Here is a 224,692-nt window from a genome sequence, read left to right as displayed (position 1 = left end):
AGGTAGTGCTCGAGGTCGTCCTGCCCGTCGCGGGGTCCCACGGTCTCGTGGAGCTGGCCGAGGCAGAGCCGCTCGAAGGTGCGGGCCTGGATGCCGAGCGCTTCCCCGCCGAGTTCGGAAACGAGGATCGAGGCGCGCGCGAAGATGAGGTCGCCCGTGAGGATGGCCACGGAGTTGCCCCACACCTCGTGGGCCGTGGGTCCGCCGCGGCGGAACGGCGCCGAATCCATGACGTCGTCGTGGTACAGCGTCGCGAGGTGGGTCAGCTCGACGACGACGGCTGCCTGCACCACCTTGGTGCGCGTCGGGTTACCGAGGTGCGAGGCGAGGATGGTCAGGAGGGGGCGGATACGCTTGCCCCCGGCCTCGACGAGGTGCCGACTGGTGGCATCCGCGAGCGGATCCGAGTTGGCGATGGCCCCGCGGAGCTGCTTCTCCACCTCCATGAGGCACGAGGAGACAGACGGGCCGAGCTCCGGGTCCTCCGCGATGAGGTCGAAACCGGGAGGCAGACGGACCGCCTCGGCGTCGTCCGGAAGGTCCGTCATGTCCAGCGCGCTGCCCCGACCCACGCTGGTCCACCCGGAGTTGAAGGAATCTGTCACGGTCTAAGACTAACCACGTGCGGCGGCGCTGTGCGCATGCAGGCGGCCCGTCAGCGACGGCTGGTTGGAGGTCTTGGGCACCAGGGACTCGAGGAGGTGGATGACGCGGTCCTCGAAGCCCTTCCCGCCCGAATCGGTGAGGTTGCCGAGCATCCGCACCACGAAGCGCATGAGCAGCGGCACCGGCATGCCGGTGCGCAGGGCGAGTGTGAGGATGGCGGGCTTGCCGATGAGGTGCGCGAAGATGCGGCCCATGGTGAAGTGACTGCCCCACTGCTCGCGGACGTAGGGCGCGTACCCGGACATCACCTGGTCACGGCCGAGCACGGAACCGATACCCTCGGCCCGCACGATGAACTCGGCGGCGTAGCGCGCGGACTCCATGGCGTAGGAGATGCCCTCGCCGTTGAACGGGGACACCATGCCTCCGGCGTCGCCGAGCAGCAGCATGCCGGGGCTGTAGTGCGGGGTGCGGTTGAAGCCCATGGGGAGGGCGGCGCCGCGGATCTCGCCCACCTGGTTCTCCGATGAGAAGCCCCACTCCGAGGGCATCCCCGCGGTCCAGTCGCGGAGCACCTGCTTGTAGTCGAGCTTCCCGAACTCCGCGGAGGAGTTGAGGATGCCGAGACCCACGTTGGAGGTGCCGTCGCCCACCCCGAACACCCAGCCGTAGCCGGGAAGGGGCTTGCCGGTGGCGTCGGGCAGCTCGAGCCAGCCCTCCATCCACTCGTCGTCGGTGCGCGGGCTCGTGAAGTAGGTACGGACGGCGACGCCGAGCGGGCGGTCGTCGCGCTTCTGCATCCCGAGGCTCACGGCGGTGCGTGTGGAGTTGCCGTCGGCCGCCAGGACGACGTCGGCCGCGAAGTCGCGGGTCTCGCCCGTCCTCCGGCCGTCGGCGTCCAGCAGGTTCACGGTGACGCCGGTGACGCGGCCGGTCTCGTCGCGCACGGCCGTGGTGACGGAGTGCCCCTCGAGGATGGTGGCGCCGGCGGTCCGCGCGTGCGACGCCAGAGCCTCGTCGAAGCCGAGGCGCGTACGGACCAGCCCGTAGTCGGGGAAGTCGCTCAGCTCGGGCCAGGGCACCTCGATGCTCCGCTTGCCGGCGATGAGGCGGAGGCCGCGGTTGCGCCGGAAGCCCTCACCCTCGCCGTGCGGCAGGCCGAGCAGCTGCAGTTCGCGGCTCACGCGGGGCGTCAGCCCGTCCCCGCAGACCTTCTCGCGCGGGAAATAGGTCTTCTCGAGGACGGTCACCTCGACCCCGGCCTGCGCCAGGTAGTAGGCCGCCGTGGAGCCCGCGGGCCCGGCGCCGACGATCAGGACGCGCATCTAGCTCACGGCCGTCGTGCGGCGGCGCAGGCGGACCTGCCCCGGCAGCGGTGGTTCCTCGCCGAGGGCGGCAGGTGCCTTGACGGCCCGGTGGACCGCGACGATCCCGCCGTTGAGGTTCCGGTACCGGACGTCCTCCCAGCCGCTCTCGCCGATCCAGGCGGCGAGCTCGTCCTGGCCCGGCCAGGCGCGGATCGACTCGGCGAGGTACACGTAGGCGTCCGGGTTGGAACTGACCCTGCGGGCGATCGCCGGCAGGGCCCGCATCAGGTACTCGGTGTAGGTGGTGCGCCAGAGGGCCACGGTGGGCTGGGAGAACTCGGCGATCACGAGGCTACCGCCGGGGCGCGTGACCCTGAGCATCTCGGCGAGTGCCTTCTTCGGCTCGTTGACGTTGCGGAGGCCGAAGGAGATGGTCGAGGCGTCGAAGGAATTGTCCGCGAACGGGAGGTTCGTGGCGTCGCCGGCCACGAAATCGATGTCCGGGCGCCGGCGCTTGCCGACCTTCAGCATGCCGAGTGAGAAGTCGCAGGCGACGACGTCGATGCCGGCGTCCGCGTACGGCTCGCTCGACGTGCCCGTGCCGGCCGCGAGGTCCAGTACCCGTTGGCCGGGTTCGGCCGCGACGGCGTCGACCACGATCCGGCGCCACCGGCGGGTCTGGCCGAGGGACAGGACGTCGTTGACGACGTCGTACTTGGGCGCCACGTCGTCGAACATGGCTGCTACTTCGTCAGGCCGCTTCTCCAGCGATGCACGATTCACCCCGTCATTGTCTCAAACAAATGACGGCGCCCCTGACGCCCGGAGGGAGGCCCGGCAGGAGGCCGGGGGCGGCGTCGGCGCGGATTCCCGCGTGAAACCGCGGAGTAGGCTTGAAGCATCATGAGTACTTCGTCCCTCACCGCGCTGACGCCCGCGCCCGGACAGTCCCGCGGGCTCCGCAGCATCACGGTGGCCCGCGCGGACATGGACCCGCGGTCGGGCCTCCTCGAGTACGTGGTCCGCAACGACGTCCACACCTGGATCCGCCGCGGCGGCGGCCTCGTGGCCTACGGCGAAGCCGCGCGTTTCACGGTCACCGGCCCGGATCGCTTCACCCAGGCCCAGGCGTGGTGGCGCCGCGAACTGGCTGGTGCGCACGTGGTGGACGAGCTCGACGTCCCCGGCTCCGGCCTCATCGCCTTCGGCTCGTTCGCCTTCTCGAAAACCTCCCTCCACGAGTCCCGCCTCATAGTCCCCGAGGTGGTGGTGGGCTGCGACGCCGCGGGCAGGAGCTGGCTCACGTTCATCACGGACGACGCCGACGCCGAGCTGAGCGCGGAGGCCGCCGAGGCGGCCCTCGCCGCCTACCTGCTCGAGCCCGATACGGACCGCATGCCGAGCCCGGGCGACACCCTCGGACCCGGCGTCCTCAGCGAGGACCAGTACAAGACGGCGGTGGCGGAGGGCGTCACGCACGTCCAGGCCGGCGAGCTCAGCAAGCTCGTCCTGGCGCGCGACGTCGTCGCGCACCTCGACAGCCCCATCGCCACCGCGCAGGTGCTGCGGGAGCTCGCGGTGCGCTACGAGGACTGCTGGACCTACGCCGTGGACGGGCTGATCGGGTCCACCCCCGAGATGCTGATCAAGGTCGAGGAGAACACCGCCCGGGCCCGGGTGCTCGCCGGCACCCTGGACCGCGCGAACGCCCCCGCGGACGACCCCGACTACGCGACGCGCGTCCTCGCCGGCTCGGACAAGCAGCTGCACGAGCACCAGATCGCCATCGACTCGCTGACGGCAACACTGCAGCCCTTCACGAGCTCCATGACGTCGCACAGCGCACCGTTCGTGCTGCAGCTTCCCAACGTGTGGCACCTCGCCTCCGACGTCACGGCGCAGCTCGCGGCCGACGACGACGGCCAGGTACCGACGTCCCTGGCCCTGGTGCAGGCCCTGCACCCCACGGCGGCCGTGTGCGGCACCCCGACCACGGTGGCCGGCGCGCTGATCCGCGAACTCGAACACCTGCAGCGCGGACCGTATGCGGGGCCGGTGGGCTGGATCGACGCGAGCGGCAACGGCGAGTGGGGCATCGCCCTGCGGGGCGCCGTGGTGGAGACCCCCACCCGCGTGCGGCTCTACGCGGGCTGCGGCATCGTGGAGGGCTCGCAGCCCGAGGCCGAGCTCGCCGAGACCTGGAGCAAGTTCCGACCGATGATCGAGGCGCTGGGCCTCAAGCGCCGGGCGTAGCCACGTCGCACCACCCACGTCTGGCTACAATCAGCAGGGCTTTTTCACCGTTCAGCGTCATCCATCCGCTCAAGTGAGGTAACCATGCTTTCCAACAAGACCGGCCTGCTGGCCGTGGCCGCAGCCGCCGTCCTGGCGCTCAGCGCGTGCGGAGGGGGTTCGGACGACGCGGGCTCCGCCGAGGAAGGTGGGCTCGATCTCGTGTCCGACGGCTCCCTGACCGTCTGCTCGGACATCCCCTACCCGCCCTTCGAGTACGAGGAGAACGGCGAGTACACCGGCTTCGACATGGACCTCATGAAGGAGATTGCCGCCGGGATGGACCTCGAGCTCGCAGTCCAGGACGTCGGCTTCGACGGGCTCCAGAGCGGGGCCGTGCTTGGCGCCGGGACCTGCGACATCGGTGCGAGCGCCGTGACCATCACCGCGGATCGCCAGGAGAACCTCGCCTTCTCGGACCCGTACTACGACTCCCTGCAGTCCATCCTCGTACCCGAGGACTCCGACGTCGCATCGATCGAGGACCTCGCCGGCAAGAAGGTCGGCGTCCAGCAGGGCACCACCGGTGCCATCTACGCAGAGGAGAATGCGCCGGAGGCCGAGCTCGTCCAGTACCCCTCGGACGCCGAGATGTATGCGGCGATCCAGGCGGGCAACGTCGACGCCCTTCTCCAGGACCTGCCGGTCAACCTCGGCCACACGGAGGACGGCGCCTTCACCATCGCCCAGGAGCTGCCCACCGACGAGCAGTACGGCTTCATCATGTCCAAAGAGGGCAGCGAGGAGCTGGTGACCGCGGTCAACGAGCAGCTGGCCACGCTGCGCGACGACGGCAGGTACCAGGAGATCTACGACACCTACTTCTCGGAGTAGGAACACCACGGTCCGTGCGGCGTCGGTGTCGATGACTCCGGCGCCGCACGGGCGCCACCTCCCGAAGGAAGGTCGTTCCCCCGCGTGAAACGCTCGACACGCAGACGCCTCACGCAGGGCGTCCTCTACGCGGTATTCATCGCCGTGATCCTCGTCGTCCTCCTGTCTGCGGACTGGGGGCGAATCCAGCCCTACTTCTTCAACCTCGACGTGGCACGGGAGGCATTCCCCGAAGTCCTCACGATCGCGGCGAGGAACACCATCGTCTACACGGCGATCGCCTTCGTGGGCGGCATGCTCTTCGGGCTGCTCCTTGCGCTCATGAAGCTCTCCCCCGTCCTGCCCTACCGCTGGCTCGCGACCGCCTACATCGAACTCTTCCGCGGGCTGCCGGCGCTTCTCGTGATCTTCGGTTTCGCGTTCGCGGTGCCCATCGCCTTCCAGTGGCAGGCTCCGGGCGGCAGCGTGGGCGCCGGGCTGATCGGCCTGATCGTGGTCTCGGCGGCCTACATCGCGGAGACCATCCGAGCGGGTATCGAGGCTGTGCCCGAGGGCCAGGTCGAGGCTGCCCGGTCCCTCGGCATGGGGTCCACGTGGACCCTGATCACCGTCGTGCTCCCGCAGGCGTTCCGCATCATCACCCCTCCCCTGACGAACGAACTCGTGATCCTCATCAAGGACACCTCGCTGCTCTTCATCGCGGGCATGGCGATCGGTGACCGTGAACTCACGACCTTCGCCCGCGACTCCCTGACCAACTCGGCGAACGCGACCCCGCTGGTGCTCGCGGCCCTGCTCTACCTCGTCATCACGTTGCCGCTGACCCAGCTCGTCGCGAAGCTCGAACGACACAACAAGAGAGGCCGTTGATCCGCATGGCACGCACAGCATCGGGAACCGCGGCGGTCCCGGCGATCGAGGTCCGCGCACTCTGCAAGAACTTCGGCAGCAACGAGGTGCTCAAGGGCATCGACTTCCACGTGGACCAGGGCGAGGTGGTCTGCGTCATCGGCCCTTCGGGCTCCGGGAAGTCCACCCTCCTGCGCTGCGTGAACCGCCTGGAGGAGCCGACCTCCGGCACGGTCATGGTGGAGGGCATCGACATCACGGACAGCGAGACCGACCTCGACGACGTCCGCACGCGCATCGGCATGGTCTTCCAGCAGTTCAATCTCTTCCCGCACCTCAGCGTGCTGAAGAACCTCACCCTCGCCCAGCAGCGCGCCAAGAAGCGGGGCAAGGCCGAGGCCATCGAGGTGGCGCGGCGCAACCTCGCCAAGGTAGGGCTCTCGGAGAAGGCCGACGCGTTCCCCTCCCAGCTCTCGGGTGGGCAGCAGCAGCGCGTCGCCATCGCGCGGGCCCTGTCGATGGACCCGGACATGATGCTCTTCGACGAGCCGACCAGTGCCCTGGACCCCGAACTCGTCGGCGACGTCCTGGAGGTCATGAAGCAGCTCGCCCGCGAGGGCATGACCATGATGGTCGTGACGCACGAGATGGGCTTTGCCCGCGAGGTGGGCGACCGCGTGGTGTTCATGGACGGCGGCGTGGTGGTGGAGCAGGGCAAGCCCGAGGACGTGCTCGGCGATCCGCAACACGAGAGGACGCAGCTCTTCCTCTCGAAGGTGCTCTAGCTAGGAGACCGTCACGTCCGCGACGGTGCGGCGGATGCGCGCGTGGAGGTCGCGGAGCGAGCCCCGGTCGGCGCGCACCTCGACGACGGACCGTCCCACGACGGGCCCCGCGAGGGCGGCGTCGAGATCCTCCGGCGTCGTCGCCCGGGTGTACCGCACCCCGTACGCGGCGGCGAGGGCCGCGACGTCCACCGTGTGCGGCGTACCGAACAACCGCTCGACGGCGGCACCGTAGCGCGCCGTGGTGGTCGCTGACCCGTGCTCGAGCAGGCCGAAGATGCCGCCTCCGGCGTCGTTGAGCACCACGATCTGCAGGTCGGGCTGCGGCTCCCCGCTGCCCAGCAGGAGCCCGCCGACGTCGTGCAGGAACGTGAGGTCCCCCATCAGCGCCCGCGTGGGGATCCCCGCGGCGAGGGCCACGCCGGTGGCGGTGGAGATGGTGCCGTCGATCCCGGCGAGGCCGCGGTTGGCGTACACCTCGAGGGGGTGCCAGTCGGTGGCGGCCACGAGGTCCACGTCGCGGATGGGGTTGGAGGACCCGAGCACGAGGTTCCCGTCGGTCTGCTCCCAGACGGCGTCGGCGACGTGGAGTCCCGTCAGCCGGCCCTCCTTCTCCAGCAGCATGCGGATGGCGGCGTCGGCCGCGGCGCCTGCCTCGCGCCAGCACCGCAGCCACCCCGGCGCCCCGCGCCCCGCGAACGCGAGCAGCTCGGGCAGGGAGTCGATGATGCGCTCCGGGCGCTTGCCCTCCTCGAACCAGGCCACCGGCTCGGGCAGGTAGAGCGCGTGCTCGACGTCGGCGCGGGCGAGCAGCGCGGTCACCGGCCGGGAGAGGGTGGGCCGCCCGAACGTCACGACGCGCGTGATCGCCGACCCGATGTGCTCGAGCAGCAGGCGGTACGGCGCGATGGCGCTACTGCCGAAGCGTGCGTTCGACGACGGCTCGGCGAGGAGGGGAAGGTCGAGGTGCGCGGCGAACACGGCGGCGAGCTCCCCGGCCCCGTGGCCCGCGACGACGACGGTGGTGGCGTCGGCGCCCCCGTCTGATGCGGCGCGGGGCGTCGCGGAGGTCGCCGCATGGCTCGTGTCGGCGGGCTGAGCGGCGGTCGGATGTTCGCCGATGGCAGCGGTCGCAGCGGGTATGACCGCGGCGGCGGGTGACGCGGTCATACCAGCCATGGAGGTCGGCGCGTCGGCGTCGGGCGATGCGTCCGTAGCCGACGGCGTTGTCGCGGCCGACGAGGCCCGCACTGCGGCTGCGGTTCCGACGGCGGACATGTCGTCGGTTGTCCCCGCCGGGACGAGCGGGTCGCGGAAGGCGAGGTTGAGATGTGCGGGCCCCGGGGGCGCCGTCGTCCTGCCGCCGGCCGGTGATCCGACGGCGGCGTACAGCGCGGCGCCGATGCGGGCCGTGGGGTCATCCCCCGCCGGGACGTCGATGCCGGCGCGCACGTGCACGCCGAAGAGGTCCGGTTGCACGGTGGTCTGGTTCGCGCCGGTACCGCGCAGTTCCTCGGGCCGGTCCGCCGTGATGACCACGAGCGGCACAGCGGCGTGGTTCGCCTCCATCACCGCCGGCAGGAGCTCCCCCACCGCGGTACCCGACGTCGTGACGATCGCCGCGGGACGGTGCCCGCCGAGCGCGAGCCCCAACGCGGTGAAGGCACCGGAACGTTCGTCGATCCGGACGTGCAGCCGTACGGTACCCGCCGCTTCCGCCTCGGCGAGCGCGTACGCGAGGGGCGCGCTCCGCGACCCGGGAGCGATCACGACGTCCGTCACCCCTGCGGAGACCAGCGCGCGGATGGCGAGCGCGGCCGCGGTGGCGGAGTCGAGGGATTCGAGGGAGCCAGGAGGAGTTTCGGTCACGCCTCCATCCTCACACCACAACCGGCCCGCGGGGTTCTCCCTCGGGAGTGGACCGCGCCGAGGAACCTCCCGTCGGTCCGTCGGGAGGAATCCGGCCGGTACCCGCGGAAACGACGACGCACCCCCTCCGGCCGGAGGGGGTGCGTCGTCGTGCGCCAGGTGCTACTTGCCGTCGCCGCTCTCGCGGGCCTCGGCGACCGAGGACTTCGGGCGCGGCTTGCCCGGCTGACGCTTCCCGCGGCCCTTGTGGTCCTCCTTGGGACCCTGTGCGCCGTTGTAGATCTGCACCACGGACGGACGCGGCAGGGCGGCCTCACCCGCACGGGGGGTGCCGCCGAGGGGCACGTAGTCCGGGAAGAGCGAGGACTGTGCGGCCCACGAGCCGTCCTCACCCGGGTGCTGGACGGCGACGAAGACGCTTCCGTCCTGGTCGCGGATGACCGGCCCGCACGTCTCCGCCTCGCGGGGCACCGCGAGGAACTGCTGCACGCGGCCGCGCTCGGCGCCCACGAGACCCACCTTGAAGAGGCCGTCGTTGAAGCCGATGGTGCCCGGCTGACCGTCGGTCGAGATCCAGAGGTTGCCCTCGGAGTCGAACGCCACGTTGTCGGGGCAGGAGATCGGCGAGACCTGGTTGGTGGGGTAGCCGGAGAAGTACGTGGCCGGGTTCTTCGCCGGGTCACCGCAGACGAGCAGCAGGTTCCAGGTGAAGCGGGTGCCGGTCGCGTTGCCGCCGGCCTCCGTGAGCTCCACGACGTGTCCGTCGCGGTTCGCCGTGCGGGGGTTGGCCTCGTCCGCCACGGCGTTGGTACCCACGCCGCGGTTGGTGTTGTTCGTGCAGGCCACGTAGACCTTGCCCGAGACGGGGTTCGGCTCCACGTCCTCGCAGCGGTCCATCTTGGTGGCGCCCAGCTTGTCCGCGGCGATGCGCGTGTACACGGCCACCTCGGCGGCGGTCATGCCTGCGACCACGGACTGGTTGTCGATGAGCAGGGGCAGCCACTCGCCCACGCCGTCGAATGCGCCGTCGGTGGGAACCGCGCCGCTGCCGTTGATGTCGGCCACGGAGTTGCCCTGGAACCGAGCCACGTAGAGCGAGCCCTCGCTCAGGAGCGTCATGTTCGCGCTACGGGCGGCGGGGCTGTTGCCCGGCTGCACCTTCTTCGTGGACACGAACTTGTAGAGGTAGTCGAAGCGCTCGTCGTCGCCCATGTACGCGACCACGCGGCCGTCGGAGGCGACCGTCACGTTGGCGCCCTCGTGCTTGAAGCGGCCCAGTGCGGAGTGCTTCTTCGGCGTGGACGTCGGATCGAAGGGGTCCACCTCGACGATGTACCCGAAGCGGTTCGTCTCGTTCTCGTAGCCCGCGTTCCGCGTGTCCCAGCGCGGCTCGTCGATCTCCCAGCCGCGCGAGGTGGGGCGGTTGGTGATGCCGTAGCGGCGGTCGCCCGCACTGGTACCGGGTGCCACGAAGTAGCCGTTGAAGTTCTCCTCGCCGGAGAGGATGGTGCCCCACGGCGTGGTTCCGCCGGCGCAGTTGCCGAGCGTGCCGAGGATGGAGCGGCCCGTGGGGTCGTCCTTGGTCTTCAGCAGGTCGGAGCCCGCGGCGGGGCCCGTGACCTCGTAGGGCGTGGTGGTGAGGTAGCGGCGGTTGAGCGGTGCGCCCTGAACGTAGGACCACGGCTTGCCCGGGCCCTTGCGCTCGAGCTCGACGACGGAGAGTCCGTGGGCGGCCTTGCCGATGCCGCGGACCTCGGCGGCGGGCAGGGTGGGCGGCACCATGATGTTCTCGTTGGTGTACTCGTGGTTCGCGAACAGCACCGCGCGGCGGCCCTTGCTGCCCTCGATCTCGATGACGTCGGTGTAGTCGCAGTTGTAGCCGAACTGCAGGGTCTGCGCGGCGGCCGTCTGGTTGTTCGGGTCGAACGCGGGCGCGCCGGCGAACAGCGGGTCACCCCAGCGGATCACCGGCTTCCAGCCGTAGCCCTGCGGAACGGTCATGTCGTCCACGAGGGCGTCGACCGGCGGGATGGCGTTGAACGCGAGCGGACCGGAGGGCACGCCGGGCTTCTTGCCGGGGGCGGCCTGGGCCGGCGATGCGCCGGTCTGGGACGCGACGAGCAGCGTCAGTGCGCCCGCGGCCCCCACGCCGAGTGCGCTGCGACGCGAGTACTCGCTCGAGACGATGTCGCGGAAGTAGTTGTTGCTGCTGGTGTTGCAGACGGCCTCGGAGCACGCATTGTCACACTTGAGCGCGCAGGTGACAGCGCTGCGCTTGCCCTTCGTGTGGCCGAGCATGGGGAGCAGGCGGCGCGTGGTTTCAGTCATGGGGGTGTACCTCTCACGGAGATGAACGGCGTTCGCGGTCAACAGTGCCGAGATGACCTGAACAGCCGATGGGCGCGTCGGTGAACACGAGGTGAACGGCGCCCGAACAGGATCTGCTCCGTCACCCGGCCGGGAGCACCGCCTCCTGCAGCACGTCCTCGAGGGACACGGCCCGGGACCGGGCGAGCTGCCGCTCCCGGCGGCCTGCACGAAGGGGTCGAACAGCGCGGTCTCGGTGGGGCTCTGCTCCGGGTGCCACTGCACGCCGATGCAGAAGCGGTCGTGCGGCAACTCGACGGCCTCGACGACGCCCTCCGCGCTCCACGCCGAGGGCTGGAGGCCGAGCCCCAGGCGGTTCACCGCCTGGTGGTGGGACACCGGTGCGCCCTCGAGCCGTTGCCTGCCGAGGATGGGCGCCACCTGGGATCCGGGCCTCAGATCGACGGGGATCGGGGTGAAGCGGTGGTCGCCGAGCTGGTAGGTGCTGCCGCGGACGACCTCGGGGAGGTGTTGGTGCAGTGACCCGCCGAGTGCGACGTTGAGCATCTGCTCGCCGCGGCAGATACCGAGCAGGGGCAGGTCCATCCGGACGGCCTCCCGCGTGACGGCGTGGTCCCAGGCGTCCCTCAGCCGGTGGGGCTCGTCCGTCTCCGGGTGCCGCGCCTCGCCGTAGAGGGCCGGGTCGACGTCCCAGCCGCCCACGACGATCACGCCGTCGAGCCACGAGAGCAGCTGCCCGACCACCCCGCCGCCCGTTCCCTGCGGGGGCAGCAGCACGGGGATGGCGCCGGCGGCGAGCACGGGCCCGAGGTACTTCCGGGGCAGGAACGCGGCGTCGAGGGTCCCGCAGCCCTCAGTTACCGCGGGATCGAGGTAGAACGTCAGGCCGACGACCGGCAGAGGCTGCGCTTCTGAACCTGTCAAGGGTGTGTTCCTTCCACGAAGACCATGGACGATTCACCCTGGACCGCTCGCGTTGACCGCGTATTTCCTGCGTGTGATCATCCCGTGTCGCCCGCGGCGGCCCCCCGCTCCCGCGCTGCGAGGATCGCGTACGTCCGGGCCAGCCGCGCCAGCCACCAGCGCCTGGTCCCCTCCGGCGCCGCGAACGCGCCGAGCCTCTCCTCGGACACCTCGACCTCGCGGACGGGCAGGGTGCCGTCCACGGGCACGAGGGAGGCCTCGGTCACGTCACCCGCCATGAGCGAGACGGTCGCGAGCCCGCAGGCGTAGGGCAGGGTGGGCAGCGCGGCGGCCAGGGCCACACCGGCCCGGATGCCCACCGAGGAGTCGAGTGCGGAACTGACGACGGCGGGGAGCCCGGCCTGCCCGATGATCCGCAGGGCCCGCCGCACTCCCCCGAGCGGCGGCGCCTTGATGACCAGGAGGTCGGAGGCGTCCTCGCGGGCCACGAGCAGGGGGTCCTCCTGACGGCGCACGCTCTCGTCGGCGGCCACGAGGACGGGAAGGCCGCGGCGCTGCAGCTCGAGGCGGACGGCCCGCAGTCCGGGTATGTCCGCCGCCGGCTGCTCGGCGTACTGCAGGTCGAAGGGCGCGAGCGCCTCGAGGGCGCGCAGCGCCTCGTCGACGCCCCACCCGCCGTTGGCGTCGATCTTGATCCCGGCGTGCGGCAGGAGGCGGCGCACCTCGGCCACGCGTGCGACGTCGTCGTGGAGTGCCTGACCGCGCTCGGCGACCTTGACCTTGACCGCGTGGACCGCGCCGAAGCGCTCCAGCACGGCCTCGACGGCGCCGGGCCCGACGGCGGGAACGGTCGCGTTCACCGGCACCGCGTCGCGCCGCGGTGCGGGGAACCCGAGCCACGCGGCCTCCACGGCCCCGGCGAGCCAGGCGGCCGACTCGGCGTCGTCGTACTCGGTGAAGGGGCAGAACTCGCCCCACCCCGCGGGCCCGCGGACCAGGAGCAGCTCCCGCTGGAGCACGCCCCGGAAGCGCACGCGCATGGGCAGGGACACCACGCGAGCCGACGCGACGAGCTCCTCGAGCGGAGGCAGGACGGCTTCGGCGCCGGGGTCGGGGGTCCCCTCGGGGGCGGGCGGCGTCTGGGGTGTCACAGGCTCAGGCTAGCGGCGCGGGTGTGGAACCATGGAGGCGATGACGTCGCAGCGAACATCCCGGGGACCAGCACGTGCAGCGCGCTCGCCGCTGCTGTTCGTGCTCGCCGCGCTCGCATGCGCCGTGGTACTCGGCTGGACCTACTGGGCGTTCGTGCGGACCACCACGGGGCAGTTCGCCGACGAGTCCGCGTGGCGGGAGGCGGGCGTGGCGGCGCCGGACACCCAGCTGCCGTTCCTGAGCTTTCTTGACACGCTGCCCGCCGTCTCGATCGTCGCGGCGGCGGCGGCGATCCTCTTCGTCGCCGTCATCAGGAAGCGCTACCCGGCCGCCCTGATCGCGGTCGGCGTGATCGGCGCCTCGAACCTGACCACGCAGATCCTCAAGAACCTCGTCTTCGACCGCCCGGACCGAGGCGTGGCCACACTCGCGTTCAACTCGCTGCCGTCCGGCCACACCACGCTCGCGGCATCGGCGGCCGCGGCGGTGTTCATCATCGTGACGCCCCGCTGGCGCCCGTTCGCCGCAGCCGCGGGCGGGGCGTACTCGGTGCTCGCCGGCGCCGCGACGTTCCTCAACCTGTGGCACCGCCCCGCCGACGTCGTCGCCGCGCTCCTGGTGGTGGGTTTCTGGACGCTCATCGGGGGCCTGGCCGTGATGCGCACCGGGGACCACTGGAACTCCTGGCGCGGGTTCAACTCGTCCTGGCCGGCGGCACGCCTGTGGCTGGCACTGTGCTGGGTGCTCGGGCTCGGCGGACTGGCGGTCTGCGCAGCGCTGTATCTCGCCGTGCCGGCACTCGGGCCTGCCGCCGAGCCGGGCACCGCGAGCGTTCCCCTCTTCTTCTGGTCAGGGCTCGCGTGGATCATCGGTACGGGCTTCACGCTCGCCGCCGCGGCGGGCTGGCTGTTCGCCGCTCAGGCGCGGACGACGCCGCGCGTCACCTCCCCGTAGCACTCGCACGTCATCTCCCCGTAGCACCCGGGCGCCGCCGCCGCACGCGGTGATCGAACCCCGTCCGGCCATTGAGCCGGGGCCCGCACGCTGCCACGCTGACTGGACCGGTCGGTCGAGGGAAGAGGCGTTGGATGAGAGCCATGGTGTACCGCGGGCCCTACAAGATCAGGGTCGAGGAGAAGCCGATGCCCGTCATCGAGCACCCGAACGACGCGATCCTCCGCGTCACGACCGCCGCCATCTGCGGCTCCGACCTGCACCTGTACCACGGGCTCATGCCGGACACGCGGATCGGCCACACGTTCGGCCACGAGTTCATCGGCGTGGTCGAGGAGGTGGGCCCCTCGGTGCAGAACCTGAAGCGCGGCGACCGCGTCATGGTGCCCTTCAACGTCTACTGCGGCTCCTGCTACTACTGTGCGCGCGGCCTCTACTCGAACTGCCACAACGTCAACCCGAACGCGACGGCGGTGGGCGGCATCTACGGCTACTCGCACACCACGGGCGGGTACGACGGCGGTCAGGCCGAGTTCGTGCGCGTGCCCTTCGCGGACGTGGGCCCCCAGCTCATGCCCGAGTGGATGGACAGCGAGGATGCCGTGCTGCTCACCGACGCCCTGGCCACCGGCTACTTCGGCGCGCAGCTCGGGGATATCGTGCAGGGTGACACGGTGGTGGTCTTCGGGGCCGGCCCCGTGGGGCTCTACGCCGCGAAGTCCGCGTGGCTCATGGGCGCGGGCCGCGTGATCGTGGTCGACCACCTCGAATACCGGCTCGAGAAGGCCCGCGTGTTCGCGCAGGCAGAGACCTTCAACTTCGCGGAGTACGACGACATCGTGGTCGAGATGAAGAAGACCACCGACTGGCTCGGAGCGGACGTCGTCATCGACGCCGTGGGTGCGGAGGCGGACGGCAACTTCCTCCAGCAGGTCACCGGCACCAAGCTCAAGCTGCAGGGCGGCTCGCCCATCGCGCTGAACTGGGCCATCGACTCCGTCCGTAAGGGCGGCACGGTCTCCGTCGTCGGCGCCTACGGGCCCATCTTCAGCGCCGTGAAGTTCGGCGACGCACTCAACAAGGGGCTGACGCTGCGCATGAATCAGACGCCCGTGAAACGCCAGTGGCCGCGCCTGTTCGAGCACATCCAGAACGGGTACCTGAAGCCGAACGACATCGTCACGCACCGCATCCCTCTCGAGCACATCGCCGAGGGGTATCACATGTTCTCGGCGAAGCTCGACAACTGCATCAAGACCCTCGTCATCGCGAACCCGAGCTAGGAGGCTCCCCGTGTCAGTGCCCCAGCAGAGGTCGTCCAGCGATCCGACCGAGCCCACCGGACCGCCCACGCCCTCGCCGTCGTCGTCCTCCCGGTCCACCCCCTACGTGGCCAACAAACCCAAGGACGTGCCGTCCCCCGAGGCGCTGCGCGCGCGCATCCCGGGGTGGGGCGTGGACCTCGACCCCAAGGACAGGCCGTCCTACCCGCGGGAGGTCTACGACCCGGGGAGCACGGGGGCCCACTGGGATTACCCGGACGAGCAGCCGGGCCGGGAGGGGCGCGAGCGCTCGATCGAGCACGGACAGTTGACGCCGGTGTTCGGCACCAGCGCTCCCCTGCACGGCGTCTCCGGCGGGATCCGCCGGTACGCCTACCGGTACAGCGAGGGGCGTGCGGCGCACTGGCTGCTGCTGTTGCTCGGGGACCGGGTGGACGCCTGGGGTGCGCATGCGTCGTCGTTCGTGCGCCTGCGCCCCGACAACCCGATCACGGAGACGGGCGTGCTGTCCGAGGGGCGTCGCCACGGAATCGCCTCCCGGTTCGGGAAGAACCGCGCCGACGTCAACCACCAGTGGATCGACCCGATCGTGGTCGGCGGCCCGTGGGTCGCGGGAGCGGCGGGCGCTTTCGTCGTCGTGCGAGCCCTCGCCCGGCGCGTCCGCGCGTAGCCGGCCTCCTCTCGAGGGGGCTTCCTCCCACTCCACGGCGGCATCACGTGGGAATGAAGCAGCATTCCCACGTGTGCGTCCTCTGAAGTGGGAGGAGCCGCCCGACGTCGGCCGCGTCAGCGACTGCGCGACGGCGCTACTGCGTGACGTCCGACCGCGGAACCGCGCAGGACGGCGCCGCGTCAGTCCTGCGGGCGCGCGTCAGTGGTCCGGGCCCGCCGCTCCGGGCGAGCCCTTCGGGATGAAGTACCAGAGCACGCCCGCGCCGAGGAAGGCGAGCGTGGCGGTCGCCCAGATGCCCGCTGACAACGTGGCCAGCGCCGTGACGAGGGCCAGCAGCGCCGGGCCGCCCATGTTCCCGAGATCGGTCAGGAGGCGCCAGATCCCGAGGAACTGCGGGCGCCCGGGCGAGGGCGAGAGGTCCGCGCCGAGCGTCATCACGATCCCCGAGCCGATCCCGTTGCCGAACCCGATCAGGAGCGCCACGAGCAGCAGCCCCACGGACTCCGAGGTCAGCGGCAGGAGGATGAGGGCGGTGCCCATGATGAGCATGCACGGCACGGCGATCCACCGGCGCCCCTTGAGGTCCATGATCTTGCCCGAGGGGTAGAAGATCAGCATGTCGATCGCGCCCGAGAGCCCGTAGATCAGCGCGGTCGCCGAGGCGTCGAGTCCGATGTTCTCGGCCCACAGGGGCAGCACGGCCTGCCGTGTGGAGCGGACCGCGGCGATGAGGAGCACCCCGATGCCCAGGGTCAGGAAGACGCGCGTGTGGCTGCGCATGATCGAGCGCACCGTGGGCGGGGGCGGAAGGGCGGAGGAGGACGACGACGGCGCCCCACGACCGGCCGCAACGAGCTCGGGGACGCGCCAGCTGAGGCCCGCGGCGGCGAGGCTCGCGATGCCGCCCACCCAGTAGGCGCCGTCGAGCCCGAGGACGCTCATGGCGGCCGCGGCCGCGAACGGGCCGATGAACACGCCGATGCGGGTGACCCCGCCCAGAGTGGAGAGGGCCCGTGCCCGGTAATGGACCGGCACGGCCTCCGTGAGATAGCTCTGCCGGGCCAGACCGAAGACGGCACCGGACATCCCCACCATGAGGACGGCGGCCGCGAACACGGCCAGCGTGGGTGCGGACAAGGCGAGGAACATGGCCACCGCGCACCAGAGGGCGGCGCCGACGAGGGCCTTGCGCTCGCCGAAGCGGGTGGCGATGAGGGTCGCCGGGACGTTCGTGACCAGGGAGCCGATGCCCGAGAGCGTGATGACGAGCGCCGCCGTCGCGACGTCCGCCCCGAGGTCGCGGGCGGTGAGTGCGATGACCGGGAGGATCGCTCCGGTCGCCAGGCCGTAGAGCAGCGACGGACCGTAGGCTCCCACCGCGATGGAGCGGAGATCGAAGTCCTTGGGCACCGTCCAACCCTAGTCCGCGGCCGTGCGGGTGCCGGTGCGCTTCCGATGGGGCGTGGTCGGCGAGATCCCGGTCAGCGCCTCATCGAATCAGCACGCAGGGTCAGCACGCCGGGTTGCTACTGACTACGTGGCGCTACTCGCCGCCGTCGGCCCCGAGCCCGCCGGCGTCGAAGGTGGCTCCACCGACGCCGGACCAGTCGGTGAGGCCGCCGTCGTCACTCGCATTCGTGACGGTGGGCGTGGTGTCCCCCGCCCGCAGGTTCGCGATCCTCGTGTAGTCCGGTGCGTCGTCGTCGTCCGGCAGCTGCCACGCCGCCGGGTCCACCGCGTCGAGCGGGACACCCGGGGGCACCTCGCCGGGGATCTGCACCGCGGCATCGGGCCCGAGGGCGCTGACGACGCTCACCTGCAGGGGCACACCCTCGTCATCGTGGTTCGTCATCGATCCTCCGCTTCCTCGTCGGTTCCTCGCCGGTCAGTCGTCAGGGCGCTAGTGCTCCTGCTCCGATGATCCCGTGTTCCGCCCGTCCGTCAAGGGGCCCAGTTCCTCGAACAGGGTGAGCTGCAGCCCGGCCGGTGCGCGCAGCCTCGCGTTGAGGGACCGCCAGGGCGTCTCGACGGGCGGTGCGGTGACCTCGGCGCCGCCGTCGCGCGCCCGCACGGTCGCGGACACGGCGTCGTCCACCTCGAAGGCCACCCTGATGCGATCGCTCGGCGCACCACCGGCCTCGACGTCGTCGATCATCCGCTTCTGCGCAGGGTTCGCGAGCTCGAGCGTGGCGCGGCCGGCGTCGAGGATGATCACCCGGGCCTCACCCTCGCCCTGGAACGCCGCCTCCTCGCGCAGGCCGAGGACGTCCCGGTAGAAGGTGACGGCGGCCTCGTGGTCCTCGACCTCCAGGACGAGGCGCAGCTGCCGGACACCGCGGGTGGAATGGGTTGCATCAGCCATGACGGCAGCCTAGGTGAGCAGGATCGGCACCGACAGGCCCAGCCCGGCCGCGGCGAGGCCGAGCAGCGCAGTACCGGCGCCCGAGAGGACGGCGGCCCGGGTCTGCTCAGCCTGCACCAGGCGGACGGTCTCGAGGCTCGCGGTGCTGAAGGTCGTGTACCCGCCGAGGAATCCCGTGCCCGCGATCATCACCCACGACGACGGCAGCGCGCCCGTGAGTACGAGCCCCGTGAGCAGCCCGAGGAGCAGCGAACCGCTGATGTTGATGATCATGGTGCCGAGCGGGAGACGGGATCTCGTGCGGGCGCGGATCACGCCGTCGAGCACGAAGCGCGCAACCGCGCCCAGCCCGCCCGCCGCACCGATCGCGAGGACCTCGAGCGGGTTCACGCAATGCCCCCGGGGTCTCGGGGGGAAGAACGACGGCGGGACGGACGACGGCGGGACGGACGACGGCGGGACCGGCCCGCCGCCACGATGCCGAGGACCGCCGCGCCGAGCCCGGTCAGGACCGACACGGCGAGGTAGGCGGCGCCGGCGAGGCCGCGGCCCTCCCCGATGAGCAGCGCGGAGTCGACGGCGAGCGCGCTGTAGGTCGTGAACCCGCCGAGGAAACCCGTTCCGAGAAGGAGCCGCGCCGCCCGCCGCCCGCCGACGTCGGGCCCGCGTACCGCGAGGGCCTCGAGGAGCAGCCCCAGGGCGAAGGCCCCCGAGACGTTGATCAGGAGGATGCCGAGCGGGAGTCCGGCGGGTGTCGGAACCACCGCGGTCAGGCCGAACCGGGCGAGCGTCCCGGCGGTTCCGCCGAGGAACACCAGGGCCAGCGACGCCGGCCGGGCGTGAAGGGGCGTGCCGCCGTCGTGCGCCGCGGCGCTGCCCGCTGACGAGCCGCCGCCGGGCAGCGGGCCGTGCTCAGACAACGTGCCGGGCGAGGAAGTCCACGGTCCGTACCCAGGCATCCTCGGCGGGTCCGCGACGGTACGCGAAGCGGTTCGAGTCGTTGAAGAACGCGTGGCCGGCGTCGGGGTAGACCGTCGCCTCGAAGTCCACGCCCGCACCGGTCATGGCGGCGCGGAGCTCCGGCAGGGCGGCGACGAGGCCGTCGTCCTCCTGCCCGTAGAACGCGAGGACCGGGGCCTCGATGCGCCGGAGTTCCTCGTCCGTGAAGTCGGCGTGCCCGTAGAAGGGAACGGCGGCGAGCAGCCGTGGCTCGTGCACGGCGAGCGAGAAGCTGTACGAGCCGCCGAAACAGAACCCGATCACTCCGACCCGCCCGGCGACGTCCTCGTCGGCGTGCAGATGGTCGAAGCAGGCTTTCACGCGCTCGATCGTGACGGCGGCGAACGCCGGGTCGCGAAGCGGGGCGAGCAACGCACGGAGCGTGGGCTGCGCGGCGTTCCGGGCCTCCGGGTCGGGGTTGGCGATCGCCTCACCGAGCCCCGCGGTGTTCTCCTCGGTGACGCCCTGATCAGCCAGGAGGTCAGGGGCGACGACGACGTACCCCTCGCGTGCGAAGCGGTCGGCGACGTCGCGGGTGTGGCTCACGAGGCCCCAGATCTCGTGGATGAGCACGAGCCCTCCGCGCACCGTGCCCTCGGGCCGCGCGACATAGGTGGTCAGGGGTCCCGACGGGGTGTCGATCTGCTGCAGGGTGCTCATCCGCCCACACTTGCACGCTTGCCGGGGGGCACGCCAGCCGCTGGAAAGGTCATTGCGGCGCCCCAGGCGGTCGGGCGGTCAGGCGGTCAGGCGGTCAGGCGGTCAGGCGGTCAGGCGGGCCACCATGCGAAGTTCGTGCAACGGCGGGTCGAAGCGGTCGTCGTCCTTCGTGACGCCGTCCTTCGACCAGCCGTGCCGCTCATAGAAGGCGATCGCCCGATCGTTACCGTCCGCCACCCACAGGTAGCCCTCCGCATAGCCCATTCCCGCGAGCTCGGCGACCGATCGTGTGAACAGCACCGACCCGATGCCGCGGGACCACCACGGGGGGCTGAGATTGAGCGCCTGTAGTTCGCCCACACCGGCGTCGACGGCGTCCCGCGGCTTCCCGAAGCCCGACCAGCCCGCCACCCGACCATCAACGACGACAACCAGGTGCCGGACGTCCGAACCACCCACCGAGAGCCGGCGCTCCCATCCCGCCGTGAGTCGATCGAGATCCATGGCGGCGAGGTACGCGGCGGGCAGGATGTCGACGTAGGCCGCACGCCAGGCATCGATCTGTGAACGCGCGACACCCCGCGCGTCGGATGCGAGGGCTTCCCGGATCATGACGTTCGGCTGCATACTCCCCCTCGCTCAGGGTGACCGTGCCCGTGGCCACCTAGGGTAACGGTATGTCCCTCCCCAGCCTGCCGGGTGGAGCTCTCCTCCGGGCCCTGTCCCTCGGTGATGCTCGCGCCCTCGCTGCGGCCTACTCGGACAATCGCGAACACCTCGCCCCGTGGGAGCCGTCGCGGCAGGCATCCTTCTTCACCGAGCAGGGTCAGGCAGCGCTGATCGCCACCCACCTGGGAGCGGAGGCGTCCGGAGCTGCGAGGGGGTGGGTGATCGGGCTGGAGGACGCCGTCATCGGCACCATCACGCTGAGCGGGATCGTCCGCGGCCCCTTCCTGAACGCGCATCTCGGCTACTGGCTGGATTCCCGGTTCCAGGGCCTCGGCATATGCTCCGCTGCCGTCACGGAGGTTCTCCGGCGTGCTCGCGACGAGCTGGGACTGCATCGCGTCCAGGCGTCGGTCATGCCTCGGAACACGCCCTCGCGCCGCGTGCTCGAGCGCGCGCACTTCACCTTCATCGGCACTGCGCCGTCCTACCTGCTGATCGCAGGTAGGTGGGAGGAACACCTCCTCTACCAGCGGATCCTGGACTGACGCTCGGGCAGGAGCCGCGAGGGCGGCGGGACGCCGGTCCGTCAGAGCGCGCCGAACGAGGGCTATGAAGGAATGATGCCCTGACGGCCGTTGAGGCTCTCATCTGCGGCTGTTATTTTTGTGCCCCAACACACAGCGACGTGCGGAGGCGACATCATGAGTCATCAGTCCGAGGGAGCAACGACCAGCGCGGGGGCCGCCCGCCGCGAGGACGAGACGGAGGAACCGTCGCAGTCCGTGGGCCGCGTGTGGCTCCTCAGGGGCGTCGGGATCGTGGTCGCCATCGCGATCTACCTCCTGCTCGGCGGCGCGGACCTCTCGAACGACGCCCGGATCGTCGCGGCCATCGCCGGCCTCATGGCGGTCTGGTGGATGACCGAGGCCCTGCCGCTCTCCGTGACCTCGCTCCTGCCGATCGTCCTGATCCCGATGCTCACGGAGTCAACGGTCGCGGAATCCACGGCACCGTACGCCAATCCCATCGTGTTCCTCTTCCTCGGCGGGTTCCTGATCGCGATCGCCATGCAGAAGTGGAACCTCCACCGTCGCATCGCGCTGCTGACGCTCCGGCGCGTCGGCACGCATCCCAGGCGCATCATCCTCGGCATCATGATCTCCACGGCGTTCCTCTCCATGTGGGTCTCGAACACCGCCACCGCGCTCATGATGCTGCCGATCGCCCTCAGCGTCCTCACCCTCGTGGTCGAGAACAGCCGCGGCAGCACGGCCACCGAGGGCAGCACGAAGAAGGACCTCGCCGCCGGGAAATCGGTCAGCGACGTGGTGGAGGACAAGGAGGTCAGGGTCTTCGGCGTCGCGCTGATCCTCTCCGTCGCGTGGGCGGCGACCATCGGCGGCCTGGGGACCCTCCTCGGGAGCCCGCCGAACGCCATCGTCGCCGGGTACATCCAGACGGAGCTCGGCGAGGATGTCGGGTTCGTCCAGTGGATGATGCTCGGCGTGCCGATCGTCATCACCTTCATCGCCCTCGCCTGGCTCCTCATCACCCGCGTGATCTTCACGTTCACGCTCGAGGAGATCCCGGGCGGGAAGGAGCTCATCGAGAACGAGATCTCCAAGCTCGGCCGGATGAGCCAGGGCGAGAGGGTGGTTCTCGCGGTCTTCGCCGGCGCGGCCTTCCTGTGGATCGTCCCCGGGCTGGTCTCGAACATCGGCGCCGTGGCCACGGCCGCGCCCTGGCTCGGGAGCTTCGACGACACCGTGATCGCCATCGCCGCGGGCATCGCCCTCTTCCTGATCCCCGCGGACAAGAAGGGGAACATGACCCTCGTGTGGAAGGACGCCGAGAACGGCCTCCCCTGGGGCGTACTGCTGCTCTTCGGCGGGGGCCTGTCGCTGGCCGGGGCCGTTGCGAGCACCGGACTCGATGCATGGTTCGGCGAGCGAGTGAGCGGCCTCGGCGCGCTACCCGTGATCCTCGTGCTGGCCGCCGTGGTCACCATCGTGCTGCTCCTGACCGAGATCACGAGCAACACCGCGACGGCCGCGACGTTCATCCCGATCCTCGGCGGAGTGGCCGTGGGTATCGGTATCGACCCGCAGACGCTGCTCATCCCCGCCGCGCTGGCGGCGACCTGCGCCTTCATGCTGCCCGTCGGCACACCGCCGAACGCGATCGTGTACGCGACCGGGAACGTGAAGATCTCCGAGATGGTGCGCGGCGGCATCGTCCTGAACCTGGTCGGCGTCATCCTCATCACCATGTTCACCGTGATCATCGGGCCGTACGCCCTGGGACTGGTGCTCTGACAGGGCGTTCGAGCTGCAGGATCTCCTTTCCTCCGAGCGGACTATCAGGATACTTTGGGAGCCTAACCATCGGGTGCCAACCAGGGCGCCCCGCGACCAAGGATTCCCATGCCCCTCCCAGTACGTTCCCGCCGCTCGGCGTCCTTCACGAACCTCTCCCTCGGCGCCCTCGTCCTCGCCGCTGTGCTCTCCGGATGCTCGGCTCCGGAGGAGCCGGTGGCGGTCGAGGCTCCCTCCGCCACCGCGTCGTCCTCCGCTGCCCCGTCCGCATCCGCCGCGGAGTCGCCGTCCTCCGCCCCACCGCACTGGGCCTACGTCGGCGAGGCGGGCCCCGACCACTGGGGCGAACTCGCCTCGGAGTTCTCCACGTGCGCCACGGGGACGTCGCAATCGCCCATCGACCTGCCGTCGGACGCAGCCGCCGAGGCGGACGATCTGGTGCTGACCTACAGCCCCGTCGGCGAGGAGGCGACGGACACCGGCCACACCCTCCAACTCAACGCCCAGCCAGGGGCGGGCCTCATCTACAACGGCGTCGAGTACACCCTGCAACAGATGCACTACCACGACCCCTCGGAGCACACCGTCGACGGATCGGCTGCACCCGTGGAGTTCCACTTCGTGAACAAGGACGCCGAGGGCAACCTGCTGGTCATCGGCGTGCTCGGCGTCGCGGGTGCGGAGAACCCGGCCTTCGACCCGCTGATCGACGCCGCTCGCGAAGGAGGCAGCCCCGAACCGGCGACCATCGACGTGCAGAGCATGATGCCCTCCTCCCTCCAGCACTTCGCCTACACCGGCAGCCTGACCACGCCGCCCTGCTCTGAGGGCGTCCAGTGGCTGGTCATGCAGACCCCCGTGGAATTGAGCCAGGAGCAGATCGACACGCTCACCGGCCTGTACGAGGGGAACAACCGGCCGGCGCAGCCCCTCAATGAGCGGGCGGTGCACGTCGGCGGCCAGTGACGCGCGGCGTCCCTACCGAGCCGGGCCGCGGTGCTGTTGAGTGGGGTCATGAGACGCATCCTGATCCTCGGCGGCACCGCCTGGCTCGGCCGGGAGATCGCCCGGCACTTGATCGACGACGGCGACGACGTCACCTGCCTCGCCCGGGGGGCCTCCGGCCCGCCACCGGAGGGCGCCACCTTCGTGCACGCCGACCGTTCCTCACCGGGCGCCTACGACGCCGTCCGGGACACGGAGTGGGACGAGATCGTCGAGATCTCGTGGAACGTGCAGCACGCCCGGGAGGCGCTCGACGCTCTCGCGGGGCGCGCCGCGCACTGGACGCTGATCTCGTCCTGCTCCGTGTACGCGGCGCACGACGAGCCCGGAGCGGACGAATCGGCCGCCCTCGCCACCCCGGCGGACCCACCCGACCACGACGACTACGCGACGGCCAAGGTGCTGTGCGAGCAGGCATTGGTGGAGGCGCTCGGCGAGCGCCTCCTGATCGTGCGCGCAGGGCTGATCGTCGGGGCCGGGGACGGCAGCGACCGCTTCGGGTACTGGGTGGCCCGGTTCGCCCTGGCGGGCACGGAGGACGTCCTCGCACCGGATCTCGCCGGGCGCTCCGTCCAGGTCATCGACGTGCGGGATCTCGCGGCCTGGACCGTCGCGGCAGGCAGGGCCGGCGTGAGCGGCGCCTACAACGCCGTCGGCGATGCCCAGCCGTTCGCCGACGTCCTCGCCGAGGCCCGAGCCGTCGCGGGACACTCGGGCGGCGTGATCGAGGCACCCGCGGACTGGCTCGTTGACCAGGGCGTGACCTACTGGGCCGGCCCGCGGTCCCTGCCGCTCTGGCTCCCCGATTCCTTCTCCGGCTTCAACCGCCGCAGCAATGCGGCCTTCCATGCGGTGTCCCGCGCCCTCTCGCAGGGAGCGGCCGGCGCGCTGCGGAGTCTCCGGGAGACGCTCGAGTCCACGCTCGACGACGAACGCTCGCGCGGTCTCGACCGCGAGCGCAGGTCGGGGCTCACGCGGGAGGAGGAGCAGGAACTCCTCGACCGGCGCCGGCTCGTCGAGGCGCCCTAGCTCCTCGACCTCGGCAGGTACCCCTCGACCTGGCTGATGGGCCGGGCCGCTGCGGTGTCCGGGTCCGCCCCGAACTCCTTCTTGGCCCGCCGCTGCCGCAGGAGATCCCAGCACTGGTCGAGGTTCTCCTCGAGCCTGCGCAGGCGCTGGGCGTTCTCGAGTCCCTGCACGCTGTCCCCCTCGTGCTCACGTAACGCGTGTTCCTCGTCCACCAGGGATCGGATGGTGGTCAGGATGTTCTGGTCGTCCATGCAGGGCCTCCTCGCCGGGTCTGCACGTACCGTACCCGCGGACGGCCCACGTGACCAGACCCGGCGGGCACAACGGTCCGGCGCCGGTGCGCCGGTCCGGGGAACAGGCTCCGTCCGCATCCCGTTGAACTGCATGACCCCCCTCCCGGAAGGCATCACCCTGCGCATCCTCCTCATCGGTATCGACGGCTCCGGCAAGAGCACGGCCGCCGTCGACCTCGCGCGGGCACTCACGGCCCGGGGGGTCCACGCCGCCGTGTTCAGGACCCCCGCGGGCCGCAGGACCATGGCCCGCTGGTGGTCAGCCCTCTGCTGGACGCCGGGTCCCCGGATCCTCGACCTGCTCGAGACCCCGGCGCGCGTGACCAACGCACTCGTCAACGAGGTGCGGCTGCGCAGGTTCGACGGCGTCGCGGTGATCGACCGGGGGCTCCACTGCCAGCTCGCCCTCCGGGCGGCTCGCGGGCTGCCGCGGGGGCGGTTCGTGCCGTGGCTCCTGGCTGTGCTCCCCCGTCCCGACGTCGTCGCCCTCTTCGACGTCCCGGTCGAGGTGGCACTCGGGAGGGTCATCACCCGCGGCACGGACGTCGAGGACCCCGAGCACCTCGCCGCGCTGGCCGCCGCCTACCGGGAGCTGCCGGATGTCGGCTCGTTCGCCGTGGTCGACGCCTCACAGCCGCCGGCCGCCGTCCTGCACGACCTGCTCGCGCTCGTCGACGCGCACGGTCACGCGCTGCCGTCGGACCGCGTGCTGGCCGCCTGACGTCCCCGCGCACTGATCAGCGGCGTCGACCGATCGGTCGCGGTGGACCGGCTCGGGTCAGAGCGCCGTGATGGTCCAGCCGGTGCGGTGTGACTCCCCCGGTTCGAGGACCACGAGGTCCTCGCCGGTGGAGAAGGCCTCGGGAGGGCACGTCATGGGCTCCACGGCCAGGCCCAGTCGCGTGCTCTCCGGCTTCTGCGGTAGGTCGGCCGTGTGGATCTGCACCCAGGGGCAGGTGGCATCCCAGGTCATCGCCGTACCCGTGCCCGCCTCCGGATCCGTCACCCGGACCGTGGCCAGTCCGCTGCCGTCGCGGATGATCCCGGTGAAGGCGTGGTCGATCTGGACGTCACCGACGGGCCGGGCGGTGCGGAAGTCGAAGGCCGTGCCGGCCACCGGCTTCTTCGCGATGGGCAGCAGCCGGTCCGGGCTGACCGTGAGGACGGTCGTGGCGGGGAGCTCGAACACCCAGTGGTCCAGCGGAGACGGGCCCGCCAGGAGGTACGGGTGCGGGCAGACCCCGTACGGTGCCCTGCACGTACCGGTGTTGGTGGCCCGCACGTCGGTGCGGAGGCCCAGCGAGTCGACGGAGAACCGCGCCTCGAGGGCCAGTTCGAAGGGATAGCCGTCGGAGGGATGGATCACGCACGCGAGTGTCACCGACGAGGCCGAGTGGTCCAGGAGGGTCCACGATGCCGCGTACACGAGCCCGTGCAGCGCAGTGCCCCGCTCGGGTTCGTTGATCGGCAGCTCGTACTCGACGCCGTCGAACGTGTACCGCCCGTCGCCGATCCGGTTGGGCCAGGGCGCCACGAAGGCACCGCGGAAGTTCGGCATCTCCTCGTCGGCACCGAAGCCGACGGTCAGAGGCCGCCCCTGGTGGGTGAGCTCGCGGACGGTGGCCCCGAGGCCGAGGACGACGGCCGTGTAGCCGTCGCCCTCGATCGTGTACTCAGGACCATGTTCATCGAGCGGACTCATGCCAGGGAGAGCGCCGTCCAGGAGACGGGCGGCAGGGTGATGGTGACGGTCCCGCCGTCGATCACCGCGGAGGTGTTGGTCTTCATGCTCACGCGCTCCGGCTCCTCGAGGGTGTTCTTCGCATACACGTCGTCGTCGAACAGGGACTGCGCGTCGACGGTGCTGAACCCGTTCAGGGCAGCGATGTCGATCGTAACGGTGATCTCCTCCTCCTGCGATCGGTTGACGAGGAACACGGCCGTGTTGCCCGTCGCGTCGTCGTGCGTGGCGACGGCGTCGACGAGCGGCACCTCACCGTAGGTCCTCGTCCCGTAGGTGCCGGCGTCGAGCTTGAGTTCGAGCACCGAGCCCTGCGCCAGCTTCGAGGTGAGCGCAAAGGGGAAGAAGGTGGTCTGGCGCCAGGCCGGGCCGCCCGGCTCGGTCATGATGGGTGCGATCACGTTGACGAGCTGCGCGAGCGACGCCGACGTCACGCGGTCCGCGTGCTTCAGGAGCGAGATCATGAGGTTGCCGAACACCACGGCGTCTGCCACCGAGTAGCAGTCCTCGAGCAGGCGCGGGGCCACGGGCCAGTTGTCGAGGCCCTTGATCTTGTCCACGTTCTCGAAGCGGCTGATGTACCAGACGTTCCACTCGTCGAAGGAGATGTTGATCGTCTTGGAGCTCTGGCGCACGGCCTTCACGTGGTCCGCGGTGGCCACCACGGAGTCGATGAAGCGATCCATGTCCACGGCCGAGGCCAGGAACGAGCCGAGATCGCCGTCCTTCTCCTCGTAGTAGGCGTGGCAGGAGATGTAGTCGATGTCATCGTACGTGTGCGAGAGCACCACGCGCTCCCATTCGCCGAAGGTCGGCATGTGGGCGCTCGACGAGCCGCAGGCCACCAGTTCGATGGACGGGTCCAGTTGGCGCATGGCCTTCGCCGTGCGTGAGGCGATCTTGCCGTAGTCCTCGGCGGAGCGGTGCCCGAGCTGCCAGGGGCCGTCCATCTCGTTGCCGAGGCACCAGATCTTGACCTCGAACGGGTCGGGGCGGCCGTTGGCCATGCGCTGGTCGGCGAGCGAGGTGCCCTTGGGCAGGTTCGCGTACTCGAGCAGTTCCAGCGCCTCGAGCGTGCCCCGGGTTCCGAGGTTCACGGCCAGCATGAGGTCGCTGTCCACCTTCCGGAGCCAGGAGGCGAACTCGTGCATGCCCACCTGGTTGGTCTCGGTGGAGTGCCAGGCGAGGTCCAGGCGGGTGGGGCGCTCCTCGCGGGGGCCCACGCTGTCCTCCCAGCGGAAACCGGAGACGAAGTTGCCGCCCGGGTAGCGGATGGTGGAGACCCCCATCTCCTTCACGAGGTCGATCACGTCCTGGCGGAAGCCCTCGTCGTCGGCCGTGGTGTGGCCGGGCTCGTAGATGCCGTCGTACACGTGGCGCCCGAGGTGCTCGACGAAGCCGCCGAAGATGTTGCGGTTGATCCGCCCGACCGTGAAATGGGGGTCGAGCGTGAGACGTGCGTTCTGCATGGGACTACTTTCGTTGCGCGTGCGGCTGTGAGCGGCGGGAGGGATCTCGAGGGGACGGTGGGCAGCCCGGGGGCTACTTGAGCGATCCGAGTGAGAGCCCGCCCTGCCAGTACTTCTGGAGGGAGAGGAAGGCGATGATCAGCGGGATGATCGAGATGAACGCGCCCGTGGTGATGAGGTTCCACAGCGCCTCACCGCCGCTGCCCGCGTTGGAGAGGGCGGTCCACCCGTTGAGGCCCACCGTCACGGGGAGCAGCAGCGGGTCGCTGAGGACCGCCAGCGGCAGGAAGAAGTTGTTCCACGTCCCGACCACCGAGAGCAGCAGGACCGTCACGATCCCCGGGCGGAGCAGGGGCAGGGCGATGGTGAAGAACGTGCGGATCTCACCGGCGCCGTCGATCCGCGCGGCGTCGAGGAGGTCGTCGGAGATGGCCTCCTGGGCGAACACGCGCATGAGATACACCCCGAACGGGCTGAGCAGCGAGGGCAGGATGACGGCCCAGATGGTGTTCACGAGGCCCGCTTCGCTCAGGAGCACGAAGGTGGGGATCACGAGGGCGGTCAGCGGCACCATCACGGCACCGAGGAGGATCCCGAAGAAGGCGCCACGGCCGCGGAACTTGTACTTCGCGAAACCGTAGCCGGCGAGCACCGCGAGGACGGTGGCCCCCACACCGCCTGAGATCGCGTAGAGGAACGAGTTGCCGAGCCAGCGCCAGTAGATGCCGTTCTGGCGGTCGAAGAGGCCCTGGACGTTGTCCACGAAGTGGAACTCGTCGTCGAACCACAGCGGCCCCCCGGAGCCGCCGAACAGGCCCGCGGTGTCCTTGGTGCTCGCGACCGTCAGCCACCAGATGGGGGTGATGAAGTAGATGACGAGGATGAGCAGGAAGATGTGGGAGCCGATGCGGGGGCCGCCGTTGCGGGCCCGGCTGCGTGACGCCGCACTGCGGTTCCCGCGGCCTCCGTCCTGCTGCTTGATCGTGTCTGTGACGAGGGCCATGGCTTATTTCAGTCCGCTCTGCTTGCGGGTCAGGAAGAGGAAGAAGAACGAGAACACGAACACCACGATGCCGAGGGCGAAGGAGATGGCCGAGGCGTAGTTGAACTGGCTGTAGGAGAACGCCAGCGAGAAGGCGTACATGTTCGGCGTGTAGTCCGTCGGTATGGCTCCCTGAGCGACACCCCGCAGCACCTGCGGTTCGGTGAAGAACTGGAGCGTCCCGATCAGCGCGAAGATGACCACCATCACGAGTGAGGAGGAGATCATGGGGATCTTGATCCTCGTGGCGATCTGCCGGTCGGACGCGCCGTCGAGCACCGCGGCCTCGTAGATGCCGGGATCGATCCCGCGGAGTGCCGCGTAGATGATGATCATGTAGTAGCCGGCCCACTGCCAGGTCACGATGTTCACGAGACTGCCGAAGATGGCGTCCTGAGCCAGGAAGTTCGGTGCCTCGGCACCGAACAGGGCGAAGATGGTGCTCGCCGGGCCGAACCGCGGGCTGTAGAGGAAGCCCCACATGAGGGCTCCGATGACCACCGGTACCGCGTACGGGATGAAGATCATGAGGCGGGAGAACTTGGACGCCCAGGTGGCGAGGTTGTCGAGCACGAGCGCCGCGACCAGCGCCACCAGCATCTGCGCCGGGATCATGATGAACGCGAACTTCGCGACCGTCACGAGGCCCTCGAGGAACAGCGGGTCCCCGAACGCCTTCACGTAGTTGTCACCGCCCACGAAGCGGTTGCCCGTGGCCAGGGTGCTGCTGAACAGGCTCATCCGGAACGCGAACACCAGCGGCAGGATGAGGAAGACCACGAAGACGACCGCGAACGGCGCCACGAAGAGCCACCCCCAGCGCTGTCGGCGCCGGAAGCTGCGATCGGGCCGGTGCTTCACCTGCTGCGGGGTTCCGGGTGGTTCGGCGCGGTGGGACGACGTCGGCGCGGTGGTCGTTGCCATGGTGGTCTTTCCTCAGGCTGTGGGGCGGATGACGCGGTGGACGGGGTCCACGAATGCCGGAGGGAGGGTGCGCGCACGGAGCACGCACCCTCCCCCAGGTGCTACTTCAGGGTGAAGCCCTGCTCGGTCGCGTACTGCTCGAGGGACGCCTGGAGGTCGTCCAGCGCCTGGCTCGCGTCCTTCTCGTCCTGGACCATCGCGAAGATCTGCACGGTCAGCTGGTCGTAGGCGTAGCTCTGGAAGGGGCTGTACGTCGCACCCTCGTAGCCGGCCGCGGCCTCGAGGAACACGTCCTTGTTGATCTGCTGGCCACCGAAGAAGGGGTACTCCTTGTCGGCGAACTCCTGCGAGTCGAGAACCGGCGCGTAGGACGGGAAGAGCGCCCCGACCTCGATGCCCAGGTTCATCTGCTCCTCCGAGCCGAAGATCTCCTTGGCGACGCGAGCCGACAGTTCCTTGTCGCCGGCCTGCTCGGTGACCGCGAAGGTGGAGCCACCCCAGTTCACCTGGACGGGGTTGGCGGCGTCCCACTGGGGAAGCGGCGCTGCTCGCCACTGCGCATCAGGATCGGCGTCGGAGAGGCCCTGCAGGTAGCCGGGGCCCCACGCCGCTGCCAGGTACACCGCGTACGTGCCGTCGACGAGCTTGGTGTTGTAGTCGGGCGTGAAGGCGTCATCCGTGGCGACGAGGCCGTCCTTGATCAGCCCGTCCCAGTACTCGAGGACCATCTTGGCGCCGTCGTCGTTCACGTTGATGCCGATCTCCTGCGAATTCGCGGAGTCGTAGTCGAACGGCTCGGAACCCGCCTGGGCGAACAGCGCCTGGTTGAAGGCACGTCCGTTGGTCGGGAAATCGGTGAGGACGCCGGGGGCACCGGAGGCTTTCAGCTGCTCGGCCGCGGCGCGGAACTCCTCCCACGTGGTGGGCACGGCGATACCTGCGGCATCGAAGATGTCCTGTCGGTAGACCATGCCCATGGGTCCGCCGTCCACGGGGATCGCGTACACCGCGTCACCGCTCGAGGCATCCTCCCAGGCACCCTCCGCGTAGTTGGCCTCGACGTCCGCCGCGCCGTACTCGGTCAGGTCCACGAGGGCGTCCCGGATGGTGAAGGAGGGCAGCACCTCGGACTCGAGCTGGATGACGTCCGGCGCGCCGGAGCCCGATTCGATGGAGGTGGAGAAACGGGTGTACTCGTCGTTGCCCTGCCCGGCGTTGGTCCAGCAGATCTGGACGTCGTCGTTGGCGTTGTTGTAGGCGTCCACGACCTCGTTGAAGCCCGGGTACCAGGCCCATACGGTGACCTGGGGCGCATCGGCGTTGACGATCGTGTTGGTGCAGGAGGCCGCTTCCTCGCTGCCGCCGCCTTCGCCACTGCCACCGGAGCAGGCGGTCAGTGCAATAGCAGAGGCGGCGACGATGCCGGCCGTTGCCAGGAACTTGGCTTTCATATCTTGTGCTTCCTCTCGCGGTGGGGGTCCACCGTGGTCCGCCTCGGGGGCGGCCTGTCCAGGTGCTGCAGGGAGGAGGATCAGCCGGGACGCCAGGTGAGAGCGCCCACTCGAATCTTCCTTGATCCGGGTCCGTCCTCCTGCGTGGGCACCTCGCGGGGCGAGGGTGTCGGCAAGCGTCGGTTCCGATGTTTACATCGTTGTAGGTAAACGATGTAGAAGAAGCATGCAGAGTGAGGCCCGTCACTGTCAAGCGCCATGGACAGGGAAAGCGCATCGACGCCCGAACCGTGATCGCCGGAGGCGATCAGGCAAGGGTGGGCGCCTTCCGCCGCGCGGGCGCGCAGGGGTTCCCGGCTCACTGCGCCGGCAGTTCCGGCCGGAGTCACGCTAGAACGGACGGGTGAGCCGTCTACCCGGCAAGCGCTGAGGATTCCCGTTCGATGACCCGGTAGCGCGCCTCGAACTCGCGCGGCCTCATGTCCTTGTCGCGTCCGGCGATCCGCTCCTGCAGCACGCGGACCGCGGTGTCGGCGATCTCCACACGGCCGGGATCGATCGTGGAGAGCGTGGGCAGGGAGTACTGGCCCTCGTCGAGGTCGTCGAAGCCGATCACCGCGACGTCGTCCGGGATTCGGCGGCCGGCCTCCTGCAGCACGCGCATCGCGCCGAGCGCCAGGGTGTCGTTCATGCCGAACATGGCGTCGAACTCCACGCCCGATTCGAGGAGCTCGCGCATCGAGGTGGCGCCGTTGGCCCGGTGCCAGAAGGTGGTGTACCCCACCAGGGCCGGATCGAAGGGGATCCCTGCCTCCTCGAGCGCCTGCTGGTACCCGCGCAGCCGGAGGCCGGCCGAGCCGATGACCTCGCCACGGTGACCACCGACGACGGCGATGCGACGTCGGCCCTTGGAGATCAGGTGCGCCGTGGCGGCGCGTGCCGATTCGACGTTGCTCATGGTCACGTGGTCGGTGGGTCCGTTGAAGATGCGCTCACCGAGCAGCACCAGGGGGAAGTTCACGTTGAGGTGATGGGCGTCCTCGTTGGACATGCCGAGCGGGCTGAACAGCAGGCCGTCGGTCATCTGCAGGCGCGGGCTCCGGAGGATCTCCAGTTCGCGTGCGCGGTCCCCGCCGCCGGTCTGCTCGATCAGGACCTTCAGGCCGCGCCGCTCGGCGGCCGTGATGACGGCGTCGGCCAGTTCGGCGAAGTAACTGAGAGAGAGCTCGGGCACGGCGAGGCCGATCACGCCCGTCTTCCCCGACCGCAGGCTGCGGGCCGAGAGGTTCGGGCTGTACCCGAGCTCGTTGATGGCCTCCATGACGCGCTGCTTCGTGTCGGCGCGGATGTGCTGGTAGTCGTTGATGACATTGGAGACGGTCTTGATCGAGACCCCGGCCGCGAGCGCAACGTCTTTCAATGTCGCCGCCATGCCGCTCCTCGAATGCCGTGGTGGTGCGTGGTACGCCACGCGTTGTGCGAGTCTACAACGTTGTAGGATGGGCGGGCATTCTCCCGGGGCTGTCGCCGCGCCATCATTCGTGCATGGTCCCGGCGCACGCCCTTCCCGAGGACACCGACCGGACAAGGACCACCATGCTCCAGCAACAGGTACGCGACAGGTTGAACTGGGCCGGGAACTACGAGTACCGCGCCCGGTCGCTCGAGCATCCCACCTCCCTGTCCGAACTGCAGCGCGCCGTGGCCGGCGCCACGCGGGTCAGCGCCCTCGGCTCCCGGCACTCCTTCAACGACACCGCGGACACTCCAGGGACGCTCATCGCCCTGGACGTGATGGATCCCGACGTGGTCATCGACGAGACCGCGATGACCGTCACCATCGGCGCGGGCGCACGGTACGGAGTGCTCGCCGAGCTCCTCCAGCGCCGCGGCTTCGCCCTCCACAACCTCGCCTCGCTCCCCCACATCTCGGTGGGTGGCGCCATCGCCACGGCCACGCACGGATCGGGGGACGGCAACGGTAACCTCGCCACGGCGGTGGTGGGGCTCGAGCTCGTGACGGCCTCGGGCGACGTGCTGGTCGTCCGGCAGGGCGATCCCGACTTCGACGGCATGGTGGTGGGACTCGGCGCGCTCGGCGTGGTGCACCGCGTGACGCTCCGGATCGAGCCGACGTTCAACGTGCGCCAGGACGTCTTCACGGAGGTCCCGTGGGAGGCGGTCCTCGGGAACTACGACGCCGCCACCTCCGCGGCCTACAGCGTGAGCCTCTTCACCGACTGGACCAGCGACACCATCACGCAGGCGTGGCTGAAGAGCAGGATCGACGCCGGATCGGCGCCCACGGAGTTCTTCGGCGGCACGCCCGCCGACCGCGCCCAGCATCCGGTACCCGGCGTCCCCGCGGACCACTGCACGGAGCAGCTCGGCGAGCCGGGCCCGTGGTCGGACCGTCTGGCGCACTTCAAACTCGCCTTCACCCCGAGCAACGGCGAGGAGCTCCAGACGGAGTACCTGGTGGGCCGCGAACATGCCGTGGATGCCATCCGGGCCATGCGGGCGCTCGGTCCACGGATGGCACCCCTGCTCCAGGTGTCCGAACTCCGCTCCATGGCGGCGGATCCCCTCTGGCTCAGCAACAACCACGGCCGCGCCGGCATCGGGCTCCACTTCACGTGGAAGCGCCTGCAGCCCGAGGTCGAGGCGCTCCTGCCGGAGCTCGAGGCGGCGCTGGCGCCCTTCGGAGCCAGGCCCCACTGGGGCAAGCTGTTCACCGCCACCGCAGCCGACCTCGCTCCCCTCTACCCGCGGTTCGACGACTTCCGGGCACTCGCCCGTCGCCTGGACCCCGAGGGGACGTTCCGGAACGCCTTCCTCGACCGCACGGTGTTCGGCTCCTAGCCCCGTCCTCCTGACCCCGTTCGTAGTCAGTGCTTGCGGGTCAGCCAGGTCCAATGGGCCAGGGTGCGGAGGCGGATCAACAGTGCCCTCGATTGCTCCGGCCCGTAGGGCAGGATCGGGATGGCCTTGGTCATGTCGACGGACGCCTCGTCCATGGCCATGCGGGTCACCCTGATGGCACTGCGCATCTTGTTCATCTGCGTGGTCACCTCGGCCATCCCCACGGGCGCGCCGTGCCCGGGCACCACGACGTCGTACAGGTCCTCGAGCGCGATCATCTTGCCGAGCGTCCGCACCCAGTCCACGGGGAACGAGTCCTCGAAGGCCGGGTCCGCCCCCTCCTCCACGAGATCCCCGGCGAAGAGCACGTTGCCCGCCCCCACGAGGAGATCGTGGTCGGTGTGCCCGCGTCCGAGGTGGAAGAGCGTGGCGTGCACGTCGCCGAGATCGAGGTCCACGGGTGCGCCGTCCACGAGCCTGTTCGCCGGCAGGACGGCGGTGCCCGCGCCGTCGTTCCCGGCCATGCCCGGCTCCACGCCCGCGACGAGCGCGCGCTGCTCCTCGCCCGTCTCGCCCTGGGCCGCACTGCACCGCGAGATGGCCCAGATGTCCTCGACGCCCTGGGAGCGGAAGTGGTCGTTGCCGAAGAAGTGGTCCGCGTGCGCGTGGGTATTGACGACCACCAGCGGGAGGTCCGTGATGTCACGGACGTGCGCGTACACCTCGGCGGCCGATCGCGGCCCCTCGCCGGTGTCCACCACGAGGGCCTTCAGAGTCCCGACCACGAGCCCCACGTTCATCCGGAAGCCGGCGGTGGGCAGCACGTAGATGCCCGGCGCGAGTTCGTTCCAGGGGCTGGGGGTCTCGGCGCTGGGGGCGTCGGCGGTCATGGGTACCTCTCGGGGTCGGCGGCAACTCCCCCAGTCTAGGTGCCGGTCGCCACGGCATCAGGGGCGCTGCGGGGGCGTTCGGGAACGCGGAGGTACGGGAGGAAGACGTTGATCAACGGCCCGATCAACAGCGCGAAGGCCACGGTCCCGAGGCCCACCGAGCCCCCGAGCAGCCAGCCGAGTGCCAGGACCGTTCCCTCGATGGCCGTGCGGACCACCCAGATCGGGACGCCGAAACGGGCGTGCAGGCCCGTCATCAGCCCGTCGCGCGGACCCGGACCCAGCCGGGCACCCAGGTAGAGGCCGGTCGCGACGGCGAGCAGCACGAGGCCTCCGACGAACAGCAGCACACGCGCCCACAGGGCCTCGGGTGCGCCGAGGACCGCCAGCCCCACCTCCGCGCTCGGGCCCACGAGCAGCGCGTTGAGCACCGTGCCCACGCCGGGCCGCTGACGCAGGGGGATCCAGAGCAGGAGCACGATCAGCCCGATGATGTTGGTCATGAACCCGAACGGGATGCCGGTCTGCAGCGAGCCGCCCTGCGCCAGGACGTCCCACGGGGAGACACCGAGGGTGGCGCGGATCATCATGGCGAGCGCGAGGCCGTAGAGGAACAGGCCCACGAACAATTGCAGCCAGCGCCGTACGCCGAGGAAGGTCATTGATCCAGTAGAGCCGGGAATTGGACTTACATCAAGATGCCAATCGTGGCATGGTGGCCCCATGATGGTTCTGAGCGCCCCGCGCCTCGCGGCCGAACTCGGTGCGTGGCGGACGGCCGGGCCCGGCTACGCCGCCCTCGCGGACCGCATCCGGCTGCTCGCCCTCGACGGCCGGCTGGGCCTCGGCACCCGGTTGCCGGCCGAACGTGAGCTCGCCGGCCGGCTCGGGGTCAGCCGCACGCTCGTGGCGGCGGCCTACGCCCAGCTACGCGCCGCCGGGTACCTCGAGAGCACGCGCGGTTCGGGCAGCGTCGTCGCCATGCCCGGGCGGGGATCGGGTACCGAGGACGACGACGGCGCGGCCGGCGTCGTCCTCGACTTCAGCAAGGCCGCGCTCCCCGCGGCACCCCAGGTGGGTGAGGCCGCCGGCGCGGCGGCCCGTGCGCTCCCGGCCTACCTCAACGGCGACGGGTACGACCTCTCGGGTCTCCCGAGACTGCGGCAGGCCCTCGCCGACCGGTACACGGCGCGCGGCGTACCGACCACCCCCGCCCAGATCATGGTGACGCTCGGGGCGCAGCACGCCATCTCGCTGCTCGCGCGGACCCTGCTGACGCGCGCGGACACCGCGCTGATCGAGGCACCGAGCTACCCGCACGCCTACGCGGCCCTGCGGTCCGCGAGCAGGCGGCTCGTGCCCGTGACCGTCGATGCGCGGCGCGGGTGGGACGACGACGGCCTCGCACAGGTGTTCCGGCGCGCCCGGCCCACCCTGGCGTACGTCATGCCGGACTTCCACAACCCCACCGGAGCCGTGATGCCCCCCGCGCAGCGCGAGCGCCTCATGGCCGCTGCCGGAGCGGAGGGCACCCTGGTGGTCGCGGACGAGACCATGGCGGAATTGAGGATCGACGGCGCGCCCGAGCTGCCGCTGGCCGCCTACGGCCCCGCCGTGCTCATCGGTTCCATGGGCAAGACGGTGTGGGGCGGCCTGCGCATCGGGTGGATCAGGGCGGAGGAATCGCTCATCCAGAGGCTCGTCCACTCGCGGTACGCGCACGATCTCGGGACGCCCATCCTCGAGCAGCTGATCGCCCTCGAGCTGCTCGGCACCTACGACGAGCTGCTCCGGCTCCGTGCCGCACAGCTGGGATCGGGGCGGGCACTGCTCGAGACCCTCCTCGGCGCGGCGCTGCCGCAATGGGACGTCCCGCGGGTGGACGGCGGCCTGTGCACCTGGGTGCACCTCGGGAGTCCGGTCAGTTCGCAGCTCGCGCTCGCGGCACGGGACAGGGGCCTGCTGCTCGGCGCCGGCCCCCGCTTCGGCCCCGGCGGGGTGTTCGAGCGGTTCCTCCGCGTGCCGTTCAGCTACCCGGAGGAGGACACCCGGCGGGCGGTCGGCGTCCTCGCCGAGGCCTGGGCCTCGGTGGAACCGTCGGCCCGCGTGCAGGAGGAGTTCACGCCGGCGCTGGTCTGAGCGGGGTGGGGGCGCAGCGTGCTTCGCCGTTCGGGCTCCTCGAGGGCACACTGTCCGCATGGCCTTCGAGCGCTTCCCGATCCGACGGGTGACCGAGCACCCCGAGCATCCCCTCGCCCGTCGCAGCTGGCCGGCGACCCTCGCGCCGGTCGCCTCGATCCTCGACCACGGCCTCGACCTCGGACCCGCCACCGTCCTCGTGGGTGAGAACGGCTCGGGCAAGTCCACCATCATCGAGGCCATCGCCCTGGCGTACGGGCTGTCCCCCGAGGGCGGGTCGACGGGCGCGCAGCACACCACCCGTGCCTCCGAGTCCGTGCTCGCCGATCACCTCCAGCTGGTGCGGAACGCCGGCACCACCCGCCGCGGGTACTTCCTGCGGGCCGAGACCATGCACGGCTTCTTCAGCTACCTCGAATCGAACCCCAGCATGAGCCGACCGGACGCCGCCTTCCACGAGATGTCCCACGGCGAATCGTTCCTCGAACTCGTGGTCGACAGGTTCCGCGGGCCCGGGCTGTGGGTCCTCGACGAACCGGAGTCGGCGCTGTCCTTCTCCGGATGCCTCGCGTTGCTCGGGGTCCTCAAGGAACTCGTGGCGTCCGGGACGTCCCAGGTGATCCTGTCCACACACTCGCCCCTCCTCGCGGCGTTGCCACAGGCGAGGATCCTCGAGGTGGGCAGCTGGGGGCTGCGACCGCGACGGTGGGAGGACCTCGACCTCGTCACCGCCTGGCAGGCCTTCCTCACCTCACCCGAGCGGTACCTCAGGCACCTGTAGCGCATCGGGCGGATGGCGGACCGTCGCGCAGGGAGAGCTAGCGCACCATCCGGGCGTCGGTGATGGACGGAGCCGTGGTGCTCCGCCAGCACGTACAGGGTGAACAGCTGCCGCTCCCGGGGAGGCTGATGACCCTCCGCGGCGGGGCTCGGTGCCGACATCGCGAACCCGACGAGGCCGCCGTCGTGCTCCGCGACCCGCAGGGACCACTCCTCCCGCGGCGCCCCGAGCATGCGCGTCCACATGTCGACGCGCCCCTGCAGGTGCGCCTCGTCGAAGTAGTCCGTCGGCAGCAGGTGCCCGTAAGCCTCCCGCCACGTGGACACGTGCACCTCGGCGATCCGCGTGGCGTCCGCGGGGACGGGTGTCCGGAGCACGATGGGCGTGCCCTGACGCCGGCTCAGCTCATGGTGGGACTGCATGGGCCCGGCTAGCGCGCGGCTCCAGCGAGGGACCCCACCAGCGGTGCTTCGTCCTCCGTGTGCACCATGCAGAGGATCTGCCGGTCGCCCATCGACGACCACCCCTCCTCGGTGGGTGACAGAGCCGTGAAGTAGAGCTCTGATTCGTCGTAGGACAACCCGACGAAGGCCTCGAACTCGGTCGCGCAGAAGGCATCGGCCGCGTCGGCGACCGAGGCATCGCCGGGGAAGTCGCCGTCAGGCAGCGTCGACTCTGCGTAGGCTTCGAAGACGTGGTCCTCCTGACAGGGGACGGCGGTCACCTCGCTGACGCCGACCCGTTCCCCGGACGCGGCGGCCTCAGCCTGATCGGGAGGCGCCAGCGTCGACGTGCAGTCCCCTACCTCGAGGGACAGGACGTTCGTATCCGCTTCGGTGACGATCTCACCGGCCTGGTTGCGATCGGGCGCCGGGAGGTCGCGACTGAGCAACGAACACCCGGAGGTGCCGAGAAGGAGCACCCCCGTCACCACGCCGATACCGAGCCGGACACCTGCAGACTTCTTGACCACCCTTGCCCTCCCCCACCCTCACGGCGCTGCTGATGCGATGCCGACTGAGGAGATCATAGGGGTGGCGTGACCAGATCGGCGTGATGACGCTCGAAATCCGTACGGCTTCGTGCTCACGGTGCCGCATCGACGACGGAGGTCCGCGGGGTGGCCCCACCCTAACGAGCACGCCGATCGGGCGCCGCCGCCACGCGCCCTGACACAGTGACGCATGACCGCTCTGCGCCGCGCCCTGCCGGGCATCTTCTCCTTCGTGGTGTCCTTCCTCGCCGGAGTGGCTTTCGTCGCCGGCTCCGCAGTCCCCTCGACGTACATCGCCGCCCACGCGACCTCGGCGCTCCTCGGGCTCGCCGCTCCGGTCGGGTTCCTCCTCATCGGCAGGGCTGTGGGTCATCGGTTCGACGTCGTGAAGATCGGCGCGGTGATCCTCGCTCTGGGGAGCCTTCCGATCCTGATCGCCAACGGCCTGTACCTCTCATGGGGATCATCCGACGCGAGCGCCGGGGACATCGGCGGGTTCGCCCTCCTGCTCCTCGGGTGGATTGCGCTCCTCGTCACGTCCGTGGCCGGTGCCGTCGGACTCCCTGCCGCGCGCCCGGAGCTCGATACCTGAGGAAGTGACTCACCTGCAGACCGACCAGTCGGTCGGTTCTCCTGATACTCTTCCCTCATGTCCCATCGCGAACGCATCCTCGACACCGCGCGGACGCTCACCCTGAGCGCCGGCACCATCCCCTCCCTCGATGCCATCGCCGCTGCGGCCGGCGTCTCGAAGGGCGGTCTCATGCACCACTTCCGGAGCCGGGCCGCGCTCGTCGAGGGTCTCGCCGAGCAGATGATCACGATGATGGACGGCGCCCTGGCGGCAGCCGTCGAGGACCACCGCGTCGTCGAGACCTGGCTCCGCCTGTCGATGTCGCGGGAGGAGGCGGATCTGTACCGGGCCCTCCTGCTGGCGTTCACCGACCTGGGTTCCTCGACGGGCGATCTCCTCGGCGAGGCGGCCGCTGCATCCGCGCGGTGGGAGCGACTCCTCGAGGCCGAGCTCGGCGATCCGGTGGCGGCGTCGGCGGTGCGCCTGCTCGGGGACGGGCTCGTCATGAACGCGATGACCGGTGAGACGGTGCCGTCCGTCGAGGCCCTCCTCGTCTGGATCGGCACGAAGGGCGGTGCGGCATGACCGCCGGGCTGCTCGCCGTGATCGCGGGCCTGGCCCTGGCCGACTCGTTCAACCCGGCCACCATCGTGGCCATCACCCTGATCCTGCTGACGGTACCCACCCGCCCGGTACCCGCCGCGCTCGCCTTCGTCGTGGGCGCCATGAGCACCGTCTTCATCCTCGGCGCCGTCATCTTCCTCGCCGCAGGAGCAGCGGCCGACGCCGTGGGGGACGGTCTGGTGTGGCTGCGCCGGATCGTGTTCGTCATCGCGGCGGTGACACTCTTCATCGCCGGGTTCCGCCGCCTCAGGGAGCGCGAGCGCAAGGGCATCACCCTGCCCTCGTGGTTCGGCGTGGGCACCGCGCTGCCGCTCGGCGTCATCATGACGGGCGCGGACCTCCCCAACGCCTTCCCCTACTTCATCGCGATCGAGCGGATGGTCGACGCCGACACCTCGACGGGCACCGGACTCCTCGTCCTCGCCGGGTACGCCGTGGTGTACTGCGTGCCCTGCCTGATCCTGCTCGCACTCGGCATGGCGCACGGTGACACAGTGCGCGCCCGGCTCCAGAAGGTCTACGAGCGCTTCTCGACGGGCACGGTGACACGCTCCGTACCCGCCGCGCTGGGCCTGTTCCTGCTCGGACTGGGTGTCCTCAGCATCGCCCTCCTGCCCTGACCTACGGCCGCCCGTCGGTCCGGAACGAGATCGCTCCTGCGCGCTGGATCAGGCCTCGAGCACGACCCCCTGCCGGCGTCCGGTGAGATGTGCAGCGAGGTACGGCGCCGTGACGCTCGTCCCCTGATCGAGCCGGGCGATGTCCTCCGGCGTGCCCGTCGCGACGATGGACCCTCCCGCCGAACCACCGCCCGGTCCGAGGTCGATCACCCAGTCCGCTCCCGCCACCACGGACATGGTGTGCTCCACGACCACGACGGTGTTGCCCGCGTCCACGAGGGTGCGCAGCTGCGCCAGGAGCAGCACGACGTCAGCCGGGTGCAGCCCCGTGGTCGGCTCGTCGAGCAGATACAGCGTGTGGCCACGCCGCGCGCGCTGCAGTTCGGTGGCCAGCTTGATGCGCTGGGCCTCCCCGCCGGACAGCTCGGTAGCCGGCTGGCCGAGCCGGAGGTAGCCCAGCCCCACCTCGCGGAGCGTGTGGAGGGAGCGTGCCGCCGCGGGCACGTCGGCGAGGAACCCGGCGGCGTCGTCGACCGTCATGGCGAGCACGTCGGCGATGCTCCTCCCCTCCAGCGTGACCGCCAGCGTCTCCTCGTTGTAGCGCGCCCCGTGGCAGGTGGGGCACGGACCATAGCTGCCGGGGAGGAAGAGTAGTTCGACGGACACGAATCCCTCGCCCTGGCAGGTCTCGCATCGCCCGCCCTGCACGTTGAAGGAGAAGCGCCCGGCACCGAATCCCCTGGTCCTCGCCTCGTCCGTCGCAGCGAAGGCCTTCCGGACGGCGTCGAAGAGCCCGGTGTACGTCGCGAGGTTCGAGCGGGGCGTCCGCCCGATCGGCTTCTGGTTGACGCTGACCAGCCGGTCCACGGCCTCGAGCCCGCTGATCCCGGCGACCGGTGGCCCGACCACGCCGTCCCGCTCGCCGTCGTCGTCGATTTCCTCCGGGGTGTCGTTGCGCACATGGGCGCCCACGGCCTCGGCCAGGACGGTACTGACGAGGGTCGACTTCCCCGACCCGGACACCCCGGTGACCGCCGTCAACACGCCCACCGGGATCTCGGCGTCGAGCCCGGCGAGATTGTGGCGGTGGATGCCGGTCAGGCGCAGCCACCCGGCGGGCGGGCGGGGTGGGGGCGTCCTGCCACCACCGGGTCCGCTGCCGGCCGGTCCTGCCCCCTCGAGGAAGGGTGCGGTCTTCGAGGCGGGAACATCGGCGAGGCCCTCGACCGGCCCGCTGTAGAGGACCGTGCCGCCGCCCTCGCCCGCACCTGGTCCCACGTCCACGATCCAGTCGGCATGACGCACCACGTCCATGTTGTGCTCGACGACGAAGACCGAGTTCCCGGCATCCTTCAGTTCTTCGAGCACGGCCAGCAGCGGCTCGACGTCGGCCGGGTGCAACCCCGCGGACGGCTCGTCGAGCACGTAGACCACGCCGAACAGGCCCGAGCGCAGCTGGGTGGCGATCCGCAGCCGCTGCATCTCGCCGGGCGAGAGCGTGGGGGTGGCACGGCCGAGACTCAGGTACCCCAGGCCGAGGTCCACCAGCGTGCCGAGCCGCTGCACGAGGTCCCCGCTGATGGTCACCGAGACCTCGGTCCCCTCGCCCGAGGTCCAGGACCGGTGGGCGGTGGACGGGTGCTCCAGCGTCGCCGCCGGTTCGAGGTGCGTTGCGAGCTCCGCCAGCGGGAGCGCGTTGGCGGCGGCGATCGAGAGGCCGGCGAAGGTCACCGCGAGTGCTTCGGGCCGCAGGCCGCTCCCACCGCAGACACCACACGGCCCGGATTCCATGAAGGGCAGCACGCGATCGCGCATCTGAGGGCTCTTGGAATCGTGGAGGGTGTGCAGGACGTAGCTCTTCGCACTCCAGAAACGTCCCTTGTAGGGCTTGGCCACGCGGTCACGCTGCGGGGTCACCTCGACCACCGGCTGCTCCTCGGTGAACAGGAGCCAGGTCCGGGATTCCTCGGGCAACTCGCGCCACGGGACGTCGATGTCATGACCGAGTTCGCTGACGACGTCGCGCAGGTTCTTCCCCTGCCAGGCGCCCGGCCAGGCGGCGATGGCGCCCTCGCGGATACTGAGCGACGGGTCCGGCACGAGGGACTGCTCCGTGACGTCGCGCGCGATCCCGAGGCCGTGGCAGCGCGGGCAGGCGCCGGCCGCCGTGTTCGGCGAGAAGGCATCCGACTCCAGCCGGCCGGCGGCGTCGGCCGGGTAGGTGCCGGCCCGGGAGTAGAGCATGCGGAGGGAGTTGGAGAGGGTGGTCAACGTGCCGACGGTCGAGCGGGCGCTCGGAGTGCCGCGCCGCTGCTGGAGGGCGACGGCGGGCGGCAGTCCCGTGATCGAGGCGACGTGCGGCCCTGCTGGATCAGCCGCCGCGCGTACGGCGCCACGGACTCGAGATAGCGGCGCTGGGCCTCGGCATAGATGGTGCCGAAGGCGAGGGAGGACTTGCCCGAGCCGGAGACTCCCGTGAAGGCGACCACGGCGTCCCGCGGGCAGTCGACGTCCACCCCGCGCAGATTGTTCTCGGTGGCGCCGATGACCCGGACGAAGCCGGGTCGGGTGGTCGGGGTGCCGGAGGGGACTGTTTCGGAGGACTCGATCACCGATACAACCCTAGGGTCCGCGGGGCGCCGGTGTCGCCACGGCATCGAGCACCCCCTCCTCGGCGCCTCCCGATGGGCTGGCGGGTCACGGCGCCGCGGCGGTCGGTGGAGGGCACCTCACCCGAGTCCGATCCGTCGCCCCTCCCTGGACACCTGCCCCTGCTCCTGCCCCTGCATGATCGAGGCCGCGACGCGGCCCGTGGCTGCAGCGACGGAGGCGTCGAGGGCGCTCCTGTCGGCGGACTCGGACTCGTGGACGAAAGCCGTGGTCCCGTGGCGCATGCCGCAGAAGCCGATGATGCCCTGCTCCACCTGCGTGGTGAACGACGTCGCGTACCCGTGCCGTGTGAACGACTCCTCGGCCGTTCCCGTCAAGGGGATCAGGTGCATGGTCAGATGCTGGAGCCGCGGCTGCACCCTGCCGCCGTCGTCGTCGAACGCCCATCCGGCGATGAAGATCCGGTCGATCCATCCCTTGAGGAGCGCCGGCATGGACCACCAGTACATCGGGAAGACGAGCACCACGTCCGTGACGGCGTCGAGCCGTTCCTGCTCGCGCAGGACGGGAGGATGGCGCTGCCCCACCCCGCGGTACAGGTCCCGGTCCTCGGCTGTGAAGCGGGGGTCGAAGTGCTCCTGGGCCAGGTGCGCGAACCGAGGGTGCTGCCCTTCGAAGAACGCACCGAGACGGGCTGCGACATGGTGCGTCAGGGATTCCGGATCGGGGTGGGCCGTGACGATCAGGACGGTCACGGAGTCTCCCCATCCGCCGACCGGGCGGGCAGCAGGCGCGTCATGCGATGACCGCCGTGACTTCGGCCTCGATCAGGATCCCCGGCTCGAAGAGGATGTCGACCCCGATGAGTGCAGCGGGAACCGTCGGCATGCCGAACTCCTCCCGAGCCCTGTCCATGCCCTCGGTGAAGGCGTCGTACATCTCCGGCTTCCACCCCGCGGCGTACCACGTCACGCGGACCACGTCGTCGAAGGTTGCTCCCGCAGCGGCGAGGGACTTCGCCACGTTGCGGTGCACCTGGACGATCTGACCTGCAAGGTCACGCGGCGCAACCAGGTTGCCCTCCTCGTCCCACGCCACCTGCCCGGCGATGTGGACCTGTCGCGAGCCGGTCGCCACGGACACGTGATGGTACAGAGGGACCGAGATGTGATTCTCCGGATTGATCAGGGTGACGGGCATGATGTGTCCTTCGGTGGGATGGCGATCGAACAATAAGTTCAAGCGTGAAGTCATCGTAGCAGAATCACTTCACGCGTGAAGTGAAAGCCGTCGATACGATGACTCCATGGCTTCCTCCCCGAGCGTCCACCCCCGCGGCAGTGCGCCGGGACCCGTCGCCTGGCTGTCCCCCGACGAGAAGGAGGCCTGGACCGGGCTGGTGTCGCTGGTGCTCCTCATGCCGGGGCGCCTCGAGGCGCCGCTGCAGCAGGACGCCGGGCTGACCCTCTTCGACTACCTGACCCTCAGCCACATCTCCGAGACACCGCATCACGAGCTCCGCATGAGTGAGCTCGCGTACCTCGCGAACGGGTCCCTGTCCCGTTTGTCCAACGTGGTCAAGCGCTTCGAACAGCGGGGATGGGCAACCCGGTCGTCCGACCCGTCGGATGGGCGGTACACCCTCGTGGCCCTCACCGAGGCGGGGTTCGATGTCGTGGTGGCGGCAGCGCCGACACACGTCCGGGCCGTCAGGGAGACCGTCCTCGACCCCCTCGACGAGGACGACCAGCGTGCGCTCGCCGTGATCGCCCGGAAGCTACGTACCCGCCCGGAGGACCTGGCGTGATCGGCGGATCATAGGTCGCGCCGTCCTCGAGCGGAACCACCGGCCGGCACCAGCCACGTCGTCGCGACCGTCCCTCCGCGTTCCTACGCAGGAGTGATGGCCGACATCAACGGAGAGTTCCCGACACTGGACGATCCCACTCCCGACAACGACGCCCTGCCGCGGCCGTCGCCACGGACGCACGGCACGTTCGACGACCACGTGGACGACGACGCCCTGGCGCTCGCGACCGAGCGCGAGGAAGTGGCCCTGGGCCTGAAGGACTACGTCCCGGACGACGTCCCCGACGCCACGGATCCGCTGCCCCCGGAAGCGGCCCCGGAAGCCGACCTCGCCCAGCGCGGGCTCCTCGGCATTCCGGACGAGTCCTGAGAGACGCCTGACAGCGGCCGGCGACCTGCGGAGCGCCGGGCGCCGGGCGCACTGCCGACGGACCGTGCCGGCGGCCGACCGTATGGTTACAGGTCGGCGAGGAGGGCTGCCGGGTTCTCGATCGCGTCCGCGACGAAGCGCAGGAAGCCGCCCGCCGTGCCGCCGTCGCACACCCGGTGGTCGAAGGCGAGCGTGAGCTCGGTGACCTTGCGCACCGCGAGCTGTCCGTCCACCACCCACGGCCGATCGATGATGCGCCCCACGCCGAGGATCGCCGACTCCGGGTAGTTGATGATCGCCGCGCTGCCGTCCACGCCGAACACGCCGTAGTTGTTCAGCGTGAACGTCCCGGAGGAGAGCTCCGACGGCGTGGCGCGCCCCTCGCGCGCCAGCACCGCGAGGCGGCGGATCTCGGCGTCGAGCTGCCTCGCACTCATCGTGTCCGCCCGGCGGACGCTCGGGACCACGAGGCCGCGGTCGGTCTGCGCCGCGATGCCGAGGTTCACGCCGTCCACCCGCACCTGCTCCTGCGTGCCGTCCTCGCGCGTCACGATCCGGCTGTTCAGCTCGGGATATCGGGCAAGGCCGGCGACGACGAAGCGCGCCACGAAGGCCAGGAGGCTCGGCGTGGCGTCCGGCGCGGCACGCTTGAGGCTCGCGCGGAGGTCTACGAGGGCGGTGGCGTCGACGTCGACCCACACCGTCGCTTCCGGGATCTCCCGGCGGCTCCGCGTCATGGCGTCGGCGATGGTCCGGCGGACCCCGCGGAGCGGCGTCCGCTCCGTGATGGCGAGCCCGGAGCGTGCATCCGTCCCGGCGTCCGACGTCGTCGGCACAGGCGCGGCGTCCACCATGCTCACGGCTGCTGCCGGGGGCGCGGTCGCCGGTTCCTCAGCACCCGCCTGGACCTGCCGGGACGCGAGCGCCTGTTCGACGTCGCGCCGGAGGATGAGCCCTTTCTCCCCCGTGCCCGCGATGTCCGTGAGCCGTACGCCGTTGTCGCGCGCGAGCTTCCGGACGAGCGGGGACACGCAGATCGGCGCCACGGCGTCCTTCGACACCACGGCGACGGAGGCGACCGGCACTCCGCCGGAACGTGCCGATGCCTTGCGTGCGCGTGTCCGGCCACCCGTCAGCCCACCGGGCGTCCCGTACCCGATGAGCACGTTGCCGGAACCGGTGTCGGAAGCCGCAGCGGCCGCCGTGTCCCCGGACGTCGCCGCGGTCGGGACTCCGGCGTCCTCGCGCAGCTCGGCGGCGGCGACGGCCAGCGTGGCGACCTCCCCGGGTGCAGTCGGGGCGTCAGGCGCCTCCGAAGTCACACCGTCGGGCCGCACGGAGAGGAACGGCGCTCCGACATCGAGCACCTCGCCCGGCTTCCCGTGCAGCACGGCCACCACCCCGGCGAAGGGCGACGGCACTTCGACGATCGATTTGGCGGTCTCGACCTCCGCGATGGGCTGGTCGACCACCACGACGTCGCCCTCGGCCACGAGCCAGGAGACGAGCTCGGCCTCCGTGAGGCCCTCCCCGAGATCCGGGAGCGCGAACACCTGCAGCTGCGGCGAGACGGCGGGTGCGCTCACGGCTGGTCCTCCCACTGGAGGTCGTCCACGGCGTCGAGGATCCGGTCCACGCTCGGCAGGTAGAAGTGCTCGAGCTTCGGCGACGGGTACGGGATGTCGAACCCGGTGACGCGCAGCACCGGCGCGGCCAGCGAGTGGAAGCAGCGTTCCTGCACGCGCGCCACGATCTCCGAGGCCACGGAGGCGAAGCCCGGCGCCTCGGCGACGACAACGGCCCTGCCGGTCCGCCGCACGCTCTCGCACACGGTCTCGTCGTCGAACGGGACGATGGACCGGAGGTCGATGACCTCGAGGGACCGGCCCTCCTCGGCGGCGGCGACCGCGGCGGCGAGCGCCGTCGGGACGGACGGACCGTAGGTGATCAGCGTGGCGTCGATCCCGGCGCGGGCGACGACGGCGCGGCCGATCCGCTTGGGCGCCTGGTCGTCGTCGTACGTGCGCCGGAGTTCCTCGAGGTCCACCTCCTCCTTGGACCAGTACAGCTTCTTGGGCTCGAGGAAGACCACGGGATCCGGTGACGCGATGGCCTCGCGCAGCATGAAGTAGGCGTCGCGGACCGTGGCCGGAGCGAGGACCGTGAGGCCGGGGGTGTGCGCGTAGTAGGCCTCGGAGGAATCGCAGTGGTGCTCCACCCCACCGATCCCGCCGGCGTAGGGGATCCGGATGACCATCGGCAGGCGCACCTTGCCTTTCGTCCGGTTCGCCATCTTCGCGACATGGCTGACCACCTGCTCGAAGGCGGGGTAGGCGAAGGCGTCGAACTGCATCTCGACCACCGGCGTCATGCCGTTCATGGCCATCCCCACGGCCATGCCCATGATGCCGGCCTCGGCGAGCGGGGTGTCGAAGCAGCGTTCCTCGCCGAAGCGGGCGGTGAGACCGTCGGTGATGCGGAAGACCCCGCCGAGCGGCCCCACGTCCTCACCGAACATGAGAACGGTGGCGTCGGCCTCCATGGCGTCGGCGAGCGCGGCGTTGAGCGCCTTGGCGAAGGTGGCGGTGGCCCGCTTCACGGGCGCCGCCTGCTGGCCTTCGGGGGCCGCGACGGGTGCGTCGGTGATCTGGGTCATCGCTGGTCCTCCCCGGCGGCTTCGTTCCCGGTGGAGCCGTCGCCGGGATGCGACGCGAGGCCGTCCCGGCTCAGTTCCTCGCGCAGCTGCTCGGCCTGCTCACGCAACTGGGTGGTCTTCTCGTTGAAGACGTACTCGAAGAGTTCTGCCGGATTCACGTGGACCTCCGTGTTGAGACCCGCGCGGATGGTCGCCGCCACGGCGTCCGCTGCGTCGGCGAGCTGCTGCTCGCCGTCGTCGGTCAGTAGGTCGAGGCTACGCAGGTAGGTGCGCATGCGCGTGATCGGGTCCTTCGGCACCCACCGCTCCACGTCGTCGGCCGTGCGGTAGCGCGTGGCGTCGTCCGCGTTCGTGTGTGCCTGCATGCGGTACGTGTGCGCCTCGATGAGCGAGGGGCCGCCGCCGTCGCGCGCGCGGTCCACGGCGGCACCGAGCACCGCGAGCAGCGCGGCGAGATCGTTGCCGTCCACGCGCTCCCCCGGCATGCCGTAGCCGATCGCCTTGTGCGCGAGGCTGGGCGCCACGCTCTGGTGCTTGAGCGGCACGGAGATGGCGAACTCGTTGTTCTGGATGAAGAACACCACGGGCACGTGGAACACGGCGGCGAAGTTGAGCGCCTCGTGGAAGTCGCCCTCGCTGGTGGCGCCGTCGCCGCACATCGCGAGGACCACCGTGGGCTCGCCGCGCAGCTTCGCGGCATGCGCGACGCCGACGGCGTGGAGCAGCTGCGTGGCCAGCGGTGTCGCCTGCGTGGCGACGCGGTGCTCGTAGGGGTCGTACCCGCCGTGCCAGTCACCGCGCAGGAGGGTGAGGACCTCGAGCGGATCGACGCCGCGCGTGATCACCGCGACCGTGTCGCGGTACGTGGGGAACAGCCAGTCCTCGTCGTCGAGGACGACGGCGGCTGCCACCTGGCACGCCTCCTGACCATGGGACGAGGGGTACACGGCCATGCGGCCCTGGCGCACGAGCGCGTTGGCCTGGTCGTTCACGCGGCGGCCGGTGACGAGCCGGGCGTAGGCGCTGAGCAGGAGGTCGCCGTCGGGCAGGGAGTAGTGCTCGTCCGGGACGTGGGTACCCTCCGGGGACACCAGCTGGACGGGTTCCGCGGACGGCAGGAGTGCGCCGGCGGATGATGCATCCCGGCCTCTCGATCCGCCCATCAGGCTCCCGCGGCCTTCGTTGGTTGCCGTGCTCATCCTGCCTCCGTGGTCCACCGCCGAAGCGGCACTCTCAAGGCGCCGGGATCGAATCCGACGCTGGATGCTGTGTCGCTCCAGTATGAGCAAAGGAACCGTTCGTATCCACGGATAGGCCCTAGTGTGGATGTTCGTGCACGAAGCACCGTATTCTGTGGACAAAAGCGCGATGTGACGCGCATTACGTGAGGAAGTGTTCCGATGACCGAAGGGCCGCTCGACGACGTCGACCGACGCATCCTGGCCGAGCTCACCAGGGACGGCCGGCAGTCCGTGACGTCGGTCGCCGAGAACGTCCACATCAGCCGCGCGCACGCCTACTCGCGGATCGCCCGGCTCACCGAGACGGGCGTGCTCACGCGCTTCACCGCCATCATCGATCCGACCAAGGCGGGGCTGCGCTCCTCCGCCTACGTCACGCTCAAGGTCCGCCAGCACTCATGGCGGGAACTGCGCGAGGTGCTCCGGGCCATCCCCGAGGTGCATCACATCGCGCTCGTCGGCGGGGACTTCGACGTGATCCTCCTGGTGCGTGCCCGCGACAACGTGGACCTCCGGCGGGTCATCTTCGACCAGCTGCAGTCCATGCCGGGCGTCCTCGACACGCAGACCTTCCTCGTCTTCGAGGACCTCGACACCCGCTGAGCGGTCGTCGTGCAAGCGTTTCCCGTCGGCTACCGCGCGCGGCGCGTGAGAACCAGGTGCACCACACCGGACGGCGATGGCGTCGCCTCGATCTCGAAGCGCTCCTCAAGTCCCTCGAGTCCGTCCCAGAGACGCTCACCCCGCCCGAGCACGATCGGCACCAGCACCACGTGCAGGTGGTCGATGAGGTCGGCCTCGAGGAACGAGCGCACCGTGGTGACGCCTCCACCGATCCGCACGTCGAGATCGCCTGCGAGCTCGCGCGCCTGCGCGAGTGCCCGCGACGGCTCCGCCTCGACGAAGTGGAAGGTGGTCCCGCCACTCATCTCGAGCACGGGCCGCGGATGATGCGTGAGCACGACGACGGGCGTCTGGAAGGGGGGATCCTCGCCCCACCACCCCGTCCACTCGTGGTCCTGCCACGGTCCGCGGTGGGGGCCGAACTTGTTGCGACCCATGATCTCGGCGCCGATGCCCGGCTTCCACGCGCTCGCGAAGGCCTCGTCGACGCCGAAGGAACCCTCCGACGTCCCGTGCAGGCCCATTGCGCGGAAGGTCCGGGTCTCGAATGCCCACTCGACGAGGCGCGAACCCGCGTGACCGAATGGGGCGTCGAGCGTCTGACCCTCCCCGGCGCCGAATCCGTCGAGGGAGATGGAGAAGTTGTGCACGCGGACGAGGGACATCGCAGCTCCTGGTGACTGGTGGCGTGCACCTACTGTAGGGCCCGCCACCTCACACGGCACCGGGTCGCCGGGCCCGTGCTCATCATCGGATGGTCGATGAGCTTGCGGGTCCCCATCGCGCAGCGGAACAGCGAACTGCATAATGCAGGAGGCAGAGGCTCAGCTCCGCCGCAGCGCGAGCATTCTCGACGGGGGAACCATGACGAACGACGCATCACCGGACGGCACCGACAACACCGAGCACGACGACTCCCGCCGCGGAGTGCCGCCCATCCCGCCCGGCCCTCTCAGCGGTCAGCAGCACTCCGGTGGTTCCCCGGAGCGGCCAGGACCGGTCCCGACGTTTGCTGCGCCGGATCCGCATGCGCCGCCGCCCGGTCCGCGGTCGTCGCCGTCGATGCCGCCCGCCGGTCCCGCCTCCTTCGCGTCGGCGCCCGGGCAGCAGGGTCCCTACCCGACCGGAGCCGGGCAGCCTGGTTCGTATCCGTCCGGACCCGGGCAGCCCGGTTCGTATCCCATGAGCGGTGGGCAACCGGGGCCCTACCCTATGGGCCCTCCGCCGCGGAAGGGCGGCCTGCCGGTCTGGGGCTGGGTCCTGATCGGTGTGGGCGTGGTCGTCGTCGGCTTCATCGGGCTGATCGTCGCGCTGTTCTTCATCGGCCTGGCCGCGGGGGTCTCGGATACCACGACGTCCTCCGGCTCCGACCCCGTGCCCGCTCCCACTGAGATTGCGACTCCCGAATTCACCGACGACGCCGGTGCCGGGACGGCGATCGAAGTTCCTGAGCTTCAGCCGCTGGACGTCGCGACGACCTTCACCACCACGCCCTCGTGGGGGCTTCCGCCGGACCCGTGGACGCTCGACGACTCGCCTGTCGAGGGCATCTTCTACTTCAGCAACGCCAACGGATGCGACATGGAGCTCGAACAGTCCATCATCGAACCCGTGGAGGGCTTCGACGACCTCACGAGCGATGCCACGGCGACCCAGAGCTACCTGACGCTCCTGCGGGAGTACTTCGCCGAGCTCGAGGGCGGCACCGCCGAGGGATCGCCCGGCTCGGTGCCGGTGAGCATCAACTTCGCCGGGGGACCGACCATGGATCTCGCCACCAGCACGCTGCCGGGCCTGACCCTCGACGGCCAGACCGGCGTGCGTCTGATCGCCACCCGCGCCATGCCCGTCAACAGCGGCGCCGTGAGCACAATCATCACCTGCCCGCAGTCGGTGCTGGACGCCGATTCCGCCTACTTCGAGCAGGCCGTTTCCCAGCTCTACATCCTGCCGACGCCGTAGGTACGCCGGACGACATCGCTCAGCGAGCGTCGTCTCCCTCGGCGCGCTTCACCGAGGCTCTAGCGTCCTGAAGGGTTGAGCGCACGCATGTCGGGAAGCCCGAACATGTGGACGACCAGCGCTGTCGTGCAAGACGCCGAGCGGTTTCCGATGTCAAAAACTGTCTGCCTAGGAGTCCTTGCGGCCGAAACGCGGCGCCCGCTTCTCCCTGAATGCTTCGAGGCCTTCGCGGTAGTCCTCGGATGCCCCGAGCACGCCCTGGATGTCGTTCTCGCCCCTGATCGCCTCCCACAGGCCGAGGCGTTCGTCGCGGATCCGGCCCACGAGCTGCTTCGACGCGACGAGGGACAGCAGCGGTCCGCTCGCGGCCCGTGCGGCCTTCGTACGCGTGAACCCGAGCAGGTCGGCGGCGGGGACGGCCCGGCTGAACAGACCGCCTGCCACCGCCTCCGCACCGGTCATGAGGTCCCCGGTGTACATGAGGTCGAGCGCGCGGTGCGAGCCGAGCCGGTCGGTGAACAGCGAGTGTCCACCGGAATCCAGCACCAGCCCGAGGTTCGCGAACGGCGAGCCGATCTTCGCATCCTCGGCGACGTACACGACGTCCGTGGTGATCAGCAGCCCGAGGCCCACACCGAGGCAGGCCCCCTGCGCCGCCGCGAAGGTCGGCGCGGGGAATTCGGCCATCTTCCTCAGCAGCGGCGTCAGCGTCACGTCGAGGAACGCGTAGGCGTCGTCGTCCTCGAAGGTGATGGCACCGAGGTTGCGGCCCGCGCAGAACGCGCGCCCCTCTCCGCGCAGCACCAGGGCGCGGACCGTGCCTTCGCGCACGCCCGCAGCGGCGTCGTCGTACGCGGCGGCGAGATCATCGAGCGCCTGGACGTCCACGGCGTTGAGCCGGTACGGCGCGTCCAGCACCACCTCGGCGATGCCGTCGGCGATGGTCAGACGCACCATCGAGGGAGCCGGATCGGCGGGCGCGACCGACGGCGGGGTTTCTGCGGGCACGGGTACTCCTAGGCGTCGTAGTCGACGGCGACGGCGTCGCTCGTCGGGTGGGCCTGGCAGGTGAGCACGTAGCCGTTCGCCACCTCGTCGGGCTCGAGGGCGTAGTTCTCCACCATGTCCACCGTGCCCTCGACCACCTTGGCACGGCAGGTGCCGCACACTCCCCCTGCGCATGCGAAGGGCACGTCGGGCCGTACGCGGAGCGCGGCGTTCAGGATGGATTCGCGCGCATGGGTGGGGCTCTGGACGGAACCTCGGAGACCGTCGAGGTTGAAGGAGATGGTGTAGTTCTCACCGGCCTTGGCCTGCGCGACCGGACGCCCCACGCTCCCCTCGGGACGCGTGGGCTCACCGGTGGTGAACAGCTCGAAGCGGATCTTTTCGGCCGGGACGCCGCGTTCGGCGAGCGAGTCCCGGCACAGCTGCACCAGGTCGAAGGGCCCGCAGAGGAACCACTCGTCCACGTCCTCCGTGGAGATGACCGTGCCGAGCAGCATCTCCAGCTTCTCGGCGTCGATCCGCCCGGTGAGCAGGGGCGAGATGCGCTGCTCACGGGACAGCACGTGGTGCAGGGCGAAGCGGGCGGGGAAGCGGTCCTTGAGGTCGGCGAGTTCCTCGAGGAACATCACGTCCATGGCTGCTCGGTTCGCGTAGACGAGGTCGAAGCGCACGTTCGGCCCGCTCGCGAGCATCGACCGGGCGATCGAGATGACGGGGGTGATGCCGGACCCGGCGGCCACCGCGACGAGCGAGACGGCCTGTTGCCCCGCCGTCGTGCGCGGCGTGAACTGGCCGAGCGGGCTCATCACGTCGAGGGTGTCCCCGGCCTTCAGCGATTCGTTGGCCCAGGTGGAGAAGACGCCCCCGAGGTCACGCTTGACGGCCACCCGCAGCTCGCCGGGACGCGGGTCGGCGCAGATCGAGTAGCTGCGCCGCACCTCCTTCGGCTCGCCGTCGACATCGAGCGTGGTCCGGAGCGCCACGTACTGGCCGGGCAGGTAGTCGTACTTCTCCTGGAGCTCGGCGGGGACGTCGAGCGTGACCTCGACGGCGTCCTCGGTCAGGCGGCGCACCTCGCGCACCGTGAGGCGGTTGAACGCGCTCCTCCGCTGAGTGGAGGGGGCGAGGACGACGGCCATCAGTGCACCTTGAAGTAGTCGAAGGGTTCCCGGCAGTCGTTGCAGACGTACAGGGCCTTGCAGGAGGTGGAGCCGAAGCGCGTCATCTCGCGGGTGTTCAGGGACGCGCACTGCGGGCACTTGACGCTGAGCCCGATGCGCACGGGACCGGCCGTGGTGAGGCCCGAGGGCGGCGCGATGCCGTACTCGGCGAGCTTCGCCTTGCCGTCCTCGCTCATCCAGTCCGTGGTCCAAGCAGGTGAGAGGACGAGGCGGACGGCGACCTCGCAGTAGCCGGCGCCCGTGAGCGCCGCGGTGACGTCGTCGCGGATGGCGTCCATGGCGGGGCAGCCGGAATACGTCGGAGTGATGGTCACGAGGACCTGTCCGTCCTCGGACACGTGGGCGTCACGCAGGATGCCGAGGTCCTCGATGGTGAGCACGGGGATCTCCGGATCGCAGACCGTCGCGGCGATGTCCCAGGCCGCGGCGTCCACGGCGGAGGACGGCCGGAGGTCCATGACGGTCACCATGACGCCCCGGGATGCTCGCGGGCGAGGACCTGGAGCTCGGCCAGGATGTAGCCGAGATGCTCGCTGTGACGGCCGAACCGCCCGCCGCCCACGGCACCGGGCACCTGCGGGACGTCCAGCTCGGCCTCGGCCAGCACGGCCTGCACCGCGGCGTCGAAGGGCTCACGGAGGCTGCTCGGGCGCACCGCGGCGTCGCCGAGCTCATCGAGCAGCGGGTGGTCGGTGAAGAGCTCCTCGACGTACGGCCAGGTGAGCCTGAGCCCGGCGATCATCCTGCGGCGCGACTCCTCGGTGCCCTGGCCGAGGCGGAGGATCCACTGGATGCTGTGGTCCCGGTGGTAGTCCACCTCCTTGACCGCCTTGGCGGCGATCGCGGCGAGCGTCGGATCGCTCGAGCGCACCAGGCGCGAGTAGAGCTCCCACTGGTAGAGCGCGACGACGAACTGGCGCGCGATGGTGCGGGCGAAGTCCCCGTTGGGCTGCTCCACGAGATGCACCGAGCGGAACTCCGGCTCCCGGCGGAAGTAGGCGAGATCGTCCTCGGTCTTGTCCCAGGCCTGGCCGGCGTAGGTCAGGAAGGACCTCGCGTGCCCGATCTGGTCGAGCGCGATGTTCGCGAGCGCCACATCCTCCTCGAGCTCGGGGGCACGGGAGATCCACCAGCCGAGGCGCTGGGCGAGGATCAGGGCGTCGTCCCCGAGCCACAGTGCGTACTGCGCGACGGCGTCGGTCGGCTTCGCCTCGAGCAGTGCGATGTCCTCGGGACGGAGCGCGTTGCCCGGGGTGATGCGGGTGGCGCTGGCGTTGGCCTCGCTCACAGGTGCTTCACCCCCTCGCTCTTGGTGTAGTACGTGGCGTGACGGTAGTCCTTGCCCTGCGGGGACTCGAAGAACTGGTCCTTGGAGTCGGGGTCGCTCGTGATGATCGCGGTCGCCGGCACCACCCACAGGCTGATGCCCTCGTTGCGGCGGGTGTACAGGTCACGGGCGTTCCGCAGGGCCATCTGCGCATCCGGTGCGTGGAGCGACCCGGCGTGCACGTGCGAGAGTCCGCGCGAGGACCGCACGAAGACCTCCCACAGGGGCCAGGCCGCGCGCGGCGCGCGGGGGCCCGACGACGGTGCTGTGGCGCCGTCGTCGCCCGTGGTCGATCCGCCGGTCACCTACGCCGCCTGCGCGTGCTTGAGAGCCTGCTTCTCGGCGTAGGCCGCGGCGGCCTCACGCACCCAGGCACCGTCCTCGTGCGCTTCGCGACGCCGTTCGAGGCGCTGCGCGTTGCAGGGTCCGCGGCCGGCGAGGACCTCCTTGAACTCGTTCCAGTCCAGGGGTCCGTGCTCCCAGCGGCCGGTCTCGTCGTTGAAGCGGACGTCCTTGTCCGGCAGCTCGAGGCCGAGCACGGCGATCTGCTCCACCATCATGCCGACGAAGCGTGCGCGCAGCTCGTCGTTGGAGTGGCGCTTGATCTTCCACTCCATCGACTTCTGCGAGTTGGGTGAGTCCTCGTCCGGCGGGCCGAACATCATGAGCGACGGCGCGTACCAGCGGTTGACGGCGTCCTGTGCCATGGCCCGCTGCTCGGGGGTGCCGTTGGCGAGTTCGAGCAGGATCTCGAAGCCCTGCCGCTGGTGGAAGGACTCCTCCTTGCAGATGCGCACCATCGCCCGGCCGTAGGGTCCGTAGGAGGCACGGCACAGGGGCACCTGGTTGCAGATGGCGGCGCCGTCGACGAGCCAGCCGATGGCACCGATGTCCGCCCACGTCAGGACCGGGTAGTTGAAGATGCTGGAGTAGCGAGCCTTGCCGGCGATGAGGTCCTCGGTCATCTGGTCACGCGAGGTGCCGAGCGTCTCCGCCGCCGAGTAGAGGTAGAGACCGTGGCCTGCTTCGTCCTGCACCTTGGCCATGAGGACGGCCTTGCGCTTCAGTGACGGCGCTCGGGTGATCCAGTTGGCCTCGGGCTGCATGCCGATGATCTCGGAGTGCGCGTGCTGGGAGATCTGCCGCGTCAGGGATTTCCGGTAGTCCGCCGGCATCCAGTCGCGCGGCTCGATCCGGGAGTCCTGCGCGATCAGTCCCGTGAAGAGACGCTCGCCGTCGGCGTCGTGGTCCGCGCGGGTTCCCGCGTCGATCGCTGTCGTCGTCATGGTGCTACCTCGCTGATCTCGACGGCGCGGCTATTTACCGACCGTTCGTTCAGTATAGGGAGGGGCGGGAGGGGCAGTCAACGGTCCGGCGGCCCTGAAGGGGGCATACTGACCGAACGGTCGTGCAAAAATGACGGCATGACCGCCGCGGGAGGATCCCCGATCACGACCGCCCGCAGGGGCCGACCGGGCTACGACCAGCAGTCGGTCCTGACCGCCGCCGTGGCCGCCTTCAACCGGCACGGATACGAGGCCACCTCCATGGGGATGCTGGCCGAGGACCTCGGCATCAGCAAGTCCGCCATCTACCACCATGTCCCGTCCAAGGGCGACCTCCTGCGGCTCGCGCTCGACCAGGCGCTCGGCGGCCTCGAGGCCGTGGTGCAGGACGCCCGCGCGAGCACCGGCGCAGCCGACGCCCGCCTCGAGTTCGTACTGCGCGGCACCATCGCCGTGCTCATCGACCGTCTGCCCTTCGTGACCCTGCTCCTGCGGCTGCGGGGGAACACCGAGGTGGAGCGGGAGGCGCTGGAGCGGCGCCGCACCTTCGACCGCCGCGTGGCGGACCTCGTGGACGCCGCCCGCCGGGAAGGCTCCCTCCGCAGCGACATCGATCCGAGGACCACCACCCGGCTCATCTTCGGGACGATCAACTCGATCGTCGAGTGGTACCGCCCCGGTGGGCCGCTGACCCCGGACACCCTGGCCGACGACATCATCGTCATGGTGTTCGACGGCCTGCACCGGCGCTGACCCGCCGCGTCAGCGCTCTCGCGAGCCGCGCCGTCGTCCGCGGAGCCCCGCCTCCCGCCGTCGGGCGCGAGGTTGACCCGCCGTCGTTCACGGCGCTACTCCGCGCCGTCGTCGGGTACGGGCTGAGCCGTGCCGTACAGCCGCCGCACCAACTGCTCGATGTCCGGCTCCTGCAGCGAGAGGTCGGCCACCTCCGCGGTGGTCGAGATCGCGGCCAGCAGCGCGGCCGCGCTGACGCGGCGTGGATCGAAGGCGATGCTGTGGCGCACGCCCTGGGCCTCGACACCGACGTGGCGGGCGCCGTCGGGCAGAAGGAGCAGCCGCGCGTCGACCACGGGTTCGGCGAGGTCCACCATCATGGTGCGGGTGCCGCCGTCGAGCCCCGCGAGCTCCGTGAGGGCGCCGTCGAACACGAGTGCGCCGTCGTCGACCACCAGCACGCGGCGGCAGAGGCGCTGGATGTCGCTCATGTCGTGCGTGGTGAGCAGCAGCGTGGTGCCGTGCTCGCGGCGCTCCACGTCGAGGAAGTGGCGGAGGCTCTCCTTGCTGATCATGTCGAGTCCGATGGTGGGCTCGTCGAGGATCACGAGTCCCGGCCGGTGGAGCAGGGCCGCGACCACCTCGCCGCGCATGCGCTGCCCCAGCGAGAGCTGACGTACCGGGGTGGTGAGGAAGCCGCCGAGGTCCATGCGTTCCACGAGCTCGTCGAACCGCGGGGACCAGTCCGTCCTCGGTAGCCGGTGCATGGCGGCGAGGATCGGGTAGGAGTCCTGCAGCGGCAGGTCCCACCAGAGCTGGGAGCGCTGGCCGAACACCACGCCGATGCGCCGGGCGAGGGCGCGGCGATCGGGCACGGGGTCGAGCCCGCACACGCGGACCGTGCCCGAGCTGGGCACGAGGATGCCCGTGAGCATCTTGATCGTCGTCGACTTGCCCGCGCCGTTCGCCCCGATGTACCCGACGGCCTCGCCCGGCTCGACCGTCACGGTGATGTCGCGCACGGCGTGCATCACGCGCCGTCGGCGCCGGAACCGGCCCGCGGACTCCATCACGTCGAAACTGCGGCTCAGCTGCTCCGCCTCGATGATCGCCATGTCAGCCCCCTGCTCCGGTGTACTTGCGGATCGCTGCGCGCCACAGCAGCAGCATGGCGCCCGAGAGCAGGATCGCGGCAGGCACGTTCAGCCATCCCGTCCAGGCGGGGATGGCGGCCGAACCCTCGACGCCGAGGATCACGAGGCTCGGGGCGTAGGCCACGAGCGTCGCCGGGATGACGAACGTGAAGAGGATCTGCATGGGCAGGAACAGCGCCGCCCCGGGCATCGTGGAGACGTACCGGCCGCCGTAGGTGAACGCGTTGGCGAACTGCCGTCCGTCCAGCAACCAGAACTGCATGGCCCCGGCGCCCAGGAAGAGCGCGCAGAAGATCACGGCGCCGGCCACCGGCGTGACGACCATCAGCAGCACGGTGGCCGGGCTCCAGTCGATGTCCGTGAGCACCAGGGCGACGACGAGGGCGGCCACCGCGAACAGGGCCCGCCCCACGCGCCGCAACTGCAGGTCCATGGTCATGAGCTGCAGCAGCACGGGCACCGGGCGGACGAGCAGCACCTCGAGCTTGCCCGTCCTGATGGCCTCGGCCATCGAGTCCGTCTCCCCCATGACGAGGTCCGCGATGGCGAAGGAGAGCGAGGCGAGGCCGAACACGAGCAGCGTCTGCGCGAAGGTCATTCCCCCGAACGCCGGGACGTTGCTCACGATCACGTACAGCTCCACGAATTCGGTGAGCCCGAGCACCACCTGCCCCACGAGGTCCGTCACGAAGCTGCCGCGGTAGGCGAGCTGCGAGCGCAACCGCGAGCCGACCAGCATGCGCACGAGAGCCGCCGTGCTCACGGGCCGGCTGTCGGCGTCGAGCACCTCACCCACCCTGCACCACCAACTTGGACGCGCCACGGCGCACCATGACGTGCGCAAGGGCCACGAGCGCGCCGAGCCACAGGACCTGCACGACGACGAGGCCCACGCTCTCCGCGCCGACGGTCCGGCCCGCAAGGATGTCCGCCGGAGTCTGCAGCATCGAGGGGAACGGGGTGGCACGCGCCAGGTCGGCCAGCCAGGCGGGGAACCACGAGATCGGGACGAGGAACCCGCTGAGGAGGTTCATCAGCACCATGTACAGCATCCAGAACCCGCGGATCTCGACGAGCCAGAACGCGAGCAGGTTCACGATGAAGAAGCCCATGAACGTCAGCGAGAACGCCGCGAGGATCGAGACGGCGGCGAGGAGGTACGGGCCCGCCGTCGTCGGCAGTGACAGTCCGGTCACCAGCGCCCCGACGACCAGGGGCGGGATGCCGCGCGGCAGCAGGTCGAAGGCGGCGCGACCCAGGTCCTGCGACCAGTACGAGCCCACGAGGCTCACCGACCGCGTGAGGTCGATCGCGATGTCGCCGGTCCTGACCCGCCGCGAGAGCTCGGTGTTGCCGAAGAGCCCGAGGGGGCCGAGCAGCGCCTGCCCGATCCACACGTAGGTCGCGGCCTCGACCGCCGAGTAGCCCCCGATGCTCCCGCCCGCCGTCGCGATGGCGCTGAGGAGGAGGGAGGCCCGGATCAGGCCGAAGATGGAGTTGGTGAAGGCTCCTGCGAAGGCCGCGAGGCGGTAGGTGGAATAGCGCCGGAAGGACGATGCCGTCAACTCCCAGTACGCGCGCACCGGCCCGAGTCTAGTACCAGGCGCGGGGGCGTCGTCGTCGTGCGATTGGGCCCGCCGTCGTGCCGTCCGCCCCGGCCGACGTCGGTGCCGTAGTGCCGTAGCGCCGCCCGCCCATCCCACATCGCGCGCCGCTCGCTCGGCTGCGCCCTCCCGGATACCGCCACGCCGCCAGACAGCCCGCGCCGACGTCGGATCCTCCCAGTTCACGTGCCGCTGAAGTGGGAATGCTCACGCATTCCCTTTCGACGACGCCTTGCTGTGGGAGGAAGCCTTGTCCACATAGCTCGCACTCCCGCGAAGACCCTGGTTTCGGCACACGAAGCTCTTACCCATGGATGTGAAGCAGTACCTCGATCAACACGGCGGCATCGGTCGAGCCCGTGACATGGCAACCGCGGGTGTATCGGAAGCCGCACGTGCACGCGCGGTCAGGAAAGGCGTCGTCACTCGGCCGGCGCGCGGGATCTACGCGCTGCCGGGTCACGACGGGCTTGCTCTTCGCGCCCTGTCACTCGGCGCGGACCTCGCGTGCATCAGCGCGGCACAAGCCCGCGGTCTCCGGGTCATGCGGCAGCCGAGGAAACTGCACCTCGCCGTGGACCACGGACGAGGCATTCCCGACGACGATCTGCTCATACATCGCGCGGTCCGACCGGTCTCGGACCTCAGCGTCTGTCTGCAAGCCGCTCGTTGCCTCCCCGAACTCGACAGGCTCTGCATCCTCGAGAGTGCAGTTGTCGCACGACGCGTAGCGATCGCTGATCTACGAGAACGCGCCACGTTCATGAATTCCGGAGCCCTGCGGAGGCTGCTTGCTCTGATCGATCCCCACTCGGAGTCCATCCTCGAGACCGTTGCGCGATATCACCTCCTCCGCGCAAGACATTACGTTGCGTCCCAGGTGCACCTCCCCGGCGTGGGGCGGCTGGACCTCGTGGTCGACGGTGTGCTCGGGGTAGAGGCCGACGGGCGGCAACATCACACGGACCGCCGTGAGTTCGAGGAGGATCGGCGCCGCTGGAACCTCTTGACCACCCGCGGCTACCCGGTCCTTCGCGTGACCTACGCCCTGCTCGTCAACGAGCCTGACCGGTTCCTCGTGCTGGTGGAGTCCGCCCTCGCCACACTTTCTCGCTCCCGCTGAGCTGCAGTTCACCCGCGTTGTACCGGCGCGACGAGTATGCGTGGGCTCTTCCTCCCACTTCATCAGGTCATCAACCGGGAATGCTCGAGCATGCCCACTTCAAGGGCTGATGAAGTGGGATGAGCACGTGGCCTCGTGGGAGATCCAACTTGCGCAGCAAGGTGGACGGCGCCGCCCGAGGGCGCCCGCCGCACGTTCCGGCCCCGCGCCGCCCGAAGGCGCTACTTCTGCACGAGGGTCAGGACGTCGTAGGTCGCCACGATCTCGTCGTCCTGGTTGTGCAGGACGGCGTCCCAGGCCACCTCGCCGTACTCGTCCGTCTCGCGCGGCGTGATGCGCTTCGCCGTCAGTGTCACGCGAATCGAATCACCGGCCGCGACCGGCGTGATGAAGCGCAGATTCTCCAGGCCGTAGTTGGCGAGGACGGGCCCCGGCTCGGGGTCGACGAACAGGCCCGCACCCCAGGAGAGCAGTAGGTAGCCGTGCGCCACGATCCCTGGGAAGAACGGGTTCGCGGCGGCGGCTTCCTCGTCGGTGTGCGCGTAGAACGTGTCCCCCGTGGTCTCGGCGAACGCGCTGATGTCCTCGAGCGTCACCTGGCGCAGCTCGGAGCGGACGGCGTCCCCGATGCGGAGCGTCGCGAGGTCCTTGCGGAACGGGTGGACGTCGTCGAACCGGCGGTCCGCGCCCGTGTGCCACTCGCCGGTGATGCTGGTGAGCATGTTCGGGGAACCCTGCACGGCGGTGCGCTGCATGTGGTGCAGCACGGAGCGCATGCCGCCGAGCTCCTCGCCGCCGCCCGCGCGGCCCGGTCCGCCGTGGACGAGGTGTGGCACGGGCGAGCCATGGCCGGTCGACGAGCGGGCGTCCTCGCGGTTGAGGATCAGCACGCGGCCGTGGTGCGCGGCGATACCGAGGACCAGTTCCTGCGCGACGGCGGGATCGTTGGTGCAGACCGTCGCGACGAGGGATCCGGCCCCGAGGGCGGCGAGCCGGATGGCGTGCTGGACGTCGTCGTACCCGATGACGGATGCGACGGGACCGAAGGCCTCGACCGAGTGCAGCGCCCCGGCCTCGACGTCCTTCCAGGTCAGCAGGACCGGTTCCATGAACGCCCCGCCCGGCGCCTTGCCGGACGTGTTGTCGCCGAGGACGACGTCGGGCGCGTCCAGCGACCCGAACGCGACGGACGCGCCACCGGCGATCAGCTCGCGTACCGACTCCTGCACGCCCTCGAGCTGCGCGAGGGAGGCCAGCGCCCCCATCGTGACACCCTCGGCCCGAGGGTCACCGAGCGTCACGCGCGTGCGGATGCGCTCCCCCGCAGCCGCGACGACGTCGTCGACCAGTGCCTCGGGAACGATCGACCGGCGGATGCTCGTGCACTTCTGGCCCGCCTTGACCGTCATCTCGGTGACGAGGGACTTCACGAAGGCGTCGAACTCGGGGGTGCCGGGCACGGCGTCGGGCCCGAGGATCGCGGCGTTGAGGGAGTCGGTCTCGCAGGTGAAGCGGACGCCGCCGCGGGCGATGGACTCGTGTGCCTTCAGGTGGTTGGCGGTCGAGGCCGAGCCGGTGAAGGACACGAGGTCGCGGTAGTCGAGGTGGTCGAGGATGTCCCGGGCGGGGCCGGAGATGAGCTGCAGGGCACCCTCGGGGAGGATCGCCGAGCCGACGATGAGCTTCACGACGGCGGCGGTCAGGAAGCCGGTGGGCGTGGCGGGCTTCACGATGGTCGGGACGCCGGCGAGGAACGCGGGTGCGAGCTTCTCGAGCATGCCCCAGACGGGGAAGTTGAACGCGTTGATCTGCACGGCGACGCCGGGGATCCGGGTGTGGATGTGCGTGCCGAGGAACGAGCCGTCCTTCGACAGCACCTCCGGCGGCCCGTCGACGATCACGTGGGAGTTCGGCAGCTCGCGGCGCCCCTTCGACCCGAACGTGAAGAGCACGCCGATGCCGCCGTCGATGTCCACCATCGAGTCGATCCGCGTGGCGCCGGTCGTGGCCGACAGCTCGTACAGAGGGTCGCGGTGTGCGTTCAGGTACTGCGCGAGCTCCTTGAGCTTGAGCGCGCGCTCGTGGAAGGTGAAGCGTCCCAGCGCGGCCTGTCCTGTGGTGCGCGCGAACGCGACGGCCGCCGCGGTGTCCATGCCCGCGGTGCTCACGATCGCGAGTTCCTCCCCCGTGCTGGCGTCGCGGACAATGGTGCCGTCCGCGTCCGCGGCTGCGCGCTCGGGTGTCCACCAGGCGTCCTCGAGGAAGCTGGGGACGACGTCGATCTGTACTCGTTCCGGGGCGGTTGTCATGTCCGCTCGCCTTTCACTGGTGCTGCAGGATGCGTGGTGGGGCCGGGGCCGGTCGCGGGCGCGGAGGGTTCCGCCCAGTCGAAGAAGCCTCGCCCGGACTTCCGGCCGAGCTCTCCCCGGGCCACCTTCTCGCGGAGCACGGCCGGCGGCTCGAAGCGCTCCCCGAGCGTGGATGCGAGGTAGTCGGCGATGCCGAGGCGGACGTCGAGGCCCACGAGGTCCGTGGTGCGTAGGGGCCCCACCGGGTGCTTGTAACCGAGGACCATGGCGGCGTCGATGTCCTCGGCGCTCGCCACGCCCTCCTCGAGCATGCGCATCGCCTCGAGCGCGATCGCGACGCCGAGCCGGGAGCTTGCGAAGCCGGGCGAGTCACGCACGACGACGGGCGTCTTGCCGAGCGCGGCCACCCACGACCGCGCGGCCGCGTGGAGCTCGTCCGACGTCCGCGACCCGAAGACCACCTCGATGAGCGTGGACGTCGGCACCGGGTTGAAGAAGTGCAGGCCGCAGAACCGCTCGGGGCGCTGAAGCACGTCCGCGAGCGCGTCGACGGAGAGGGAGGAGGTGTTGGTGGCGAGCCAGGCGTCGGCGTCGAGCACGTCCTCCACCGCGCGCAGTGCCCGGCCCTTGAGGGCGGCGTCCTCGGGCACGGCCTCCACCACCAGGCCGCAGGGCGCGAAGGCCGCGTAGTCGGTGGACGCCCGCACGCGCGCCGCGAGGTCTGCGGCCGGAACCGCCGTCGTCCCCCGCTCGACGCTCCGGGTGAGCGCCTGACGGACGCGCGCGAGCCCGGCGTCTGCCGCGGCGTCGTCCCGCTCGACGACGACGACGTCGGCGCCCGCGAGCACGAAGGCGTGCGCGATCCCGGCGCCCATGCGGCCGCCGCCGAGGACGCCGACCGTCTGAGGAACGGCGAGGGACGTGGTCATGAGCCCTTCTTCCGGTCCAGGAAGCGCTGCATGCGCTCGAACTTGGCGTCGGACTCGAACAGGATGGCCTGCGCGAGCTGGTCGATCATGGGATGCGACTCGCGCGGGGCGTGGAACACGCTCTTCGTGATGCGCGTGGCCAGGGGATCCTGCCGCCCGATGCGGTCGGCGAGATCGTGCGCGGCCTGCAGGAGGTCTGCGGGCTCGTGGAGAGCGGTGACGAGCCTCGCCTCCAGCGCCTCCTCGGCGGTGAGGATGCGCCCGGCGAGCAGGATCTCCTTCGCGAGGGGCTCCCCCACGAGTTCCTTGAGCCGCCACGTGGCGCCGGCGGCCGGGAGGATACCGAGACCGGTCTCCGGGTTGCCGATCCTCAGGCGAGGCGTCCCGATCCGGAAGTCCGCCGCGAACGCGAGCTCCGCGCCGCCGCCGAGGGCGTAGCCGTCGAGCGCGGCGATCACCGGCAGCGGCAGGGCGGCGATGCGCGTGAAGAGGGTCGAGTTGATCCCGGCGAGCGCGTCGTCGCGGCGGCGCTCGCGCAGCTCGGCGATGTCGGCCCCCGACGCGAAGACGCCCGTGGACCCGATGAGGATCAGCGTGCGCGGCGACTGTTCGAGGTCGGCGCACACGGCGTGCAGCTCGTCCACCATCTGCCGGTCGATGGCGTTGCGCACCTCGGGGCGGTGGAGTTCGACGACGAGCCTGTCGGGCCCCTCGGTCAGCAGCAGGGCCGCGGGCATCAGAGGGCCTCGAGGAGCATCGCGGTGCCCTGCCCCACGCCCACGCACATGGTGGCCAGGCCCAGCCGACGCGCGGGTCCGCCGAGTTCGCGTTCCATGCGTCCGAGCAGCGTGACGGCGATGCGCGCGCCCGAGGAGCCGAGGGGATGACCGAGGGCGATCGCCCCGCCGTCGCGGTTCACGACGCCCTCGTCGAGGCCGAGCCTCCTGATACACGCGAGTGCCTGGGTGGCGAAGGCCTCGTTGAGTTCGACGGCGCCGAGGTCACCGATGCCGAGGCCCGTCCGGTCGAGGATCTTCTGCGTGGCGGGGACCGGGCCGATGCCCATGATCTCCGGCGGCACCCCGGCGGAGGCGCCGTCGACGATGCGTGCCCGCGGTGTCAGCCCGTACCGCTCCAGGGCCGCCTCGGAGGCGACGATCACCGCGGAGGCGCCGTCGTTGAGGGAACTGGAGTTGCCGGCGGTGACGACGCCGTCGGGCCGCACCACCGGCCGGAGCCTCCCGAGCACCTCGAGCGTGGTGTCGGCGCGCGGGCCCTCGTCGGTGTAGACCGAGAAGGAGGTCTTCCCGCGGCTCACCTGCACCGGCACGATCTCGTCGTCGAACCGTCCGTCCCGGATGGCGGCGAGCGCCCGCTCGTGGGACCGCAGCGCGAAGGCGTCGGCGTCGTCGCGCGTGATGCCGTCCTGCGAGGCGAGCTCCTCGGCCGTCTCGGGCATCGAGTACGTGGTCTTGTCCCGCGCCGCGAGGGCCGGGTTGGTGAAGCGCCAGCCGATCGAGGTGTCGAACACGGCGCCCGGCTTGGCGAACGCCTTGTCCGGCTTCTCCATGACCCAGGGTGCGCGGCTCATGGACTCCACACCGCCGGCGATCACGACGTCCGCCGCTCCGGCCTTGACCATGTGGGAGGCCATGATGATGGCCGAGAGCCCGGAGGCGCAGAGGCGGTTGACGGTGATGCCCGGCACGGTGTCCGGGAAGCCCGCGAGTAGGGACGCCAGGCGCGCGACGTTGCGGTTCTCCTCGCCCGCTCCGTTCGCGTTGCCGAGGATCACCTCGTCGACGACGGCGGGATCGAGGCCCGCGCGCCCGGTCACGGCGGTGAGGACGAGCGCCGCGAGGTCGTCCGGTCGCACGCTCGAGATCGCTCCGCCGTAGCGACCGACCGGTGTGCGGACGCCGCCCACCAGGAATGCCTCGGCCATGGTCGTCCCCTCGTCGAAAGTGGTGCGGCCTCGCCCAGTGGGCACGAATTACCGAACGCTCGTTCTGTAAAGACCGCCTCCAGAATTGCACGCCCCTCCTACGCGGTCAACCGAGCCCGATCCCTGATTCCCGCGTGCTGACGGCCGTCCGGTGGGTCGGGGATCCCGGTGGCAAGATGGGAACCATGACCGCTCACGACGCGCCCGACGCCGCTCGCCTACCCGTTCCCCCGCCCGCGAAGAAGGTGCCCTTCGAGCGGACCCACCACGGCGACACGTTCGTGGACGAGTACGAGTGGATGCGTGAGAAGGAGAGCCCCGAGCTCGCCGCCCACCTCGAGCGCGAGAACGCCTACACCGATGCCGTCACCCGCCACCAGGAACCGCTGCGCGAGGCGATCTTCACCGAGATCAAGGACCGCACGCAGGAGACCGACCTGTCCGTCCCCGCCCGCAAGAGGGGCTGGTGGTACTACTCGCGGACGGAGGAGGGCAAGCAGTACGGGATCCAGTGCCGCGTCGCCGCGACCGACACCGGGAACCTGGATCGCGACTGGACACCGCCCGAGGTGGTGCCCGGGCAGCCCGTGGAGGGTGAGCAGATCATGCTCGACGGCAACGTCCTCGCCGAGGGCAAGCCCTTCTTCTCTCTGGGCGGCCTGTCCGTCACGGAGGACGGCACGCTGCTCGCGTACTGCGAGGACAACGCCGGCGACGAGCGCTTCACGCTCCGCATCAAGGACCTCACCACCGGCGACCTGCTCCCCGACGAAGTGCCCGACGTCTTCTACGGGCTCGCCTTCTCCCCCGATGGCACGCGCGTTTACTACACGGTCGTCGACGACTCGTGGCGGCCCTACCAGGTCCGCGTCCACACGCTCGGCACCCCCGTGGCGGACGACGACGTCGTGTACCAGGAGGACGACGTCGCCATGTGGACGGGCTTCGAGATCTCCGCGGACCGCACGCAGCTCCTCGTCAGCATCGGCTGCTCGGAGTACAGCGAGACCCGCGTCCTCGACCTCGCCTCGCCCGCGGACGGTCTGACGACGCTCATCTCCCGCGACGAGCGCATCCTGTACGACGCCGAGCCGGTCACGATCGACGGCATGCGCCACTACCTCCTCACCCACGACCGCGACGCGAAGAACTCGATGGTGAGCCTCGTGGCGGCCGCCGAGTTCGCCCGGCCCCTCGCCGAGCAGCAGTGGATCACCGTGATCCCGCACGACGACGCCGTCCGCGTCAACGGCATCGCCATCACGCGCACGCACCTGATCCTCTCGGTCCGCAAGGACACCATCGAGCGCGTGCAGGTGCTCCCGCTCGCCGGTCTCGGGACGCCGGACCAGGCACTGCCCTCCGAGCCCGACTTCGACGAGGAGCTCTTCACGAGCAACCTCTCCAACGCGGAGTTCGACTCCCCGATCATCCGGCTCTCCTACGCCTCCTACCTGACGCCCCCGCGCGTGTACGACTACGTGCTCGGGGACGGCTCGCTCGAACTGCGCAAGGAGACGGAGGTTCGTGGCGGCTACGACCCGGCCGCGTACGTCGCCGAGCGGCAGTGGGCTCCGGCGGCCGACGGCACGCTGGTCCCGTTGTCCGTGGTCCGGCGCGCCGACCTCCGGCAGGACGGCGCCAACCCTGCCGTGGTCTACGCCTACGGCAGCTACGAGGTGAGCATGGACCCGGCGTTCTCGATCGCGCGGCTCTCCCTGCTGGACCGCGGCATCGTGTTCGTCACGGCCCACATCCGCGGCGGCGGCGAGATGGGCAGGAGCTGGTACGACCAGGGCAAGAAGCTGGCGAAGAAGAACACGTTCACGGACTTCGTCGACGCCACCGACCACCTCGTCGCGTCGGGCTGGGTGGACACGGGGCGGGTCGCCGCCATGGGCGGGTCCGCAGGGGGGCTCCTCATGGGGGCGGTGGCCAACCTCGCTCCGGAGAAGTACCGCGCGATCGTGGCGCAGGTGCCCTTCGTGGACGCCCTCACCACCATCCTCGACCCGGAGCTCCCGCTGTCCGCGCTCGAGTGGGAGGAGTGGGGCAACCCGATCACGGACCCCGAGGTGTACCGCTACATGAAGGAGTACACCCCCTACGAGAACGTCCGCGCCGTCGCGTACCCGCGGATCGCCGCCGTCACGAGCTACAACGACACCCGGGTGCTCTACGTGGAACCGGCGAAGTGGGTCGCGAAGCTGCGGGAGACGACCACGGGCACGGAGCCGATCGTCCTGAAGACCGAGATGGACGGCGGCCACGGCGGGGCCAGCGGCCGGTACTCCCGCTGGCGGGACGTCGCGTGGGACTACGCGTTCGCGGCCGACGCCGTGGGCGCGACAGAGGTGCTCGCCCGCTCCACCAGCTCGGTCGAGTAGATCACGGGCTCCGGGTGCGAGCCCGGGGCCTCGATCTCCTCGAGGAGCATGGAGCCGGCCTTCACGGCCATCTCGACCATGGGCTGCGTGATGGTGGTCAGCGGCGTCGCGGCGGTGGCGCCGACGGCGTGGTTGTCGTACCCGATCACCGCGACGTCCCCGGGAACGTTGCGCCCGGACGCCTTCACGGCCTCGATCACACCGAGCGCCATGAGGTCCGAGGCCGCGAAGATGCCGTCGATCCCCGGGTGGTCGGCGAGGAGGTTCCGCGCTGCTGCCGCGGCTCCCTCCGTGGTGAAGTCCGCGTGGACCACGGGACCGTCGGGGATCCCGGCCTCGGCCAGACCTGCCCGCCAGCCCGCCAGGCGGTCGACGGCCGCGGTCATGTCCGCCGGACCGGCGACCGTCGCGAGGCGCCGCCGGCCGATCTGGGCGAGGTGCCGTGCCGCGAGCCGGCCGCCGCCTTCGTTGTCGGTGTCCACATAGGTGACCTGCGACGTCGTGTCCCACGGGCGCCCGATGAAGATGGTGGGGAGCCCGGTCTGCGCGAGAGACCTTGTCCAGGAATCGGCCTCGTGGTGCGAGACCACGATCGCCCCGTCCACGTGCCCGCCGCGCAGGTAGCGCAGGGTCCGCGCGGAGTCGTCGTCGGCCCTCGACATCAGCAGCACCAGCTGCACGTCGGTGTCCCTGAGCGCCTCCGTGATGCCGGTGATCACCACCGCGAAGAAGGGATCCATCATGACGCGGACGTCCGGCTCGGGGATCACCAGGGCGATCGAGGACGTCCGCCGCGTCACGAGGCTGCGCGCCGCCCGGTTCGGGATGTACCCGAGTTCGAGGACGGCGCGGTCCACCGCCGCCTGCGCCTCCGGGCTGACGCGGTCCCCCCCGTTGATCGCGCGCGACGCCGTGGAGCGCGACACCCCGGCCGCGAGCGCGAGATGCTCGAGCGTCGGGCTCGGCCGGGCCGCGACGTGCCGCAGCGACCGGGGCGGAGAAGCGCTCATCACACCGACAATACGACACCCGCCCTTCCGGCATCCGTGGGCGCGGTGCCGTCGGAGGTGCCGGTCGCTGCGCCGTCGACGGGCGCACCGGTCACCGTGTTGGTGGCCGCGAGCTGTGCGTACCAGAGGGCGCTCGCCTTCGGCGTGCGCTGCTGTGTCGCGTAGTCCACCCGTACCAGGCCGAAGCGCTGGTGGTAGCCCCAGGCCCACTCGAAATTGTCCATGAGGGACCACGCCAGGTAGCCGCGCAGGTCCACGCCGTCGTCGAGCGCGTCCCTCATGGCCCGCACGTGGGCGTCGAAGAAGCCCAGGCGGTCCTGGTCGTCCACGAAGCCGTCGTCGTCGGCCCGGTCGTTGTAGGCGGCGCCGTTCTCGGTGACGTAGATCGGGATGCCCGCGGGCCCGGTGTACTCGTCCTGCAGCCGGTTGAGCAGGCGGCGGAGGCCGTCCGGCTGCACCTCCCAGTCCATGGCGGTGACGGGCAGGCCGCGCGGCACGGACCGGACGCCGTGCGCTGCGACGTACGGCGAGGACACCGGACGCTCGAGCGGCGCGTGCCCCTCCTGCGGTGCGGCCTCGTCCGAGGGCGTCGTGGTGACGGCCTCGCCGTGGTAGTAGTTCACGCCGAGCACGTCGAGCGGCGTGGCGATGATCTCGAGGTCGCCCTGCAGGATGTGGTCCTCGAGGCCTAGGTGGGCGACGTCCGCGAGGACGTCCGCCGGGTAGGCCCCGCGCAGCACCGGATCGAGGAAGATCCGGTTGAACTGCCCGTCGATGCGACGCGCGGCGTCGCGGTCCGCCTCACTCGTGGGATCCAGGGGATCCGGCACGGTCAGGTTGAGGGTGATGCCCAGCGTGGCGTCGGCGTCGCGGCGGCGCAGTTCCTGCGTCGCGAGACCGTGCCCGAGCAGCAGGTGGTGCGCCGCCGCGAGTGCCGCCGTCGGCTCCTGGCGCCCGGGAGCGTGCACGCCGGCTGCGTAGCCGAGGAAGGCCGCGCACCAGGGCTCGTTCAGCGTGGTCCAGATGCGCACGCGGTCCCCGAGGGCCTCGTGCATCACGGCCGCGTAGTCCGCGAACCGGTACGCGGTGTCGCGGTTGGTCCAGCCGCCCTTGTCCTCCAGGGCCTGCGGGAGGTCCCAGTGGTAGAGGGTCAGCCACGGCGTGATCCCGGCCTCGAGGAGCTTGTCCACGAGTCGCGAGTAGAACCGGATGCCCTCGACGTTCGGGGTCACCCCGTCCGGCATGCAGCGTGACCACGAGGTGGAGAAGCGGTACGCCTGGAGGTTGAGGCTCTTCATGAGCTCGACGTCCTCGCCGAACCGGTGGTAGTGGTCGCATGCCACGTCGCCGTTGTGGGCGTCCGCCACGGCGCCCGGCACGCGGGAGAAGGTGTCCCAGATGGACGGCCCCCTGCCGCCCTCGCGGGCCGCGCCCTCGATCTGGTAGGCGGCCGTGGCCGCTCCCCAGAGGAAGCCCTCGGGGAAGGTGATGTCGGTGGTACTCATCCTTTGACTGCTCCTTGCATGATGCCTGCCACGAGTTGGCGGCCCGCAACGGCGAAGAGGAGCAGCAGCGGGATGGTGGACAGCACGGCCCCGGCGAGCACGATCGAGTAATCGACGAAGTGCGCCGCCTGGAGCAGCTGAAGTGCCACCGGCAGGGTGGGGTTGGACGGATCCAGCACGATGAACGGCCAGAAGAAGTTGGTCCACGTCGCGACGAACGTGAACAGGGCGAGCATAGCGGCGGCCGGCCGCGCGGCGGGAAGCCCCACGTACCAGAAGGCCTGAATCATCGACGCGCCGTCGATCCGCACGGCCTCGATCAGTTCGTCGGGCAGGGCATCGCGCAGGTACTGGGTCATCCAGAAGACCCCGAAGGCCGTGACGACGCCGGGGATGATCACGGCCCATAGCGACCCGGTCCAGCCGAGCTTCGCCATCACGATGAACAGGGGGACCACGCCGAGCTGCGTGGGCACCGCCATCGTGGCGATGACGAAGACCAGCAGGGCCTTGCTGCCGCGGAAGCGGAGCTTGGCGAAGGCGAACCCGGCCAGGGTGGAGAAGAGGACCACCGAGGCGGCCGTGACCGTCGAGACGATGATGCTGTTGGAGAGTGCCTTCCAGAAAGGGATGCTGTCCAGCACCGTGGCGGCGTTGGCGAAGAAGTTGCCACCGGGCGTCAGCGGGACCCCCTGGCTGATCACCGAGCTGTCGTGGCTGCCGACGAGGAAGGACCACCAGAGCGGGAACGCGGAGCCGAGGATCACAGCACCGAGGAAACCGTAGGTGAGGAACCCGGGCCGGCGCATGGTGCCACCGGGGGCCCCGCGGCGCCGGGTACCCACCCCGCGCTGGGCTGCGCGGGCGGCCCCCTTACCCGCGGTCTGCTCGATCATGGGGATGGAGCTCACTTGCGACCTCCCTGGGTGGCGATGCGGCGGGTGATGAGGAAGTTGGCCATCGCGATGAGGACGATGATCAGGAACAGCAGCCAGGCCACGGCCGAAGCCCTACCGAAGTTGCGCTGGCCCCAGCCGAGCTCCCAGATGTACATGGTGAGTGTCTGCCACTGACGGTCGGCTCCACCGAGACCGGCCTGGTCGAACACGCGCGCCTCGTCGAAGACCTGGAGGCCACCGATCGTCGCGGTGATCACCACGAAGATGATGGTGGGGCGGAGCATCGGGACGGTTACCGAGAAGAACTGGCGGAGGCGTCCGGCGCCGTCGATGGTCGCAGCCTCGTAGACGTCCCTGGGGATGGCCTGCATGGCTGCGAGGAAGATCAGCGCGTTGTAGCCCGTCCAGCGGAAGTTCACCATGGTGGCGATCGCCGTGTGACTCGCGAACGAGTCGGCGTGCCAGCGGACCGGGTCCAGCCCTATTCCCGACAACAGCTCGTTGACCAGGCCTGCCTGATCAGCGAACAGGTTGTTGAAGATCAACCCGACGGCCACGGGGGCCACCACGAACGGTACGAGGACGCCCATCCGCCAGAAAGTCCTGGCCCGGAGGTTCGCATCCAGCACCGCCGCGATGGCGATGGCGAGGACGACCTGCGGGACGGACGAGAGGAGGAAGATGCTGAACGTATTGCCTACCGCGTTCCAGAAGAACGGCTGCGCGAGCACGAACTCGTAGTTCTCCAGTCCGGTGAACTTGCCCTGGCCACCGATGAGGTTCCAGGAGTGGAGCGAGACCCACGCCGTGTAGATCAGCGGGAAGAGCCCGGTGACGGCGAAGAGGACGAAGAACGGCGAGATGTAGAGATACGGAGACAGCTTGACGTCCCACTTGGACACCTTCTGGGAGAAGGCGACCCGCTTCACGCTCTTCTCGTGCGATGAGCGCTGCTTCGTGGGGGGTGGGGTATGGACCCGGTCCGTGACGGCCATCGGCTACAGAGCGCCTACTGCGGTGACGAACTTCTCCCAGGAGGAGTCGGGATCATCGGTCTGGTCGACGTCGACACGGGTCAGAGCCTGCTGCATCGCGTCATTGATCGCGAAGTACTTGGGGCCCTTGAACGGGGTGACCTCGATGGCGTTGGCCCGGTTGGCGAGGATCTCACCGGTCGGCGCGTCGTTGAAGAACGCGTTCGTCTGACCCTGCAGTACGTCGCTGTCCAGCGCCTCGACCTGGCTCGGGAAGGTGCCCTTGGACTCGAAGGCCTTGATCTGCTGCTCGGGAGCCGTGAGCCACTCGGCCAGCTTCTTGGCCTCGGCCTGGTTCTCACCCTGAGTAGGAACGGTCAGGTAGGACCCGCCCCAGTTGCCGCCGCCGCCGGGGAAGACATCAGCGATGTCCCAGCCCTCGACGCCTTCGGCGTTGCCCTCGATGACGCCGAGCATCCAGCCCGGGCAGAGCTTCGTCGCGAACGCGTCGGACTGGAAGCTCGCTACCCAGTCGTCCTCCCACTGCGTGAGGTGTGCGGAGAGTCCGTCCTCAACGGAGGCCTGCAGGACCTGCTCGTAGATGTCCTTGACCTCGGGGTTGTCCGTCGCCATGACGGTGCCGTCGTCCTCCTCATAGGCGTTCTGGACCTGGTTGATCATGCCCTGGTACGTGGCTCCCGCGGAGTCGAACCAGGCCACTCCGTCGCTGGCAGCGACGAATTCCTTGCCCTGGTCGAAGTAGTTCTGCCAATCGCCCTCGAGCATGTCCGCGACGGCTTCGCGGTCGCTGGGAAGCCCTGCCTTCTCGAAGAGGTCCGCCCGGTAGCAGACGCCCTGGGGCCCCGCGTCGGTGCCGTAACCGATGAGGGAGCCGTCCTCGGTGGTGGCGGCGGCGGTCTTGAAATCCAGCCACCGGCCCTCGACGGCGGGGTCGGTCAGGTCGGCGAACTGATCAGGGTACTCGAGCAGCTCGGGCAGCCAGTCGACCTCGATGCCCTCGATGTCCGAGAGGCCGGAGCCGGCAGCGAGCCTCGTGGTGAGGTTGTCGCGGGCCTCGTTGGAAGTCGCGGCCTTCTTGTGCTCGATGGTGACGTTGGGGTTGAGCTCCTCGTATTCGGTGAAGAGGTCCTCGTAGCCGAACTCGTTGAACGTTCCGACAGACAGGGTGACGTCCGCGGTGCCGGTCTCACCTTCGACGCCGGCATTGTCCGATCCGCCGGATCCGCAGGCGGAGAGGGTCAGCGCCAGGCAGGCGGCCGCGGCGGAAAGTGCTGTGATACGTGCTGATTTCTGCACGATGACTCCTTTGTCAGCTGGGTGCCCGCCACCGTGTGGGGCGGGTGAAGGTTCCGGAGCCACCGCTGAGGGTGACCATCGCCGGACGAACGGGTGTGGAACCGGGGGAATGAGGGCGGCACGGACGCCGGAGGGCGCGGCGGGCCACCGCTGAACGGGATACGGACGAAAGCAGACCCTTCGAATGATCTGTTCGGTGGGAGCGCTCTCACGCCGTCGAACCAGAGTTACTGTGACGCGCGCCACTGTCAAGTGGGAGCGCTTCCACGCCATTGCCAGGGAGACCTCATTCCTGCATCGCCCCATGTCAGGGGCTCGTACCTGTCGACCGCCGTGATCGGATCGTTATCTTCCACGCCGTCGTCGGAGGGGTGGACGCCGCCGCTAGAGTGACCTGGATACGCCCGAGATCCGCCTTCCGGCCCGAACCCAGGGACCAACGCACCCCCAGCGGTGCGACGATACGAGGAGCAAGCGCCATGACCGCCGACCAGCCGATCCCCTGGACCATCACCCTCGGCGAGCTCGACGAGAAGATGGGCGTGAAGATCCTCGAGCAGTCCGTCGAGCGGGTCGTCGCCACCATGCCGGTGGAGGGCAACCGGCAGTCGTTCGGGCTGCTCCACGGCGGCGCCTCCCTCGCCGTCGGGGAAGCCGTGGGGTCCTGGGCCGCGGTGATCCATGCGTCCACTCTCGGCAGGACCGCCGTGGGGGTCGACGTCTCGGCGACCCATCACAGGAGCGCGCGGGACGGGGTCATCACCATCACGGCGACACCGCTGCATCTCGGCCGGACGCTCACCACGCACGAGGTGCTCATCACCTCCGAGGACGGCCGTCGGCTGTGCACGCTCCGCATCACCAATCTCCTGCTGGACAAGCCGGCGCCCACGAGTACGGTTGGCCCATGAATCCGTCGAAGCGTTCCCCCGCCCTCCGCCTCGCCGTCGTCGCCGCGGCGGCAGCGGCGGCACTGCTCGGCGGAGCGGCAGCACCCGCCGTGGCTGCTCCCAAGGCCCCCCTCTCCTACGTGGCGCTCGGTGACTCCTACGCCTCCGGGTTCGGGGCGGGCCAGTACGTGAACGCCTGCGGCCAGTCACCCCTCGGCCTGCCCGGCATCCTCGACTCGAAGAAGCAGGTGGAGCTCGTCGCGGACGCCACCTGCGCGGGGGCGACGGTCGTGACGCGGCCGGGCGACGCCATCGACCTCCCCGAGCAGGTGGCGCAGGCCAGCGCCGTCGGCGCCCTGTCGGCACGGACCGACCTCGTGACCATCTCGGCGGGCGGGAACGACGCCGGTTTCGGCCTGATCGCCGGAGCATGCATCACGCGGTCCACCGCCGTGTGCGAGCAGGTCATCGCCGGGCAGAAGGCCACCGCGCTCCCCGTCCTCGGGCGGAATCTCGACGCCCTCTACGATTCCATCGCCGCGGCCGCCCCACGGGCGGAGGTCGTGGTCACGGGCTACCCGCACCTCTTCTCCCCAGAGTTCGGCACGCCGATCATCCCCGTGGCCTCGCAGACGGCCTTCAACGCCGGAATCGACGCGGTGAACGCCGTGATCCGACACCAGGCCGAGGCGAACGGTTTCACCTACGTGGACCTCGTGCGGAAGTTCGACGGTCACGGGCTCGGTTCCCCCGACCCGTGGATCACGTTCACCGCCGGGGCGGACGACAACCTGCACCCGACCGCCGAGGGCTACCGGTCCGGCTACTTCCCCGCGGTCCGCAGCGCGGTGAACCTGGCCCAGCTCCAGCGCTAGGGCGTCGTCCACCCCGGTTCGGTCNGGGCTACCGGTCCGGCTACTTCCCCGCGGTCCGCAGCGCGGTGAACCTGGCCCAGCTCCAGCGCTAGGGCGTCGCCCAGCTTCAGCGCTAGGGCGACGCCCAGCTCCAGCGCTAGGGCGTCGTCCACCCCGGTTCGGTCAGGCGCGCTGTCAGCGCGTCAAGCTCCGCCTGCGTCAGCCCGGCGTCCAGCAGGAACTGCCGGGCGTCGAGGGTGCGGAGCAACTCCTCGAGGTGACCCTGGGCGTCGAGGAGCGTCGCAGCGAGCTCCTCGTCCGTCTTCGGCGGTTCGTGCGGCGTCTCCTGCGAGCGGTAGCGCGCGTTGATCGCCGTCACGGCCTGGGCGTAGTCCGCGGAGATCGCGGCGTCCGGGATGCCGGCCGCGCTGAGCAGCAGGGCCATGACCATGCCCGTGCGGTCCCGGCCGGCCGCACAGTGCACCACCACGCCACCCGCGGGCGCGCCGGCCACCGCGCGGGCGATGCCCGCGAAGCGCTCGGGCCAGCGTTCGAGGTTCGTCCGGTAGTACTTCGGTGTGCTGAGGTAGGGGCCGCAGAGGGCCATGAACTCCTCGTCCGACTGGTCCTCGGTGGGCAGGTTGACGTGGCTGAAACGGTCCAGCACCGCCTGCGGCACCGGGGGGTCCTCGGGCCTGCGACCGAGCTCGAAGCCGTTCCGGAGGTCGATGACGGTTCGCACGCCGTCGTCCCACGCCTGCTGCCAGCCGGCGGCCGTGACCCACTCGTGCCGGCCCATGCGGTACAGCCGCCCCGGCTGGACGCGGCCTTCGTCGTCGCCCGTCCCGCCGAGGTCACGGGCGTTCACGGCCCCGTCCCAGTCGACGGGGGCTGCGGTCGCGGCGGCGGGGCCGGGGGAAGCACTCATGGCGGCAGCGTAGCAATCTTCGCCCGACCCGCCGGCCCTCTCCGCTCCGGCGTGCGCGGCTACACTCGACGGGTGACTTCCGAGCTCCCGGCCCAGGTATCCGACCTCTTCGATCCCACCCGCTGGCGCGTGGTGACGGGCTTCGAGGACTTCACGGACCTGACCTACCACCGCGAGGTGGAGCGCGACCCCGACGGCGCCGTCCTCCGCGATCTGCCGACCGTGCGGATCGCCTTCGACCGCCCGGAGGTGCGCAACGCCTTCCGGCCCCGCACCGTGGACGAGCTGTACCGGGCCATGGATCACGCCCGGATGACCCCCGACGTCGCCACCGTGCTGCTGACCGGCAACGGCCCCAGCCCGCGCGACGGCGGACACGCCTTCTGCTCGGGAGGGGACCAGCGCATCCGGGGCCGTGACGGCTACCGGTACGCCGAGGGCGAGACCCGGGAGTCGATCGACCCCGCCCGTGCCGGGCGCCTGCACATCCTCGAGGTGCAGCGGCTGATGCGCACCATGCCGAAGGTCGTCATCGCCGTCGTCAACGGGTGGGCGGCCGGGGGTGGCCACAGCCTCCACGTGGTGGCCGACCTGACCATCGCCTCGGCGCAGCACGGGCGCTTCAAGCAGACGGACGCGACCGTGGGCAGCTTCGACGCCGGCTACGGATCGGCGCTCCTCGCGCGCCAGATCGGCCAGAAGAAGGCGCGGGAGATCTTCTTCCTCGCGCGGGAGTACTCCGCCCGGGAGATGGTGGAGATGGGCGCCGTGAACGAGGCGGTGGACCACGCCGAGCTCGAGACCACGGCCCTCGCCTATGCCGCGGACATCGCACGTCAGAGCCCCCAGGCCCTCCGCATGCTGAAATTCGCCTTCAACCTGGCCGACGACGGCCTGGCGGGCCAGCAGGTGTTCGCCGGTGAGGCCACCCGCATGGCCTACATGACGGACGAGGCGGTGGAGGGCAAGGAGGCGTTCCTGGAGAAACGCGCTCCCGACTGGTCCTCGTTCCCCTACTACTTCTAGGAGCGGCGTGGAACTGCTGCCCGTCCACACCCCCGAAGGCTTCGACCCCCTCGGACTGCTGAAGCCCCTCGCCGCCGCGCTGGCCGGTGAGGGCCCAGCCGTCGCGCCCCACGCCGATGCCGCCGCGACCTTCGCCGAGACCCTCCCCAATGACGAGATCGCGGCGGTGATCAGCACGTCGGGTTCCACGGGCACGCCGAAGCGCACCATGCTGAGCGTGGACGCCCTCGCCGCCTCGGCCATGGGCACCGCGTTCGCGCTCAGGGCCGAGGGCCAGTGGCTCCTCACCCTGCCGGTCCACTACGTCGCCGGTTTCCAGGTGCTCGTGCGCTCCCTCTTCGCGGGCACGCAGCCCTGGGTGATGGACACCTCCGCAGGCTTCACGCCCGCTGCGTTCACCGACGCCGCGGCCGAACTGACCGATCAGGTCCGCTTCACGTCCCTCGTCCCCACGCAGCTGCACCGCCTGCTCGTGGACCCCCCGCCCGAGACGCTGCGCCTCCTTCGCCGCTTCGACGCGATCCTCCTCGGTGGCGCTCCCGCAGGGGCGCCGCTCCGCGCCCTGGCACGCAGCCACGACCTGAAGATCGTCGAGACGTACGGCATGAGCGAGACCTGCGGCGGGTGCGTGTACGACGGCGTTCCGCTCGACGGCGTGGATCTCCGCTCCGAGGACGGGCGGCTGTCCATCGGCGGTTCCGTCCTCGCGGACGGGTACCTGGGGGCGCCGGAGCTGACGCGTGAGAAGTTCGTGTTCACGTCGGGGCAGCGCTGGTTCACCACCGACGACGCCGGGGAGGTCGGCGACGACGGCACGGTCACCGTGCACGGGAGGCTGGACGACGTCATCATCACCGGGGCGTTGAAGGTCTCCGCCGCCATGGTGACGGCCGTGATCGAGCAGCTCGCCGGCGTCGAGCAGGCGATGGTGCTGGGGATCAGCAGCGACGAGTGGGGCACCGCCGTGGCGGCCGCCGTCGTGGGTGACGTCGAGGCCGAGGTCATCCGCCAGGCCGTGCACGTCGAACTGGGAGCGCACGCCGTGCCCAAGGCGATCGTGACGCTCGACGCGTTCCCGCTGCTGCCCGGCGGCAAACCGGACCGCCGCACCATCCTCTCGCTCCTCGAACGCGCCTGACCGCGTCCGCTCCACCCGACCAGAAGGAACATCCGTGGCGACTGCCGCTCAGTGGCTCGAAGGAGCCCGCCCCCGCACGCTTCCCATGGCCTTCGCGCCCGTGATCATCGGAAGTGCAGCTGCCTTCGGGCTCGGATCGTTCAAGCCGCTCAACGCCGTTCTCGCGGCGCTCGTCTCCGTGCTGCTGCAGGTCGGCGTGAACTACGCGAACGACTACTCGGACGGCATCCGCGGCACGGACGACGAGCGCGTGGGCCCGCTGCGGCTCACCGGCTCGGGCGCCGCGAAGCCCGGTCAGGTCAAGGCCGCCGCCTTCGCGTGCTTCGGCCTCGCGATGCTCGCGGGTCTGGCCCTCGTGATCCTCGCGCAGTCCCTGGTGCTGATCCTCGTGGGCGTGGGCTGCATCGCCGCGGCCTGGGGGTACACCGGCGGCAAGAACCCCTACGGGTACCGCGGCCTCGGCGACGTCTTCGTGTTCGTGTTCTTCGGACTCATCGCGACCCTCGGCACCACCTTCACGCAGGCCAACGCGGTGAGTGCCGCCGCCTGGGTGGGAGCCATCTCCACGGGCCTCATCGCGACGGCCCTGCTCATGGCCAACAACGTGCGCGACATCCCGACGGACCGCGCGGTGGGCAAGAGGACGCTCGCGGTGCGCCTCGGCGACCCCGCCGCCCGCGTCACGTACGTCATGATGCTCGCGGCGGCCGTGCTGCTGCCGCTCTTCCTGAGCAACGAGTACCCGTGGGTGCTGGTGGTGCTGCTGCTCATCCCCGCCTGCCTCATGCCGAGCTGGCTGATGCTGAAGGGCAAGAAGCGCAAGAGCCTGATCCCGGTGCTGAAGCAGACCGGTCTGATCAACCTGGCGTTCAGCGTGCTGTTCGCGGCGGGCATCGTCATCAGCAGGCAGATCGCCTGACGCCTTGCGCCGACGTCGTAGGACGGCCCGTCAGGCGGACGGGTCGCGGGGCTTGCGGTCCGCGTTGACCGGCATGTTCGGGTCGAGGGCGTCCTCGGCGGCGGCGTCGTCGAGCTCCACGGCCGACCGGACGGGAGGTGCGCCGGGGGTGAAGCGACGCTGCAGGGTGGCCGCGGCGTCGTCGCGCAGCGTGCGGGCGAAGAGGTACGTGACGCACCAGGCGAGGATCGCGGCGAGCACCGCGGAGACGAAGAGCCCGATCCCCAGCAGCACGCACGCCACGTAGAACACGACGATCAACAGCAGGCGCAGTGCAGTGAATTTGAGGAAGGCCACGCTCCAAGTTTACTCGCCTACACTTGGCGCATGCCCCGCCTCCTGCTCTTCGCCGCGATCCTGGGGGTCGCCGTCATCATCTACGCACTCATCGATTGCGTCATGAGCAGGAAACACGATGTGCGGAGTATCTCGAAGACCGCGTGGTTCGTGACCATCCTGGTTCTGCCCCTCATCGGCGCGGGAATGTGGTTCCTGCTCGGCCGTCCGCGCAACGAGGGCCCGTCCGGACCGCGGCGCCCCGCTCCCCGCAAACCGACCGCGCCCGACGACGACCCCGCCTTCCTCCAGAACCTCGAGACCCAGCGCCGCCAGCAGGCGCGCGAGAAGGAACGGCGCCTCCGCGAGCAGCAGGAGAAGGCCCGCGAAGGCAAGACCGGAGACGCCGGCAAGGACTCCCCCACCGACGACGGCAAGCACGACGGCGAGGGCAACGACGACGCCGGCTCCGGCCCGGCGGGGGCGCACCGCCCCTGAGCGCAGTCCCACCGACGCACCGCCTCTGACCTCCGCACCTCGTTCGTCTCCGCGGGGTATCGCCCTGGCCTCCGCTCCCGTGGATCCACATGCCACCCCCGCCGAATCCCCGGCGTCCGGATCAGTCACCCGAGTGCCTGCCGGGCTGATTCTGCACGCACCTGACTCCCCGATCGACTGCCTGCCGTCCTGTGCGCGTCGGCGGCGCCGGGTGACCGACGGCCGCACCGTCCGCCCGTCCGCGCATCGGCTCACACTCAGTCCGGTCCGACGGTGCGGACCATGGCACGAGGCCTGCTTCGTCGCTCTGGTCGAGGAGCGCTTCCCCAAGGCATGCAACGACACGGTCGTCATGTCGATCCGAGGCCAGCTCGGCTCACGCGGTTCGTCAACTTCTGGTGACGTGGCGTTCGGTTCTCGGCGATCGGCTGGAGCCTGAGGAGGGCTGTCTTCCACTGCAGGACGAGTCATCCGCCTGTGGCTGGGCATGGCCCGAGATACGAGTGCAGAGGCGTCCATCTGCGGGCGAGCCACTAAGCCCGATGACGTTGATCCGCGCGTCGAGCCCCGAGTCCATCGGTCCACAGTTGACTGTTAACACCGTACCTCCGTAGTGTGCTTCTGGTCACGTCCGTCAGTGTGAGGTCAATGATGATGTTCCACCCCCGACTTGTGTGCTCGTCCATCAGTTTTCGACACCTGAGCCTTCCGGCTGCCCTCAGCACCATGAGGAGGCTTGGTTTCTCCACGCTGGATCTGGGTGCTCTCCCAGGCGTTTGCGATCACGTGCCCTTCGTTCTGAACGCCGAGGCGGTGGAGGGTGTCAGCTCCACCATTCGGTCCGCTGGGATGGATGTCTCGTCGATCAACGCGGACATCGGCGATCTCACAATGGTCCTCGACCCCGGAGCCGCCACACGACGCGAGGAACATCTCGACCTGCTGCTGGGGCTGGCCGTGAACGTCGATGCGCCTGCCCTGGTCCTTCCCTGCGGAGCCCAGTCTCGAGAACCGGTTGACACCCTCAGGAGAGACATGGTGCGTATGGCAGACGCGCTCGAGGAGGCTTCACGACGTGCTGCAGCTGTCGGAGTAGAGATATGGGTGGAAGCACCGCACTTCTACCGCCTGTGCTGGGACCTGGATCGGACCGTCGATCTTCTGGCGCACCTACCCGGGACCGTGGGTCTTGTCATGGATTTCAGTCACCTCGAGGCCTCGGGTGCAGATGCCGTCGAGTACGTCGAGATCTTCCGGCAGAGGATCCGTCACGTACACCTCCGGGATGCCGTCGCCGGTGATATCAATCGCAGCATCGGCAGGGGGACCGTCGACTTCGAGGCCGGCCTCAGAGCGTTGGAGGTATCCGGATACGACGGTCGCTTCTCCCTCGAACTCGAGACCCGGGACGTCATCGATGATGAGCGTCCACAGGCGACCGCGGCGGCCGCAACCTATATCTCCCAACTCCTCGGCTCCCCCGCGGCATGACTCCCGTGCCCGTTCGGGCACTTCCCCTGATCCAGCACCTGAACCCGTTCCACGACAAGCACCAGCAAGAGCACCATGACCAGTACAGGAGCATCATGCCCAGCGCCCAACGAACCGCCGTCATCACCGGAGCGACCTCTCCCCGCGGAATCGGCATCACCACCGCCCGCCGCTACGCGCAGGACGGGTGGGCCATCGTCGTCCTGGACCTCAATGGCGAAACGTCCGCGAAGGTCGCCACGGAGATCAGCAAGGAATTCGGTGTACCCGGATTCGGCTACGCAGTCGACGTCACCAGCGAGCCCTCCGTCACTGCAGCCCGAGCTGCCGTCGCAGCCCACATCTCAGCCGGCAACCTGCCTCCCGTCGGCGCCGTGGCGAACATCGCAGGCATCACCTCACCCGTCCCCTTCCTCGAGACCACCCTCGACTTGTGGAACAAGGTCATGGCCGTCAACGCCACCGGCACGTACCTGGTGACAAAGGCCTTCCTGCCTGCCATGCTCGAGAACGGGTGGGGCCGCATCGTGAACATGTCCTCCGTCTCCGCGCAGCGCGGCGGCGGTGTCTTCGGCAAGGTCCCCTACTCCGCAGCCAAGGCCGCGATCCTCGGCTTCACCAAAGCACTGGCCCGGGAACTGGCCGATAGCGGCGTCACCGTCAACGCCGTCACCCCAGGGGCCGTCGACACCAACATCCGGGTCGGCAGCACCCCAGAACAGGAAGCGGCCCTCGCCCGGGACATCCCCCTGGGTCGCACCGCGACGACGGACGAAATCGCCGGAGTCATCGCCTTCCTATCCTCTGATGACTCCTCCTACCTCACCGGCACCACGATCGACATCAACGGCGGAAGCCACATTCATTAGGTCCGGCTCTCTTCCCCTCCGTGGCATGCGGTCGATGGGTAGTTGGCACGCGGCCTGATGGACACATCGCGTTGGCCCCTTTGCCGACCCAGCCGCCCGGAGAACCTCCAACGAACGCGCCGTCTGTCAACTGTTGACAAGTAATGTGCCCCGGGTCACACTTGTGTGAACGCAGTGTTAACAGTCGACAAGCCCTTCTGAGTAAAGGATCACGATGAGCAACGAAGCTCTCCAGATGCGAGGCCACGTTCACGGAACGAAGGATGCCCGCAAAGTCGCCGTCGGATCAGGCGTCGGCGCCGTCATCGAAACCTACGACTTCATCGGCTTCGGAACCGCCGCAGCCCTCTACTTCGGACCGGCGTTCTTCCCCGGCGCCGATCCGGTCACAGCCACCCTGGCCTCGTTCGCCACCCTGGGCGTCGGCTTCGCTGCCCGCCCGCTTGGAGGCATCATTGGTGGCCACCTCGGGGACAAGGTAGGCCGCAAGCCCGTCCTCGTGGCCTCCCTGATCATCATGGGTCTGGCGACCTTCGCCATCGGGCTCCTGCCCACGTACGAGACCGTGGGCATCCTCGCCCCGATCCTTTTGGTCATTGTCCGCATCATCCAGGGCCTGGCGTTCGGTGCCGAATGGGGGGGCGCAATCCTCATGAGCTACGAACACGCCCCCTGGAAGTCCAAGGGCAAGTACACCGGCATCGTCCAGGCAGGCTTCCCCGTCGGACTCCTCCTGGCGAACCTCGTCTTCCTCGCCAGCGCCAACCTCATCGGGGACTGGGCCTGGCGCATACCGTTCCTTGCCAGCATCGTGCTCGTTGCCGTCGGCCTGATTATCCGGTCCAAGGTGCCTGAGTCCCCCGTTTTCGAGGACGTCAAGGAACAGGGCGACATCGTTCGGAACCCCATCGTCCAGGTCGTTCGCCAGGACTGGCGCAGCATCGTGCGTGGCATCTGCCTCCGCGTCGCCGAAACAGCCGGCTACGCCGTCGCCGTGACCTACATGATCTCCTACCTGAACACGACGGAGCTGGCGACACGGACCGAAACCCTGACGTCCCTCTGCGTGGCCTCGTTCATCGGCATCTTCGCCACCATGGCATGGGCGCGCCTCACCGACCGCATCGGACGCCGACCCCTCTACGTGTGGTCCTGCGCATTCGCCGCCCTCTTCGGCATCCCCATGTTCCTGCTCGCCAACACCGGCCTGTTCATCTGCGTGATGATCACCATCGTCATCTCCTACGCCGTCTGCCAGAACTCACTGGCCGGCGCTCAGGGAGCATGGTTCCCCGAACTCTTCCAGGCCAAGACCCGGGCATCCGGAGCTTCGCTCGCCTACCAGATCTCGGCCATGGTGTCCGGCTTCACGCCCTTCATCACCACCCTGCTCTACATCCAGCTCGGCTGGCTCGGCCCGGCACTGCTCTTCTCCACCTACGCCCTCATCGGCCTCGTCGCAGCGCTGATGACCCGAGAGACCTGGGGACCGAAGGAACGACAGCTCGCCGAGGAAGCCGGTAAGAACGTCCCCCTCCCCCAGCACGTCTGACAACCCCTCTGCCTGATACTTCTGACCGATACCGCTTCCGGGAACCAGAAAGAGCACCCATGACTCTGACATCCAGCCCCGCCACCAGCGCCCGACCCACAAACGGCCCCAGCACTACCGCCGCGGACACCACTGTGAGCGGCGCCGACCACCCCGATTTCAGCGCCCGCGTCGCCGCCGTCGAGGCGGCCGCCTACCGGGCCCGCCACTACGCACTCAACATGGGCGAAGTGCAGGGCCAGGGCTACGTCGGTCAGGCGCTGGGTTCCGCGGACATGTTCGCTGCCGTCTACGCCGACCAGCTGCGCTTCCGCCCCGCAGACCCGCACTGGACCGGCCGCGACCGGTTCCTGCTCTCCACCGGCCACTACGCCATCGGGCACTACGCCGCGCTGGCCGAAGCCGGCATCATCCCCCTCCATGAGCTCGAGACCTACGGGTCCGATGATTCCCGGCTGCCCATGTCCGGCATGGCCTCCTACACCCCCGGCATGGAGATCTCCGGCGGGTCCCTCGGGCACGGACTCGGCGTCGCCGTCGGCCTGGCACTGGGACTGCGGCTGCAGGGCTCCGAGTCGAGGATCTTCAACTTCCTCTCGGACGGCGAACTCGACGAGGGATCAACCTGGGAAGCGGCCATGGGAGCCCACCACCACCAGCTCGGCAACCTCACCGCTTTGGTCGACATGAATGCGCTGCAGGCCGACGGCGCCACCAAGACCGTGCTCAGCATCGAACCTGCCGCTGACAAGTGGGCGGCCTTCGGCTGGCACACCCAACGCGTGAACGGCAACGACGCCACGGCTCTCCTGGAAGCGCTCGACAACATTGCCCGCGAAGCCGCCCCCACCGGACGTCCCTCCGTCATCCTCTGCGACACGAAGGTCGGCAAAGGCGTGCCTCTGCTCGAGGAGCGGGAGAAAGCCCACTTCATGCGCATCGAAGAACACGAATGGCAGATCTGCCGTGAGCAGCTCACCGCCGGAGACGAAGGAAAGGCCGCGCAATGAGCACCACCACCAGCACCACCACCGAGGCCCCCGACACCACGGCTGCCGTGAAGCCGAAGCTCAAGACCTCCGCCATGATCGCCTCCTTCGCCGATCCCGGACAGAAGACCGCCCCGGCACCATTCGGGCACGCACTGGTCAAGGCAGCGGAGCACAACCCCAAGATCGTCGGTCTGACCGCGGACCTCGGCAAATACACGGACATGCACATCTTCGCGAGGGCCTACCCTGACCGGTTCTTCCAGATGGGCATGGCCGAGCAGCTCCTCTTCGGAGCCGCCGCAGGGATGGCCGAAGCAGGACTGGTTCCCTTCGCTTCGACCTACGCGGTGTTCGCCGCCCGACGTGCCTATGACTTCCTGTGCCTGGACATCGCAGAACCGAACCTCAACGTCAACATCGTCGGCGGGCTTCCCGGGCTGACTACCGGATACGGGCCGAGCCACCAGGCAACAGAAGACATCGCCATTTTCCGCGGCATGCCGAACCTCACCATCGTGGACCCCTGCGATTCCCTCGACATCGAGCAGGCCGTTCCCCAGCTCGCCGCCTCCGACGGACCGACGTACCTTCGCCTGCTCCGAGGTAACGTCCCGACCGTGCTCGACGAGTACGACTACACGTTCGAGCTCGGCAAAGCCAAGGAACTCCGCCCCGGAAGAGACGTCCTGTTCATCTCCAGCGGCCTCATGACGATGCGGGCGCTGCAGGCCGCCCAGGACCTGGCCTCCCACAACGTCGACGTCGCAGTGCTCCACTCCCCCACCATCAAGCCGTTCGACGACGAGACCGTGCTTCGTGAGCTCGGCAAGGACCGCCTGGTGGTGACACTGGAGAACCACACCGAGATCGGCGGCCTGTTCGAGACCGTTGCCGGCGTCGCCGTCCGCAACGGTGCCTGCAGCAAAATCGTGCCGATCGCGCTGCCTGACCTGTTCCTCGACGCCGGCGCCCTCCCAACCCTGCACGAACGGTACGGTCTGTCCCGCGACCGCATCGTTCAGAAAGTCCTCAGCGAACTGGCGTAGCCCAGCCCAAATCCTTACTGAAAGATGTCGGAAGCCGCCACTGTGAAAGACCGGTCGATCCGTAAGATCAATGTCAACAAATAAATGTCGACATTCACCACCGGCGAAGGGCCCATCATGACGGCAGCACCACCATCACTCCTTGGAGGACTGGAAAAGAACAATCTCCGCCAACTGGCGCTGACCGCGTTGCGGCGTGCCATCACGACCGGAGAGCTGGCTCCGGGAACGCATCTGGTCGAGACGGAACTGTCGGAAAAGCTTCAGATCAGCCGGGGCACGTTGCGCGAAGCCATGCGGCAGCTGCAACAGGAAGGGCTCATCTCCGCTGGAGCGCGGGGACGGTTGTCCGTCCGTCACCTCGGCAGCTCCGATGTCCGCGATATCTTCCAGGTACGAGCGGCCCTGGAGGGACTGGCTGCCCGGATGCTGTCCGAGCAGAGCGATCGGGGTGCGATCGTGCGCGAGCTGGAGGACGGTATTGAGCGCATGGAGGAGTCGGCGGACGGTGCCCTGGACGACCGCATCGAAGCTGACCTGCACTTCCACCAGACGCTCTGCACCCTTACCGGCAACCAGACCCTGTTGCACTCCTGGAAGTCACTCGAGGGCTCGATCCGCATGAGCGTCATGTATGCCGGGGTGCACCAGGCCCTGAGCAATATGAGTCCACACCGGCACGCAGGCATCGTGATGGCGATCAAGATCGGCGACGCACCCGGAGCAGCCCGCGCAGTCGAGGAACACATGTACGAAACAGCACAGGTCCTCACCGGCAACGGCCGCTGAGTTAACGCACCGGTAGGACCTGGCGTGCCGAGCTACGCTGTCCTGCCTACCGAGCAGGACCCCGTCAGTCGACCGCCGCCGTAGGGCGCCGATTGAGCGTCCGCCGGTGGTTCTTGTCGGGTAGGCAGTTGCTTCGAGCAGGAAGTGCGCGGCGTCATCGAGGGCTTTGTGTGCTTCGGGGAGTTGGTCCTGACGCATCGGCCAGATGCGGACCAGTCCGGGCCATGCGTCCAGGCTGACTCGTACACGGTTCTCGGACCGGAGGTCAAGGACTGGTCCGCTGTTCAGGAGGTCAAGACCCTCCTTGTTCCTCAGGCCCATCACATGCGAAAGGCCCCGCAGCGATGATTGCTGCGGGGCCTCGTGGCCGTTCACGTGGTGCTCAGCCCGCGTAGCTGTGCAGTCCCGCGAAGTAGATGTTGACGATCGTGAAGTTGAAGACGATGCAGAGGTAGCCGACGATCGACAGCCAGGCCGCCCTCGTACCGGTCCAGCCGCGCGTCGCACGGGCGTGGAGGTAGCCCGCGTAGACGGTCCAGATCACGAACGTCCAGACCTCCTTGGTGTCCCAGCCCCAGTAGCGTCCCCAGGCCTGCTCGGCCCAGATGGCACCTGCCATGAGCGTGAAGGTCCAGCCCACGAAGGCCACGGCGTTCAGGCGGTAGGAGAGGTTCTCGAGGCTGAGAGCGGAGGGTACGAGCCGGAGGAATTTGGCGCCGTCCGCCTTGCCCGCGAGCAGCTTCGCCTCGCGGTTGGTCTGCAGGAGCTGCAGCACGGACATCGCGAAGGTGATGGTGAACAGTGCCGAGGACGCCACGGCGATGGAGACGTGCACCACGAGCCAGTAGCTCTGCAGGGCCGGGATCAGGCGCGCCACGGGCGTGGGGAAGCCGACGGTGGCGGCACACAGCATGATGACCACGAGGCCGATCACGAAGGACCCGATGAAGCGGAGGTCCTTCCGCGTGAGCGCGACGAGGAAGATGACGGCGACGAAGAAGGCGCCGGTGGTGCAGAACTCGTACATGTTGCCCCACGGCACGCGGTGCGCGGCGAGGCCGCGAGTCACCACGGCGGCACCATGGATGACGGCGGCGAGCACCGTCAGCGAGACGGCGACGCGCGCGATCCCGCGACGTTCGCCGGACCCGTAGTCCATGGAGTCGTCGGCCGTGACGGGGGCTGCGGGCGCAGTGACGGACGCTCCGGCATTGCCGCGTGCTCCCACTCCTGCGAGGACGGGCGCCGCCTTCTCGCTCGCCAGGCGGCTCTCGAGCGAACCGATGGTCGAGCTGGACCGCACGAGATCGAGCACGAAGAAGATCAGGGCCACCACGTAGGCGATGGACGCCAGGAGCATGAAGAGCTCACTGACCTGTCCGAGCTCTTCGTTGACTGGTACTGGCATCAGTTGTCCTTCGAGTTGAGATGTGTCTGCCCCGTGCCGGAGGCAGGTCCTGCGCCGACGTCCTGCTTACCATCGTCCTCCGCCGCGGCGCCCTGCACCAACCAGCGGTCCGCGAGCAGCTTGCGCACCGCGGCACCCTCGGCGGGTAGCCTGTGGTCCTCGCCGCGCGCCAGGAGCCCGTACTCCACCATGAGGCGGCCGTCCGGGTGTTCGCCGGTCCGCACCCAGAGCCTGCGGCGTCCGATGAAGAGCGACGCCGTGAGACCCAGCAGGGCGAGGGTCGAGAAGACCAGCGCGCCGATCTCCCCGGGATCGTGGTGGATGTCGAGGGCCACGTAGCGCCGCAGGCCGTCGAACGTGATGGAACCCTTCCCCTCGGGGAGGTCGTAGGTCTGGCCGACGCCGAGCACGATCCCGCCGTCGTCGTTGTTCCTGCTGTTGAGCTCGGTCAGGTTCTCCGTGTCGAGGACGTACACGTTCTCGGGGGTGCCGTCGTCGAGCCCGAGGTCGCCGTAGTAGGAGTTCAGGTTGAGCTGCGGGTTGAAGGGGTCCGGGTCCCGCGAGAAGGAGACGCCCTCCTCGTCCACGAAGGCCGTGGGCAGGAAGAACCCCACGAATCCGAGCTGGTCCGGCTGGGCATCCGGCGCCTTGACGACCATCAGCGACGTGTACATGCCGTCCGAGGGGACGGACACCACGGGACCTTCCGAGGCGATGTTGCCCTCGCCGTCGCGCACCGTCACCACGGGCGCGTACCCGTTGCCGACGAGGTACACGTTGGTGCCGCCGATGGTCAGGGGCGCGTTGACCTTCAGCACCTCCGAGGTTTCGGGCTCCCCCGGCCCGTCCTGGGTGGTGAGGTTCGCGGTGAAGTCGAGCGGCTGCCCGTAGCTGCTCTGCTGCTCGCGGTCGAAGCGGACGTCGAAGGAGTCGAGCCTGATCGAGTAGGGCTCGAGCTGGTCGTCCGAGAAGTTGGAGCCCGGGCTGAAGCTGTCGTAGCCGATCAGCGTGTTCACGAAGCTGTCGCCCTCGACGATCACCTTCTGCCCGTTGTACCCGAACAGGCCGCCGACGGCGACGGAGATGAGCACGCCGATCAGCGACGTGTGGAACACGAGGTTGCCGAGTTCCTTCGACAGGCCGCGCTCCGCACCGATGGACGGGCGGTCGGTGGCGGCGTCGCGCACGTCCACGCGGTAGCCGCGCTTGCGCAGCAACACCGCGGCCTCCTGGGCGGCGGACGACGGCGTGAGCCCGGCTGCGCGCACCTGGTGCGCCGGCACCTCGAGCGTGCCGTAGACCGGCAGCCGGGAGAGCCGCTTGGGCGTGCGCGGCGGCGTCGACCGGACGGCCTTCGAGTGCGCGATCGCCCGCGGGATCACGCAGCCGATGAGCGAGACGAAGAGCAGAAGGTAGATGGAGGAGAACCAGACGGAGGAGTAGACGTCGAAGAGCTGGAACGCATCGAGGACGGGGCCGGTGTCAGGGTTGTCCTGGAGGTACTGGGTGACCACCGCGGGGTTCGCGGGACGCTGCGGGAACAGCGAACCCGGCACCGCGGCGACGGCGAGGAGCAGCAGCAGGAACAGCGCCGTCCGCATGCTCGTCAACTGCGTCCACGCCCACCGCAGGGTACCCACGAAGCCGAGTGTGGGCAGCACGACGTCGGACCCGGGGCGTCCTGCACCGTCGGTCCGTCGGTCCTGCGTGAGGTCCTGCTTCACCGTTCCTCTTCCGTCACTGTCATCGTTCGTCGTCGTTCGTCGTCGTTCGTCGTCGTTCGCGGCCCTGCGGGGGCGTCATCCTCTCAACGCCCGAGCCGCCGTTCGCGGTCCCGTTCACTGCTGCCCGTCAGATCGGCAGCACCACGTTCCCGATCACCAGGTCCTGCAGCCGGGTCACCCAGAGGTTCCAGACACCGGTGACCATCAGGACGCCGACCAGCACCAGGAGGCCGCCGCCCGCGCGCTGCAGCAGCAGCCGGTGCCGCCGGAAGAATGCCATGGCCCCCATGCCCCGCCGCACACCGAGGGCCACGAGGAGGAACGGCAGGCCGAGGCCCAGGCAGTACACGAACGTCAGCACCGCGCCTTTCAGCGCCGAGGCGTCGTCGCCGGAGATCGCGAGGAGCTGCACCGCTCCGAGGGTGGGGCCGATGCACGGTGCCCACCCGAGGCCGAACGTCACTCCGAGCAGCGGCGCCCCGAGGAGCCCCGCGGGTACACGGGCGTGGACGCGGCTCTCACGCTGGAACCAGGAGAGGCCACCCATGAAGACCACGCCGAGGAGGATCACCACCACACCGAAGACCTGGATCAGCCAGCCCTGCGAGACCGTCAGGAAGGCTCCCAACTGACCAAACAACGTGCCGTAGGCCATGAAGACCACGGAGAACCCGAGCACGAAGAGCCCGATACCGGCGACCATCCGCCCGCGCCTCTGCTTCTCGAGATCCACCCCGGTGAGCCCCGTGACGTACCCGAGGTACCCCGGCACGAGCGGGAGTACGCACGGGGAGGCGAAGGAGACCAGTCCGGCGAGCAGTGCGACGGGCAGCGCGAGCAGCATGGACCCGTTCAGCACGGTGTCGGCGAAGGCGTTCCCGGCCACGAGGGGAACCGACGCGCTGAGGGAGCCCGTCATGGTCGGCGCCGCAGCGGCGCGTCAGCTCTCGAGCGCATCGCTGATCAGAGCGTCCAGCGTGCTGCGGTCCGCGAGCCCGAGGATGCGCGCCGAGACGCGGCCCTCGCGGTCGAGCACGATCGTGGTGGGAACAGCCGTGGGAGGCACGTACTGGGTCATGTCCAGCAGCACCCCGCCGTTCTTGTCGGCGAAGCTCTTGTACGGGATGGCGAAGCTGCGCTCGAAGGCCTCGGCGGTGGCCTGCTCGTCGCGGATGTTGACGCCGTAGAAGGCGGCACCCTGCGGTGCGTACTCCTCGTGCAGGGAGACGAGGTCCGGTGCCTCCTCGCGGCAGGGCGCACAGGACGCGTACCAGAAGTTGAGCACGGTCACCTGGCCGTCCCAGTCGGCACTGGAGACCTCGGTGCCGTCGAAGAGTGCCCCCTCGATCGCCACGGGCTCCCCGCGCTCGCTCGCGGCGTACTCCGTCACCGAGCCGTCACCGGCGATGTAGTTCTTGCCGTCACCCGCTGCCGCCTGCTGCGCCAGCGGATCATCGGCCGTGCAGGCGGTGAGCGCGAGTGACACCGGAACGACGACGCCGAGGAGCACCCGGAGCACTCCTGTACGGCGGTTGCCCTGGCGGCGGGAGATGGTGGTCACAGCTTCTTCCGTTCATTTCTACGACGTGTAGTAATTCTATTACGCCCCGGGGACATTCGCGGCACCGGGCAGCAGATCGGCGCACGGCTCGGCGTAGCGGACACGCCGGACGACGTCGCCGTCGAAGTCGAGCGACGTGACCGACGTCAGGGTGCACTCACGCTGGCGCGGGTCGTGCCAGAGGCGCCGCTGCTCCGCCGCGAGCCTCGTGACCCAGATGGGCAGCTGATGGCTCACCATGATGGCCTCGGGCGGGCGCTCGGCGTCGCTCCCCGCCAGCGCAAGGGCGCGCAGCCGTGCGTCGTGCACGCCGGCCAGGACGCGATCGGCCTGGAGGGTGTACGGCTCGCCCCACGACGGACGGAAGGGGTTGACGAGCAGTGGCCAGTAGCGTGGCTGCCGCAACCTGCTCTTGATCCGCGACATGCCCTCGAAGCGGTTCTCCGCCTCGATGATGCGATCGTCCGTCTCGATCTCGAGGCCCAGGGCGTCGGCGACGGGCTGCGCTGTCTCCTGGGCCCGCGTCAGTGGCGAGGCGACGAGGTGCACGATCGCCGCGCCGTCGGCCTGCTGTCGGGCGAAGTGCTCCGCGACCTGTGACGCCATCCGGCGGCCGAGGTCCGAGAGGTGGAACTCCGGGAGCCGTCCGTAGAGGACTCCGTCCGGGTTGTGGACCTCTCCATGGCGCACCAGGTGCACGGTTGATCGCTGCATGGATCCAGTTTCCCGCATCCGCACACACCTCGGCCAATCGCGGATGGGTGGGCAGCCCGGCCTCCTCCGTGAAGGAGTGTGTCGCGGCGCGCTGGACGCCGAGCGCCCCCTCGGAATAAAACATGCATACGCATGCTTTTGTAGTGCGTACATACCCACACACTTCCCAGGAGATCACCATGACCGTTCCCTCAGGCCTCACTTCCGGCACCTGGTCCTTCGACCCCGCACACAGCGAGGTCGGTTTCAGCGTCCGTCACGCCGGTATCAGCAAGGTGCGCGGCTCCTTCAAGGACGTCGATGCGTCGCTGACCGTCGGCTCCTCGCTCGAGGACTCGACCATCAGTGCCACCATCAAGACCGCCTCCTTCACCTCCGGTGACGAGAACCGCGACGGACACGTCAAGGGCGCCGACTTCTTCGACGTCGAGCAGTTCCCCGACATGACCTTCGTCTCCACCTCGCACGCCGGCTCGGGCGAGACCTACACCATCACCGGTGACCTGACCATCCGCGGCATCACGAAGTCCGTGGTGCTCGACGCCGAGTTCAACGGCGTGGCCGTGGATCCCTTCGGTGCAACCCGCGCCGGTGTCTCCGCGTCGACGACCATCTCCCGCAAGGACTTCGGCCTGACCTGGAACGCCGCCCTCGAAGCCGGTGGCGTGCTCGTCGGCGACAAAGTGACCATCACCATCGAGGCCGCCTTCGTGGCTCCGGCTCCCGCCACCGTCTGATCCCTCCGTCCGACCTGAGCGTCGGACACGCCCCGCGCATCCGCTTCCCGGACAGCGAGGCATCCGCCGCCGGCCGGCGTCGTCCCCACGGACGACGCCGGCCGTCGTCGTTCCTGGCGCTTCACCACGTGAGCCCCTCCCTCACCGATCGCCGCTGCCGAGGGTGGGCGCCGCTCTGGTGCGGCTCGAAGGCGACGAACTAGGGTGATGGTGATCGATCACCAGTGCACCGCGCAGGGAACGTCCGATGGGGGCACCGGCGGCGGGCAGCAGCAGACATCACGACGGAGGACGCCGCAATGAGCACGCCACAGGACAACCCGAACGGACCGGGCTGGAGCGCGCCCGGAGGCAAGGCCAGCGGGGCCGGCCAGCCGAACCAGTACGGCAGCCCCGAGCAGAACACCTACGGGCAGCCGAACCAGGGGAACTACGGCTACCAGGCGGCCCAGCCCTCGGGCTACGCCTACCCCACCCAGGGTGGGGGAACCTACGCGGGTGCTCCGACAGACAAGGGGCCGGCGCCCAAGGAGGTCATGCGGGCCTACTACCTGATCCTCGCCGCCGGTGCCCTCTATCTTCTGTCGGCCATCGTCTCGGCGCTGATCACGGACGTCCCGGACGTGGCAGGCGCGTCCGTGGGCATTGGTGTGGGTATCGTCTTCGCCGTAGTCGTCGCCGCCGTCTACGTGGTGCTGGCCGTCTTCATCCGGAAGGGCCAGAACTGGGCTCGCATCACCGCCACGGTCCTCGCGGCTCTCAACGCATTGGGCCTGCTCGCCACGTTCCTTCTCCTGCCCCTCATGCAACAGATGTCCGAGGCCGCGGCCCAGCCCATGCCGGAGACCTCGGGGCTCAACCTGGGGCTGAGCGTGATCGTCATGCTTCTCGGGGTTGCCGGCGTCGTCATGACCTACCTGAAGCCGGCCCGCCCGTACTTCGCACCGCGGCAGCTCGGGTACTGACCCCCGAACCTGACCCGCGAAGGACGCGTTACTGGGCGCGGGAGATCGGATCGAGATCCGTCTCCTGCGCCCTCTGTGCGTGATAGGCCAGGATCTGCAGCTCGGTGGACATGTCCACCTTCCGCACCTGGACATGTGGCGGCACCTGCAGCACCACGGGGGCGAAACTGAGGATGCTGGAGATACCGGCCGCGACCAGGCGATCGCAGAGCTCCTGCGCCACCGCCCCGGGGACGGACAGCACCGCCATGTTGGCGCGCGTGCGCCCGAGGATCCCCTCGAGGTCGTCCACCGCGCCGACCCTGAGGAACCCGATCTCGGACCCGATGACCATCTGGTCGGCGTCGAGGAGCGCAACGATCTCGAAGCCGCGGGACACGAAACCCGAGTAGCCCGCGAGGGCGCGACCGAGGTTGCCGGCCCCGATGATCGCCACCCGCCAGTCGAGGGTCAGGCCGAGGGCCGTGGACACCTGGCGGCTGAGGTACTGCACGTCATACCCCACGCCACGCGTGCCGTAGGAGCCAAGGTAGGAGAGGTCCTTCCGCAGCATCGGGGAGTTCACGCCGGCGGCATCGGCCAGCTCCTCGGAGGAGACCCTCTCGATCCCGTCCGCCAGCAGCGTGGTGAGGGCCCGGAGGTAGATGGTGAGTCGGGCCACCGACGCCGGAGGGATCTGGCGCGCCGCGTCCGGGACGGGGTGCAGGCCTGGCATGTCCGGCAGTGTCACAGTCATCGGCTCCGTTGGTAGCACCGCCGCACCTGGCGGTGTGCGCGTGTCCGGTCCCGCGGCGTCGGGGGCGGAAGTAACCCCACTGTATGCGGGCACCACGGGGCCCTCCAAGCCAGGCGGTCACGGAGCGTTCGAGGGGCTGGTGACCGACGGGCATCGTCGGGAGAGGCGGGCTCCGAGCGTCACCCTGACGACGTGCCGGCGTCAGCGGGGAGGCGCGAGCAGGCGGCGGAGTCTCGCCTCGTCGATGGACCAGAAGTCGCGCTGCACGCCATCGATGAACAGCACCGGCAGCTCCTCCGCGAACCGCGCCCCGAGCTCCGGCTCCTCCGCCACGGTCACCTCACGCCAGTCATGGCCGAGGTCGGCGGTGACGCGGGCGACGACGTCCCGCGCGGCGTCGCACAGGTGGCACTGGGCGCGGGTCAGGAGGACCACGCCGGCGCCGACCGATCCGGGTGCGCGCTCGACGGGGTCCGTGGGCTCGGTGGGGTCCAGGGGATCCATGGGGTCCATGGGGTCCACCGTACTGCGGAGCGCCTGGCCGCACGCGGGCGGTGCGAACAGCATCGCTAGACTCGGAGCATGCCGGATGCCAGCCGGGGTCTCGGACCCTCCACAGAGCGTCCGCAGCCGTCCTCGACCGGGGAGGCCGCGTTCTTCGACGTCGACAACACGCTCATGCGCGGTGCGAGCCTGTTCCACGTGGCCCGGAAGATGTACCAGCGCAAGGCGTTCACCCTGCGATTCGCGGCGGGGCTCGCCTGGAAGCAGCTGCGCTTCATCATGCGCGGCGAGACGATGACGGACGTGAACTCGGTGCGGGACGCGGCGCTGGCCTTCGCGATCGGGATCGCCCATGAGGACATCCTCGCGCTGGGCGAGGAGGTCTACGACGAGATGATCGCCTCCAAGATCTGGCCCGGCGCGCGGGCCCTCGCCGAGCAGCACCTCTCCTCGAACCGGCAGGTGTGGCTCGTGACCGGCACGCCCGTGGAGGTGGCCGCGGTGATCTCGAGCCGTTTGGGGCTCACGGGCGCGCTCGGGACGGTCGGGGAGGTCGCGGACGGCCTGTACACGGGACAGCTGGTCGGTGACTTCCTGCACGGACCCGCGAAAGCGGCCGCGGTGCTGGCCCTGGCCGAGAAGGAGCACCTCGACCTCGCACGCTCCTGGGGCTACAGCGATTCCTACAACGACATCCCCCTGCTCACCGTGGTGGGCCACCCGGTGGCGATCAACCCCGACAGCCGCCTCCGGCGTCATGCCCGCGCCAACAACTGGCCCGTCTACGACTTCCGCAGCGGCCGGCGCGCGGCCACGCTCGGCCTGCGGGTCGCGACCGTGGCAGGGTCCGTGTACGGCCTGTGGCGGGGGTTCTCGAGGTTCAGGGCGCACTGACCGTCCCTCGCCTGGCGGCTCCGGTGGAACGACGACGGCCCGGCATCCTCGCCATGAAGCGGGAGTCCGGGCCGTGCGGGTCACTGCGGCAGTGAGCCGGGCGCTGCTACTTCTTGTTGCGGCGCTGGTGACGGGTCTTGCGAAGCAGCTTGCGGTGCTTCTTCTTCGCCATGCGCTTGCGGCGCTTCTTGATTACTGAACCCATAGAGTCCTCACAAACTGTTGTGGTGCCAGGCATTCCCGCGGCCGTGGCCTCGGAGCAGCACTGGTGACGGAGGCGTATGCCTGCTGGCATCTACCCGGATGACGTACACAGAAGAGCGGGCAGTGGCCCGCCCAAAAGCTCCTTAATAGGGTACATCCGTTTGGTGAACGGCCCGGACGGCCCGGCGGTCATGCGCTCTCGGACTGCCCGTCCACTTGCGCCTGCTGCAGGAATTCCTCGACCGCCGACTCGGGGACGCGGTAGGACCTGCCGAACTGCACAGCCGGGAGATCGCCCGAGTGGACGAGACGGTACACGGTCATCTTCGACACCCGCATGAGGTCCGCGACCTCCGCGACCGTCAAGAACTGCACATCCGAGAAGTTAATCCCGTCTGCCATCTCACCACTATTCCTTTGCATGAAGGCCTGAATCCACTTCGGGAACGGTTCGAAGGGGCATCCGAGGGCGACTGATCGGCGTGTCGCCTTGAATGATCAGGATTATCCGCCTAGGCGTTCACTGTAGTGGCTGATGTGACCAAAGTGAAAGGCCACGACTACCGCCCGCGAGGGTGCCCGGCGCGCTAGCGGTCGGCGGACGGATCCCGCCGCCGCCTGAGCTGCGAGATCAGGTCCCCGGCACGTTCCGCCGCACGGCCCATGGTCCGTCCGATCGGACGCCGGGCGTCGACGCCGGATGTCGGCCCGTGCCCGGCGAGCACCGCTGCCGCGAGCACGTCGGGTATCGGCTCCAGCTCCGCGTCGGGCACCGGAAGGACGACGGACCCCGGCACCGGGGCCTCCCCGACCTCCGCCGGCGCGGACGCGGATGGTGAACCGGCGGTCCCGTCCACGCTCCCGGGAACCGCAGTCGTCGTGGGATCGGGGCGCGCCTCGAACTCGGAGAGCCAGGCCCGGACGTGGTCGAGCGGTGCGGTCTCGAGGGAGTAGAAGCGCTTCTGGCCCTGGGCGCGCATCGACACGAGACCGGCCTCGCGAAGGACCTTCAGGTGCTTGGACACCGTCGGCTGGCTGACCTGCAGCTCGATGACGAGCTCCCCCACCGCCCTGTCACCCTCGCGCAGCGTCTCGAGGATCTGCCTCCGCGTGCCCTCGGCGATGACGGCGAAGACATCATCGATTCCCATCCGCCCACCCTAGCGATATATACGCCGTGAGGCATCCTGCGCGCGCTTCCCCGCCCGGTGTTCTGCGGCGGACGCGGCTCAGTCGAACCAGGGATCGAGCCCGTGCAGGGGGAACACGGATTTTCGGGTGGCCATCACCGTACGGTCGAGGTCGTCGCTCGGGTCGTAGCCGATGTCCCACGACCGCCACCAGGTGTCCGCGCCGTCGCCCATGAGCCGCGGGGTGTCCAGGCCGTGCCGTTCCAGCACGTAGTCCCGCCACGCTGCGGGCACGGGGGTCGCGGGCCCGATGGCGGAGTTCGCGGCCACGGCGACGAGCAGCGCCCAGGACCTCGGGACCACGCTGGCGAGGGCGTACCCACCGCCGCCCGTCGAGATCCACCGCCCGTCGCAGAGCGCGTCCGCGAGATCCCGTACGCCGACCATCAGGGCATGCTGCGCGTCCACGCTCACGCGGAGGTTGGTGAGCGGGTCCTCGCGGTGCGAGTCGCAGCCGTGCTGGCTGACGATCACGTCGGGGACGAAGGCGGCGGCGAGCTGCGGCACGACGGCATGGAACGCCCGGAGGAGGGCCGCGTCGCCCGCGGTGGTGGGAAGAGCGACGTTGACGGCGTACCCCTCGGCGCCCGGCCCGCCCGTCTCCGCGGCGAAGCCTGTGCCCGGGAACAGGCTCATCCCGGTCTCGTGCAGCGAGATGGTCATGACACGGCGGTCGTCCCAGAAGATGCTCTCGGTGCCGTCGCCGTGGTGTGCATCGACGTCGATGTAGAGGACACGCTCGGCACCGCGGTCGAGGAGCCGCTGAATGGACGCGGCGGCGTCGTTGTAGATGCAGAAGCCACTGGCCCGCGCTCGGGACGCGTGGTGCATACCGCCGCCGAAGTTGACGGCACGCACGGCGGTGCCGTCCATGAGGGCCTCCGCCGCGCCGAGGGAGCCACCCGCGAGGCGGGCACTGGCCTCGTGCATGCCGGCGAACACCGGGTTGTCCTCGGTGCCGAGGCCGAAGGCGGCGTCCGGGCGGTCGGGGTTGCCGCTGGCGTCGCGGACCGCCGCGATGTACGCGGTGTCGTGCACGGAGGCCAGCTCGTCGTCGGACGCGACCTCCGGCGAGGCGACGGTGACGCCGTCGAGGTCCAAGAGCCCGCAGTCGCGGGCGAGACGCGCCGTGAGGTGGAGGCGCTCGGGGTTCATGGGGTGCTGACCGCCGAAGTCGTAGGCCAGCATGGAGCTGTTCCAGACGACCTGGAGAGGTGGAGCCGACCCGGCGCGCGTTGACATCAAGGCAAGGGTACGCGATGCCGGATCGTCCGACGACGGGCATCGGTGGGATGCTTTACTACTGCAGGAACACTGCGCACATGGAACCGGCACTCGGGGCAGAGCGGACGTCAATGGTTAGTCAACAGCCACGCTGGCTGAAGGACGATCGGAACAGGTACTTCGGGTTACTGGCCTCGGTCCGCGACTTCGTCGACTCCTTCGCCAACAGCTCCCCCGCCCGGCTGGCCCTGTTCATCTTCACCGCGGTGATCCTTCTCTTCACGGCCCTGCTCAGCCTCCCGATGTCCTCGAGCACGGGTGAGGTGACGGCCCTGCACGACGCCTTCTTCACGGCGGTCTCGGCCGTGTGCGTCACGGGCCTCACGGTGGTGTCCACCGCCACCCACTGGTCCTTCTTCGGGCAGGTGGTGATCCTCCTCGGCATCTTCATCGGCGGCCTCGGTACGCTGACGCTCGCCTCCCTCCTCGCGCTGATCGTGAGCAAGCGGCTCGGTGTACGCGGCAAGCTGCTGGCGCAGGAGGCCCTGAACAACGCGAGCCGCCTCGGCGAGATCGGCACGCTCCTGCGGATCGTCATCACCACGTCCGTGGTCATCGAGGTGGTCCTCGCGCTCGTGCTCATCCCCCGCTTCATCATCCTCGGGGAGCCGATCTGGCAGGCGGTGTGGCACGGCGTCTTCTACTCCATCTCCGCCTTCAACAACGCAGGCTTCACACCCCACACCGACGGCCTGGTGCCGTACGAGACCGATCTCTGGATCCTCACGCCGCTCATGGTCGGCGTCTTCCTCGGCAGCCTCGGGTTCCCCGTGATCATGGTGCTCGTGCAGGTGCGCCACCGCTTCTCGAAGTGGACCCTGCACGCGAAACTCACGGTCTTCGTCTCGCTCATCCTCCTGGTCGCGGGCACGTTCGCGTGGGGATTCCTCGAGTGGGAGAACGACCGCACCGTCGGGAACCTCGGAGTCGTGGACAAGACCATCCACGCCCTCTTCGCCTCGGTCATGACGCGTTCCGGCGGCTTCAACCTCGTGGATCAGAACGCCATGAACACCACCACCATGCTCCTGACGGACGCCCTGATGTTCGCCGGGGGTGGCTCGGCCTCCACGGCGGGTGGTATCAAGGTCACCACCATAGCCGTCATGTTCCTCGCCATCGTGGCCGAGGCGCGCGGTGACAACGACGTCCGGGCCTGGGGGCGCACCATCCCTTCCGGCGCCATGCGCGTGGCCATCTCCGTGATCTTCATGGGCGCCACGCTCGTGCTGATCGGCAGCGCGCTGATCCTCAGCATGACCGACGAACCCCTCGACAAGGTGGTCTTCGAGGTCATCTCCGCCTTCGCGACGTGCGGCCTCAGCACCAACCTGAGCGCGGAACTGCCGCCCGCCGGCAAGTACGTCCTGTCCGCCCTGATGTTCGCAGGGCGCATGGGTACCATCACCCTCGCCTCGGCACTCGCGCTGAGGCAGCGCAGCACGCTCTACCGCTACCCCGACGAGAGGCCGATCATTGGCTGAGAGACCCGCCCACAACGCCCCCGTCCTCGTGATCGGCCTCGGCCGGTTCGGGGCCGCGACCGCCGAACAGCTCGTCAAGCAGGGCCGTGAGGTCCTCGCGATCGAACGTGACCCCCAGCTCGTGCAGAAGTTCGCGAGCATCCTCACGCACGTCGTGGAGGCGGACGCCACCAACATCGACTCGCTCCGCCAGCTCGGCGCGCAGGAGTTCTCCGCCGCCGTCGTGGGGGTGGGTACCTCGATCGAGTCGAGCGTGCTGATCGCCGCGAACCTCGTGGATCTCGGTATCGACCACCTCTGGGTCAAGGCCATCACGCCCTCGCACGGCAAGATCCTCAAGCGCATCGGTGCGAACCACGTGATCTACCCCGAGGCGGACGCGGGGCAGCGGGCCGCCCATCTGGTCGGTGGCCGCATGCTGGACTTCATCGAGTTCGACGACGGCTTCGCGATCGTCAAGATGTACCCGCCGAAGGAGACGCAGGGTTTCACCCTCGCGGAGTCCTCCGTCCGCTCGAAGTACGGCGTCACGGTGGTCGGCGTGAAGTCGCCGGGCGAGGACTTCACGTACGCCCGCGCGGACACCAAGGTCTCGGGGCGCGACATGCTGATCGTGTCCGGGCACGTGGACCTGCTCGAGCGCTTCGCCGGCCGGCCCTAGATGCTCCGACGCGTCGGCGGGCGTGCTGCCGTCCTGATCGGCGGCGCCCTCGTGCTCGCCGTCGTCGTGCTCGCTGCCCAGATCCACGGACTCGACCTCCGCGTGTACCGGGAGGGCGCGCTCGCGCTGCTCGGCCGCGCCGGGGACACACAGCTGTACGACGACGCCCTGATCACCACGGACACGCGCGGCCTGCCGTTCACGTACCCGCCGTTCGCGGCGCTCCTCCTCGTCCCCCTCGCGCTGGTGCCGGAGGCCGCAGCCCTGGTGGTCGTTACAGCACTCACCTGCCTCTGCCTCCTCGGGGTGGCCGCCGTCGTGGTGCGGTACGTCGGCGCCGCGACCCGTGGAGCCCGCCCCGACTGGTTCACGCCGGCTGCACTCCTGGCCGCGATGCTGCTCATCGGGATCAGCGGCCCCTGGCGGGAGGGGCTGGGGTTCGGGCAGATCAACGCGCTCCTGATGGTGCTGGTGCTCGCGGACGTCCTGCGATCCCCCGCCTGCCCTCCGGGGTACTGATCGGCCTGGCCGCAGGGATCAAGCTCACGCCGCTCGCGTTCGGGCTCGTGTTCCTGGCCCGGCGTGACTGGCGGTCCCTGGCGTGGATGGCGGCATCCTTCGCGGGCACCGTGGCCGTCGGGTGGCTGCTGGCGCCCCGGGAGTCCGCGATCTTCTGGCTGAAGGCGCTCTTCGACTCGTCGCGCGTGGGAGCCACGGCGGACCTCTACAACGTGTCGCTCAATTCCATCGCCACGCAGTCCGGTCTGCCCGAGGCACTGCAGCGCCCCGCCTGGCTCGTCGCATGCCTCCTCGTGATCGCGGTCGGCTACGTCGCGGTCAGGCGGGCGGACGACGACGGCGACCCCCTCCGCGCGGTGACCGCGAACGCCGTGGTGATGCTCGCCATCTCCCCGATCTCGTGGTTCCACCACTGGGTGTGGGTGGCGCTGCTGATCCCCGTGGGCCTGGTGGCTGCGGGCCGCACCGCCGGTGCACGCCGGACCGCGGGGCGTGTGATCGTGGCCGCCATGGTGCCGGTGATGATGTTCTCCTCCATCACGATCACCCTCACGTTCACCGGCACCGTGTCCGGCGAGGGTCCCCTCGCGCTCCGGATCTTCACCTCGCTCGGCGTCCTGCTCCCGGTGGCACTGCTGGCCCTCTGGGCGCGGACACCCGTCAGGGCGACGCCGGGCCCGAGAGTTCCCGTGTGATCTCCGCAGCACGGGCCGTGGCGGCGCGCGCGCCGTCGGTGACGGTCCGCGCGAGCCCGAGCCGCTCGAACGTCTCGATGGCGCTCTGCGTGGTGCCGTTGGGGCTCGTGACGGCGCGTCGCAGTGCCGCGGCGTCCGCCCCGTCCTCGGCCAGCATGAAGCCCGCGCCGGCCACGGTCTCGCGCGCGATCAGCGCGGACAGGTCCGCGTCGAGACCGAGCTCCACCCCCGCGGCCGCCATCGCCTCGGCGAGGTAGAACGCGTAGGCGGGTCCCGATCCGCTCACGGCCGAGAGCGCGTCCACCTGGTCCTCCGGGATCTCGACGACCGTGCCGGCGGAGCCCAGCAGGTCGCGTGCGAGCTGCACCTGGTCGGGACCTGCCGAGGTTCCCGGCGAGACGGAGAGCACTCCACGGCCCACCCGCGAGGGTGTGTTCGGCATCGAGCGGATGACGGCCTGGCCGTCGGGGAGGGCTCGCTCGAGCATCTCGATGGTTACGGCCGCAGCCACGGAGAGCACCACGGCCGAGGTCTCGAGGGATCCGGCTATCTCGCGGGCGAGCGGTACGGTGCCGACAGGCTTCACCCCCAGCACGACGACGTCCGCGCCGCGCACCGCCGCGCGGTTCGCGCCGTCGTCCTCCGCGGTGGCGAGGGCGGTCACGCCGTGGCGCTCACGGAGCTCCGCCGCCCGCTCGCTCCGACGAACCGTGGCCACCACGTGTCGGGGATCGAGCCCGGCCGCGAGGAGCCCGGCGAGGATGGCTTCGTTCATGGATCCGCAGCCCAGGAAGGCGATGCGCGGCGTCGCGTCGGTCATGCTGACATCCTGCCACGAGGGTCTCACAGACTACTCCCAGCATCCTCGCCGTTGCCGCCCAACGTGGCGTCCTAGTGTTGGTACTACCTCAACGAGGTGCGAGTGATGAGGACCGGAATTCCTGATCCGGTCCGGCGTCGGTGGCAGCAGATGATCCCCCCAACATCTGCACAGGCCACCGGCGCCATCCTTCGTTAACGGCACTTCACGAGGACGCCGGGTACGCCCGGGTCCTCGCTACAGCTGACCGAGGTTGGACCTGGCGAAGCGCAGCGTCTCCGCCAGCCACTCCTCGCGCTCCCCCGCACCGCGCGCACGGCGTGTGCTCACCTCGACCGCGACGACGCCCTTCCACTGCGAGTCCGCGAGGTGTGCGAGCGCCTCTGCGCACCGCTGCGTACCCTGACCGGGCAGCAGGTGCTCGTCCTTGCCGTTCGGCGTGCCGTCGGTCAGGTGCACGTGCGCCAGCCTGCTGCCGAGCGCCTTGATCTCCTCGTAGGAGTCCATGCCGGCGATCGCCGCGTGGGAGAAGTCCCAGGTGATGCGCTCGTAGGGCTCGGGGACGGGATTCCAGTGCGGCAGGTACGCCTTCGCCTCGCGGCCCCGGACCTTCCACGGGTACATGTTCTCGACAGCGATCTCCACGCCGTACTCGGCAGCGATCCGTGCGATCCCCTCGGGGAACACCTCCGCATACCCGGTCTGCCAGCGGAACGGGGGGTGCGTCACCACCGTGGACGCCCCCACCTCGGCGGCCATCGCGGCGGACATCTCGATCTTCGTCCAGGCCCGCCCCCACACCTGCTGGGTGAGCAGGAGCGTCGGCGCGTGGATGGCGAGGATGGGGAGCTCGAACCGCTCCGCGAGGACGTTCAGTTGCGAGGGGTCCTGGCTCACCGAGTTGTTGGTGACCATCACCTCCACGCCGTCGTACCCGAGGTCCTGCGCCAGCGAGAAGGCGTCCACCACGGAGAGCGGGTAGACGGACGCGCTGGAGAGGGCCACGGGAATTGCGGGAACGGCGGGCATGGGAGCGGCCACGTCAGACGCCGCCGATCACGGGCGTCCGGCGTGTCGCATCGAGCTGTGCGTGCCCCACACCGGCACCCGGGAGCGGTTCGTCGGCGTCGAACATCTTCGCGTCGAAACGGCGCAGGAGCAGCCCTTCGCGCAGTGCCCACGGGCAGATGTCCATGCCGGGCACGTCGAAGAGCTCCAGCGCGCACTCCGCCACGAGGGCACCCGCGAGCACCTGCGGGGCGCGCGTTTCGGAGACGCCGTCGAGGCTCGTGCGGTCGTCGATGCTCATCGCACTGAGGCGCTTGGTCCAGAGGCGCAGGTCCTCGAGGCGCAGCTCGCGCCGGACGAACGGCCCAGCGGCCGAGGGTGCCGCTCCGGCGATCCGCGCGAGCGAACGGAACGTCTTGGAGGTCCCGGCGACGAGGTGCGGCCTGCCCAGCGGGGCGAAGCGCGGCACGGCCTCCTCCAGCGTCTCGCGGATGTAGCGCCGGAGGGCCTTCACGCTCTTGGCCGACGGCGGATCGCCCTGCAGCCAGTCGCGCGTGAGCCGGCCGGCACCCAGCGGTACGGACAGCGCCACCTCGGGGAGCTCGTCGGTTCCCATGGCCATCTCGAAGGAACCGCCGCCGATGTCGAGGTTGAGGATGGAATGGGCGCCCCACCCGTACCAGCGGCGCACGGCCTGGAAGGTCACCGCCGCCTCCTGGTCGCCGGAGAGCTCCTGGAGGTCCACGCCGGTCTCGGCGCGCACACGAGCGAGGACCTCGCGGCCGTTCCGTGCCTCGCGGATCGCCGAGGTGCAGAAGGCGAGGAAGTCCTCGGCGTCGTGGCCCGCGGCGAACGCACGCGCCTCACGCACGAAGCCCACCAGCTCGTCCTGGCCCTTACGCGAGATGCTGCCGTCCTCGTCCAGGTACGCGACGAGTTGCAGGGGCTTCTTGTGCGAGGCAAACGGCACCGGCCGTCCGCCCGGGTGAGCGTCCACCAGAAGCAGGTGCACGGTGTTCGAACCGATGTCGAGCACACCTAACCGCATCTACCCACCACCTTCCGGACCGCGCCCGTCGAGACCTTGTTCGTCATGCTGCCCGCTCCTCGCGTGCGTGGGGGGGCTACTTGCCCGCCGCGACCTTGCGCTTCGCCGGCGCCCGGCGCGTGGTCTTCTTCGGCGCCGGCCCCTTCGCGCGCTTCTCGGCGAGCATGTCGATCGCCTGCTCCAGAGTCAGCTCCTCGATCGCCATGGAGCCGGGCACCGTGATGTTCGTTATGCCGTCGGTGACGTAGGGGCCGAAGCGGCCGTCCTTCACCACGATCGGCTTCTCGCTCACGGGGTCGTCGCCGAGCTCGGCCAGCGGCGGCGTGACGGTCCTACCACCGCGCTGCTTGGGCTGCTTGTACATCTCGAGGGCCTGCTCGAGGGTGATCGTGAAGATCTCCTCCTCGGAGCCGATGGACCGCGAATCGCTGCCCTTCTTCAGGTACGGGCCGAAGCGGCCGTTCTGGACCGTGATCTCCTTACCCTCCTCGTCCGTCCCGAGGACGCGCGGCAGGTTCATGAGCTTGAGGGCTTCCTCGAGCGTCACGGTGTCCACGGACATGGACGCGAACAGGGAACCCGTGCGGGGCTTGACCTTCGCGGGCTTCTTGGGCGGCTTCGGCTTGCCGTTCTTGTAGTACTCGACCGGCTGGTTCGCGAGGTCCTCCGCCGTCACCTCGGGGATCAATTCGATCACGTAGGGGCCGTACCGGCCGTCGCGGGCCACGATGGTGCGTCCCGTCTCCGGGTCCTGACCGAGCTCGCGCTCCTGCGACGTCGGTGCGTTCATGAGCTCGATGGCCTTCTCGGCCGTCAGCTCGTCCGGCGCGAGATCATCGGGGACGTTCGCGCGCTGCGGCTCGGTGCCCTCCGGTGCGTCGGCGGGCAGCGGCTTCTCGAGGTACGGGCCGAACTTGCCCACCCGCAGGGTGATGCCTTCGGCGATCTCCACCGAGTTGATGCGGCGGGCGTCGATCTCGCCGAGATCGTTCACGATCGTGTGGAGCCCGGTGCCCTTGCGGTCGCCGTAGTAGAAGCTGTTCAACCACTCGACGCGGCCGGTCTCGCCTCGCGAGATGCGGTCGAGGTCCTCCTCGAGCTCCGCCGTGAAGTCGTAGTCCACGTAGTCGTTGAAGTGCTCCTCCAGAAGGCGCACCACCGAGAAGGCGATCCAGCTCGGCACGAGGGCCTGACCCCGTGACGTGACATAGCCGCGGTCCATGATGGTGGACATCGTCGCGGCGTACGTGGACGGGCGGCCGATACCGCGCTCGTCGAGCACCTTGACCAGCGATGCCTCCGTATAGCGCGGCGGCGGCGAGGTCTCGTGCCCCACGGCCTCGATGGCCTTCGCACCCAGCGCGTCACCCTTTGCGACGTTGGGCAGGCGCGTGCCCTGAGCGTCGTCGTCGGTGCCGTCCTCGTTCCGATCGGCGTCGCGGCCCTCCTCGTAGGCGGCCATGAAGCCGCGGAAGGTGATGACGGTGCCCGACGCCGAGAACTCCGCATCCCTGCCGTCCGCGCTTCTCGCGCCCAGGCGCAACGACGCCGTCGAACCCTTGGCATCGGCCATCTGCGAGGCGACGGTGCGCTTCCAGATCAACTCGTACAGGCGGAACTCGTCACCCCGGAGTCCCTGTGCCACCTGGGCGGGCGTGCGGAAGGAGTCGCCGGCGGGGCGAATGGCCTCGTGGGCCTCCTGCGCATTCTTGGCCTTGCCCTTGTACACGCGCCGTGACTCCGGGACGTACTCCGGCCCGTAGAGCTCCGACGCCTGCCGACGTGCTGCGTTGATCGCCTGGTCCGAGAGCGACGAGGAATCGGTACGCATGTAGGTGATGTACCCGTTCTCGTACAGGCGCTGGGCCACCTGCATGGTGACCTTCGAGCTGAAGCGCAGCTTGCGGGCCGCCTCCTGCTGGAGGGTCGACGTCGTGAACGGCGCGGCCGGACGACGCGTGTAGGGCTTCGTCTCGAGCGAGCGGACGGTGAACTGCGCGCTCTTCAGCCCCGTGGCGAGCGAGCGTGCGCTCTCCTCGTCGAGGCGAACGGCGTTGGCAGCCTTCAGCTCACCGCGGTCGGAGAAGTCCTTGCCGGTCGCGATCCGGCTGCCGTCCACGGCCACGAGCTTCGCGGGGAACGCGCTGCCCTTGCTGCTGTCCTCGGGCGTGAAGGTGCCCGTCAGGTCCCAGTAGGACGCCGTGCGGAACGCCATGCGCTCCCGCTCGCGTTCGACGACGAGACGCGTGGCGACGGACTGGACCCGCCCTGCGGACAGACCTCGCGCCACCTTCCGCCACAGGACGGGCGAGATTTCGTAGCCGTAGAGGCGGTCGAGGATGCGGCGGGTCTCCTGGGCGTCGACCATGGGGATATCGACGTCGCGCAGTTCACCCATGGCGCGCGTGACGGCTTCCTTGGTGATCTCGCCGAAGGTGAGGCGGTAGACCGGGACCTTCGGCTTCAGGACCTGCAGGAGGTGCCAGGCGATGGCCTCGCCCTCGCGGTCCGCATCGGTGGCGAGGTAGAGCTCGTCGGCGTCCTTGAGCGCCGCCTTCAGTTCGGCGACGGTCTTCCGCTTCTCGGGCGAGACGACGTAGTACGGCTCGAAGTCCTTGTCGAGGTCCACGGCGAACTTGCCGACGGAGGTCTTCTTGAGCTCTGCGGGGAGGTCCGAGGGCTGCGGGAGGTCCCGGATATGGCCCATGGACGCTGCGACCTGGAAACCCTCGCCGAGGTAGCCCGAGATGCTCTTGATCTTGCTGGGAGATTCGACGATGACGAGTTTCTTGCCGTGCTTCTTGTCCGTGGCCTTGGTCGGCACTTCTCTCCTATATATGCGAGTGCGATGCAGGCGGCGCATCAGGACCGTCCGTTCGGAAAGCCGGTGGCCGCGTTCCCCAGTATGCGCCACCCCTGCCTGCACAAGGGTAACCGCTGGTTTCAGGCCGCCGGAATCAGGAAACCCTCCCGCACGAGGTGCTCGACGTCGAGCAGCAACTCGGCGGTGAACGCCGGATCGGGCCGTTCCAGGAGCATCGCGAGGGCCCTCGCGATCTGCCCCGCGGTGAGGTCGCCGTCGCACGCCGAGGCGAACCCGGCGAGTTCCGTGCTCAGGAGCGAGGTGCGCCGGAGACCTGCCCCCTGCCGTAGGAGGATGACCCCCGGGTGCTCGGCGCCGGGCCGCTGATGGCGTTCCTCGGTGACGTCCTCGGCCACCAGCAGGAACGCGTCGGCGATGCCCACGCCCGAGGCCGCCTGCTCCGTCCGCGCCGCGAGCCAGTCCCCGCGCTCGACGGCGGCGGCGAGGTGAGGGCCCACCGGCTGCTCGATCTCGTGCGTGATCTCCTCGAGCGTCACGCGCACGAGGTCGCTCGGCGTACGGGGCCGCCGTAGCCACACCGAGCCGAAGCCGATGCCCTCGACGTTTCGCGACGCGAAATCGCGGAGGTAGGCGGCGAAGCTCCTGACGTGGGCCTCGCGGTCGCGGGTCTCCGCGGCGTCGCGCAGCCAGGTCTCGGCGTACTGCACCGGCGTGAGCTGCTCCCGCTGGATGATCCACGCATCGACGCCCGCCGGGACGAAGGCGCCCACGCGCCGGTCCCAGGGTGTCCCCTCCGTGATCTCCCAGTTGCCGAGCAGCTGGGCCGAACCGCCCGGCACGAGCACGCGCGTGACCTCGCCGATGAGCGAGGCGACGATCGCATCCCCTGCGAGCCCGCCGTCGCGGTAGGTGTAGATGTCGCCGCCCTCACGCGGCGTGATGACGAAGGGCGGGTTGGACACCACGAGGTCGAACAGCTCGCCCTCGACCGGGTCCAGCATGTTGCCGAGGCGCAGGCTCACGCGATCCCCCGGACGCTGGGGGTCGATCCCGAGCGCCGGCGCGTTCAGGAGGAGGTTGAAGCGGGCGAACGCGAGAGCCCGCTCGGAGAGATCGGTGGCCGTCACGTGCCGCGCATGCTGCAGGAGATGGAAGGCCTGGATGCCGCACCCCGTCCCGAGATCCAGTGCGCGGTCCACGGGCTTCCGGATGACGGTCTGGGCCAGCGTCAGGGACGCCCCGCCGATGCCGAGCACGTGGTCGTGACGCAGCGGACCAGGGCGTTGCTCGGCCCCGAGGTCGCTCGCCACCCAGAGGTCACCGCCCACGTCGGACGCGGTGGGACGGAGTTCCACCGCGGCGCGCCATACGGCGTCGTCCGTGGTGTCCTCGTCGATGCCGGGTTCGTGGGCGCCGGGTTCGTGGGCGCCGGGTTCGTGCTCGCCGGGTTCGTGCTCGCCGGGTTCGATGAGCCTGAGTCGCCGGAGGCCGACGACGCCGGTGCCGGGGAACGCGGCGGCGAGGAGCTCCTCGGTCACGGTCTCCCCGAGCAGCCACAGCAGGACGGGGACAGCCCGCGCACGCTCCTCGACCGGGCCGCCCTGCGACCCGTCACCGAGGAGGCGTCGGCACTCCAGCAGGGCCGGGACCAGCTGACCGCGGCCGAGTGCCGCATAGGCGGGAGCGCCGAGCAGCGAACCGGCGCCGTCGACCGTGTAATCGAGCGCAACCAGGTCAGCAGCGAGCGCTTCGACGAGTGCGAGGTCGCGGCTCGACGGCGCCGAGGGGACGTCGTCGTCGAACTCGGTGTGACGCGGGAGGTCGGGGATCATCATCAGGCGGCGCCCACGGCGAGGTCGCCGTCCGTGGTGGTCGCGTTGCATCCACCGGGACACCGCAGCGTCCGAGGATCGGCGGCGCAGTCGTCGCAGAAGAGGGTGAGTGTGCGGCACGCGGGGTCGGAGCAGTTCTCGTACCGGCTGGTGGGCGCCGCGCAACGGGCGCAGGACCCGAGCGTGACGGCGTCCTCGCTGAACTCGAGGTGCATGCGCTTGTCGAAGACGTAGAGCGAGCCCTCCCAGAGGCCCTCGTCGCGGAAGGTCTCGCCGTAGCGGACGATCCCGCCGTCGAGCTGGTAGACCTCCTGGAAGCCGCGGGCGACCATCAGGCTCGAGAGCACCTCGCAGCGGACCCCGCCCGTGCAGTAGGTGACGATCGGCTTGTCCTTCAGGCCGTCGTACGCGCCGGAATCGAGCTCGCGCACGAAGTCGCGCGTGGTGCGGACATCGGGCACCACGGCTCCCTTGAAGCGGCCGATCTCCGCCTCGAAGGCGTTGCGGCCGTCGAAGAAGACGACGTCCTCCCCCGCTCCGCGCTTCGCGTCCACGAGGGCATGCAGGTCCTCCGGGGACAGGTGCGTGCCGCCGCCCACCACACCGTCGTCGTCGACCCGTAGCTCGCCCGGCGCACCGAAGGAGACGATCTCGTCCCTCACCCGGACGCTCAGCCGCGGGAAGTCCTCGGCTCCGCCGTCCGACCATTTGACGTCCAGCCCCGCGAAACCGGGATACTCACGGGTCCGCTTCACGTACTGCTTCACGGCACCGACCTCGCCGCCCACCGTGCCGTTGATGCCGTCCTTCGAGATCAGGATCCTGCCGCGCAGGTTCCATTGCTCGCAGAGAGCGCGCTGCCACAGTCGGACGGCGTCGGGATCAGGGAGCGGTGTGAAGGCGTAATAGAGGGCTATGCGGTTCGTGGACACGGATTCAAGCGTACGTCGCGTCTCAAATCGATCACTCTGGGGCCGGCCTATGTCATTGGTCGCGTCCGAGAACTATGGTTCAGCACATGGGCGCACCTGCTGATCACGACCTGTTCCGGACCTGGCTCTCGGGGTGGTCCGCGTGCCGCGGTTACGAGGTGAAGGACGACGGTCGCAGTGCATCGGTGCTCCTCACCGACCAGCAGAACCAGACCGAGCACCTCCTCTTCGATCCGACCGTCGAGCTGTTCCTCGAGCTCGCGCGGGAGACGAAGCAGGACCCGCTGCGCGTGCTGTCCGTCGTCTCCAACCGCACCCAGGAGCTCATCGACGCAGCGGCCCCCCTGGGGATGCGCGTCACCGACCGGCAGCAATCCCTCATGAGCGTGGACATGCACGGGCAGGACGTCGAGGACCCGCGTGCTCCCGGCGACGAATTCACTCTCGAACGGAGCTCGGAGGGCGCGTGCCGACGTGTGATCGTCCGGGCGAACGGTCAGGAGGCCGCGCGGGGCTCGGTCGCCGTGGTCGGCGAACACGCCGTGTACGACCGCATCGTGACCGAGGAGGCGTTCCGTCGCAGGGGCCTGGGCAGTTACGTCATGCGCGCGCTGACGGCTGACGTCCTCGAGGACGACGTCAGCACCGGGCTGCTCATGGCGTCCGCCGACGGCCGCGCCCTGTACGAGTTCCTCGGCTGGCAGCATCTCGCCGACGTGTTCGTCATCAGAGGATAAAGCGCTCGGACGCCACGGTGTCCGGCCCGCCGATGGGAGGATGGCCGTGTGGCCGCGCACGACTCCCTCATCTCCCTCCTCGGGGGCGGTACCGACCCCGAGCAGTTGATGCATGTGCGGGAGATCCCTGCCCGCGCGGCGGAGCATGCCGCCTGGCCTTCCTGGGCTCACGACGACGTGGTCCATGCGTTCGCGCGACGCGGCGTCCACCAGCCGTGGCGGCACCAGGTCGAGGGTGCATCGTCGGCACATTCCGGTACGCACACGATCATCGCGACCGGAACGGCGTCGGGTAAGTCTCTGTGCTACCTGCTGCCGGTCCTCGACGAGATCCACCGCAGCGAACTGCAGGACCGCACCACGCTGGCACCCACGGGCTCGGTGGCGCTGTACCTCGCGCCGACGAAGGCCCTGGCCGCCGATCAGCACTCCGCTGTCACTGCGCTCGGCCTTCCCACCGTGCGCGCCGAGACCTACGACGGTGACACCGAGTCCGGGGCGCGCCGCTGGATCCGGGATCACGCGAACCTCGTCCTGGCGAACCCCGACATGCTGCACTTCGGGATCCTGCCGAACCACACCTGGTGGGCGCGCTTCTTCCGCCGTCTCAAATACGTCGTGATCGACGAGGCCCACAGCTACCGGGGTGTCTTCGGATCCCACGTCGCGAACCTTCTGCGGCGGCTCCGGCGTATCTGCGCGAGCTACGGTGCGCATCCGGTCTTCATCGGCGCGTCCGCCACGTCGGCTGACCCGGCGGCGTCCTTCGGGAAGCTGATCGGCGCTCCCGCTACGGCGGTCGACGAGGACACCTCGCCTCACGGGTCCACGACCGTGGCGTTCTGGGAACCGCAGCTCACGGGCACACGGGGCGAGAACGGCGCGGCGACCCGCAGGACGGTGATCGCCGAGACGTCCGACCTGCTCGCCAACCTCGTGTCCGCCCACGTTCGCACCATCGCCTTCATCAAGTCGCGGCGCGGCGCCGAGAGCATCGCCCAGACCTCCCGCCGCATGCTCGAGGACGTGCATCCCGACCTGCCGCACCGGATCGCCGCGTACCGCTCCGGGTATCTCCCGGAGGAACGGCGGCTCCTCGAGACCGCGCTGCGCAGCGGTGAGCTCCTCGGGGTCGCCAGCACGTCCGCCCTGGAACTGGGCATCGACATCTCCGGGCTGGATGCCGTCCTCGTGGCCGGCTGGCCGGGCACCAGGGCCTCGCTCATGCAACAGATCGGCCGCGCGGGGCGGTCCGGGCAGGACTCCCTCGCGGCCTTCGTGGCGAGCGACGACCCGCTCGACACCTACCTGGTCCACCACCCCGAGGCGGTCTTCGACCTCGCGGTCGAGGCCACCGTGTTCGATCCCTCGAACCCCTACGTGCTCGGGCCCCACCTGTGTGCCGCCGCTGCGGAGCTTCCCCTCACGGACGCGGACCTCGACCTGTTCGGGCCGACGTCCGAGGACCTGCTCGGGACGCTCTGCGAGCAGGGCTTCCTGCGACGACGGCCGGCCGGCTGGTTCTGGACGCACCCGCAGAGCGCCGCGTCGATGGTGAACCTGCGGGCGGACGGCGGCGGTCCCATCACGATCGTCGACGCCGACTCCGGGGCACTGCTCGGCACGATGGGATCGGCGCAGAGCCATTACCAGGCGCACGCCGGCGCGGTGTACGTGCACCAGGGACGCACCTACGTGGTGGAGGACCTCGACGAGGAGAACCACTGCGCCACGGTGTCCCGTGCGCAGCCCGACTTCTACACCCAGGCGAGGGACGTCACACAGATCGAGGTCATCGACCGCGACATCAGCCGACTGTGGGGAGGCGTGCTCGCGAACTTCGGTGACGTCAAGGTGACCACCCAGGTGGTGTCCTTCCAGCGCAAGGCGTTCTCCTCCAACGAAGTGCTCGGCGAGGAGCCGCTCGACCTCGCGGCGCGTGACCTCTTCACGAAGAGCGTGTGGTTCGAGATCAGCCCACAGCTGCTCGAGGCCGAGGAGATCTCGGCGGAGGAGCTGCCCGGCGCCCTGCACGCGGCCGAGCACGCCGCGATCGGGCTGCTCCCGCTGGTCGCGTCGAGCGACCGCTGGGACATCGGCGGTGTGTCGACGGCGCTGCACGCGGATACCGGGCAGCCGACCATCTTCGTGTACGACGGGCACCCGGGCGGCGCCGGCTTCGCCGAACGTGGTTTCGAAGCCGCGCGGGTCTGGCTGGCGGCCACCCGCGACGCCATCGTGGCATGCGAGTGCGAGACGGGCTGCCCCTCCTGCGTGCAGTCCCCCAAGTGCGGCAACCGCAACAACCCGCTGAGCAAGGGCGGCGCCGTCGCGGTGCTGTCCCTGATCCTCCAGCAGGCCGGCACCGACGACGTCCCGGCCGGAGCCGCCCGGGACGCTCACGATCCGCTTCCCCCGGTCCGGTCCTGACTTCCTCCTGATCGTCCGTTGCGAGTCGATCCGGACCGACCCCGGCCCGTCACGACGGGGGGCCGGCACGAGCCGCGCCCTTCGCATCCGGCAGCGGTCCGTGCGTGGGGACAACGACCCGCACGACCACCGTCGACATCCCAGGACCGCCCACCTCGCACGCGGTCAGCTCCGCCCCGTGCTGCTCCGCCGTGAGCCGAGCCTCAGAGCATGGGTCACCCGGTCTGAGGCCTCGAGCCGCGTCAGCTGCGGCGAGCGCCGCGAGGTCTGCTGCTGTCGCGGCCTTCGAGCCGGCGGTGGTCGCGTGCATCATGAGCGCGCCGACGGCGACGAGCATCAGGGCGAGCAATGCCAGGCCGGACATCAGCAGCGTCCCTGCGCCGCGCTCGCCGTCGCGACCCTCGTTCTCGCCGGGCGTCACCGTGTCAGCCATCCTGCTCCGTCCTCCCCGTGGCCGATGCGCTCAGGTCGAGGTCCAGCAGACCTGTCAACGGACCGTCGACCGTCGTCCGCACCTCCACGACGGTCCACCCCTCACGGATGGAGACGGTCGCTACGGCGTCCTGACCCGCCAGCCGCTCGGCAGTCCGCTGGACGGCGTCCGGTGATTCGCCCCGCATCACCTCCCGCGCTCCGGCACGCGCGGCTTCCTCGAGCCGGAGTTGCTGAGTGCCGACATGCGCCGTGCCCAGCAGCAGGGCGAGGAGGACCACCAGGGCGGGCAGGGCGACAGCCACCTCTGCGGTGACGGCCCCACGATCGGCAGCGCAGGCGTCGCTCCTGGAGCGGGCCATGCGCTGTATCGAGTGGACCGGCGTGCGCGTGCGACGGACACCCGAGCCGTTCGGGGTCACCCCTGCACGTCGGTCCGCAGCGCCGCCCCGGTGGCTCCTCATCAGCCGAAGTTCAGCGCAGTCGTGATGAGTGACGTCAGCAGGCCCTTGATCTGGCTGCTCGACAACACCGCGACGAGCAGCGCAGCGAAGCCGACGGCCGCGAGCGTGGCGATCGCGTATTCCGCAGTCGCCATACCGGCTTCGCGATCCTGGAGATCCTCACCCGCTGCCGCCCTCCGGCGCCGCATCACTCCGCGCCGTTCCGCCCGGTTGAGCGTCGCGTCGTCGGGATCGGATCCGACGAGGTGGAGACCGGATGCAACACGCCCCTCACCGGGACGAACCATGGCCCGGCCCGGTGAGGGAGTGACATCGAGCCCGCCGGGTCGAACAGTTCCGGCATGGACGGGCTGGGACGCGCAGGTGCCACCCACCGTCGTCGGTCTGACGAAGGGGGAGCCCTCCGTGCGCTGCAGCTGTGTCTTCATGGTCATGTCATGTCCTTCCGGTGGTCGCGGTAGACCCGCGTCGGGTGCGACGGTCGTCGCTGAACCAACTCTTTCCCGGGCCGGCTGCCGCAGCTCCGTGAACGGCGCCTAAGTGGATAACCTCCGGCCGCTTACCCGAGGACGACTGCCCGGCGACATGTGCGCGCCGGCCTGTCCTGCACATCCCCGCGACCTCCTGCCACGTCAGAGCTCGGGCAGGAGCCCCAGGACAACGGGAACGACACCGAGGCAGATGAACGCCGGCAGGGAGCACAGCCCGAGCGGCAGCACCAGTTGCACTCCGAGGGCCGCCGCACGCCTGTCCACCTCCCGGTTGTGGCGGCGCCGCAACTGACCTGCATGCGCGTGCAGCAGCGCGGCGGACGGTGCTCCCGTCGACGTGGCGAATCGGAGCCCCTGCCTGAGCTCCGCGAAGGCAGCGGCCCGCGCCGGGGCCGGCCGCGCCGCTGCGGACGGCCCGTCGTCGACACGACGGTCGATCCCCGCCTCCCATGCGGCGTCCCAGGAGGCGCCGAGCAGACGCGCCGCATGGACGCGCGCGAGGGCGGTGGACAGGTTCTGCTCGCACGAATCGGACACGGTCGACAACGCCCGCTCGACCGATGAGCCCGCCGTCAGGAGCGCGCCGAGCAGATCGAGGATGAGGGCGGGGTCCTCCAACCCGGGACGTGCCGCGACCCTCGCCGCAGACGCCGTCCCTCCGGGTCCCCTGCGCCCTGAAGGAAGCACCAGGAGCACCGCCGTCGACGCCAGCAGAAGAGCCACGAGGAGGCCGGTCATCGGGTCTCCCCGCCGGCTCGCCGGACCAGTCGTCTCGACCAGGTCCGGGCCGTGATCGTGAGTAGGACACCTGCCAGCAGGGCGAACTGCCCGGGAAGCGAGGTCGTCAGCAGCACCACAGGATTGATGCCCAGTCCGAATCCCAAGCCGAGACCGACCACGGGCAGCCAGGCCAGCAGGACGACCGTCGCCCGGGGCCCGGCCAACGCCGTCTCCCTGGACGCCGCACCGTCGAGCTGGGCGTCGAGTTGCGCGGCGTACTGCTCGAGGATCCCTGCGAGCGGCGCGCCACTCCGCTCCGCGACCTCGAGGCAGGCCGCGAGATCCACCCACATGCGGTCGAGCACGCGTTCCCGCCCCGACCGGCGCCCCTCCTCGGGTGACGCGCCACGAAGGGCTTGCGGGACACTCAGACCGAGCACCGCCGCGCGCCCTGCCGCCTCGAGCGTCGGAACCGCGGCGGCCGAGAACGCGGAGGTGGCTGCCGCATGAAGTCGAAGCATGTCCGACCACAGGGCGTGCGGTGGTCGACCCGCCCGCAGCAGACCGGCCAGCTGATGGATGAACAGGGGGAGCTCGTGCAGTTCCAGCTCCCGCGACCTCCGTCCCAGCCGCACGGTCCGCGCAGTCGGCGCCGGTGACGGGCGGAGCCGACCGTCCACCCGGTTCTCCGGACCTCGCTGCTGCCGTGCATCCGGAGGCCACCGCCCACCTCGAGCGCGCACGGTGAGCACCAAGCACCCGACGGCGAGCAGGAGCGCGACGGCGACGCCCGTCATGGCGCGGGGGCCGGCGCGGTCCAGCCCACGGAGGCCGCGAAGTCCGGCCAGCCCTCCTCCGCCCTGCAGCTCACTCCGTCGTCGACGAGGACGGGGCGGATACGGAGGCCTCGGGCGGAATCCAGCACCACCAGTCCGATGCTCTCCACGCGTCGTCCCGCCGGACCGCGCGTGACATGCACGACGACATCGAGCGCGCTCGCTGCCTGCTGTGCGACGGCGTCCGCCGACATGCCCGAGAGCGAGGCGAGGGCAGCCAGCCGCGCGGGGACGGCGGCTGCGCTGTTGGCGTGGATGGTTCCGCCACCGCCGTCATGGCCGGTGTTCATCGCCGTCAGCATCTCCCGGACCTCGGCGCCCCTGCATTCTCCGACGACCAGACGGTCCGGGCGCATCCGGAGGGCCTGCCGCACGAGGTCGGTGAGATCCGTGATTCCCGCCCCCTCGAGATTGCCGTGCCTCGTCTGCAGGCTGACCGTGTGCGGGTGCTCCGGAGCGAGTTCCGCGGCGTCCTCGACGGTGACCACGCGCTCGTGGTGTGCCGCCAGACCCAGCAGGGCGGACAGGAGGGTCGTCTTGCCTGTACCCGTGGCACCACTGATGAGGAAGTTCATCCGCCTCCTGATCATCAGGGTGAGGGCCTCCGCCGTCACGGGCGCCAGGGTCCCGGAGGCTTGGAGCTCCCGCACGGAGAACACCCGGGACCGCCTGATCCTGATCGACAGCAGCGTGCCCGTGGTCGAGATCGGCGGCAGCACCGCATGGACGCGCAGCCCGTCGAGTCGCACGTCGACCGCAGGGCAGCCGTCATCGAGCCGGCGTCCACCGGCCGCGACGAGGCGGACGGCGAGGGAGCGCACCTCGTCCTCGTGGGAGAAGACCCGGCCGACCCTCCGGAGGCCCTCGGCCCCGTCGACCCAGACCTCGTCGGGCCCGTTGACGAGGATGTCGGTGACGCCGGGGTCGGCGAGCAGCGGTTCGAGCGCACCGAGGCCTTCGAGTTCCGCGCGCACGCGGTCGAGCGCGGACAGCGTTCCCTCCGACCCGAGCAGTCTGCCGCTCGAGCCGACTGCCCCTGCGAACGCCGCGGCCGTGACCTGGACCTCGCCGGTCAGCACGGCCCTGCGGACCGCATCCACCATCGACGCACCTGCACCGTCGCCGTGCAACGCAGGCGGGACTCCATCCCGTGCCCGGACATCGGCGTCCGCGGCCGGCCGCTCAGCCGCACGCAGAGCTCGTCGGGTCGGTCGGTGGTCCGCGACTCCTTCATTCACGACGACGGGGCCCAGGTGCGCCCGACGGCCTCGACGGCCGCTTGCGCCCGCCGGGGTACGGCGAGGCCGGCGGTTCGTCCGGCGGCCTCCGCGCCCGCCGCACCGCGCACGAACGGAAGGAAGGGCAGAGGCCCCGGGCGCCCGACGACGTCCGCCACCAACCATGGATCGAGACCGTCCACCACGGGACCGCGGACCACGACCGTCACCGGGACCGACCCGTGCATCGCGAGGATGCGCGGCACCGCGGCGACGGTCCGCGGCCGCGACGGAACCACCAGGACGAGGTGATCACAGGCGGCGACCAGCGTCCTGTCGGCTCCGGCGACGCTACCGAGGTCGATGACCGTGACGTCGAAGGCGCCGCGCGCGGCGTCGAGGACGGCCTCCGACGTGCGCATCGGCTCTCCCGACGCGCTCAGGTATGCGTCGCCGGCGTCGTGTGAGAGTACCGCCACTCCCCTGTCCGTGGGCAGCGCTGCCGCGAACTGCTCGGCGTTGAGGGTGCCACGGATGTCGGTGAGGTCGCGCCAGCGGACACCATGGCTCGACTCGAGTCCGAGCGCCAGATCGACGCCCCCGGCGAGCGGCGCACCGTCGATGAGCAGCGTTCCCCTGCCGCCCTCTGCCGCCCACCGCGCGCACCAGTAGGCGAAGGTACTCGCTCCGCATCCACCCGCGGCGCCCATGATGCCCGTCACCGCCCCGGTAGCGGCCGGATTGAGTCGGCGCCCGATCGTCTCGGCGAGCCAGCCCGCGCCCTGCGGCAGGATCACGACCCGCGAGGACGCGAGATGGGCGGCTGCTCCCCACACCCGCGGTTCGTCCTCGCTGGTGCCCACGACGACGACCTCGCGCTGCCCCGACAGGGAGATCGCCTGGCCCTCACTCACGATCAGCACGACAGGATCGAGGGCCAACGCGTCGGTCGCCAGGTTCTCGAAATGGGGCGTCACGCCGGCGGCGGCACAGGCGCGAGCGACCTGGTCGCGGACGAACTGGGAGCCTCCGGCGAGAACCACCGGGGGGCGGCGGGGCGGCGGGATCGACTGCGTCATGGACCAAGGATGGTCCGAGCCGGACGGCGCCCCCGAGCGGGGTTGCGCTATGTGGACAACCAGCACGGCGCACCCGACGACGGGACGCCGCGAGCGCGACAGCCACCGATTGCCAGAATGACACCGCGGCAGCCGAGAATGTCCTCATGTTCATCGCCGTGGCCGCAGCACCTGCGGCGTCCGATCTCCGGGGCGGCGTGCTGGTGCAGGAACTCGACGATGCAGGCGTCCCGATCGCCGAGCCGCGTGCCGTCCCGACGACGGAACTCCCGGACGTGGTCCGCGCTGCGGAACAGCGGCGGCCTCGGTGGGTGTGGGGTTCCACGCGCCTCTGGTACCCGGACCTGCTGGCCGCGGGCGTCGACGTCGAGCGCTGCTGGGACCTCGCGCTGACGCGCGCCGTGCTCGCGAACTCACCCTTCTGCCGGCCCTCCCCCTACCTCGACTCCGTGCGCACGTCATCGGCGCCGACGGACACCCCGGTCCCGTCCCGGATGCTGCCGCCGGCGCGGATGTCCCCGGACCAGCACTCGCTCTTCGACGATCCGCGCCCCGCCGCCGCCGCCGGGCCCGTGCTCGACGACGTCGTGGCCGAGACTCGCGCACAGACGTCCGCCGTCGCGGGTGCCCATCGGTCCGCGCGCCTCGCCCTGCTCGTGGCGGCAGAGTCCGCCGGGGCGCTCATCGCGACCGAGATGGAGCACTGGGGCCTCCCCTGGCGGCGCGACGTCCACGAGGCGCTCCTCGAGACGGCCCTCGGACAGCGTCCGCCCGAGGGCGCGCGCCCGGCGACGCTCGAACGTCTCGCCGGGGAGCTGCGCGACGCCCTCGACAATCGGAGCCTCAACCCCGACTCCCCGCAGGACATGTTGCGTGCGCTGCACCGAGCGGGAATCGATGTGAGGACGACCCGCTCGTGGGAGCTCGAGCAACACGGGCATCCTGTCATCGGTCCGCTCCTCGAGTACAAGAAGCTGGCGCGGCTCCTCACCGCGAACGGCTGGGGCTGGCTCGACGCCTGGGTGCACGAGGGCCGCTTCCGTCCCGAGTACGTGGTGGGCGGCAGTGTGTCCGGTCGGTGGGCGTCGCGCGGGGGCGGTGCCCTGCAGATCCCCCGGCAGGTCCGCGACGCGGTGCGACCCGACGACGGGCATGTGTTCGTCGTCGCCGATGCCGCCCAGCTCGAACCGCGTGTCCTCGCGGCGCTCGGGCGGGACTCGGCGCTCGCGGACGCGGCCCGGGGCAAGGACCTGTACCAGGGCATCGCGGACCAGGGGTTCGGCGGTGACCGCGCCCAGGCGAAGCTCGCCATGCTCGGTGCCATGTACGGAGCCACGAGCGGCGAGTCCGGGCGTCTGATGCCCCAGCTCACGCGCGCCTACCCGCAGGCCATCGGCGTCGTGGAGGAGGCCGCCCGCACGGGTGAGTCGGGCGGCGGAGTCGCGAGTCACCTGGGCCGCGGCTGCCCTCCCGCAACCGAGGACTGGTCCGCGCGTCAGCGCACGACGACGGCCGAGGAGCAGCGGCGCGCCGACACGGCGGCGCGGGCGCGAGGACGATTCACGCGCAACTTCGTGGTGCAGGCGACGGCGGCGGAGTGGGCGCTGTGCTGGCTCGCCGAGATCCGACGGCGGCTGGCTGGAAGCGGGATCCCCTCCCCCAGGAGCCGTATCGCGTTCTTCCTGCACGACGAGGTGATGCTGCACGTGCCGCTGGGGTCGGCGGAGGAGGCCACGGACATCGTCCGGGACGCGGCGCGGGCGGCCACCCGGCTCGTCTTCGGGGTCATCCCCGTCGAGTTCCCCGTCACGACGGTCACGGTGTCCTCCTACGCCGACGCCAAGTGATCCGCTGACCGTCCTGCCGGTTATCCACAGATCGGCGCAGCGGCCAGCGCCCGCCCCCGCCTCGCCTCTACGGTGACAGGACACAAGGGGGGAAGGGTTGGGTGCATGAGCGTTCTGACGATCGACACGGACAGGTACACGGAGGCGGCGGAACTCGCCGCGGCGGCCGGCCGGGGGCTCGCGGACGCCGTCGCCTCGGCGGATGCCGTGCTCATGGGAACGGGCGGCATGGCGGGGTGGGACGCCCTGGGCACCGATTGGGCTGGGTCCTACGATCCCGCGGCCAGGGACGTCCTCGAGGCGGCCCGGGCCCTCGCGCTCGCATCGGCGGACTCAGCGCGGGCGTTGACGTTCTCGGCAGGCAACTACATCGCCGCCGAGCACGTGGCGTCCATGGGCCTCACGGCGCTCATCGAACCGCTCCTGCCGTCGTCGATGCCCGAGGCGACGTCGTCCTGCCTCCCCTCGGCCTGTGAAGCGCACGTGGCGCTGCCGCCGGAGTACTGGGACATCGTCGCGGGGGTGGCCGGCATCATGTGGCCCACGGGGGATCCGGCGCTCCTCAGGAGCGCAGCGGCTGCGTGGACCACGCTCGCCTCCGACGTCGAGCACAGGATCGGCGGCGGCACGCAGCTCGCGGAGGACGCGGTGGTCGGGTTGCTGGCGGAGGACCTCGCCCTCTTCCGCACCCGGAGTGCCATGGTGCGCGAGGCAGGCACTGCGATCGCGCTGTCCTCGCGGGACATCGCCGCGGGGTGCGAGGCCCTGGCAGGGGCGATCGAGACGGCGCACCAGGAACTGATCGACGAGACGCGCGCTTTCGCCGAGGACTGCCTTGAGATGCTGGCCGTCGGCGTGGCCTTGAGCTTCCTGACCTTGGGAGGGTCCGCAGCGATCACCTCCCTCATCGGGGTGGCGCGAACAGCACAGATGGTGATGAAGGTCCGTCAGACCATCGAACGTCTCACCGCGCTGGGCAGAGCCGCGGTCGTCGTCGCGAGCAGGCTTCCCGGAGCCGCGCGCCTCACCACCGGACTGCAGAGCCTGGCCCGCGGACCCTCGGCCCTGCGCATCACTGGCGGGACGGCAGGACGCGCGCTGCCGTCCTGGGCACCACCAACGTCCGCGGCCCTGTCGACACTCGCACCCGCGGTGCGGATCATCCGTCCGGTCGGAGCAGCGGGAGCACGCCTGCTGGACTCCAAGGCGGTGTCCGTCGCCCTGTCCAGCCCGGCTGCGCTCGTACGCGAGCAGCTCTCGCACCATGTGGGTCGGCGGGTCCTCGGTACCGCCGCCGGGCCCGGCGACGCGACGGAGCAGGTGCTCACGATGGCGGGCCGATCCGCGTCTCCGATGATCGTGCGCGCCGCCGCAGCAACGCAGATCGGAATCACGAGCAAGGAGCGATGGGACAACGCCACCGCTCTCGTGACCCTCCCCGCCTCACTCAAGGAGCGCTACGCGCCCGCCGCCCCCGGCACGCTCGCCCCCGCCGCCGGTGGTCCCGGCCGCCTCACAGCGGTGCGGCGATCTCCTGCGACCGGTCCCACGGCTGTGTCCAGCCGAGGCCCTCGAACATCGCATCCAGCAGCATCGCAGTGAATCCCCAGATGATCGCGTGCGGAGTGACGAAGGCAGGGGTGCGGCTCACGAACCCGTTGCGTCGGAGCACAGCGGTCCGGCGGTTCCCCGGTGCCAGAAGCGTGCTCACGGGGCACCGGAATACCGATTCGGACTCGGCGGCGTCGACCGCGTGGACGGCGGTCTGCTCACGCCACCACCCCAGCACCGGCGTGACCATGAAGTTGCTGACGGGAAGACCCACCTCGGGAAGGGACCCGAGGACGTCGACGCCCCTCGGGTCCAGGCCCGTCTCCTCCCGCGCCTCGCGAAGGGCCGCGCCCGCTTCGTCGGCGTCACCCGCGTCGATGCCGCCGCCGGGGAACGCCACCTGACCGGGATGGTTCGACAGCGTGGACGCGCGCATGACGAACAGGAGATCGAGATCCGTAGGACCGGGCCGCGAAACGAATGGCCCGGTTTCGTCGTCCTGACGCGGCGTGTCGACCGGCCCGGTGAACGGCGCGCCGAGCGGGGTGTCGAGCGGGGTGTCGAGCGGTGCGTCGTCCGGCGCGGGATACGCACGGTCACCCGACGGATCCTCCTCCGCCGCCCGTTCTCCGAACAGCACGAGCACGGCAGCACGGCGGCTCAGCTCCGGATCGAGCACGGCGAACTGCCAGCCGTCGGGGGCGAGGAGCGTCGCGTCAGGGCGGTCCATCGACCGGACCCACGACGTCAGCTCGTCACGGGCACTCACGGCCCGGGCTGCTTCATCGTCCCGAAGAACGTCGGAAGATCCATCCGGTCCGCCCCTGCCCGGATCAGGCACGCCTCAGGCACCGAGCCCGTGACCGGCCTCCCGGAGCTCCGCCCGGGTCCGCCCGTTCCTCATGAGCTCGAGGAGGTCCTCGCGCCCGGGCGCGAGCTCGTACTTGAGCAGTTTCGCAGCCTTCATCGGGTCGGTCTCGCCCTCCCCGAAGGCGGGGCACAGTGCCGCGACCGGACAGACGCCGCACGCGGGCTTCTTCGCATGGCAGATCCTCCGGCCGTGGAAGATGACCCGGTGGGAGAGCAGTGTCCAGTCCTTGCGCTCGAACAGCGGCCCCACCTCCAGTTCCACCTTCACCGGGTCGTCCGACGTCGTCCAGCGGAAGCGCCGCGACAATCGCCCGAAGTGCGTGTCCACCGAGATGCCGGGGGCGCCGAAAGCGTTGCCCAGCACCACGTTCGCTGTCTTCCGACCCACACCCGGGAGGGTCACGAGCTCCTCGAGTGTGGCTGGTACGTGGCCGTCGAACTCGTCGACGAGTCGGCGGGACAGCGCGAGCAGGCTGTTCGCCTTGGCGCGGTAGAAGCCGGTGGGCCGGATGATCTCCTGGAGCTCGAGCTCCTCCGCCTCGGACAGCGAGCGCGCGTCGGGGTACCGCTCGAACAGGGCCGGAGTGGTGAGGTTCACCCGGACATCGGTCGTCTGGGCGGACAGCACGGTCGCCACGAGCAGCTCGAAGGCGTTGCGGAAGTCCAGCTCCGCGACGGCGTACGGATAGGTCTCGCCCAGGATCCTGTTGATCTTCCTGGCCCGGCGCTTCAGCGCGACCGGCGATTCGTCCTGCGGTTTCGGCTTCACTGCACCCACTCGATCCCGTCCGTTCGGTCCTTCTACCGGCTCACCCGACTATCGATCTGTCCGCGTCACGACCCACCCGCCTCGCGACCCGTCCCGACAGGGCGCATCGCCCCATTGGCGGATTAGTCCCGCGGCGCCCGTTCGATGTTGCGCAGATCCCGCAGGATGCCGATCGCGCCGGTGCGCTTGTCCTGCACCAGGAACTCACGGCCGCGATCCTCGATGCCCACTTCCCAGTCCCCCGGCTGCAGGACGAAGATCTCGCGCCCGTTCTGCTCGTCGAACACGGGCCGTGGGGACCCGACGGCGAACCAGAACGCCTCGACGACGTCCTCCTCCTCGGCCGATCGCGTGGCCGTGATGGGCTCCTGCTGTGCACGGCCCTGCGTGGCGTCCTCCGTCGGCGTCTCATCGCGGATCGCCTCGTGGACTCTCGTCCGGTCCGTCACCGACCGGGAGTCGTCGACGTCGTGACCGCTGCCGAGGTCGGGTCCGTCGACGGCCGGGGCCTGATCTGCCTGGTTGCCGACGACGTCGTGGTGCTCGATGGGCTCGTCGCGGTCCTGGATGGGCCGGTAGCTCGCCGTCGCATCGTCCATCGCATCGCCGGAACCACGGGAATCACGGGCACCGACGGCGCTGGCGCCGTGGCCTGCATCGTGGTCCGTCCGGTCGGCGGTTGCGCCCGGTATTGGGTCCGCCTGTGTCGGTGCTCCGGTTGATCGACCGAGGCCGAACAGTCCGGCGCCCGTCGTACCGCGATCGCCTCCGGGTGCCTGACCGGTGAGTGCCTCACCCGACGGGGATCCGACTGCCGTCTCCTTCGACGGTGACGCAGTCTTCACGGGCTTCGCGGGCTTCGGCGGCCGCGGCCTCGCCGCGGTGATGGGACGGGCCAGCGGGTGGGCGGCGGACTCCGGCCGCTCCAGGAAGTCGTCCCGCACGACGGGCAGGTGCGGCCCGACGACGGTGGCTGCCACGAGCGCCAGGGATCCGAGCAGCGCGATGAAAGGGCCGATCTGGAACGCGGTGACGGTCTGCAGGAAGAAGAAGGTGGCTGCGAGCACTGCGGTGACCGAGGCGAACTGGTCCACCGAGAGGGACCCGACGCGCAGGCCCGAGCTGCCGAGGCGCCGGCCGGCCAGGAGCGCCAACGCGATCACAGGCAACAGCATGCCGACGCCGACGAAGAAGAGCGATGCGCTGCTCCAGAACGTCGTGTAGAGCACACGGCCGCCGACGAAAGGCAGGAGCGTGCCGATGAACATCAGCAGGACGCCCCCACCGAACACGAGTTCCCGCGTGGTGAAGGGCCCGAGGACCGCCTCGGACGGGCCCACGTGACTCGGCTCGGAGGCGGTGGTGTCGGCTGCGGCGCCCTGAGTATCGGAGATGCCGGGAGACGGGGCGGTTCCGGTGGTGCCGGACGGACCTGCAACCACCGTCGATGCCCCTGACGTGGTCGCGTCCGCGGCGGGCTGACCCACCGTCTGCCGGCCCTCGAGTGGTTCACTCATGTGGTACTCCCGTTCCTCGCGGCGGTCACCGGCGGTGCCGCCCGGCGTCGTTCAACTGATCCCACCCTAGCCACCGGCCCCGGCCTTCTCCACCAGGCGTCGTGGCGGTGGCGCCCATCCGCTCACCGCACAATCGGCGCAACTCGGCTAGGTGATGTGACGCCAGCCACAGGAGTGTCGGGTGGACTCGATAGTCTTCCGTCAGGCACGAGGTGGTGCGGGCGGCCCGCACGGCCCGTGCGCTCGAGCACTGCCGACCTTCATCATCACCGTCTTCGACACGCCACCAAAGGGGTAAGACCATGAACGCCGAGCGACAAGGCGACGCCTTCGAGAACCTGCTGCACGAGGAACGCCGCTTCCCCCCCAGCGCCGACTTCGCCGCGAACGCCGTCGCCCAGCCGTCCCTCTACGACGAGGCGCGCGCGCAGGGTGCGGAATTCTGGGCCGCGCAGGCCCGCGCGCTCCTGACGTGGGACACCGATTTCACCCAGACCCTGGACTGGTCGGACGCTCCCTTCGCCAAATGGTTCGTCGGAGGGACGATCAACGCCGCGTACAACGCGCTCGACCGCCACGTCGAGGCCGGGCTCGGTGACCGCGTGGCCATCCACTTCGAGGGTGAGCCCGGCGACACCCGCACCATCACCTATGCGGAGCTGACGCAGGAGGTCAAGAAGGCCGCGAACGCCTTCGAATCGCTCGGCGTGCAGAAGGGCGACCGCGTCGCGGTGTACCTGCCCATGATCCCCGAGGCCGTCGTCACCATGCTCGCGTGCGCGCGCATCGGGGCAGTGCACTCGGTGGTGTTCGGCGGGTTCTCCGCGGACGCCCTCCGCAGCCGCATCGACGACGCCGAGGCGAAGCTCGTCGTCACGTCCGACGGCACCTACCGGCGCGGCAAGCCCAGCGCCCTGAAGCCCGCGGTGGACGGCGCCCTCGAGAAGGACGGTCACACCGTCACGAATGTGGTCGTCGTGCGGCGCAACAACGAGCCCGTCGAGTGGACGGAGGGCCGGGACGTCTGGTGGCACGACGTCGTCGAGGGCGCCTCGGACGAGCACACCGCCGTCGCGCACGATGCCGAGCACCCCCTCTTCATCCTCTACACGTCCGGTACCACCGGGAAGCCCAAGGGGATCCTGCACACCACCGGCGGCTACCTCGCGCAGACCGCGTTCACGCACAGGAACACCTTCGACCTCCGGCCGGAGACGGACGTATTCTGGTGCACCGCGGACATCGGCTGGGTGACGGGCCACAGCTATGTCACCTACGCGCCGCTGGTGAACGGCGCCACGCAGCTCATGTACGAGGGGACGCCGGACACCCCGCACCAGGGCCGGTGGTGGGAGCTGATCGAGAAGTACAAGGTCAGCATCCTGTACACGGCCCCGACGGCCATCCGCACGTTCATGAAGTGGGGCCGGGACATCCCGAAGAAGTACGACCTCACCTCGATCCGCGTACTCGGCTCCGTCGGGGAGCCCATCAACCCCGAGGCCTGGATGTGGTACCGCGAGGTCATCGGCGGCGGCAACGCGCCGATCGTCGATACGTGGTGGCAGACCGAGACGGGCGCGCACATGATCGCCCCCATGCCCGGGGTCACCGCGACCAAGCCCGGCTCGGCGCAGGTGGCGGTCCCCGGCATCGCGATCGACGTCGTCGACGAGATGGGCGAATCGGTGCCGAACGGCTCCGGCGGCTATCTCGTGATCCGCGAACCGTGGCCGTCGATGCTGCGCGGCATCTGGGGCGACCCGCAGCGGTTCAAGGACACCTACTGGTCGCGGTTCGACGCCATGTACTTCGCGGGCGACGGCGCCAAGAAGGACAGCGACGGCGACATCTGGCTCCTGGGCAGGGTGGACGACGTCATGAACATCTCGGGCCATCGCCTCTCGACCACCGAGATCGAGTCGGCGCTCGTGAGCCACCCGTCGGTGGCGGAGGCCGCCGTCGTCGGGGCGAGTGACGAGACGACCGGTGAGGCGGTGGTCGCGTTCGTGATCCTCCGCGGATCCGCGAAGGACGACGACGACATCGTCACGACGCTGCGGAACCACGTGGCGAAGGAGATCGGCCCCATCGCGAAGCCGCGGAACATCCTGGTGGTCCCGGAACTGCCGAAGACCCGCAGCGGGAAGATCATGCGCCGCCTGCTCAAGGACGTCGCGGAGGGCCGGGAGGTCGGCGACGCCACGACGCTGTCCGATCCGACGATCATGCAGCAGATCGCAGTCTCCCTGCGGAAGTAGCCGAACTGCGGAAGTAGGCGAACACGCGAAAGGCCCCCGCGCAGGCGGGGGCCTTTCGCGTGTCAGGTCCGGATCAGCCGATGGTGGCGTCGACCGTGACCTCGATGTTGCCGCGCGTGGCATTCGAGTAGGGGCACACCTGGTGGGCCTGCTCCACGAGGGAGTCCGCCATATCCTGGTCCACGCCGCCGATCTCCGCGTGCAGGGCCACGGCGAGCTGGAAACCTCCGCCGTCGACCGGGTTGATGCTGACCTCGGCGGTGACCGCGGTGTCGCTGATCTTCGCCCTGCTGCGGCCCGCGACGAGCTTCAGGGCGCTGTGGAAGCAGGCGGCGTAGCCGACGGCGAAGAGCTGCTCGGGGTTGGTGGCGCCGCCTGCCCCGCCCATCTCCTTGGGGACGGCGAGGTCGACGACGAGCTGGCCGTCGTCGGTACGCGCTTCTCCGTTGCGTCCATCTCCTGTTGCAGTGGCCACTGCGGTGTAGAGAGCACTCATGGTGTCGATCCTTTCGTCCCGGCGGCTCAGGTGGCCGCTCCCTAGTAGACTAACCAGTAACTCTACTCAGGTGAAATCTGATGCGGGGTTGCGAGCAATCGATGGGAAGGATCAGTCATGCCGCTTCAGGTACCCGTGCGGGAGCGCATCCTCGCGTCCGCCACGCGACTCTTCGACACCACCAGCATCCGGGCCGTCAGTGCGGACAAGGTGATTGCCGACGCCGCCACCACGAAGGTCACGTTCTACCGGCACTACCCCTCGAAGGACCACCTGGTGGTCGCCTATCTCGAGCAACAGCTCGGGCTGCTCCAGAACGCCGTGGAGCAGCAGGTGAGGGCGGGCCGCGATGCCTGCAGCCTGCTCGAGTGGCTGGCCGAGGCCAATGGGAAGGCCGCCTGCCGGCCCGGGTTCCGCGGGTGCGTCTTCATCAACGCCGCGGCGGAGTACCCGGCCGAGGGCGGTGCGGTGCGCGACGCCGTCTGGCGGTACAGGGCGTGGCTCCACGCGGTGGTGACGGAACAGCTGACCACGCTAGGGGTGGAGGCACCCGAGGCTGTGGCGCATCAACTGATCATGCTGCGCGACGGCGCCATGGTGCACGGTTTCATGAGCGATCCGACGGCCGTGACCGCATCCCTCCTGACGGCCGGCCGCGCTCTCGTCGGCGCTCACAGGTCTGCGCGTCCACCCCTGTGACCTTCGTCCTGAAACGTGGCCCCGGCGCGCCGGCGAGAGGAAGATATCAGCGTGTCCACAACCCTTCAGCAGCCTCCCGTCACGAACCCCCGCATGGCCCGCCGCGTCGCCGGAGCCTCCTTCGTGGGGACAGCCCTCGAGTCCTATGACTTCTACGTGTTCGGCACCGCCGCCGCGCTCGTGTTCAACGTCGTCTTCTTCAGCGAGCAGGATCCCCTGGCAGGGACCCTCTCGGCCTTCCTCGTGTTCGCCATGGGGTTCGTCGCCCGCCCGCTCGGCGCCATCCTCTTCGGGCACCTCGGGGACAGGATCGGCCGCAAACGCACCCTGATCTGGACCATCACCCTCATGGGCCTCGCGACGGGCACCGTGGGCCTGCTGCCCGACTACACCACCATCGGCATCTGGGCGCCCATCATCCTCACCGCGCTGCGCTTCCTGCAGGGACTCTCGCTGGGAGGCGAGTGGGGCGGCTCCATCCTGATCGCCACCGAGCACGCCGAACCCCGCAAGCGGGCGCTGTACGCATCGATCCCCCAGCTCGGCTCCCCCGTGGGCACCATGCTGATCTCGGCCATCTTCCTGGTGCTGACGGTCGTGGCCCCGGACATCATGACCACCTGGGGCTGGCGCATCCCGTTCCTGCTCGCGTTCCCGTTCCTCGCCGTCGCCCTCTACCTGCGCCTGGCCATCGACGAGACACCCGTGTTCAAGCAGGCGAGCGAGGGGCACCAACTGCCCCGCATCCCCTTCCTCGAGGTCCTGAGGTCGCAGCCGGCCGCGATCGTCGTCGCCATCGCCGCAGCGGTCCTCGGCATCGGCTCCTACTTCCTCATGGTCACCTACACCCAGGCCTACGGAACCGAGACGCTCGGCCTCTCCCAGGCCACGGTGCTCAACGCCGCCCTCATCGGGTCGATCCTCCAGCTCGGCACCATCCCGGCGTTCGGCTACCTCGCGATGCGCATCGGCTCCGCGAAGGTCGTCGCCGGCGGGGCCCTCGGGACGGCCGTGATCGCCTTCCCGCTGTACTGGATCATCAGCATCGCGACCGAGCCGATGTACATCGCCGCGATCATCCTCGGAGGCATCCTGCCGACGGCGAGCTGGGCCGCCCTCGGCGGCCTCATGGCGGACATCTTCGAGCCGACGACGGCGTACACCGCCCTCTCCTTCGCCTACAGCATCGCCGCGATCATCGCCGGATTCGCGCCGTCCATCACCCAGCAGTTCGGCATCGCCACCGACGGCGCGTGGTGGCACCCCGGCGTCGTCCTCGCGGTGATGAGCCTCGTGACCGTGGCAGGGGCGCTCGGCGCCGTGCGCCTGCGCGCCCGCCTCGTCGCGGATGCCGGCGCCTGAGCCCACGCGCCGGCGCAGCACGGGTGCGGCATAGTTGAGGCATGACGCCGCCCGCACCCTCCATCCTCGTGGTCAACGGACCGAACCTGAACCTGCTGGGCACCAGGGAACCGGACGTCTACGGGACGGCGACCCTGGACGACGTGCTGCGTGTGGCCGAGGAGGCAGCCCGTGCGAGGGGGTGCACCACGACGGCCGTGCAGTCCAACCACGAGGGCGTGCTGATCGATGCCATCCACGCCGCGCGGTCGACGTCCGCGGGCATCGTCATCAACGCGGGCGCCTTCACGCACACCTCGATCGCCATCAGGGACGCCCTGGCCGGCGTCGGCCTGCCCGTGGTCGAGGTGCACATCAGCAACGTGCACCGGCGTGAGGACTTCCGTCATCACTCCTACATCTCGGGCGTGGCCGACGCCGTGATCGTCGGTGCGGGCGTGGACGGGTACCGCCTCGCCGTCGATCACCTCGCCTCGACACTGGTGCCGGCGGGCGGCGCCGGCAGCGCATCGTTCCCGGAACGTTAGACCCGGACGGGCGACGCCGCGCGGGGGCGACGGCGGTGATAGGGCACGATGGTCCTATGACGGACATCACCCCTGAGGACGGCGCGACCGGCCTGCCCCTGAATCCCGACGCTCCCCTGCTCGAGGTGCGCAACCTCGCCGTGAGCTTCCGGACCACGCACGGCGAGGTCCATGCCGTCGAGGACGCCAGTTTCACGCTGCAGCGCGGCAGCGCGCTCGCGATCGTCGGGGAGTCGGGATCCGGCAAGTCCACCACGGCCATGGCCTGCATCGGCCTGCTCCCGGGCAACGGCCGGGTCACGTCCGGCAGCATCCTCTTCGAGGGCCAGGACCTCGTGGGTCTGGCCGAGTCGAAGATGCGCTCCATCCGCGGCCGCGCGATCGGACTCGTGCCACAGGACCCGATGTCCAACCTCAACCCGGTCACGAAGATCGGCACGCAGGTCGCCGAGACGCTCCTCGTCCACGGCATGGCGACGAAGAAGAACGTCAAGCAGCGGGTCATCGACGTGCTGACCGCGGCGGGACTGCCCGACGCCGGTGAGCGCGCCAAGCAGTACCCGCACGAGTTCTCGGGCGGCATGCGCCAGCGGGCGCTCATCGCGATCGGCCTCGCGTGCCAGCCGCGCCTGCTGATCGCGGACGAGCCGACGTCGGCCCTCGACGTGACGGTGCAGCGCACCATCCTGGACCAGATCGACTCGATGACCGAGCATCTCGGTACGTCCGTGCTGCTCATCACGCACGACCTCGGTCTCGCCGCCGAGCGCGCCTCCCAGCTCGTGGTGATGCACCGCGGCCGCGTGGTCGAGGTGGGTCCGGCGCAGCAGCTGCTGAACGATCCGCAGCACCCGTACACCCAGTCCCTGGTCAAGGCGGCACCGAGCGTGGCGGCCGTCCGCCTGCGCCCCGGCGCCTTCACGACCGACGCCGCGTCCCGCCTCAAGCTCGCCGAGGCCGTCTACGCGGAGCACGAAGCAGATCGCGACGGCGCCGCGACCACCGATCGGGCTGCGAGCACTGACGTGTCCTCGGATGCAGCTGCGCCCGCAGAGCGGACCGGTTCCGGCGCCCATGCGGCGACGACGTCGTCCGACCGCCCGACCGGCGCGCCCGCCGCTGCCGCTCACACCCCTCCCGCGAACATCGTGGAGCTCCGCGACCTGACGAAGATCTACAAGCGGCGCGGCAGCAAGGAGGACTTCTACGCGGCGAAAAACGTGACGCTCGATGTCCCGCGCGGGCAGACCGTCGCGATCGTGGGCGAATCGGGCTCGGGCAAGACGACGACGGCGCGCATGCTGCTCAAGCTCATCGAGCCGACGTCGGGGACCATGACCTTCGACGGCATGGACGTCGCCACCCTGGACAAGGCGCAGCTCAACGACTTCCGGCAGCGCGTCCAGCCGATCTTCCAGGACCCGTACTCCTCGCTGAACCCGATGTTCACCATCGAGCGCATCGTCGAGGAACCCCTCAACGCGTACAAGCGCGGCTCGAAGAAGGAGCGCTCGGCCAGGGTCCGGGAACTGATGGACCAGGTCTCCCTCCCCCAGAACGCGCTGCGGCGCTACCCGGCGGAGCTCTCCGGCGGGCAGCGGCAGCGTGTGGCGATCGCCCGGGCCCTCGCGCTGCAGCCGGAACTGATCGTGTGCGACGAGCCCGTCTCCGCGCTCGACGTCCTGGTGCAGGCGCAGATCCTCACGCTGCTGGGTGACCTGCAGTCCGAACTCGGTCTCAGCTACCTGTTCATCTCCCACGACCTCGCCGTGGTGCGCCTCATCTCCGACTACGTCTGCGTGATGAAGGACGGCGAACTGGTGGAGGCCGCGAGTTCCGAGGAGGTCTTCCAGAACGCGCGCCACCCGTACACGCGGAAGCTCCTCGCGTCGATCCCGGGGAACGAGCTCAACATCGAGCAGGACATCGCCTCGTAGCGTCCCCCGCCAGGCCCCGAACCGCCGAGAATCGGGTGGCCCGGATCGATCACCAGTCGATCCGGGCGAAGGCCTCCCGCAGCCCCTGCCCGCGCGCGGGGTTGAGATGGCACACCCAGGCGATCCTGCCCGCGACGTGCTCGCGGAACGCCGGGTGGCCGCGTCGTTGGGACTCCACCCCATGCACGCGGCAGTTGTGCAGGATCGCCCTCAGGCGGTCGTACTCCGCGCGCGTCACGTTGGGGTGCGCATTGACGACGACGCCGGTCACCGACTGCCGGACGGACGCCCCGCGGATGCGCGTCTTGGTCCGGTTCACCGCATACCCCTCGTCCGCGACGATGCGCTCCACGCCGCGGACGAAGGCGTCGGCCCGCCGGCGCAGACCCGCGGGGCCGCTGAAGGCGAGATCGTCCGCATACCGCGTATAGACGCCGCCGGCGCGCTCGGCCCAGCCGGTCAGCCGTGCGTCGAGCCGTCGCACGGCGAGATTCGCGAGGGCGGGCGACGACGGCGCACCCTGTGGTAGGTGGGGTGCGCGCAACGCCTGCAGCAGTGCGAAGCGGTCGGCGGGCGTACCGCCGTCCGGCATGGCCCGCAGCACGGCCTCGGGCACGGAGTGCGTGCAGAGGCCCGTGATCGTGTGCGCTGTCGCCTCCGGGTACCCGGCCCGGCGCAGCGCACCGAAGACGCGCCCCGGGGTGACGTGCGCGAAGAACGCGGTGAGGTCCAGGGAGATCACCACCTCGGCGCCCGCGTGCGGCGCGGCGTTGCTCCGGGCGCTGCGACCGGGAACGAACCCGTGGGCAGCCGGGTGCAGGGGCAAGGGCGTGAGGATGCGGTCGAGCACCCGGCGCTGCACCGTCCGGAGCCGGAGGCCCGGCACTTCGAGGAGCCGCGGCACGCGACCCGGCCGGACACGCCACACGCAGCGGTAGTGCCTCAGTGCGTCGTCGCCCTCCCGACGGTTCCAGAGGCGGGTGTCCGCGAACCAGTCCAGCTCCCCCGGCGTCAGGCGCAGCTCGCGGGCCAGCCAGGCCAGGTCCGCGGCATCGGTACCGCCGGGTCCCGGCCCGTCGTAGTGGACTGCGTCCGAGGCCGAAACCGTTCCCGAGGCCGGAACCGAGTCCGAGGCCGGTGCCGACGACGGCTCTCCCGACGGCTCGAGAAGGAACCGCTCGGGGCGGATCGGCTCACCGCGCCGCGCCGCCTTCGCCACCGCGGTGGTGAACACCGGCTGCGCGAGGATCCAGCTGGCCAGCTCGCGGCGGGCGCCCGAGGGGTGCCGCGGGTAGCCCGAGAGCACCGCACGCACCAGCGGGCCGAGCCAGCGCCGCCGCGCCCCGAGGATCAGGGCACCCGCGGCGACGAGATGCTCCCGCTCCCACTCGGCAGCCTCGAGGAAGGCCGTCGCGAGGAGATGGGCGAGGCCGTCGGCTCCCGGTGACGGCTGGCGGGCGAGGACCTGCGACGCGGGCGTGACGCTCCCGCCTCCGCGCGGAAAAGGCGGGCGGGTGCCACCGGCCGCCGTCGACTCCGTGCTGTCCGTGGCTCCCCCTCGGTCCTCGCGATCGTGCGACGGGCCCCGGCCGACCTGCCTCCTGTTCGGGCGCTGAGCTGCGCGGAGCGCAGTCGGGCGCCTGAGGTGCTCCGGTCCTGGTCGGTCTGCGTGCCCCGGGGTAACCCCGGAGAGGACCACGCACAGCATGCGCGATCCGCCTCGGCCGGGGCCCGTCGGGCTCACCCTAGCAAGGGGCTCCCCCGGCGAGCTGTACCAGCACCCGGTGGGCGCATAGATTGGCGTCAGCACTGAACAGACGAGCGAACGGCGGGACGTCCATGAAGACCGGAACAGCACAGGGAACGACGACGCCGGAGGCGTGGCCCGCGCTGCGCGTCGCGGACTGGGCGGACACCCGGGCGACCCTCCACATGTGGCTGCAGGTGGTGGGCAAGGTCCGCATGCTGCACGCCCCCCTCGTCAACCACTGGTGGCAGGTGCCCCTCTACGTGACGCCGCGCGGTCTCGGGACGTCCTCCATCCCCTACCGCGGCGGGCTGTTCGACCTCGAGTTCGACGTCGTCGCGCACCAGCTCGTGGTGCGCAGCAGCTCGGGCGGGCACCGTACGGTCCCCCTCGAGCCGCAGTCCGTGGCCCGCTTCCACGAGCGCGTCATGGCGGCACTCGCGGAGCTCGACATCGATGCGCCGATCCGGCCCGTGCCCACCGAGGTGGACCCCGCGGTGCCGTTCGCCGAGGACCACCACAACGACTCCTACGACGGCGACGCGGTCGCGGCGTTCTGGCGGCAGCTCATGCAGGCGGACCGCGTGATGACCCTCTTCCGCGCCGAGTTCCTCGGTAAGGTCAGCCCGGTGCACTTCTTCTGGGGCGCCATGGACCTCGCCTGCACGCGCTTCTCCGGCAGGCCCGCCCCGACGCACCCGGGTGGAGCCCCGAACTGCGGGGACTGGGTCATGGTGGAGGGCTACTCCCACGAACTCTCGAGCTGCGGGTTCTGGCCCGGCGGAGGGGAGGAGGGCGCGTTCTACTCCTACGCGTACCCGGAACCGGAGGGCTACAAGGACACCCCCATCGACGTCGAGGGCGCCTTCTACAGCGAGGAGTTCCGCCAGTTCCTGCTGCCCTACGAGGCCGTGCGGACGTCCGCGGACCCCGACGCCACCGCCCTCGCGTTCTTCCGCGCCACCTACCGCGCGGCCGAGACCACGGGTTCGTGGGACGAGGGCCTCGTCATCGACCCCCACCGGCTCGACCAGCACGCCCGCCCCTAGGACCGCTCGACCGCACGACGGCGCGGTGCTTCGCTCGTGGGCCGCGCGGACCCCGGACACACCGACGGCCACCACCTCTGCAGGTGATGGCCGTCTGTGTGTCGTGCTGTGAGCGGTGGTCTACTTCCTCCGGGTCTTCGGGTCGAGCGCCTCACGCAGTGACTCCCCGAGCAGGGTGAAGCCGAGCGCGGTGATGGCGATGCAGGCGCCAGGGAGGAAGGCCAGCTGGGGGGCGACGGCGAGCTCTGCCTGCGCGTAGGTGAGCATGCGGCCCCACTCCGCGGCCTGGGGAAGCCCGCCACCGAGCCCGAGGAAGGACAGCGCCGCGGCGTCGATGACGGCGGTGGCGAGCGTCAGGGTGGCCTGCACGATCACGGGCCCCATGCTGTTCGGCAGCAGGTGGCTCATGGTGATGGTGCGGCGGCTGAGCCCGAGGGTCTGCGCCGCGAGGATGTAGTCCGCGCCGCGCTGCGAGAGCATCGACGAGCGCAGGAGCCTCGCGAAGATGGGGATCTGCGAGACGCCGATGGCGATCATGATCGCGTACGCGCCCTGACCGAGTACCGCGGCGATGCTGACGGCGAGGAGCAGGTTCGGCACGGAGAGCAGGATGTCCACGAAGCGCATGATCACGTTGTCCACCCAGCCGCCGAGGCCACCGGCGAGGACGCCGAGCAGCATGCCGCCCGCGAGCCCGAGCGCTGTGGAGACCACACCGATCAGGAGCGAGGCCTGCGCGCCCCAGATGAGCTTCGAGAGGACGTCACCGCCGAACCGGTCGAGGCCGAGCGGGAAGCCGTCGATCTCCCCGGGCCCGGGGATGGTGGTGGGCGTGATCGAGGTGCGGCCCGGGAGGTCGTTGCCGCCGTAGGGGGCCAGCAGGGGCGCGAGGAGGGCCACCAGCAGGAACAGCCCGATGATGACGGCGCCCACGATGGCCTGCGGGTTCTTCCGGAGTCGGAGGAAGGCGTCCTTCCAGAGACCGGTGCCGCGGCCGGTGTCGATGGCCGGGTCGTTGGGGGCGGCTGAACCGCCGGCGGCGGGAGGCAGGATGGTACTCATTGCACACGCACCCTCGGGTCGATGACGGAGTAGGACAGGTCGACGATCAGGTTGATCAGGGCGTAGAGGATCGCGATGAAGATGATGAAGCCCTGCAGCACGGGGTAGTCCAGGCCGAAGATCGCGTCCCGCAGGAACCGGCCGATGCCGTTGAACGCGAAGACGGTCTCGGTGAGCACGGCTCCCGAGATGAGCAGGCCGAGCTGGAGCCCGATGGTCGTGACCACGGGCAGCAACGCGTTGCGGAGGATGAAGCTGCCGCGGATGGTCTTCTCCATGAGTCCCTTCGCGCGGGCGGTGCGGACGTAGTCCGCGTTCTGCACCTCGAGCACCGAGGCGCGCGTGATGCGGACGATGATCGCCAGCGGGATGGTGCCGAGGGCGAGCCCCGGGAGGATGAGGTGGAGCACCGCGTCCCACGCGGCGTCGTACTCACCCGTGAGGAGGCCGTCCAGCACGTAGAACTGCGTGTAGTGCGTCGCGTCGATCCGGGCGTCCTGCCGGCCGTCGGGCGGCAGCAGGGACCACTGGATGGCGAAGAGGTACTTGAGGATGAACGCGAGGAAGAACACCGGCACCGTGATGCCGATCAGGCTGAGGACCACCGAGCTGTGGTCGAGGATCCGCCCGTAGTTCCGTGCCGCCAGGTACCCGAGCGGAATGCCCACGCCGATCGCGAAGATCAGGGCGACGACGGTGAGCTCGATGGTCGCGGGGAACCGCGTGGCGAACTCCTCGAGGACCGGGCGGCCGGTGTTGATGGACACCCCGAAATCACCCTGCAGCAGTTTGCCGATGTAGGTGAGGTACTGCACGATGAGCGGCTGGTCGAAACCGTACAGCTCGTTGACCCGGGCCACGGCCTCGGGTGTGGCCCGCTCCCCGAGCAGGGCCGTCGCGGGGCCCCCGGGCAGGCTGCGCACCCAGAGGAACAGGAGGACGGACAGTCCGAACAACGTGGGGATGAGCAGGGCTATCCGCTTGCCGATGACGCGTAACACGGGAGGTTCCTTCCGGTTGTCCGGCCGAGGCCGGGCAGGGGTGGTACAGCGCGGATGGAGCCGGCCCCCTGACAGGGACCGGCTCCATCCGGGTACTGCTACTACTCGCTCAGCTCGATGTCCGTGAAGACCTCGTCGTTGACCGGGCTGGCCGGGTAGGACGTCACGCGGGGTGCGAACGCCAAGGAGGGCGCCGGGTGTGCGAGCGGCACGGCCGGGTTGTACTCGGCGATCTGCTCGTTGATGTCCCGGTACAGCTCCGTCTGCTGCTCGCGGTCACTGATGCCGCGGGCCTCGTCGAGGGCCGCGAACAGCTCGGGGTTGTTGAACCCGAACTCGAGCTTCTCCTGACCGAAGAACACACCGATGAAGTTGTCGGTGTCGTTGTAGTCGCCGGTCCAGCCGAGGAGGTGCAGACCGTGGTCCGGGGTGCCCTGCACCTGGTTCAGGTAGTCGGGCGACCAGGCGGCGGGTGCCGGGTTGACGGTGATCCCGACGTCGCTGAGCTGGGCCTGCAGGTTGGTGAAGACCTGCTCGGGCGTCGGCATGTAGGGGCGCGAGACGTTCGTCGGGTAGTTGAACGTGACGTCGAAGCCGTCCGGGTAGCCGGCCTCGGCGAGCAGTTCACGCGCACGCTCGGGGTCGTACTCGTAGGTGGTGACGTCCTCGTTGTAGCCGTCCACGACCTCCGGGATGAACTGCGTGGCGACGTCGGTGCCCTCGGGGAGCGTCTGGTCGACGAGCGCCTGCTTGTCGATCGCGTGGTGGATCGCCTGGCGGACCAGGGGGTCGGCGAGCTCGGGGACGGCCTGGTTCATCCCGAGGTACAGGATGGTGAACGGGTCGCGCGGCGTGATGTTGAAGCCGGCGTCCGCGAGCGACTGCGTGTCGGCGGGAGCCACGAGGTCGTAGCCGTCGATGTCACCGGCCTCGAGCGCCTGGCGGCGCGCCTGCGGGTCGTCGATGATGCGGAAGATCGTGTTCGTGATCTGCCCCTTGTCGCCCCAGTAGTCCTCGTAGATCGAGATCTCGAGCTGCTGACCCACGTTCCAGGAGTCGAACTTGAACGGGCCGGTGCCCACCGGGTGACCGAGCGCGTACTCGCTCAGTGAGGGGGTCTCGGCCGTGCCGCCGATGTCGTCGGCCGCGTACTCCTCGAGCGCCGTGGGGCTCTGCATGGCGAAGGCGGGCAGGGAGAGCGCGGCGATGAAGCCCGCGAACGGCTTCGCGAGGTTGATGGTGACCTCGTTGTCACCATTCGCCTCGCAGGACTCGTAGACCGCGTTCTCGGGGCTGTCGGCGAAGCCACGGAACAGCGACCCGTAGTAGTAGGCCACCGTCTCGGACTGCTGGATGCCGGTCCAGTTGTACCAGCGGTCGAAGTTGAAGCACACCGCTTCGGCGTTGAAGGGTGTGCCGTCGTGGAAGGTGACGCCTTCCTTGAGCTGGAAGACCGTGGAGAGGCCGTCCTCGGCCGTCTCCCAGGACTCGGCGAGCAGCGGGGCCGGGTCGGCGGTGCCGGGTTCCACGCCCACGAGTCCCTCGAAGATCTGGCGGCTCACGCGGAAGGACTCGCCGTCGCTGGCGAATGCGGGGTCGAGCGACTTCGGGTCGGCGGAGGCCGCGAAGACGAAGGTGCCGTCGACGGCGGATTCGCCCTCGGCACCGGTGTTCTCCTCGCGCTGGCTCTGCACGCAGCCGGTCAGGAGGAGTGCTGCGATGGAGATCCCTGCGGTGAGCGCAGCGCGTTTTCTCGCGACTGCACCGCGCACGGATGTGCCTCGGTTGGTCATGTGATGCTCCCTGTGACGAGTGGTTCGAACCGGATAACCGTGTATCCGCGAAAGATCGCAGCGCCGGGCGCGCGGATCCGTGTGACGAGCCTAACTTCCGGCAGAGCGGCGGACGTCATTTGGGCGGGGTGCATGGTTACGATTTGGCATCACGGGCCACTCGGCGCCGCGCTGCAATCAGCCCGGCATCGGCCGGCCACTCGGCGGACACACGATCGACACAGGAGCACCATGACGGGTACCCGGACGACGACGGCGGAACGCTACCGGCGCTTCGCGGAGGTGGAGGCCCGCGGCTACTCCCCGCTCTACGACGCCTGGTGCAGCGGCGTGGCCGGGGACGCCGAGGTGCTCGGGCTGATCGACCGACTCCCGGAGACCCGCCGGCAGCCGAACCTCCTCCTCGGCGCCGCGCGCTTCCAGGGAGTACCGCTCGACGACGCCGCCTACGGCCCGTTCCGCTCCTTCGTGCTGGCGCACTGGGACGGCATCCGCTCGGTCATGAAGTCTCGCACCACCCAGACCAACGAGGCCGGGCGCTGCGCCGTCCTGCTGCCCTACCTCGCGGCCATCAGCGCGAGCGAGGACCGGCCGCTCGCCCTCGTGGAGGTGGGCGCGTCCGCCGGCGCCTGCCTGTACCCCGACCGCTACGCCTACTCCTACTCCTACTCCTACTCCCCCTCCGCGTCGCTGGTCACCGGGACGGAGCTCCGGCCGGGCGGCGGGTCACCCGTGCCGCCGCTGGAGTGCGAGGTCTCCGGCGAGGTCGCGCTGCCGGACCGTCTTCCCGAGGTGGTGTGGCGGGCGGGCATCGACCTGAATCCCCTCGACGCGTCCGACGACGTCGATCGACGCTGGCTGGAAGCCCTCGTGTGGCCGGAGCACACCTTCCGCGCCGAACGCCTCCGGGCCGCCCTCGACGTGGTGCGCGCCGACCCGCCGTTGCTCGTCCGGGGCGATCTCGTCACCGGCACCGCCGACCTGGTGGCGCGCGCTCCGGCGGGCGCCGTCGTCGTCGTGTTCCACAGCGCCGTGCTCGCGTACGTGGACGCCGCAGGGCGGAGCCGGTTCCGCGACTCGATGATGCGGCTCGTCGGCGACCGCACGCGCCCCGTGCACTGGCTCTCGCACGAGGGCCACGGCACGCTGGCCGGCGTGCCGGGTGCGCTGGAGCGTGCGCCGGGCGAGCTGGACGGCCGGTTCGTGCTGCAGCACAACGGCCGCACGGTCGCCCGGACGGGACCGCACGGCCAATCGATCGAGGGACTGACCGAGGACTGATCGAGGGGCTGGACGGTGAGGTGGGTCAGCCCCGGGTGCACTGACCCGCGGACACGGCGTCCTGCAGGTCCGGGGCGCTCTCCGCGATGGGCCGCAGCTCCTCGAGGGACAGGGCGTACCCCACCGGGGCGTCCGCCGTGGACTTCGCGAAGACGACGCCGGCAACACGGCCCTGCAGGTCGAGGAGCGGCCCGCCGGAGTTCCCCTGCTGCACGTTCGCGGCGAGGCTGTAGACCTGCAGCGGCTGCGGGTCCGCACCGTAGATGTTGTTGACGAGCACGGGCGAGAGGTTCTGGATGCTGGCGGGCTGGATGCGGTACGGGCCGCCTGCGGGGTAGCCGGCGAAGGCCGCCGTCGTGCCGTCGTCCAGTTCGTCGCCGAGAACCAGCGGCGCGGCCTCGAGGCCGTCGACGGCGATCACCGCGATGTCGCGCGCGGTGTCCAGCTGCACCACCCGTCCCGGCAGCGCACCGTTGCCCGGCACCTCCACCACCGGCTCGTTGACGCCGGCCACCACGTGGGCGTTGGTGATCACCCGGCCGGGCGCGATGACGAACCCGGAGCCCGTCTGGTTCTGGCCGCACTGGAAGGCGGTGCCGGTGATGCGCACCACCGAGGCCGCGGCGGCCGCGAGCTCGGGGGTGTCCACGGAGGCGTCCGGCACCGCCGCGGGGGTCGCGGGCCCCACGCTCTCGAGGATGGTGGGGATGCCGTCGTCCACCACGACGGTGCGCAGCTGCGCGAGCCAGGACTGCACCGGCCCCGGCGTCACCGAGTCGATCCCGCGGATCACCTGGGACGCCGCGAGCTGCTGCGACACGAGCGGAACGCCGAGCGTGCCCACGCTGAAGGCCAGCATGGACAGGACGAGCGCCGCGACCGCCACGTTCACCACTCCACCGAGGAGCCGGTCGATCACCCTGAGTGGCGGGAAGTCCGACCAGCGGCGGATGGACGCGCCGAGCGCGGACCCGACGGCCTGGCCCGTGACGATCAGGACCACGACGGTGGCGATGACGGCGACGAGGCGCCAGGGGTTGTCGGGCACCCAGGCGCTCACGAGCGGGATGGCGAAGAACGCCGCCACCGCACCCGCGGCGAAACCGGCGATCCCGCCGAGCGTGACGAGGAAGCCGTTCCGGAGTCCCGTGACCAGGTAGCCGAGGAGCACCACCACCAGGATGACGTCGAGGAGCGTGAACTCACCGACACTGAATTCCTGCACGTGATCTCCCTGGCTGAGGTGGGACGGGACACGGCGGCGCTCCCGACACTGACCGCGATTCTAGCCGCGCAGCCTGACAGGACGGTCTCAGGACGAGCGCTGCCCGGCGCCGGAGCGTGTATCAGTCGTCACATCTGCTCCTGTACGGCAAGATGGTCAGGAGACACGAGCGGAACCGCCGACCGACGACGCAACAGGAGTTTTCATGGACATCGAAGTACTGCGCCGGGCGCCCCTCTTCGCTTCGCTGGGCGACGACGTGTTCGCCGCGCTGACCGACGAGCTCATCGAGGTGGACCTCCCGCGCGGTTCGTCCGTGTTCCGCGAGGGCGACCAGGGCGACCAGCTGTACTTCATCGTCTCCGGCAAGATCAAGCTCGGCCGCACGGCCCAGGACGGACGCGAGAACCTCCTCGCGATCCTCGGCCCCGGTGAGCTGTTCGGCGAGATGGCCCTGTTCGATCCGAGCCCCCGCACCGCGACGGCGACCGCCGTCTCGGAGACCCGCCTCGCAGGCCTCCGCAACGAGAACCTCCACACGCTGCTCGAGACCCGCCCAGAGGTGTCGGCCCAACTGCTGCAGGCCCTTGCGCGCCGTCTCCGCCGCACCAACGAATCCCTCGCGGACCTGGTGTTCTCCGACGTCCCGGGCCGCGTCGCGAAGGCCCTGCTCGATCTCGCGGACCGCTTCGGCCGTCCGGCCACCGACGGCGTCCTCGTGGCGCACGAGCTCACGCAGGAGGAGTTGGCCCAACTCGTCGGCGCCTCCCGCGAGACCGTCAACAAGGCCCTCGCCGAGTTCGTGCAGCGTGGCTGGCTCCGCCTCGAGGCGCGCGCCGTCGTCATCCTGGACATCCAGAGGCTCCGTCAGCGCAGCCGCTGAGACGCGGGCGACGCCTCCCCGGCGTCCCGCCGCGGTGCCCGTCGAACCTGGCCGGTGAACCTGGTCTGCGAACCTGGTCGCCGGACCTAGAGGCCGCGCTGCACCGATCCGCCCTCGGTGAGCTTCGGGCACTCGACCTCGAGCACGAGGGAGCCGTCCTGCTCGGAGAGCTGCGGGTGGTAGACCTTCACCGGCCGCTTGTGCGAGAGGTAGGCGATGCAGCCGCGCGAGGACCCGATCTTCTCGAGGATCACCTCGACGGCGGGCACCGAGAGTTCACTCAGCGTCCGACCCACGGAGTTCGGCTGGCCCACCTCGTCACCGAGACGCGTGGTGTCGCGGTCGGCGATCTCCTGCGCGGCCCAGCGCCATTCGCCCCACACACCCTTGCTGGCGAGGATGCTCGGCTCCTGGTTGACGGGCTGCGCGGCCGCGAAGTAGTGCGTGTCGAAGCGACGGTGGGCGAAGTCGGGGCTCAGCCAGTGCGAGAGCGGCTTGATCAGGTCCGTGCGGACACCGAGACCGCGGCGCCTCAGGATGTCCGCGAAGCTGCACTCACCCTCGTTGATGGCCTCGCGTGCCTTCATCCACTCCCGCGCATGGGTGCCCTCGACCAGCGAGGAGGCGTCCGCGCCCGCGAGCAGCACCCCGCTCTCCTCGAACAGTTCGCGGATGGCGCAGAGCACGTGGCGGCGGGCCACCCTGTGGTCCTCGACGCCCAGCGTCTTCGCCCACACCGTGGGCGCGGGACCGAACCAGGGGATGTCGTCGTCGTCGGACTCCTCGATGCTCCCGCCGGGGAACCCGATGACCCCGAGCGGTGACTGCCCGCGCCGGTAGGTGAGGTACGTCTCCGTACCCACAGCGGTGTCGCGGATGAGGACCACGGACGACGCCGGGCGGGCCTTCAGCGGCGTCCGCTCGCCGTGTTCCACCCAGCTCTGGGCGGCGGTGAGCTGATCGGCGTTCACGGGGAAGTGCCGTGTGCAGAGACGGTCCACGGCCTAGACGAACTCCGCGATGACTTCGACCTCGACGGGCGAGTCGAGGGGAAGGACGGCCACACCCACGGCGGACCGGGCATGGACACCGGCCTCGCCGAACACCGACCCGAGGAGGTCGGAGGCCCCGTTGATCACGGCCGGCTGCCCGGTGAAGGAGGGATCGGACGCGACGAAGCCGACCACCTTGACGATGCGCGTGACGCGGTCGAGGTTCCCGATCCGGCTCTTGATCGCCGCGAGGGCGTTGACGGCGCAGGTCGCGGCCAGCTGCGCGGCCGTCTCGGCGTCGACGCCGTCGAGCGCTCCCACCTTCCCCGAAGCTGTGAGTTTCCCGTCAATGAAGGGCAGCTGGCCGGAGGTGTACACGAGAGAGCCGGTGATCACGGCGGGTACGTAGGACGCCACCGGCGGGGCGACGTCGGGAAGTGAGAGTCCGAGCTCCGCCAGCCGCGCCTCGACCGCGGAAACAGCGGGAAGTTCCGCCTGCACCCCTAGCTCTTCTCCCGCTTCAGGTAGGCCACGAGACCGTTGCCGTCGGGCCCCGGAACCACCTGCACGAGCTCCCAGCCGTCCTCGCCCCACTGGTCCAGGATCTGCTTCGTCGCGTGGATGATGAGCGGAATCGTGGAGTACTCCCATTTCTTCATGGGGGAAGCCTATCGCTTGCCCGTAAACTGGAATAATGGCTGCGCGCAAATCTCCCCTCTTCGACACGGCAACCACCCTCGGCAAGATCGTCGCGTTCCTCGGGATCAGCGGACTCGCGGGCGTACTCGCCGCGGGCCTGCTCGTCCCCGTGGCCGCGGCAGCCGGCACGGGTGCGTCCGCCTCCATCCAGTTCTTCGAGGAACTCCCGGCGGAGCTCGAGCGAGAGGCGCTCGCTCAGCCCACCACCATCCTCGCCGCTGACGGATCGCTGATCGCGACGCTCTACGAGGAGAACCGCCAGCCCATCACGCTCGACCAGGTGTCCCCGTACATGAAGGATGCACTCATCGCGATCGAGGACTACCGGTTCTACGATCACGGCGGCGTGGACATGGAGGGCATCTTCGGCGCGATCGCGAGCAACCTCACGAGCGACACCACCCGCGGTGCCTCCACCCTCACGCAGCAGTTCGTCACGAACGTCCTCAACGACACCGCGCGGCAGAACGACGGCGTCGCAGTTTTCAACGGGAGCAAGTCCGTGGGTGACAAGCTCCGCGAGATGAAGCTCGCCATCGCGGTGGAGAAGGAACTGACGAAGGACGAGATCCTCGAGGGTTACCTCAACATCGTGCAGTTCAGCGGCACCAGCTACGGGGTGCAGGCGGCGTCGAAGTACTTCTTCAACGTGGACGCCAAGGATCTCAACATCCAGCAGAGCGCACTTCTGGCCGGCGTGGTCAACGGGCCCACCGTCTACAGCCCCGAACTGAATCCGCAGGGGGCACTCGAGCGCCGGAACATCGTGCTCGGCGCCATGCTCACGCGCGGCAAGATCACCCAGGCGGAGCACGACGCGGCCGTCGCGACCGACCTCGGCCTCGCCATCACCCCGACGCTCAGCGGTTGCGTGGGAGCGGCTCAGGCGCCGTACTTCTGCGACTACGTCACCCACCTCATCCTGAACGATCCCGCCTACGGTGAGACCACCGAGGACCGGAGGAAGGTGCTGTACCGCTCCGGGCTGTCAATCAAAACGACACTCGACTCCCGTGTGCAGGCGGCTGCGCAGACCGCCGTGAACGAGACAGCGAATCCCGACACCACCGACGGCGCCGTCGGTCACGCGATGGTCAGCCTCGCCCCGAAGACGGGCGACATCCTGTCGATGGCCCAGAACACCCGGTACAACCCCGAGGCGGCGCAGGGAAACACCGTCATCAACTTCAACGTGGACCAGTACGACAACGGCGATCCGGCGAAGAGTCTCGGCGGTGGCGGCGGATTCCAGCCCGGGTCCACCTACAAGCCGTTCACGGTGGCGGCCTGGGTCGAGGCGGGGAAGAGCCTGAACCAGCCCATCGACGGCCGGAAGCGCACGTACCCGGAGGGTGACCGCTGGCGCGCGAGCTGCGAGCCGGGCGGGAACCTCGTGCTGCAGACCCAGGATTTCGAGGGCTACACCCCGCAGAACTACGGCGACATCAACTACGGCACCTACACGGTCCTTCGAGGATTGGCGCAGTCCTACAACACCATCACCATGGAGACAGCGAAGCAGCTGGATCTCTGCCGCATCAGGGACATCGCCTTCGACATGGGTGTCCACAACGCGGGCAGCAACGCCGGCGAACCCACGCCTCCGTCGATCTTCCCCTCCGCACTCATCGGAGGTGGCGTCTCGACGGCTCCGATGTCCATGGCCAAGGCCTACGGCGGATTCGCCAACGAGGGAACGGTATGCGAACCACGCGCCCTCACCGAGGTCACGGCTGCCGATGGCACGAGCTACCCCGTGCCGGCGGTCTCCTGCGAGCGGAAGATCTCGCAGGACGTCGCACGCGGAGTCAACTACGCCACCCAGGAAGTGATGAAATCCGGCTCCGGACAGGCGTTGGAGTACGGCGACATCCCCATGGCCGGCAAGACCGGGACGAACGACGCGCGGAGCCAGACCTGGTTCATGGGCTACAACTCGGGCATGGTCACGGCCAGCTGGGTCGGCAACTTCGAGGGCGAGGGCCCCGAGGCCTCGATGAGTGGGCGGCAGATCGGCGGCCGGGTCTACCCCGAGATCGACGGCTCCCTGATCGCGGCGCCCTCATGGGCCCGCTTCATGCAGCAGATCCCCGGCCTCTACGTGGGAACGCCGTTCGCCAACCCGCCGGCCAGCATGATCAACGGATCCCAGCGTGGCACCACGCAGCCCGCCACCGGAGGCACTCCTCGCCCGACGGTGCCCGCGACGCCGGGCACCGGGACCACCGGCGCAGGCACGGGCACCGGCGCGGGAAACACCGGGAACACCGGGGCGACTGGCACCGGCGGTTCCACGGGTGGTACGACTGGAGGCGCAGCGGACACCGGGACATCGGGTGACGGCGGCGACACCGACGGCGGCACTGGAGGAAACGGCTAGCGTGACATCGACTCAGACATCCCGGAGCGGGGCACCGCTCGGCTGGGCGGCAGGGCTCACCCTGACCGCGGCAGCCGCAACTCTCTCCTACGCCTCGGCCGTCGAGCGCACGCTCTACCAGGTGCGGGAGGAAACCCTGGCCATCCTCCCGGCCGGGTCACCTCCCCTGAAGGTCCTGCACCTGGCGGACATCCACATGGTGCCGGGCCAGAAGTCCAAGGCGGACTGGCTGCGCGGCCTGGCGCGGCTCAAGCCGGACCTCGTGGTGAACACGGGGGACAACCTCAGTCACCGCAAGGCCCTTGCACCGCTCCTCGAGGCGCTGGAACCGCTGTTGAAGGTGCCCGGCGTCTTCGTGCCCGGCTCCAACGACTACTTCGCGCCCGTGTTCAAGAACCCGCTCCGCTACTTCGCCGGCCCGTCGATCGCCCCGAAGGAGTCCACCCCCCAGGACCTCCCCTGGGCGGACATGTTCAGCGCCTTCGGAGCGGCCGGCTGGGTGGACCTGACCAACAGGTCGCAGTCCGTCGGGTTCGGGAACCTGCGTATCGACTTCACCGGGGTCGACGACCCGCACCTCGGCCGCGACAGCTACGTCCCCTATCCGGCGGGCAGCAGCACCTCGGCCGAGGCTCCCCACATCAGGATGGCCCTCACGCACGCGCCCTACCAGCGGGTCCTCGACACCTTCACCGACGGCGGCGCTGATCTCATCCTCGCCGGTCATACGCACGGCGGGCAGGTCTGCGTGCCGGGGTACGGCGCCCTCGTCAGCAACTGTGACCTGCCGACGTGGCGCGCACGCGGACTCACCCAGTGGGAGACCAACGGCCGCTCGGTGCCGCTCAACGTCTCGGCAGGGATCGGGACATCGCGCTTCGCGCCCATCAGGTTCGCCTGCAGGCCCGAGGCCGTTCTGATCACCCTGACTCCGCGGAGCACGCGCTAGCCCTCGAGGGACAGAGGCGGAACTGCCGGTTCCCTCCCGCGGGCGCTGGCCTAGGATGGTTGCTGAGGGCCACCAACAACCATCGAGCATCGAAGAGTCGGCATGACGGACAAGACAAACACGCTGTGGGAATCGCTCGGACGGCTCTATCCGCACGTCCGGCCGATCATCCCGCGCCTCGTCCTCGGTCTCCTCTGCGCCCTCGGCGCGAGCGTGATGGCGCTCTCCATCCCGCAGGTTCTCCGTGTCCTCATCAACGACGCCCTGGCCGAGGGTGGAACGGCACGCACCGTCTGGATCGCGTCCGGCGTCGTCCTCCTCCTCGGCGTCCTGGAGGCCACGTTCGTGGCCCTGCGCCGCCAGTTCGTCATCACCCCGGCGACGACGGTGGAGACGAACATGCGCACCTCCTTCTATCGCCACCTGCAGAACCTGACGGTCGAGTTCCACGACCGATGGGGCAGCGGCCAGCTGCTCTCGCGGGCCATGAGCGATCTGAACCTCATGCGGCGGTGGATGGCCTTCGGCCTGATCATGCTGGTCGTCACGTCGCTGACGGTGGTCATGGGCGTGATCATCATGTTCTTCATGAGCTGGGTGCTCGCCCTCATCTTCGTCGCGGCGGCCGTGCCGCTGATGATCTACGGCTACCGCTTCCGCACCTCCTACAGCCGTGTCTCGCGCAGGAGCCAGGACCAGGCCGGTGACCTCGCCACCACGGTCGAGGAGTCCGTGCGCGGCATCCGCGTGCTGAAGGCTTTCGGCCGCAGCCGCGAGGCGCTCGAGGACTTCGAGGACCAGGCGGAGGAACTCCGGCAGACCGAGATCGTCAAGGCCAAGTCCCTCGCCACGTTCTCGATGATCGTGACGCTCCTGCCCGAGCTCGCGCTGGGGACCTCGCTGATCGTGGGCGTGACCCTCGCCGCGAGCGGTGACGTCTCGATCGGCTCCCTCGTGGCGTTCTTCGCCACGGCGGCCGCCGTCGCAGGACCGGTCGAGTTCATCGGCCCCCTGCTCGCCATGACCTTCACCGCCAAGACGGCGATCGATCGCCACTACGAGGTCATGGAGTCGGAGAACACCATCACCGATGCGGCCGAGCCACAGGACCTGCCGACACCGCGTGGGGAAGTCGTCTTCCACGACGTCCACTTCCGCTATCCGGACGCTCAGGAGGACGCCGGTGACGTGATCGCCGGCGTGGACCTGACGCTCCGCGCCGGCGAGACCATGGCCCTCGTGGGCGTGACCGGCAGCGGCAAGAGCACGCTGCTGCAGCTCGTCCCGCGGCTCTACGACGTGACGAGCGGCAGCATCACGATCGACGACGTGGACCTGCGGCAGCTCACCCTGGAGCGGCTGCGAACGCTCGTGGCCGTCGCGTTCGAGGACACGACGCTCTTCTCCACCTCGGTCCGTGACAACGTGCTGATGGGGTCGGATGCGGAGGGCCCGGAGGCGGACCGCGTGCTCGCCGAGGCGCTCGAGGTCGCGCAGGCCCATTTCGCGTACGACCTCCCGCTCGGGGCCGACACCCTGATCGGCGAGGAGGGCCTCAGTCTCTCCGGCGGCCAGCGCCAGCGGATCGCCCTCGCCCGGGCCATCGCCGCCCAGCCCACGGTCCTGGTGCTCGACGATCCCCTGTCCGCGCTCGACGTCGCCACGGAGGAGCGCGTGGAGGAGGGCCTCCGGGCCGTACTGCACGCCACCACGACGCTGATCGTCGCGCACCGCCCCTCCACCGTTGCGCTGGCGGACCGCGTGGCCCTCCTGCAGGACGGCCGGATCGCCGACGTGGGCACCCACTCGGAGCTGCTCGCCCGGAGCGACCACTACCGCTATGTGATCGCAAGCCTCGACGACGAGGAGATCGCGCAGCTCGGTCGCGAGGCCCAACCCCGGCACGACGACGAGGAGGCGCTCGCATGAGCCGCACCACCGCTGCGCCCGGGCAGGCGCCCAGGGACGACGACGACCCGAAGGGGACGTCCGCCGGCGTACTCAACGAGGACGACGTCCTCCTGAACCGCGCTCAGAGCAAGTCCGTCCGCGCCCGCTCGTTCCGCCTGCTCGGCTCGCTCATCCGGCCCAACCGGCGCCAGTTCGTCTGGACCGTGCTGCTCGTGGTGATCTCGCAGGCGGCCCGGGTGGCGGGGCCCGCCATCATAGCCTTCGGCATCGACCGCGCCCTGCCCACGCTGATGGCCGGCGATCCGAGCATGCTGTGGGTCGCCGGGGGCACCTACCTGCTCGCGGCCGTCCTGGGCGCCGTGCTCACCGCCGGGTACGTGCGGGCGACGGCGCAGCTCAGCCAGGCCATGCTGCTGGACCTCCGCGTCCGCGTGTTCCGGCACACGCAGCGCCTCAGCCTCGAGTTTCACGAGAAGTACACGTCCGGCCGCATCATCTCCCGCCAGACCTCCGACCTCGAGGCCCTGCGGGAGCTGCTCGACTCCGGCGTGAGCTCCCTCGCCTCGGGCGCCATCTTCATGATCCTGACGGCGGCCACGATCTTCGCGCTCGACTGGCGCACGGGGTTCCTGATCCTCGCGGCCGCGGTGCCGATGTTCCTCCTCGCACGCTGGTACCAAAAGCACTCGCAGATCGCCTACCGCGAGTCCCGCGTGGTCTCGGCCCGGCTGATCGTGCACTTCATCGAGACCATGACCGGCATCCGCGCCGTGAAGGCGTTCCGCCGCGAGCGGGAGAACGCCGAGCGCTACGACGAGCTGGCCGAGGACTACCGCACCGTCACTGTCCGCTCCATCAACCTCAACGGGGTGTTCCAGCCGGGCCTCGTCCTCATCGGCAACGTGACGGTCGCCCTCGTGCTGGTCTTCGGCGGGTTCCGCGTGCTGGGTGGCACGCTCGAGGTCGGTGCACTCCTGGCGCTGCTGCTCTACAGCAAGAGGTTCTTCCAGCCCGTGGAGCAGATGGCCATGTTCTACAACGCGTTCCAGTCGGCTGCGGCCGCGCTGGAGAAGGTCTCCGGGCTCCTCGAGGAGGTCCCCACCGTCCGTCCGCCGAAGAACCCCGTGGCGCTGCGTGAGCCCCGCGGTGACGTCCGGTTCCACGATGTCGAGTTCCGGTACGGCGACGGCCCCGTGGTGTTGCCCGCTCTCAACCTGTCCATCCACGCAGGCCAGACCGTGGCCCTGGTCGGGCAGACGGGGGCGGGGAAGTCCACCCTCGCCAAGCTCATCGCCCGGTTCTACGACGTCTCCGAGGGGCGTCTCACGCTCGACGGCGTGGACCTGCGGGAGCTCGCGCCGGAGGACCTGCGCCGCGCCGTCGTCATGGTCACGCAGGAGGCCTTCCTGTTCAGTGGCTCCGTCGCGGACAACATCGCGCTCGGCAGGCCGGATGCCACGAGGGCCGAGATCGAGCAGGCGGCCCGGGCCGTGGGTGCCGAGCAGTTCATCCTCGAGCTGCCGGACGGCTTCGACACCGACGTCAACAAGCGCGGAGGCCGTGTGTCCTCGGGCCAGCGCCAGCTCATCAGTTTCGCCCGAGCGTTCCTCGCCGACCCCGCCGTCCTCATCCTGGACGAGGCGACGTCGTCCCTGGACATCCCGAGCGAACGCCTGGTGCAGGAGGGGTTGCAGAAACTCCTCGGCAACCGGACGGCGCTCATCATCGCGCACCGTCTGTCCACGGTGGCCATCGCGGACCGCGTGCTCGTGGTGCACGACGGCCGCGTGGTGGAGGACGGTACGCCCGCCGAGCTGATCGGCGGGACCGGACGGTTCGCGACGCTGCACGCGGCGTGGAAGGACTCGCTGGTCTGAGCCGACCGACGGCAACCTGCGCGGTTTTCGTCGCCGCGCATCCTCGGCTATCCTTGGACAGTTGCCGTTCGGGAGCTTCTTCCGGCCCGGCGACACCGGGGTGTGGCGCAGCTTGGTAGCGCGCGTCGTTCGGGACGACGAGGCCGCAGGTTCAAATCCTGTCACCCCGACCCAGTTCACACGAAAGGCCCGTCGGCACCAGCCGACGGGCCTTTCGCATGGGTGCAGGTACTCAGCGCTGCGGGACGGTGACGACCTCGTAGCCGTTCGGGTTGACCGCCCCGAACTTGGCGTTCGCGAACCCGAGCGTGTTGCCGAACAGGGCAACGGTCGTCGGGACGTTGAACAGCGGGCTCGTGATGACGTCCTCCACCTCGCCGGTGGTGAGGTCCTTCGACAGGTCGATCACGCTGACCTGGTTGATGCGGTTCTGCACCGCATACAGTGTGTCGCCCTTGGCGAGGATGCCGTCGACGTTCGGCAGCGCGCCGGTCGCGATCGGCGCGCTGACCCCCGTGGTGGGATCGACGGTGTACACGGCCTGGTTCGCCGAGTGCGCCACGATCAGGGTCCTGCCGCCGTCCACCGAGGTGATGCCGTTCAGGTTGAAGCCGGGAGTCACGAGCGCGGCCGGGCCGGTGAGCGCGATGGTCCGCACCTCGCCGATCTCACCCTGCGGACCGATCGGGAGGAAGTACAGGTCGGAGCTGCGTGAGTTCGTGAAGTACGCGCCGTCCTTCGTGAGGGTGACGTCGTTGATGAAGGCGTCGCCGGTCGCGAGCTGAATGTCCGTCACCGGCTCCCCCGTCCGGGTGTCGTACACGTAGGCCTGTCCCGTGGCGCCTCCGGCGACGAAGAGGAGGTCGTTCCGGACGTCGGCCTTCAGGCCCACGGCCACCCTTCCGGCGGGCGCGTCGATGAATTCCACCGCGGTGCCCTTCCGCACATCGCCGCGGTAGATGTCTCCGTCGGCGAGGTCCCCGGCGTAGAACGTGCCACCCTTGCCGGCGGCGATGCCCTCGGCACCGGATGCACCGGGGAGGGGGATCAGGGTGTCCTGCTGCGCCGATGCGGCAGGGGACGACGGCGGCGCCGCGACGGCGGGCGTCGCGGACAGCAGGAGGCCACTCGCCGCGGCGACGGCGACGGCGGCGCGGGTCATCGCGAGGCGGCGGCCTGCCGCCGGGCGCGTGGTCTCGGGCGTGGTCTGGGAAGTGATGCTCATCGTGCTCCTCGATGTTCTGGACGACGACGGCGCTCCGAGCGGACCGCCGTGCTGCGCGTATCGGGTTGACATGATGCGGATCGACGTCGGTACGCCGGCCCGCGTGCACTGCTGCGACTGGGAGGCCGCACGGCGAATCCTGAGCATCCGCCTTCTGGGTAACGCTCCGGTCACGGCCTTTGTCCCCCACCCCGGCCGTCATCGGCGTGACCTCGTCGGCATCGGGTCCTCTCAGCGCGTCCGGACCAGTCGGACAACGCCGTCGTGCGGTGGTCGCCTGGCTTCGTTGTCACCTTCTCGAGGCGCAAGGGTGTGTCGGCCCACGACACGCCGCTGGCACGCGTCCCATCCCCGTGAAGGCGACACCGAAGCGCGGACGCGACAGCGGGTCGACCTGCGAACACCGGAGGACGACGACTGCGGGTCAGGCGAAGGTGCGCCCCGTCAGCCGCTCGTAGGCCTCGACGTAGCGGGCGCGCGTGCGTTCGACGACGTCGTCGGGCAGGGCCGGCGGTTCGGACGCGCGGTCCCAGCCGGAGGCGTCCGAGGTGAGCCAGTTCCGCACGAACTGCTTGTCGAAGGAGGGCTGCGCCTGACCGGGGGCGTACAGCGCGGCGTCCCAGAAGCGCGAGGAGTCAGGCGTCAGCACCTCGTCGCCGAGCGTGATCGCACCGGTGGCCGGATCGAGCCCGAACTCCACCTTCGTGTCCGCGAGGATGATGCCCCGCTCGCGCGCGATCGCCTCGGCCCGCGTGTAGATGTCCAGGGTCAGGGCGCGTAGCTCTGCCGCGGCATCGTCACCGACGGTCATGACGACGGCGTCGTACGTGATGTTCTCGTCGTGCTCCCCCACCTCGGCCTTGGCGGACGGGGTGAAGAGGGCCGGCTCGAGCCGCGAGCCGTCCACGAGCCCGCCGGGCAGCGGGAGCGAGCACACGGTGCCGGAGGCACGGTACTCGAGCAGACCGCTGCCGGTCAGGTAGCCGCGGGCGATGCACTCGATCGGGTACATGATCAGCTTCCGGCAGATCATGGCCCTGCCCTCGACGGCGGCCGGCACGCCCCCCGCGGCATCGGACGCGAGCACGTGGTTGGGGATGCCCCCGAGACGCTCGAACCACCACAGGCTCAGCTGGGTGAGCACGCGCCCCTTGTCGGGGATCTCGGTGGCGAGCACGTGGTCGAAGGCGCTGATGCGGTCGCTCGCGACCACGAGGACGACGTCGTCCGGCCCGTCCTCCGGCTCGTAGAGGTCGCGGACCTTGCCCGAGTAGACGTGCCGCCAGCCCGGCAGCTCCAGGTGCGCCGGGGCGAAGACGCTCATGCGTGCGCTGCCGGCACGACGGCCGCACCGCCGGCTGGACCACCCGGCGCCGGAGCGCCGGACGCCGTCAGGGCGATGTCCGTGCGGAACTGCCCGCCCTGCAGCTCGATCTCCGCGAGGCCCTCGTACGCCGTGGCCCGCGCGGCGGCGAGCGAGTCGCCGAGGCCGACGACGGCGAGCACCCGCCCGCCGGAACTCACCACCTTGCCGTCGCGGAGGGCCGTACCGGCGTGGAGCACGCGGGCTCCCGTCACCTTGGCGGCGCGCTTCAGTCCCCGCACCCGACGTCCCGTGACGGGGGCGTCGGGGTAGTTCTCGGAGGCCAGCACCACGGCGACGGCGGTCTTCGGCGACCAGGTGAGCGGGCCGATCCGGTCGAGGGCGCCCTTCGCCGCGGCGAGCAGCACGCCGCCGAGGGGTGTGGTGAGGCGCGCGAGCACGGCCTGCGTCTCCGGATCCCCGAAGCGGGCGTTGAACTCGATGACACGCAGCCCCCGGGAGGTGAGCGCGAGGCCCACGTAGAGCACACCCGCGAAGGGCATTCCCCGATGCGCCATCTCGGCGATGACGGGCTGGGCCACCCGCTCGATCACGTCCTGGACGAGGCCGTCCGGGACCCACTCGAGCGGCGAGTAGGCCCCCATACCGCCGGTGTTGGGCCCCTGGTCGCCGTCGTGGATGCGCTTGAAGTCCTGGGCGGGGGCGAGCGGCACCACGGTGCGCCCGTCCGAGAGGACGAACAGGGAGACCTCGGGGCCGTCGAGGTACTCCTCGATGACCACGCTGCCACCCGCGGCGAAGCAGGCCGACGCGTGGGCGCGCGCTTCGTCGAGATCGTCCGTGACCACGACCCCCTTGCCCGCCGCCAGGCCGTCGTCCTTCACGACGAACGGGGCGCCGAAGGTGCAGAGGGCCTCGTTCGCCTGCTCGTCGTCGGTCGCGACGCGCGCCATGGCCGTGGGGACGCCCGCAGCGGCCATGACCTGCTTCGCGAACGCCTTCGACGCCTCGAGCTGCGCGGCGGCGCGGGTGGGTCCGAAGACGGGGATGCCGGCGTCGATCAGGGCGTCCGCGACCCCTGCGGCGAGGGGTGCCTCCGGGCCGATCACCACGAGGTCGGCCGCGAGGCGGCGCGCGAGCTCCGTCACGACCGCGGGATCGTTCGCGTCGACGTCGTGCACCGTGACGTCCTCGGCGATGCCCGCGTTGCCCGGCGCGGCGTGCACCTCGCGGACGAAGGGGTCGGCCAGCAGGGCCAGGACGATGGCGTGTTCGCGGCCGCCGGGCCCGAGGACTAGAACCTTCACAGTAGGACAGCCTACGGGAGCGCCGCAGAGCACGGAGGAAGCGCGGAGGGGGGGGTACGGAGCCGCAGGGAGGAGCGGCGCCGTCGGGTGGCCGGGTCGCTGCGTATGCGGCGGGCCCCTCGCCTACCCATACCCGCTCTGGGCCTCTCCGAATACCTGACATGAGCAAAGCCACCAGTCCCCGCCGCGGCCAGACCCTTCTCGCCGCCCTCGCCGGCATCCTCGCCGCAGGCGTGGTGCTGGGTGTCGCCGAACTCGTCGGCGCCTTCTTCCGCGCCAGCGCCACCCCGGTCATCGCGATGGGCTCCACGTTCATCGATTTCACCCCGCCGTGGATGAAGGACTTCGCGATCGCGACGTTCGGCACCAATGACAAGCTGGCCCTCCTGGTCGGCATGGGTGTCACCATCACACTCCTCGCGGCCGTCCTCGGCATCGTCGCCCTCCGGCGCTGGGCTCTCGGCGTCGCCGGGGTGCTCCTCATGGGGGCCATCATCGTGGCCTGCGTGCTGACCCGCGCCGGGGCGGCCCTGCCCGATGCCGTGCCCACCGTGGTCGGTACCGCCGCGGGCCTGCTGGCACTCCGCTGGCTGACGGCGCGGCTCCGGCACGCCGCCGTGGCTCCCTCCCCCGAGCCCGTGCTCGTCGGGGCAGGCGCACCGGCGTCGGGATCAGCGGGGTCCGACGGCGTCACCATCACCGAGCGCCCCGCAGGCACGGTGCACGACGACGCCCTCCTTCGCGCCGGAGCCTCCTCGAGGCGCCCCGCCGGCACCACCTCCCGCCGCGGCTTCTTCGCAGCGGCCGGCATCACCGCCGTCGTGGCTGCAGCGGCCGCCGGTGGCGGGCGCCTGCTCGCCGGGGCCCGCAACAACGTGGCAGCGGTCCGGGACAGCCTCGCCTTCCCCGCCCCCGCGAGCCCCGCACCGGCCCTCCCGGCAGGTGTCCAGTCGCCGACCCCGGGCGTGACGCCGTTCATCACCCCCAACGCCGACTTCTACCGCATCGACACGGCGCTGAGCGTGCCGCAGCTCGCCACCGACACCTGGGAGCTCCGCGTGCACGGCATGGTCGAGGAGGAGTTCACCCTGACCTTCCAGGACCTTCTCGACGCCGACCTGATCGAGCGGCACGTCACCCTCACCTGCGTCTCCAACCCTGTGGGTGGCAACCTCGTGGGCAACGCGAAGTGGCTCGGCTATCCGCTCCGCGAGGTGCTGGCACGCGCAAAGCCCCTGGACGGCGCGGACATGGTGCTCTCCACCAGCTCGGACGGCTTCAGCGCCTCCACTCCCCTGCCCATCCTGCAGGACGACCGCGATGCCATCCTCGCGATCGCCATGAACGACGAGCCCCTCCCCCTGGAGCACGGCTTCCCGGTACGCATGGTGGTGCCGGGCCTCTACGGCTACGTCTCCGCGACGAAGTGGGTGGTGGACCTCGAGGTCACGCGTTTCGCGGACAAGACCGCCTACTGGACCGACCGCGGGTGGTCCGACATGGGGCCCATCAAGACGATGTCGCGCATCGAGGTACCGGCCTCCTTCGCGAAGGTCGGTGCCGGCAGCGTCATGCTCGGCGGTGTCGCCTGGTCCCAGCACCGGGGCATCACCGAGGTGGAGGTCTCCGTGGACAACGGCGAGTGGCAGCCCGTGACCCTCGCGGCCGAGGCCTCGGTGGACACCTGGCGCCAGTGGTCGCACGAGGTGACCCTCGAGTCCGGTCTGCACACCATCCGCACCCGGGCCACCGACGCCGAGGACGGCGTCCAGACCGAGGAGCGCGCGGACACCGTGCCCAACGGGGCGTCCGGCTGGCAGTCGGTCCAGTTCACGGTCACCTGATCCCCGGCCGGGTGTCCTCGCCGGCCCACAGGGCTGCAGTCTCCGTGCCACACAGGCCTGCGCCTACCGGATGTCCGTTCCCTCCGGTGGGCGCAGCCGCCGTGGGGAACGGAAAAGACGTAGGGAATACTGGGACCATGCCCTCCACCTTCACCTCGGCGTCCGCCGTGGACCTCGCCGTCCTGGAACGCAGCGGCTTCATCGAGTCGCGCCACGTCGGTGCCGCCGTCGTCCTCGCCGCGGACGGCTCGGTGGTGACCGAGCTCGGCGACATCACGAGCCCGATCTTCCCCCGCTCCACGCTCAAGCCCTTCCAGGCCCTTGCGAGCATGAAAGCCGGGGTGCCGCTGCGCGGTCCGCAGGTGGCGCTCGCCACGGCCAGCCACGTGGGGAGCAACCGGCACATGGACGTGGTGCGGACCATGCTCGACGCCGCGGGCGTCACCGAGGAGCACCTGCAGTGCCCCGCCGACTGGCCGCAGGACGAAGCCGCCCGCAACGAGCTGGTACTCAGCGGCAAGGGTAGGCTGCGCATCGCCTTCAACTGCTCGGGCAAGCACGCGGCGTTCCTCTGGGCCTGCACCGAGAACGGCTGGGACACCGACACCTACCTCGAGGCGTCGCACCCGCTCCAGCAGTCCATCGCGTCCGTGATCGAGGAGTACACCGGTGAGACCGTGGCGGCGTGGGGCGTGGACGGCTGCGGCGCACCCGTCGGCGCCGTGTCCCTGACGGGCCTGGCGCGCGGTATCGGCAGGATCGCGAAGGCCCCGGCGGACAAGCACGCCGATGCCCGGGCTGCCACGATCGCGACGGCGATGCTCGACTACCCCTGGGCCGTGCACGGCGAGGGCAGGGAGAACTCGGTGGTCATGGAGGACCTCGGGATCATCGCCAAGAGCGGCGCCGAGGGCGTGCTCGTCCTGTCGGCCCGCACCGGGGCCACCCTCGCCCTCAAGGTGCTCGACGGCAACTCCCGCGCCGCCACCCTGGTGGGGCTGACACTCTTCGCCGCGACCGGCGCCATCGACGCCGAGCGCGTGGGCCCGGTCCTCGAGAAGGTGGTGTCACCGATCCTCGGAGGTGGGCGCTCCGTCGGCAGCCTGCGGCTCGCCGCCCCCGTCATGGCGCTGCTGGACTAGGAACGGACCGCGACGGGCATGGCACGACGACGCATCTCGCCCGAGGACGGGCACCGCGCGCTGCAGGACGTGGCGGCCGGCACCGCCCCGCGGCCCGTCCTCGCGACCGCCGTGCGGTTCACCCTCGAGGAGCTGGCAGAGGTCTCCCCCGGCAACAGCGTGGAGGTCCGCGTGCCACCGTTCGGCGTGACGCAGTGCGTCGAGGGACCGCGCCACACCCGCGGGACCCCGCCGAACGTCGTCGAGACCGACGCCACCACCTGGCTGGGCCTCGTCACCGGCTCGCTCACCTGGGCGGACGCGGTTGCGGCGGGCAGGGTGGCGGCCTCCGGCTCGCGCGCAGACCTCGGCGCCCTGCTTCCCCTGTTCGGCCGGCACACATGAGCGAGGGCCTCACGCTGCTGAGGAACCGCACCTCGTCCGCGGTCCGCAACGAGTCACCCTGGGCGTGGTCCACGGGACTCGCGGCGTTCGTCCTCTTCACCGTCTTCTCCGTGACGCAGTGGATCCGGCTGGAATCCCCCTCGTGGGACCTCGGCATCTTCACGCAGCTCGCCAAGGCCTACGCGGAGCGGGGCGCCCCGATCGTGCCCATCAAGGGTGAGGGCTTCAACCTGCTGGGCGATCACTTCCACCCGCTCCTCGTGCTGCTGGCACCTGCCTACGCGGTGGCGCCGTCGGGCCTCACGCTCCTGATCGTGCAGAACCTGCTGTTCGCCTTCTCCGTGGTGGTGGTGGCGCGCACCGGCATCCGGATGATCGGCACGCTCGCAGGGACCGCGGTGGGTGGCGCGTACGCCCTCTCGTGGGGGCTGCAGTCGGCCGTCGCCGCCCAGTTCCACGAGATCGCGTTCGCGGTGCCCCTGCTCGCCCTCGCCCTCGAGGCGGTGCTCCGCCGGCGTGTGGGCCAGGCGGTCGTCTGGGGCGGGCTGCTCGTGTTCGTCAAGGAGGATCTCGGGCTCACGGTGATGGCCCTCGGCGTCGTGCTCGCCTGGCGGCTGCGGACGGTCGCGGGTCTGTGGCTCGCGGCGTGGGGCGCCCTCTGGCTGATCCTCTCCGTGCGGGTCATCCTGCCCGCGCTCAATTCGGGCGGGGAGTACGACTACTCGGACCGCATCGACGTCGGCGCGATGCTCGCGGACCCCGCGGGCGCCGTCGTCGACCTCGTCTCCGGGGCCGCCAAGCACGAGACCCTCCTGCTCCTGCTGCTCGCGGGAGGCGTGCTGTTCCTCCGTTCGTCCCTCGCACTGGTCCTCGTGCCCACACTGCTGTGGCGCTTCGCTTCGGGTCAGGAGGGGTACTGGGGGCCCGAGTGGCACTACAGCGCCGTGCTCATGCCCGTGCTGTTCCTCGGGCTCGTGGACGGGGTGCACCGGCTGCGGCGGAGCCGCCGGGAGTGGGTCAGGGCCGCGGCGCTCCTCGGTGTGCCCACCGCCGTCGTGGCGTGCCTGGTCCTGCTGCCCGCGCAGAAGTTCGCCGTGCTCGCCGAGCCGGAGACGTACCGGGTGTCCGAGCGCTGGGATGCCGCGCACCGCATGATGGACCTCGTACCCGAGGACGCCTCGGTGGAGAGCGGCGTGGTGCTCATGGCCTACCTCGTGCCGGACACCCGGGTGTACTGGCTCGGCAACGCGAACCCGGCGCCGGACTACCTCGTGGTGGACGCCGAGGACTGGAGCTGGGGAGCGGTCCGCCCGAGTGACGCCGAGCGGCACGCCGAGGAGCGCTATCCCGGCACCGATTACGCCCTGGTGTTCGACGAGGCGGGCTACCAGCTGGTGCAGCGGCAGCGATGAAGCCCGGTAGCCTTAAAGCATGACCCCCGACCAGCCTGCGCAGAACGAGACGCCCCTGCCCGCCGATGCGGACGGTCGCCTCGACCCGCGGGGCGCGGTCCCGGCGGACGGCCGACCGGCCCCGGCGGACCGCGAGGACGTCCCGGGCGAGCCCGAGGACCTCCGCTCGGACCGCGAGGCAAGCGCCGCGGATCCGAGCGCGCACGTGCAGCCGGTGGCCCGAGCAGCCAGCACCGAGCCGGGCGTGGGCGACGACGCCGGAACCCCGCGCGGGGACGCTCCGGCGTACCGCGACGTCACCGTGCGGCGTGCTCCGAAGTTCGTGCCCTTCATGATGATCGGCGCGATCCTCGGCTTCACCGCCGCCCTCGTGGTCGCCTACACCGGCCCCGAGGACCCCACGCTGACGCGCGAGTCGGTCCTCGGGTTCTTCACGGTGGCACTTGCCATCCCCGGTCTGCTGCTCGCGGCCCTGCTGGTGCTGATCTTCGATCGCAGGAGCCTCAAGCGCGCCGAGCGGGCACGCGCCGAGCGCACGTTCGACGACGACTGACGGGCACCGGCCCCGATCCCGGCCATTGCGCCGCGTGAGAGAATGGGCCCATGGTGCGCGGCGACGGACAACTTTCCCATGATCTTCTCCCCGGCGAAAAAGGCCCTCAGGACGCATGCGGCGTCTTCGGGGTGTGGGCGCCCGGCGAGGAGGTCGCCAAACTCACGTACTACGGCCTCTACGCCCTGCAGCACCGGGGGCAGGAATCCGCGGGCATCGCGACGAGTGACGGCCGCAGGATCAACGTCTACAAGGACATGGGGCTCGTCTCGCAGGTCTTCGACGAGTCGACCCTCAACACGCTGACGGGGCACATCGCCGTCGGGCACTGCCGCTACTCCACCACCGGCTCCTCGCACTGGGCCAATGCGCAGCCCACCCTCGGTGCCACCGCCGCGGGCACCGTGGCCCTGGCGCACAACGGCAACCTCACCAACTCGGCCGAGCTCCACCGCATGGTGCTCGATCGCGGGAAGCCCCGCGCCGGTGAGCTCGCGCAGGGCAACACCACGGACACCGCGCTCGTGACGGCCCTGCTGGCGGGCGACGACGACCGCTCCCTCGAGCAGACCGCCATGGAACTGCTGCCGAGCATCCGCGGTGCCTTCTGCTTCGTCTTCATGGACGAGGGCACGCTGTACGCCGCGCGCGACGCCTACGGCGTCCGCCCCCTCGTGCTCGGGCGCCTCGAGCGCGGCTGGGTGGTCGCCTCCGAGCAGGCCGCCCTCGCCACGGTGGGCGCGAGCTTCATCCGCGAGATCGAGCCCGGCGAGTTCATCGCCATCGACGAGGACGGCGTGCGCAGCAGCCGCTTCGCCACCCCGACGGCGGCGGGCTGCGTCTTCGAGTACGTGTACCTGGCCCGGCCGGACGCCTCGATCGCCGGCCGCTCGGTGTACGAGTCCCGTGTGGAGATGGGCCGGCAGCTGGCGCGGGAGAACTCGGCCCCGGGTGACATCGTGATCCCCGTGCCCGAGTCCGGGACCCCCGCGGCCGTCGGGTTCGCGGAGGAGTCCGGCATCCCCTTCGCCCACGGGTTCGTGAAGAACGCCTACGTGGGGCGCACGTTCATCCAGCCCAGCCAGACCCTCCGCCAGCTCGGGATCAGGCTCAAGCTCAACGCGCTCGAGTCCGTGATCCGCGGCAAGCGCATCATTGTCGTCGACGACTCGATCGTCCGCGGAAACACGCAGCGCGCCGTCGTGCGGATGCTGCGGGAGGCGGGCGCCGCCGAGGTGCACGTGAAGATCTCCTCACCGCCCGTGCGCTGGCCGTGTTTCTACGGCATCGATTTCGCCTCGCGCGCCGAGCTCATCGCCAACGGCGCGGCCGTGCAGGAGATCGCCCAGTCCATCGGCGCGGACAGCCTCGCGTACATCTCCGAGGACGGCATGATCGACGCCACGCTGCAGCCCCGCGAGAGCCTGTGCACCGCGTGCTTCACCGGCACGTACCCCATCGAGCTCCCCGAGGCCGACCGCCTGGGCAAGAACCTGCTGGAGCGTCTGGACCCGGCCGACAAGGTCGGTGCCACCGGCTGCGACCCGGGCCCGGACGCCGAGTTCGAGGCCGTGCTGACCGACGAGGACAAGAAAGAGCGGGTATGAGCGTGTCCGGACCCATCACGTACGCGAGCGCCGGGGTCGATGTGGAGGCGGGAGACCGCGCCGTCGAACTCATGAAGGACGCCGTCCGCGCGACCCACGGTGATCAGGTCATCGGCGGGGTGGGCGGCTTCGCCGGCCTCTTCGACGTGTCCCGGCTCCTGACCTACACGCGGCCGTTGCTGGCCACCTCGACCGACGGCGTCGGCACGAAGGTCGCGATCGCGCAGGCCATGGACATCCACGACACCATCGGGTTCGATCTCGTAGGGATGGTGGTGGACGACATCGTGGTGGTCGGCGCCGAACCGCTGTTCATGACGGATTACATCGCCTGCGGGAAGGTGGTCCCGGAGCGCATCGCGGACATCGTCCGCGGCATCGCGGCCGGGTGCCGCGTGGCGGGCACCGCGCTCGTGGGCGGCGAGACCGCGGAGCACCCAGGCCTGCTGGGTGAGCACGAGTACGACGTCGCGGGCGCCGCGACCGGCGTGGTCGAGGCGGACCGGGTGCTCGGCCCGGAGCGCGTGCGGGCGGGCGACGTCGTCATCGGCATGGCGTCCTCCGGGCTCCACTCCAACGGGTACTCGTTGGTGCGCCGCGTGATCAACCAGGCGGGGTGGGCGCTGGACCGCCAGGTCTCGGAGCTCGGCCGCACGCTGGGTGAGGAGCTCCTCGAACCCACGCGGGTCTACGCCGCCGACTGCCTGGCACTCGCGCGCGACGACGCCGCCCAGGTGCACGCGTTCAGTCACGTCACCGGCGGCGGGCTCGCCGCGAACCTGGCGCGCGTGCTGCCGCGCGGCCTCGAAGCCACCGTGGACCGCTCCACCTGGGGCCTCCCGCCCATCTTCACGCTGGTCTCGCAGCTCGGCGACGTGCCGCTGCCGGACCTCGAGCGCACGCTCAACCTCGGTGTCGGCATGGTCGCCGTCGTCGGGGCCGCGGGTGCCGACGCCGCTCTCGCGCGACTGAACGACGCAGGCGTGCCGTCCTGGGTCATGGGCTCCGTGGCCGCCGCGGGGACGGGCAGCACCGACGGGCCGGACTACGTGCAGGGCGCCAAGGGAGTGGACGGCGGGTCCGTGCGGTTGCTGGGCGCCTACGCCTCCTGACCCGCGCGACTCCCCCGGACGACGAAGCCCCTGACCTCTCGAGGAGGTCAGGGGCTTCGTCGTGGAAGGGCCGGCCGGTCAGCGCTTACCGGTTTGCTTGCGGGTGACCACGACGTCGAACGAGCTGGTCCTCTCGTTCCCGGCCTTGTCCGTCGTGGTGCAAGTGACGGTGGTGGTACCGATGACGAAGCGCGAGCCCGACGCCGGAGCGCAGTTCAGCGGTACAGCGCCGTCGAGGGTGTCGATCGCCGAGGGCAGATTATAGGCGACCTTCACTCCGCTCGCGCCGTTCGACACCGCCTGGATGTCCGACGTGTCGGCGATCCGCGGCGGCAGCACGTCGGCCGGCCGGGCAGGAAGCCTGGACGGATCGACGATGCCCCAGTACGCGGGGGTGACCTGCAGCTCGTCGTCGAAGGGGAGCGGCTGCTCCCAGGGACGTGCCATCGGCCAGGTACGGAGCCAGGTGCGGGCGTTGCTGATGCCCCAGATGGTCACCGAGTCCACGGACTCGTTGTTCTCACGGAGCATCGAGAACAGGTCCCGGTAGTAGTAGCCCACTTCGGCTGCTGCGTCGGCGTCGTTCTCGAAGGCCGGGCTGTACGGGTCCACGGGTGCACCGCTGACGTCGGCACCCTGGTTCTCGGTCGAGGCGTTGACATCCAGCTCGGTGATGGCCTGGAGCAGCTGCGGGTTGAGCCGCTCCACCGCCACGATGGAATCCTCGAGCCACTCGACCGGCCGGGCGACGTCCACGTGGGCCTGGTGGCCCACGCCGTCGATCGGCACGTCCCGTCCCTCGAGCGCGCTGATGAGCGAGAGGTAGTCCGCCCGCTTCTCCGGCATCTCCGTGTTGTAGTCGTTGATGAACAGGGCGGCGTCGGGGAAGTAGCGGTCCGCCAGACGGAACGCCTCGTCCACGAAACCCTCGCCGAGCACCTGGAACCAACGGCTGTCACGCATGTCGTGCGGGTTGGCGGTGTCGCCGTCCGCGATGACCTCGTTGACCACGTCCCAGGCCCAGATGGGGCTGTCGCCGTCCGGGTAGCGGGCGTCGATGTGGTCCGCGATGCCCTTGATGTGCGCGTCCATGCGGGCTTTCAGCAGGGCCTGGTCCGCGGGACTGTTCGTGAGGTCACGGGCGCCGTCCTTGAAAAACCACGCCGGGGTCTGCGAGTGCCATGCCAGCACGTGCCCGTACACCTCGATGCCGTTCGCATCGGCGAAGTCCAGGAGCTGGTCCAGCTGGGTGAAGGTGAACTGTCCCTCGACCGGCTGCACGCTCTCGGGCTTGCCCGCGTTCTCCGGGGTGATGGCGTTGTAGTGCTTGCGGATGAGCTCCGCCGCCTCTCCCACGGTCTCGCGGGAGTCGATGGCCACGCCGACGTGCTCGATCCCGTCCGCCCCGAGGACGTCCTTGAGCCCCGGCACGTCCGCCTGGATGGGCGTCTCGACGTCCGCCGCCAGGCTGAAGTCGTCCAGGAGGAAGTCCACGCCCACCGGTCCCTCGACGTAGACCTGCACCTTGTCGGCTGCTGCTCCGAGCGTGTAGGTGCCCTTGAGTTCGGTCCAGCCGTCGGCGGAGACGCTCGCGCTCGCGCCGGCCACGCTGTCGTACCCGCTGCCGCCGCCGTTGTCACGCTGCACGGAGGCTTTGAGGGATGCGGGCTGCTGGCCCGGTGCGAGCTTCGCCCACACCGAGATCTCCACGGGCTGCCCCACGGAGAGGCCTGCGGTGACGTCCAGCGCTGCACCGTGCCAGGGCTGCGTGCGGTTGGTCACCAGCAGGCTCCCGGTACCGGTCCGGGCGTCACCGGAGCCCGCGACCTGCACGCCGACGCCCCGGGCGGTCCAGCCGTCCGTGCCGGCCTCGAAATCACTGGAGACACCGGGGGCCACCGGCGTGGTCGCCCCACCGGTCGCGCCGCCGCTCGGCAGCGCGAACGTCCAGCCCTCGGCGATCTTCTCGTCGAGCACCGTGCGCACCGCGGCGACCGTGTTCGACCGGTCGCCGCCGCCGTCGTGGGCGAGGACCACCGCGCCGGGCGTGAAGGCCCGGCGGAGGTTCGCGGTGAGCGTCCCCTCGCTGAGGTCGTTGCCGTCCCAGTCCGAGATCACGTTCCCGAGACCGAGCGGCTGCATGCCGAGCGCCGCGGCGACCTCGCCGGTGGAACCCCAGCTGCCGTTCGGTGCGCGGAAGTAGGGGACCTGGAGCGTGGGGTCTCCGGCGGCGGCGCGGATGATCCGGAGGTTCTCTTTCAGATCGGTCTCCACTTGCGCCTGGGTCCACGAGCCCATGTCGGCGTAGGACGTGCCGTGGTTGCACAGTGTGTGGCCCTCGGCGACGATGCGCCGCAGGAGCTCGGCGCCGCCGTCGGCCTGGATGTTCTGTCCGATGACGCAGAACGTCGCGGTGACGCCCCGCTCCTTCAGGAGGTCGAGGACCGCGCCGGTCTCGCCCGGATTGGGGCCGTCGTCGAACGTCAGCGCCACGACGTTGCCGGTGCCCCGTGCGGCGGCCTGCGGCGTCGCGGTCGGGTTGACGGCTCCGCCCGGCACGAAGCCGGCGTCCGGAGTGGGCTGCCAGGCGCCGCCGTCGCCTGCTGCGGCGGTGCCCGTGATCACGACGTCGTCCACGAGGTAGTCGTAGGGCGCACCGAGATCTCCCGTGCCGAGATAGGCGCGCAACGCGGCAGGGTCTGCGCCGGTCGGCGCGTCGAACGTGCCGCTGATGGTGGTCCACACGTCGGCGGACACCGTGGTGTTGCCCACCCAGGTGTAGGACGGTTCGACGACGAAGCGCGCCGACGTCGTCGTTCCCGCCGGGGCGGAGAGCTTGACCTGGGCGGAGAACGAGTAGGTCCCTCCCGCCTGCAGGAGGTTGGCCGGCGTCTTGACGCCGTCGTAGTCGTTGGCCTTCCCGGTGACCAGCAGCGCCTTGTCACCGTCGGCGTCCACGACGGAGAGCGTCGAGTTGCCGTTGGCGACCAGCGGCCCGAAGGCGCTGTCCTCGAAGTCCTCGCTGAGGAGTACTGCCGGATCCACGGCGTGCGCGGCGGGCAGCGCCAGCGCGCCGGCGCCGGCCACCAGCCCGAAGGCCGTGGCACCTGCGATCAGACACCGTCGTCGTTGCATGGTTCGTCCTGTCCTGTCGGTTGTTCGCTCGTGAGCTCTCTCCGAGGTCACGGTCTAGCGGTTCCCGCGTCCGGGAGCTGCCTGCTCGAGGGTGTCCTGGAGTGCGTAGTAGGAGGGCTTGCGCGAGAAGTCGTTCCGCATGACGGTGGCTTCGCCCTCGCCGCTGAAGAACACCGGGACCCACGAGTACTTGTCGGTGAAGCCCCAGATGGTGAAGGAGTTGCACTCGTCCACCGCGACGCACGCCTCGAGGGCGCGGTCGTAGTAGCTCGACTGCGTGGCGAGCTGCGCAGCCGTGGGGGCGGTACCCGCCGCGACGTCCATCCGGACGTCGATCTCGGTGATGGCGGTCTCCAGTCCGAGGTCGTCGAAGCGCTGCAGGTTGGTCTGGAGGTCCCCGGGGAAGCCGTAGCGGGTGCTGAGATGGCCCTGGATGGCGAAGCCGTCCACCGGGACGCCCTGGGCCTGGAGCCTGGGGATCAGTTCGAGGTAGGCGTTGCTCTTCGCGTTGACGCTCTCCACGCCGTAGTCGTTGAAGAACAGCTTCGCCTTCGGGTCCGCCTCGTGCGTCCACCGGAAGGCGTCGGCGATGATCTCGGGGCCGAGTTCGCGGATCCAGATGTTGTCCGTGGTGCGGAGCGAGCCGTCGTCGTTGAAGATCTCATTGGCGACGTCCCACTGCTGGATCTTGCCGGCGTACCGTCCCACGACCGTCTGGATGTGGTCCTTGAGGATGGCCCGCAGCTCGTCCTTGGTGAAATCGCCCTCCTCGAGCCACGCGGGGTTCTGGCTGTGCCAGAACAGGGTGTGTCCGCGGACCACCTGCTTGTTCTCCTGGGCGAACTGGACGATCGCGTCCATCTCGGCGAAGCGGTAGGTGCCCTGCTCCGGGTGGACGAATTCCCACTTCAGCTGGTTCTCGGGTGACACGGAGTTGAATTCCGCCGCGAGCAGGGAGCGGTACTCCTGGTCGAAGGTGAACGGGTCGGGGTAGGGCTGGTCCTCGTGGTGACCGCCGCCCGCGACGGCCGTGCCGATCCTGAGGTCCTTCGGGGCCACCCAGCGGAGGGTGTCCTTCTTGTCGATGCCCTTGGTGACCCCGGGCTTCCGGGTCGGCTGTTCGGGTGCGGCGTGGGCCGTGACGGCGACGGGCAGAAGCATGGCCGACGCGAGGACCGCAGCGGCGATGGATGAACGAACCTGCATGAGCTCTCCTTTGAGGTACCTGAGGCGTGGAGTTCCGAGACTCCGACCGATAACTTCCGGAAGTTTCCGGAAATACCGTTGCTGTAGGTTAGGGACACGGCACCCGGAACGTCAAGGGTGCTGATCTTTCGACCCGGGGGTGCAGGACTGCAGCGCCCGTGTCCCGAGGAGGACCGCATGCAGGACAAGGCCCAGGCACCGCCCCAGCCGGCCGTGACCATCTCGGCCATCGCCGCGGCGGCGGGCGTCTCCATCCCGACGGTGTCGAGGGTCCTCAATGGCAGGTCCGACGTCGCACCCGCAACGCGCGAGCGCGTCGAGACCCTGCTCCGCGACTCCGGCTATCGCCGTCGAGGAGCGGTGGCACCGACTCCGTCGGGCCTCGTGGATCTCGTCTTCAACGACCTCGACAGTCCCTGGGCGGTCGAGATCATCCGGGGCGTCGAGGAGTCGCTCAACGCCGAGGGGCTCTCGGTGGTGGTCTCGGCCATCCACCGGAGGGGCGGTGCGGACTCCACGCGGAAATGGCTGGACATCCTTGCGGACCGGGCGAGCGACGGCGCCATCCTCGTCACCACCGATCTCGACTCCTTCCTGCACGCGGAGCTGCAGCGGCTGCACCTCCCCGTGATCGTGATCGACCCCGCGGGCGTGCCCGATCTCGACGTGCCCACCATCGGCGCCACCAACTGGACGGGGGCCGTGACCGCGACGGAGCACCTGCTGCAGCAGAGCCATCGGCGGATCGGCTTCGTCGCCGGACGGCCAGGCCTCTGGTGCAGCCGCGCACGGCTGGACGGGTACAGGGCCGGGCTCGATGCCGCCGGTATCGCCTTCGTCCCGGAGCTCGTGGCCGACGGCGACTTCGACTACGCATCCGGTTTCGCGGCCGGCATCGAACTGCTCGCGCTCGACGACCGCCCCACGGCCATCTTCGCGGCGAGCGATCAGATGGCCCTCGGTGTGTACGAAGCCGCCCGGCAGCGGGGCCTCCGTATCCCGGACGACCTCAGCGTGGTCGGCTTCGACGACCTCCCGGAGGCGTCATGGGCCTCGCCTCCCCTGACGACCGTGCGGCAGCCGCTCTCGGAGATGGGGATGCTCGCCGCCCGCACTCTCGTGCGCCTCATGCGCGGTGACGCCGTGGAGAGCCCGCGGATCGAACTCTCCACGAAGCTGGTGGTGCGGGCGAGCGTCCGTGCCCTGGGGTCCTAGGCCGCGTCCGGTCGCAGCGCAACACCGGATGTCACTCTTGACTCTCCTCTGAAAACGAATATGTTTGAGACGGCAACATATTAGTTCTCAACACTCCTGGAGCACTCAATGACGATCGAGCCCACCCGCGATGACAAATTCTCCTTCGGACTCTGGACGGTGGGCTGGGAGGCCCAGGACCAGTTCGGTTCCGCCACCCGCGCGCCCCTCGACGTCGTGGAGGCCGTCAACCGCCTGAGCGACCTCGGCGCCTACGGCCTCACCTTCCACGACAACGACCTCTTCCCCTTCCACGCCACCGCCTCCGAGCGGCAGACCGAGATCGACCGCCTGAAGGGCGCCCTCGAGTCGACCGGCCTGATCGTCCCGATGGTCACCACCAACCTGTTCAGCCACCCCGTCTTCAAGGACGGCGGCTTCACCAGCAACGACCGCAATGTGCGCCGCTTCGCCATTCGCAAGGTGCTGGAGAACATCGACCTCGCCGCCGAGCTCGGTGCCAAGACCTTCGTGATGTGGGGCGGGCGTGAAGGCAGCGAGTACGACGCCGCCAAGGACATCCGCGGCGCCCTCGAGCGCTACCGCGAGGCCGTCAACCTGCTCGGCGACTACGTCACCGACAAGGGCTACGACATCCGCTTCGCGATCGAGCCCAAGCCCAACGAACCCCGCGGCGACATCCTGCTCCCCACGCTCGGCCACGCCATGGCGTTCATCGAGACCCTCGAGCGCCCGGAGCTGGTGGGCATCAACCCCGAGACCGGGCACGAGCAGATGGCCGGGTTGAACTTCACCCACGGGATCGCGCAGGCCCTCTACCAGGGCAAGCTCTTCCACATCGACCTGAACGGCCAGCGCAGCATCAAGTTCGACCAGGACCTCGTGTTCGGTCACGGTGACCTGCAGAACGCCTTCTCGCTCGTGGACCTCCTGGAGAACGGTGGCCCCGACGGCGGACCCGCCTACGACGGCCCCCGTCACTTCGACTACAAGCCGAGCCGCACCGAGGACATGGACGGCGTGTGGGAGTCCGCCTCGGCGAACATGCAGACCTACCTCCTGCTCAAGGAGCGCGCAGCGGCGTTCCGTGCGGACCCCGAGGTGCAGGCAGCCCTCGAGGCATCGCGGGTCTCCGAAATCAACCAGCCCACGCTCAACGAGGGCGAGGGCTACGAGGCACTCCGCGCCGACCGCTCCTCCTACGAGGACTTCGACGCCGATGCCTACTTCAACGGCAAGGGTTTCGGCTTCGTGAAGCTGCAGCAGCTCTTCATCGAGCACCTGCTCGGAGCCCGCTGACCCATGCGCGGCTCCGGGCTGGTGACCGGCGTCGACTCGTCGACGCAGAGCTGCAAGGTCGTCGTGCTCGACAGCCGGACCGGCGCTGAGGAGAGGACGGCCCGCGCCTCCCACCCGGAGGGCACCGAGGTGGACCCGGCGGCGTGGTGGGAGGCGCTGCTCGCGGCGCTCTCCTCCGCGGACGGACTGGGGGACGACGTCGACGCCCTCGCGATCGCGGGCCAGCAGCACGGCATGGTGCTGCTGGCCCGTGACGGCCGGGTGCTCCGGGACGCCCTGCTCTGGAACGACACCCGTTCCTCGGGTGCCGCCCGCGACCTCATCTCCGAGCTCGGTGTCGACGAGCTCGTGGCGCGGACCGGCTCGTCGCCGGTGGCCTCCTTCACCGGCACCAAGGTGCGGTGGGTGCGGGATGCCGAACCGGAGATCGTGCCGGGGATCGCGGCCGTGGCGCTTCCGCACGACTGGCTGACGTGGCGCCTGCGAGGTTTCGGCCCCGAGGGCGACGCGCCGCTCGGTCCGGTCCTCGAGGAGCTGGTCACGGACCGCTCGGATGCGAGCGGGACCTCCTACTGGAACCCCGCCACGGGGTCCTACGACCTCGACCTGTTCGGGCGCATGCTCGGACGCCCCGCCCGGGAGGCCCGGGGAGCGGACGGGCCGGGACAGGAGGCGGACCCCGCATCGGTCATCCTCCCCCGCGTCCTCGCGGCGGACGCCGTGGCCGGCACGGTGCACACGTCCTTCCTCGCCTCGGACCGCAGGATCGTCCTCGGTGCAGGTATGGGTGACAACGCCGGCGCCGCCCTGGGACTCGGCGCCGAGGAGGGCGACGTCGTCGTGTCCCTCGGTACCAGCGGGACGGTGTTCGCCGTCGCGGCGGATGCCGTGGCCGACGCGTCCGGGACGGTGGCGGGCTTCGCCGACGCGAGCGGTCTCTTCCTGCCCCTCGTCGCGACGCTCAATGCGGCGAGGGTGCTCTCCTCCGTGGCGGGGATGCTCGGCGTGGACTACGACGGCTTCGCCGAGCTGGCGCGCGATGCGGAGCCGGGGTCCGGCGGCGTGGTGCTCGTGCCCTACTTCGAAGGGGAACGCACACCCAACCTGCCGACCGCGAAGGCCAGCATCCACAACCTGAGCATCGCCTCCGGCACGCGGGAGAACCTCGCCCGCGCGGCGATCGAAGGCATGCTCTGCGGTCTGGCGGATGCGCTCGACGCCGTCCGCGCGGCGGGCGTGACACCGCGGCACCTGCTGCTGATCGGTGGTGCGGCGCAGAACACCGCGGTGCAGGACGTCGCGGCACAGGTGTTCGACCTGCCCGTGCGCATCCCGGCTCCGGGCGAGTACGTGGCACGGGGCGGAGCCGTCCAGGCCGCGTGGGCCCTGTCCGGGGCGAGGCCGCGGTGGAGCGTCGAGACCCTGGAGGGCCGCGCCGTCGATCACCGGCCGGTCATCCGTGAGCAGTACCGGGCGGCGGTCGGCTCAGTCAACTTCTGAGTTCTGGCCCCCGACCTCCGTCACCGGACCACGGACGCACAGGAAAGGCACCGCCCCTCGGGAGCGGTGCCTTTCCTGTTCCGGCTGAGTTCCGGCTGCGTTCCGGCCGGCGCGCCGGTCAGGTGCCGATCAGGTGCCGATCAGATGCCGGACTGGTGATTGATGCCCACCTGGTCCACCTTGCGGTGGAAGCTCATACCGGCCTTGCCGCCGAGGATCGCCGCGATCAGCGGGATCAGGACGGCGATGGCGAGGGCGATCAGGCCGCTCGCGGTGAGGGCGCTGCCGTCCACGGGGATGCTCGGCGCACCGTTGAGGCGCGAGAGGACGTTGAACTGGTCACCGGCCACGGCCGCGAGGATCGCGAGGACGATGGCGATGATGATGCCCCAGAGCCAGACGGCCAGGCCCTGCTTGGCGCCGTCGAACCGGGCCATGCGGCCCGCGACGTACCCGCCGCAGTAGTAGGCCAGGAAGAGGATCACGGCCAGGACGATCCCGCTCACGATCCCGATGGTCTGCGCGTTCTGCTGCGCCTGGTCGGCGGCCTCGGTCGCGCTGCTCGAGTTCGCGGCCCCGACCCCCACGCCGATGGCCGTTGCCAGCGCACTGAGGATGACGGTCAGCCCGATCGCCGTCAGCCAGCCGAAGAAAGCCGACCCGAACTTGATGCCGCCGAACTGCTCCTTCTCCGCGGCGACGACGTCATTGCGCCGGCTCTTCGGGGTGCTCGCGCCCGATGTGTTCTCTGTTGCCATGATGCTCGTGCTCCTTGATGAGTAGGGAAGATCGAACCCCTCGCGATGCCGGATCGGAGGAGATGATCAGTCTGCTTACTACCGTGACGGATCACGCATGCCGAGCGCAAGCGACTTATGTTGCCCCCCGTGCAACGTTTTTTCTGTCCCGCGCTGTCGTGTCATGGGAGGAGGAGGGGCGCGAGGCGGGCTCACCCTCAGGGAATGAGCGGGGATCGTTCGGACAGCCGGGGGCGTCACGGCTCATGACACGGCCGGTTCCACCACCGACGACGCGGATGATCCGTCAGTCCTTCTCCGGCGTCTCCTCCGCGGCGTCGCGGGCACTCTCACCGGTGACGTCGACGGCGGAGGGATCAGCCAGCCCGGCGCCGCCGAGCGGCTCGGGGTGCCACCGTTCCAGGCGCCACCCAGCGGCGCGCGAGCCGTCGAGGAAGGCCGCGCCCGTGTTCCTGATGTCGAGCCGGGTGGCCCGGTCGCCGTCCATCCCGGTCCACACGGCAGTCACGACGCGGATCGCCGCCCCGTGGGAGACGACGACGACGATCTCGTCCTCGCCGTGGGATCCGGCGATGCGCCCCACCGCTGCGTCGAAGCGGTCGAGGAAGCTCCGCCCGTCAGCACCGCCCGGCAGCGTCCGCCGGAGATCGCCGTGCATCCAGCCGATCAGGCAGGCCGCGTAGTCCTGCCGCGCGGTCTCGTCGGCACGCATCTCCAACTCCCCCGCCGAGATCTCCTCGAGCCCGGGAAGCACCTGTACCGGCAGGGCCCGTGCGAGACCGAGGGGCGCTGCGGTAAGCCGGGCACGGGTCAGGGCCGAGGCGTAGATGCCGGCAATCGGCTCACCTGCCAGGGCCGCGGGAAGAGCTGCGGCCTGCGCTTCGCCGAGGGCGGTGAGCGGCGCTCCGGGAGCCGCCGTGTCGAGGGCACCTGCCACGTTGCTCGGGGTCTGTCCATGACGGACGAGGATCAGGCGCACGGGCCCAGCTGGAGTGCCGGTTCGTCGTTCTCAGCCAGTGCCTGCTCGGGCACGTTGACGTCCTGACGCAGATGGGCGTCGTCGGGCACGTGCGTGGTGTCGTCGTGGGAGGTCACGCCCCCAGACAACCACGCAGCCCTGACCGCGCGCCACCACGGCCGCGAGGATTCGCCGGCTGTTCACCGGCGCCGTCGGCCACCGGGTCGGGCCCGGAGCCGTCGAAAGGTTCCACCTGCGCGCCGAAGGCCGGGTATAGGCTGTGGGGATGTCTTTGCCGGCGGGGGAACCGCGCGTCACCCTCGCCCAGTTGTCAACAGCGGCCGGTATCTCCCTCTCCACGATCTCCAAGGTGTTGAACGGCCGCTCCGACGTGTCGGCGACAACCCGTTCGAAAGTCGAGGAGCTCCTGGAGGAGCACGGCTACCAGCGCCGCACCATGTCCGCAATGCGCTCCTACCTCGTGGAACTCGTGTTCCACGAGCTGGAGAGCGCCTGGGCCCTCGAGATCATCCGGGGTGTCGAGAACGTGGCGCGTGAGCACGGCATGAGCGTCGTACTGACGGAGTCGGGCACGCGCCACGCGCCCGGGCCGGAGTGGATCGAAGGTGTCATGGCCCGCCGGCCGGCCGGCGTGGTCCTGGTGTTCTCGGACCTTCCGGAGCACTACCGGAGAAAGCTGGCATCACGCTCCATCCCGTTCGTCATCATCGATCCCGCCGGTGACCCGTCACCGGACGTGCCGTCGGTAGGGTCCGCCAACTGGTCCGGCGGCATGATGGCCACGCGCCACCTCATCGACCTCGGCCACACGCGGATCGCCGCGATCAGCGGCCCCGAGGACATCATGTGCTCCCTCGCGAGGATCGACGGCTACAGGTCGGCCATGAATATGGCCGCCCTGGCGATCGAGCCCGGGTTCGTCCGCTACGGCAACTTCCACGTGGACGGCGGCCGCGACCACGCGTTCTCGCTGCTCCGCGGGAAGAACCCGCCCACGGCGATCTTCGCGGGCAGCGACCTCCAGGCGCTGGGCGTGCTCGACGCCGCCCGCCAGATCGGCCTGCGGGTCCCGGAGGAACTGTCGATCGTCGGGTACGACGACCTGCAATTCGCCCAGTGGTCCAGCCCTGCGCTGACCACGGTGCACCAGCCGCTGCTGCAGATGGCGGAGGAGGCAACCCGCATGGTCCTGCGGCTGCGCAGCGGTGAGCGCCCCAACAACCTCCGGCTGGACCTCGCCACGAGCCTCGTGGTCAGGCAGAGCACCGCGGCGCCCGCCGGCGCCCTCGCGCCCGACGGCGTGATCGGCCAGCGAGCCTGAGGAACACCCACCCTCACTAGGATGGGATGTGCCAGGTGCCCACCGCGCTCCTGCAGGACGAAGGAGGCGCCGACCCGTGCAGCCAGCCGCCCGCGCCCTGAACGGGCCCGAAGGACTCCGCGCGCAGAGCCTGTCGCAGATCCTGACGCTGGTGCACCGGAGCGGCCCCCTCTCGCGGGCAGAACTGACCCGACGCAGCGGCTTCAACCGGTCCACCGTCGGGTCCCTCGTGCAGGCCCTCACCGAGAAGAACCTGGTGCAGGAGGTGGAACCCGCCATCGACGGGCGGGTGGGCCGCCCCAGCCCGATCGTCCGCGTCAACCCAGGCATCGCGGTCGTCGCCGTCAACCCCGACATCGACGCGCTGACCGTAGGGCTCGTCGGCCTTGGCGGCCACGTGCACCGGCGGATCCGCCGCGAGACACCGGGCATCCCCACGGTCGCCGAGGTCGTGGAGCTCGCGCGCGAGCTCCTGCAGGAACTCGAACCCGACCTGTCACGCCTGGACCGCGTCATCGGTGTCGGGATCGCCGTCCCCGGCCTGGTGACCGCCCGGACCGGCCGCGTGCTGCTGGCCCCTCACCTCGGCTGGCAGGACGCCGATCTCACCACCCCGTTCAGCGAAGCCCTGGGTCTGCCGGTCGTGGTGGCGAACGACGCCTTCCTCGGATTGCTCGCCGAGAGCATCTTCGGTGCGGCCCTCGGGGTGGACGACGCCCTCTACCTCAACGGCAGCGCGAGCGGTATCGGCGGCGGGGTCATCACGGGCGGCGCGCATCTCGTGGGGAGCCGCGGCTACGGCGGCGAACTCGGCCACACGTCCGTGCGGCCCGGTGGTGCCCCGTGCCACTGCGGCCGGTCGGGGTGTCTCGACGCCGAGGTACGGCTGGAACGGCTGCTCGGAGCAGCGGGGATCGACGCCGGCGGGATCGAGGCGCTGGAGCAGGTCCTCGCCGGCACTCCGGATCCTGCGGTGGACGCGGAGGTGGACCGCCAGCTCGAGCTCCTGACCGCGGCCCTCGTCGACGTCACCAACATCTTCGACCCGCGGCTGATCGTGCTCGGTGGATTCCTCGGGGTTCTCGCGAGCTCACGCGAACACCAGCTGAGCGACGCCGTGAACGCCGGTGCGCTCGCCGGTGACGTGGAGGTCCGCCGTGCAGCGCTCGGGTCGGAACTGCTCCTCGTCGGAGCCGCGGAGCTGGCTTTCCAGTCCCTCCTGGCCTCACCCTCCTGAGACACCCGGTACCTGCCCGCCCGTCTCGCAAAAGCAAGAACCCACCAGCTCATGCTGATGGGTTCTCGTATGACGCTATAGACAGCTCAGCCGGTACGGCGCGAATCGCTCTCGCCGTCGTCGTCCAGCTCGTCGCCGTACTTGTCCGCGTACTCGGAGTAGTCCGGTTCGACCGGCTCCGGTATCTCGGTGCGTCGATTCGACGCTCGACCATCCGGTCCTGTGAGCTCTCGCTGCAGGGCGGTGTAATCGGTGGCTGGGCTGAAGTACTTCATGTCCCTGGCCTGCTTGGTAGCTTTTGCCTTTTGACGGCCGCGCCCCATGGCGTGACCCCCTTTGTGCGTCGATCCGAGGGTGGTCACTGGGGCACGAGGCCCAAGGCTGCAGCGAGGCCCCGGAGTATTTGGTTAATTCGTCGTAAGTATAGGTTACATGCTCGGAGCGGCATCCGAGCGTCGGCGCCCAAGGCCGTCGGACAGCCGATCCGGTGGAGTGGGTGAACCGGAGGCGTCGGTCCGCCCCCGCACGGCCCACACCCGTGCTCCGGCCCGAATGTGGATAGAGTCGAGGGCACATCGCGGGCGGCCGGCGCGCGGCATCGGGAACCACGAGCAACGAGGAGACAGCGGCTCACCATGAAGCACGAGGAGCACGTTCCCACGGGACCCGAGCCCGACATCGCGCCCGAACCGGCTTCGTCACCCGAGCACGGGTCACACCCCGTCACCATGGCCGAGGACGGCGTCGCCGATGACCGCGCCCCGATCTCCGGGAGCGCGCACGACGACGAAGCAGACACCGCCGAGACCCCCGACGTCGCGGCGGACACCACTGGCGCGCACGACGACGACACCGGCCCCGCCGGCGAGGTCGCCGACAGCACGGACGCCGAACCCGTGGGCGGCCCCTACGCATTCGAGCCCGAGGGCGGAGAGCCCGGGCTCGGCGATCCGGGCCCGTACCCGGGCCTGAGCCCGAGCGTCGACCCCGGCCACGTTGGCGGCCCGGATCCGGTCGAGGGAGGTCAGCCGGATCGTGATGCCCTCGACGACACCGATCACCTCGGTGCGGAGGGTGGCGGCCCGACGAGCACCGATGGCGCCGCCGGCACCGCAGGAGCCGCAGCCGGCGTGACGAGCCTCGCGACCGCTACCGACGGGTCGCGTCCAGGCTGGACTCCTACAGCGCCCGGCGCCGACGCGCAGTACAGGCGCGACCGCACGCAACGGAAGCGGACCCGCCCGCTGCTGCTCGCGCTCGCGGCCGCCGTCGTCGTGCTGGCACTGCTCACCTGGCTCCTGGTCTCGCTCTTCGGCAGCTCGGAGGACGAGGACCTCGTGGACCCGTCCTCGCTCGCGACCGGCGAGTGCCTCGCGGGCTTCACCGTCATCACCGAGGACGCCCGGCTCGTCGACTGCTCCGAACCGCACAACGCCCAGCTCCTCGCCAGCGAGAGCTACGGCGAGGACGACGCGTTCCCGGGCCGCGAGCAACTCGCCGCCCGGGCCGAGGCGGAGTGCTCCGAGGCCTCGGAGTCGATCGACCCCGACGTCGTCACGGAGGACCTCGAGGTGACACTCCTCCGCGCCACACCGACCGAGGGCACGTGGGCCGACGGCGATCGGCGCGTCGACTGCTTCGCCGTCCTCGAGAACGGCGCGACACTGGATCGGAGCATGCTGCTCCCCTGACCCGTCAGGGGGGTCCGGGGTGTCCACGGTTCTGAAGGGGACGCAGAAGGGGGAGGGACCGATGGCCCCTCCCCCTTCTCCGTGCGGCTAGCGTGCGGCGTGTACCGAGAGCCCGCCCTCGCCGGCTCCCGGGACGCCGATCGCATCGGCGTCGGGCTCCTGCCGGTCGACCACCACGGTGTCGCCGTCCACGATGTCACCGGCGAGGATCCCCCGTGCCAGGCGATCCCCGATCTCGCGCTGCACGAGCCGGCGCAGCGGCCGGGCGCCGTACGCCGGATCGAAGCCGGTGAGCGCCAGCCACTCGCTGGCAGCGGCACTGACGTCGAGTTCCAGGCGGCGGTCCTGCAGTCGGTCGCCGAGGGCCTTGACCTGCAGGTCGACGATGCGCGAGAGCTCGTCGAGGCCCAGCGGGTCGAAGATGACGACGTCGTCGAGCCGGTTGAGGAACTCCGGCCGGAAGTTCGCGTTGACCGCGGACATCACGGCGGAGCGTTTGGCGGCGTCGTCGAGGGACGGGTCCACGAGGAACTGCGAACCGAGGTTGGAGGTGAGCACGAGGATCACGTTCCGGAAGTCCACGGTGCGGCCCTGCCCGTCCGTGAGCCGGCCGTCGTCGAGCACCTGCAGCAGGAGGTCGAACACCTCGGGGTGCGCCTTCTCCACCTCGTCGAGCAGCACCACGCTGTAGGGGCGCCGCCGCACGGCCTCGGTGAGCTGGCCGCCCTCCTCGTAACCCACGTAGCCCGGAGGAGCACCCACCAGGCGGGCCACCGAGTGCTTCTCGGAGTACTCGGACATGTCGATGCGGATCATGGCGCGCTCGTCGTCGAACAGGAAGTCCGCGAGCGCCTTGGCGAGTTCCGTCTTGCCCACACCGGTGGGGCCGAGGAACAGGAAGGAGCCGGTGGGCCTGTTCGGGTCGGACACACCCGCCCGTGCACGACGAACCGCATCGGACACGGCGGCGACCGCCTTCTTCTGCCCGATCAGGCGTGCCCCGACGACGTCCTCCATGGCCAGGAGCTTCTCGCTCTCCCCCTGCAGCATGCGGCCGGCCGGGATGCCCGTCCATGCGGAGATGACCTCCGCGATGTCGTTCGCCGTGACCTCCTCCGCGACCATGAGCTCGGGTGCGTTGACACTCTGCTCCTCGGCGGCCTGCGCCTCGCTGAGCTCGCGCTCCACCTGCGGGATCTCGCCGTAGAGGATGCGCGACGCCGTCTCGAGATCGCCCTCGCGCTGTGCGCGGTCGGCGTGGGAGCGCAGGTCGTCCAGCGAGGCCTTCAGGTCACCCACGCGGTTCAGGCCCGCCTTCTCGGCCTCCCACCGGGCGTTGAGTCCGTCGAGGTCCTCCTGGCGGTCGGCCATCTCGGCGCGCAGTGCCTGGAGCCGTTCGACGGACGCCTCGTCCTTCTCGCGGGACAGCGCCATCTCCTCCATGTGCATGCGTTCCAGGGACCGGCGCAGTTCGTCGATCTCCACGGGGGCGGAGTCGATCTCCATGCGGAGGCGCGAGGCCGCCTCGTCCACGAGGTCGATCGCCTTGTCGGGGAGCTGCCGGCCCGGGATGTACCGGTTGGACAGCGTGGCCGCCGCGACGAGAGCGGAATCCGCGATCGAGACCTTGTGGTGCGCCTCGTACCGCTGCTTCAGCCCGCGCAGGATCCCGATGGTGTCGGGCACCGTCGGCTCCCCGACGTACACCTGCTGGAAGCGGCGCTCGAGCGCCGGGTCCTTCTCCACCCGCTCGCGGTACTCGTCCAGCGTGGTGGCGCCGATGAGCCGGAGCTCGCCGCGGGCGAGCATGGGCTTGAGCATGTTGCCGGCGTCCATGGACCCCTCGGAGGCACCCGCTCCGACCACGGTGTGGAGCTCGTCGATGAACGTGACCACCTGGCCGTTGGAACCCTTGATCTCCTCGAGGACGGCCTTCAGCCGCTCCTCGAACTCGCCGCGGTACTTCGCGCCGGCGATCATCGAACCGAGGTCCAGGCTGATGAGCGTCTTGCCGCGCAGGGACTCCGGGACGTCGCCGGCCACCATGCGCTGGGCGAGCCCCTCGACGACGGCGGTCTTGCCGACACCTGGCTCGCCGATGAGCACGGGGTTGTTCTTGGTGCGTCGGCTGAGCACCTGGACGACCCGGCGGATCTCGGCGTCGCGCCCGATCACGGGATCGAGCTTGCCGCTGCGGGCCACCTCGGTGAGGTCCACGCCGAACTTCTCGAGGGCCTGGAAGGTGTTCTCAGGATCGGGGGTGGTCACGCGGCGGTCGCCGCGCACCCCGGGCAGCGCCGAGGCGAGAGCCTCCCGCGTGAGCCCCACGCCGCGGAGGATGGAGCCCGCGGTCCCGCCATCGGCCGCGAGGGCGAGGAGCAGGTGCTCGGTCGAGACGAACTGGTCGCCGAGCGTCTCCGCCTCCTGCTGGGCGGCATTGACGACCTGCAGCGCGCCGCGGGAGAACTGCGGCTGGGCGACGGACGAGCCCGACGACGACGGTAGGGCCTTGATGGCGGAACTCGCCTGGACGCTGACCGAGTCCGGATCGGCGCCGGCGGCCTTGAGGAGCGCGACGGCGATGCCTTCGCGCTGGTCCATGAGGGCCTTGAGGAAGTGCGGTGCGTCGATCTGGGCGTTGCCCGCCGTGGAGGCGTTCATGGCCGCGGCCGACAGCACCTCCCGGCTCTTGGTGGTGAAGTTGGTATCCACGCGCGGTTCCTTTCTGGAGGTGCGGGGGGGGTGCGTGACAATCACATTGAGTGTACTCGACTCAACTTTTCACGGGCAGCGGATATTCCCCTTGCATCGCCGCGGTCCGACGCTCCGCGGGTACGGCTCAGGGCGCGGGTACCAGCAGGTCGGCGAGCAGCTCGTCGATCTGCTGGTGCGCGAAGGCCGAGGCGTCCTCGCCGAAGACCCAGCGGAGGTGACCGGCCACCTCCACGGAGACCACCCCCAGCATGCGGTGCCACCCGACGATGAAGGGCTGAACCTCCCCCGCCCGCATGGGCAGCCCGAGCCGTGACGCCGTCGCCACGAGCGACGCCCGGACTCCCGGCGCGAGGCTCTCGTCGTCGACCGCACGAAGCCGTCCGGCGGCCCGCGCCTCGACGAAGAGCGATCCGAACAGGGCACCGAAGCGCTGACCCGCCTCCACGGTCGGTCCACCTGCGGGAGCCGCATAACCGATCAGCGGCGTCCCGTACACGAGACCGAACTCGGGCCGGTGCTCGAGAGCCCAGGCGCGGAACGCCAGGGTGGCGGCCAGGATGCGGCCCTCGACGTCGTCGGGCCGGCAGGCGCGCAACGCGTCCTCGCACGCGGCGGTCACCTCATGGGTGCAGGCCGTGATGAGCAGGGTGAGCAGATCGTCCCGCCCTCGTACGTACCGGTACAGGGCGCCAGCCGTGACCCCGAGACGCCGGGCCACCTCGCGGACCACCACCGCATCCGGACCTCCCTCGACCAGGAGGGAACGGCTCGTCGCGACGATCGCGTCGATGGTCAGGGGCGTCGTGACCACGGGATGTGCCTCCGAATCTCGGGTCTTGTGCTGTGAACACTGTTCACCCTACTATCGGTGAACAGTGTTCACCCTTGCGAGGAGTTCTCCGATGCGCGTGCTCTATCTGCTCCTGGCCGTCGTCGGCGGCGTCGGCACCTGGACCTTCAACCTTCGATCCATGGCCGCGCAGGAGGACTATCTCGCCGGCTGGTTCGCGAGTGCCGCGTCGACCTCCGCCGCCGTGGATGTGATCGTGGTCGCCTTCGTCGCCTGCATGTTCATGATCCTCGAGGGCAGGCGCCTCGGTATGTCCCGGGCGGTCTGGCTCCTCGTCCCCCTCAGCTTCGTCATCGCCATCGCGTTCACCTTCCCGCTGTTCCTGGCCTGGCGGGAACACCACCTGATGCGGACCGTCGACGGCGGCGCCCCCGCGCGCGCCGAGCGGGTGCCGTCGTGACCACCGCGGCGGTCCTGCGCGCCGGGTGGCGGGTGAGCCCGGCGCTCATGCTCCTACTCGCGTGCGCCGTCGTCGTCCTCCCGATCTCGGCCGTCCTCGCCGTGGCCGACCCCACGCAGGTCGCGGGGGCTCCCGTCTGGAACAAACCGCTCAAGTTCGCCCTGTCCTTCGTCGCGTTCGCACCCGTGATGCTGTGGATCTACGGGCGGATCGAGCGCGGCCGGTTCACCCGGGCGGTGCTCGAGGTGCTCGGCTGGGCACTGATCGTGGAACTCGGCGTCCTCGTCCTCCAGGCCGCACGCGGCAGAGCCTCGCACTTCAACACCGCGACGCCGCTCGATACGACCCTCTGGGCCGTGATGGGTGCGGGCATCGGAGTCTTCTCGCTGTGCGTGATCATCGTCGGCGTTGTGCTCGCGCGGAGACGGCTGGACGGCGGCCTCGGGCTGGCGGTGCAGCTGGCCGTGCCCCTCATGACCGTCGGAGCGCTCAGCGGCTACGTCATGACCGGTCCCCGGCCCGGCCAGACGGGAATGGGCCCGGTGACCGGCGGCCACACGGTCGGCTCCTCCGACGGCGGTCCCGGCCTGCCCCTGCTCGGGTGGTCCACCGACTTCGGGGACAGCCGGGTGGCCCACTTCGTCGGGCTCCACGCCCTGCAGGCCCTGCCGCTCATCGCGCTCGCCCTCACCTGGCTGGTCGGCCGCGGCGTGCTGAACCTCTCGGAGCACCGCATCCGTCGGATCGTCGCGGTGGCCGCGGTCGCCTATCTCGGCCTCATGCTCACCCTGTTCGTGCAGGCGCAGCGCGGCCTGTCCGTCGTCGCGCCGGACGCCCTGACCCTCGGGATGGGTGCCATGCTCGTCCTCCTGCCGGCGGTGATCGCCCTCGGTCTCGCGCTGCGGGGTGACCGCACGCCCGGCGCTCCAGCCCCGCCGTCGGTGGGGGCCCTTGTGCGCTGAGCCACGCGTGACGCACCGCGGGTCCGCTCCCGGGCGTTCGGGCTCAGCCATAATGACCCCATGGGGAACCTCCGCCGCGCCACGACCGTCCTGATCATCGCCGCCCTGACCCTCGGCCTCACGGCCTGCACCGACGACCGGCCGACCGCCGAGGACGCCGCCAGGACGCTCGCCGAAGGCCTCGCGCAGCTCGATGTGGGGCAGTCGGCCTTCGCGGGGACCGATCCGGCCGCCGTGACCGCCGACCTCGCCACGATCACGGACGGTTTCGGCCCGGAAGCGCCGGCCGTCACCGTGCGCGGCGTGGAGGAGACGGGTGAGGACAGCGCGACGGCGACCCTGGACTACGTGTGGGACCTCGACGACACGGACCAGGACTGGACCTACAGCACGACGGCGGACCTCACGCGCGTCGAGGACAACTGGCAGGCGGCGTGGGAGCCGGACGTCTTCGTCCCGAACCTCCTGCCGGACGAGAAGCTGACCCTCGCGAGCGTGCCCGGAGACCGGGGTGACATCACCGGCGCGAACGGCGAGGTGATCGTCACGCAGCGCCCGGTGATCCGTGTGGGCATCGACAAGACCCTCGTCCCCGAGGCGCAGTGGACGGCGTCGGCACGCGCTCTCGCAACACTCCTCGAGCTCGACCCGGCCGGCTACGAGGAACAGGTGACGGCCGCGGGTGCCGAGGCGTTCGTCGTCGCCCTCGTGCTGCGCGACGACGCCGGCCGCACCGTGACGGACGCGCAGATCGACGCCGTCCCCGGTGCCCTCCGCCAGGCGGACACGCTGGAACTCGCGCCCACCCGCACGTTCGCGCGGGAGCTGCTCGGGAGCGTCGGCGAAGCCACGGAGGAGCTCGTGGAGCAGTCCGGCGGGGCCATCCGGGCCGGGGACGTGACGGGGCTCGGCGGGCTCCAGCTGCAGCACAACGCCCAGCTCACCGGCACCCCCGGGCTCGAGGTCAACGCCGTCGCGGTGGATGATCCCGCCACCCCCACGCAGCGCCTGTTCGGCAAGCCCGCCGTGGACGGCACGGATCTCGCCACCACCCTCGATCCCCGCCTCCAGTCCCTCGGTGAGGACGTACTCGCGGACGAGCCCTCGGCGTCGTCGATCGTCGCCATCCGGCCGAGCACCGGCGAGATCCTCGCCGCCGCCAACGGACCGGGCAGCGAGGGGCTGCAGACGGCCCTCCTCGGCCAGTACCCGCCCGGTTCCACCTTCAAGGTCGCCACGAGCCTCGCGCTCCTGCGCAAGGGCTTCACGCCCGAGACGCCGACCGAGTGCACGGAGGAGGTGACCGTGGACGGCCGCACGTTCAACAACGCCAGCACCTACCCCGCGCAGTTCCTCGGCACCATCCCGCTCCTCGAGACCTTCGCGCAGTCCTGCAACACGGGCTTCATCAGCACGCGCGGCGACATCACGCAGGCCGAGCTGGCGAGCGCGGCCGCTGACCTGGGGATCGGCGTCGAGGCGGCCATCGGCACCCCCGCGTTCTTCGGAGCCGTGCCCACGGAAGCAGAGGGTACGGCGCAGGCCGCCGCGATGATCGGCCAGGGCGAGGTCCTCGTCTCGCCCCTCTCGCTCGCCACCATGGCGGCGAGCGTCGGGGCCGGGGCGCGGGTGACCCCCACGCTGCTCGCCGCCGGGGAGTCGACGGACCTCGATCCCGGCTCGGAGAGTGCCGCGGAGACGGCGGCTCCCACGGACGATGCCACCTCACCGGACGATGCCGCCTCACCGGGCGACGCCGCCGAGGATCCGGCCACCGACGCCCCGCCGAGCGCGTTCTCCGCCGCCGAGGCCGCGACCCTCCGCACCCTGATGTCCGCCGTCGTCAGCCAGGGCGGCGCCCAGCTCCTGCAGGACGTGCCCGGGGAGCCCGTCCTCGCGAAGACCGGTACCGCCGAGTTCGGCAGCGAGACGCCGCCGCGGACCCACGCGTGGGTCGTGGCGATCCAGGGCGACCTCGCGGTGGCCGTGTTCGTCGAGGAGGGCGAGCTCGGGTCCACCTCGGGCGGCCCGCTCATGCAGGCGTTCCTGGCAGGTGCGGCGTCCTGACCGAGGGCGCATAACGGTTTGTCCACTTTCACGACATGGGGGTCAGAGAAGCGCAATGCATCGCATAGGTTGATGTCCGAGCGGGCCGCACGGCCCACTGACCTAATTCCGCAGTTCACCGTGAAAGGGTCTCAGTGACCACTGCAGCAATCACCATAGGCGTCATCGTCGTCGTCGTCATCCTCCTGATCGTCCTGGCGATCCTCGCCAAGATGGCACTCCACATCGCCAGTCCGGACCAGGCGCTCATCATCTCGTCGAAGGACAACAAGGGGCAGCCCGACGTCGACAGCCAGCGCGTCGTCTTCGGCCGCGTCTTCATCAACCCGTTCTCCCAGCGGGCGTACCCGCTCTCCCTGGCGTCGCGCCAGGTGTCCCTGCGCATCGAGGGCATCTCGCTGAACGGCATCAAGCTGCACCTCACGGGCGTGGCCCAGGTGAAGGTGGGTGGCGACGCCGATTCGGTGCGCAAGGCCGCGCAGCGCTTCCTCAACCAGCAGGACGCCATCGACCACTACACGCAGGAGACGCTCTCGGGCTCGCTACGTTCCATCGTGGGCACCCTGACCGTCGAGTCGATCATCCGGGACCGCGCCACCTTCGCGAAGAGCGTGAAGGAGGAGGCCGAGCACTCCATGCACAACCAGGGCCTGGAGATCGACACCTTCCAGATCCAGTCCGTGGATGACGACTCCGGCTACCTGAAGAACCTGGGGCGCCCCGAGGCGGCGTCCGCCGAGCGCAACGCGAAGATCGCCGAGGCCCGCTCGGTCCAGGAGTCCGAGCAGGCTCGCGCCATCTCCGACGAGCAGGTGGCCCTCGCGCAGCAGCAGCTGACCATCCGCCGGGCCGAGCTCAAGGAAGCAGCGGACGCACGCCAGGCGCGTGCGGACGCCGCAGGGCCGCTGGCGCAGGCCGAGCAGAACGAGCAGGTGATCATCCGCGAACAGCAGGTGGCCCTCCGCCGTGCCGAACTGCGCGAGCGCGAGCTCGACACCGAGGTCCGCAAGCCGGCCGACGCCGAGAAGTACCGGCTCATCCAGCAGGCCGACGCGAAACTCGAGGAGCGTCGCCGCGCCTCGGAGGCCACGGAGATCGAAGCCCGCGTGGACCTCGCGAAGCGGAAGCTGAGCGCGGAGGGTGACAGGGTGTCGGCCGAGGCCGACGCCGCCGCGAACACCGCCCGCGGTAACGCCGAGGCAGCCATCAACGAGGCCAAGGGCCGCGCGGAGGCAGCTGTCATCGCGTCACGAGGTGATGCGGAGGCGCAGTCCACCGAAGCACGCGGTAAGGCGGAGGCCGCCGGTATCGCCGCGCAGGCCGAGGCCTACAAGCAGTTCAACCAGGCCGCCATCCTGTCGAAGGTCCTCGAGGTCCTGCCGTCCATGGCGCGGGAGATAGCGGCACCGATGTCCGCCATCGACACCATGACGGTGGTCTCCACGGACGGTGCGAGCCAGCTGAGCAGGAACGTGACGAACGGTGTGCAGCAGACCACGCAGATGGTCAAGGACACCACGGGTCTCGACATCATCGGGCTGCTCGGTGACCTGCTGAAGAACGCCGACAAGCCGGGCACGGGCTCCAGTGCGGGGTCCAGCGGAGGCTCAACCGTGGTGGGTGGACCCGAGTAGACTCCCGGCACGCGCGAGCTCACGCCGCGCAGCCCAGCACGGGTGGTGGAGGAGCCGCGACGGACGCCGTCGCGGCTCCTCCTTGCTGCGCGGGGCGCCGCCGGGCAGGTGGCGCGCAGAAACGCACAGCGGCGAAGTGCTATACAGGGTTCTACACGACGGCAGTTGACGGTCTCGAGCGGTCGTGGAGGGTTCCGGAGGTCTCACGGAGCCCTGCACCACAATCGGGCGGCGCGCCTCGGGCGCCCGCTCCACGGGGAGGTACTCATGCACCACGCGCAAGGGCCCACGCGCTTCACACCCCATCACGTCGAGCCCGACATCGTGGTGGTCCAGTGGCAGCCTTCCATCCGCTTCACCGAGCAGGACGCCGCGGACATCATCGGGTACATGCGGACCCTCGGCACGGACGGTCCGCGGCCCCTGCTGGTCCGACCGGCGGGTATGACCTCGATCTGCCGCGCCGCACTGAAGTCCTTCGCCCAGCCGGGCTGGGTCTCACGGATGGCCGTGACGGGCCGGTCGCTGATCGACGGACTGCTCCTCGACCTCTACAACGAGCTGTACGCCCCGCCCTTCGAGGTGCGTCACTTCGACGACGAGCACGCGGCCCTGCGCTGGTTGCGATCGCCCGACGAATCCCGGCCTCAGCGCACGCCGACTCCGTCCGCCCTCGCCGAGCGAGCTTCCGCCGGAGGGTTCCGCCGACGGACGGACAGGTTCAGCGGTAGGTAGGCAGATAGGTGGTCGAGGGCACGATCACCTTGCCCAGCGGTGCCAGCGAGACGGGGATGAGCTTGAGGTTCGCGATGCCGAGGGGGATCCCGATGATGCTCACGAACATCGGGATGGCCGTGAGCACGTGGCCGATGGCGATCCAGATCCCGGCCACGAGGAGCCAGATGACGTTGCCGATGGCGGGCAGCGCTCCGGTGGTCCCCCCGCGGTGCACGACCATCTGCCCGAAGGGCCAGAGGGCGTAGACGCCGATCCGGAACGAGGCGATGCCGAACGGGATGGTCACGATCAGCAGGCAGCAGATGATGCCCGCCGCGAAGTAGCCGAGGGCGAGCCAGATGCCTCCGAAGAGGAGCCAGATGACGTTCAGGAGTGCGTTCATGCATCCATTGTCCCGCACCCTCGGCAGGAACACCGAGGCATGTTCTCCGGGCTATCCCTCAGGTCACCGGATCGGGATGACCTGCAGACATGACAGGACCCCCGGGCGCGGTGCGCTCGGGGGTCCTGTCATGGTCCTGCGTGACTAGCGGGTGCGGCGATCGTTCGACGCGGGAGCGCTGGCCCGGCGGGAGCCACCGGCACGGCGGGCGCCCTCGGTGCGGGGCGCCGACGGGGCGTGGTTCCGCTGGCCTCCCGCGGCAGGGGCCGACGGGCTGCGCTGACCGCCCGCGGCGGGCGCGGACGTGCTGGACCAGCGGACGGCGTCGCCCACGCGCTGCCCGGAGGCGGGACGCCTGCTGCGCGTCGACGTCTCCGATGCCGTGCGCGGCTCCTCCGAACGACGGCGGGTGCCCGACGCCGCGGACCCTCCGCCGTCGGACCCGAAACGCGGTGCCTGCGGCTGGTCCTTGCGGCGCTCGGCGCGGTTGCCCTGAGCCTGCGGCTCGGCGCTCACGCGGCCACGGCCGCCTCGACCGCCTCGACCGCCGGCCGACGGAGCGGCGGTGCCACGACGGGCGCGCTTGCGCTCGGCGTTCGCACCCGTCGAGGTCCCGTCACCCCGGGGGGTCTCGCGGGAGGACTCACGCGCAGCGAGCAGAGCAGCACGGGTACGCGGGTCGATCCTGTCCGCGACATCGCCGATGAGCGACTGCACGAGGGGCGAGGTGGCCTTCACGTTCTCGAACGCGACGTCGACGCCGGCCGCCTTCATGAGCTTCTGGACCTCGGACTTCTGCTCGGGCAGGGTGATCGTGACCACCGTTCCCGAGGAACCGGCGCGCGCCGTGCGGCCCGAGCGGTGCAGGTAGGCCTTGTGCTCCGTGGGCGGGTCCACGTGCACCACGAGCTCGACGTCGTCCACGTGCACGCCGCGGGCTGCGACGTCGGTGGCCACGAGGACGCGGACGTCGCCCGAGGAGAACTCGGCCAGGTTGCGGTCGCGGGCGTTCTGCGACAGGTTGCCGTGGAGGTCGACGGCGGGGATGCCGGCGTCCGTCAGGGTCTTCGCGAGCTTCCGCGCATGGTGCTTGGTGCGCATGAAGAGCAGGCGGCGGCCGGTGCCGGAGGCCAGCTGGACGATCAGCTGCTTCTTCTGGGTCTGGTCGCCGATGAGGAGCACGTGGTGCTCCATGGTGGTGACGGCGGCCTGGGGGTCGTCGACGGAGTGGGTCACCGGGTTGGACATGTAGCGGTTGACCACCTTGTCCACCCCGTTGTCCAGCGTGGCCGAGAACAGCAGCCGCTGGCCCTCCTTGGGTGTGGTGTCGAGGAGCTTCTTGACCACGGGCAGGAAGCCGAGGTCCGCCATGTGGTCCGCCTCGTCGAGGATGGTGATCTCCACGGACTCGAGGCTGATGAGCCTCTGGCGCATCAGGTCCTCGAGGCGGCCCGGGCAGGCGATGACGATGTCCACGCCGGCCCGGAGCGCCTTCTCCTGGCGCTGCTGGGACACACCGCCGTAGATCACGGTGGTGTTCAGGCCGAGCTGCTGCGCGAGCGGCTCGACGGTGGCGTTGATCTGGGTGGCGAGCTCGCGGGTCGGCGCGAGGACGAGGGCCAGCGGACGCCCGGGCTTGCGGCGGTACGCCGCTTCCTGCTCGGCGAGGCGGGCCACCATCGGCAGCGCGAAGGCGAGGGTCTTGCCCGAGCCGGTGCGGCCGCGGCCGAGGACGTCGCGCCCGGCCAGGGAATCCGGGAGGGACTTGACCTGGATGGGGAACGGTTCGGTGATGCCCTGCGCGGCGAGGTTCTCGACCAGCGCCTTGGGCACACCGAGGGCAGCAAAAGTAGTCATGTGAAGTACACGAGCTTTCTTCTCATCTTCCCCGGCGCCGGTTGGAGCAGGGGTTCGCCGAAGAAAAATCAGACAGTGTCCACCGCGCTCACGATCCTGGGAGCTTCATGCGAGACAAAAGAATGCGTTCTATCGACGCAGGCTGCGCGTGTGTCACGCGGAGGGTCTCCGCCGTGCGCAGGCAAGTACTTTTATTTTACCAGCAGGTTGCACCGTTCCCGGCATCAGGGCGGGCCGATGTGTGCCGCGGCACGTCCGGGCCCTTCTGTTCGGTCAAGCGGATCCAGGACCAGCCGTCGCACGGCCCGCACGTGCTGGGCGCGGCCCGGACGACGACGTCGGACCCGGTGCGGTGCCACCGGTCGGGGACCTCGCCACGGCAGGTCGGATCTGCGAGGGTGGAGGAACGCCCGCACCCGCCTGCCAGGAGGAATTCTGTGACGCTCTCCCCCGCTGCACTGCTCGCCGACGCCCGCGACCTCGCGGGTGACATCACGGACCTCCGCCACCGCCTGCACCGCCACCCGGAGATCGGCCTCGATCTCCCCCGCACGCAGGAGAAGGTCCTCGCGGCACTCGACGGCCTGCCGTACGAGATCACCCTCGGCACGGACACCACCTCGGTCACGGCGGTCCTCCGCGGCTCGGGCGTGCCCTCCCCCGGGACGCCGCACGGCGGCGCGAAGACCGGCAACGCTGCCCCGCCCCTCGTCCTGCTCCGGGGTGACATGGACGCCCTGCCGGTCCAGGAGACCACCGGGGTGCCCTATACCTCGGAGGTCGACGGCGCCATGCACGCCTGCGGCCACGACCTCCACACCGCCATGCTGGCGGGCGCAGCGAGGCTCCTCGCCGACCGCCGCGCCGACCTACCGGGCGACGTCGTGCTGATGTTCCAGCCGGGCGAGGAGGGGTACGACGGCGCCGGCGTCATGATCCGCGAGGGCGTGCTCGACGCCGCGGGGCGGCGACCCGACGCCGCCTACGGGCTGCACGTGGTCTCCTCCCTCATCCCCACGGGCGTCGTCGCGAGCCGTGGCGGACCGCTGATGTCGGCGTCGGACGGGCTCATGATCACCGTGCGCGGGATGGGCGGGCACGGCTCGTCACCGCACTCGGCGAAGGATCCCGTGACGGTCGCCGCGGAGATCGTCACGCAACTGCAGGTCATGGTCACGCGGCAGTTCAACATGTTCGATCCCGTGGTGCTGTCCGTCGGTGTGCTGAAGGCCGGAACCAAGCGGAACATCATCCCGGAGACCGCGCGCATCGAGGCGACCGTCCGGACGTTCAGCGCGGCCAACCGGGAGCGGATGGCGGAGTCGGCACCCCGCCTCGCGCAGCACATCGCCCGGGCACACGGTCTCGAGGCCGAGGTGGAGTACGTCCACGAGTACCCGCTGACCATCACGGACCACGACGAGACGGCGCACGTGCAGGCGCAGGTCGCCGAGTTGCTCGGCCCGGACCGGTACGTGACCATGCCGAACCCGATGAGCGGCTCCGAGGACTTCTCGCGCATCCTCGAGGCCGTGCCCGGCAGCTTCGCGTTCCTCTCGGCCGTGACACCCGGCGTCGATCTCGCCGCGTCGCCCTACAACCACTCGCCCTACGCGGTGTTCGACGACAGCGTCCTCGCCGACGGCGCGGCCCTGTACGCGCAGCTCGCCATCTCGCGCCTCCAGCTGGGAGCCGCCCGGAGCTAGCGGCTGGGAGCACCGCTCCTCGACCCGGGTGCCGGTACCCTTGGGGGCGATGGAATCCGACGCCCCCAGCTCCGAGCAGCAGCACCGAACCCAGCCCGTCTCCTTCGTGCGGCGCGGCTCGCGATTGCAGGGCCGACGACGCGAAGCATGGGACGAGCTGGCAGCGGCCTTCCTGATCGACGTCCCCCGGGTGGAGAGCGCGGACACGTCCGTGGCCCCCGGCTTCGTCCTCGACCTTCCGGCGACCTTCGGGAGGACGGCGCCCCTCGTCGTCGAGGTGGGCTCCGGCCTGGGCGAGGCCATCACCCACGCCGCCGAGCAGCGACCCGACCGCGACCACCTGGCCCTCGAGGTCTACCGGCCCGGGCTGGCGCAGACCATGCTGAGGATCAGCCAGAAGGACCTCACGAACGTCAGGACGGCGCAGGTGGATGCCGCGGCGGCCTTCGCCGGGATGATCCCCGCGGCGTCGGTGGGCGAACTGTGGACGTTCTTCCCCGACCCCTGGCACAAGGCGCGGCACCACAAGCGCCGCCTCGTCAAGCAGGACTACGTGGAGCTCGCGGCCCGCGTCCTCGAGCCCGGCGGCGTCTTCCGGCTCGCCACCGACTGGTCCAGCTACGCCGTCCAGATGCGAGCGGTCCTCGACGCCAGCCCGGACTTCGAGAACCTGCACGACGGCGAGCGCCGCGGTGCCGACAGTCCGCTCACCCAGGTGTGGGAGAGCGGCGTGGAGTCGGTGGTGGGTGGCGCGCCGGTCCGTGAGGGCCGCGACCCCGTCAGCACCGGGAACACGGGAGCCAACGAGGGCGTGGACGACGTCGGCGGGTGGGCGCCCCGCTTCGAGGGGCGGCCGCTGACGAGTTTCGAGAACAAGGCGATCACCGCCGGTCGGATGGTCTTCGACCTCGCGTACCGGCGCCGTTGACGCACCGAGCTGACCGTGGGGAGGGCCATCGGGAGAGTAGTTCGGAGCCCGCTGGGGAGCGCGGTCAGGAGGGCCGGGCGCCCGCTGGGGAGCGCGGTCAGGAGGGCCGGGAGCCCGCTGGGAAGCGCGATCCGGAGGGCCGGGCGCTCACCGGGGGCTGCCGGTCGGGAGCGCGACCCGGGGAGTCGGCGGAACCCGTGACGGCGCACGCACGGGCGCGTGCCCGGACGGCGCGACGATGAGCGACGGCACCTGGCAGGGACACCCGAAGGACTCCCGCGCGTACCGGCGGATCCTCCTGGCCCTGCTCTTCGCGGGCCTCGCGACCTTCGCTCAGCTCTACTCCCTGCAGGGTGTGCTCACGGGCGTGGCGGCGGATCTGCAGGTCTCGCCGGCGGACGCCGCCCTTTCGGTCTCCGCGGCCACGCTGGGCCTCGCCGTCGCGGTCATCCCCTGGTCGGCGGTGGCGGACCGCGCCGGACGACGTCGGACCATGACGTGGGCGATCACCGTGGCCGTGGTGCTGGGGTTCCTCGCGGCGGCGGCTCCCTCCTTCGAGGTGCTGCTCGCCGTCCGGTTCCTCGAGGGCGTGGCCCTCGGCGGTGTCCCGGCGACCGCGCTCGTGTACCTGTACGAGGAGGTGCAGAAGCTTCACGCCGCCGTCGCCGCCGGGACCTACATCGCGGGGACCACCCTCGGCGGGCTCGCCGGCCGCCTGGTGGCCGGTCCCGTGGGAGAGCTGTTCGGCTGGCGCGCCGGTGTCCTCGCCGTCAGCATCATGGCCGCCGGTGCCGCCGTCGCGTTCATGGTCCTCGCGCCCGCCGCACGCGGCTTCCGGCCCACCCGGCGCGGCTCCGGGCCGGGGCTGGCCGCGCGCGTCGGCGTGAACCTCCGCTCGCCCCGCCTGCTGGCGGTCTACGCGCAGGGGTTCCTCCTCATGGGCGGCTTCGTGGCGGTCTACAACTACCTGGGCTTCCACCTCGAGGGGCCTCCGTTCCTCCTCCCCGCCTCGCTCGTGAGTCTGCTCTTCCTCGCCTACCTCTCCGGCACCGTCACCTCACGCCTGGCGGGCGGACTGAGTGTCCGCTTCGGACGCCTCGCGGTCCTGGTCGCCGCGATCCCCGTCATGCTCGTCGGTCTGCTGGTCACGCTCTCGCCGTCCGTCCCGCTCGCGGTGCTCGGGCTCGTGGTGTTCACCGGCGGGTTCTTCGCGGCGCACTCGGTCTCCTCGGGGTGGGCCCCGGCGCTCTCCTCGGAGGGCCGGGCGCAGGCCTCCGGCCTGTACAACGTGGCCTACTACGCGGGCTCCAGCCTGCTCGGCTGGGTCGGTGGCCTGTTCTTCGGCCATCTGGGCTGGTCGGGCGTGGTGCTCTTCACCGGTGCACTGGCGGTGACCGCGGGGCTCATCGCCGTCGTCGTCCTCCGTAGTGCGCCCGGCAGCGCGGCGACGCAGCCCTCCTGAGAGCGCGGCGACACGTCCGTTCCACTGGGCGGCGCCCCGCCGCGGCCCCGGCGGACACCTCCCGCCGGGGCCATCCCGCAGGGTAGATTCACTCAGGTCGGAGCGACCGGAGGATCCCGGGCGCACACACCGAGGGAACGCGAGCACCATGGGCATTGTGAACCGCCGGGCCGGTGTTCGGCGCGGCCGGAAGGATCCCATCGAGGCCTTCTGGCAGTGGTGGGCGGCGGACGGCGAGGAACTGCTCACCACCGCCACCCGCGCGGGTGACTTCGACGCCTACGTGGACGTCATGACGCAGCGCGTGCACGCGATCGCCCGCGGCCTCGAATGGGAGACGCGGAACGGGCAGGAGTCCGAGCACACGCTGTGCATCTCCAGCGGCGGCAACGCATCCCTCCGGCCGGTGGCCGAGCGCTGGTACCGGGCGTCCCCGCCCGCGGGCCGCCGGTGGGAGTTCATCCCCGCGCGGAGCGCCAAGCCGGACATGCTCGATTCGACCATCACCTACCGCGGCCGCACGTTCGATCTCCGCCGCACCACGGTGCATGCTGCGGTCACCCGGGCGGGCGACGGCTTGATCGTCTCCGTGCACAACCCCGGCTTCACCGGCCAGTGGGACGACGAGCACGGCCTGTGCGTCCTGCTGCTCGAATGGCTGCTGGGTGAGGACGACGTGGAGCGCTGGGTCCGGCGCGTCGACTGCATCGTGCACGACGTCGTGGACAGCTTCCCCGCGCGAGAGCTCCCCGGGCGCGTGGCCGAGCTGGCGAGGACCCTCCCGGAGCCCGGCTGGATCGTCATGCAGGGCAAACACGGTTCCGGTGAGCCGGTCTTCGTCCGGGTGCTGCGACCACTGCGGTGGATCGACCATCCGCAGTTCGACCTGCACACCGCTCTGCGCCTGCGCTACGACGCCGACGACGCCGGGCTCCCGGTCGCCGCGGCCCTCCCCGGCCTCGACGACATCGAGGACCGCACCGTCCGCACTCTGGGAATGCGCGGCATGCTCGTGGCCGTCGAGACCTCCAAGGGCGTGCGTACGCTCCACTTCTACTCCGATTCCGAGGACCAGAACGGGCGGGACGTCCTCGACCGCGCCGCGCAGGGCCTGCGGACGATCACCGCCAGACACACTCCCGACCCCGGCTGGAAGAAAGTGCAGGACTTCGCATGACCCCTGATGCCCCTGGAACCATCCGCGTCCCCACCTTCGTCGGCCACGTGATCGGCGGCTCGTTCGGCATGGTGTTCGTCCTCGTGAACTCCTCCACGCTTCCTCCGGCGCTCGCGGTGGTGCTGCGGGTGCTCGCGGTGGCCGCGTTCGCCGTCGTCCTCGTGGCGTTCTTCCGCACGGCCCGCGAGATCCATGGGTCCGGCGGACCCCGGCCCGTCGGCTTCACCCGGTTCTACTGGGCGGTGGTCGCCGTGGAGGCGATCGCACTCTTCGGCGGCCTCGCGCTCCTCAGGACGATCGAACCCGCCGCGGCCCTGGGCTGGATCGCCCTCGTGGTCGGCGTGCACTTCTTCCCGCTCGCGCGCCTCTGGCCCGAGGGTCGAGCACAGCTGACGAGCATCGCCACCCTCATGACCGTCCTCGGGGTGGTGGGACTGGTCCTCGCGTTCACGACCCACAGCGCCGGGCTGGTCGCCGTCGTCTCCGGCGTCGGGTCCGGCGTCGTCCTGCTCGGCTGGTCGCTGCGGCAGGCGATCGATACGCTCCGTGGACGTTCCGTCGCCGCTACGCGCGCCTAGTCCCTCCCGGCGGCAGGAGGGCCTGGAGCGTGAGGGCGGCGATCGCCCGGCCCTCGGCCACGGCGGTCTCCTCGTCCGCGCCCCGCAGGATCATCCCGAGCACGCCCGTGTAGACCAGCACCGTGCGGTCCGCCGCAGAGCGAGCCCGGTCCGCGCCCACCAGCGGTACCGCGAGCTCGGCGAGCCGCTCGGTCAGGAGGCGGGTGTCACCGGCCAGCACGTCGTCGAGAGCACTCCCCCGCTGCGGCGTCTCCGCGGCGACCCCCAGGAACATGCACCACCGCGACGGCGTGAGCGCGCCGCGGAGGCGGAGCAGGGCGTCGAAGACCGCGAGCAGGCGGTCCTCGGGGGACGCCGCCTCGTCGATGCACTCCTGCCAGAGATCCGCCCACCGCTGCAGCCGCCGCTCGAGGGCCTGCGCCATCAGCCCCTCCTTGGTGCCGAAGTGCGCGTACAGCGTCGCCGGCGAGACACCCGCGCGGGCGAGGATCACGTCCACCGGGGTGCTCGTGACGCCGTGCGAGGCCGCGAGATCCTCGGCGGCATCGAGCAGGCGGTCACGAGCTGGTGATTGCGCTGGCATGGACACACCCTATAACGTTCGTTTCAATGAAACGCTCGTTACAGTCTGCCCGCGCTCGGTCGGGCCCGATCCTCCTCGTCTCCGGCGTCGCCCTCATCGCCACGACCTACGGCCTGGCGAGGCTCGGCTTCGGGTTGTTCCTGCCGGTCTTCGCCTCGTCCTTCGCGCTGACGCCGGTTACCAGTGGCATGCTCTCGTCGGGATCCTCCCTCCTGTACTGCGTCGCGTCGGGCCTCGGGCTCCTCTGGGCAGGCTCCCGCCCCCGGACGGTCGCGGTACTCGCGGGTCTCACAGCCACCATCGGGAGCCTCGGCATCGCAGCAGCGCACTCGACCGCCGTGTTCGCCGTCGCCGTCCTCCTGGCGGGTATGGGAGCCGGCTTCGCCACACCCGCGCTGGTCGAGCTCGTGCGGCGCAACGTGCAGCCGTCCCGTGAGCGGCGCGCGCAGTCCACGGTCAACTCCGGCACCGGTTTCGGGGTCGTGCTGGCCGGGATGCTGTCCCTCGTGCTCGGCGACGCGTGGCGTGTGGCGTGGATCCTCGTCGCGGTGATCGCCGTGGTGTCGACCGTCGGCGTGCTGTGCGGTGACGGCGATCCGCGGAGGTCAGTGCAGGAGCGGGCGACGGGACGGAAGCAGGAACGGGCGGCGGTCCGGGCAGCGGCGCAGGGACGTGTGCAGACGCGTGAACAAGTGAAGCTGCGCGACGGGGCGACGCTCGGGAGCGGTGTCCGCACCCTCGGGGGAGGTCTCCGCGACCTCGTGAGGCCGCTCGCGGGAGCGGTGCTACTGGGCGTCGGCAGCGCGGCGGTCTGGGTCTACGGCCGCACCGTCCTCGAGGACGTCGGAGGCATGAGTCCGGCGGCATCCGCCGGGGCGTGGATCGCGCTGGGCGTGGGCGGCGGCGCCGCGGTGCTGCTGTCCCGGTGGCTCGCGTCCCGGCCGATCGCCCTGACCTGGCCCCTGACCTGCCTCGGAACTGCCGGCGCCACGGCGCTCGTGGGTGTCCTCCCGACGGTGACCGTGGCGGCGATCGCCGGGGCTCTGCTCTTCGGCCTCACCTACACGGCGGCGACGTCGGTGCTGATCCTGTGGGCCACGACGACGCCCGGGAACGGTGCCGCGGGAACATCCGCCCTCTTCATCGCGCTCGTCCTCGGTCAGGCGGGCGGGGCGTTCCTCACGGGGATCTTGCTCGGGAGCATCGCTCCCGGTGCCGCGTTCGCCCTCGCGGCAGCAATGTGCGGAGCGGCAGCGGCGGCCGCCCTCGGCGTCAGAACGCCGACGACGGGAGGTCCCGCTCGCCCTCCCGCACGGCCGTGATGATGCGCTCGGCGACGGCCTTCGGGTCCTTGCCCTGGGGGAGCTTCGGCGCCTCACCGGCGATGGGCCGCGTGGCGAGGCCGGTCTCGGTGTGCGGCGGCCGCACGTCGAGCACCCTCACACCCTGCTTGCGCAGCTCGAGGGTCAGCGCCTTGCCGTAGGCACTGAGGCCCGCCTTCGTGGCGGAATACGCGGCCATGCCGGCGGTGGGGCTCTCGGCGACCACGGCACTGATCTGCGCGATGAAGGAATCCTTCGCGAGCTTCGGCGCGACCTCCCGCATGAGCCGCATGTAGCCGAGCAGGTTCACGAGCATGAGTTCATCGAGGGTGTCGTCGTCCACCTCGACGGCCGGGCCGAAGGCCACCACACCCGAGGCGAAGACGACGCCGTTCAGTTCCCGCCCGTACACGGCGGCCGCGATGTCAGCAGGGCCGGTGGGCTTGCCGAGATCGGCGGCGACCTGAGCGGTGACGGCGTCCCCGAGCTCCGAGGCGAGCGCGGTGAGCTTCTCCTCGGACCTGCCGGAGAGCGTGAGCTGCGCGCCCTGGGCGGCGAGTTGGCGGGAGAGCTCCGCTCCGAGCACTCCGGTTGCGCCGACGACCAGGACATGGGACCCGCTGAGCTCAGTCATGGGCCGAGTCTAACAACGGCGACCGACGCCCCACGGGCCACTAGCGACAACCGAGGACGCTACGGGCGGCCGCCGCCGTGCCGCCGCTTGAGCTCCTCGAGCTCCTGCTGCGCGGCGACCTCCGCCTCCAGTTCCTCGAAGGCCTGTTCCAGCCGGGGCGAGGAGGGGTCGGACCAGGAGAGTTCCTCGCGACCCCGGGCCTGGGCCTCGAAGCGGCGCACCTCGAGTTCGGCGTTGCGACGGGCCGCATCGATGGCCGCCGACTCCCGCGAGGACGCGCCGAGCGCCTCGTGGACGCCTCTCGTCGCCTCCGCCGCGGCCCGCCGGGCCAGGAGGGCGTCGTACTCCATCGCGTTGCGCTGCAGGCGCTCCTCGAGCCGCCGGACGTCGTCCTGCACCCTCCGCGACTGGTGCTCGGCCTCGGCCAGCTGGGAGGTGAGGGCCTCCAGCCGCTTCCGTGCGGAGATCGACTCCCGGATGGCAGCGCGCGCAGCGTCGTCGTCGCCGCGCTGCACAGCCGCCTCGGCCGCCCGCTCGACCCGGTGGAGGTAGAGGGCGGCCTCGTTGGCCGAGAGGCCGATGCGGTGATGGTGGGCGGCGAGGTCGGCGGCGCCGCGGCGGGCCTGGTCGAGGAGCGCGTGCTGGGACCGCTGGGCCTCCTCGGCCTGCACGCGCGGGTCCTTCTTCGCGTCCGCGGCGGCCGTGCGGTTCGCCGTGACGATGCGCTGGATGCGACGCCTGATGGTCACGCTCTACCCCCGAAGCCGTTGGATCACTGGTACCGAGACCAACAGTTCACCAGGCCTGGCGGTTCCCGTAGGTGTCACGCCAGGTGCTCATCGCCGAGATCTCGGTGCGCAGCCGCGCGGTGGCCTGCTCGAGCTGCAGCGTGTCCATCGAGCGGGAGGTCGCCAGGAGGGAGCGTCGGAGATCGGCGGAGAGTTCGTCGAGTGCCCGCGCCTGCGCCGAGAGGTCCCGGGTCCACTCCTGCTTGAGCGCGCGGTTGGGCTCGCGGTCCGCCGCCTTCAGAAGGGTCTCGAGGGACGCTGCGGCGCGGTCGATCTCCGCGGCCGCGCGCGGGAGGTCACCCACGGGGCGGTGCTGTGCCACAGCTTCCTCGAGGGCGAGATGTGTGGCTCGGGAGGATCGCGTGAGGTTGCTGATCAGGCGCGCGGGTTCCCGCGTCAGGGGATCGGGCGCGTAGGCGCGCGCGGCGAGCATCCCGCGGTCCCGCGTGCGCTCGATGATCCGGGAGCGCTTGACCTTCCGGACCACGAGCCAGCCGGCCACCCCCGTTCCGGCGCCCAGTGTCGCGAGGATCCCGGCGCCGACCGCCAACGCCGCGATGATCGGCTCAAGCATCAGGACCTCCCGGTTCGACGTGCATGGTTCCAGTCTCCTCGCCCGCCCCGACGATTACCACCCGGCGACCACCCGACTACCACCCGACCGCGTCGGAGGAGGACCGCGCGCGCTCCGGCTCGGGCCGCCACACCACGAGGGCCTGACTGCGCGGACGCGGCCGCTGACCGCGTGCCAGCGTGACGACGTCGCCCGCGAGGCCCGCGGCGAAGATCCGGCTCGATTCCGACCGACCACGCTGCGCGGAGAGTTCGGAGGACAGCTCCGACACGCGCGCCTGCAGGGCGGCAACCTTGTTCTCGAGCTCGAGGATGCGTCGGATCCCCTCGAGGGAGACGCCCTCCTGGGACAGCCGCTGGATCTCCCGTAGCGTGCCGACGTCCTTCTGCGAGTAGCGCCTCGCCCTGCCGGGCGCCCGGCTGGGGATGACGAGCCCCAGGCGGTCGTACTGACGCAGGGTCTGGGGGTGCATGTCGGCGAGCTCCGCGGCCACGGAGATGACGTAGACGGGCATCGTGTAGTCCATCGGTGGCCTCCTTCCGTGCCGGTCCTCCCGGCGTTCGGTCAAATGTACTGTTACAGCCGCGCCTTCGCGGCAAGGCCGGCGCGGGGGTCGGCGTCCTTCGTGGCGTCCCGGAAGGCCTCGACGGCGGCTTCGGCCTCCTTCGACAGGTTCTGCGGCACCACCACCTCGACCGTGACCAGCAGATCCCCCGTGGCCTTGGAGGTCTTGACGCCCCTGCCCTTGAGGCGGAGCGTCCGGCCCGACGGCGTCCCCGCGGGGATGCGCATCCTCACCAGCTCGCCGGAGAGTGTCGGCACCTCGATCTCCGCACCGAGGGCGGCTTCCGGGAAGGTGACCGGGACGGTGATGCGGATGGTGTCGCCGTCGCGCTTGAAGAGCGGGTGGTCCTTCACGGACACCGCGACCATGAGGTCTCCCGGGCCCGCCTGCCCGGGCTGGCCCTTGCCCTTCACGCGGACCTTCTGCCCGTCGCGGATGCCCGCGGGGATGCGCACGTCGATCTGCTCGCCCGAGGGCTCACGCAGCCCGATGGTGGTGCCGTTGATGGCGCCCGCGAAGGAGATGGACGTGGTGGCCGTGCGGTCGGCGCCCTTCTGCGGACGTGGCTGCTGGAAGCCGCCGGGGAAGGTGCTGCCGCCCATGCCCCCGCCCCCGAAGAGGTCCGCGAACTCCGGCGGGAGGTTGCTGTTGGAGAAGCCGGTCCGCTGGCGCGGCCCCGCACCCTGGCCGAAGAGGTTCCCGAAGATGTCCTCGAAACCCGCACCTCCGCCGGCTCCGGCGCCCGGACCCCCGGCGGAGAAGCGCGCGCCGCCGCCCATGGCACGTATGGCATCGTACTGCTGGCGCTGCTCGGCGTCGGACAGCACCGAGTACGCCTCCGACACGTCCTTGAACATCCGCTCGGACCCGGCATCCCCCTGGTTCTGATCGGGGTGGTGCTGGCGTGCGAGCTTGCGGTACGCCTTCTTGATGTCGGCATCGGACGCATCCTTGGAGACACCCAGGATCTTGTAGAAATCCTTGTCGACCCAATCCTGACTAGCCAATCGGAGTCTCCTTTCCTAGGAAGAACAATGAAGTACGGCGGGTCAAAAGCCCTTTGACAGCCCCCTTAACCCGGGAGAGCCGGGCGGAGCACCGAGGAAGGCGGCTTTAATATTTCCCAGCGAGCTCTGCGAGTCGGGAAATTTCGTTGCCGCCGTTCGGTGTCCGCCCGGCGATGCAATCTACTCGGGTACTGCGACGATCACCTGCGCGGCCCGGAGGACGCGCTCCCCCTTGCGGTAGCCCGCCCGGAGAATCTGGCTGACGCTGTCCGTCTGCACCTCGGCGCTCGGCTGCTGGATGAGGGCCTCGTGGATGTTCGGGTCGAACTCCACCCCCACCTCGTCGATCCGCGTCAACTCGTACGTCCTGAGCACGTTCTCGAGCTTCCCCGCGATCGCCGCGAACGGGCCCTCGGCGAGATCGCCGTGCTGACGCGCGGCATCGATGTCGTCGAGGACGGGCATCAGCGTGGTGATGACCCCGATGACCGCCTGGTCCCGTGCGACGTCGCGGTCACGCTCGACGCGGCGCCGGTAGTTCACGTACTCGGCCTGCAGCCGGAGCAGATCGTTGCGGAGTTCCGCGACCACGTCCACCGCCGGGTTGCTCTCGCCGCCGGCCTCGTTGAGGATCGCCTCGGCCTGGGCCAGGGCGTCTCCCTGCGACGCGTCGGCCGCGGGAGCGGCCGGGCCGCCGGCCGCGGGATCCCCCGCAGTCGGCTCACCGGCGTCGTCCTGCTGCCCACGGACCTCACCGGTCTCGGGATCGATCTTCCGGTTGTCGCGGAAGTTCACCGGTTCCGCCTGGTGCTCTTCGTCGTTTCCGTGGTGCGGCATGGCTACTTCTTCTCGTTGGTGTCGTCGTCGACCACCTCGGCGTCGACGATGTCCTCGTCGGCGCTCGCGGAGGCGGACTGGTCATCAGCGGGGGCGCCACCGGCCTGCGAGGCGTCCTGCTGCGCGGAGGCGTAGATGGCCTCGCCGAGCTTGGACTGCGATGCCTGCAGCTTGTCGAACGCGGTCTTCACCTCGTCGTCGTTGTCCTGGCCCTCGAGCGCCTTCTTGAGGGCGTCGACGTCGGCCTGGACCTCCGTGCGGACCTCCTCGGGCAGCTTGTCCGAGTTGTCGGCGATGAGCTTGTCCACCGAGTAGGCGAGCTGCTCGGCACCGTTGCGGGTGTCGGCGGCCTCGCGGCGCTTCTTGTCCTCGGCGGCGTGCTCCTCGGCCTCGCGCACCATGCGGTCGATGTCCTCCTTGGAGAGGGACGAACCACCGGTGATGGTCATCGACTGCTCGGTGCCGGTGCCCTTGTCCTTCGCGGACACGTGCACGATCCCGTTGGCATCGATGTCGAAGGTGACCTCGACCTGCGGCACGCCGCGGGGGGCCGGGGCGATGCCGGTCAGCTCGAACGTACCCAGCGGCTTGTTGTCGCGGGTGAAGTCGCGCTCGCCCTGGAAGACCTGAATGGCCACGGACGGCTGGTTGTCGTCCGCCGTGGTGAAGGTCTCGCTGCGCTTGGTCGGGATGGCCGTGTTGCGCTCGATGAGCTTGGTCATCATGCCGCCCTTGGTCTCGATGCCGAGGGAGAGGGGCGTGACGTCGATCAGGAGCACGTCCTTGCGCTCGCCCTTCAGCACACCGGCCTGCAGTGCGGCGCCGACGGCCACGACCTCGTCCGGGTTGACGCCCTTGTTGGGCTCCTTGCCGCCCGCGAGCTCACGGACGAGCTCGACGACGGCGGGCATACGCGTGGATCCGCCCACGAGGACGATGTGGTCGATGTCAGCGACCTTGATGCCAGCCTCGGAGATGACGTCGTTGAACGGCTTCTTGGTGCGGTCCAGCAGGTCCTTCGTCAGGTCCTGGAACTTGGCGCGCGAGAGGTGCTCGTCGAGGTGCACGGGCCCGTCCGCCGTGACGGAGAGGTACTGGAGCGAGATGTTCGTGGAGGTGGCCGAGGAGAGTTCCTTCTTGGCCTGCTCGGCAGCTTCCTTGAGGCGCTGCAGGGCGATCTTGTCCTTCGACAGGTCCGCACCCTTGGCCTTGGCCTGCGAGAGCAGGTAGTCGACCACGCGCTGGTCCCAGTCGTCGCCGCCGAGGCGGTTGTCGCCGGCGGTGGACCGCACCTGGATGGTCGAGAACGCGTCCTCGTCCTTGCCGACCTCGAGGAGCGAGACGTCGAACGTTCCGCCGCCGAGGTCGAACACGAGGATCAGCTCGTCCTCCTTGCCCTTGTCGAGGCCGTAGGCGAGGGCGGCCGCGGTGGGCTCGTTGACGATGCGCAGCACCTTGAGGCCCGCGATCTCACCGGCCTCCTTGGTGGCCTGGCGCTCGGCGTCGTTGAAGTACGCCGGAACGGTGATGACGGCGTCGGTGACCTTCTCGCCGAGGTAGCTCTCCGCGTCGGTCTTCAGCTTCTGGAGCGTCCGCGCGGAGATCTCCTGCGCGGTGTACTTCTTCCCGTCGACGTCGACGTTCCAGTCGGTGCCCATGTGGCGCTTGACGGAGGCGATGGTGCGGTCGATGTTGTTGACGGCCTGGCGCTTGGCGATCTCGCCGACCAGGACCTCGCCGGACTTGGAGAAGGCGACGATCGACGGCGTGGTGCGGGCGCCCTCGGCGTTCGCGATGACGGTGGGCTCGCCACCTTCGAGGACCGAGACGACCGAGTTGGTGGTTCCGAGGTCAATACCTACTGCACGTGACATGCAAGTTCCTTTCGACTGCCCGGGATTTGCGAGGCGCTCATCCGCCGGGCGCGTGGATTGAGCGTTCTGCACTCAACTGTAGTCCCGCGGGTCGGTAGGACCAAACCGAGTTGAGTCGACCCGACTCAGGTTGACAGCTCAGGCAGCAGGCACGGCGGTGATCAGCCCTTCCCGGAAGGCGTCGACGAAGAGGGCGTGATCCTCCCGCACCCGCTCCGCGTAGGACTCACCGAAGGTGACGATGTCCTCGATGAACGCCTCGGTCGCCGAGCCGACGACGGCGAGGATGGCCGTCTCGGTCCGGAAGGGCACGAGGTCGTGGTCGCTGTCCTCGTCGGTGGAGCAGTGGATCTTCGCCGTCGCCTGCCCCAGCGCCTCGAGCACCGGGGCCATCTGGTCCGGTTCGGTGAGGTCGTCCCAGGAGAGGTCGCGCTTGTAGGGCGAGAGTTCGGACACCACGAAGGAGACCCCGCGAAGGGTGGTGTGGCCGAGGAAGGGATCGGTGTGCGGCTGCAGTGATCGCTGACTGATCACGGCCCGGTGCCCGTCGTCCTCGAAGAAACCCCGGACGCGCTCGTCGTCGACGATCCGGCTGGGCGCCGCGATGGCCGACTGCTTGAGGGTCAGGATGATGTCGTTCTCCTGTGCCTCGTCGAAGCCCTCGATCAGGACGTTGTAGGCGGGCAGCCCGGCGCTGCCGATGCCGAACCCCTTCTTCCCCACGATGCCCTTGACGCGGTAGTACACGCGCCGTCGGGACCTGTCACCGTCCGGGATCGTCTCCAGGTAGCGCGCGAAGGCCTCCGCCACCTCCGCGTACTCGGCGTCGTCCAGCATCCGGATGGAGCCGTCGTCACGGAACTGCCGCTCGTCGTCCACGATCACCGTGAGTGCGTCGAGCAGGCGTGTCCGCCGCGCCGAGCGGGCCTGCTGCAGGACCCGGTGGATGGTGCCCTCGGTGTTCTCGAGCCCGAAGGCGAAGGCCGATTGCTCGTCCTCGACGTAGTCCGCCACGCGGCCGAGGTAGGCCTCGAGGTAGGTGCGTGCGAGTGCACGGACGGACTGCGACGGCAGCGCCTTCTGCCAGCACAGCAGCGTCAGGGATGCGACGAGGCGGCGGAGGTCCCAGGAGAAGTGGCCCACGTAGGCCTCGTCGAAATCGTTCACGTCGAAGATGAGCCGACCCTCGTTGCTCATGTAGGTGCCGAAGTTCTCCGCGTGCAGATCGCCGTGGATCCAGACCCGGGCGGTCCGCTCGTCCGCCCAGGCGTCGTCGAGCTCCGCCATGTCCGTGTAGAAGAGGGCGGCGCTGCCGCGGTAGAACGCGTACGGATCAGCGGCCATCTTGCGGAACCGGGCGCGGAAGGCGAGTGGATCCGCCACCATCAGGTCCTGGTGGGCCTCGACGAGCGTGCTGACGATGAGCTGCTGACGTACGGTGCTGGCGTCCATGCGCCCACGGTACGCGCGCAACCTGTGCGGCCGGCGGCGGTGATGCGATACTTCCCGGATGGACCTGGACCAGTGGTGGATGCTCGTGATGCCGCAGACGCGTGACTGGCTGATCGCGCACAACGGCGAGCCGCTCTCGCCAGAGGTGGTGGCCGACATCAGCCGGGCGGGCGGCCTGATCGCCTCCGAGACCTGGTGGATGGGCGAGCGTGGACCGGACGGCGTCCACCTGTCCGACGCCGCCACGGACTGGATCGAGGAACGCGCCAACCTCGAGCGGTGAACGGGGAGGGAGCGGTCACCCGAGGACGAGCATCACGGCGAGCGCCAGCATGACGACGGCGATCAGGGCGTCGAGCACGCGCCACGCCGACGGTCGCCGGAAGAGCGGGGCGAGGTAGCGGGCGCCCACCCCGAGACCGGTGAACCACAGCACGGAGCCCAGCCCGGCGCCGGCGGCGAACCACCACCTGCCGTCGGTGCCGTGCGTGCTCGCGAGGGAGCCGAGCAGCAGCACGGTGTCGAGGTACACGTGCGGATTGAGCCAGGTCAGGGCCAGGGACGTCCCGAGTGCGGCCTGCCACGACGTGGCCCGCGTGCCGCCCTCGGCGTCGAGCGCCTCCCCCTGCACCGCGCGCCGTGCCGCGAGGACCGCGTACCCCGTGAGGAAGAGGGCCCCGGTCCACCGCACGACGTCGATCAGCACCGGCGCGCGCTCGATGATCACCCCGAGTCCGCCGACGCCGAGGCCGATCAGCAGCAGGTCCGAGACGGCGCAGACGGTGACGACGAGGGCCACGTGCGAGCGCCGTAGGCCCTGCCTCAGCACGAAGGCATTCTGCGAGCCGATCGCGATGATGAGGGTGAGGCCGGCGGCGAGCCCGGTGGCGACGGTGGTGATCATGCCTCGAACGTAGGGCGTGACGCCCGGTGTAGACCAGCTAATCCTTCTACAGCATGGTAAGAAGTGCTCATGAAGGACGTCGACGCCGCTCAGGCGCGTGCTCTCGCTGCCATCGTGACCGGCGGCAGCTTCGAGGCCGCGGCCGAGGCGCTCGCCATCACGCCGTCGGCCGTGAGCCAGCGCATCCGGGCTCTCGAGCTGTCCGTCGGGCGCCCGGTCGTATCGCGCACACGACCTCTCCGGCCCACGGAGGCCGGGCTCGCCGTCGTGCGCTTCGCCCGCCAGCTGGATCTTCTCGCGGCCGATCTCGCCCTGGAGCTCGCGGCGACCGGCGAGCAGGAGCGGCAGCACATCACCATCGTGGTGAACGGCGACTCCCTCCACACCTGGGTGCTGCCCGCCCTCGCCCCCGTGGCGGGGAACCTGCAGATCGAGGTGCTGCGCGAGGACCAGGAGTACTCCCTCGAGCTCCTGCGCAGCGGCGCGGCATCGGCCGCGATCACCTCGGTGGCCACTGCGGTCCAGGGGTGCAGCGCACAACCGCTGGGCGTCATGAGGTACGTACCGGTGTGCACGCGCGAGTTCCGGCGGACCTGGTTCAGCGCCGGCGCCACGCCGGACGAGCTCGCCGCCGCGCCGGTGATCGTGTTCGACCGCAAGGACGACCTCCAGGACCGCTACCTCCGCAGCCGCTCCCCCGGCGTCCTGGCGCCACCGCGTCACTACGTGCCGGCCGCCCAGGAGTTCGCGGAGGCGATCAGGCTCGGCATGGGCTGGGGGCTCATGGCGGAACTGGAACTGAGGGAGGGTGCGGCCGGTCTCGTCACCTTCGACCCCGGCGCTCACGTGGACGTCCTGCTCCACTGGCAGCAGTGGAGGCGTGGATCCCGGGCGCTCGGCGCGGTCAGCGACGCGGTGCGCCGGGCTGCGGGTGTTCTTCGACGGCAGGAGACCCCGTCATGACCTCGCCCCGGACCCGGGCGACCTCTCGGAAGTGTCGGTCGGCGTTGCTACCATGGTCGAGCGGGCGCACGCCCGTCGACAAAGGCAAACCTGGTGCGAGGCAGGGACGCAAAGCCACGGGACCCTCGGGGTCAGCCGGGCCGCCGAAGAGAACAGGGTCACGAAGCATGTTCCGGAGACGACATTCCGATGCATCCCGACCGGTAGCCGATGGCCTCGGCCGTTGCCCGGCACACGTGGTGACCGCGAAGGCCTCACCGCGCACTCCACGAACATCGGCCCAGTATGAATAGCGCCCCGGTCAGCGACCGCCGCGCGGCCGTGGTGATCGAGGACGATCTCGATATCCGCAATCTTGTGTGCGCCATCCTCGAGCAGGGCGGCTTCCAGGTGTCCGGGGCCACCACCGGGCGTGAGGGCGTGGACGCCGTCCGCGCCGAACAACCCACGGTCGTGACGCTGGACATAGGCCTCCCGGACATCGACGGCTACGAGGTGCTGCGCCGCATCCGCGCCACGACCGACTGCTACGTGGTGGTGCTGACGGCGCGCGACGAGGAGACGGACATCCTCACTGCCCTGCAGGCCGGGGCTGACGACTACGTACTCAAGCCCTTCCGACCCCGCGAATTGCGGGCGCGGATCGACGCCCTGCTGCGCCGGCCTCGTGTCAGCGACGTGGCACTGCGCCTCGAGCCGCCCTCACCCGACGCCGTCGTCATCCCGCCGTCCGGAACCGGCGGCGGCCCACCCGCGGACGTCCTGCGCCATGGGAACCTGGTGGTGGACGGCGGTACCCGCACGGTGGAGTGCGCAGGCAAGGAACTGCCCCTCACGAAGACCGAGTTCAACCTGCTGCACGAGCTGCTGAACAGCAAGGGCGCCGTGCGGACCAAGGAGGATCTGGTCCGGGTGTCTCGCGGCAAGGAGTACCGCGGCTACAACTTCGTGAGCCGGACGGACGAGCGAGCCATCGAGGTGCACATCGCGAACCTCCGCCAGAAGCTCTCGCGCAGCGAGGGTGACCCGGACCTGATCACCACGGTCCGCGGCGTCGGCTTCAGGATCATGCCGAGTCGCTCGCCCTGAGCCGGAACCGTCAGACCGATCCGGGATAGGTCAGCTCGAGCTGCCGCAGGGTGTCCGCGGCGCAGGCGCGGAGCACCTCCATCACGTCGGAGCCGGCAGACGCGTCCGCGGCGAGGGTGGTGCGCGCGGCCCGTGCGGCATCACCCAGCCGGCCCGCCCCGATCATGTCGGCCGAGATGCTGAGACTGATGACGGCGTCCCTCGCGCCGGTCGTGTCACCATCGCGCAGTCGCAGGTCCAGGCGGTCGAGCTTGTCGCCGAGGCTCGTGGAGAAATCCCTCGCGAAGCGGGATACCACAGCTGTGTCCGAGAAGTCCTGCCGCATCTCCCGCAGTACCCGCGGATCCAGGACCATCGAGGGCGCGTCCGCTCCTGGAACGGCGTCGTCGGGGGAGGCCGCGCCGTCGTCCTGCTGGAAGCCGCGAGGCTGCGGAGTGGGATGCGTGGACACCCCCTCAGGGTAGCCACGGCTGAGTGCCCAGTACCGGTATCCACAGGTTCTTGCGCAAAGCCTGAGGATGATGCCCTCGACCTCACCGCGCCTCCCCCATCTCCTGCGGATCGGAAGAGGTCCAGCTCTCACTCCCCGGGAGTGATCGTGTATTCGAGGACCTGACGGGGATCCCCGTCCTGCCAGTTGACGCTGATCTGGACGCCGGAACCGAGCTTCGTCCCGACCGGCAAAGCCTTGTCGTGCGAGGCGTACAGGCCGGATTCGTCGTCGGACACCCACTGGTCCACCGCCTCCGCCTGCACCCCGTAGGTGTCCACGGAGGCCACCACCTCGGCGACCAGCTCGTCGGGCTCATCGAAGACCCGGAACAGGGTGATGGTGTCCACGGCCGCACCACCCGAGGCGTCGAAGAGCTTCAGCATGGGCGTCTCGAGCACCACCTCGCCCTCCGGCATCCTCACCGTGACCTCGAGCGGAGTGGTTTCGTCCACCGTCACCATGGGAATGAAGGCGTCATCGGCGAGACCGATGTCGGACTTCGTCAGGGCGCCCGATGTGAGGTTCAACGTGGCGGACCGCGCATCCTTGATCGCCTCGACACCTCCCTCGTCGAATCGCGAGGATCCCGCCTTTGTCAGTTCCATGGCCTGTGCTCCTTCGTTGCTGCCTGATGACGAACACGCGGTGAGCGCAAGCGCCGCGCACATCACGATGCCAGCGACGGTCCGCCGGAGGGTCGCACGCGTCACTGGTTCACCTCCACACCGAAGCCATCGATGATCCTCTGCGTGAGGTCGGGGATGGTGTTGGAGGGCCGGTTGGCCTCGAGCCGGTCGCCGAAGTCGGAAGCGATGATGCGCCGCGCCTCCTCCGGGTCGTTCTGCAGCAGCTCCTGGTAGCCCGGCAACGTGTCCTCCACGATCAACTTCCACCTGTCTTCCTGGTTGGCGATGTTCCCGTCGGGAAGTCCTGTGGTCCAGTCCACGCTGCCCTGCAGTGGGTTGTCCCGGCCGAAGACCGTCTCGGGTCCCGGTGTCTCCTCGGAGCCGCTCAGCGGATAGACCTCGGGGTAGCTCGTGGCACCGGCAATGCTCGGCTCCCCCACCAGGGTCATCCCCCACGTGACGACATCCCCCGTGCCCGAGCCGGAGGTGCCCATGAGGACCGCGAGCTGCTCCAGCTGCTCCAGATTCGCGCCGATCATGCCTCTGGCGGTCATGCGTCCCCCACTCCTCTGCTCGTGGCCTGGCTCATTGCCCTGCCCTCGACACCGGCGAGGATCTCACCACAGGCTATGGCGGGCGCCGGGTGGTGTCCGTGGAGAGAGGTGCCCATGTCCACCTCCGGGCAAGGACACCGGAGGGAAGGCCGATGTCACCGTGGTGACGGTACCCGTCCGAGCGCCGACGGCCACCAGATCGTCGGACCGAGGTCGTAGGCGAGGGCCGGGATGAGCAGGGAACGCACCAGCACCGTGTCCAGCAGCACGCCGAACGCGACCACGAAGGCGATCTGCGCGAGGAACAGGATGGGGATGACCCCGAGGGCAGCGAAGGTGGCGGCGAGGACGACGCCCGCCGACGTGATGACACCTCCTGTCACGCCGAGCCCACGCAGGACCCCCGGCCGGGTGCCGATGCGCAGCGACTCCTCGCGGACGCGGGTCATGAGGAAGATGTTGTAGTCCACGCCGAGCGCCACGAGGAAGACGAACGCGAACAGCGGGACCGAGGCGTCGGCGCCCTCGAAGCCGAAGATGCCGTTGAACACCAGCGCCGAGACGCCGAGCGCCGTCGCATTGGACAGCGCGACGCTCGCCACGAGCAGCACCGGGGCGAGGACGGAACGCAGCAGCACGATCAGGACCAGCAGGATCACGAGCAGCACGATCGGAATGATCTTCACGAGGTCCGCGAGCGCGGTGTCGTTCGTGTCGATCGCCACCGCCGTGACGCCTCCCACGAGCGCGTCCGTCCCGGCGTCGTCGAGCGCTGTCCGCAGCTCGCGCACCACGTCCTCGGCGCGGTCCGAATCGGCCTGGTACTCGAGCGTGCCGCTGATGAGCACGCGGCCGTCCTCGACGACGGCGGCACCGGTGGGATCAGCCGTGACCATGGCGTCGGAGATGCCCGCCTGCCCCGCGACGACGTCGAGCGCAGCCTCCTGCTCCGCCTCGGGGGCCACGACGTACACCGGGCTGCCCGAGCCGGCGTCGAAGTGACGGGCCAGGGCGTCCTGACCGTCCACGGCGTTCGAGGGCGTGAGGATCAGGGCCGACTGCGGCACCCCGTTGGCCTGCAGCTGGGTGAGCCCGAGTGCGCCCGCCACCAGGATGAGCAGCGAGGCCAGCCACACCGCGCGCGGACGTCGCGCCACCAGCAGGGCCACGCGCCGCCAGACACCCTTCAGCCTCTCCAGGCCCGTCTCCGCGCTGACCGCCGTGGGGCCGTCGAGGGCCACGTGCCTGCCGTGGTGCGGTGCCGCCACGGTGGCCCGCTCTGCATCGAAGCGCGGGCGGAGCGGCCAGAACGCCGCCCTGCCGAAGAGCACCAGGAAGGCCGGGAGCAGCGTGAGAGCAGCGGCGAGCGAGAAGACGATGCCGATCGCGGCGATGGGCCCGAGGCTCTTGTTCGAGTTCAGGTCCGAGAAGAGCAGGCAGAGCAGGCCGAGGATCACCGTGGCGCCGGAGGCGAGGATGGGCTCGAACGAGCCGCGGTAGGCCACCCGGATGGCCTCCCACGTGGTGCGGTGCTCGGTCAGCGCCTCACGGAAGCGCGCCACGAGCAGGAGCGAGTAATCGGTGGCGGCGCCGATCACCAGGATGGACAGGATGCCCTGGCTCTGCCCGCTGAGCTGGATCCACCCGAGCTTCGCGAATCCGAAGACGAGCAGGATCGAGGTGGCCAGCGCGAACACGGAGGTCAGCAGCACGAGGAAGGGCAGCACGAGGGAGCGGTAGACCGCGAGGAGGATGAGGAACACGGCGCCGAGGGCGACGGCGAGCAGGATCCCGTCGATGCCGCCGAAGGCGGCCACGAGGTCGTTCGTGAAGCCCGCCGGCCCCGTGACATAGCCGGTGACGCCGTCGGGCAGTTCGTCGTCGAGCGTGGTCCGGAGCTCCGCGACCACCTCCTCCAGTTCGGCGTCGGAGGAAACGAACGCGATGTACTGGACCGCGAGGCCGTCCTCCGACGGCACGGGCCCGACGACGGCGGGAGCACCCTCGGCGGGCGCCTCGAGGCCCTCGACCGAACCGAGCGTGGCTCCGAGCTCCTCGTAGGCGGCGAGGTCGGCCGGTGCGATCGCCGTCGAGGACTCGGCGACGATCACCGCAGGGATGGCGTCCGACTCGCTGAACTGCTGCTGGAGCTCACCGGCCTCCGTGGACTCGGCGCTCGCCGGCAGGAAGGAGGCCTGGTCGTTGCTCGAGACCTCCTCCAGACGGCCGAACGTGGGCCCGCCCACCGCGGCTCCCGCCAGCCAGATGAGGACGACGACGATGGGCAGCACAACCCTGAGCCAGCGGTTCTTCATGTCTCTCCAGACCTCGGGATCAATCTCTACCGCAGAGTATATCTATCATGGAGATATATGGAACTCGCTCTAAGCTGAGCACGGAGGTGGTACATGACGACGCGCCAGGAGCTGATGGCTCTTCTGCGGCAGTTCACGATCGAGACGGACCGTTACGTCGGGGCCGCGAGCGACCGCGACAGCCTGTACCGGACGGACCTCCACGCGCTGAGCATCATGATGGGCGCCGCCGGGGCAGGCCTGACCGTCACCCCCGGCATGCTCCGCGAGGAGCTGAACCTCAGCTCTCCCGCGACCACGGCCCTCGTGGACCGCCTCGACTCCGCCGGCCACGTGACGCGGAAGCGCAGCGAGGTGGACCGCCGGCAGGTTCACCTCGAGCTGACGGACAAGGCCCGCACCACCGGCGCGGCACTGTTCGCGCCGCTGGCCCGGCGGATCGACGGCGTCTTCGACGGGTACTCCGACGAGCAGCTGGCCCTGCTCCGCACCATGATGCAGAGCGTCACGGAGGCCACCGTCGAGGCCACGAAGGACGCGCAGGGCGGCTGACCCGCGCTAGTCTCCACCCATGGACGAGGAGACCTACTCGCACGGCCATCACCCGAGCGTGCTCGCGGCGCATGCGGCACGCACGGTAGCGACCTCCGCGGCGTACCTCGAGCCGCTCCTGGAGGCCGGGATGGACGTGCTCGACGTCGGCTGCGGCCCCGGGAGCATCACCGCGGAGTTCGCCGGCATCGTGGCGCCCGGCTCCGTGCTCGGCATCGACAGCTCCCCCGACGTCGTGGCCCAAGCCGTGGAGCTGTACGAGGACATCCTCAACCTCGAGTTCCGCACGGGCAACGTCTACGACCTCGACGCCGCCGACGAGTCCTTCGACGTGGTGCACGCCCACCAGCTGCTGCAGCACCTGGCCGATCCGGTGGCCGCCCTCCGCGAGATGCGCCGCGTCCTGCGGCCCGACGGTGTGGTGGCCGTGCGCGAGGCCGACTACGGTGCCATGACCTGGTACCCGGAGGTCACGGAGCTCGGCGAGTGGCAGGAGCTCTACCGCAGCCTCGCGCGGAGCAACGGCGGCGAGCCCGACGCCGGGCGGCGCCTGGCGTCCTGGGTGTCCGAGGCGGGCTTCACCGGCGTCGAGGTGACGTCGTCGACCTGGGTCCACGCGGCTCCTGAGGACCGCGCGGCCCACGCGGCGTCGTGGGCGGACCGGGTGCTCCACTCGGCGTTCGCCGAGCAGACACTCGAGCGGGGCCTGGCGGACCAGCGGACCCTCGAGCGCCTCGCCGACGGATGGCGGCGCTGGGCACGGCTCGACGGCGGCGTGTTCCTGACGCCGAGCGTGGAGATCCTCGCGCGTGGCTGAGACCGGACACTCGCATGATGACATCCGCCGGACACCGCCGGGCCGCTGGGAGAAGATCGGGATCATTGTCACGCTCGCCCCGGTGGCACCGATCTTCCCGATCTCCGCCGCTCTCGAGGCCCTGGGGTTCTCCTTCTGGGAGCGCATCGCCGTGAGCCTCCTGGTCTTCAGCGTCGCCGCGTACTTCCTGTTCCGGCGCGTGCGGCGCGAGAGGGTGCAGCGCCAGGCCGCGGATCTGGGCCGTGGCGTCTTCGAGTGCGGCATCCGCTTCCCGCGCGCACGCCCGGGCTCGCTCTCCGACGTCTGGGAGTTCGGCACCGCGCGCCTGCGCGACGGGACACTGCAGGTCCAGGGCCAGGTGGGTGATCTCGACGCAACGCCCGTCGGGCGGCTGAAGACCTTCGCGAACGCCACGCTCATCGGGGAACCCGAGGGCAATCGTCCTCCGAAGCTCGTGGCCGGGTACCGGCGGTGGCCGGCAACCTTCCTGCAGACCGACGGCGGCCTCCTGCAGGTCATCGCGCCGCCCACCGCGACCGCCGTCCTGAAGAAGGAGCTGACGGAGTGACCGTCTGGGCAGCTCTCTCCATCGCCGCATGACGAACCGTGGCCTAGGCTGACGGCAAAGGTCTCAACCAGGGGGAACGGGCATGTCGAACGGCATCATCGGGCCTCACTGTGCAGCAGCGCGGGAGCTCTCGACCATCACAGTCCTGGAGCCGCACGTCCTCAGGTTCCTCGTATGAGCGCGCCTCTCTGGCGACCCCGACAGTGGGACTCCCATGTGCCGCCGAGGCTCAAGGAGCCGTACCCGTGGGCGCACCCCAACTACCGGGGAAGTTTCCACCCCTTCAGTAATCCCCGGAACACGTTCCTGTTCGGTGTGGGACTCGTCCTCGCCGGACTTCTCATGGCGGGAACATCCATCGACAGCTATCGAGGCGAGGGCGACTCCGCGGCCCTGTGGACAGGAGCGCTCCTTCTCGCGATGTTCGCAGCCGTCGGCGCGTGGGGCATTCATCTCGGCGTGACCCGCCTCCGCTGGATCCGGCGATTCCGCGACGAGCACGGCTTCTCGCCCTTCGACCGACAGCCCGACGACGCCGCGCCACTTCGGAGCCGGAACCACGGCTAGGCTTCTCGGATGTACCGCATCATCACCGTCTGCACGGGGAACATCTGCCGCTCCCCCATGGCGGAACTCATGCTGACGCAGGCCTTCGCGGAGGCGGGCATGGCCGACGACGTCGCCGTCGACTCCGCAGGCACCACGGACTGGGAGGCGGGGCGGCCCATCGACGAGCGGGCGGCCACCAAACTGTCCGAACTCGGCATCGAGAGCCACCTCCACCGCGCCCGCCGCTTCGAGCCGGAGTGGTACCGCGAGCGCGACCTCATCCTCGCCCTCGACCTCGACCACTACGGCGATCTGCGGACCAACGCGCCCGACGACGACGCCCGCGATCGCATCCACCTGCTCCGCGAGTTCGACCCGGCCACCACGGACTCGGACCTCGACCAGCTCGGCATCTACGACCCCTGGTACGGCGACGCCAGCGACTTCGACGCGACCTGGCGCCTGGTGGAGGGCTCGGTGGACGGGATCGTCCGTTACGTCGCCCATGAGCTCGAGGCCGGCTCCTCCGCCGACACCGAGACCGACGACTGACGCACGGGCCGTGCCACTCACAGCTCCCCTCCTCATCGCGATCGACGGTCGCTCAGGCGCCGGCAAGACGACGCTCGCCGTGGAACTCGCCGCACTGCTCCGCGAACACCACACCGTCAGCGTCTTCCATCTCGAGGACGTCTATCCGGGCTGGGACGGGCTGCAGGGCGGCATCGACCGCTATGTCGAGCACGTCCTCGGGCCTCTTCGTGCCGGGCAGTCCGCCCGCTGGAACGCATGGGACTGGGTGCACGGGCGGGACGGCGCGGAACATACCACCGCGGCGGCGGACATCGTGGTGCTGGAGGGCGTGGGCGCCGCCGCAGCAGCAGCCCGGCAGCACCTCGATGCGATCATCTGGGTGGAGGCCGATGCCGACACCCGCCACCGCTCGGCCATGGCACGCGACGGCGATGCCTACCGGCCCTTCTGGGAGCGCTGGGCCGCGCAGGAGGACGCCTGGCTCCTGCGTGACAGCCCCGCCGTCGCCGCGGACGTCGTCGTGCGGGGTCACCACGGTCCGCCGTCACCCTCCGCCGTGCGCCTGGCCCTCACCTCGCTGCCCGCGTGCGCCGTGCTGCTGGCACCCGAGCGGGCGGAGCGGCGCGGGCTGACCCTGGAATGCGTCACGCTCCACGCCGACCCCGACTGCGCCGCCCTCTTCTCCGCGCTTTACGGCGAGGCACCGGCAGCAGTGTGGCTGGACAGTTCCGACGCTGCGGGCTCCCCCGGCCCCCGCAGCAGGTTCAGCATCATGGCCGACGACGGCGGCGCGTTCGGGCAGCAGGCGCACCACCGGTCCGGCGTCACGGAGGTCACGGCGGGAGCGGTGACCGCACGCGTCCGCGCCCCCTTCTTCCGCTGGCTCGAGGACGTGTGGGGCCGCCGCGCCGTGCGCGCACCCAACGGCTACGCGTGCGGCTTCGCGCTCGGCTGGATCGGCTACCTCGGCTACGAGCTCAAACGGGAGACCGGCGGCTCGGACCACCCCGGGAACGACGGCGCCCTGCCGGACGCGGCACTGCTCTTCGCCGGACGTGCCGTCGTGGTGGATCATGCCGAACGCACCGTGCACCTGCTGACGCTCGACGACGGGCGGCCGGACCGCGAGCGGGACGACTGGCTTGACCGCGCGGGGCAGGCCGTCCTCGAGGCGGCGTCGCCCCTTCCCCCGCCGTCCTCTGCACCTGCGCCATCACCTCTGCCACCCCTGCCCGTCCCCGTGTTCCTCGGGAGGGATTCCCGTGACGAGTACCTCGCGAAGGTGAGGCGCGCGCAGGCGGAGATCACCGAGGGCACCACGTACGAGGTGTGCCTGACCACGGCTCTGACCGCGCGCGTCGGGACGATGGACCCCCTCGCGGCGTACCTGCGCCTCCGGGCGGTGAGCCCCGCACCGTTCGGTCATCTGCTCCGCTTCCCCGGGTTCGCCGTGGCCAGCACCTCTCCCGAGCGGTTCCTCGCGTTGACCGCGGGCGGTGACCTGCGCGCCGAGCCGATCAAGGGCACACGCGGCCGGTCCGCGGACCCCGCCATGGACCGCGCACTCCTCGAGGACCTCAGGACGTCGGAGAAGGACCGCGCGGAGAACATCATGATCGTCGACCTGCTCCGCAACGATCTCTCGCACCACGCGGTGCCCGGGTCCGTCCAGGTGACCCGGCTCTGCGCCATCGAGACCTACGCCACCGTGCACCAGATGGTGAGCACCATCGACGCACGCCTCCGGCCGGGCAGCGCGCGGGCCGGCGTCGTGGCCTCCGCCTTCCCCGCGGGGTCCATGACGGGCGCGCCGAAGATCAGCACCATGCGGATCCTCGACGGTCTCGAGCAGGCACCGCGCGGCCCCTATTCGGGGGCCGCTGGTTACTTCAGCCTCACCGGCGCGGCCGATCTCGCCGTCATCATCCGGACACTCGTGCTGCAGGAGGAGTTCGGTGCGGCGGGCACCACGCTGTCGCTCGGTGTCGGTGGTGCGGTCACGGCCGATTCCGATCCCGGCGAGGAGTGGGACGAGGTGCGGACGAAGGCGCACGGCGTGCTGTCGGCCCTGGACGCCGCGTTCCCGGTCGGAGTTCCCGGTCGGCGGGAGCTGACGAACTAGCATGAGCGGACCACGGGCCGTGATCCGAGCGGCGAGCGTGCAAGGGGGCGTCATGGGGAGTACGAGGGCCGGCGTCGTCGTCGCCGGTTTGCTCGCGTGTGCGGCGTACGCCGTCGTCGGATCCCTCCAGATCCTCGTGTGGAATCCGCTGGCCGTCGTTCCGGGGCGCGAGCTCGAGGAGATCTACCGCCTGATGGCCGACGCACGCGAGCCCATGGCGGTGACGTCCGTGCTCATCTGGGGCATCCTCGGCCTCCTCCTCGGAGCGTCCGTCGCCGTCGCGAGCACCGTCCCGGCATGAGCATGGCCGACGCCTTCGTGACCCACGGTGGCGACAGGACCCCGTGGGGCCTCGTGCTCTGCAGCATCAGTGCGGCGGCGCTGATCACCCTCGTCGGGCTGGGCTGCCGTGGAGTGCTCCAGGAGCGGCTGCGCACCCGATCGGCGACGCCGTGACACCCCTGTACGTCCGCTTCCGGGCGCCGACGCCGAACCGGCGGGGCATCCGACCCGGCGTCTTCGCGCTCACGAACGCACTCGGCCGGCAGGGCCTGCTGACCCCGGAGGACCACCGGTGGTGGCTCACGACGAACGCCTGGTGCGACAACGCCTACGCGCACGCGGACGTGTACGACGACGCCGTGAACCCGGGCGCGCACGCGTGGTTCAGGTCCTCGGCCACGCACCTGATCGACGTCGCGGAGGAGTACCGCGCGCTGCTCGCCCGCTACGGCGTGGCCTGTGAACGGGTCGAAGCGGACACCCCGGGCCGGATCATCTACGTGGACGACGTGCAGGTCGTCGTCGTGCAGGATGAGCCCATGACACTCGACGACGAGCTCGACCTGATCCTCGCGCGGCGTGACCGCGCGGACATGCAGCCCACGCTCGACGCCCTCCTGCCGATCCTCGCAGCGCATCCGCAGAATGCCCGCGTGCTCTACGAGGTGGCCGGCGCATACGACACCGCGGGGCAGGAGGAGCAAGCTCGCCCCCTCTACGAGGACGCCCTCGCAGCCGGGCTCGACGGCGACCTCCTCATGCGGTGCTCCGTGCAGTACGGCTCCACCCTGCGCAACCTCGGCGAGCTGGAAGCATCACGGGAGGTGTTCGCCCGAGCGCGGGCGGCCTTCCCGGACTCCCCGTCGCTCGGAGTGTTCGAGGCCATCACGCTGCACGCCCAGGGCAGGCCGCACGAGGCCGTCGCATCCCTGCTCGAGCTGCTGGCGGAGACCGCGCACACGCCCGACATCGAGCGCTACGCCGCGGCGATCCGGGCGAACGCGGCGTTCATCCGCACACTCGACGGCCATCCGACGACGGCGTAGCCCCTGCGACCTGAGCGAGCGGACATCCGCCGACTCGATTCAGGATCGCAGCAGCGCCTGGACCACGCGGAGTCCCCAGCTCGCAGTCGCGCGCGTCACGAGGCGTGCTCGCCGTCGTCGGCCCCTGACGCCGCGAGCCGCGAGCGCAGCGCGGCGTTCTCCGCCTCCAGGGCATCCAGCCGGCGCCGTATCGGGGCGGCGATCTCCTCGACCTGGCGGCGCGTGTACTTCGGCTCGATGTGCTGCGGGCAGTTCCAGTCGAACGCCTCGACGGTGACGATCACGGCCCGCTCGACGACGGCGTCGTAGCCGTCGACGGCAAGGGACGCCACGAGCTCCGGCTCCTCGTCGGCGAAGACCACCCTCGCGGTGCCGAACAGCTTCAGTCGCCTGCGCCCTGCGTAGTCCATCGCGATCAGGGACACCCGGCCGGAGCCGCTCAGGAGCCCGTCGAGACGTACTGCAGGTTCCCGCGGAAGTCGGCCCAGGCCAGCGTCCGCTCGTCGAGCACCCGTAGGAAGCCGGGCGGGCCGCCGCGGAACTGGACGTAGGGCCAGCCCGTCTCACCCACGGTCGCGAGATAGAACCCGTCCCGTTCCTGGAGGAAGTCCGTCTCCCTCCGAGTCAGGGTGTCAGCATCCGCCCGTCGGCGGGCCTCGGCAGCGCGCCCGCCGAAGAACGCAGCGCTGCCGTAGCGCTCCTGCACCTCCTGAACTGCGGGAGTGAAGGCGATACCGGCAAACTGTCCGCTCACGAGGGGCCTCTCGGTGGCTCGTTCGATGTATAGTATCCTAATAGTTAGTACACTAACAGTATTCCCGACAGGATCATTCATGAGTCCCCAGAACGACGACGACCTCCTCCTTGAGCGGCAGTTGTGCTTCGCGCTGTCCGTCGCCTCGCGCAGCGTGATCGGTGCCTACCGGCCGGTCCTCGAGGACCTGAACCTCACCCACCCGCAGTACCTGGTGATGCTCGCCCTGTGGGAGGAGAGCCCGCGGACCGTACGCTCCATCGGCGAGGCCCTCGCCCTGGAATCGGCGACGCTCTCGCCCATGCTCAAGCGGCTCGAGGCCCTCGGCCTGCTGACGCGCACCCGCGTTCCCGGCAACGAGCGTGCCCTCGCGGTGGATCTCACCGCGGCGGGGACTGCCCTCCGCGAGCGGGCCGTCACCGTCCCGACCACCATGATGCAGCGGCTCGGCCTGAGCCGTGCCCAGGTCGACGCCCTGAACGACGCGATGCACGGCATCATCAGCGCCACAGGGACCACGTTGCCCGGTCGCCCGGCGCGCACCCCGTGACGCCTTCTATCCCCCGCCACCACCCGACAGGAAGGACACGACGATGAGCGAGAAGGAACCCTTCTCGGCCCGCTTCATGGCGGCGACCGGCAAATTGAGGATGTTCTTCGGGCCGGCGCAAGGAGGCTCGACGGCGGGGCCGATCGTCTACCAGGACGACGAGGCGCAACACCGCCGCCAGGCCGAGCTCGAGCAGTGGACGGTGGTCAGGAACCCGGACGGCTCCACCTACCTGACCCCCCGCAAGCCCACGGAGGACTAGCGACGCCCTGGCCTGCAGCGGGCGCCGAACGGCTGTGCCGCACCGACCTCCACTGGCCGGCGGGAAGGTGCGGATACGCTGTCCGTCATGACAGTCCTCGTGTTCCTCGACCCGGCACATCGCGACGGCAGGGTCGTCGACGCGACGCAACCACAGCTCATGGCCACCGATCTCGGAGCCACGCGCGGCGACGGCATCTTCGAGTCGATGCTCGCCGTGGACGGGGCACCGCGTAAGGAGCAGGCGCACCTGGACCGGCTGGCGTCGTCGGCCGCGGCCCTGGACCTGACCGTGCCCGACGCCGATGCCTGGGGCCGTGCCATCCGCACCGGGCTCCGCGCGTTCGCAGCGGCCGAACCGGAGCGGACCACCGCCGTCGTGAAGCTGATGGCCACGCGCGGTGTCGAGGGCTCGGGGCGCGCGACGGCGTGGGTCCAGGTGGCGCCGGTGCCCGCCGCGACCGTCCGGCAGCGCGAGGCCGGCCTGAAGGTCCTGTTCCTCGAACGCGGGTACGACAGCACGGTGGCGCAGCGCGCGCCGTGGCTGCTGATGGGCGCCAAGACGCTCTCCTACGCCGTCAACATGGCCGCGGTCCGCTACGCAAAAGCGCAGGGCGCCGACGACGTCATCTTCACCTCGTCCGACGGCAAGGTGCTCGAGGGCCCGACGTCGACCGTTCTCCTCGCCCATGACCGCGACGGTGTGAAGACACTGCTCACCCCGCAGCTCGAGAGCGGCATCCTCGCCGGGACATCGCAGAGCGCGCTCTTCGCCGCGGCGAAGAGGGAAGGCTGGGAGCTCGGGTACGGCCCGCTCGAGCCGCATCACCTCCTCGACGCCGACGCCGTGTGGCTCATCTCGAGCATCCGGCTGCTCGCTCCCGTGCTGTCACTCGACGGGCAGGAGCTCCGCACCTCGCCGTCGCTGACCGCGGAGCTCAGTGACCTGGTGGACCGCTTCGTCTGAGCCGCTCGGCTGAACGCTGTGATCCCGCTCCACAGAGGGGGCCCTGCCCGTACGTCGGGGGCGTGGTCTCACGTCTCGTTCGCCGTGATCGCCCGCTTCGCGCACGAGATGAACGGGTCCTGGTACCCCTGGGGACAGCAACCAGCAGAGTACATCGCCGCGTACCGATCATCGCCGATCCCGGAGCCTTCCCATGGACGGCTGCTGACAGAGCAGACGCTGCCGCGAGCGGCACGCTGCCGATCACGCTCGTCATAACCTCTGGGCGACAGGACCGTGGGCCATCGGAGCTCGGGGCACGTCGGGATACCGTCTTTCTCCTGTCGGAGAAGTACGGTATCCGGATGAGCACCGAGACCGTCACCGACCGGGCGCCCCTCGACCCCCGGGTCAGATCGGCTCTCGACGCCTTCACCCAGTCACCCGACGCGACCACCCCCGAGCGCATCACCCGGGCCATCTCCGCCGCGGATGCCGCCGACTCCGAGCGGGGCATTCATCGGATCACCATCGACGACGAGACGGTCGAACGCATCGCTTTCACGCTCGGCACGATCTACAGCCGCGGTGACGAGTTCGATGTCAGGGATTACACCAGGAGGGCTCGCAAGATACTCGATGCGCTGGTCGGACAACCAGCGACGCCCAGCTGGGGTGACCAGGTCGGCGACGTGCACTGACGACCGAGGAACCCGCCCGATGCGGAGCTGATACACGCTCATCAGGCGTCCCGTCCGGGAGTCCCAGCGTCAGAAGTCGGACCTGGCCTCGTCGTTGTAGGGCGCAGCCGGACGCGGCAGGTCGCTGATCAACTCGTTGACTGCATGGGAGATGAGGTTCCGGTCGGAGCTTCTCGCGCTGATCAGACCACGGAGATACCCGTCGAGTTGGAATTCGTCGACGTCACCGCCGATGGAGAAGTAGTGGATCCAGACGTCCTCCATGTGGAGCCCACTCTGATGGATGGCTTCGAGCGTGCGCAGGCGTTGTTCTTCGGGTGGCAGCTTGATCATCACGGACCGCTGACGGCGCCTGGCCCATCCGACCGCTCGCTGAGCCGGGCCGCGATCACCGTGACCGACGTGTTCTCCTCAGCCGCGAGTTCGACCAGGTGCTCCATCGCTGTCTGCTTGTCGATACCCAGTCGTTCCATGAGGACACCACGGGCGATACCTACGGTGTCCCGGTCGGCAAGAGACGCTTTGACTTCGTCGCTGATGCGCTGCGGGGTGTCGCTGGTCTGGATGTGTCCCAGCAGGACCGCTGAGGCCCGGGCGAGATTCGTCAGGATCCGCTGATCGTTACTGGTGAACGCGTTGGGCTGGTCGGAGTAGACCTTCATCGCACCCAGCCCCTCCTTCTTGCGCATCAACGGCACGCTGAGGCAGGACCGGATCCCAGAAGAAGCTGCCGCGGCCGTCCACTGTGGCCACCGTTCATCGGCGTGGGTGTCCTCGATGATGACGGGGGTACCGGTGGACCAGGCGGCGAAGCAAGGGCCCTCACCGAACTCGTACTGCAGGTCATCTGCTTCGAGCACGTCCTCGTCCGTCGCGCCGACGCTCAACCGCCTCCCATCATGGCTGAGAACGCTCACCCCTGCGCCCTGCGCGGCGCCGATGGCGTCGCGGGCGACTTCCGCAAGACCGTCGACTGCGTCATGAGCGGTCTGCTCTGTCAGGAGGTATCCGTAGGTGCGCCCGAAGATCTCCAGGAGCTCAGGGGCGGGTGGTGTCGTCTTCACGGGGGAGCTTTCAACTGCGCTGCATCGACCTGATCAGGGTATGACCCCTGCAGGTTGGAAGCCGGCTGCTCAACCCCATCGGACTCCACTGAGACGGAAAACCGACGTCGAGTATAAGACAAACCGGCGGTGTCGGACCAACCGGCCCAGCGACGCGTCTGCCCGTCCGTCAGCACCCGTGAGCCGATCCCGCTTCGAGCGACCGTTCGCGTCACCGGCGTCGAAAGGCTTTGCACCTGCGGCAGGCGGGACCCGT

Annotated in this window: 214 protein-coding genes, 1 tRNA gene, 4 pseudogenes and 1 riboswitch (1 of these 220 cut by a window edge); of the genes and pseudogenes, 101 read left to right on the top strand and 118 right to left on the bottom strand. The window is 70.1% G+C overall.

The features are described 5' to 3' along the window. The 3 genes in view from AC4D12_RS02550 to AC4D12_RS02540 are tightly spaced (at most 9 nt apart) and all read right to left on the bottom strand, a layout consistent with a single transcriptional unit that may run on beyond the window. Positions 1-605: the 5' portion of a polyprenyl synthetase family protein gene (locus AC4D12_RS02550; RefSeq protein WP_490948209.1), read on the bottom strand. It extends 490 nt beyond the left edge of the window; 605 of the gene's 1,095 nt are visible here — the first part of the coding sequence; it begins with the start codon at positions 603-605; the stop codon falls past the left edge of the window. A 9-nt stretch (positions 606-614) separates the two neighbouring features. Continuing rightward, the gene (locus tag AC4D12_RS02545; RefSeq protein ID WP_490948208.1) at positions 615-1,931 is read right to left on the bottom strand and encodes a geranylgeranyl reductase family protein; all 1,317 of its coding nucleotides are present in this window, start codon (positions 1,929-1,931) and stop codon (positions 615-617) included. Beyond that, positions 1,932-2,696 (bottom strand): demethylmenaquinone methyltransferase, encoded by a 765-nt coding sequence (locus tag AC4D12_RS02540; protein WP_490948207.1) that lies wholly within the window; start codon positions 2,694-2,696, stop codon positions 1,932-1,934. It lies immediately after the preceding gene. A gap of 120 nt (positions 2,697-2,816) precedes the next feature. On the opposite strand from AC4D12_RS02540, the gene AC4D12_RS02535 reads away from it, so the two are divergent. The 4 genes from AC4D12_RS02535 to AC4D12_RS02520 all read left to right on the top strand — a co-directional run bounded on the left by AC4D12_RS02535 (position 2,817) and on the right by AC4D12_RS02520 (position 6,673). Then, positions 2,817-4,166 carry an isochorismate synthase gene (locus tag AC4D12_RS02535; RefSeq protein ID WP_490948206.1) on the top strand — a complete coding sequence of 450 codons (1,350 nt, stop codon included), beginning with the start codon at positions 2,817-2,819 and terminating at the stop codon, positions 4,164-4,166. A gap of 84 nt (positions 4,167-4,250) precedes the next feature. Continuing rightward, positions 4,251-5,039, top strand: coding sequence for a transporter substrate-binding domain-containing protein (locus AC4D12_RS02530; RefSeq protein WP_490948205.1), 789 nt, complete (start codon positions 4,251-4,253; stop codon positions 5,037-5,039). A gap of 84 nt (positions 5,040-5,123) precedes the next feature. Next, positions 5,124-5,909, top strand: a complete 786-nt coding sequence (locus AC4D12_RS02525) for an amino acid ABC transporter permease (protein WP_490948204.1) — start codon at positions 5,124-5,126, stop codon at positions 5,907-5,909. Between the two features lie 5 nt (positions 5,910-5,914). Beyond that, positions 5,915-6,673 carry an amino acid ABC transporter ATP-binding protein gene (locus AC4D12_RS02520; RefSeq protein ID WP_490948203.1) on the top strand — a complete coding sequence of 253 codons (759 nt, stop codon included), beginning with the start codon at positions 5,915-5,917 and terminating at the stop codon, positions 6,671-6,673. On the opposite strand, the gene menD is transcribed toward AC4D12_RS02520, so the two are convergent. From menD to AC4D12_RS02500, 4 genes and pseudogenes are all read right to left on the bottom strand, one after another. After that, positions 6,674-8,542, bottom strand: coding sequence for a 2-succinyl-5-enolpyruvyl-6-hydroxy-3-cyclohexene-1-carboxylic-acid synthase (gene menD, locus AC4D12_RS02515; RefSeq protein ID WP_490948202.1), 1,869 nt, complete (start codon positions 8,540-8,542; stop codon positions 6,674-6,676). A 162-nt stretch (positions 8,543-8,704) separates the two neighbouring features. Then, complete coding sequence (locus tag AC4D12_RS02510; protein WP_490948764.1) at positions 8,705-10,870, bottom strand: PhoX family protein; 2,166 nt, start codon at positions 10,868-10,870, stop codon at positions 8,705-8,707. 240 nt (positions 10,871-11,110) lie between these two features. Next, positions 11,111-11,794: pseudogene (locus tag AC4D12_RS02505) on the bottom strand (gamma-glutamyl-gamma-aminobutyrate hydrolase family protein); the annotation flags it as partial. Positions 11,795-11,871: 77 nt separating this feature from the next. Further along, positions 11,872-12,945 carry an o-succinylbenzoate synthase gene (locus AC4D12_RS02500; protein WP_490948201.1) on the bottom strand — a complete coding sequence of 358 codons (1,074 nt, stop codon included), beginning with the start codon at positions 12,943-12,945 and terminating at the stop codon, positions 11,872-11,874. Positions 12,946-12,985: 40 nt separating this feature from the next. Between AC4D12_RS02500 and AC4D12_RS02495 the strand changes: the two genes are divergently transcribed. The 3 genes from AC4D12_RS02495 (at position 12,986) to AC4D12_RS02485 (ending at position 15,853) form a co-directional block, all read left to right on the top strand. Then, the gene (locus AC4D12_RS02495; protein ID WP_490948200.1) at positions 12,986-13,900 is read left to right on the top strand and encodes a phosphatase PAP2 family protein; all 915 of its coding nucleotides are present in this window, start codon (positions 12,986-12,988) and stop codon (positions 13,898-13,900) included. Positions 13,901-14,034: 134 nt separating this feature from the next. After that, positions 14,035-15,183: a zinc-dependent alcohol dehydrogenase gene (locus tag AC4D12_RS02490; RefSeq protein WP_490948199.1), complete on the top strand. Its 1,149-nt coding sequence runs from the start codon at positions 14,035-14,037 to the stop codon at positions 15,181-15,183. Between the two features lie 106 nt (positions 15,184-15,289). Continuing rightward, entirely contained in the window at positions 15,290-15,853 is a 564-nt protein-coding gene (locus AC4D12_RS02485; protein WP_490948763.1) for a hypothetical protein, read from the top strand. A gap of 201 nt (positions 15,854-16,054) precedes the next feature. Here AC4D12_RS02485 and AC4D12_RS02480 read toward each other — a convergent pair whose 3' ends face one another. The 7 genes from AC4D12_RS02480 to AC4D12_RS02450 form a co-directional block, all read right to left on the bottom strand. Continuing rightward, complete coding sequence (locus AC4D12_RS02480; protein ID WP_490948198.1) at positions 16,055-17,266, bottom strand: MFS transporter; 1,212 nt, start codon at positions 17,264-17,266, stop codon at positions 16,055-16,057. Positions 17,267-17,399: 133 nt separating this feature from the next. Next, positions 17,400-17,708, bottom strand: coding sequence for a hypothetical protein (locus AC4D12_RS02475; protein WP_490948197.1), 309 nt, complete (start codon positions 17,706-17,708; stop codon positions 17,400-17,402). Between the two features lie 48 nt (positions 17,709-17,756). Beyond that, complete coding sequence (locus tag AC4D12_RS02470) at positions 17,757-18,218, bottom strand: VOC family protein (protein ID WP_490948196.1); 462 nt, start codon at positions 18,216-18,218, stop codon at positions 17,757-17,759. A 9-nt stretch (positions 18,219-18,227) separates the two neighbouring features. After that, entirely contained in the window at positions 18,228-18,608 is a 381-nt protein-coding gene (gene crcB, locus AC4D12_RS02465) for a fluoride efflux transporter CrcB (RefSeq protein ID WP_490948195.1), read from the bottom strand. After that, positions 18,605-19,138 (bottom strand): fluoride efflux transporter FluC, encoded by a 534-nt coding sequence (locus AC4D12_RS02460; protein WP_490948194.1) that lies wholly within the window; start codon positions 19,136-19,138, stop codon positions 18,605-18,607. Before AC4D12_RS02460 ends, crcB begins: the two co-directional genes overlap by 4 nt. After that, complete coding sequence (locus AC4D12_RS02455) at positions 19,131-19,877, bottom strand: dienelactone hydrolase family protein (RefSeq protein WP_490948193.1); 747 nt, start codon at positions 19,875-19,877, stop codon at positions 19,131-19,133. The genes AC4D12_RS02460 and AC4D12_RS02455 overlap by 8 nt, the downstream gene beginning before the upstream one ends. A 102-nt stretch (positions 19,878-19,979) precedes the next feature. Continuing rightward, positions 19,980-20,504, bottom strand: a complete 525-nt coding sequence (locus tag AC4D12_RS02450; RefSeq protein ID WP_490948192.1) for a GNAT family N-acetyltransferase — start codon at positions 20,502-20,504, stop codon at positions 19,980-19,982. Positions 20,505-20,554: 50 nt separating this feature from the next. Here AC4D12_RS02450 and AC4D12_RS02445 point away from each other — a divergent pair, with 50 nt between their 5' ends. The 4 genes from AC4D12_RS02445 (at position 20,555) to AC4D12_RS02430 (ending at position 24,895) form a co-directional block, all read left to right on the top strand. Continuing rightward, positions 20,555-21,091, top strand: a complete 537-nt coding sequence (locus AC4D12_RS02445) for a GNAT family N-acetyltransferase (RefSeq protein ID WP_490948191.1) — start codon at positions 20,555-20,557, stop codon at positions 21,089-21,091. Between the two features lie 156 nt (positions 21,092-21,247). Further along, positions 21,248-22,861, top strand: a complete 1,614-nt coding sequence (locus AC4D12_RS02440; protein WP_490948190.1) for an SLC13 family permease — start codon at positions 21,248-21,250, stop codon at positions 22,859-22,861. 108 nt (positions 22,862-22,969) lie between these two features. Continuing rightward, on the top strand, positions 22,970-23,827 hold the full coding sequence (locus tag AC4D12_RS02435; RefSeq protein WP_490948189.1) for a carbonic anhydrase: 858 nt from the start codon (positions 22,970-22,972) through the stop codon (positions 23,825-23,827). A gap of 48 nt (positions 23,828-23,875) precedes the next feature. Beyond that, on the top strand, positions 23,876-24,895 hold the full coding sequence (locus AC4D12_RS02430; RefSeq protein ID WP_490948188.1) for an NAD-dependent epimerase/dehydratase family protein: 1,020 nt from the start codon (positions 23,876-23,878) through the stop codon (positions 24,893-24,895). On the opposite strand, the gene AC4D12_RS02425 is transcribed toward AC4D12_RS02430, so the two are convergent. Next, entirely contained in the window at positions 24,892-25,146 is a 255-nt protein-coding gene (locus AC4D12_RS02425; protein WP_490948187.1) for a DUF2630 family protein, read from the bottom strand. The genes AC4D12_RS02430 and AC4D12_RS02425 overlap by 4 nt on opposite strands. A gap of 133 nt (positions 25,147-25,279) precedes the next feature. Here AC4D12_RS02425 and AC4D12_RS02420 point away from each other — a divergent pair, with 133 nt between their 5' ends. After that, a complete protein-coding gene (locus tag AC4D12_RS02420; RefSeq protein WP_490948186.1) occupies positions 25,280-25,909 on the top strand; it encodes a dTMP kinase in 630 nt (209 codons plus the stop codon). A gap of 57 nt (positions 25,910-25,966) precedes the next feature. Here AC4D12_RS02420 and AC4D12_RS02415 read toward each other — a convergent pair whose 3' ends face one another. The 6 genes from AC4D12_RS02415 to AC4D12_RS02390 all read right to left on the bottom strand — a co-directional run bounded on the left by AC4D12_RS02415 (position 25,967) and on the right by AC4D12_RS02390 (position 33,247). After that, positions 25,967-26,890, bottom strand: a complete 924-nt coding sequence (locus AC4D12_RS02415) for an aldose 1-epimerase family protein (protein ID WP_490948185.1) — start codon at positions 26,888-26,890, stop codon at positions 25,967-25,969. Further along, a complete protein-coding gene (arfA, locus tag AC4D12_RS02410) occupies positions 26,887-28,398 on the bottom strand; it encodes an arabinosylfuranosidase ArfA (RefSeq protein WP_490948184.1) in 1,512 nt (503 codons plus the stop codon). The genes AC4D12_RS02415 and arfA overlap by 4 nt, the downstream gene beginning before the upstream one ends. A gap of 73 nt (positions 28,399-28,471) precedes the next feature. Then, entirely contained in the window at positions 28,472-29,401 is a 930-nt protein-coding gene (locus tag AC4D12_RS02405; protein ID WP_490948183.1) for a carbohydrate ABC transporter permease, read from the bottom strand. A 3-nt stretch (positions 29,402-29,404) separates the two neighbouring features. After that, entirely contained in the window at positions 29,405-30,364 is a 960-nt protein-coding gene (locus AC4D12_RS02400; protein ID WP_490948182.1) for a carbohydrate ABC transporter permease, read from the bottom strand. Between the two features lie 101 nt (positions 30,365-30,465). After that, positions 30,466-31,815, bottom strand: a complete 1,350-nt coding sequence (locus tag AC4D12_RS02395) for an ABC transporter substrate-binding protein (RefSeq protein ID WP_490948181.1) — start codon at positions 31,813-31,815, stop codon at positions 30,466-30,468. A 412-nt stretch (positions 31,816-32,227) separates the two neighbouring features. After that, entirely contained in the window at positions 32,228-33,247 is a 1,020-nt protein-coding gene (locus AC4D12_RS02390) for a LacI family DNA-binding transcriptional regulator (protein WP_490948180.1), read from the bottom strand. Between the two features lie 164 nt (positions 33,248-33,411). Between AC4D12_RS02390 and AC4D12_RS02385 the strand changes: the two genes are divergently transcribed. Next, complete coding sequence (locus tag AC4D12_RS02385; RefSeq protein ID WP_490948179.1) at positions 33,412-34,677, top strand: FAD-binding protein; 1,266 nt, start codon at positions 33,412-33,414, stop codon at positions 34,675-34,677. A 26-nt stretch (positions 34,678-34,703) separates the two neighbouring features. Here the strand turns inward: AC4D12_RS02385 and AC4D12_RS02380 are convergent, their stop codons facing one another. Then, positions 34,704-35,567, bottom strand: coding sequence for an MBL fold metallo-hydrolase (locus AC4D12_RS02380; protein ID WP_490948178.1), 864 nt, complete (start codon positions 35,565-35,567; stop codon positions 34,704-34,706). 35 nt (positions 35,568-35,602) lie between these two features. Further along, a complete protein-coding gene (gene yczE, locus AC4D12_RS02375) occupies positions 35,603-36,229 on the bottom strand; it encodes a membrane protein YczE (RefSeq protein ID WP_490948177.1) in 627 nt (208 codons plus the stop codon). A gap of 61 nt (positions 36,230-36,290) precedes the next feature. On the opposite strand from yczE, the gene yczR reads away from it, so the two are divergent. Both yczR and AC4D12_RS02365 read left to right on the top strand, forming a co-directional pair. Continuing rightward, a complete protein-coding gene (gene yczR, locus AC4D12_RS02370) occupies positions 36,291-37,706 on the top strand; it encodes a MocR-like transcription factor YczR (RefSeq protein WP_490948176.1) in 1,416 nt (471 codons plus the stop codon). Between the two features lie 58 nt (positions 37,707-37,764). Continuing rightward, positions 37,765-38,487: an AAA family ATPase gene (locus tag AC4D12_RS02365; protein WP_490948175.1), complete on the top strand. Its 723-nt coding sequence runs from the start codon at positions 37,765-37,767 to the stop codon at positions 38,485-38,487. A 430-nt stretch (positions 38,488-38,917) separates the two neighbouring features. Here AC4D12_RS02365 and AC4D12_RS02360 read toward each other — a convergent pair whose 3' ends face one another. Further along, entirely contained in the window at positions 38,918-39,460 is a 543-nt protein-coding gene (locus AC4D12_RS02360) for a septum formation family protein (RefSeq protein ID WP_490948174.1), read from the bottom strand. A 211-nt stretch (positions 39,461-39,671) separates the two neighbouring features. On the opposite strand from AC4D12_RS02360, the gene AC4D12_RS02355 reads away from it, so the two are divergent. From AC4D12_RS02355 to AC4D12_RS02345, 3 genes are read left to right on the top strand one after another with little or no spacing between them, the layout of a single operon-like run. Beyond that, the gene (locus AC4D12_RS02355) at positions 39,672-40,073 is read left to right on the top strand and encodes a hypothetical protein (protein ID WP_490948173.1); all 402 of its coding nucleotides are present in this window, start codon (positions 39,672-39,674) and stop codon (positions 40,071-40,073) included. 57 nt (positions 40,074-40,130) lie between these two features. Continuing rightward, positions 40,131-40,640, top strand: coding sequence for a TetR/AcrR family transcriptional regulator (locus tag AC4D12_RS02350; RefSeq protein WP_490948172.1), 510 nt, complete (start codon positions 40,131-40,133; stop codon positions 40,638-40,640). After that, complete coding sequence (locus AC4D12_RS02345) at positions 40,637-41,299, top strand: GAP family protein (protein WP_490948171.1); 663 nt, start codon at positions 40,637-40,639, stop codon at positions 41,297-41,299. Before AC4D12_RS02350 ends, AC4D12_RS02345 begins: the two co-directional genes overlap by 4 nt. 48 nt (positions 41,300-41,347) lie before the next feature. Here AC4D12_RS02345 and AC4D12_RS02340 read toward each other — a convergent pair. From AC4D12_RS02340 to AC4D12_RS02330, 3 genes and pseudogenes are all read right to left on the bottom strand, one after another. Further along, positions 41,348-43,956: pseudogene (locus tag AC4D12_RS02340) on the bottom strand (excinuclease ABC subunit UvrA). Between the two features lie 72 nt (positions 43,957-44,028). Continuing rightward, entirely contained in the window at positions 44,029-44,664 is a 636-nt protein-coding gene (locus tag AC4D12_RS02335) for an NAD(P)H-dependent oxidoreductase (protein WP_490948170.1), read from the bottom strand. A 40-nt stretch (positions 44,665-44,704) separates the two neighbouring features. Continuing rightward, complete coding sequence (locus tag AC4D12_RS02330; RefSeq protein ID WP_490948169.1) at positions 44,705-45,109, bottom strand: RidA family protein; 405 nt, start codon at positions 45,107-45,109, stop codon at positions 44,705-44,707. Between the two features lie 106 nt (positions 45,110-45,215). Between AC4D12_RS02330 and AC4D12_RS02325 the strand changes: the two genes are divergently transcribed. Next, a complete protein-coding gene (locus AC4D12_RS02325) occupies positions 45,216-45,716 on the top strand; it encodes a MarR family winged helix-turn-helix transcriptional regulator (protein ID WP_490948168.1) in 501 nt (166 codons plus the stop codon). Between the two features lie 96 nt (positions 45,717-45,812). Continuing rightward, positions 45,813-46,088, top strand: coding sequence for a hypothetical protein (locus AC4D12_RS02320; RefSeq protein WP_490948167.1), 276 nt, complete (start codon positions 45,813-45,815; stop codon positions 46,086-46,088). An 86-nt stretch (positions 46,089-46,174) separates the two neighbouring features. Here the strand turns inward: AC4D12_RS02320 and AC4D12_RS02315 are convergent, their stop codons facing one another. The 3 genes from AC4D12_RS02315 to pdhA are packed head-to-tail and all read right to left on the bottom strand — an operon-like array spanning position 46,175 to position 49,907. Continuing rightward, positions 46,175-47,674 carry a dihydrolipoamide acetyltransferase family protein gene (locus AC4D12_RS02315; protein ID WP_490948166.1) on the bottom strand — a complete coding sequence of 500 codons (1,500 nt, stop codon included), beginning with the start codon at positions 47,672-47,674 and terminating at the stop codon, positions 46,175-46,177. Next, positions 47,671-48,744 carry an alpha-ketoacid dehydrogenase subunit beta gene (locus AC4D12_RS02310; protein ID WP_490948165.1) on the bottom strand — a complete coding sequence of 358 codons (1,074 nt, stop codon included), beginning with the start codon at positions 48,742-48,744 and terminating at the stop codon, positions 47,671-47,673. Before AC4D12_RS02310 ends, AC4D12_RS02315 begins: the two co-directional genes overlap by 4 nt. Then, entirely contained in the window at positions 48,741-49,907 is a 1,167-nt protein-coding gene (gene pdhA, locus AC4D12_RS02305) for a pyruvate dehydrogenase (acetyl-transferring) E1 component subunit alpha (RefSeq protein WP_490948762.1), read from the bottom strand. Before pdhA ends, AC4D12_RS02310 begins: the two co-directional genes overlap by 4 nt. A 237-nt stretch (positions 49,908-50,144) precedes the next feature. On the opposite strand from pdhA, the gene AC4D12_RS02300 reads away from it, so the two are divergent. Continuing rightward, positions 50,145-50,588 carry an Lrp/AsnC family transcriptional regulator gene (locus AC4D12_RS02300; protein ID WP_490948164.1) on the top strand — a complete coding sequence of 148 codons (444 nt, stop codon included), beginning with the start codon at positions 50,145-50,147 and terminating at the stop codon, positions 50,586-50,588. A gap of 29 nt (positions 50,589-50,617) precedes the next feature. On the opposite strand, the gene AC4D12_RS02295 is transcribed toward AC4D12_RS02300, so the two are convergent. Beyond that, positions 50,618-51,274, bottom strand: a complete 657-nt coding sequence (locus AC4D12_RS02295) for a dihydrofolate reductase family protein (RefSeq protein ID WP_490948163.1) — start codon at positions 51,272-51,274, stop codon at positions 50,618-50,620. Between the two features lie 199 nt (positions 51,275-51,473). Here AC4D12_RS02295 and AC4D12_RS02290 point away from each other — a divergent pair, with 199 nt between their 5' ends. Continuing rightward, on the top strand, positions 51,474-52,571 hold the full coding sequence (locus AC4D12_RS02290; RefSeq protein ID WP_490948162.1) for a hypothetical protein: 1,098 nt from the start codon (positions 51,474-51,476) through the stop codon (positions 52,569-52,571). A 168-nt stretch (positions 52,572-52,739) separates the two neighbouring features. Here AC4D12_RS02290 and AC4D12_RS02285 read toward each other — a convergent pair whose 3' ends face one another. The 6 genes from AC4D12_RS02285 to paaA are packed head-to-tail and all read right to left on the bottom strand — an operon-like array spanning position 52,740 to position 57,373. Continuing rightward, the gene (locus AC4D12_RS02285; RefSeq protein WP_490948761.1) at positions 52,740-53,528 is read right to left on the bottom strand and encodes an enoyl-CoA hydratase/isomerase family protein; all 789 of its coding nucleotides are present in this window, start codon (positions 53,526-53,528) and stop codon (positions 52,740-52,742) included. A gap of 59 nt (positions 53,529-53,587) precedes the next feature. Beyond that, a complete protein-coding gene (gene paaE / locus AC4D12_RS02280; RefSeq protein WP_490948161.1) occupies positions 53,588-54,718 on the bottom strand; it encodes a 1,2-phenylacetyl-CoA epoxidase subunit PaaE in 1,131 nt (376 codons plus the stop codon). After that, positions 54,718-55,230: a 1,2-phenylacetyl-CoA epoxidase subunit PaaD gene (gene paaD, locus AC4D12_RS02275; protein ID WP_490948160.1), complete on the bottom strand. Its 513-nt coding sequence runs from the start codon at positions 55,228-55,230 to the stop codon at positions 54,718-54,720. The genes paaE and paaD overlap by 1 nt, the downstream gene beginning before the upstream one ends. Continuing rightward, the gene (paaC, locus tag AC4D12_RS02270; RefSeq protein WP_490948159.1) at positions 55,224-56,048 is read right to left on the bottom strand and encodes a 1,2-phenylacetyl-CoA epoxidase subunit PaaC; all 825 of its coding nucleotides are present in this window, start codon (positions 56,046-56,048) and stop codon (positions 55,224-55,226) included. Before paaC ends, paaD begins: the two co-directional genes overlap by 7 nt. Beyond that, positions 56,045-56,392: a 1,2-phenylacetyl-CoA epoxidase subunit PaaB gene (gene paaB, locus AC4D12_RS02265; protein ID WP_490948158.1), complete on the bottom strand. Its 348-nt coding sequence runs from the start codon at positions 56,390-56,392 to the stop codon at positions 56,045-56,047. Before paaB ends, paaC begins: the two co-directional genes overlap by 4 nt. Then, entirely contained in the window at positions 56,393-57,373 is a 981-nt protein-coding gene (gene paaA / locus AC4D12_RS02260) for a 1,2-phenylacetyl-CoA epoxidase subunit PaaA (protein WP_490948157.1), read from the bottom strand. A 138-nt stretch (positions 57,374-57,511) separates the two neighbouring features. Here paaA and AC4D12_RS02255 point away from each other — a divergent pair, with 138 nt between their 5' ends. Beyond that, complete coding sequence (locus tag AC4D12_RS02255; protein ID WP_490948156.1) at positions 57,512-58,126, top strand: TetR/AcrR family transcriptional regulator; 615 nt, start codon at positions 57,512-57,514, stop codon at positions 58,124-58,126. A 95-nt stretch (positions 58,127-58,221) separates the two neighbouring features. Here the strand turns inward: AC4D12_RS02255 and AC4D12_RS02250 are convergent, their stop codons facing one another. The 3 genes from AC4D12_RS02250 to AC4D12_RS02240 are packed head-to-tail and all read right to left on the bottom strand — an operon-like array spanning position 58,222 to position 60,842. Beyond that, positions 58,222-59,220, bottom strand: coding sequence for an ABC transporter ATP-binding protein (locus AC4D12_RS02250; protein ID WP_490948155.1), 999 nt, complete (start codon positions 59,218-59,220; stop codon positions 58,222-58,224). Position 59,221: 1 nt separating this feature from the next. Beyond that, positions 59,222-60,046, bottom strand: a complete 825-nt coding sequence (locus AC4D12_RS02245; protein WP_490948154.1) for an ABC transporter permease — start codon at positions 60,044-60,046, stop codon at positions 59,222-59,224. A 1-nt stretch (position 60,047) separates the two neighbouring features. Next, complete coding sequence (locus AC4D12_RS02240) at positions 60,048-60,842, bottom strand: ABC transporter permease (RefSeq protein ID WP_490948153.1); 795 nt, start codon at positions 60,840-60,842, stop codon at positions 60,048-60,050. Between the two features lie 331 nt (positions 60,843-61,173). Here AC4D12_RS02240 and AC4D12_RS02235 point away from each other — a divergent pair. After that, a pseudogene (locus AC4D12_RS02235) lies at positions 61,174-61,308 on the top strand (type IV toxin-antitoxin system AbiEi family antitoxin domain-containing protein); the annotation flags it as partial. Between the two features lie 318 nt (positions 61,309-61,626). Then, entirely contained in the window at positions 61,627-61,986 is a 360-nt protein-coding gene (locus tag AC4D12_RS02230) for a DUF559 domain-containing protein (RefSeq protein ID WP_490948786.1), read from the top strand. Positions 61,987-62,207: 221 nt separating this feature from the next. On the opposite strand, the gene paaZ is transcribed toward AC4D12_RS02230, so the two are convergent. Genes paaZ through AC4D12_RS02210 form a run of 4 tightly spaced genes read right to left on the bottom strand, consistent with a single transcriptional unit; the run spans position 62,208 to position 67,169 of the window. Next, complete coding sequence (paaZ, locus tag AC4D12_RS02225; RefSeq protein WP_490948152.1) at positions 62,208-64,295, bottom strand: phenylacetic acid degradation bifunctional protein PaaZ; 2,088 nt, start codon at positions 64,293-64,295, stop codon at positions 62,208-62,210. Then, a complete protein-coding gene (locus AC4D12_RS02220; protein ID WP_490948151.1) occupies positions 64,292-65,224 on the bottom strand; it encodes a 3-hydroxyacyl-CoA dehydrogenase family protein in 933 nt (310 codons plus the stop codon). Before AC4D12_RS02220 ends, paaZ begins: the two co-directional genes overlap by 4 nt. Next, the gene (locus AC4D12_RS02215; protein ID WP_490948150.1) at positions 65,221-65,961 is read right to left on the bottom strand and encodes an enoyl-CoA hydratase/isomerase family protein; all 741 of its coding nucleotides are present in this window, start codon (positions 65,959-65,961) and stop codon (positions 65,221-65,223) included. The genes AC4D12_RS02220 and AC4D12_RS02215 overlap by 4 nt, the downstream gene beginning before the upstream one ends. Then, positions 65,961-67,169, bottom strand: a complete 1,209-nt coding sequence (locus AC4D12_RS02210) for a thiolase family protein (RefSeq protein WP_490948149.1) — start codon at positions 67,167-67,169, stop codon at positions 65,961-65,963. Before AC4D12_RS02210 ends, AC4D12_RS02215 begins: the two co-directional genes overlap by 1 nt. 185 nt (positions 67,170-67,354) lie before the next feature. Here AC4D12_RS02210 and AC4D12_RS02205 point away from each other — a divergent pair, with 185 nt between their 5' ends. After that, positions 67,355-69,556 (top strand): S9 family peptidase, encoded by a 2,202-nt coding sequence (locus tag AC4D12_RS02205; protein ID WP_490948148.1) that lies wholly within the window; start codon positions 67,355-67,357, stop codon positions 69,554-69,556. Here AC4D12_RS02205 and AC4D12_RS02200 read toward each other — a convergent pair. The 5 genes from AC4D12_RS02200 to AC4D12_RS02180 are packed head-to-tail and all read right to left on the bottom strand — an operon-like array spanning position 69,487 to position 75,261. Beyond that, entirely contained in the window at positions 69,487-70,566 is a 1,080-nt protein-coding gene (locus tag AC4D12_RS02200) for a LacI family DNA-binding transcriptional regulator (protein WP_490948147.1), read from the bottom strand. The two genes, AC4D12_RS02205 and AC4D12_RS02200, sit on opposite strands and share 70 nt — an antisense overlap. Beyond that, positions 70,566-72,071: a GH1 family beta-glucosidase gene (locus tag AC4D12_RS02195; protein ID WP_490948146.1), complete on the bottom strand. Its 1,506-nt coding sequence runs from the start codon at positions 72,069-72,071 to the stop codon at positions 70,566-70,568. The genes AC4D12_RS02200 and AC4D12_RS02195 overlap by 1 nt, the downstream gene beginning before the upstream one ends. Next, the gene (locus tag AC4D12_RS02190; RefSeq protein WP_490948145.1) at positions 72,068-72,982 is read right to left on the bottom strand and encodes a carbohydrate ABC transporter permease; all 915 of its coding nucleotides are present in this window, start codon (positions 72,980-72,982) and stop codon (positions 72,068-72,070) included. The genes AC4D12_RS02195 and AC4D12_RS02190 overlap by 4 nt, the downstream gene beginning before the upstream one ends. Continuing rightward, a complete protein-coding gene (locus tag AC4D12_RS02185; RefSeq protein WP_490948144.1) occupies positions 72,979-73,965 on the bottom strand; it encodes a carbohydrate ABC transporter permease in 987 nt (328 codons plus the stop codon). Before AC4D12_RS02185 ends, AC4D12_RS02190 begins: the two co-directional genes overlap by 4 nt. A 3-nt stretch (positions 73,966-73,968) precedes the next feature. Further along, entirely contained in the window at positions 73,969-75,261 is a 1,293-nt protein-coding gene (locus AC4D12_RS02180) for an ABC transporter substrate-binding protein (RefSeq protein WP_490948143.1), read from the bottom strand. A 479-nt stretch (positions 75,262-75,740) separates the two neighbouring features. Here AC4D12_RS02180 and AC4D12_RS02175 point away from each other — a divergent pair, with 479 nt between their 5' ends. Further along, the gene (locus AC4D12_RS02175; RefSeq protein ID WP_490948142.1) at positions 75,741-76,172 is read left to right on the top strand and encodes a PaaI family thioesterase; all 432 of its coding nucleotides are present in this window, start codon (positions 75,741-75,743) and stop codon (positions 76,170-76,172) included. Beyond that, positions 76,169-77,026, top strand: a complete 858-nt coding sequence (locus tag AC4D12_RS02170) for an SGNH/GDSL hydrolase family protein (protein ID WP_490948141.1) — start codon at positions 76,169-76,171, stop codon at positions 77,024-77,026. The genes AC4D12_RS02175 and AC4D12_RS02170 overlap by 4 nt, the downstream gene beginning before the upstream one ends. A 136-nt stretch (positions 77,027-77,162) precedes the next feature. Here the strand turns inward: AC4D12_RS02170 and AC4D12_RS02165 are convergent, their stop codons facing one another. Next, positions 77,163-77,933 carry a tyrosine-protein phosphatase gene (locus tag AC4D12_RS02165; protein WP_490948140.1) on the bottom strand — a complete coding sequence of 257 codons (771 nt, stop codon included), beginning with the start codon at positions 77,931-77,933 and terminating at the stop codon, positions 77,163-77,165. A gap of 72 nt (positions 77,934-78,005) precedes the next feature. Between AC4D12_RS02165 and AC4D12_RS02160 the strand changes: the two genes are divergently transcribed. Genes AC4D12_RS02160 through AC4D12_RS02150 form a run of 3 tightly spaced genes read left to right on the top strand, consistent with a single transcriptional unit; the run spans position 78,006 to position 81,016 of the window. Continuing rightward, positions 78,006-78,959 (top strand): 1,4-dihydroxy-2-naphthoyl-CoA synthase, encoded by a 954-nt coding sequence (locus tag AC4D12_RS02160; protein WP_490948139.1) that lies wholly within the window; start codon positions 78,006-78,008, stop codon positions 78,957-78,959. Positions 78,960-78,966: 7 nt separating this feature from the next. Continuing rightward, positions 78,967-80,097 carry an AMP-binding protein gene (locus AC4D12_RS02155; protein ID WP_490948138.1) on the top strand — a complete coding sequence of 377 codons (1,131 nt, stop codon included), beginning with the start codon at positions 78,967-78,969 and terminating at the stop codon, positions 80,095-80,097. Between the two features lie 34 nt (positions 80,098-80,131). Then, positions 80,132-81,016, top strand: coding sequence for a 1,4-dihydroxy-2-naphthoate polyprenyltransferase (locus AC4D12_RS02150; protein ID WP_490948137.1), 885 nt, complete (start codon positions 80,132-80,134; stop codon positions 81,014-81,016). A gap of 30 nt (positions 81,017-81,046) precedes the next feature. Here AC4D12_RS02150 and AC4D12_RS02145 read toward each other — a convergent pair whose 3' ends face one another. Further along, complete coding sequence (locus tag AC4D12_RS02145) at positions 81,047-81,352, bottom strand: DUF4229 domain-containing protein (RefSeq protein ID WP_490948136.1); 306 nt, start codon at positions 81,350-81,352, stop codon at positions 81,047-81,049. A 30-nt stretch (positions 81,353-81,382) separates the two neighbouring features. Between AC4D12_RS02145 and AC4D12_RS02140 the strand changes: the two genes are divergently transcribed. The 7 genes from AC4D12_RS02140 to AC4D12_RS02110 all read left to right on the top strand — a co-directional run bounded on the left by AC4D12_RS02140 (position 81,383) and on the right by AC4D12_RS02110 (position 88,568). Continuing rightward, a complete protein-coding gene (locus AC4D12_RS02140) occupies positions 81,383-81,829 on the top strand; it encodes a PLD nuclease N-terminal domain-containing protein (protein WP_490948135.1) in 447 nt (148 codons plus the stop codon). A gap of 648 nt (positions 81,830-82,477) precedes the next feature. After that, positions 82,478-83,320, top strand: a complete 843-nt coding sequence (locus AC4D12_RS02135; RefSeq protein WP_490948134.1) for a sugar phosphate isomerase/epimerase family protein — start codon at positions 82,478-82,480, stop codon at positions 83,318-83,320. A 95-nt stretch (positions 83,321-83,415) separates the two neighbouring features. Further along, positions 83,416-84,189, top strand: coding sequence for an SDR family NAD(P)-dependent oxidoreductase (locus AC4D12_RS02130; RefSeq protein WP_490948760.1), 774 nt, complete (start codon positions 83,416-83,418; stop codon positions 84,187-84,189). Positions 84,190-84,403: 214 nt separating this feature from the next. Continuing rightward, on the top strand, positions 84,404-85,741 hold the full coding sequence (locus AC4D12_RS02125; protein ID WP_490948133.1) for an MFS transporter: 1,338 nt from the start codon (positions 84,404-84,406) through the stop codon (positions 85,739-85,741). Positions 85,742-85,800: 59 nt separating this feature from the next. After that, entirely contained in the window at positions 85,801-86,751 is a 951-nt protein-coding gene (locus AC4D12_RS02120) for a transketolase (protein ID WP_490948132.1), read from the top strand. After that, complete coding sequence (locus AC4D12_RS02115; protein WP_490948131.1) at positions 86,748-87,779, top strand: transketolase family protein; 1,032 nt, start codon at positions 86,748-86,750, stop codon at positions 87,777-87,779. The genes AC4D12_RS02120 and AC4D12_RS02115 overlap by 4 nt, the downstream gene beginning before the upstream one ends. Positions 87,780-87,896: 117 nt before the next feature. Further along, on the top strand, positions 87,897-88,568 hold the full coding sequence (locus tag AC4D12_RS02110) for a GntR family transcriptional regulator (protein ID WP_490948759.1): 672 nt from the start codon (positions 87,897-87,899) through the stop codon (positions 88,566-88,568). 382 nt (positions 88,569-88,950) lie between these two features. On the opposite strand, the gene ccsB is transcribed toward AC4D12_RS02110, so the two are convergent. From ccsB to AC4D12_RS02085, 5 genes are all read right to left on the bottom strand, one after another. Then, positions 88,951-89,976 (bottom strand): c-type cytochrome biogenesis protein CcsB, encoded by a 1,026-nt coding sequence (gene ccsB / locus AC4D12_RS02105; RefSeq protein ID WP_490948130.1) that lies wholly within the window; start codon positions 89,974-89,976, stop codon positions 88,951-88,953. After that, the gene (gene resB, locus AC4D12_RS02100) at positions 89,976-91,700 is read right to left on the bottom strand and encodes a cytochrome c biogenesis protein ResB (protein ID WP_490948129.1); all 1,725 of its coding nucleotides are present in this window, start codon (positions 91,698-91,700) and stop codon (positions 89,976-89,978) included. The genes ccsB and resB overlap by 1 nt, the downstream gene beginning before the upstream one ends. 127 nt (positions 91,701-91,827) lie before the next feature. After that, complete coding sequence (locus AC4D12_RS02095) at positions 91,828-92,619, bottom strand: cytochrome c biogenesis CcdA family protein (RefSeq protein ID WP_490948128.1); 792 nt, start codon at positions 92,617-92,619, stop codon at positions 91,828-91,830. Between the two features lie 21 nt (positions 92,620-92,640). Further along, positions 92,641-93,261 (bottom strand): TlpA family protein disulfide reductase, encoded by a 621-nt coding sequence (locus tag AC4D12_RS02090; protein WP_490948127.1) that lies wholly within the window; start codon positions 93,259-93,261, stop codon positions 92,641-92,643. A gap of 39 nt (positions 93,262-93,300) precedes the next feature. Beyond that, the gene (locus AC4D12_RS02085; RefSeq protein ID WP_490948126.1) at positions 93,301-93,975 is read right to left on the bottom strand and encodes a histidine phosphatase family protein; all 675 of its coding nucleotides are present in this window, start codon (positions 93,973-93,975) and stop codon (positions 93,301-93,303) included. Between the two features lie 179 nt (positions 93,976-94,154). Between AC4D12_RS02085 and AC4D12_RS02080 the strand changes: the two genes are divergently transcribed. Both AC4D12_RS02080 and AC4D12_RS02075 read left to right on the top strand, forming a co-directional pair. Next, complete coding sequence (locus AC4D12_RS02080) at positions 94,155-94,712, top strand: YceI family protein (RefSeq protein WP_490948125.1); 558 nt, start codon at positions 94,155-94,157, stop codon at positions 94,710-94,712. Positions 94,713-95,011: 299 nt separating this feature from the next. Continuing rightward, positions 95,012-95,677: a hypothetical protein gene (locus AC4D12_RS02075; protein ID WP_490948124.1), complete on the top strand. Its 666-nt coding sequence runs from the start codon at positions 95,012-95,014 to the stop codon at positions 95,675-95,677. 28 nt (positions 95,678-95,705) lie between these two features. Here AC4D12_RS02075 and AC4D12_RS02070 read toward each other — a convergent pair whose 3' ends face one another. Both AC4D12_RS02070 and AC4D12_RS02065 read right to left on the bottom strand, forming a co-directional pair. Beyond that, positions 95,706-96,413 carry a redox-sensing transcriptional repressor Rex gene (locus AC4D12_RS02070; protein WP_490948123.1) on the bottom strand — a complete coding sequence of 236 codons (708 nt, stop codon included), beginning with the start codon at positions 96,411-96,413 and terminating at the stop codon, positions 95,706-95,708. Positions 96,414-96,614: 201 nt separating this feature from the next. Beyond that, the gene (locus AC4D12_RS02065; protein ID WP_490948122.1) at positions 96,615-96,980 is read right to left on the bottom strand and encodes a glutaredoxin family protein; all 366 of its coding nucleotides are present in this window, start codon (positions 96,978-96,980) and stop codon (positions 96,615-96,617) included. A 15-nt stretch (positions 96,981-96,995) separates the two neighbouring features. Here AC4D12_RS02065 and AC4D12_RS02060 point away from each other — a divergent pair, with 15 nt between their 5' ends. After that, entirely contained in the window at positions 96,996-97,811 is an 816-nt protein-coding gene (locus AC4D12_RS02060; RefSeq protein ID WP_490948121.1) for an HAD family hydrolase, read from the top strand. A gap of 106 nt (positions 97,812-97,917) precedes the next feature. Here the strand turns inward: AC4D12_RS02060 and AC4D12_RS02055 are convergent, their stop codons facing one another. The 4 genes from AC4D12_RS02055 to AC4D12_RS02040 all read right to left on the bottom strand — a co-directional run bounded on the left by AC4D12_RS02055 (position 97,918) and on the right by AC4D12_RS02040 (position 100,447). Next, entirely contained in the window at positions 97,918-98,016 is a 99-nt protein-coding gene (locus AC4D12_RS02055) for a 30S ribosomal protein bS22 (protein WP_003792170.1), read from the bottom strand. A 188-nt stretch (positions 98,017-98,204) separates the two neighbouring features. After that, a complete protein-coding gene (locus AC4D12_RS02050; protein ID WP_490948120.1) occupies positions 98,205-98,417 on the bottom strand; it encodes a helix-turn-helix domain-containing protein in 213 nt (70 codons plus the stop codon). A gap of 185 nt (positions 98,418-98,602) precedes the next feature. Further along, the gene (locus AC4D12_RS02045) at positions 98,603-99,166 is read right to left on the bottom strand and encodes an ArsR/SmtB family transcription factor (protein WP_490948119.1); all 564 of its coding nucleotides are present in this window, start codon (positions 99,164-99,166) and stop codon (positions 98,603-98,605) included. Between the two features lie 78 nt (positions 99,167-99,244). Next, a complete protein-coding gene (locus AC4D12_RS02040; protein ID WP_490948118.1) occupies positions 99,245-100,447 on the bottom strand; it encodes an acetoin utilization protein AcuC in 1,203 nt (400 codons plus the stop codon). A gap of 113 nt (positions 100,448-100,560) precedes the next feature. Between AC4D12_RS02040 and AC4D12_RS02035 the strand changes: the two genes are divergently transcribed. The 3 genes and pseudogenes from AC4D12_RS02035 (at position 100,561) to AC4D12_RS02025 (ending at position 103,848) form a co-directional block, all read left to right on the top strand. Further along, on the top strand, positions 100,561-101,973 hold the full coding sequence (locus tag AC4D12_RS02035; RefSeq protein WP_490948117.1) for a TrkH family potassium uptake protein: 1,413 nt from the start codon (positions 100,561-100,563) through the stop codon (positions 101,971-101,973). Then, entirely contained in the window at positions 101,966-102,634 is a 669-nt protein-coding gene (locus AC4D12_RS02030) for a potassium channel family protein (RefSeq protein WP_490948116.1), read from the top strand. The genes AC4D12_RS02035 and AC4D12_RS02030 overlap by 8 nt, the downstream gene beginning before the upstream one ends. After that, positions 102,635-103,848 (top strand): annotated as a pseudogene (locus AC4D12_RS02025) (glycosyltransferase 87 family protein). Here AC4D12_RS02025 and proC read toward each other — a convergent pair. From proC to trhO, 6 genes are all read right to left on the bottom strand, one after another. Then, on the bottom strand, positions 103,814-104,668 hold the full coding sequence (proC, locus tag AC4D12_RS02020; protein ID WP_490948115.1) for a pyrroline-5-carboxylate reductase: 855 nt from the start codon (positions 104,666-104,668) through the stop codon (positions 103,814-103,816). The pseudogene AC4D12_RS02025 and the gene proC overlap by 35 nt on opposite strands. 237 nt (positions 104,669-104,905) lie before the next feature. After that, positions 104,906-105,697 (bottom strand): sugar phosphate isomerase/epimerase family protein, encoded by a 792-nt coding sequence (locus AC4D12_RS02015; RefSeq protein WP_490948114.1) that lies wholly within the window; start codon positions 105,695-105,697, stop codon positions 104,906-104,908. A 13-nt stretch (positions 105,698-105,710) separates the two neighbouring features. Next, positions 105,711-106,724 (bottom strand): Ppx/GppA phosphatase family protein, encoded by a 1,014-nt coding sequence (locus AC4D12_RS02010; protein ID WP_490948113.1) that lies wholly within the window; start codon positions 106,722-106,724, stop codon positions 105,711-105,713. Positions 106,725-106,800: 76 nt separating this feature from the next. Further along, positions 106,801-109,548 carry a type I DNA topoisomerase gene (topA, locus tag AC4D12_RS02005; RefSeq protein WP_490948112.1) on the bottom strand — a complete coding sequence of 916 codons (2,748 nt, stop codon included), beginning with the start codon at positions 109,546-109,548 and terminating at the stop codon, positions 106,801-106,803. Between the two features lie 119 nt (positions 109,549-109,667). Continuing rightward, positions 109,668-111,383, bottom strand: a complete 1,716-nt coding sequence (locus tag AC4D12_RS02000; protein ID WP_490948111.1) for a DUF7059 domain-containing protein — start codon at positions 111,381-111,383, stop codon at positions 109,668-109,670. Beyond that, positions 111,383-112,312: an oxygen-dependent tRNA uridine(34) hydroxylase TrhO gene (gene trhO / locus AC4D12_RS01995; protein WP_490948110.1), complete on the bottom strand. Its 930-nt coding sequence runs from the start codon at positions 112,310-112,312 to the stop codon at positions 111,383-111,385. Before trhO ends, AC4D12_RS02000 begins: the two co-directional genes overlap by 1 nt. A gap of 86 nt (positions 112,313-112,398) precedes the next feature. Between trhO and AC4D12_RS01990 the strand changes: the two genes are divergently transcribed. Together AC4D12_RS01990 and AC4D12_RS01985 are read left to right on the top strand one after the other, a co-directional pair. Continuing rightward, entirely contained in the window at positions 112,399-113,049 is a 651-nt protein-coding gene (locus AC4D12_RS01990; protein WP_490948109.1) for a GNAT family N-acetyltransferase, read from the top strand. Positions 113,050-113,097: 48 nt separating this feature from the next. Continuing rightward, the gene (locus AC4D12_RS01985; RefSeq protein WP_490948108.1) at positions 113,098-115,479 is read left to right on the top strand and encodes a DEAD/DEAH box helicase; all 2,382 of its coding nucleotides are present in this window, start codon (positions 113,098-113,100) and stop codon (positions 115,477-115,479) included. A 49-nt stretch (positions 115,480-115,528) separates the two neighbouring features. Here AC4D12_RS01985 and AC4D12_RS01980 read toward each other — a convergent pair whose 3' ends face one another. From AC4D12_RS01980 to ssd, 7 genes are all read right to left on the bottom strand, one after another. After that, positions 115,529-115,912: an Rv3654c family TadE-like protein gene (locus AC4D12_RS01980; protein WP_490948107.1), complete on the bottom strand. Its 384-nt coding sequence runs from the start codon at positions 115,910-115,912 to the stop codon at positions 115,529-115,531. Then, complete coding sequence (locus AC4D12_RS01975) at positions 115,905-116,273, bottom strand: TadE family type IV pilus minor pilin (RefSeq protein WP_490948106.1); 369 nt, start codon at positions 116,271-116,273, stop codon at positions 115,905-115,907. The genes AC4D12_RS01980 and AC4D12_RS01975 overlap by 8 nt, the downstream gene beginning before the upstream one ends. Positions 116,274-116,374: 101 nt before the next feature. Then, positions 116,375-116,809: a DUF4244 domain-containing protein gene (locus AC4D12_RS01970; RefSeq protein ID WP_490948105.1), complete on the bottom strand. Its 435-nt coding sequence runs from the start codon at positions 116,807-116,809 to the stop codon at positions 116,375-116,377. A gap of 198 nt (positions 116,810-117,007) precedes the next feature. Beyond that, positions 117,008-117,604: a type II secretion system F family protein gene (locus AC4D12_RS01965; RefSeq protein ID WP_490948104.1), complete on the bottom strand. Its 597-nt coding sequence runs from the start codon at positions 117,602-117,604 to the stop codon at positions 117,008-117,010. Next, entirely contained in the window at positions 117,601-118,383 is a 783-nt protein-coding gene (locus AC4D12_RS01960; protein WP_490948103.1) for a type II secretion system F family protein, read from the bottom strand. Before AC4D12_RS01960 ends, AC4D12_RS01965 begins: the two co-directional genes overlap by 4 nt. Next, positions 118,380-119,525: a TadA family conjugal transfer-associated ATPase gene (locus tag AC4D12_RS01955; RefSeq protein WP_490948102.1), complete on the bottom strand. Its 1,146-nt coding sequence runs from the start codon at positions 119,523-119,525 to the stop codon at positions 118,380-118,382. The genes AC4D12_RS01960 and AC4D12_RS01955 overlap by 4 nt, the downstream gene beginning before the upstream one ends. A gap of 131 nt (positions 119,526-119,656) precedes the next feature. After that, on the bottom strand, positions 119,657-120,718 hold the full coding sequence (gene ssd, locus AC4D12_RS01950; RefSeq protein WP_490948101.1) for a septum site-determining protein Ssd: 1,062 nt from the start codon (positions 120,716-120,718) through the stop codon (positions 119,657-119,659). 146 nt (positions 120,719-120,864) lie between these two features. Between ssd and AC4D12_RS01945 the strand changes: the two genes are divergently transcribed. Beyond that, positions 120,865-122,565: a bifunctional 3'-5' exonuclease/DNA polymerase gene (locus AC4D12_RS01945; RefSeq protein ID WP_490948100.1), complete on the top strand. Its 1,701-nt coding sequence runs from the start codon at positions 120,865-120,867 to the stop codon at positions 122,563-122,565. Between the two features lie 105 nt (positions 122,566-122,670). Continuing rightward, positions 122,671-124,167: a WXG100-like domain-containing protein gene (locus AC4D12_RS01940; protein WP_490948099.1), complete on the top strand. Its 1,497-nt coding sequence runs from the start codon at positions 122,671-122,673 to the stop codon at positions 124,165-124,167. Here AC4D12_RS01940 and AC4D12_RS01935 read toward each other — a convergent pair. The 3 genes from AC4D12_RS01935 to AC4D12_RS01925 form a co-directional block, all read right to left on the bottom strand. Continuing rightward, positions 124,079-124,885, bottom strand: a complete 807-nt coding sequence (locus AC4D12_RS01935; RefSeq protein ID WP_490948098.1) for an NUDIX hydrolase — start codon at positions 124,883-124,885, stop codon at positions 124,079-124,081. The genes AC4D12_RS01940 and AC4D12_RS01935 overlap by 89 nt on opposite strands. 75 nt (positions 124,886-124,960) lie before the next feature. After that, on the bottom strand, positions 124,961-125,755 hold the full coding sequence (nth, locus tag AC4D12_RS01930) for an endonuclease III (protein ID WP_490948097.1): 795 nt from the start codon (positions 125,753-125,755) through the stop codon (positions 124,961-124,963). Positions 125,756-125,877: 122 nt separating this feature from the next. Continuing rightward, positions 125,878-127,272, bottom strand: a complete 1,395-nt coding sequence (locus AC4D12_RS01925) for a hypothetical protein (RefSeq protein ID WP_490948096.1) — start codon at positions 127,270-127,272, stop codon at positions 125,878-125,880. A gap of 302 nt (positions 127,273-127,574) precedes the next feature. Between AC4D12_RS01925 and acs the strand changes: the two genes are divergently transcribed. Next, the gene (acs, locus tag AC4D12_RS01920) at positions 127,575-129,533 is read left to right on the top strand and encodes an acetate--CoA ligase (RefSeq protein WP_490948095.1); all 1,959 of its coding nucleotides are present in this window, start codon (positions 127,575-127,577) and stop codon (positions 129,531-129,533) included. A 73-nt stretch (positions 129,534-129,606) separates the two neighbouring features. Here the strand turns inward: acs and AC4D12_RS01915 are convergent, their stop codons facing one another. Beyond that, positions 129,607-130,029 (bottom strand): organic hydroperoxide resistance protein, encoded by a 423-nt coding sequence (locus AC4D12_RS01915; RefSeq protein ID WP_490948094.1) that lies wholly within the window; start codon positions 130,027-130,029, stop codon positions 129,607-129,609. 117 nt (positions 130,030-130,146) lie between these two features. Here AC4D12_RS01915 and AC4D12_RS01910 point away from each other — a divergent pair, with 117 nt between their 5' ends. Genes AC4D12_RS01910 through AC4D12_RS01895 form a run of 4 tightly spaced genes read left to right on the top strand, consistent with a single transcriptional unit; the run spans position 130,147 to position 134,554 of the window. Then, positions 130,147-130,728: a TetR/AcrR family transcriptional regulator gene (locus AC4D12_RS01910; protein WP_490948093.1), complete on the top strand. Its 582-nt coding sequence runs from the start codon at positions 130,147-130,149 to the stop codon at positions 130,726-130,728. A 51-nt stretch (positions 130,729-130,779) separates the two neighbouring features. Next, positions 130,780-132,090 carry an MFS transporter gene (locus AC4D12_RS01905; protein ID WP_490948092.1) on the top strand — a complete coding sequence of 437 codons (1,311 nt, stop codon included), beginning with the start codon at positions 130,780-130,782 and terminating at the stop codon, positions 132,088-132,090. A gap of 41 nt (positions 132,091-132,131) precedes the next feature. Beyond that, positions 132,132-132,617: a type II 3-dehydroquinate dehydratase gene (aroQ, locus tag AC4D12_RS01900; protein WP_490948091.1), complete on the top strand. Its 486-nt coding sequence runs from the start codon at positions 132,132-132,134 to the stop codon at positions 132,615-132,617. Positions 132,618-132,673: 56 nt separating this feature from the next. Further along, positions 132,674-134,554: a dipeptide ABC transporter ATP-binding protein gene (locus AC4D12_RS01895; protein ID WP_490948090.1), complete on the top strand. Its 1,881-nt coding sequence runs from the start codon at positions 132,674-132,676 to the stop codon at positions 134,552-134,554. Positions 134,555-134,603: 49 nt separating this feature from the next. On the opposite strand, the gene AC4D12_RS01890 is transcribed toward AC4D12_RS01895, so the two are convergent. Continuing rightward, positions 134,604-136,262: a reverse transcriptase family protein gene (locus tag AC4D12_RS01890; RefSeq protein WP_490948089.1), complete on the bottom strand. Its 1,659-nt coding sequence runs from the start codon at positions 136,260-136,262 to the stop codon at positions 134,604-134,606. Between the two features lie 131 nt (positions 136,263-136,393). Here AC4D12_RS01890 and AC4D12_RS01885 point away from each other — a divergent pair, with 131 nt between their 5' ends. Then, positions 136,394-137,350 carry a DUF5996 family protein gene (locus tag AC4D12_RS01885; RefSeq protein ID WP_490948088.1) on the top strand — a complete coding sequence of 319 codons (957 nt, stop codon included), beginning with the start codon at positions 136,394-136,396 and terminating at the stop codon, positions 137,348-137,350. A 120-nt stretch (positions 137,351-137,470) separates the two neighbouring features. Here AC4D12_RS01885 and AC4D12_RS01880 read toward each other — a convergent pair whose 3' ends face one another. From AC4D12_RS01880 to AC4D12_RS01870, 3 genes are all read right to left on the bottom strand, one after another. After that, positions 137,471-138,412 (bottom strand): ABC transporter permease, encoded by a 942-nt coding sequence (locus AC4D12_RS01880; RefSeq protein WP_490948087.1) that lies wholly within the window; start codon positions 138,410-138,412, stop codon positions 137,471-137,473. Beyond that, the gene (locus tag AC4D12_RS01875) at positions 138,409-139,413 is read right to left on the bottom strand and encodes an ABC transporter permease (RefSeq protein WP_490948086.1); all 1,005 of its coding nucleotides are present in this window, start codon (positions 139,411-139,413) and stop codon (positions 138,409-138,411) included. The genes AC4D12_RS01880 and AC4D12_RS01875 overlap by 4 nt, the downstream gene beginning before the upstream one ends. A 101-nt stretch (positions 139,414-139,514) precedes the next feature. Then, positions 139,515-141,206: an ABC transporter substrate-binding protein gene (locus AC4D12_RS01870; protein WP_490948085.1), complete on the bottom strand. Its 1,692-nt coding sequence runs from the start codon at positions 141,204-141,206 to the stop codon at positions 139,515-139,517. Between the two features lie 231 nt (positions 141,207-141,437). Here AC4D12_RS01870 and AC4D12_RS01865 point away from each other — a divergent pair, with 231 nt between their 5' ends. Beyond that, positions 141,438-142,487 carry a DUF2332 domain-containing protein gene (locus AC4D12_RS01865; protein ID WP_490948084.1) on the top strand — a complete coding sequence of 350 codons (1,050 nt, stop codon included), beginning with the start codon at positions 141,438-141,440 and terminating at the stop codon, positions 142,485-142,487. A gap of 25 nt (positions 142,488-142,512) precedes the next feature. Here AC4D12_RS01865 and AC4D12_RS01860 read toward each other — a convergent pair whose 3' ends face one another. After that, positions 142,513-143,712, bottom strand: a complete 1,200-nt coding sequence (locus tag AC4D12_RS01860) for a MarP family serine protease (RefSeq protein ID WP_490948083.1) — start codon at positions 143,710-143,712, stop codon at positions 142,513-142,515. A gap of 205 nt (positions 143,713-143,917) precedes the next feature. Here AC4D12_RS01860 and AC4D12_RS01855 point away from each other — a divergent pair, with 205 nt between their 5' ends. After that, a complete protein-coding gene (locus tag AC4D12_RS01855; RefSeq protein WP_490948082.1) occupies positions 143,918-144,595 on the top strand; it encodes a Crp/Fnr family transcriptional regulator in 678 nt (225 codons plus the stop codon). Positions 144,596-144,681: 86 nt separating this feature from the next. Here the strand turns inward: AC4D12_RS01855 and AC4D12_RS01850 are convergent, their stop codons facing one another. Genes AC4D12_RS01850 through sp36 form a run of 3 tightly spaced genes read right to left on the bottom strand, consistent with a single transcriptional unit; the run spans position 144,682 to position 146,246 of the window. Then, the gene (locus AC4D12_RS01850) at positions 144,682-145,596 is read right to left on the bottom strand and encodes an NUDIX hydrolase (RefSeq protein WP_490948081.1); all 915 of its coding nucleotides are present in this window, start codon (positions 145,594-145,596) and stop codon (positions 144,682-144,684) included. Between the two features lie 3 nt (positions 145,597-145,599). Continuing rightward, on the bottom strand, positions 145,600-146,088 hold the full coding sequence (locus tag AC4D12_RS01845) for a RidA family protein (RefSeq protein WP_490948080.1): 489 nt from the start codon (positions 146,086-146,088) through the stop codon (positions 145,600-145,602). Between the two features lie 2 nt (positions 146,089-146,090). Then, a complete protein-coding gene (gene sp36 / locus AC4D12_RS01840) occupies positions 146,091-146,246 on the bottom strand; it encodes a Sp36 family protein (RefSeq protein WP_490948079.1) in 156 nt (51 codons plus the stop codon). A 35-nt stretch (positions 146,247-146,281) separates the two neighbouring features. Here sp36 and AC4D12_RS01835 point away from each other — a divergent pair, with 35 nt between their 5' ends. From AC4D12_RS01835 to AC4D12_RS01815, 5 genes are all read left to right on the top strand, one after another. Beyond that, entirely contained in the window at positions 146,282-148,666 is a 2,385-nt protein-coding gene (locus tag AC4D12_RS01835) for a transglycosylase domain-containing protein (protein ID WP_490948078.1), read from the top strand. A gap of 1 nt (position 148,667) precedes the next feature. Beyond that, positions 148,668-149,615, top strand: a complete 948-nt coding sequence (locus tag AC4D12_RS01830; RefSeq protein WP_490948077.1) for a metallophosphoesterase — start codon at positions 148,668-148,670, stop codon at positions 149,613-149,615. A gap of 102 nt (positions 149,616-149,717) precedes the next feature. Beyond that, a complete protein-coding gene (locus AC4D12_RS01825) occupies positions 149,718-151,544 on the top strand; it encodes an ABC transporter ATP-binding protein (protein WP_490948076.1) in 1,827 nt (608 codons plus the stop codon). Further along, positions 151,541-153,403, top strand: a complete 1,863-nt coding sequence (locus tag AC4D12_RS01820) for an ABC transporter ATP-binding protein (RefSeq protein WP_490948075.1) — start codon at positions 151,541-151,543, stop codon at positions 153,401-153,403. Before AC4D12_RS01825 ends, AC4D12_RS01820 begins: the two co-directional genes overlap by 4 nt. Before the next feature lie 96 nt (positions 153,404-153,499). After that, a tRNA-Pro gene (locus AC4D12_RS01815) sits at positions 153,500-153,573 on the top strand. A 62-nt stretch (positions 153,574-153,635) separates the two neighbouring features. On the opposite strand, the gene AC4D12_RS01810 is transcribed toward AC4D12_RS01815, so the two are convergent. The 3 genes from AC4D12_RS01810 to purD form a co-directional block, all read right to left on the bottom strand. Next, positions 153,636-154,628: an SMP-30/gluconolactonase/LRE family protein gene (locus AC4D12_RS01810; RefSeq protein ID WP_490948074.1), complete on the bottom strand. Its 993-nt coding sequence runs from the start codon at positions 154,626-154,628 to the stop codon at positions 153,636-153,638. Between the two features lie 424 nt (positions 154,629-155,052). Next, a complete protein-coding gene (locus AC4D12_RS01805) occupies positions 155,053-155,952 on the bottom strand; it encodes a phosphoribosylaminoimidazolesuccinocarboxamide synthase (RefSeq protein ID WP_490948073.1) in 900 nt (299 codons plus the stop codon). Further along, on the bottom strand, positions 155,949-157,259 hold the full coding sequence (gene purD, locus AC4D12_RS01800; protein ID WP_490948072.1) for a phosphoribosylamine--glycine ligase: 1,311 nt from the start codon (positions 157,257-157,259) through the stop codon (positions 155,949-155,951). The genes AC4D12_RS01805 and purD overlap by 4 nt, the downstream gene beginning before the upstream one ends. Positions 157,260-157,420: 161 nt before the next feature. Here purD and AC4D12_RS01795 point away from each other — a divergent pair, with 161 nt between their 5' ends. The 7 genes from AC4D12_RS01795 to purM all read left to right on the top strand — a co-directional run bounded on the left by AC4D12_RS01795 (position 157,421) and on the right by purM (position 165,313). Further along, positions 157,421-159,103, top strand: a complete 1,683-nt coding sequence (locus tag AC4D12_RS01795; RefSeq protein ID WP_490948071.1) for a molybdopterin-dependent oxidoreductase — start codon at positions 157,421-157,423, stop codon at positions 159,101-159,103. Between the two features lie 137 nt (positions 159,104-159,240). Further along, positions 159,241-160,245, top strand: a complete 1,005-nt coding sequence (locus AC4D12_RS01790) for an asparaginase (protein WP_490948070.1) — start codon at positions 159,241-159,243, stop codon at positions 160,243-160,245. Positions 160,246-160,263: 18 nt separating this feature from the next. Further along, on the top strand, positions 160,264-160,629 hold the full coding sequence (locus AC4D12_RS01785; RefSeq protein WP_490948069.1) for a sterol carrier family protein: 366 nt from the start codon (positions 160,264-160,266) through the stop codon (positions 160,627-160,629). After that, positions 160,626-162,041 (top strand): DUF2079 domain-containing protein, encoded by a 1,416-nt coding sequence (locus AC4D12_RS01780; RefSeq protein WP_490948068.1) that lies wholly within the window; start codon positions 160,626-160,628, stop codon positions 162,039-162,041. The genes AC4D12_RS01785 and AC4D12_RS01780 overlap by 4 nt, the downstream gene beginning before the upstream one ends. 19 nt (positions 162,042-162,060) lie before the next feature. Continuing rightward, positions 162,061-162,594 (top strand): hypothetical protein, encoded by a 534-nt coding sequence (locus AC4D12_RS01775; RefSeq protein ID WP_490948067.1) that lies wholly within the window; start codon positions 162,061-162,063, stop codon positions 162,592-162,594. 50 nt (positions 162,595-162,644) lie between these two features. Then, positions 162,645-164,201 (top strand): amidophosphoribosyltransferase, encoded by a 1,557-nt coding sequence (gene purF, locus AC4D12_RS01770; protein ID WP_490948066.1) that lies wholly within the window; start codon positions 162,645-162,647, stop codon positions 164,199-164,201. After that, positions 164,198-165,313 carry a phosphoribosylformylglycinamidine cyclo-ligase gene (gene purM, locus AC4D12_RS01765; protein WP_490948065.1) on the top strand — a complete coding sequence of 372 codons (1,116 nt, stop codon included), beginning with the start codon at positions 164,198-164,200 and terminating at the stop codon, positions 165,311-165,313. The genes purF and purM overlap by 4 nt, the downstream gene beginning before the upstream one ends. 78 nt (positions 165,314-165,391) lie before the next feature. Here the strand turns inward: purM and AC4D12_RS01760 are convergent, their stop codons facing one another. Both AC4D12_RS01760 and AC4D12_RS01755 read right to left on the bottom strand, forming a co-directional pair. Next, positions 165,392-168,448 carry an endo-1,4-beta-xylanase gene (locus AC4D12_RS01760; protein ID WP_490948064.1) on the bottom strand — a complete coding sequence of 1,019 codons (3,057 nt, stop codon included), beginning with the start codon at positions 168,446-168,448 and terminating at the stop codon, positions 165,392-165,394. A 54-nt stretch (positions 168,449-168,502) separates the two neighbouring features. Then, the gene (locus AC4D12_RS01755) at positions 168,503-169,654 is read right to left on the bottom strand and encodes an endo-1,4-beta-xylanase (RefSeq protein ID WP_490948063.1); all 1,152 of its coding nucleotides are present in this window, start codon (positions 169,652-169,654) and stop codon (positions 168,503-168,505) included. 177 nt (positions 169,655-169,831) lie between these two features. Here AC4D12_RS01755 and AC4D12_RS01750 point away from each other — a divergent pair, with 177 nt between their 5' ends. The 3 genes from AC4D12_RS01750 to AC4D12_RS01740 all read left to right on the top strand — a co-directional run bounded on the left by AC4D12_RS01750 (position 169,832) and on the right by AC4D12_RS01740 (position 173,668). Further along, positions 169,832-170,869, top strand: a complete 1,038-nt coding sequence (locus tag AC4D12_RS01750; protein ID WP_490948062.1) for a LacI family DNA-binding transcriptional regulator — start codon at positions 169,832-169,834, stop codon at positions 170,867-170,869. Positions 170,870-170,977: 108 nt separating this feature from the next. Beyond that, positions 170,978-172,168, top strand: coding sequence for a xylose isomerase (gene xylA, locus AC4D12_RS01745; RefSeq protein WP_490948061.1), 1,191 nt, complete (start codon positions 170,978-170,980; stop codon positions 172,166-172,168). Positions 172,169-172,171: 3 nt separating this feature from the next. Then, on the top strand, positions 172,172-173,668 hold the full coding sequence (locus tag AC4D12_RS01740) for an FGGY family carbohydrate kinase (RefSeq protein WP_490948060.1): 1,497 nt from the start codon (positions 172,172-172,174) through the stop codon (positions 173,666-173,668). A 140-nt stretch (positions 173,669-173,808) separates the two neighbouring features. On the opposite strand, the gene AC4D12_RS01735 is transcribed toward AC4D12_RS01740, so the two are convergent. From AC4D12_RS01735 to AC4D12_RS01725, 3 genes are all read right to left on the bottom strand, one after another. After that, positions 173,809-174,426, bottom strand: a complete 618-nt coding sequence (locus AC4D12_RS01735; protein WP_490948059.1) for a hypothetical protein — start codon at positions 174,424-174,426, stop codon at positions 173,809-173,811. Between the two features lie 286 nt (positions 174,427-174,712). Then, a complete protein-coding gene (locus AC4D12_RS01730) occupies positions 174,713-175,405 on the bottom strand; it encodes a histidine phosphatase family protein (protein WP_490948058.1) in 693 nt (230 codons plus the stop codon). Then, complete coding sequence (locus AC4D12_RS01725; RefSeq protein ID WP_490948057.1) at positions 175,396-175,521, bottom strand: hypothetical protein; 126 nt, start codon at positions 175,519-175,521, stop codon at positions 175,396-175,398. Before AC4D12_RS01725 ends, AC4D12_RS01730 begins: the two co-directional genes overlap by 10 nt. Before the next feature lie 149 nt (positions 175,522-175,670). Here AC4D12_RS01725 and AC4D12_RS01720 point away from each other — a divergent pair, with 149 nt between their 5' ends. Beyond that, positions 175,671-176,726 carry a LacI family DNA-binding transcriptional regulator gene (locus AC4D12_RS01720; RefSeq protein ID WP_490948056.1) on the top strand — a complete coding sequence of 352 codons (1,056 nt, stop codon included), beginning with the start codon at positions 175,671-175,673 and terminating at the stop codon, positions 176,724-176,726. A gap of 76 nt (positions 176,727-176,802) precedes the next feature. Continuing rightward, positions 176,803-177,963, top strand: a complete 1,161-nt coding sequence (locus AC4D12_RS01715; RefSeq protein ID WP_490948055.1) for an ROK family transcriptional regulator — start codon at positions 176,803-176,805, stop codon at positions 177,961-177,963. A gap of 86 nt (positions 177,964-178,049) precedes the next feature. Here AC4D12_RS01715 and AC4D12_RS01710 read toward each other — a convergent pair whose 3' ends face one another. Next, positions 178,050-178,286 carry a DUF3073 domain-containing protein gene (locus AC4D12_RS01710; protein WP_490948054.1) on the bottom strand — a complete coding sequence of 79 codons (237 nt, stop codon included), beginning with the start codon at positions 178,284-178,286 and terminating at the stop codon, positions 178,050-178,052. Positions 178,287-178,598: 312 nt separating this feature from the next. Between AC4D12_RS01710 and AC4D12_RS01705 the strand changes: the two genes are divergently transcribed. Continuing rightward, positions 178,599-179,654, top strand: a complete 1,056-nt coding sequence (locus tag AC4D12_RS01705) for a septum formation family protein (protein ID WP_490948053.1) — start codon at positions 178,599-178,601, stop codon at positions 179,652-179,654. Positions 179,655-179,741: 87 nt separating this feature from the next. On the opposite strand, the gene clpB is transcribed toward AC4D12_RS01705, so the two are convergent. Both clpB and AC4D12_RS01695 read right to left on the bottom strand, forming a co-directional pair. Further along, positions 179,742-182,366: an ATP-dependent chaperone ClpB gene (gene clpB / locus AC4D12_RS01700; RefSeq protein WP_490948052.1), complete on the bottom strand. Its 2,625-nt coding sequence runs from the start codon at positions 182,364-182,366 to the stop codon at positions 179,742-179,744. A 127-nt stretch (positions 182,367-182,493) separates the two neighbouring features. Then, a complete protein-coding gene (locus tag AC4D12_RS01695; RefSeq protein ID WP_490948051.1) occupies positions 182,494-183,180 on the bottom strand; it encodes a TetR/AcrR family transcriptional regulator in 687 nt (228 codons plus the stop codon). A 91-nt stretch (positions 183,181-183,271) separates the two neighbouring features. On the opposite strand from AC4D12_RS01695, the gene AC4D12_RS01690 reads away from it, so the two are divergent. From AC4D12_RS01690 to AC4D12_RS01670, 5 genes are all read left to right on the top strand, one after another. After that, a complete protein-coding gene (locus AC4D12_RS01690) occupies positions 183,272-183,619 on the top strand; it encodes a DUF2834 domain-containing protein (protein ID WP_490948050.1) in 348 nt (115 codons plus the stop codon). Beyond that, the gene (locus AC4D12_RS01685) at positions 183,616-184,581 is read left to right on the top strand and encodes a hypothetical protein (RefSeq protein ID WP_490948049.1); all 966 of its coding nucleotides are present in this window, start codon (positions 183,616-183,618) and stop codon (positions 184,579-184,581) included. The genes AC4D12_RS01690 and AC4D12_RS01685 overlap by 4 nt, the downstream gene beginning before the upstream one ends. Before the next feature lie 60 nt (positions 184,582-184,641). Beyond that, a complete protein-coding gene (locus AC4D12_RS01680; protein ID WP_490948048.1) occupies positions 184,642-186,648 on the top strand; it encodes a penicillin-binding transpeptidase domain-containing protein in 2,007 nt (668 codons plus the stop codon). Positions 186,649-186,782: 134 nt separating this feature from the next. Continuing rightward, positions 186,783-188,282 (top strand): flotillin family protein, encoded by a 1,500-nt coding sequence (locus AC4D12_RS01675; RefSeq protein WP_490948047.1) that lies wholly within the window; start codon positions 186,783-186,785, stop codon positions 188,280-188,282. A gap of 267 nt (positions 188,283-188,549) precedes the next feature. After that, the gene (locus AC4D12_RS01670; RefSeq protein ID WP_490948046.1) at positions 188,550-189,017 is read left to right on the top strand and encodes a DUF7793 family protein; all 468 of its coding nucleotides are present in this window, start codon (positions 188,550-188,552) and stop codon (positions 189,015-189,017) included. Here the strand turns inward: AC4D12_RS01670 and AC4D12_RS01665 are convergent. Beyond that, positions 189,004-189,402 carry a YccF domain-containing protein gene (locus tag AC4D12_RS01665; RefSeq protein ID WP_490948045.1) on the bottom strand — a complete coding sequence of 133 codons (399 nt, stop codon included), beginning with the start codon at positions 189,400-189,402 and terminating at the stop codon, positions 189,004-189,006. The genes AC4D12_RS01670 and AC4D12_RS01665 overlap by 14 nt on opposite strands. A 144-nt stretch (positions 189,403-189,546) precedes the next feature. Continuing rightward, positions 189,547-191,259, bottom strand: a complete 1,713-nt coding sequence (locus AC4D12_RS01660; protein WP_490948044.1) for a DEAD/DEAH box helicase — start codon at positions 191,257-191,259, stop codon at positions 189,547-189,549. A gap of 437 nt (positions 191,260-191,696) precedes the next feature. Between AC4D12_RS01660 and AC4D12_RS01655 the strand changes: the two genes are divergently transcribed. From AC4D12_RS01655 to AC4D12_RS01635, 5 genes are all read left to right on the top strand, one after another. Then, on the top strand, positions 191,697-192,965 hold the full coding sequence (locus AC4D12_RS01655; RefSeq protein WP_490948043.1) for a M20 metallopeptidase family protein: 1,269 nt from the start codon (positions 191,697-191,699) through the stop codon (positions 192,963-192,965). A 49-nt stretch (positions 192,966-193,014) separates the two neighbouring features. Continuing rightward, a complete protein-coding gene (gene trmB / locus AC4D12_RS01650; protein WP_490948042.1) occupies positions 193,015-193,893 on the top strand; it encodes a tRNA (guanosine(46)-N7)-methyltransferase TrmB in 879 nt (292 codons plus the stop codon). 238 nt (positions 193,894-194,131) lie between these two features. Further along, complete coding sequence (locus AC4D12_RS01645; RefSeq protein WP_490948041.1) at positions 194,132-195,355, top strand: MFS transporter; 1,224 nt, start codon at positions 194,132-194,134, stop codon at positions 195,353-195,355. Positions 195,356-195,503: 148 nt separating this feature from the next. Beyond that, a complete protein-coding gene (locus AC4D12_RS01640; RefSeq protein WP_490948040.1) occupies positions 195,504-196,532 on the top strand; it encodes a DUF695 domain-containing protein in 1,029 nt (342 codons plus the stop codon). After that, positions 196,529-197,110, top strand: a complete 582-nt coding sequence (locus AC4D12_RS01635; RefSeq protein WP_490948039.1) for a hypothetical protein — start codon at positions 196,529-196,531, stop codon at positions 197,108-197,110. The genes AC4D12_RS01640 and AC4D12_RS01635 overlap by 4 nt, the downstream gene beginning before the upstream one ends. On the opposite strand, the gene AC4D12_RS01630 is transcribed toward AC4D12_RS01635, so the two are convergent. Then, positions 197,097-197,693, bottom strand: coding sequence for a TetR/AcrR family transcriptional regulator (locus AC4D12_RS01630; protein WP_490948038.1), 597 nt, complete (start codon positions 197,691-197,693; stop codon positions 197,097-197,099). The genes AC4D12_RS01635 and AC4D12_RS01630 overlap by 14 nt on opposite strands. Before the next feature lie 26 nt (positions 197,694-197,719). On the opposite strand from AC4D12_RS01630, the gene AC4D12_RS01625 reads away from it, so the two are divergent. Next, positions 197,720-199,015 (top strand): MFS transporter, encoded by a 1,296-nt coding sequence (locus tag AC4D12_RS01625; RefSeq protein ID WP_490948037.1) that lies wholly within the window; start codon positions 197,720-197,722, stop codon positions 199,013-199,015. Here the strand turns inward: AC4D12_RS01625 and AC4D12_RS01620 are convergent. The 8 genes from AC4D12_RS01620 to AC4D12_RS01585 form a co-directional block, all read right to left on the bottom strand. Beyond that, a complete protein-coding gene (locus AC4D12_RS01620; RefSeq protein ID WP_490948036.1) occupies positions 198,966-199,649 on the bottom strand; it encodes an SDR family NAD(P)-dependent oxidoreductase in 684 nt (227 codons plus the stop codon). The two genes, AC4D12_RS01625 and AC4D12_RS01620, sit on opposite strands and share 50 nt — an antisense overlap. Before the next feature lie 59 nt (positions 199,650-199,708). Beyond that, complete coding sequence (locus AC4D12_RS01615; protein WP_490948035.1) at positions 199,709-200,398, bottom strand: PspA/IM30 family protein; 690 nt, start codon at positions 200,396-200,398, stop codon at positions 199,709-199,711. A 46-nt stretch (positions 200,399-200,444) separates the two neighbouring features. Next, the gene (locus AC4D12_RS01610; RefSeq protein WP_490948034.1) at positions 200,445-201,011 is read right to left on the bottom strand and encodes a hypothetical protein; all 567 of its coding nucleotides are present in this window, start codon (positions 201,009-201,011) and stop codon (positions 200,445-200,447) included. A gap of 76 nt (positions 201,012-201,087) precedes the next feature. Next, complete coding sequence (locus AC4D12_RS01605) at positions 201,088-201,537, bottom strand: heat shock protein transcriptional repressor HspR (RefSeq protein WP_490948033.1); 450 nt, start codon at positions 201,535-201,537, stop codon at positions 201,088-201,090. 50 nt (positions 201,538-201,587) lie between these two features. Next, positions 201,588-202,583 carry a DnaJ C-terminal domain-containing protein gene (locus AC4D12_RS01600; RefSeq protein WP_490948032.1) on the bottom strand — a complete coding sequence of 332 codons (996 nt, stop codon included), beginning with the start codon at positions 202,581-202,583 and terminating at the stop codon, positions 201,588-201,590. Positions 202,584-202,763: 180 nt separating this feature from the next. After that, positions 202,764-203,420: a nucleotide exchange factor GrpE gene (locus tag AC4D12_RS01595; protein WP_490948031.1), complete on the bottom strand. Its 657-nt coding sequence runs from the start codon at positions 203,418-203,420 to the stop codon at positions 202,764-202,766. A gap of 2 nt (positions 203,421-203,422) precedes the next feature. Beyond that, positions 203,423-205,294, bottom strand: a complete 1,872-nt coding sequence (gene dnaK, locus AC4D12_RS01590) for a molecular chaperone DnaK (protein ID WP_490948030.1) — start codon at positions 205,292-205,294, stop codon at positions 203,423-203,425. A gap of 138 nt (positions 205,295-205,432) precedes the next feature. Next, a complete protein-coding gene (locus AC4D12_RS01585; RefSeq protein ID WP_490948029.1) occupies positions 205,433-206,746 on the bottom strand; it encodes a DUF2252 domain-containing protein in 1,314 nt (437 codons plus the stop codon). Between the two features lie 58 nt (positions 206,747-206,804). On the opposite strand from AC4D12_RS01585, the gene AC4D12_RS01580 reads away from it, so the two are divergent. Beyond that, a complete protein-coding gene (locus AC4D12_RS01580) occupies positions 206,805-207,029 on the top strand; it encodes a hypothetical protein (protein WP_490948028.1) in 225 nt (74 codons plus the stop codon). Between the two features lie 15 nt (positions 207,030-207,044). On the opposite strand, the gene AC4D12_RS01575 is transcribed toward AC4D12_RS01580, so the two are convergent. Then, positions 207,045-207,650, bottom strand: coding sequence for a LysE/ArgO family amino acid transporter (locus AC4D12_RS01575; protein WP_490948027.1), 606 nt, complete (start codon positions 207,648-207,650; stop codon positions 207,045-207,047). 69 nt (positions 207,651-207,719) lie between these two features. Here AC4D12_RS01575 and AC4D12_RS01570 point away from each other — a divergent pair, with 69 nt between their 5' ends. Together AC4D12_RS01570 and AC4D12_RS01565 are read left to right on the top strand one after the other, a co-directional pair. Beyond that, entirely contained in the window at positions 207,720-208,613 is an 894-nt protein-coding gene (locus tag AC4D12_RS01570) for an ArgP/LysG family DNA-binding transcriptional regulator (RefSeq protein ID WP_490948026.1), read from the top strand. Between the two features lie 73 nt (positions 208,614-208,686). Continuing rightward, a riboswitch (cyclic di-GMP riboswitch) is annotated at positions 208,687-208,761 on the top strand. Positions 208,762-208,898: 137 nt separating this feature from the next. Continuing rightward, positions 208,899-209,702 (top strand): response regulator transcription factor, encoded by an 804-nt coding sequence (locus tag AC4D12_RS01565; RefSeq protein ID WP_490948025.1) that lies wholly within the window; start codon positions 208,899-208,901, stop codon positions 209,700-209,702. A 10-nt stretch (positions 209,703-209,712) separates the two neighbouring features. On the opposite strand, the gene AC4D12_RS01560 is transcribed toward AC4D12_RS01565, so the two are convergent. The 4 genes from AC4D12_RS01560 to AC4D12_RS01545 all read right to left on the bottom strand — a co-directional run bounded on the left by AC4D12_RS01560 (position 209,713) and on the right by AC4D12_RS01545 (position 213,690). Continuing rightward, positions 209,713-210,153 carry a hypothetical protein gene (locus AC4D12_RS01560; RefSeq protein ID WP_490948024.1) on the bottom strand — a complete coding sequence of 147 codons (441 nt, stop codon included), beginning with the start codon at positions 210,151-210,153 and terminating at the stop codon, positions 209,713-209,715. 128 nt (positions 210,154-210,281) lie between these two features. Beyond that, entirely contained in the window at positions 210,282-210,800 is a 519-nt protein-coding gene (locus tag AC4D12_RS01555) for a hypothetical protein (protein WP_490948023.1), read from the bottom strand. Positions 210,801-210,901: 101 nt separating this feature from the next. Then, positions 210,902-211,375, bottom strand: coding sequence for a hypothetical protein (locus AC4D12_RS01550; protein ID WP_490948022.1), 474 nt, complete (start codon positions 211,373-211,375; stop codon positions 210,902-210,904). A gap of 155 nt (positions 211,376-211,530) precedes the next feature. Beyond that, complete coding sequence (locus AC4D12_RS01545) at positions 211,531-213,690, bottom strand: MMPL family transporter (protein ID WP_490948021.1); 2,160 nt, start codon at positions 213,688-213,690, stop codon at positions 211,531-211,533. Between the two features lie 93 nt (positions 213,691-213,783). Between AC4D12_RS01545 and AC4D12_RS01540 the strand changes: the two genes are divergently transcribed. The 9 genes from AC4D12_RS01540 to AC4D12_RS01500 all read left to right on the top strand — a co-directional run bounded on the left by AC4D12_RS01540 (position 213,784) and on the right by AC4D12_RS01500 (position 220,160). Continuing rightward, positions 213,784-214,242 carry a MarR family winged helix-turn-helix transcriptional regulator gene (locus tag AC4D12_RS01540; protein ID WP_490948020.1) on the top strand — a complete coding sequence of 153 codons (459 nt, stop codon included), beginning with the start codon at positions 213,784-213,786 and terminating at the stop codon, positions 214,240-214,242. Between the two features lie 19 nt (positions 214,243-214,261). Next, positions 214,262-215,059 carry a methyltransferase domain-containing protein gene (locus tag AC4D12_RS01535; protein ID WP_490948019.1) on the top strand — a complete coding sequence of 266 codons (798 nt, stop codon included), beginning with the start codon at positions 214,262-214,264 and terminating at the stop codon, positions 215,057-215,059. Further along, positions 215,052-215,627 (top strand): hypothetical protein, encoded by a 576-nt coding sequence (locus AC4D12_RS01530; protein ID WP_490948018.1) that lies wholly within the window; start codon positions 215,052-215,054, stop codon positions 215,625-215,627. The genes AC4D12_RS01535 and AC4D12_RS01530 overlap by 8 nt, the downstream gene beginning before the upstream one ends. A gap of 174 nt (positions 215,628-215,801) precedes the next feature. Continuing rightward, the gene (locus AC4D12_RS01525) at positions 215,802-216,194 is read left to right on the top strand and encodes a hypothetical protein (RefSeq protein ID WP_490948017.1); all 393 of its coding nucleotides are present in this window, start codon (positions 215,802-215,804) and stop codon (positions 216,192-216,194) included. A gap of 9 nt (positions 216,195-216,203) precedes the next feature. Continuing rightward, entirely contained in the window at positions 216,204-216,728 is a 525-nt protein-coding gene (locus AC4D12_RS01520; protein WP_490948016.1) for a low molecular weight protein-tyrosine-phosphatase, read from the top strand. 10 nt (positions 216,729-216,738) lie between these two features. Continuing rightward, the gene (locus AC4D12_RS01515) at positions 216,739-218,832 is read left to right on the top strand and encodes a chorismate-binding protein (RefSeq protein WP_490948015.1); all 2,094 of its coding nucleotides are present in this window, start codon (positions 216,739-216,741) and stop codon (positions 218,830-218,832) included. 52 nt (positions 218,833-218,884) lie between these two features. Then, entirely contained in the window at positions 218,885-219,133 is a 249-nt protein-coding gene (locus AC4D12_RS01510; protein ID WP_490948014.1) for a hypothetical protein, read from the top strand. Beyond that, positions 219,130-219,288, top strand: a complete 159-nt coding sequence (locus AC4D12_RS01505) for a hypothetical protein (RefSeq protein ID WP_490948013.1) — start codon at positions 219,130-219,132, stop codon at positions 219,286-219,288. Before AC4D12_RS01510 ends, AC4D12_RS01505 begins: the two co-directional genes overlap by 4 nt. After that, a complete protein-coding gene (locus AC4D12_RS01500; protein WP_490948012.1) occupies positions 219,285-220,160 on the top strand; it encodes a tetratricopeptide repeat protein in 876 nt (291 codons plus the stop codon). The genes AC4D12_RS01505 and AC4D12_RS01500 overlap by 4 nt, the downstream gene beginning before the upstream one ends. Before the next feature lie 95 nt (positions 220,161-220,255). On the opposite strand, the gene AC4D12_RS01495 is transcribed toward AC4D12_RS01500, so the two are convergent. Together AC4D12_RS01495 and AC4D12_RS01490 are read right to left on the bottom strand one after the other, a co-directional pair. Then, a complete protein-coding gene (locus AC4D12_RS01495; protein ID WP_490948011.1) occupies positions 220,256-220,570 on the bottom strand; it encodes a hypothetical protein in 315 nt (104 codons plus the stop codon). 29 nt (positions 220,571-220,599) lie between these two features. Beyond that, positions 220,600-220,914 (bottom strand): pyridoxamine 5'-phosphate oxidase family protein, encoded by a 315-nt coding sequence (locus AC4D12_RS01490; protein ID WP_490948010.1) that lies wholly within the window; start codon positions 220,912-220,914, stop codon positions 220,600-220,602. A 79-nt stretch (positions 220,915-220,993) separates the two neighbouring features. Here AC4D12_RS01490 and AC4D12_RS01485 point away from each other — a divergent pair, with 79 nt between their 5' ends. The 4 genes from AC4D12_RS01485 (at position 220,994) to AC4D12_RS01470 (ending at position 223,372) form a co-directional block, all read left to right on the top strand. Then, a complete protein-coding gene (locus tag AC4D12_RS01485) occupies positions 220,994-221,464 on the top strand; it encodes a MarR family winged helix-turn-helix transcriptional regulator (RefSeq protein WP_490948009.1) in 471 nt (156 codons plus the stop codon). A 43-nt stretch (positions 221,465-221,507) separates the two neighbouring features. Beyond that, positions 221,508-221,726 (top strand): hypothetical protein, encoded by a 219-nt coding sequence (locus AC4D12_RS01480; protein ID WP_490948008.1) that lies wholly within the window; start codon positions 221,508-221,510, stop codon positions 221,724-221,726. An 87-nt stretch (positions 221,727-221,813) separates the two neighbouring features. After that, positions 221,814-222,692 (top strand): aminodeoxychorismate lyase, encoded by an 879-nt coding sequence (locus AC4D12_RS01475; protein WP_490948007.1) that lies wholly within the window; start codon positions 221,814-221,816, stop codon positions 222,690-222,692. Between the two features lie 344 nt (positions 222,693-223,036). Beyond that, positions 223,037-223,372 (top strand): hypothetical protein, encoded by a 336-nt coding sequence (locus AC4D12_RS01470; protein ID WP_490948006.1) that lies wholly within the window; start codon positions 223,037-223,039, stop codon positions 223,370-223,372. Between the two features lie 69 nt (positions 223,373-223,441). Here the strand turns inward: AC4D12_RS01470 and AC4D12_RS01465 are convergent, their stop codons facing one another. Both AC4D12_RS01465 and AC4D12_RS01460 read right to left on the bottom strand, forming a co-directional pair. After that, complete coding sequence (locus AC4D12_RS01465; protein WP_490948005.1) at positions 223,442-223,705, bottom strand: hypothetical protein; 264 nt, start codon at positions 223,703-223,705, stop codon at positions 223,442-223,444. After that, positions 223,705-224,436, bottom strand: a complete 732-nt coding sequence (locus AC4D12_RS01460; protein ID WP_490948004.1) for a GAF and ANTAR domain-containing protein — start codon at positions 224,434-224,436, stop codon at positions 223,705-223,707. The genes AC4D12_RS01465 and AC4D12_RS01460 overlap by 1 nt, the downstream gene beginning before the upstream one ends. Positions 224,437-224,692: the final 256 nt, after the last annotated feature.

The sequence above is a fragment of the Arthrobacter sp. TJ-266 genome, assembly GCF_058269115.1.
This window is presented reverse-complemented; position numbering and strand designations above follow the sequence as displayed.

Coding starts and splice junctions, on each gene's coding strand:
- AC4D12_RS01795 (WP_490948071.1), top strand. CDS start 157,421: ATGAGCAAAGCCACCAGTCCCCGCCGCGGCCAGACCCTTCTCGCCGCC.
- AC4D12_RS02125 (WP_490948133.1), top strand. CDS start 84,404: ATGAGCAACGAAGCTCTCCAGATGCGAGGCCACGTTCACGGAACGAAG.
- AC4D12_RS02185 (WP_490948144.1), bottom strand. CDS start 73,965: ATGGCCGTCACGGACCGGGTCCATACCCCACCCCCCACGAAGCAGCGC.
- AC4D12_RS02415 (WP_490948185.1), bottom strand. CDS start 26,890: ATGAGTCCGCTCGATGAACATGGTCCTGAGTACACGATCGAGGGCGAC.
- AC4D12_RS02205 (WP_490948148.1), top strand. CDS start 67,355: ATGACCGCTCACGACGCGCCCGACGCCGCTCGCCTACCCGTTCCCCCG.
- AC4D12_RS01825 (WP_490948076.1), top strand. CDS start 149,718: ATGACGGACAAGACAAACACGCTGTGGGAATCGCTCGGACGGCTCTAT.
- AC4D12_RS02135 (WP_490948134.1), top strand. CDS start 82,478: ATGATGATGTTCCACCCCCGACTTGTGTGCTCGTCCATCAGTTTTCGA.
- AC4D12_RS01940 (WP_490948099.1), top strand. CDS start 122,671: ATGAGCGTTCTGACGATCGACACGGACAGGTACACGGAGGCGGCGGAA.
- AC4D12_RS01775 (WP_490948067.1), top strand. CDS start 162,061: ATGACCCCCGACCAGCCTGCGCAGAACGAGACGCCCCTGCCCGCCGAT.
- AC4D12_RS02440 (WP_490948190.1), top strand. CDS start 21,248: ATGAGTCATCAGTCCGAGGGAGCAACGACCAGCGCGGGGGCCGCCCGC.
- AC4D12_RS02215 (WP_490948150.1), bottom strand. CDS start 65,961: ATGCCCGCGGCCCTGCTGCTGACCGAGGGGCCCGACAGGCTCGTCGTC.
- AC4D12_RS02095 (WP_490948128.1), bottom strand. CDS start 92,619: ATGACGGGCTCCCTCAGCGCGTCGGTTCCCCTCGTGGCCGGGAACGCC.
- AC4D12_RS02045 (WP_490948119.1), bottom strand. CDS start 99,166: ATGGGAATCGATGATGTCTTCGCCGTCATCGCCGAGGGCACGCGGAGG.
- AC4D12_RS02165 (WP_490948140.1), bottom strand. CDS start 77,933: ATGAGTGCTTCCCCCGGCCCCGCCGCCGCGACCGCAGCCCCCGTCGAC.
- AC4D12_RS02070 (WP_490948123.1), bottom strand. CDS start 96,413: ATGACTGTGACACTGCCGGACATGCCAGGCCTGCACCCCGTCCCGGAC.
- AC4D12_RS02490 (WP_490948199.1), top strand. CDS start 14,035: ATGAGAGCCATGGTGTACCGCGGGCCCTACAAGATCAGGGTCGAGGAG.
- pdhA (WP_490948762.1), bottom strand. CDS start 49,907: ATGGGCGGATCGAGAGGCCGGGATGCATCATCCGCCGGCGCACTCCTG.
- AC4D12_RS02175 (WP_490948142.1), top strand. CDS start 75,741: ATGACCGCCGACCAGCCGATCCCCTGGACCATCACCCTCGGCGAGCTC.
- AC4D12_RS01910 (WP_490948093.1), top strand. CDS start 130,147: ATGCCGCTTCAGGTACCCGTGCGGGAGCGCATCCTCGCGTCCGCCACG.
- arfA (WP_490948184.1), bottom strand. CDS start 28,398: ATGCAGAACGCACGTCTCACGCTCGACCCCCATTTCACGGTCGGGCGG.
- AC4D12_RS02420 (WP_490948186.1), top strand. CDS start 25,280: ATGACCCCCCTCCCGGAAGGCATCACCCTGCGCATCCTCCTCATCGGT.
- AC4D12_RS01610 (WP_490948034.1), bottom strand. CDS start 201,011: ATGCTTGAGCCGATCATCGCGGCGTTGGCGGTCGGCGCCGGGATCCTC.
- AC4D12_RS01740 (WP_490948060.1), top strand. CDS start 172,172: ATGCGCGGCTCCGGGCTGGTGACCGGCGTCGACTCGTCGACGCAGAGC.
- AC4D12_RS01785 (WP_490948069.1), top strand. CDS start 160,264: ATGGCACGACGACGCATCTCGCCCGAGGACGGGCACCGCGCGCTGCAG.
- AC4D12_RS02445 (WP_490948191.1), top strand. CDS start 20,555: ATGTCCCTCCCCAGCCTGCCGGGTGGAGCTCTCCTCCGGGCCCTGTCC.
- paaE (WP_490948161.1), bottom strand. CDS start 54,718: ATGGCCGTCGTCCTCGCCCCCTCCACTCAGCGGAGGAGCGCGTTCAAC.
- AC4D12_RS02170 (WP_490948141.1), top strand. CDS start 76,169: ATGAATCCGTCGAAGCGTTCCCCCGCCCTCCGCCTCGCCGTCGTCGCC.
- AC4D12_RS01890 (WP_490948089.1), bottom strand. CDS start 136,262: ATGCTGTGCGTGGTCCTCTCCGGGGTTACCCCGGGGCACGCAGACCGA.
- ccsB (WP_490948130.1), bottom strand. CDS start 89,976: ATGCCAGTACCAGTCAACGAAGAGCTCGGACAGGTCAGTGAGCTCTTC.
- AC4D12_RS01980 (WP_490948107.1), bottom strand. CDS start 115,912: ATGGCTGACACGGTGACGCCCGGCGAGAACGAGGGTCGCGACGGCGAG.
- AC4D12_RS01550 (WP_490948022.1), bottom strand. CDS start 211,375: ATGACCGCCAGAGGCATGATCGGCGCGAATCTGGAGCAGCTGGAGCAG.
- yczR (WP_490948176.1), top strand. CDS start 36,291: ATGATGGTTCTGAGCGCCCCGCGCCTCGCGGCCGAACTCGGTGCGTGG.
- AC4D12_RS01810 (WP_490948074.1), bottom strand. CDS start 154,628: ATGAGCATCACTTCCCAGACCACGCCCGAGACCACGCGCCCGGCGGCA.
- AC4D12_RS01640 (WP_490948040.1), top strand. CDS start 195,504: ATGGGCATTGTGAACCGCCGGGCCGGTGTTCGGCGCGGCCGGAAGGAT.
- AC4D12_RS02295 (WP_490948163.1), bottom strand. CDS start 51,274: ATGTCCCTCGTCCGCGTGCACAACTTCTCCATCTCCCTCGACGGATTC.
- AC4D12_RS01585 (WP_490948029.1), bottom strand. CDS start 206,746: ATGGACGCCAGCACCGTACGTCAGCAGCTCATCGTCAGCACGCTCGTC.
- AC4D12_RS01990 (WP_490948109.1), top strand. CDS start 112,399: ATGGGCGCACCTGCTGATCACGACCTGTTCCGGACCTGGCTCTCGGGG.
- AC4D12_RS02510 (WP_490948764.1), bottom strand. CDS start 10,870: ATGACTGAAACCACGCGCCGCCTGCTCCCCATGCTCGGCCACACGAAG.
- AC4D12_RS02085 (WP_490948126.1), bottom strand. CDS start 93,975: ATGCAGCGATCAACCGTGCACCTGGTGCGCCATGGAGAGGTCCACAAC.
- AC4D12_RS02130 (WP_490948760.1), top strand. CDS start 83,416: ATGCCCAGCGCCCAACGAACCGCCGTCATCACCGGAGCGACCTCTCCC.
- AC4D12_RS01465 (WP_490948005.1), bottom strand. CDS start 223,705: ATGATCAAGCTGCCACCCGAAGAACAACGCCTGCGCACGCTCGAAGCC.
- AC4D12_RS01505 (WP_490948013.1), top strand. CDS start 219,130: ATGAGCATGGCCGACGCCTTCGTGACCCACGGTGGCGACAGGACCCCG.
- AC4D12_RS01660 (WP_490948044.1), bottom strand. CDS start 191,259: ATGACTACTTTTGCTGCCCTCGGTGTGCCCAAGGCGCTGGTCGAGAAC.
- AC4D12_RS01870 (WP_490948085.1), bottom strand. CDS start 141,206: ATGACCAACCGAGGCACATCCGTGCGCGGTGCAGTCGCGAGAAAACGC.
- AC4D12_RS02250 (WP_490948155.1), bottom strand. CDS start 59,220: ATGGCGATCATCGAGGCGGAGCAGCTGAGCCGCAGTTTCGACGTGATG.
- AC4D12_RS01965 (WP_490948104.1), bottom strand. CDS start 117,604: ATGACCGGCCTCCTCGTGGCTCTTCTGCTGGCGTCGACGGCGGTGCTC.
- AC4D12_RS01555 (WP_490948023.1), bottom strand. CDS start 210,800: ATGGAACTGACAAAGGCGGGATCCTCGCGATTCGACGAGGGAGGTGTC.
- AC4D12_RS01790 (WP_490948070.1), top strand. CDS start 159,241: ATGCCCTCCACCTTCACCTCGGCGTCCGCCGTGGACCTCGCCGTCCTG.
- AC4D12_RS02140 (WP_490948135.1), top strand. CDS start 81,383: ATGCCCCGCCTCCTGCTCTTCGCCGCGATCCTGGGGGTCGCCGTCATC.
- purM (WP_490948065.1), top strand. CDS start 164,198: ATGAGCGTGTCCGGACCCATCACGTACGCGAGCGCCGGGGTCGATGTG.
- AC4D12_RS01470 (WP_490948006.1), top strand. CDS start 223,037: ATGAGCACCGAGACCGTCACCGACCGGGCGCCCCTCGACCCCCGGGTC.
- AC4D12_RS01680 (WP_490948048.1), top strand. CDS start 184,642: ATGGGGAACCTCCGCCGCGCCACGACCGTCCTGATCATCGCCGCCCTG.
- acs (WP_490948095.1), top strand. CDS start 127,575: ATGAACGCCGAGCGACAAGGCGACGCCTTCGAGAACCTGCTGCACGAG.
- AC4D12_RS02065 (WP_490948122.1), bottom strand. CDS start 96,980: ATGCTGTTCGCACCGCCCGCGTGCGGCCAGGCGCTCCGCAGTACGGTG.
- proC (WP_490948115.1), bottom strand. CDS start 104,668: ATGACCGACGCGACGCCGCGCATCGCCTTCCTGGGCTGCGGATCCATG.
- ssd (WP_490948101.1), bottom strand. CDS start 120,718: ATGACGCAGTCGATCCCGCCGCCCCGCCGCCCCCCGGTGGTTCTCGCC.
- AC4D12_RS02355 (WP_490948173.1), top strand. CDS start 39,672: ATGACCGCTCTGCGCCGCGCCCTGCCGGGCATCTTCTCCTTCGTGGTG.
- purF (WP_490948066.1), top strand. CDS start 162,645: ATGGTGCGCGGCGACGGACAACTTTCCCATGATCTTCTCCCCGGCGAA.
- sp36 (WP_490948079.1), bottom strand. CDS start 146,246: ATGAAGAAATGGGAGTACTCCACGATTCCGCTCATCATCCACGCGACG.
- AC4D12_RS02220 (WP_490948151.1), bottom strand. CDS start 65,224: ATGACCACGTCCCTCGCCGTTCCTCAGACGGTCGGCGTCCTCGGCGGC.
- AC4D12_RS01595 (WP_490948031.1), bottom strand. CDS start 203,420: ATGCCGCACCACGGAAACGACGAAGAGCACCAGGCGGAACCGGTGAAC.
- AC4D12_RS02110 (WP_490948759.1), top strand. CDS start 87,897: ATGACGGCAGCACCACCATCACTCCTTGGAGGACTGGAAAAGAACAAT.
- AC4D12_RS02495 (WP_490948200.1), top strand. CDS start 12,986: ATGACGTCGCAGCGAACATCCCGGGGACCAGCACGTGCAGCGCGCTCG.
- AC4D12_RS01805 (WP_490948073.1), bottom strand. CDS start 155,952: ATGAGCGTCTTCGCCCCGGCGCACCTGGAGCTGCCGGGCTGGCGGCAC.
- AC4D12_RS02330 (WP_490948169.1), bottom strand. CDS start 45,109: ATGCCCGTCACCCTGATCAATCCGGAGAATCACATCTCGGTCCCTCTG.
- AC4D12_RS02080 (WP_490948125.1), top strand. CDS start 94,155: ATGACCGTTCCCTCAGGCCTCACTTCCGGCACCTGGTCCTTCGACCCC.
- AC4D12_RS02535 (WP_490948206.1), top strand. CDS start 2,817: ATGAGTACTTCGTCCCTCACCGCGCTGACGCCCGCGCCCGGACAGTCC.
- AC4D12_RS01705 (WP_490948053.1), top strand. CDS start 178,599: ATGAAGCACGAGGAGCACGTTCCCACGGGACCCGAGCCCGACATCGCG.
- AC4D12_RS01835 (WP_490948078.1), top strand. CDS start 146,282: ATGGCTGCGCGCAAATCTCCCCTCTTCGACACGGCAACCACCCTCGGC.
- AC4D12_RS01580 (WP_490948028.1), top strand. CDS start 206,805: ATGGACCTGGACCAGTGGTGGATGCTCGTGATGCCGCAGACGCGTGAC.
- AC4D12_RS02345 (WP_490948171.1), top strand. CDS start 40,637: ATGACCGCCGGGCTGCTCGCCGTGATCGCGGGCCTGGCCCTGGCCGAC.
- aroQ (WP_490948091.1), top strand. CDS start 132,132: ATGACGCCGCCCGCACCCTCCATCCTCGTGGTCAACGGACCGAACCTG.
- AC4D12_RS01735 (WP_490948059.1), bottom strand. CDS start 174,426: ATGGCAACAGAGAACACATCGGGCGCGAGCACCCCGAAGAGCCGGCGC.
- AC4D12_RS01750 (WP_490948062.1), top strand. CDS start 169,832: ATGCAGGACAAGGCCCAGGCACCGCCCCAGCCGGCCGTGACCATCTCG.
- xylA (WP_490948061.1), top strand. CDS start 170,978: ATGACGATCGAGCCCACCCGCGATGACAAATTCTCCTTCGGACTCTGG.
- AC4D12_RS01915 (WP_490948094.1), bottom strand. CDS start 130,029: ATGAGTGCTCTCTACACCGCAGTGGCCACTGCAACAGGAGATGGACGC.
- AC4D12_RS02050 (WP_490948120.1), bottom strand. CDS start 98,417: ATGGCAGACGGGATTAACTTCTCGGATGTGCAGTTCTTGACGGTCGCG.
- AC4D12_RS01960 (WP_490948103.1), bottom strand. CDS start 118,383: ATGACGGGCGTCGCCGTCGCGCTCCTGCTCGCCGTCGGGTGCTTGGTG.
- AC4D12_RS02255 (WP_490948156.1), top strand. CDS start 57,512: ATGACCGCCGCGGGAGGATCCCCGATCACGACCGCCCGCAGGGGCCGA.
- AC4D12_RS02435 (WP_490948189.1), top strand. CDS start 22,970: ATGCCCCTCCCAGTACGTTCCCGCCGCTCGGCGTCCTTCACGAACCTC.
- AC4D12_RS02405 (WP_490948183.1), bottom strand. CDS start 29,401: ATGGCCCTCGTCACAGACACGATCAAGCAGCAGGACGGAGGCCGCGGG.
- AC4D12_RS02230 (WP_490948786.1), top strand. CDS start 61,627: ATGAATTCCGGAGCCCTGCGGAGGCTGCTTGCTCTGATCGATCCCCAC.
- paaD (WP_490948160.1), bottom strand. CDS start 55,230: ATGGTGACCGTCATGGACCTCCGGCCGTCCTCCGCCGTGGACGCCGCG.
- AC4D12_RS01565 (WP_490948025.1), top strand. CDS start 208,899: ATGAATAGCGCCCCGGTCAGCGACCGCCGCGCGGCCGTGGTGATCGAG.
- AC4D12_RS02390 (WP_490948180.1), bottom strand. CDS start 33,247: ATGGCGGCGACATTGAAAGACGTTGCGCTCGCGGCCGGGGTCTCGATC.
- AC4D12_RS02055 (WP_003792170.1), bottom strand. CDS start 98,016: ATGGGTTCAGTAATCAAGAAGCGCCGCAAGCGCATGGCGAAGAAGAAG.
- AC4D12_RS02400 (WP_490948182.1), bottom strand. CDS start 30,364: ATGGCAACGACCACCGCGCCGACGTCGTCCCACCGCGCCGAACCACCC.
- AC4D12_RS02010 (WP_490948113.1), bottom strand. CDS start 106,724: ATGCGGTTAGGTGTGCTCGACATCGGTTCGAACACCGTGCACCTGCTT.
- AC4D12_RS02195 (WP_490948146.1), bottom strand. CDS start 72,071: ATGAGTACCACCGACATCACCTTCCCCGAGGGCTTCCTCTGGGGAGCG.
- AC4D12_RS01625 (WP_490948037.1), top strand. CDS start 197,720: ATGAAACGCTCGTTACAGTCTGCCCGCGCTCGGTCGGGCCCGATCCTC.
- AC4D12_RS01690 (WP_490948050.1), top strand. CDS start 183,272: ATGCGCGTGCTCTATCTGCTCCTGGCCGTCGTCGGCGGCGTCGGCACC.
- AC4D12_RS02350 (WP_490948172.1), top strand. CDS start 40,131: ATGTCCCATCGCGAACGCATCCTCGACACCGCGCGGACGCTCACCCTG.
- AC4D12_RS01575 (WP_490948027.1), bottom strand. CDS start 207,650: ATGATCACCACCGTCGCCACCGGGCTCGCCGCCGGCCTCACCCTCATC.
- AC4D12_RS01510 (WP_490948014.1), top strand. CDS start 218,885: ATGGGGAGTACGAGGGCCGGCGTCGTCGTCGCCGGTTTGCTCGCGTGT.
- AC4D12_RS01635 (WP_490948039.1), top strand. CDS start 196,529: ATGACCCCTGATGCCCCTGGAACCATCCGCGTCCCCACCTTCGTCGGC.
- AC4D12_RS02385 (WP_490948179.1), top strand. CDS start 33,412: ATGCTCCAGCAACAGGTACGCGACAGGTTGAACTGGGCCGGGAACTAC.
- AC4D12_RS01665 (WP_490948045.1), bottom strand. CDS start 189,402: ATGAACGCACTCCTGAACGTCATCTGGCTCCTCTTCGGAGGCATCTGG.
- AC4D12_RS01895 (WP_490948090.1), top strand. CDS start 132,674: ATGACGGACATCACCCCTGAGGACGGCGCGACCGGCCTGCCCCTGAAT.
- AC4D12_RS01535 (WP_490948019.1), top strand. CDS start 214,262: ATGGACGAGGAGACCTACTCGCACGGCCATCACCCGAGCGTGCTCGCG.
- AC4D12_RS02530 (WP_490948205.1), top strand. CDS start 4,251: ATGCTTTCCAACAAGACCGGCCTGCTGGCCGTGGCCGCAGCCGCCGTC.
- AC4D12_RS02425 (WP_490948187.1), bottom strand. CDS start 25,146: ATGGACGACCAGAACATCCTGACCACCATCCGATCCCTGGTGGACGAG.
- AC4D12_RS01570 (WP_490948026.1), top strand. CDS start 207,720: ATGAAGGACGTCGACGCCGCTCAGGCGCGTGCTCTCGCTGCCATCGTG.
- AC4D12_RS02040 (WP_490948118.1), bottom strand. CDS start 100,447: ATGTCAACGCGCGCCGGGTCGGCTCCACCTCTCCAGGTCGTCTGGAAC.
- AC4D12_RS02060 (WP_490948121.1), top strand. CDS start 96,996: ATGCCGGATGCCAGCCGGGGTCTCGGACCCTCCACAGAGCGTCCGCAG.
- AC4D12_RS01970 (WP_490948105.1), bottom strand. CDS start 116,809: ATGACCATGAAGACACAGCTGCAGCGCACGGAGGGCTCCCCCTTCGTC.
- AC4D12_RS02210 (WP_490948149.1), bottom strand. CDS start 67,169: ATGGCCGAGGCATTCCTGGTGGGCGGCGTCCGCACACCGGTCGGTCGC.
- AC4D12_RS02320 (WP_490948167.1), top strand. CDS start 45,813: ATGGCCGACATCAACGGAGAGTTCCCGACACTGGACGATCCCACTCCC.
- AC4D12_RS01485 (WP_490948009.1), top strand. CDS start 220,994: ATGAGTCCCCAGAACGACGACGACCTCCTCCTTGAGCGGCAGTTGTGC.
- AC4D12_RS01755 (WP_490948063.1), bottom strand. CDS start 169,654: ATGCAGGTTCGTTCATCCATCGCCGCTGCGGTCCTCGCGTCGGCCATG.
- AC4D12_RS01545 (WP_490948021.1), bottom strand. CDS start 213,690: ATGAAGAACCGCTGGCTCAGGGTTGTGCTGCCCATCGTCGTCGTCCTC.
- AC4D12_RS02470 (WP_490948196.1), bottom strand. CDS start 18,218: ATGGCTGATGCAACCCATTCCACCCGCGGTGTCCGGCAGCTGCGCCTC.
- AC4D12_RS01495 (WP_490948011.1), bottom strand. CDS start 220,570: ATGGACTACGCAGGGCGCAGGCGACTGAAGCTGTTCGGCACCGCGAGG.
- trmB (WP_490948042.1), top strand. CDS start 193,015: ATGGAATCCGACGCCCCCAGCTCCGAGCAGCAGCACCGAACCCAGCCC.
- AC4D12_RS01855 (WP_490948082.1), top strand. CDS start 143,918: ATGGACATCGAAGTACTGCGCCGGGCGCCCCTCTTCGCTTCGCTGGGC.
- AC4D12_RS01475 (WP_490948007.1), top strand. CDS start 221,814: ATGACAGTCCTCGTGTTCCTCGACCCGGCACATCGCGACGGCAGGGTC.
- AC4D12_RS02380 (WP_490948178.1), bottom strand. CDS start 35,567: ATGACCGCCGACGCCCCCAGCGCCGAGACCCCCAGCCCCTGGAACGAA.
- AC4D12_RS02395 (WP_490948181.1), bottom strand. CDS start 31,815: ATGAAAGCCAAGTTCCTGGCAACGGCCGGCATCGTCGCCGCCTCTGCT.
- AC4D12_RS01925 (WP_490948096.1), bottom strand. CDS start 127,272: ATGAGTGAACCACTCGAGGGCCGGCAGACGGTGGGTCAGCCCGCCGCG.
- AC4D12_RS01630 (WP_490948038.1), bottom strand. CDS start 197,693: ATGCCAGCGCAATCACCAGCTCGTGACCGCCTGCTCGATGCCGCCGAG.
- AC4D12_RS02285 (WP_490948761.1), bottom strand. CDS start 53,528: ATGGTGCGTCTGACCATCGCCGACGGCATCGCCGAGGTGGTGCTGGAC.
- AC4D12_RS02035 (WP_490948117.1), top strand. CDS start 100,561: ATGGTTAGTCAACAGCCACGCTGGCTGAAGGACGATCGGAACAGGTAC.
- AC4D12_RS01885 (WP_490948088.1), top strand. CDS start 136,394: ATGAAGACCGGAACAGCACAGGGAACGACGACGCCGGAGGCGTGGCCC.
- AC4D12_RS02545 (WP_490948208.1), bottom strand. CDS start 1,931: ATGCGCGTCCTGATCGTCGGCGCCGGGCCCGCGGGCTCCACGGCGGCC.
- AC4D12_RS01780 (WP_490948068.1), top strand. CDS start 160,626: ATGAGCGAGGGCCTCACGCTGCTGAGGAACCGCACCTCGTCCGCGGTC.
- paaA (WP_490948157.1), bottom strand. CDS start 57,373: ATGACGACGACAGCGATCGACGCGGGAACCCGCGCGGACCACGACGCC.
- AC4D12_RS01480 (WP_490948008.1), top strand. CDS start 221,508: ATGAGCGAGAAGGAACCCTTCTCGGCCCGCTTCATGGCGGCGACCGGC.
- AC4D12_RS01645 (WP_490948041.1), top strand. CDS start 194,132: ATGAGCGACGGCACCTGGCAGGGACACCCGAAGGACTCCCGCGCGTAC.
- AC4D12_RS02455 (WP_490948193.1), bottom strand. CDS start 19,877: ATGAGCACCCTGCAGCAGATCGACACCCCGTCGGGACCCCTGACCACC.
- AC4D12_RS02520 (WP_490948203.1), top strand. CDS start 5,915: ATGGCACGCACAGCATCGGGAACCGCGGCGGTCCCGGCGATCGAGGTC.
- AC4D12_RS02075 (WP_490948124.1), top strand. CDS start 95,012: ATGAGCACGCCACAGGACAACCCGAACGGACCGGGCTGGAGCGCGCCC.
- AC4D12_RS02115 (WP_490948131.1), top strand. CDS start 86,748: ATGAGCACCACCACCAGCACCACCACCGAGGCCCCCGACACCACGGCT.
- AC4D12_RS01670 (WP_490948046.1), top strand. CDS start 188,550: ATGCACCACGCGCAAGGGCCCACGCGCTTCACACCCCATCACGTCGAG.
- AC4D12_RS01760 (WP_490948064.1), bottom strand. CDS start 168,448: ATGCAACGACGACGGTGTCTGATCGCAGGTGCCACGGCCTTCGGGCTG.
- AC4D12_RS02290 (WP_490948162.1), top strand. CDS start 51,474: ATGACGAACGACGCATCACCGGACGGCACCGACAACACCGAGCACGAC.
- dnaK (WP_490948030.1), bottom strand. CDS start 205,294: ATGTCACGTGCAGTAGGTATTGACCTCGGAACCACCAACTCGGTCGTC.
- AC4D12_RS02365 (WP_490948175.1), top strand. CDS start 37,765: ATGGCCTTCGAGCGCTTCCCGATCCGACGGGTGACCGAGCACCCCGAG.
- AC4D12_RS01620 (WP_490948036.1), bottom strand. CDS start 199,649: ATGACTGAGCTCAGCGGGTCCCATGTCCTGGTCGTCGGCGCAACCGGA.
- AC4D12_RS02430 (WP_490948188.1), top strand. CDS start 23,876: ATGAGACGCATCCTGATCCTCGGCGGCACCGCCTGGCTCGGCCGGGAG.
- paaZ (WP_490948152.1), bottom strand. CDS start 64,295: ATGACAACCGCCCCGGAACGAGTACAGATCGACGTCGTCCCCAGCTTC.
- AC4D12_RS02200 (WP_490948147.1), bottom strand. CDS start 70,566: ATGAGCGCTTCTCCGCCCCGGTCGCTGCGGCACGTCGCGGCCCGGCCG.
- AC4D12_RS01865 (WP_490948084.1), top strand. CDS start 141,438: ATGACGGGTACCCGGACGACGACGGCGGAACGCTACCGGCGCTTCGCG.
- AC4D12_RS02000 (WP_490948111.1), bottom strand. CDS start 111,383: ATGATGATCCCCGACCTCCCGCGTCACACCGAGTTCGACGACGACGTC.
- AC4D12_RS01525 (WP_490948017.1), top strand. CDS start 215,802: ATGAGCGCGCCTCTCTGGCGACCCCGACAGTGGGACTCCCATGTGCCG.
- AC4D12_RS01880 (WP_490948087.1), bottom strand. CDS start 138,412: ATGAGTACCATCCTGCCTCCCGCCGCCGGCGGTTCAGCCGCCCCCAAC.
- AC4D12_RS01540 (WP_490948020.1), top strand. CDS start 213,784: ATGACGACGCGCCAGGAGCTGATGGCTCTTCTGCGGCAGTTCACGATC.
- AC4D12_RS01720 (WP_490948056.1), top strand. CDS start 175,671: ATGTCTTTGCCGGCGGGGGAACCGCGCGTCACCCTCGCCCAGTTGTCA.
- AC4D12_RS01605 (WP_490948033.1), bottom strand. CDS start 201,537: ATGGACTACACGATGCCCGTCTACGTCATCTCCGTGGCCGCGGAGCTC.
- AC4D12_RS01820 (WP_490948075.1), top strand. CDS start 151,541: ATGAGCCGCACCACCGCTGCGCCCGGGCAGGCGCCCAGGGACGACGAC.
- AC4D12_RS02325 (WP_490948168.1), top strand. CDS start 45,216: ATGGCTTCCTCCCCGAGCGTCCACCCCCGCGGCAGTGCGCCGGGACCC.
- AC4D12_RS01945 (WP_490948100.1), top strand. CDS start 120,865: ATGTTCATCGCCGTGGCCGCAGCACCTGCGGCGTCCGATCTCCGGGGC.
- AC4D12_RS01710 (WP_490948054.1), bottom strand. CDS start 178,286: ATGGGGCGCGGCCGTCAAAAGGCAAAAGCTACCAAGCAGGCCAGGGAC.
- AC4D12_RS02120 (WP_490948132.1), top strand. CDS start 85,801: ATGACTCTGACATCCAGCCCCGCCACCAGCGCCCGACCCACAAACGGC.
- AC4D12_RS01520 (WP_490948016.1), top strand. CDS start 216,204: ATGTACCGCATCATCACCGTCTGCACGGGGAACATCTGCCGCTCCCCC.
- AC4D12_RS02015 (WP_490948114.1), bottom strand. CDS start 105,697: ATGCCCGCCGTTCCCGCAATTCCCGTGGCCCTCTCCAGCGCGTCCGTC.
- AC4D12_RS01975 (WP_490948106.1), bottom strand. CDS start 116,273: ATGGCCCGCTCCAGGAGCGACGCCTGCGCTGCCGATCGTGGGGCCGTC.
- AC4D12_RS02475 (WP_490948197.1), bottom strand. CDS start 17,708: ATGACGAACCACGATGACGAGGGTGTGCCCCTGCAGGTGAGCGTCGTC.
- AC4D12_RS02300 (WP_490948164.1), top strand. CDS start 50,145: ATGACCGAAGGGCCGCTCGACGACGTCGACCGACGCATCCTGGCCGAG.
- AC4D12_RS02450 (WP_490948192.1), bottom strand. CDS start 20,504: ATGCAGCCGAACGTCATGATCCGGGAAGCCCTCGCATCCGACGCGCGG.
- yczE (WP_490948177.1), bottom strand. CDS start 36,229: ATGACCTTCCTCGGCGTACGGCGCTGGCTGCAATTGTTCGTGGGCCTG.
- AC4D12_RS02310 (WP_490948165.1), bottom strand. CDS start 48,744: ATGACCCAGATCACCGACGCACCCGTCGCGGCCCCCGAAGGCCAGCAG.
- AC4D12_RS01955 (WP_490948102.1), bottom strand. CDS start 119,525: ATGGTGGATGCGGTCCGCAGGGCCGTGCTGACCGGCGAGGTCCAGGTC.